This window comes from Aeromonas sp. s10, assembly GCF_040907975.1.
In the GTDB taxonomy this organism is placed as follows: domain Bacteria; phylum Pseudomonadota; class Gammaproteobacteria; order Enterobacterales; family Aeromonadaceae; genus Aeromonas; species Aeromonas caviae.
Map to the genome: position 1 here is coordinate 57,266 of NZ_JBFOCV010000028.1, position 181,695 is coordinate 238,960.

Consider the following 181,695-nt stretch of genomic DNA (forward strand, 5'->3'; position numbering starts at 1 on the left):
TCTTCGTCCTCCTGCGGGTGGGTGGAGCGCTTGTTCCCCCCCATCAACTTGAAGATGGCGGCGGTGGTGCGCTCGCGCAGGGGCTGGCGCGCCTCGTGGCGCAGGGCACTGCGCTGGGCGAGCTGGTTGAAGAACTCGATGAGCACCGAGAAGCCGATGGCCGCGTAGAGGTAGCCCTTCGGAATGTGGAAGCCGAAGCCCTCCGCCACCAGGCTGAAGCCGATCATCAAGAGGAAGCTCAGGCAGAGCACCACCACAGTGGGGTGGGCGTTGACGAAGCGGGTCAGGGGCTTGGATGCGAGCACCATCACTACCATGGCGATGGTTACGGCCGCCATCATGACGCCGAGGTGATCCACCATGCCGACGGCGGTGATGATGGAGTCCAGGGAGAAGACCGCATCCAGCACCAGGATCTGGGCGATCACCACCCCGAACCCGGCATAGACGCCGGTGCCGCCTTGCTCCTCGGGCTTGGCCTCGAGTCGCTCATGCAGCTCGGAGGTGGCCTTGAACAGCAGGAAAAGGCCGCCTCCCATCAGGATGAGATCCCGACCGGAGAAGGGGTGATCCCAGATGTGCAGCAGAGGAGCCGTGAGGGTGACCAGCCATGACATGATGGTGAGCAGTCCCAGGCGCATCAGCAGGGCCAGGGAGAGACCGATGATGCGCGCCTTGTCCCGCTGGGCGGGGGGCAGTTTTTTCACCAGGATGGCGATGAAGACCAGGTTGTCTATCCCGAGAACGATTTCCAGGATGATCAGGGTAAGCAGACCGACCCAGATTGACGGGTCCAGCAAGAATTCCATGTGATTGACCTCAATGAAGACAGATGCAGTGAATCGTGGTCACGGCGTGGCCGTGGTGACGGAGACGATCGCTTCAGAGGCGTTGGTTGAGCAGGTACAGATAGGCTTTGATGGGAAAAGACGAAGGGCTACTTCGGGGATTGTCCATGATGGGCAATAAAACCTCGGGTCAAAAGTGAGCCCTGATGATAACGACTCGCCGCCATTTGGCAAGGGGGCTGTCAGGGGGACGCGACGAGGGGATTGCCGACGGGGGAGGCAAGGGAAAGAGGCATTGATGCGCAGCCAAGTTTGACTGGAGATAAAAGAGCGACACATTGACACGATCACAAATATAGGTGCTGAACAAGGAAAATAAACGATCTGATACCAACAACCGGATTCATCAGGCTCATATATATCCATTATTTTTGTAATAATTTGTTTCAGGGGGAAATATTGCGGCTGTGTCATGGGAGAAAGAAGGAATAGAGGGGGTTATGGTGTTTGATATGGAGTTATTATTCTAAATTTAACTTGTTCGCCACCAACTAATTCACATGAATCATATATTCAGCGTATAAAAAGCAAGGAGGCCCAGGCCTCCTCGTTTGCGCTCACACGGGTTGTTTCAGGGGACGTTAACCCTGGTCGTCAGGTCAATTGCCGGTATAGGCCGCGCCCTGAACATGCCCTTTCTTGTCGCTCAGGCATGACCAGGGAGCCTCTGCGCCCGGCACCTTGATGGTCACGCCCACCCCTGCCTCGGAGTCCATCACATCGGTCACCTGCAACTTGCTCTGGGCCACCTTGGTCTTGGCGGAGACCGCTTGCAGGCAGGCTTTCTCGGCGAGGCTGCCCTTGTGGGCAGGGGCTGAGGCAGTGGCTGCAGCAGGGGCCGCAGAGGAGCCTGGCTGGCAGGTACCCGAGCCCTTCTTGCTGGTGTAGGAGACATCGTACTGGCCCCCGGTGTTGCTGATGGAGAGGGTGACGCCGGCACCCTTGGCCTCGTAGAACTCCTCGCTGTACTTCTTGAGTTTGGCCTCCTTGCCATTGATATAGACGGGGCCACCTTCATCGCTGTGCATCTGGATTTGACCCGGGCACTGATAATTCAACTGGGGAATGGCGGCGCTCGCCGCACCCGCCATGGCCAGGGTTATGGCAGCGATCAGTACTTTCTTCATGGACATTACCTCAACTGTTTAATGATACGAGATTTATTATTTTATTTTTCCGGTTAACAACAATTCCATTGCCAGGCAGGAAATAGCCTTCATCCCTGATCGGAATAAATAGCGGCGGTACTTTATTTTAGCAACGAATTTTCATTATTTTTCCCTGGGATGAAAGTGAATATTGATCCGGAAGGGGTGGCAAACGTTTTCTCCTGGCGGGTTGAACGGGACAGGGGGAAGGCGCGAGGAGTGAGGGGGTAAGCAGGATGGGGCCTCGACAGAGGAGGGAACTTGGCGGCGGTTGCGCCGGGAGTCATGACGCGGGGCGACTGGGCCCCGCGTTGCAGCGCAATGACGAGCGCCGGATCAGAGCCAGCGTTTCTCGCGGGTGAAGCAGACCGACAGCCAGGCGTCTCCCAGGGTGTCGCCGAGGCGGGACCAGAGCTCCTGGCGCAGGGCATCCTGGCGCTCGACGGGCCACTCCTGGCCGGGGGCCACCAGGATGTTGAGCTCGAGATCGAAGCGGCGGCCGCTTTTCGCCAGGTGGCTGTAGCATTCGATGCCATGGCGCTGGCGCAGGGCCTCGATCTCGTGTTCGACTCGCTGCTTGACCTCTCCCTTGGGGGCGATCTTCAGCACCTCCCGCAGGTTGCGACCGAGCACCTTGATGGGAATTAGGGTGGCGCACAGGGCCAGCAGGGAGACCAGCATGGGGTCTATGTAGCGGTTGTAGTGGCCGTAACCCAGGGTATCGAGCCCGATGGCGACCAGAAAGCCGATGAGCAGGGTGGCGCTGAGCAGGGTATCCACCAGCCACTCCTTGGAGTCCACCCGCACCAGCTCGGAGTTGACCCGCTCGGCCACGTCGGCCTCGATGAGATAGAGGATGCTGCAGAAGAAGGTGGAGACGACGGCATAGATGAGGGCGTGGCCGAGATCGATCTCCCGTCCGCCCGCCAGTAGGGAGGTGATGCCGCCATAGAGGGCACCGAGGCAGAGCAGCAGAATGATGGCGCCGTTGATGACGTTGGTGATGGGTTCGAAATGGGCGTAGCCGTATTGGAAACGGGCGTCGGAGGGGCGGGTAACCAGGTAGGCGGTGATGAGCCCAAGGCCCGTCATGCCCATGCTGAACAGGGTGAAGATGCCGTCCAGCATGATGGCGTTGGAACCGACGAACAGACCATAGCCGATCCCGAAAATGGCAAAGGTGATGCAACCAAACAGCGACAGGGTCAGCGCCTGTTTTTCGGTGCGAATAAGCGTACTGATAACATGGCTGTAGTGAGCCATAAAAGTCCTCCTTTCAAATGGTGAAGATTGCGCGCGCAAGCGGTTTTCTAGCTGATATACTGCCCGCTCACATGTGAGCGGACTGGTTCGGACACCCGCAAAGAGGCAGGCCCGAACGGTCGTTGTCGCCGGAATGCCGGCATCAAGCAAAGGATGGGAACAAGGATTCATGATCCCGAGACTCGATTACCAGGACAGTTTGTCACCTACAACCCTGCAGTTTCTTGAGTTGCTGGCGCGATCAGCATTTCGTGGTGATATCGAAAAGTCTTATGCAAGCCGGTTGGCGATGGCGACGGATAACAGCGTCTATCAGGTAGTACCTCAGGCGGTTCTCTATCCGCGCAGCGCGGATGACATAGCGGTGATGCTCAAGCTGGCTCAGGGGCCCGAGTACGCAACCTTGAGTTTCTTCCCTCGCGGCGGCGGTACCGGCACCAATGGCCAATCCTTGGGCGGCGGCATTATCGTCGATCTCTCGCGCCATATGAACCAGATCATGGAAATTAATCTGGAAGAGGGCTGGGTGCGGGCCCAGGCCGGGGTGGTGAAAGACCAGCTCAACGCCTATCTCAAACCCCACGGTTACTTCTTCTCGCCGGATCTCTCCACCTCCAATCGCGCCACCCTGGGGGGCATGGTCAACACCGATGCGTCCGGTCAGGGGTCGCTGGTGTACGGCAAGACCTCGGATCACGTGCTCGGCCTCAAGGCCGTGCTGGAAAACGGCGATCTCATGGCGACCGAGCCGGTGACCGGTCAGCGTCTGGCGGACAAGCTGGCCCTCGAGAACCGGGAGGGGGAGATCTATCGCACCCTCTATCGCATCGGCCGCGAGCGGCGTGCCGACATCGAAGCCACCTTCCCCAAGCTCAACCGCTTTCTGACCGGTTACGATCTCAAGCACCTCTATCAGCCCGATACCGACACTCTGGATGTGAGCCGGGTGCTGTGCGGCTCGGAAGGCTCCTTGGGCTTTATCACCGAAGCCCGCCTCAACATCACCCCCATCCCGCGCTACCGGACTTTGGTCAACGTCAAGTACGACAGCTTCCCCTCCGCGCTGCGCAATGCCCCCTTTATGGTCGAGGCCCAGGCGCTGTCGGTGGAGACGGTGGACTCCCGGGTGCTGGGACTGGCCCGCGCCGACATCATCTGGCACTCGGTGAAGGATCTCATCCAGGATGTGCCCGGCAAGGATCTGCAGGGGCTCAACATCGTCGAGTTTGCCGACACTGACGAGGATGCGCACAAGGCCAAGGTGGCGGAGCTGTGCCGGCGGATCGACGGCCTGCTGGCGCGTGGTGAAGCCGGGGTCATTGGCTATCAGGTGTGCGACCACCTGGCCAGCATCGAGACCATCTATGGCATGCGCAAGAAGTCGGTGGGGCTGCTCGGCAACGCCGAGGGGCGCAAGAAGCCGGTGGCCTTCACCGAAGACACCGCCGTGCCGCCGGAATCCCTGGCGGACTTCATCATGGAGTTTCGCGCCCTGCTGGACGCTCACGGCCTTGACTACGGCATGTTCGGCCATGTCGATGCCGGGGTGCTGCACGTGCGCCCGGCGCTGGACTTGTGCGATCCCGAGCAGGAGGTGCTGCTGCGGCGCATCTCCGATCAGGTGGTGGCGCTCACCGCCAAATACGGCGGCCTGATGTGGGGGGAGCACGGCAAGGGCTTTCGCTCCGAATACAGCCCCGCCTTCTTCGGCGAGCTGTGGGAAGAGCTGCAACGGGTCAAGGGGGCGTTCGACCCGGCCAACCGCATCAACCCGGGCAAGATCTGCATGCCTTATGGCAGCGGCGCTTCGCTTGTCTCGGTGGACGGGCCCAAGCGCGGCAAGTTCGACCGCCAGATCCCGATTGCCGTGCGCGAGAGCTATACACGGGCGCTGGATTGCAACGGCAACGGTCTGTGTTTCACCTTCGAGACCGACTCCCCCATGTGCCCCTCGGTCAAGATCAGCCGCGACCGCCGTCACTCCCCCAAGGGGCGGGCTGGCCTGATGCGTGAATGGCTGCGCCAGTTGTCGGAGCAGGGCTTCGATCCCCTTGCCGAAGAGGTGGCGCTGCAAAGCGGGGGTCTGCGCTTCAAGCAGATCGTCGACAAGTTCCGCAATACGGTGGCCCGCGCCCGGGGCGAGTATGACTTCTCCCACGAGGTGATGGAGGCGATGGAGGGGTGCCTTGCGTGCAAGGCATGCACCAGCCAGTGCCCCATCAAGGTGGATGTGCCCACCTTCCGCGCCCGCTTCATGCAGCTCTATCACAGCCGATATCTGCGCGGCCCCAAGGATTATTTCGTGGGCACGGTAGAAAGCTATGCGCCCCTGCTGGCCAAGGCCCCCAAGCTGGTCAACTTCTTCCTCGAAAAAGAGTGGGCCCAGAAGGCGACCGAGAAGAGCATCGGCATGGTGGATGTGCCGCTGCTCTCCGTGCCGACCCTGGCCGAGGAGCTGCGGGATCACCGCGCCCGCTATTTCGATCTGCCGGGCCTCGAGGCCATGAGCCCCGAGCAGCGCCAAAAAGTGGTGCTCATCGTGCAGGATCCCTTCACCAGCTACTACGACGCCCCCGTGGTGCGTGACCTGGTGAAGCTGGCCAGCAAGCTGGGTTATCAGCCCTACCTGCTGCCGTTCAAACCCAACGGCAAGCCCCAGCACGTGAAGGGATTCCTGCGCGCCTTCGCCCGCACTGCTGCCAGCAGCGCCCAGTTCCTCAACAAGGTGGCGGCCCTCGGCATCCCCATGGTGGGGGTCGACCCCTCTCTGGTGCTCTGCTACCGGGACGAGTACGTGAAGGCGCTCGGCCCCGCCCGCGGCGATTTCCAGGTGCTGCTGCCCCAGGAGTGGCTGCTCTCCCTGCCTGCCGAGGCGTTGCCGCTGCGGGAAGAGGTTGGCACCGACCCCTGGTATCTGTTTGCCCACTGCACCGAGAAGACCGCCAAGCCCACCACCCACGGTGATTGGAGCACCCTGTTTGGCCGCTTCGGTGCGCGTTTGCAGCCGGTGTCGGTGGGTTGCTGCGGCATGGCGGGCACCTATGGTCACGACGCCAAACAGGTGGAGAACTCCAAGGGGATCTACGGTCTGAGCTGGGCCGAGCCCCTGGCTCGCCTGCCGCAAGCCCGTTGTCTGGCCACCGGTTATTCGTGCCGCAGCCAGGTCAAGCGGATGGAGGGGGAGAAGCTCAAGCATCCGCTGCAGGCCCTGCTGGAACTGATCTGATGCTCCACTTTCCCAAGGGGTTCCGGGTGCCAAAGGCCTATCGGCACCCGCATTTTCTGTTGCTCCCCACCACGCCGTCCCAGGCCGTGGTGGAGTTTGTCGCCATCCTGCGCGAGCGGGATCAGCTCCATCAGCTGTTTCGCCCGGACGATGTGTGGCCCTCAGCCAATTTCAGCCTGAGTCAGCACGAGGCCGATTTGGAGTGGCAGCACGCCGAGTTTCTGGCCAAGCGCTCCTTTGCCTATGGCCTCTGGAGTCCGGACAGGGAGCCCCGCTTCTGGGGCGGGGTTTACCTCTATCCGTCGGTGCTGCCGGAGGTGCAGGTGGAGCTCTTCTTCTGGAAGGTGGCCGAGGCGCCGCTCACGGACAGCGAACTCGAAGCCGAACTGCGCACCTGGCTCGGCAAGGTATGGCGCTGGTCCGAGCCGCGCCTGCCGGGGCGGGACGGTCCCTGGGCCGAGTGGCCAGGGGTGACCTATCCCTGGTGAGGGCAAACCTCGATGCAAGATGCCCCGGCGTGGGCATCTTTTTTTTTGCGCCTTTTTCGCCGACACTGCTGGTTTGCCGCTACAGCGCAGCGATAACCCGTTGATCACGCAAGGAGTCCGCTCACCATGAGTCAAGAAAGCAGCCCCATCTGGCGCAAACCCATGAGCCTGGAGGGGCTCAACGCCAGCTCCCGCAACACCCTGATGGCCCACCTCGACATCGTCTACAGCGCCTTTGGCCCCGACTGGCTGGAGGCCACCATGCCGGTGGATCATCGCACCCATCAGCCACTCGGCATGCTGCACGGCGGCGCCTCCGTGGTGCTGGCGGAAACGCTGGGATCGCTTGCGGCCAACATGGCGGTGGGAGCGGAGAGCTACTGCGTGGGGCTGGAGGTCAATGCCAACCACCTGAGGGCCAAGCGGGAAGGGGTGGTGACGGGGCGCTGCAGCCCGCTGCATCTGGGGACCACGACTCAGGTGTGGCAGATCGAAATTCGGGATGAACGTGGTCGTTTATTGTGCACCAGCCGATTGACCATGGCGGTGCTCAAGCACAAGCGGGACAAGGACTCTGGCGAAGCGTGATCCGCAATAACGCATCATGAGTGAAAAATAAGCAAGCCATAGTCGCGAGATCCCTCTATAATTGCCAACGTCTTGAGACACCTATCACATTTTTCAAGACAGCAGAACAAAGTGGCGCTATAATCGCCGCCTTTTTGCTATTCCGCGGTGTTAGCCGCCTGCCTTAATCTGGAAGAATCTATGTCTGATACCGAACAACTGCCCCTTTTTAGTGAGCTTGGACTGGCCGCGCCTGTATTGAAAGCGCTGCAGGACGTGGGCTATGAGCGCCCGTCTCCCATCCAGGCCGCAGCAATTCCCCACCTGATGGCGGGACACGATCTGCTGGGGCAGGCACAAACCGGTACAGGGAAGACCGCTGCTTTTGCCTTGCCTCTGTTGTCTCGTCTGGAAGCTGGTAACCGCAACACCCAGATCCTGGTGCTGGCCCCGACCCGCGAGCTGGCCCTGCAGGTGGCAGAGGCGTGCCAACGCTATGCCCACCACATGCCCGATTTCCACGTGCTGCCCATCTACGGCGGCGCTTCCTACGAAACCCAGACCCGCGCCCTGCGCCGCGGTGCTCAGGTTGTCGTGGGTACCCCGGGCCGCGTGATGGACCTGATCCGTCGCAAAAACCTAGACCTCTCCGGTCTGAAAGCCCTGGTGCTGGACGAAGCGGACGAAATGCTGCGCATGGGCTTCATCGACGACGTGGACTGGATCATGGATCAGTGCCCGGCCGGTCGTCAGGTTGCCCTGTTCTCTGCCACCATGCCGGAGCAGATCCGTCGTGTTGCCCAGAAGCACCTGAAGCAGCCCAAAGAGATCAAGATCGCTTCCAAGACCGCGACCGCAACCACCATTCGCCAGCGTTACTGGCAGGTGACCGGTCTGCACAAGCTGGACGCCATGACCCGTCTGCTGGAAGTGGAATCCTACGAAGCCCTGCTGGTGTTCGTGCGTACCAAGAACGCCGCCGAAGAGCTGGCAGGCAAGCTGGCTGCCCGTGGTCACGCCTGTGAAGCGCTGCACGGTGACATCCCGCAGAAGCTGCGTGAGCGTACCGTCGACAAGCTGCGTCAGGGCCAGCTGGACATCCTGATCGCCACCGACGTGGTCGCCCGCGGTCTGGACGTTGAGCGCATCACCCACGTAGTGAACTACGACATTCCCTACGACACCGAATCCTATGTTCACCGTATCGGCCGTACCGGCCGTGCCGGTCGCAAGGGTGAAGCCATCCTGTTCGTGGCTCCACGCGAGCGTCGCATGCTGCGTGCCATCGAGCACGCTACCCGTCAGGCCATCGAACCGATGAAGATGCCGAGCACCGAGGACATCAACCAGCACCGTCTGGCCAAGTTCAAGGAGCGCATCCGCGAAACCATGATGGGTGAAGAGCTCGAGATCTACCACAACCTGGTGAACGAGCTGATCGAAGAAGATTCTGCCGATCCGCTGGAGCTGGCTGCTGCACTGGCCAAGCTGGTACAGGGCGACCAACCGCTGCTGCTGGATGACTCCATTCCGGATCCGGTGTTCAACGCTGGCAACGATCGCGGTGGCTTCGAGCGTCGTGAGTTCAACGACCGTGGCGGTCGTGACTTCGGTGACCGTGGCGATCGTCCGGCCCGTCGCATGCCATCCCTCGAACCGCGTCCGCTGAAAGACAACCCGGACGTGGAGATGGAGCGTTACCGTGTCGACGTGGGCGCCCATCACGGCGTCAAGCCGGGCCAGATCGTGGGTGCCATCGCCAACGAAGCGAACATCGAGAGCCGCTTCATCGGCAACATCGACATCGCCGATGACTTCTCCACCGTCGATCTGCCCAAGGGCATGAGCGCCGAGGTGCTGGAAGTGATCAAGAAGGCCCGTGTCTGCCAGCGTCCGCTGCAGATCACCCGTTACACCGAAGTGCCGGCCGGTGGCAACACTGCTCCCCGTCCGCCCCGTGGTGATCGTCCGTTCCGTGGCGACCGTCCTTTCAACAAGGATCGCCGTCCCCAGGGTGACCGTCCCTTCAACAAGGATCGCCGTGAAGGCGGTTTCGACAAGGGTCGCAAATTCGGTGGCAACAAGCGCCGCGACAGCTAAACCCTGACTGCACTGATGAGAAGGCCGCTCCATGGAGCGGCCTTTTTTGTGTCTGTTTTTCAGATGCGTAGCGAAGATTGTCACCTTTTTCCGGCTGTGGTGGGCACCTAGCTTTATGAGGAGCCAGTGAAAAGAAAATGGTGCAATCCATTTGCCTGGGGGTGGCGCCTGGTGTCATTCTTTGGGAAGCGATTGGGTACTTTTGGAAGGGGCAGAGATAGTTGCTGGTTGCAAACGACTGCGACTTTGGTCTGAAGGTGCATTCTGTTGTTTGCATATGAGTCAGCAGAGTGAGATGAATAAATAAACCGTATGACAGGGAGGTGCGTGATGGGCAAGTGGCTTGGCAAGGTGTTGCTGATATCTGGATGGCTCGTGTCGGGTATGGTGTTGGCGGAGGAGCCCTTCTTCAGAATTGCGGGGGCGGGGTGCTGCAATGGCAAGGGGGAGGTGGCGCTGACCCGTGCCGAGTTTGAGGCCTTGCCGCAGACGGAGGTTAAGACGGGGACGCCCTGGACCGAGGGGGAGCACCTCTATCGCGGGGTGTTGCTGCGGGACCTGGTCAGGATCTACGGTCTCAAGAGCCAGGAGGTCAAGGCCCTCGCGGTCAATGAATACTGGGCCGCACTGCCGCTGGAAGACGGGGAGAAGTACCCGGTGCTGGTGGCCGAGAAACAGGATGGCAAGGCGCTGACCCTGCGCAACAAGGGGCCGCTCTGGGTCATTTATCCCCTCACCGACCATCCCGAACTCAACAAGGAGCTCTATCACAGCCGGATGGTGTGGCAGCTGACGGCGCTGGAGAGCAAATAAGATGCTGCGCGGCAAGTTCTTGAGCCTGATCCTGATGGTGACCACCTTTTTGGGGGTGACCCTCTGGTCGGTCTGGAACTATGACCGCGCGTTCAATGCGGTGACGCGCTACACCCAGCTCTCCGCCTGGGCACTGGCCCAGCTCGAGCTGGAGATCCACGCCTTCGAGGAGGGCTTGCAGCTCTATCGTGCCGGTGCCGCCAGCCGGGAGGAGATGAACAAGCGCTTTGACATTGCCTGGAACCGGCTCGATGTCTTCCTGCACGGGGAGGAGGCAAAGTCGGTCAGGGCCCGATTCGGTGCGGACAAGGCGGTCGGCAAGATCCTCGCCCTCTTCGAACGCTATGAGCAGGATGTGGTGCAAGGGGAGCCGAATTCCCCTGCACTCAAGATGTTCACGGCCGCGCTCGATGACGAGATGCGCGGGGTGCGGGACGTGATGGTGAAAAACTTCACCGGGCCTTCTGCCATCGCCCAGCGCGAGCTGCTCAACGAGTCGAAAACCCAGAACTTCTTCATCCTGGGATTTCTGATGTTGGCGACCATGGTGATGTTGATGGTGCTGTTTCGCGAAGTGCGTCGCCAGCATTTTCTGGCGTGGAACGACCCTCTCACCCGTCTCCCTAACCGGGCGGCGCTCATCAAGCACCTCCAGCAGTGGACCAGCCATCCCGGGCGGCGCAGCAGCATCACCGTCTGCCTCATGGATCTGGGGCATTTCAGGGAGGTCAATGACAGTCTGGGTTACGAAGTGGGGGACGCCTTGCTCAAACGGCTTGCGGCGCGGATCAAGGCCGCCTCTGGCCAGGGGATCTTCGTTGCCCGTACCGGCAGTGACGAGTTCACCCTCATCATCACCGGCACCATGCCCACCTATCTGCGCTTCCCGTTTCTGGAGCAACTGCGCAGCGAGCTGGCGGATCTGGTGTTTGCTGCCGATCCGGCGCACCGGGTGCGGGTCTTCATGGGCACCAGCCAGTACGTGAAACCGGATCATTCACCGGAAGAGATGCTGTTGTTTGCCGATATCGCCCTCGACAGCGCCAAGCGCAAACGGCTGAATCGCAATGTGCTCTTCTCCAGCAGCATGTATCAGCACTATCAGCGCAAACGCCGGCTGTCGACCGAGCTGCGGGAGCTTATCCACTGCCCGCAATGCCCGCAACTGGCCCTTTACTATCAGCCCATCGTGCGCGGCCAGAGTGTAGTGAGGCTGGGGGCGGAGGCGCTGATCCGCTGGCATCATCCGGAATATGGCTTTATTGCCCCCCTCGACATCATCTCGCTGGCAGAAGAGAACGGGTTGGGTGAGGCGCTGGGGGGCTGGATCATCCGGCGCATGCAGATCGACCTGTCCGGCTTCCCGAAGGAGGTACTAGAACCGCTCGAGATCTCCATCAACCTCTCCAACTCCATGTTCAACATGGGGTTGGCCAGGGAGATTGAAGAGAAGATGGAAGATGGACCGTTGGGGCTGCACCAGTTGATAGTGGAGCTGACCGAAACCATCGCCCTCGATGACATCGCCCTGAGCAAGCAGATCATTCACTCCCTGCGCCAGATTGGGGTGCGGGTGGCCCTCGATGACTTCGGGACCGGCTGGTCCTCGTTCTCTTACCTGCGTGAACTCTATTTCGACAAGCTCAAGATAGACAGATCCTTTATCACCGCGATCGACAGTGACACCCGGCAGGCGCTCTTCGTCGAGACCATCACCACCCTCTCTCATCAGTTGGGGGTGCGTGTCGTGGCAGAAGGGGTGGAAAACAGCGATGAGCTCAAGGCGGTGCTCACCATAGGGGTGGATGAGATCCAGGGTTATTTCTACTCGCGTCCCTTGCCGCTGCCGGAGTTCATGCAGTTCTGTCACCGCTATTTCGCCCACAGCGCCGCCATTCAGGAAGTGGCACTGGGCTAGCCTTGGGGCAATCGAGCTCCTGTAGCCTTGTCTTCGAGTCCCTCTGTTCGATTGTTCCTGGTTGATATTTCATCCCGACACCTTTCTCCCATGGCAGGACCGCCCATGACGTGGCTTTATTGTGCCTCCTGCCAGAACGAGGGTGCGAGAGGGCAGGCCCGGTGCTACCTTGTGCCACGAACAGTGCCACAGGGCAGAGGAGCCATAAATGGATCGCTTGGGGGTGATGGAGGTGTTCGTGCTGGCGGTGGAGACCGGCTCGTTTTCGGCGGTGGCCCGCCGACTGGGGATGGGGCAACCCACGGTTTCCAGATTGATTGCCCAGCTTGAGGCGCACCTTGGCAGCCGCCTGTTGCTGCGTTCGACCCGGGGGCTGGCGCCCACCGAGGCCGGAGAGGCCTACTATCTGCGGGCGAGAGAGATCCTGGCCCAGGTCAACGAGGCCGATGCCATGGTGCAGCAATGCCGGGCGGGCCTGAGCGGGCGTCTGCGGGTGAGCGCTCCCGTCACCTTCGCCCGCCTGCATATCATTCCCCATCTTGCCGGTTTTCTGGCGGCTCACCCGGGACTGGATCTGGAGATCCTGCTGGATGACGGCAATGTGGATCTCATTTCGGCGGGCATCGAGGTGGCTCTGCGTATCGGCAAACAGGCCGACTCGTCGCTGGTCGCCCGCTGCCTCGCCCGAAGCGACATGCGGGTGCTGGCGACGCCGGCCTATCTGGCCGCCAAAGGAGAGCCTGAGACCCCTCAGGCTCTGCAACAGCATGATTTGGTGCTTTACAGTCCACGGCCCGGAGTGGGGCAACAGTGGCGATTTCGCCGCGGCGTCGAAGAGAAGGTGGTTTCCGGAGAAGGCAGGCTGACGGTCTCGGCGGCCGAAGGCATGCGCGCAGCCGTGCTGGCAGGACTGGGGCTTGGTATCGCCTCGGAGTGGATGTTTGCTCCCGAGCTTGCCCGCGGCGAGGTGGTGGCGGTGCTGCCCGAGTGGCAACTGCCCATGCAGGAGCTCTGGACCCTGCTCCCGGCAGGTCGCCAGCCTGGTGCCAAGGCGAGCGCCTTTCTGGCATTCGTGACCGGCCTGCCCGGCGTGGGGCATACGCCAGCGGAATAACTGTTATGGTCCCCACCGCTCTACTGGTGGCGACGCTCCCCGGGTAGGCTGTGCGCATGGGGCCCGTATCCTGGCGGGAGCCCTTCTACCACGAGGAGAAGATCATGAGTACATCGCCTTCTGCCGAAGGGGCCGCAACCCCCGGCCCCTCCCTGCTCTTCGCCATGGCCCTGTCATGCGGCCTGGCAGTTGCCAACATCTACTACAACCAGCCCATGCTGGCGGTGATGGCGCAGGACTTTCCCGGGCACTCGGGCATGCCATTGATCGCCATGCTGACCCAGCTCGGCTATGCCATGGGTCTGCTTTTGCTGGTGCCGCTTGGCGATGTGGTCGAGCGCCGCTGGCTCATTCCGGGGCAGTTTGCACTGATCGCGCTGGCCTCCCTGCTGGCGGCCACGGCCACGAGTGCCACCACCTTGATGCTGGCCTCAGTCCTGCTCGGCATCGGGGCCACGGCGGCCCAGCAGATAGTTCCGGTGGCGGCGACCCTGGCAGATCCTGCCCGCCGTGGTGCCGTGGTGGGCAGCGTGATGAGCGGCCTGCTGGCCGGGATACTGCTCAGCCGCACCGTCGCCGGCCTGGTCACCGCCTATGGCAGTTGGCGCGCCATGTTCTGGCTGGCCATTCCCCTGGCCCTGTCGGGGGCCCTGCTGATGGCCAGGATGATACCGTCCGGATTGCCGCGCTCTCCCCTCGGTTATGGCCGTCTGCTTCACTCTCTGGTCGGTCTGTGGCGCGAGGAGCCCGCCTTGCGCCGCGCGACCCTGACCCAGGCCTTGCTGTTTGCCTCCTTCAGCGCCTTCTGGACCGTGCTGGCGTTCTACCTGGCCGAACCTGCCTATGGGTTGGGGGCCGACATGGCGGGTCTGTTCGGCGTCATCGGGGTGGCTGGGGTGGTGGCGGCTCCTCTGGCAGGCCGGATGGCGGATCGGTTGGGGGCCAGACCAGTGGTATTGGCCGGTGCCGTGCTGGTGGTGCTTGCCTGGATCTGCTTCGAGCTGTGGCTCTCTCTGGCCGGGCTGGCGTGCGGGGTCATCTTGCTGGATCTCGGAGTGCAGAGCGCACTCATCGCCCATCAGCAGCGCATCTATGGTCTGAGACCTGAGGCCAGGGGGCGCATCAATACCCTCTTCATGACCGGCATGTTCCTGGGGGGAACCCTCGGCTCCAGCCTGGGGATGCTGGTCTGGCAACAGGGTCACTGGCTCGGGGTGGGAGCAGCCGGCATGGGGTTGGCCCTGGTGGCCTGTCTCTGTGCCCTGGCCGGCAGGCGGGGACTGCAACCGGCCATCTGAGGCATGTGCAAGACAAGAAAGGCGACCCCGGGGTCGCCTTTTGTCTGTCTGCTCGGGATGGACTCAGAGCACCATGGCGGCAATCCAGCCGAAGATCACCAGGGGGATGTTGTAGTGGATGAAGGTTGGCACCACGCTGTCCCAGATGTGGTCGTGCTGACCGTCGGCATTGAGGCCCGATGTGGGGCCGAGCGTCGAGTCGGAGGCGGGGGAACCCGCGTCCCCCAGCGCGCCCGCGGTGCCCACCAGGGCGATGGTCGCCATGGGCGAGAAGCCGAGGTGGATGCACAGGGGCACATAGATGGTGGCGATGATGGGCACGGTGGAGAAGGAGGAGCCGATCCCCATGGTGATGAGCAGGCCCACCAGCAGCATCAGGAAGGCCGCCAGTCCCTTGTGACCTGCCATCATGGTGGAGACGGACTGCACCAGACTCTCCACCCCGTGGGTCTCCTTCATGACGGCGGCGAAGCCTGCGGCCGAGATCATGATGAAGCCGATGAGGGACATCATGCGCACACCCTGGGTGAAGGCATCCTGGCTCTCGCGGAATTTGATGACGCCGCCGCAGGTGAAGATGATGAAGCCTGCGAGCGCCCCCAGCACGATGCTGTTGGTCATCAGTTGCAGGCCGAGTGCCACGGCGATGGCCAGCAGGGCGACCCAGATGTGGTTGAGATTGAGCTCGACCGTCTCGGGTTCGGCGGCCAGGATCTTCTCCAGATCATACTGACGCGGCTTGCGGTAGCTGAAGAAGACGGCGATGAGCAGGCCGAGGAACATGCCAAATACCGGGATGGCCATCGCCAGGGGCAGTTGGCTGAATTCCACCGGTACGCCGTTGTCGACGAGATTCTTGGCCAGGATGTTGTTCAGGAAGATGCCGCCAAAGCCCACCGGCAGCAGCATGTAGGTTGCGGTCAGGCCGAAGGTGATGACACAGGCCACCTGACGGCGGTCTATCTGCATCTGGGCCATGACATGCAGCAGCGGCGGGATCAGGATGGGAATGAAGGCGATGTGCACCGGGATCAGGTTCTGGGAGGAGATGGAGACCGCGAGCACCGAGGTGAGCAGCAGGCTCTTGACCCAGAGAATGCGGGTGCTGCTGGCATCCTTGCCGAGCTGGTTGATGACCTTGCGGGCCAGCAGATCGGTGATGCCGGAGCGGGAGATGGCTACCGCGAAAGCCCCCAGCATAGCGTAGGAGAGGGCGATTTCTGCACCGCCGCCCAGGCCGCCGGTGAAGGTGCTGAGGGTCTGCTCGAGGGAGAGTCCGCCGAGCAGGCCACCCACGATGGCACCGATGGCGAGGGAGACCACCACATTGATCCGCAGCAGGCTGAGCACCAGCATCAGCGCCACCGCGATAACAACAGGATTCATTTGATTTCCTTATGGATTGTGTTGCTGTCAGTCGTGTGAAAGCCAGCTAGTTTGCGAAAAACAGGCTAAATGTCGAGAAAAAAATCGGCAGATCCCGGCCAAGGGACGCATCTTCTGCTGGCGGTGAACGGGAACCGGGAAAATGGCCCTTATTCCTTGCCCAGACAGGTCCCCTCATGCAGACAGGCTGCCATGGGCAGCCTGTCTGGGCAGGGGCTGGGAGTGTTCAGCCCTCGTCTTCGGTGTCCGTCGTTTCATCCGGGTTGGCCAGAGGCCAGCCTCCCAGGCTCTTCCAGCGATTGACGATGTGGCAGAAGAGCTCTGTGGTGCGCTCGGTGTCGTAGAGGGCCGAGTGGGCCTCTTTGTTGTCAAAGGGGATATTGGCGCTCTGACAGGCCTTGGCCAGCACCGTCTGCCCCAGGGCAAGACCCGAGAGGGCGGCGGTGTCGAAGGTGGCGAAGGGGTGGAACGGATTGCGCTTGAGGCCGGCCCGCTCGGCGGCGGCCATCACGAAGCCGTGGTCGAAGGTGGCGTTGTGGGCCACTATGATGGCGCGACCACAATCCTGCTCCTTCATGCCCTTGCGCACCCCCTTGAAGATCTCGGTGAGTGCTTCCTTCTCGTCCACCGCGCCCCGCAGCGGGTTGAAGGGGTCGATGCCGGTGAACTCCAGCGCCGCTTTCTCCAGATTGGCGCCCTCAAAGGGCTGGACATGAAAATGGAAGATCTGGTCAGGGACGAGCCAGCCCTGCTCATCCATCTTGAGGGTGTGGGCGGCTATTTCCAGCAGGGCATCGGTCTTGGCATTGAATCCGGCGGTTTCAACATCGATGACGACGGGGTAAAAGCCGCGAAAACGGCCCTTGAGGGTGTGAACGGCGTCGGTCATGGTATCTCGGTCGGCGTGAAAGGAGGCGGCATTATGGCAAAAAAGCGTGCCCTTGTCCCTTATCTGCCGCCATGGGACGGCAAGAGGGCCATTTTGAAACACCTGTGCTTATAATGGGCGACGTCAACCATGGAGGGAGAGGACGATGAAGAAGCTGGGATTGGCACACAAGATGATGTTGGTGGTCTGTCTGCCGCTGTTGGCCCTGCTGTTTTTCTCAGGCCGGTACGTCTATGAACGTTATCGGGTCGAACAGGAGATGAGCGGCGCCCTGGTCGCGCTGGCGGTGGTGAAGGAGGCGGCGCAGCTGGCCCATGAGCTGCAACGGGAGCGCGGCATGTCGGCCGGCTTCCTCGGCTCTGGCGGCAACAAGTTTCGCGATGCGCTGCCTGCCCAGCGCAAGGTGGTGGACAGCCTGTTGCAGCGTTTTCATCAGGATCCTGCCTTGCTTGCGCTGACCGAGGTGCAGCAGGGAGTGGCCGGACTCACCGCCATGCGTGAGCGGGTCAGCGCCCTGGGGGTCGAGGTGGCAGAACAGGTCGGCTTCTATACCCGCCTCGTGACCGCCTTGCTGGCGGTAGTGGACAAGATAAGCGTCGACAGCATGGATGCCACCATCGCCCTGCAGACCAATGCCTACGCCGCCTTCCTGCAGAGCAAGGAGCGTGCGGGGCTGGAGCGGGCGACGCTCAGCAACGTCTTTGGCCGTGACAGCTTCACGCCTGCGCTGTTGCAGCAGTTCATTTCCCTGCTGGCGGCCCAGAACACCTATCTCGAACGTTTCCAGGCGGTGGCGAGTCCAGCCCAGCGTCAGTTGCTGAACGACAGCCTCGCCTCACCCGTGGTGGCCAAGGTGGCCGCCATGGAGAAACTGGCCCTGGACAAGGCGGCCAGCGGCGGTTTTGGTGTCGATGCGGAGGCCTGGTTTGCCTTGAGTACCGACAAGATAGGCCTGCTCAAGGAGATAGAAGACAGCCTCTATCAGCAGCTCTTCGAGCGGGTGGAACAGATGCGGGTCGGGAGTGCCAGTGACTTCTGGTGGGGGGCGGCTGGCGTGTTGCTGTGCATCGTCCTGACCACCTTCGTCTGCTGGCGGGTAGTGCGGGATCTGCATCTGGGCTTCATGGCCCTGCACCAGACCTTCAAGCGCCTGGTGCAGGAGAACGACCTGACCGTGCGGGTCGACTGGCGATCCGGGGATGAGCTGGGGGCCCTGGCGCGGGATCTGAACCATTTCCTCGGGCACCTCGAGAGTTTGCTGCTGGCTGTGCGCCACTCCTGTGATGTGCTGATACGCAGCGCCGCCAGCTCGGCTGAGGTCATTGCCGAGGTGAATGCCGGCGTAGTCAGGGGATGCGGGCAGGTGGATCTGGTGGCGACTGCCGCCACCGAGATGGCATCGACTGTCGCGGAGATTGCCCGCAACGCCACCCAGACCTCCCAGGCGACTCAGCAGGCCATCGGCCGGGCGAAGCAGGGCGACAAGGAGGTGGATCAGACCATCCACACCATCCAGCAGGTGGCGGGCACGCTGGTGGATACCCGGCACCTGGTGGACAGCCTGCATCGGGATACCGAGTCGGTGGGGGAGGCCTTGAGCCTCATCAAGCAGATCTCGGACAGAACCAACCTGCTGGCCCTCAATGCCGCCATCGAGGCGGCCCGTGCCGGTGAATCCGGGCGCGGCTTTGCGGTGGTGGCCGACGAGGTGAGAGCGCTTGCCTCCCGTACCCAGCAGGCGGCGGATGACATAGAGCGGATGCTGGGCCGCTTGCGCCAGGGGGCCAACGAGGCGGTGGCTGCCATGCACACGGGCACCGAACAGGCCGGCCTTAGCGTGACGGAGGCCAAACGGGCGGGGAGCGAGCTGACCGACATCGTCAACGAGGTGCGCAAGGTGAGCGACATGACGGCCCAGGTGGCCACCGCCACCGAGGAGCAGCGTTACGTGACCGACGACATCCAGCAAAACGTGATGACCATCCGTGACGTGTATGAGGCCCATCGCCAGCACTCCCATACCCTGCAACAACACAGTGCCGAACTGGATGCCCTAGCCCGGGATCTGGCGGGACGCATCGCCAGCTTCAAGCTGATGGCCCCTTCTTCCCCCCACTGAGCGTTTTGACCTAAAGCTTGTCCTGCCGCTGCCGATAGATAATTCGAGATAGTGTGGAGGACAAGCCGTTGAATGCTTGGGTGTTGGGGTTGATCAGCATATCAGTGAGTATGCAGTTGCAGGCGGGCGTGACCGAATTTGGCGCCGGTCTGGATCAATCCGTCTGGCGCCTGACCTCTGATACCCAGGTGGAGTGCAGGCTGGAGCATCCTATTCCCCGCTGGGGAACCGGGGCCTTTGTCAGCCGGGCCGGGCGCAAGATCAATCTGGATTTCGAGCTCAAGGGGCAGCGACCCCAGGCGCGTACCCAGACAGTGAGCCTCGGGATCATGCCCCCCAGCTGGCGTCCCGGGGTGGCCGGGCGACAGATCAGCCAGTTGCAGTTCTATCAGCAGTTTGACGGCCTGGTGGCGGGGCAGACCGCCTGGACCATGTTGGACGAGCTGGAAGGAGGGCGTATGCCGACTTTCCAGTATCGCGACTGGTATCGTCAGGACAGGCCGGTGCGGGTATCGCTCTCGTCGGTCAATTTCAGGGTCAAGTACCAGGCGTTCATGGACTGCCTGAGTGGCTTGCTGCCCTACAGCTTCAACGACATCGCCTTCAGCGTGCTCTCCTATGACAAGAACAGCGATCAGTTGTCACCGGCCTCCAAGCGGCGGCTGGCGATGATCGGTGATTATGTGAAGGCAGACAAGAGCATCGATGTGGTGGTGATCGACGCCTACAGCGACAGCTATGGCGGCCGCTGGCCAAACCAGAAGCTCTCCGAGAAGCGGGCGGATGCCATCAAGCAGGTGTTTGTGGATCTCGGCATCGAGGAGGGCAAGATCTCGGTGGAAGGGCACGGTGAGAAACAGCACGTGGCCTCCAACGAAACGGAAGCTGGCCGAGCCAAGAACCGTCGGGTGGTGATCAACATGGGACGCAACGGCACTATCTGATCCAGTTGAGTCATCGAGAGGGGCGGTATTTTCGCTGTAGTCAGGAATAAAAAATGCCAGTCGGCGAACCGACTGGCATTTTTTTCGCGGGTATCCGGGATTACTTGGCCAGGGATTCCGGCAGGTTTTCACGGATCTTGCCGAGCATCTCTTTCAGCACGCGGGGGTTGGCCACCACGATATTGCCGGAGTTTTCGTAGTTGTGACCACCGACGAAGTCGGTGACAATGGCGCCGGCTTCTTTGGCCAGCAGCTCACCGGCGGCGGTGTCCCAGGGCTTGAGGCCGATTTCCCAGAAACCGTCGACGCGGCCAGCGGCCACATAGGCGAGATCCAGCGCGGCGGAGCCAGCACGACGAATATCGGCACACTCGATGAACATGCTCTGGAACATCTTCAGGTAGGGTTCGATGTGGTGCTTCTGCTTGAACGGGAACCCGGTGGCCAGGATGGTGCCGGAGAGCTCTTTGGCCTTGCCGACACGGATGCGGTAGCCGTTCAGCTGGGCGCCGCTGCCGCGGGTGGCAGTGAACAGCTCGTCACGGATGGGATCGTAGACAACGGCTTGTTCGGTCTTGCCCTTGACGCGCAGAGCGATGGAAACGGCAAAATGCGGAATGCCTTTGACCAGGTTGGTCGTGCCATCCAGTGGGTCGATGATCCATTGGTAGTCCGGATTGGTACCGGCAATCTCGCCAGACTCTTCAGCAACGATGCTGTGTTCCGGGTAAGATTTTTTGATGGTGTGAATGATGGCCGCTTCGGCGTCACGGTCAACGTTGGTCACGAAGTCATTGCTGCCTTTCTGGATAACCTCGATGTTCTCGGGTTGAGAAAAGGCTTTTACTACTACTTGACCGGCGTTGCGCGCAGCGCGCACGGCGATATTCAGCATCGGATGCATAGGTTCACCACTGGATGTTAAAGAACGGGGGATAAAAGGACGCGACATCTTACCAAGATATTCGGGAATAGCAACTGCTATGCCCTCATTCGGTCAGGGGGGGGACTGACAGATCTGACGGCTCCAATAAAGACCTGTAATCAACTAGTCTTATCGCGACAGCCGGATAACAGGCTGTGGTGAGCATAGGGATATGAGCCATGAATCTGTCATTAATCAGTCAGAAACCGTCGTCGCCGACGACTCTGGGTGTGTTGGCCGCACTGCGTGCCGCCAGCGAAGAGAGCGATTATGTCACCGAGGTCCGGGTGGCGCAGCCCCAGCAGTGGCAACCGTCGAAGGACGAAGCGGCGATCCTGCTGCTGGAAGAAGAGGGCGCTGCCTGGCCTGTTCCGCTCTGGCCAGCAGGAGGCAGTGCACTGGGATTGCCGGTGCTTCCCCTGTTGGTGCATCGACAGTATGAACATCCTCCACAGGGGCCGGATGTCCGGGATCCGCATTTTTATTTCGTCTCCAACGGTATTCTGCTGGATGAGGCCGAACTGGCGGATCCTGCCTGCAGCCTGGTGCTGCAAAGCAAGTTTGAATCCTATTTTCCGCTGCTTTCCCGTCTTATCTTGCTGCGCCAGCGCCAACCAGGGGTACTGAGCAGCTAATCATCTCCCCCTCGATGCGGGCTGTTCAAGCGGCACAATATTTGTCATAACTGACCGACATTGTGCCGCTTTGCTATGGCCTGTGCAGCGGCTCACTGTGTGTTCGTCGACGGAGGTGACATGAAGGTTTATGAGCTGAGACGAGCCCCCAATGCCCGTCGGGTCAGAATGTTTCTGGCGGAGAAGGGGATCGAGATGGAATATCAACAGGTCGATCTGGGGGCGGGGGAAAACCTGGCGCCCGCCTTTTTGACCAAGAACCCGGCCGGGCGCATTCCTGTGCTGGAACTCGATGACGGAACCTGTCTGAGTGAAACCCTGGCCATCTGCCGCTATTTTGAAGAGCTCCACCCCGAGCCGAACCTGTTTGGCAGCACCGCGCTGGAGCGCGCCACCATAGAGATGTGGAGTCGCTTCATCGAGTTCAACCTCTGGTTGCCGACCGGTATGGCGTTTCGTCATATCACCGGTTTTTACAAAGACCGGGAGCGGGTCTTCCCCGAATGGGGGGAGGAGTGCAAGCAACAGGCTCAGATCTGGTTTGACAAGCTCGATGCCCGTCTTGCCGAGGTGCCCTATATTGCGGGGGAACGCTTCACCATCGCCGACATTCTTGCCCTCTGTACCATTGATTTTGGCAAGGTGGTCGGCCTGCGCATCACCCCCGAACAGCCCCATTTGCAGGACTGGCATGACCGGGTGAGTGCCCGGTCCAGCGCCCAGGCCTGATCCTTTCCCCTGAACGTTCAAGGAGTCCAAGATGATAGAGTTGTACACTGCCGCCACGCCCAACGGGTTCAAGGTGTCGATCGCCCTCGAAGAGCTGGGGCTGCCCTACAAGGTCATTCCCCTTGATTTCGCGACCATGGAGCAGAAGAAGCCCGAGTTCCTGGCCATCAACCCCAATGGCCGCATCCCGGCCATCGTCGATCGGGACAACGGTGACTTCGCGGTGTTCGAGTCCGGCGCCATCCTTATCTATCTGGCGGAAAAAACCGGCAAGTTGCTGCCGCAGGATCCCAAGCGCCGCTCCCAGGCGATCCAGTGGCTGATGTTCCAGATGGGGGGCGTCGGTCCCATGATGGGGCAGGCCAACGTCTTCTATCGCTATTTCCCCGAGAAGATCCCGGCCGCCATCGAGCGTTACCAGAAGGAGGGGCGACGCCTGTTCGAGGTGCTCGACGGTCATCTGGCACACCATGAGTATCTGGCGGACGAGTACAGCATCGCCGACATCGCTACCTGGCCCTGGGTGCGCATCCACGACTGGAGTGGTATCTCCATCGAGGGGTTGGTGCATTTGCAGGCCTGGATGGCACGCATGGAAGCCAGGCCCGCCTGCCAGAAGGGCATCACCATTCCACCGCGCAATGAGAGCCCCGAGGATCAGGTCAAGCGGGCGCAGCAGATGGTGACTCGCTGACGCCATCATGATGGCCCTGACGGGCCATCTTTTTTATTCCCCTTTGACTCCCCGTTGTTTGACGATCTGCATCGCAGTCGCTTTTTGTCTTTCAAATAAGCCATTTATCAAAAATCAAAAGTCATTCTTCCTGATTAATTGTTATGTTATAACGCCATTTCTTTGGTTGATGAACATGAAGCTTGGATGGAAAGGATGACAAAAAAATGCACCGCAGCCGGGTGGTTCGCCCTGGCTCTGATGGCAGGAACGACTGCAGCCGACGGCAAACCGCTTGCCATGGTGGGGCCTTGGGAGATCCACAGTGTCGACCCCGCCAGCAACGGGGTCTTCTTTACTCGCATGCAGGTGGTGGAGACCCTGGTAGATGTAGATGGGAAAGGCAATCTGCAACCCGGGCTTGCCAGTGAGTGGTCGCGTAGCGATGACGGTCTGCAGTGGCGATTCACATTGCGCCCCGGGGCCCGTTTTCACGATGGCAGCGAGGTGAGCGCCGAGCAGGCCGCTTTTGCCCTGCAACAGGCCTGGCGCAAGCCCGGCGTGATGACCAGCACTCCCATTGCGTCCATCGGATCTGGAGATGGCGTCTTGAAGGTCACCCTGAGCGAACCCTTCGCCTCCCTGCCCGCCGTGCTGGCCCACCCCAGCACCCAGATCCTGGCGAAGGCCGCCTACGATACCAAGGGGGAGGTAACCCAGGTGATAGGCTCTGGCCCCTACCGCATCACCCGCCTGCAACAACCCCAGCGGATAGAGACTGTGCGTTTCGACGGCTGGCAGGGGGCCAGGCCCGCAATCGAGGAGGTCAGCTACCTGACGGTGGGGCGTGCAGAGAGCCGCACCCTGATGGCCGAGAGCGGTCAGGCCGACATCGCCTGGGGGCTGGATCCGGTCAGCATCCGCCGCTTGCAGCAGGCGTCACGGGTCTCCATCGCCTCGGTTACCCTGCCACGGACCATCCAGCTCAAGCTCAATGGCGCCGATCCCCGTCTGAGCGATCCGGTGGTGCGCCGTGCCCTGAGTCTCGCCATCGATCGTCGTGTTATGGCAGCCGCCCTGCTGCGGGATCCCGAGATGGCGGCAACCCAGCTCTTTCCTCCCACCCTGGGGGAGTGGCACCAGCTCGGGTTGACGCCGCTTGCCTATGACGTCAAGGCGGCCCGGGCGGCCTTCGCGGCGGCAGGCTGGCAGCCGGGGGAGGACGGTGTGCTGCGCAAGGGGGAAGAGCGCTTCGCCCTGACCCTGCGTACCTTCCCTGACCGTCCGGAGCTGCCGCTCCTCGCCACGGCACTGCAGGCGCAGTGGAAGGCGGTGGGGGTGGATCTCAAGGTGGCGGTGGGCAACTCGAGCGAGATCCCGGCGGGCCATCAGGACGGCTCGCTCCAGCTTGGTCTCTACGCCCGCAATTATGCCCTGGTACCGGATCCCTTGGTCACTTTGCTGGGGGATTTGGCCCCTGCCGGTGCGGACTGGGGGGTGATGAACTGGCACTCCCCGGCCATGACGCAAACGCTGACCCGCCTTGCCACGCAAGCCTTGTCGCCCACAGACGCCGCTGCGGCTCGCCGGGAGATAGCCACGACACTGCAACAGGAGTTGCCGCTCCTGCCCATCGCCTGGTACCGCCAGAGCGCGGCGGTCAGTCGGGGGCTGGAGGGGTTTGAACTCGATCCCCAGGAGCGCAGCTATGGCCTGGACAGGTTGACATGGAGCGCACGATGACAGCGACACCCTTGTCTCGCGTCATGGGGATACTGGGTCAGCGTCTGGTGCAGGCGCTGGTGGTTGCCCTGCTGGTGGCCGGACTCTGTTTTCTGATGGTGCAGTCCCTGCCCGGAGACATCGCCTTTCGCATCGCGGCGGGTCGTTATGGCTATGACTATGTCACCGCCGAGACGGCCAACGCGGTGCGCAGCGAGCTGGGGCTGGCCGGCTCGGCCCTTGCCCGTTTTGGCGACTGGCTGTGGGCCTTGCTGCAAGGGGATCTCGGCAGCTCCCTGGTGACGGGCGCACCGGTCGCCACCGACGTGGGTCATCACCTGGGCGCCACCCTGACGCTCGCGAGCGCCTCCGTGGTGCTGGCGCTGGTGGTGGCGCTGCCGCTTGGCAGCCTGAGTGCGCTGCGCCCGGGGGGATGGTGTGATCGCCTGACCCTGGGCTGGAGCGTGCTGATGCGTGCGTTGCCCCCCTTCTTGCTCGGCCTGGTGCTCATGGTGATGCTCTCGGTGGAGCTGGGCTGGGTCAGTGCGGCAGGGCACGGGGAGGGGAGCAACCTGCTGCTGCCCGCCCTGACCCTGGGATTGGGGCTCTCCGGCGTGCTCTCCCGGGTGGTGCGTGAAAGCGTGCTCACCGTGGTGCAGTCTGGTTATTACCGATTTGCCCTCACCAAGGGGCTTTCGCCGGCCCGGGTTTTCTGGCGCCACGGTCTGCGCAACACCGGGGTCAGCATCATCGCCTACACCAGCGTGCAGCTGGTGCTGCTCATCGAGGGGGTCGTGGTGGTCGAGAGCCTGTTTGCCTGGCCCGGGATCGGCCATGCGCTGGTGCACGCCATCTTCTGGCGCGACATCCCCATGGTTCAGGGGACAGTGCTGGTGCTGGCGGTGCTCTTCGTGCTGCTCAATACCCTCACCGACCTGCTTTGTCTTGCCATTGACCCCCGTGGTCCCAAGGAGTCCTGATCATGTCGTTGTCTGTCAAAACGGGGCTGGGCCTGCTTCTGCTGGTGGTGCTGTTTGCCCTGCTGGGCCCCGTGCTCTGGCCCGACCCGGCGGCTCAGGATCTGGCACAGTTTCTGGCTGAACCCTCCTGGCAGGAGCCCCTCGGGCGGGATCAGATGGGGCGCAGCCTGATGGCGCGCCTCGCGGCGGCGACCCGGCTCTCCCTGCTGCTGGGACTGCTGTGCGTCATCACGGCGGCGCTGCTGGGGTCATTGCTGGGCTGGCTCTCGGCCTGGCGCGGCGGCTGGGTCGACGGTCTGCTGCGCAGCCTGGCCGACGGCGTGCTGGCCCTGCCAGGCCTGTTGCTGGTGCTGCTCTTCTCCGCCATGGCCCAGGGTGGCTTTGCCATCCTCTATCTCGGGTTGGCCATGGCCCAGTGGGTGGAGTATTACCGGGTGGTGCGTGCCCGCAGCCGGGGGCTGCTCGCCTCGCCCCAAGTGGAGGCGTCCCGTCTGCTGGGATTCGGCCATGCCCATGTGGTGCGGCGCCATCTCTGGCCCGAGCTCGCCCCCCAGTTGCTCACCATGATGGCCTTCGGCCTAGCGGGTGCCATTCTAACCCTCTCTACCCTGGGCTTTGTCGGAGTGGGCATTCAGCCGCCCACGCCCGAGCTGGGGCTGATGATGACGGAGGCGCTGCCCCACTATCAGGAGGCTCCCCGTCTGCTACTGGCCCCCATTCTTGTCATGGGGCTGATGTTGCTGGCCCTGGTGCTGCTTCATCAGACGCGCGGCCTTGACATGCCATCTTCACAAGGAGCCACCTCATGACGGCCATTCATATCAAGGGGTTGCAGGTCGATGATGGCCAGAAAACCCTGTTGCAGGCGCTGGATTTCACCATTCATCCCGGCACCGCCCTGACCCTGATCGGGGAGAGCGGTTCGGGCAAATCCCTGTTGGCTCATGCCCTGATGGGGACCTTGCCAACCCCTCTGACAGGCCGGGGCGAGATGGTGTCGGGTGGCCGCCATCACAACCTGGCCGACACGCCTCGCCTGCGTACTCTCTGGGGGAGGGAGCTGGCGATGCTACCCCAGGAGCCGGTGCTGGCGCTGGATCCCACCATGGGGTTGCTTGCCCAGGTGGAGGAAGGGTGGCTGCCAGGGGGCAAGGAGGCCCGATCGCGGGCCCGCGCCGCCCTCGAGCGGCTTGGACTGGCCGGGCGGGAGGGCGCCTTTGTACACCAGCTCTCGGGAGGCATGGCCCAGCGCGCGGCCTTTGCCGCCGCCACCCTGGGGGAGGCCCGTCTGCTGGTGGCCGACGAGCCCACCAAGGGGCTCGACAGCCGGGCCGCAGCCAGGCTGGGTGCCTTGTTGCTGGGCTACCTGGCCCGTGGACGCCATCTGCTGACCATCACCCATGATCTCTCCCTAGCTCGCGCATTGGGGGGCTGGGTGCTGGTGGTCAAGGGAGGAGAGATCGTGGAGCAGGGGCCCGCCGAGCGTCTGCTGCACACTCCATCCCATGCCTATACCCGGGCCCTGCTGGCGGCGGAGCCCTCCGCCTGGCCCGAGGCGGCTGTCCCTCCTACCGGTGACTGGCTCATCCGCGGGAAGGGGCTTGCCATGGGATATGGGGATCAACCCCTGTTCACGGAGCTGGACCTTGCCCTGGCGCAAGGGGAGCGAATGGCCATCATGGCGCCGAGCGGCGCGGGCAAGAGCACCCTCGGCAACGTGCTGCTGGGTCTGCAACGCCCCCTGCAAGGGGAGGTGCTGCGACGGGAAGGGGTTGCCCCCTGCCGCTGGCAGAAGCTCTATCAGGATCCGGTGCAGGCCTTTGCCAGCTGGGTGCGCCTCGCCACCCAGTTCGATGATGTGCTGCGTCTGCACAGGCTGCCTCGCCATCGGCTTGTCGACTATCTGGCCCGGCTGGGGCTGGATGAACGGCTGCTGACGCGCCTGCCAAACCAGGTCTCGGGAGGGGAGCTGCAGCGGCTGTCGCTTATCCGGGCCCTGTTGCTGCGCCCTGTGCTGCTGTTCGCCGATGAGCCCACGTCCCGGCTCGATCCCCTGAGCCAGCAACAGACCATCGCCTGTCTGCTGGAGGAATTGGGAGAGATAGGCTGCGCCCTGCTGCTGGTGACCCATGACGAGGGGCTGGCCGGCAAGGTTGCCCCTCGTTGTCTGAGACTGGGGGAGGCGGGCCCCCCCATGTTCGAAGGCGCGTCGGCCGAGGTGAGAAGAGTGGGGTAAAGAGGGGGCAGGATGAATCCTTCCCTCATGATGAGATGACAGTGACGGGGCCTTGGGCCCCGTCGCATTAGAAAAACTTGGGTAAGCAGATTATAAAGTTTCGTTCGTTTTTTGTGATATGAATCACTAAGATTGTCGCAAGCCAGAGAGCGTCCTGCTGCTGGCTGGTGCGGGTCCTCCGCCTTGTTCCTCTTCAACGACCTTTGTCAGACACCTCCTGCAGACCCCTGCCCGGAGGGTGGCGGCTTTTTGATCTTTTTCGGACGAGATATGTATCGGCACAGCTTCTATCCCCTGTTTTTCCTGACCATTCTGATGGTCGCCGTGGGTCAGATGACCCAGACCCTCTATGTGCCCTCCATTCCCATGATGGCGGGGGACTTCCATGTGGCCTCCGGCCAGCTGCAGGCGGTGATGGCCTGCTACCTCATTCCCTACGGCCTCTCCCAGTTCGTTTATGGCCCCTTGTCGGATCGCATCGGTCGTCGCCCTGTGCTCATCATCGGCATGATGATCTTCCTGGTCGGCACCCTCACCATCCAGCTGATCCCGAGCTTCACCGCCTTGCTGGCGGGCAGCCTGATCCAGGGGCTGGGCACCGGGGCAGGGGGCGCCATGAGCCGGACCGTGATGCGCGACCGTTACAGTGGCGCCGAGCTCAACCGTGCCAACAGCCTGGTGAGCATGGGGGTCATCTTCTCCCCTTTGCTGGCACCTGTGCTGGGCGGCTGGCTCACCGAGCTGTTCAACTGGCGTGCCGGCTACTGGTTCCTGTTCGGTTTTGGTGCCCTGACCACCCTGGCGCTGCTGGCCTGGTTTGGGGAGACGCTGCCAGCATCCGCCCGCCAGCATTCGCTGCGGGTGGGCGCCGCCTATCGTCATGTGCTCGGCAACCCGCGCTTTCAGGGCAACCTGCTCTGTCTGATGGCCACCTTTGCCGGCCTCGCGGTGTTCGAGGCGGCGGCCGGGGTGTTGCTGGGGGACGTGCTCAAGCTGAGTGCCCGCACCGTCAGCGTGCTGTTCGTGCTGCCGCTGCCCGGTTATCTGTTCGGCGCCTGGCTCTCCGCCAGACTGAGTTTTCGCCTGAGCCAGGGCAAGCTGATGCGCCTTGGCATCGCCTTCCTGGCCCTGGGGTCGCTCATCATCCTGGTACCCGGGCTGCTCGGCATGGTGAGCGCTGCCTCCCTAGTGGGCGGGGCTGCGGTCTACTTCATTGGCAGCGGCATCCTCTATCCGACCGCCACCTCCTGTGCCATCGAGCCCTTCCCGGGCCAGGCTGGCACCGCGGGAGCCGTGCTCGGGGGCATGCAGAATCTGGGGGCTGGCGTGGTAACCCTGCTGGCCGCCAGCTTCCCGATGACGGGGCAGGTGACCCTGGGGGCCATCATGACGGTGATGGTGCTGATCGTGGCCTTGAGCTTTGTATGGCTGCGCCACCACGGCGCGCCCCACGAGCAGATGGCCGTCTAACACGGCCAAGAGCCCGCCCCGTTGGCGGGCTTTTTACTGCCTCCTGCCGGGTGGCGAGACGCCGCAGGCGAGTGGAAGGGGGTTGCCGCGCAGGCAAAGAAAAAGCCCGTCGTGATGACGGGCTTTTTTGGGTAGGTACCCCGGAGATGCCGTTGCCGGTTTGGGCCCTTGAACCGTCGGTTCAAGGCGGAGATCTAATCTGGCCGCAGGCTTCTCGGTCGGGCCGAGCATGCTCAATAGCCAGAAGGCAGACCCCCTGTTTGGTATGAATATCGGCTCGGGGACTTGAACCGGCTGACAAACACTCCAGGGAATTTCAAAACTCGGTGCGATTAGGGCTGTTGCGCCTCTTCGCTGGATTCACCGTATTGTCCGTGCTCGATCAATGCGGCTTCGATGGTGCGTTGCAGCATCTTGATCCGCTTGTCCATGGTCTCAGAGTATTGGTGGTTTTTCTCTTTTTCAAGGCAGAGCTCATGACAGAAATTGAGCGCTGCCATGACGGCCAGCTGTTCGTTGCTGGAGACCTTGGAACGTTGACGAAGCTCGATGAGCTTGTCGGTCAGCTGGTCGGCGGCCTGGCGCAGGGCATCTTGTTGTCCTAGGGGACAGGACACCTTGTAGGGACGTCCCAGAATGACGATTTCTACGGCCTCTATGCTCATGCCTTCCTCAATACGGCGGGGCTGATTTCCGCCTTTATCCACGTGGACAACTGGGCGGGACTATATAGCGCAGATGCAGAAGTTTCAAGGCCTTGCTGGCTCTGGCAGGGGGAGAATGCTAGGATCTCGGCCATAAATTCTGCATATTTGCCTGAACTTTGAGCGGATCCTAGATGAGCAAAACAAACCCCCTGAAATACGCCGTCGTGGCGGACCTGATGGCACAGCACGACCTCATGGCGACGGCCGTCGAGGCCCATGGCGTGATCTGCGGCCTGGTGTGCGGTGGCGTGGCCCTGGACGACAAAAGCTGGCAGCCCCATTTCAATGATCTGATCAACGACGGTTTCGGTCTGCCGGCACCGGTGCGCCAGGTGATGACCGACCTCTATCACGAGGTGATCGAGAGTCTGATGGCACAAAAGGGCGTCGAGCTGCTGCTGCCAAGCGACGAGGCGCCGCTCGATGAGCGCATCGACTCGCTGGTGGACTGGTCCCAGGCCTTCCTGGCCGGCTTTGGCGTGGTGCAACAGGAGCTCTCCAAGGCATCCGAAGAGCTGCAGGAGATGATTCAGGACATCGCCAGCATCACCCAGGTCTCTGCCGAGTTCGATCAGGAAGATGAAGAGAACGAAGCCTCCTTCCTGGTGCTCTACGAACACGTGCGCCTCGGGGTCATGATGGCGTTCGAGGAGTTTGGCAAGCGCCCGGCCGCGCCGAGCACGCCGCCGACCCTGCACTGATCTGCCCGCCCAGCGGGTCAATGAAAGAGCGCATCACGGCGCTCTTTCTGTTTTACAAGGGGCGAGAGCAGGGGAGGCACTCTGCTAACCCATGGTGCCAAAGCGGTTTTTTGCCCGTGGCTTCGCATCCCGTCCGCCACCTTTGTGGTAGGATTGGCCCACGTTTTTTCGCCTATGCCCTCTTCTCATGTCTCAATCTGATCTGGTTCACGTCGACGTGGCTATCGTCGGCGGTGGTATGAGCGGTGCCGTGCTGGCCCTCTCCCTTGCCGCCCTGAAAGGAAAGGATGGCGCCCCCCTGCAGATCCTGCTGCTGGAGGCGAGTGCGCCTGAGCTCAATGCTCATCCCGGTTTCGATGCCCGTGCCATCGCGCTTTCCGCCGGTACCTGCGAGGCGCTGGCCCGTCACGGCCTCTGGCCGCACCTGGCGCCCCACTGCTCCCCCATCACCCATATCCATGTGTCGGATCGGGGCCACTGCGGCCAGACCCGGCTGTCGGCGGCGGAGTATGGCCTGCCCGCCCTCGGTCAGGTGATCGAGCTGTCGGCGGCGGGCATCGTGCTGCAAGAGGCGATCGCCGCCTGCCCGCAGATCCGTATGTTGTGCCCGGCCAGGCTTGAGGCCATCGACCCCGACGAGGGGGGAGTGACGCTCGCCCTGGAGGGGGGCGCGCGCTACCGCACCCGGCTGCTGGTGGCGGCCGACGGGGGCCACTCCTTCGTGCGCCAGCATTTCAAGATGCCGGTCAGTCGCCACGATTATGGCCAGAGCGCCATCATCGCCACCGTCAAGACCGCCGAGGATCCCGCCGGACGGGCCTTCGAGCGCTTTACCGACGGAGGGCCGCTGGCCCTGCTGCCCATGCAGGACGGCCTCTCCTCCCTGGTGTGGAGCGTCCCGCGGGACGAGGCACAGGCCCTGATGGCGCTGGATGATGCCGCCTTTCTCGCCCGTCTGCAGCAGGCTTTTGGCTGGCGCCTCGGGCGCTTCGTGCGCACAGGGGCGCGCAACCTCTACCCCCTGGTGCTGACGGTGGCCGACTATCCCCTGGCCCAGCGTACCGTGCTGGTGGGCAACGCCGCTCACCTGCTGCATCCCATCGCCGGTCAGGGGTTCAACCTCGGCATGCGGGATCTGGATGTGCTGACCCGGACCCTGGCCCGTGCGCTCGAGGCGGGGGAAGACATCGGCGGTTTTGAGGTGCTAAGCGGCTACTGGCAGCAGCGGCGGGACGATCAGGCCCAGACCGTCTGGCTCACATCCTCCCTGGCCCAGCTCTTCTCAAACCATCACGCTCCCCTGGTGGTGGGCCGCAATCTGGCGCTCTCCCTGATGGGCAGAGTGCCCTGGCTCAAGGCACCGCTCGCCTCCCGCACCCTGGGATTCGTGGGCGAGGTGTGCGGCCAATAAGCGCTGTCGCCCCGGCGGCAAAGACGATTTCGAGCAAGAGGCACGCCTGTGGGCGTCGCCTCGCAGATCCTGGCGACCCGCCCGGAAAGGACACAAGAGAATGCAGATGCAAGATGTGGATGTGGTGATCGTGGGGGGCGGCATGGTGGGCCTGGGGCTCGCTGCCGCCCTCAAGAACCGGGCGATCAAGGTGGCCATCGTGGAAGGCCGGCTGCCCGATGCAACGCTCGGTGAGACGCCGGACAACAGGGTCAGTGCCCTGAGCCTCGCGAGTCAGCACATCCTGCAAGGGGTCGGCGCCTGGGACGGCATAGTGGCGCGCCGCCTGCAGCCCTACGAGAAGATGCAGGTGTGGGAGCAGGACAGTTTCGGCCACATCGATTTCGATGCCGCCAGCCTGCGTCAGGGGTCCCTTGGCCACATCGTCGAGAACCGGGTGATCCAGCTTGCGCTGCTGGACGCCATCGCGGGGGCCAGCAATATCCAGATGCTGACCCCGGCCCGGGCCACCAGCCTGCAGTGCGGGCCAGCGGGCGCCCTGCTGCTGCTGGAAGATGGCCGGGCCCTCTCGGCCAAGCTGGTGGTGGCCGCCGACGGCGCCCACTCCTGGGTGCGCCGTCAGGCAGACATTCCCCTCACCAGCTGGGATTACGGTCATCACGCCCTGGTGGCGACGGTGCGTTGTGCCGAGCCCCATGAGGCGGTGGCGCGCCAGATCTTCACCCCCCAGGGGCCGCTCGCCTTCCTGCCCTTGTGGCAGCCCGACCTCTGCTCCATCGTGTGGTCTGTGCCCGCGGCCCGCGCCGAGGCGCTCTGCGCCCTGGATGATGACGGCTTCAACCGCCAGCTCACCGCCGCCTTTGATGGGCGCCTCGGGCTGTGCAAGGTGGAGGGGGCTCGCAGCGCCATTCCGCTCACCGCCCGCTACGCCCGCGACTTTGCCCGCGAGCGCCTGGTGCTGGTGGGGGATGCGGCCCACACCATCCACCCGCTGGCGGGGCAGGGGGTGAATCTGGGCTTGCTGGATGCCGCCGCCCTGGCGGAGCAGATCCTCATTCATCACGGCAAGGGCGCGGACATCGGCCTGCTCGCCAACCTGCGGGGCTATGAGCGCTGGCGCAAGAGCGAGGCGGCGCGCATGTTGGCGGCCATGGAGGGGCTCAAGCGACTGTTTGCGGGCAGCAACCCCCTCAAGAAGCTGGTGCGCGGGGTGGGGCTTCGCGCCGTCGACGGTCTTGGTCCCCTCAAGCAGGGCATGATCCGGGCCGCCATGGGGCTGGATGGGGAGCTGCCCACCCTGGCCAAAGGTGAAAAAATCTAATCTTACCCCGGAGTTTTAACAAAAAAACTAATCTGACAGGGCGAGATGCCCCTTCGGGGTGTCAGCCTTTAATGTTGGCGAGAAGCGAAACGTTTTTCTGTAAATTGTGACGGGACGGTAAAAATCAACATTAAATCCCGCAATGGCGCGGTTTTAGCTGTTTTTATCACTGTTTTTGCCTTAGTGTCTGGTGTCAGTGAGTTGGGTGAGGATTAGTTTTTTTTGAGCGGTGCCCCGGCACGCTTGTCATATAATCCGCTCCGTTCAAGGAATCACTCCTGCCCGCCCGGGCGGGAACGAGCACAGAGCTTGTGGTCCGTAGTTCCCGACGAGCCGGGGCGGATTGCGAGTGTTGTCGCGAACGCTTAAGGAAACACAGCAATGATCCAGACTACTGTATTGCATCCGAAACACCTGGAAGCGGGTGCCAAGATGGTGGACTTCCACGGTTGGGAGATGCCCATCAACTACGGTTCCCAGTTGGAAGAACACCATGTGGTGCGCACCGATGCAGGCATGTTCGATGTCTCCCACATGACCATCGTCGATTTGACCGGCGAGCGGGTCAAAGCCTTCCTGCAACACCTGCTGGCCAACGACGTGGCCAAACTCACCGTCCCCGGCAAGGCCCTCTACAGCGGCATGCTCAATCCGGAAGGCGGCGTCATCGATGACCTCATCACCTACTTCCTGACCGATACCTTCTACCGCCTGGTGGTGAACTCCGCCACCCGCGAGAAGGATCTGGCCTGGATCCGCCATCACGCCATCGACTTTGCCGTGAGCGTGACCGAGCGCCCCGAGCTTGCCATGATCGCGGTGCAGGGCCCCCACGCCAAGGCCAAGGCGGCCAAGGTGTTCACCCCCGATCAGAATGCGGCGGTCGAAGGCATGAAGCCCTTCTTCGGTGTGCAGGCCGGGGATCTCTTCATCGCCACCACCGGCTACACCGGCGAAGATGGCTACGAGATCGTGGTCCCCCAAGAGAAGGCGTGCGATCTGTGGCAGGCCCTGCTGGACAACGGCGTGGCCCCTTGTGGCCTGGGTGCCCGTGATACCCTGCGCCTGGAAGCGGGCATGAACCTCTACGGTCAGGACATGGACGAGTCAATCTCTCCGCTCGCCGCCAACATGGCCTGGACCCTGGCCTGGGAGCCTGCCTCCCGCCAATTCATCGGCCGCGCCGCCCTGGAAGCCCAGAAGGCCGCCGGCAACCAGCCCAAGCTGGTGGGTCTGGTGATGGAAGAAAAGGGCGTGCTGCGTGCCGGCATGCCGGTCACCTTCACCAGCGAGAGCGGCGAGACACGGGAAGGGGTGATCACCTCCGGCTCCTTCTCGCCCACTCTGGGTTACAGCATTGCCCTGGCGCGGGTGCCCCGTGATATCGGCGAACAGGCCCAGGTGGAGATCCGCAAGAAGCAGGTCACCGTGAAAGTCACCAAGCCGGCCTTCGTGCGCAACGGCCAGCCGTTGGTGTAATCATTGATTGCGGCGAGGGTTGACCTTCGCCACCCCATTTTTGTTGAAGCGATCCAAGAGCATAAAGGAAGCACAAATGAGCCATATCCCGAGCGAACTGAAATATGCCACCTCCCACGAGTGGGTCCGTGTTGAAGCCAACGGCGAAGCCGTGGTCGGCATCACCGAGCACGCCCAGGATCTGCTGGGGGACATGGTGTTCGTCGATCTGCCGGAAGTGGGCAAGCAGGTGAGCGCCGGTGAAGATTGCGCCGTGGCGGAGTCCGTCAAGGCCGCCTCCGACATCTACAGCCCGGTGAGCGGCGAGATCCTGGCCGTCAACGAAGAGCTGGAAGGCAGCCCCGAGCTGGTCAACTCCGACCCCTACGGCGCCGGCTGGCTGTTCCGCATCAAGCTGGACGACGCGGGCGAGCTCGCCAACCTGCTGGATGCCGAAGGCTACCAGAACGTGGTGGACGAAGAGTAATGCCCCCGGGCCCTGCCAACACAGCAGGGCCCTCTTGTATGACTGCCATCCTGCGGCCATGGCGGTTGCAGGAAGGGCGCAGTCTTTGCGCCTTCGGGATGCCCTTGCCGCATTCCCCGTCTGCCCGCGGCGGACACAGAACATGAGTGGAGCCGGTTTCGACCGGCTACAGGAACATCAGGTCTTGGTTATCAGGATGTCATGCCAGGACCTATTACCAGGAAATAGGGAAATGACCCAGTCACTGTTTGAACTCGAGCAAAAAACCGATTTCATCCGCCGTCATATCGGCCCGGGTGAGGAAGAAGTGCGGGCCCTGCTCGCCACCGTGGGGGCCGAGAGCCTGGACGATCTGATTGAGCAGACGGTCCCCGCCGCCATCCGTCGTCCGGGGCCGCTTGGTATCGGCGCCCCCATGACCGAAGTGGAGGCCCTGGCCAAGCTCAAGGGCTATGCGGCCAAGAACCAGATCGCCAAGAGCTACATCGGCATGGGCTACCATGACACCCACGTGCCCCACGTCATCCTGCGCAACGTGCTGGAAAACCCGGGCTGGTACACCGCCTACACCCCCTATCAGCCCGAGCTGGCCCAGGGCCGTCTCGAAGCCCTGCTCAACTTCCAGCAGCTGACCCTGGATCTCACCGGCATGGATCTGGCGAGCGCCTCCCTGCTCGATGAAGCCACCGCCGCCGCTGAAGCCATGGCGCTGGCCAAGCGCATGGCCAAATCCAAATCCAACCTCTTCTTCGTGGCCGACGACGTTCACCCCCAGGTGATCGACGTGGTCAAGGAGCGCGCGGCCCACTTCGGTTTCGATGTGGTGGTCGGCCCTGCGGGCGAGGCCGTGAGCGAAGAGGTATTCGGTGCCATGTTCCAGTACCCGGGCACCACCGGCAATGTGGCCGATCTGCGTTCCCTCATTGCCGCCGTCCAGGCCCAGAAGGGGCTGGCCTGCGTCGGGACCGACATGCTCTCCCTGCTGCTGCTCAAATCCCCGGGTGAACTGGGTGCCGACGTGGTGTTCGGCAGTGCCCAGCGCTTCGGTGTGCCCATGGGTTACGGTGGCCCCCACGCCGCCTTCTTCGCCACCCGCGATGCCTACAAGCGCTCCATGCCGGGTCGCATCATCGGCGTTTCCAAGGATGCCCGTGGCAAGAGCGCCCTGCGCATGGCCATGCAGACCCGCGAGCAGCACATCCGCCGCGAGAAGGCCAACTCCAACATCTGTACCGCCCAGGTGCTGCTGGCCAACATGGCGAGCTTCTACGCCGTTTACCACGGCCCGGTGGGGCTGAAAACCATCGCCTCCCGCGTGCACCGTCTGACCACCATCCTGGCGCTCGGCCTCACCGCCAAGGGCGTGGCTCTCAAGCACGACAGCTGGTTCGATACCCTCACAGTACTGACGTCGGACAAGGCTGCACTCATTGCCAAGGCCGAGGGGCTCGGCATCAACCTGCGTGCGGATCTCGATGGTGCGGTCGGTGTGTCCCTCTCTGAAACCACCACCCGAGGCGATGTGGCCGAGCTGTTCGACCTGTTCCTTGGGGCGGGTCACGGCCTCGATGTGGAGGCCCTCGACCAGGCCGCCCAGACTCATCACGCCATTCCGCAAGATCTGCTGCGCACCGACGCCGTGCTGACCCACGAGGTATTCAACAAGTACCACTCCGAGACCGAGATGCTGCGCTACATCCACCGTCTCGAAGCGAAAGATCTGGCCCTGAACTACGCCATGATTTCTCTCGGCTCCTGCACCATGAAGCTCAACGCCACCGCCGAGATGATCCCGGTGACCTGGCCTGAATTCGGCAAGCTGCACCCCTTCGCACCGCTCAAGCAGACCCAGGGTTACCAGCTGCTGCTGGCAGATCTGGAAGACTGGCTGGTGAAGGTGACCGGCTACGATGCGGTCTGCATGCAGCCCAACTCCGGCGCTCAGGGCGAATACGCGGGCCTGCTCGCCATCAAGAAGTACCACGAGTCCCGCGGCGAGGGGCATCGCGATGTCTGCCTCATCCCGGCCTCTGCCCACGGCACCAACCCGGCTTCCGCCCAGATGGCGGGCCTGAAGGTCATCGTCACCGCCTGTGACAAGGCAGGCAACGTGGATCTGGACGACCTGCGCGCCAAGGCCGCCGAGGTCGGAGACCAGCTCTCCTGCCTGATGGTGACCTACCCCTCCACCCACGGGGTGTACGAGGAGACCATCAAGGAGGTGTGCGACATCGTTCACCAGTATGGTGGTCAGGTGTACCTCGACGGCGCCAACATGAACGCGCAGGTCGGGCTGACGGCACCAGGCTTTATCGGCGCGGACGTCTCTCACCTCAACCTGCACAAGACCTTCGCCATTCCTCATGGCGGTGGCGGTCCGGGCATGGGCCCCATCGGCGTGAAGAAACACCTGGCACCGTTTGTGGCCGGCCACGCCGTGGTCAAGACCGACAAGGAGAGCCGTGACAACGGCGCCGTGTCTGCCGCCCCGTTCGGTTCGGCCAGCATCCTGCCCATCAGCTGGATGTACATCGCCATGCTGGGGGACGAGGGGCTCAAGAAATCCACCCAGGTCGCCATCCTCAACGCCAACTACCTGGCCAAGAAGCTCGGCGAATCCTTCCCCGTGCTCTATACAGGTCGCAACGGCCGGGTGGCCCACGAGTGCATCCTGGACATCCGCCCGCTCAAAGAAGCCAGTGGCATCAGCGAGATGGATGTGGCCAAGCGCCTGATGGACTACGGCTTCCACGCGCCGACCATGAGTTTCCCGGTAGCGGGCACCCTGATGGTCGAGCCGACCGAATCCGAATCCAAGCGCGAGCTGGATCGCTTCGTGGAAGCCATGACCGCCATCCGCGCCGAGATCGCCCGGGTGCAGGACGGCCACTGGAGCCTTTCCGACAACCCCCTGGTCCATGCGCCCCACACCCAGGACGACGTGATGGATGCAGAGTGGAACCGTGGCTACAGCCGCGCCGAGGCGGTCTTCCCGTCCGACGCCGTGCGCGCCAGCAAGCTGTGGCCGTCGGTCAACCGCATCGACGACGTCTATGGCGATCGCAACCTGTTCTGCTCCTGCGTGCCCACCGAGGATTACGCCAAGTAATCGCGGCGCCGTGAAGGGCTGACAGCCAATATGCACAAGGCCACCCCCAGGGGTGGCCTTGTTGTGTGTGGCGCCCGTGCGAACGGGCTACTCGCTCCGGCGCGCCGCCTCGATGGTGGCAATATCAATCTTGCCCATCTGCATCATGGCCTCGAAGGCGCGCCTCGCTGCCTCGGGGTCGGGATCGCTTATCGCCTCGATGAGGACCTGAGGAGTGATCTGCCAGGAGATGCCCCACTTGTCCTGGCACCAGCCGCACTCGCTCGCCTGACCGCCATGGTCGATGATGGCGTGCCAGTAGCGATCCGTCTCGGCCTGGTCCTGGGTAGCCACCTGAAACGAGAAGGCCCAGTTGTGGCGGACCCCGGGTCCGCCGTTGAGGCCGAGGCAGGGGATCCCCATCACCCTGAACTCGACCGTCAGCACATCCCCTTCCTTGCCGGCGGGATAGTCGGCCGGGGCCCGGTGTACGGCACCGACGGCGGAGTCGGGGAAGAGGCTGGCGTAAAACCGTGCCGCCTCCTCGGCATCTCCGTCATACCAGAGGCAAATCCTGTTCTTGACTGGTCTCATTGTGTCGCAGCTCCATCCTAGTGTTTGTCCTTCGACGCCCGTGAGCGGGCGCCCCGATGGGTATCCTGCCGCCCGCAGCGCCTGCGGCTTCGCTGGGTGACAAGCCAGCCTGTACGCCGTTTGCCACCCGCTTGGGGCTTGCATGATGGGGTCAAGTGTAGTGGCATGGGGATCCTGGTCACCAGGCCGGGAGCCGGCATGAAGGCCGCAGCAAGAGAGGAGTCTGCCATGGACAGTACCCAGCGATTCTCGACCCGGGTCGAGGCCTATGTGAAATATCGACCCGGTTATCCCGCCGCCATGCTGGATTTTCTGGCAAGGGAGCTGGCCATGGGGCCCGAGTCCCAGGTGGCCGACATCGGCGCCGGCACCGGCATCCTGACCGCCCTGCTGGCCCCCCGGGTCGCGCGGGTCTGGGCGGTGGAGCCCAACGACGATATGCGGGCAGCCGCCAAACGGCTGCTCGCCCAGGTGGGGAACATCGGCTGGCTGCACGGCAGTGCGGAAGCCACGGGCCTGCCCACGGGGGCGATGGATCTGGTGACGGTCGCCCAGGCGTTTCACTGGTTCGATCGCGCGGCTTTTCGGCAGGAGTGCCAGCGGCTGCTCAAGCCCGGTGGCCAGGTCGCCCTCATCTGGAATGACAGGCTGACGAACACCCCGTTTCTCAAGGCCTATGAAGAGGGGCTGCACGCCTACTCGGGGGATTACGAGGAGGTCAATCATCGCAACCTCGGTGAGGCGGATTTTCGCGCCTTCTTCACCGGGGAGTACCGGCTCGATCGCTTCGAGAACAGCCAGCTATTCGATCTTGACGGGGTGCTTGGACGGCTCAACTCCTCCTCCTATGCGCCTGTGGCGGGCACGCCGGCCCACGATCAGATGACGGCGCTCGTTCGCCGCGAGTTTGCTCGCCATGCCGTTGACGGCAAGATAGCCTTCAACTATTGCACCCTGGTCTACAGTGGCCGGGTGTAGCTCCGTTCAGCGCTGACATCCGCAGTGAAAAGGCCCCCGCCAGTGATGGCGAGGGCCTTGTTTCATTTTGGCGGTCTGTATCCGGGCGATGCGAAAGAGACCGTCGCGCGGCGAAGGGGCGGTATCAGCCCTGATCGATGCCGAGAATGGCCATGGCCTTGGCCAGTGTATCGACCGATTCCTGATGCTTGCCCGCGTTGTGCAGGGTCTCTCCGTCCGCCCTCAACTGTTTTACCTCGGCCAGTTGCTCGGCACTGAGGGCGGGGCCTGCGGCCAGGGCGTCGTCTATCTTCTTCATGTCCATGGGGCAGTGGAAGGCGAGGGCGCTGCCGCAAAAGAGCAGGGCGGCCAACAACAGCATGAGTCTCATCTTTCGGATCTCCATGTGGGGTTCCCGTCAAGCATAGCCCCGCAGGGGGAGGGCATTCGGGTTGAAGGGGGCGGGAGGCTGGGGCTACCATGACCCTTTTGTTGCGAGGAGGCTCCATGGCACTGACAAGGTTGCTGTCCCCCCTGACCAGTCTGGTGATCTTCATTCTGGGTCACGGTCTGTTCAATACCCTGCTGACGGTGCGTCTCTCCGCCGAGCAGGTGTCCGCCCAGGCCATCGGTCTGGTGTCGGCTGCCTATTTCGGCGGCCTGGTGCTGGGGACTTTCATCAATGCCCGCCTCATCATCCGGGTGGGGCATATCCGGGCCTATGCGGCTTATGCCTCCCTGCTCTGTTTTCTGTTTCTGCTGCACGGCATGGTGGTGGAGCCTGTCACCTGGGCGGCGCTGCGGCTGATCGGGGGGTTTGCCACCGGCGGCCTGTTCGTGGTGCTGGAGTCCTGGATGCTGGTCTCAAGCACCCCGGCGAACCGGGGGCGGTTGATGTCCCTCTACATGATCCTGCTGTACGGTTCACTTGCCCTGGGCCAGCTGCTGCTCAAGCAGGTGGACCCCATGGTGCTGACGCCGTTCGCCCTGTGCGCCATGGCGGCGACTCTCTCCGTGGTGCCTCTGGCGCTCTCCCGGGTGGCGACGCCGGCCATGGTGGCACCCCAGCCGGTGGGAGTGCTGGAGCTGGTGCGCCTCACTCCGGCGGGGATGGGCAGCAGCTTTACCTCGGGCCTCATCCTCGGGGCCATCTATGGGCTGTTGCCGCTCTATTTCACCGACAGCGGCGCCTCCCTCTCCCAGGTGGCGGACATGATGGCGCTGGTGATCCTGGGGGGGATGTGTCTGCAATATCCCATCGGACGTGCATCTGATCGTTACGACAGACGGTTGGTGATCCTGCTGCTCTGCGCCCTGCTGACCCTGATCGCGTTGTTGATGGTGCTGCTGCCGGAGCCCTGGCGCGAGCCAGTCGAGGGGACTCTTGTCTTCCTGCTGGGGGGCATGGCGTTCTCCATCTATCCCTTGAGCCTCAGCCATGCCTGCGATGAACTGCGCCCGGATCAGGTGCTGGGGGCAAACCAGGGGCTGCTGCTTGCCTACAGCCTGGGAGCCATGACGGGTCCGCTGCTGGCCCCCTTTACCATGACGACGTTCGGACCACAGGGGCTGTTCGTCTACTTTGCCCTGTGCGGTCTGCTGCTGTCGGCCTATCTCGGCTGGCGCAGGCGTAAGCGAGCCCCCATTCCGCTGACGGAGCACCAGGTCTTCATGCCGGTGCCCCCCAACACCCCCATGACGGCGGAGCTGGAGCCAAGAACGGATCTGGAAGGGGAGGCAGTGCCGGCGAGCTATGCCGCGCCTGATGCAGAAGAGAGAGCGGTGAGTGAAGAGGGGCAGGAGAGGGACGCGCCGCAAGGGCGCTGAAGGCTGGCGACCCAACGACAGGGATAAAAAAACCGACTCCAGGGAGTCGGTTTTCTGTTGGGCGGCGGTTATCAGGCGGTCACGGCATCGGCCTGGGTAGCTTGTGCTTCCGGCGCCGGGTTGCGAATGAGGTAATCAAACGCACCCAGGGCGGCGGTGGCACCTGCCCCCATGGAGATGATGATCTGCTTGAACGGTACCGTGGTGGCATCCCCTGCGGCATAGACGCCGGGCAGGGAGGTAGCACCCTTGGTGTCGATCTCGATTTCGCCAAAGCGGGTCAGGGCAATCTCGCTTCCTTTGAGGAACTCGGTGTTCGGCACCAGGCCTATCTGGACGAAGATGCCGGCTACCGCCAGGTGCTTGATCTCGCCGGTGGTGCGATCTTCGTAGTCCATGCCCACCACCTTGCTGCCGTCGCCGATCACTTCGGTGGTGCGGGCGCTCATGATGATGTCGATATTGCCCATGGAGCGGGCTTTCTTCTGCAGCACGTCATCGGCACGCAGGGTATCGGCGAACTCCACCACGGTGACGTGCTCGACGATGCCGGCCAGATCGATGGCCGCCTCGATGCCGGAGTTGCCGCCCCCGATCACCGCCACGCGCTTGCCCTTGAAGAAGGGGCCGTCACAGTGGGGGCAGTAGGCCACACCCTTGGTACGGTACTCGAGTTCACCCGGCACGTTCAGGTCGCGCCAGCGGGCACCGGTCGCCAGGATCACGGCGCGGCTCTTCAAGGTGGCGCCAGAGGCGAGGTCCACGTTGACGTAACCATCCTTGCTGATGGCGGCGGCGCGCTGCTCGGTGATCACTTCCACGCCGTACTGCTTGACGTGCTGCTCCAGGCTGGCCGCCAGCTTGGGGCCCTCGGTGTAGGGCACGGAGATGAAGTTCTCGATGCCGACGGTGTCCATCACCTGGCCACCGAAACGTTCGGCGACAATGGCGGTGCGAATGCCTTTGCGGGCGGCATAGATGGCCGCGGCGGCACCGGCCGGGCCACCGCCCACCACCAGCACGTCATAAGGCGCTTTTTCGCTCAGCTCTTGCGCCTTGCGCTCGGCTGCGCCGGTGTCGAGTTTGGCGACGATCTCTTCCAGCGAGATGCGGCCCTGGCTGAACGGCTGACCGTTCAGGTAGACGTTCGGGACCGCCATGATTTGACGCTCGTTCACCTCATCCTGGAATAGGGCACCGTCGATCATGGTGTGGGTGATGCCGGGGTTCAGGGTGGACATCAGGTTCAGGGCCTGTACCACGTCCGGACAGTTGTGGCAGGAGAGGGAAATATAGGTCTCGAAGTGGAACTCGCCCTTGAGGTTCTTCACCTGCTCCAGCACGGCCGGATCGGCCTTGGAGGGGTGACCGCCGCTTTGCAGCAGGGCGAGCACCAGGGAGGTGAATTCATGACCCATGGGAATGCCGGCAAAGTGCACGCGCGGGGCCTGGCCCTGGGGCGCGATGCTCATGGAAGGCTTGCGGGCGTTACGACCATCGGTCAGGGAAATTTTGGGGGACATCTCGGCGATCTCGCTGGCCAATGCCAGGAGTTCAGCGGATTTGTCGCTGTCATTGCCGGACACGCTGATCTCGATGGGATTGACGATGTACTGCAAGTAACCGTTGAGTTGTTGTTTGAGGTTGGTATCTAACATGGTCGAATTCCTTCTTGCTGAATGCGGGTCGGCACGATGACCGGATACAGAAAACAGAGGTCCACACAGCAGACCGGCGCATTTTCTGAGGGCCGTAAACAAGACCGGCCCTTGAACGGGCCGGTCTTCAGAGCGGGGAGGCTTAGATTTTGCCTACCAGATCCAGGGACGGGGCCAGGGTAGCGTCGCCTTCTTTCCACTTGGCCGGGCACACTTCACCCGGGTGGGAAGCAACGTACTGGGCAGCCTTGACCTTGCGCAGCAGTTCCAGTGCGTCACGGCCGATGCCGCCAGCGTTGATTTCAACGATCTGGATGACGCCTTGCGGGTCGATGACGAAGGTACCGCGGTCAGCCAGACCGGCTTCTTCGATCATCACGCCGAAGTTGCGGGTGATGGTGCCGGTGGGGTCGCCGATCATCGGGTACTGGATCTTCTGGATGGTGTCAGAAGTGTCGTGCCAGGCCTTGTGGGTGAAGTGGGTATCGGTGGAGACGGCGTAGATCTCGACGCCCAGCTTCTGGAATTCGGCGTAGTTGTCGGCCAGGTCGCCCAGCTCGGTCGGGCAGACGAAGGTGAAATCAGCCGGGTAGAAGAACACCACGGACCACTTGCCTTTCAGGTCAGCGTCAGACACCTGAACGAATTTGCCATTGTGGTAGGCGGTGGCGTTGAACGGCTTGATTTCAGTGTTGATGTAGGTAGACATGTATTTGCTCCTTGGTGATGTACATATGCCTGTCTGGTGTTGAAGAGTCGTGCCAGACGAGGCGCTTAACTTTCGATGGAGTCATCATAGTGACTTTTTCTAATCGGTCAAAGCCACAATTTTGAATCACATAAATCTATTTATTAGATAGACCATCACAACTGTACCTAACATGAATATCTCAGGCCTTCGGAGATAACTCATTGTCGAAGTTCAATTTCTGTCCTGCATGTCACATTTTCAAGGGCTGGGCCGGATTTGTTTTCATTGCGTGAGCAGAGAAGGGGGCAGACGAGGCGGCGCAGTAGAAAAAAGAGGGATAAAAAAATCCCGGCGCCGTCGCACAGACAGGGCCGGGTCATCAAACAAGGAATGGCGATAAATATGCTTTACAGCAAAGACTAACTACGGGGTGTGCAAACTTGCAGACATATGAAGAGAAGATGGCGGGTGCACAATCCTCATCTCCTCTTCGGCAACCATTGCATGGTGGGCATCATAGTGTGATGAATGTCACAACGCAAGTTTTGTGGTGTAATTTTACAGTCAAACTGAAAGTCTTTCACTCGAATAGCCGTTAAATTAGGCTGAAAACGCTTTTATTGTAATTTTATTACGGGATTTTGGGATCAAAAGTCGGTTGGGGGCTCCTGCTCCTCCATCAGCTCCAGCAGATTGATGGCCACGGCGATGAAGTCCGACTCGGTGACGATGCCAACCAGCTTGCGCCCCTTGAGTACCGGCAGACAGCCATATTTGTGGCGCTGCAGATACAGGGCCGCCTCCTTGATGCCGGCGTGGGGATCCACGCTCGCCACCTGACGGGTCATGATCTCGTCGAGCTGGACGCTGTCGGTGAACTCTGCCTCCCGCTCGGGGTTGATCAGCAGCAGCTTGGATTCACGGGTGGCCAGGATATCCGAGAGGGTGACCAGACCGAGCAGATGCTGGTGTTCATCGACGATGGGAACGTGACGGATCCGCTCCTGCTGCATCAGCTCCATCGCCTGCTTGACGCTGTTTTCCGGACCCAGGGTAAAGGGGTGTTCAGTCATGATCTCGGAGAGGGTCATCATGGTGGGCCTCCTTGTGTGTCTGCTTCCACCCTAGCCCAGCCCCCGTCGCCAGAACATGATCGGGGTCAATACAAAACCTTAAAGGTTTTTTAACGGGCCCAACCTCACAAAATGGCCCGCTATCCCTTGTCTTCCTTGGGTTTTTAGTCTTTTGGGTTGCCTTGGAAGAGGGGGATAACTAGACTAGCCGCCGATTCCCCCGAGGTGAAAGATGCAAGTATCCGATTTTCATTTTGATCTGCCAGACGAGCTGATTGCCCGCTACCCCATGGCGGAGCGTACCGCCAGCCGCCTGCTGCAGCTCGATGGTCAAACCGGCGTCCTGCGCCACGGTCATTTTGTCGATGTGCTTGACCAGCTCAACCCCGGCGATCTGCTGGTGTTCAACAACACCCGGGTCATTCCGGCCCGCATGTTTGGCCAGAAGGCCAGCGGCGGCAAGCTGGAGGTGCTGGTAGAGCGCATTCTGGACGAGCACAGCGTGCTGGCGCACGTCCGCTCGTCCAAGTCCCCCAAGCCAGGTACCCGCCTCCTTCTGGATGGCGGTGCCGACGGCGTGCCCGTCGAGGCCGAGATGCGTGCCCGCCACGACGCTCTGTTCGAGATCCACTTCCTCGACCCGCGCCCTGTGCTGACCATTCTGGATGCCATCGGCCACATGCCGCTGCCTCCCTATATCGACCGCCCCGACGAGGATGCCGACAAGGAGCGCTACCAGACCGTCTACAACCAGAAGCCGGGTGCCGTGGCGGCGCCGACCGCCGGTCTGCACTTCGACGAGCCGCTGCTCGAGCAGATCCGTGCCAAGGGCGTGGAGATGGCCTTCGTGACCCTGCACGTGGGGGCGGGCACCTTCCAGCCGGTGCGCGTCGACAAGATTGAAGATCACCACATGCACTCGGAATACGCCGAAGTGCCCCAGGAGGTGGTGGATGCCATCGCGGCGACCCGCGCCCGCGGCGGTCGTGTGGTTGCGGTGGGGACCACGTCGGTACGATCCCTCGAGAGCGCAGCCAAGGCGACCCTGGCCCAGGGCAAGCCGCTGGCGCCCTTCTTCAATGACACCGACATCTTCATCTTCCCCGGTTACGAGTTCCAGGTGGTCGATGCCATGATCACCAACTTCCACCTGCCCGAATCCACCCTGATCATGCTGGTCAGCGCCTTTGCCGGCTATGACAACGTGATGGCCGCCTATCAGGCCGCCGTGGCGGGACAGTACCGTTTCTTCAGCTACGGGGACGCCATGTTCGTCACCCGTCGCCGGGTGCAGGGTTAAGCCTTGCCCTTCAGAAGTCGTTCAGGCTCTGCTTGTCAGTATGCCGGCCGGCTTCATATTACCGGGCCCCTCGGGCCCTTTGTTGTCAGACTGTTTCTCTGACTGAATAGAGGTAGCAATGAAATTTGAATTGAAAACCACCGATGGGCGTGCCCGTCGCGGTCAACTGGTGTTCGAGCGTGGCGTGGTCCAGACCCCGGCCTTTATGCCGGTCGGCACCTACGGCACCGTCAAGGGGATGACCCCGGAAGAGGTGCGTGAGACCGGTGCCCAGATCCTGCTTGGCAACACCTTCCACCTCTGGCTGCGCCCGGGTCAGGAAGTGATGCGCGCCCACGGCGATCTGCACGACTTCATGAACTGGCAGGGGCCGATCCTGACCGACTCCGGTGGTTTCCAGGTATTCAGTCTGGGGCACATCCGCAAGATCACCGAGGAGGGGGTGCACTTCCGTCATCCCATCAACGGCGAGAAGATTTTCCTCGATCCCGAGAAGTCCATGGAGATCCAGTACGATCTGGGTTCCGACATCGTGATGATCTTCGACGAGTGCACCCCGTACCCGGCCACTTACGAGGAAGCACGCAAGTCCATGGAGATGTCCCTGCGCTGGGCCAAGCGCTCCCGTGACAAGTTCGATGCGCTCGGCAACAAGAACGCCCTGTTCGGCATCATCCAGGGTTCTGTCTACGAACCGCTGCGGGATGTGTCGCTGGACGGTCTCCTTGAGATCGGCTTCGACGGTTACGCGGTCGGCGGTCTCGCCGTGGGTGAGCCCAAAGAGGACATGCATCGCATCCTTGACCATGTCTGCCCGAAAATTCCGGCCGACAAGCCGCGCTACCTGATGGGGGTGGGCAAGCCGGAGGATCTGGTGGAAGGGGTGCGCCGCGGTATCGACATGTTCGACTGCGTGATGCCGACCCGCAACGCCCGCAACGGTCATCTCTTTACCACCGATGGGGTGGTCAAGATCCGCAACGCCAAGTACCGGGAAGACACCAGCACCCTGGATGCGGACTGCGATTGCTACACCTGCAAGAACTACACCCGCAGCTATCTGTACCATCTGGACAAGTGCAACGAGATCCTCGGTGCCCGTCTGAATACCATCCACAACCTGCGTTATTACCAGCGCGTGATGCAGGGTTTGCGGGACGCGATCGAGCAGGGTAAATTAGACGACTTTGTAACTGAGTTTTACCGTCGGCAAGGGAAGCCTGTGCCTCCACTGGCTGAAAATGGCGTGAAATAACAACGACATATAAGTTAGTATTCAAATCTACATCAATAAGAGGTTGTTAAATGAGCATTATCTCCAAGGCGTATGCAGAAGGCGCGGCTCCGGCAGCACAGGGTGGTGGCATGGAAATGATCATCATGCTGGCCGTGTTCGGTCTCATCTTCTACTTCATGATCTACCGTCCCCAGGCCAAGCGTGCCAAGGAGCATCGCAATCTGATGAGCTCCCTCTCCAAGGGCGACGAAGTGCTCACTTCCGGTGGCCTGGTCGGCAAGATCGCCAAGGTTTCCGCCGACAGCGACTACATTGTGCTGGCCCTGAACGATCAGACCCAGGTCACCATCAAGCGTGACTTCGTCTCTGCCGTTCTGCCCAAGGGTTCTATCCAGTCCCTCTAATCTCCCGAGGAGCACAGCGTGTTAAATCGCTATCCGCTGTGGAAATACCTGATGGTGATCGTCGTGATCGCCATCGGTTTTCTATATGCAGCCCCCAATCTTTACGGCGAAGACCCGGCCTTGCAGGTCTCTGCCAGCCGTGGTGCCGAAGTCAAACTAGAAACCCTCGACCAGGTGAAGGAAACCCTCGACGAGGCGAAGATCCCGGTCAAGCATGCGGCGTTCGAGCACGGCTTCATCCTGATCCGTTTCAACAACACCGAAGACCAGCTCAAGGCACGCGACATCGTGGCCAACAAGCTGGGCGACAATTTCATCACCGCCCTCAACCTGGCACCGTCGACCCCCGCCTGGCTTGAGGCCATCGGCGCGGCGCCCCTGAAGCTCGGTCTTGACCTGCGGGGCGGTGTGCACTTCCTGATGGAAGTGGACATGGCCGAAGCGCTGGCCAAGCAGCAGGAACAGATGGTGCAGGATTTCCGCGCCGAGCTGCGTACCCAGAAGATCCGCTACTCCGGTGTACGCCGGGTCGGGGATCAGGTGCAGGTGGTCTTCCGTGACGAGGCCGATCAGGCCAAGGCACTCTCCTTCCTGCGTCGCCAGAATGCGGATCTTGTCTTCACCACAGACCAGAAAGGGGATGACTTCATCCTGCTGGCCACTCTGAGCGAAGCCAAGATCAAAGAGGTGAAGAAGTATGCCCTCGAGCAGAACATCACCATCATCCGCAACCGGGTGAACGAACTGGGTGTGGCCGAGCCGCTGGTCCAGCAGCAGGGCGGTGAGCGTATCATCGTCGAGCTGCCGGGGATCCAGGACACCGCCCGTGCCAAGGAGATCCTGGGGGCCACCGCGACCCTGGAGTTCCACATGGTCGATGAGGCTGCCGATATCCAGGCCGCTGCCGCAGGCCGCGTGCCGCCGAGCTCCAAGGTCTACAACGATCGCAACGGTCGTCCCGTGGTACTGCAAAAGCGCGTGATCCTGACCGGTGACCACATCGTGGGTGCCCAGTCCGGTTTCGATGAATACAGCCGTCCCCAGGTCAACATCAAGCTCGATGGTCAGGGTGGCAACAAGATGGCCAACTTTACCAAGGACAACGTTGGCAAGGGCATGGCGACCGTCTTCATCGAGTACAAGCCGGTGGGTCAGCCTGGTCCGGACGGCAAGCGCAAGTTCCGCAAGCAGGAGGAGGTGATCAACGTCGCCACCATCCAGTCTCGCCTGGGTAGCCAGTTCCGCATCACCGGGATCGACAACGCCAACGAAGCCCACAACCTGGCGCTGCTGCTGCGTGCCGGTGCCCTGATTGCCCCCATCCAGATCGTCGAAGAGCGCACCATAGGCCCGAGCCTGGGTCAGCAGAACATCGACAGCGGGATGGAAGCCATCGGCTGGGCCATGCTGGTGATCGTGCTCTTCATGGGGATCTACTACCGTGCCTTCGGCTGGGTGGCCAATCTGGCGCTGACCATGAACCTGGTGCTCATCGTCGGTATCATGTCGATGATCCCGGGGGCCACCATGACCCTGCCGGGCATCGCCGGTATCGTGTTGACGCTGGGCATGGCGGTGGATGCGAACGTGCTGATCTACGAGCGTATTCGTGAAGAGATCCGCAATGGTCGCGGGGTGCAGCAAGCCATTCACCTGGGCTTTGATCGCGCCTTCTCCACCATCGCCGACTCCAACGTCACCTCGCTCATCACCTGCGTGATCCTGTTCGGTATCGGTACCGGTGCCATCAAGGGCTTCGCCCTGACCCTCGGGATTGGCCTGACGGCGTCCATGTTCACTGCCATCACGGTATCCCGCGCCATCATCAACCTGGCCTGGGGTGGACGGCGCATCGACAAGCTGCCGATCTAAGGAAGAGACATGTTTCAAATTCTACATTTTGAAAAGCCCATCCCCTTCATGCGTTTCGCCAAGCTGGGTATGGTCCTCTCTGCTCTGGTAACGGTGCTCGCCCTCTACGTTCTGTACGATCGTGGCCTGAACTGGGGGCTGGACTTCACCGGCGGTACCACCATCGAGGTGGGGTTCCAGCAGTCGGTGAGCCTGGACAAGATGCACGAGGCGCTGGATCAGCAGAAGATTGACGGGGCGACCCTGCAGTTCTTCGGCTCCAGCCGTGATGTGCTGGTGCGCATGGCCCCCCAAGAGGGCGTCAAGGTCGAGCAGCAGGGCAACGAGGTCCTGGCGGCCGCCAAGCTGGTCGACGAGAGCGCCGTGCTCAAGCGTGTCGAGTTCGTCGGTCCCTCCGTGGGTGACGAGCTGGCCACCGACGGTGCCCTGGCCATGCTGGCCTCCATCCTCTGTATCCTGATCTACGTGGCGGTGCGCTTCGAGTGGCGTCTGGCCACGGGGGGCATCCTCTCCCTGGCTCACGACGTGATCATCACCCTCGGCATCTTTGCCTACTTCCAGTACGAGTTCGACCTGACCGTGCTGGCGGCGCTGATGACGCTGGTGGGGTACTCCCTGAACGACACCATCGTTGTGTTCGACCGGGTGCGGGAGAATTTCCGCAAGGTACGCCGTGGGGACACCGCGGAGATCATGGATCTCTCCATGACCGAGACCCTGAGCCGGACCATCATCACCTCGGGGTTGACCTTCGTGGTGGTGGTGGCGCTGCTGCTCAAAGGCGGGCCTCTGATCCACGGTTTCTCCATCGCCATGGTGATCGGGGTGGCCTTCGGGACCTACTCCTCCATCTATGTGGCGAGCGCCTCAGCCATGTTCCTCGGGATCAAGCGGGAGCACATGCTGCCGACCCAGGTGGAAAAAGAGGGCGCGGATCAGCAAGAGATCCTGCCGTAACAGACAAGGGCGCCGCAAGGCGCCCTTTCTCTTGTGGCCGGGGTGAGTCATGATGCTCCCCACAACCCAGCATCCATTACCCAAAGCAAGGAGCAAGCCCATGCAACACAATCCCCGTTTTCTGGCCCTGGTAGAGGCCATCCGCCCGCAGGTGCAGGAAACCGATGTGCATCAGATCAAGCGCTGGCAGGATGAGGGCCGAACATTTCATCTGATCGACGTGCGCGAAGAGAGCGAGTGGGCCAGGGGCCATCTGCCGGGGGCCGCCTATCTCGGGCGCGGGGTGATAGAGCGTGACATCGAGACCCGGTATCCGGATCCCGACACCGAACTCTACCTCTATTGTGGTGGGGGATTTCGCTCCATCCTGGTGGCGGATAACCTGCAGAAGATGGGTTATTCCCGGGTCGTCAGCGTCGATGGAGGCTTTCGCGGCTGGAGCGATGCCGGATACCCTGTCGAATCCTGATTTATTTGAGGGAGAGGGGCTGCGCCACATGACAAACGGCCCCGTGATCTTTACCATATGCGGGGTCAAGCGTAAGCGTCGGAGTGTTCATTGAACGTCAGGATAGGGATTGGATACCTCACGGGTATCCTGTTGTTGCTCCCCTTGTGGGGTTGCAGCAGTAGCAGTCAGGTAAAAGCGCCTCAAGTTCCCAAGCCGCAACCCGCTTCACTGGTATTGGCGACCCCCTTGCAGGTCTCCTACCAGAGCGAGTTGGCGTTGGCGCGACTCGGGCAGATGCTCAGTGAAATGGAATTGACGACCGAACAGCGGGCAGAACTCTTCTATGAGCGTGCCGTGGTGTTTGACCGGGTGGGCTTGCGTTCCCTGGCGCGACTCGACTTCAACCGCGCCCTGCGGGAGAAGCCGGATTTTGCCGAGGCCTACAACTTCATCGGTGTCTATCTGGTTCAACAGCAGAACTACGACGAGGCCTATGAGGCGTTCGACTCCGCCCTGGAGCTCGCCCCGGATTACGACTACGCCTATCTCAACCGGGGAATCGCGCTCTATTACGGCAATCGCCCCGAGCTTGCAGCGGCGGATATGAAGCGCTTCTACGAGGCGCAACCAGAAGACCCTTATCGGGTGATCTGGCTCTATCTGGCCGAGCAGAAGCTCAACGGACCGGCGGCCATGAGCCGGATGCGCGAGCGGCTCAACAAGTATGACGACGACGCCTGGAACTGGGATCTGGTGCGCCTCTATACGGGCGACATCAATGCCACCCAGTTGATGAGCAACGTGGTGAAAGGGGTCAAGGACAACAGGGAGCTCGCCGAGCGCCTGTGCGAGACCTACTTCTACCTCGGCAAGTTCGAGCTGGCCAAGGGTAACCGCAAGGAAGCCATCAGCTACTTCAAGCTGGCGCTGGCCAACAACGTCTATGACTTCATCGAGCATCGCTATGCCTTGCTGGAGCTGGAACTGATGGCGCGCAAGCCCCAGCCACCCGGAGCCCAGGGCAAGAGCGGCAAAGCGTGACTAAACGGGTTTGATCCCCATGAAAAAGGCCTCTTGACGAGGCCTTTTTGCTGTCCGGTGACACGGGGTGTGCCGCTACTCCACCAGGCTCATGCCGGGGATCTGGCGCCAGTAACCGTTGCAGTCCCGCTCCTGCAGCAAGGGCAGGGGGGCCATCCCCTGTTCGTTGGCCTTGAAGCGCTCCAGCATCGTCAGGGTCTCCATGCCTTCGGGAGAGAGGCGCACCACATCCACCAGGCCCTCCATCCCCTTGAGCTCGTTACCCAGGTTGTAGCAGTAACCGGACTGGGTCTGGATGCCGTTGAGGTTGAACACCTTCTGCCCCTCGCGACTGCTGGCAAGTCGCCCGGTGGGGTAGTCGATGCAGGCCAGTTCGCAGTTGTCCTTGGGCCGGTCGAGGGAGCGGGCGGTGAAGCAGCGTGCCGAGTAGGCGAGCGGCAGATGACCATAGGCGAACACCTCCACCTCGAACTGCTGGCGCTCCCTGCCCAGATCCTGATTGAGCTGCATCAGCCAGTCCCGTGACAGCTCCACCGGCATCACCCAGCGCTGCATCCCCTGTTTAAGCAGCATGCGCAGCACGTCGGCGTTGTAGGCGTTGATGGCGGGGCCGCAGACGAACGGCAGCCCGGCTTCACTGGCGAGCTGGACGGCACCCAGATCGTTGGCCTCGATCATCAGCTCGCCGTTGTCGACCAGCCGCTTTACCTCCTTGAGCTCGGAGGGAGCTGAGATCAGCGCCAGCGTGGAGAGTACCGCCTGCTTGCCGGAGCCCGCCACCTGACGGGCGAGGGCAATCCAGTCATCCGCTTTCAGTTCGCGCCGCTTGCTGCAGACGGTTTCCCCCAGATAGATGATGTCGGCCTGGCTGGCGGCGGCCGCCTGATAGAAGGCCTGGGTGTCGGCCTTGGGCCAGTAGAAGAGCAGGGGGCCGAGAGAGAATTTCATGAGCAGTGCTCCTTATTGCCACTGGCGATGATAGGCACCGAGGGTGGTCTGGCTCCCCTCGGAGACGCGGGCGAGCTGGGCATCCCACTCGGCCTTGACCTGATAGGCCTCGGGGTTGGCCTGATAGGCGTCGATGGCGGCGCGCCAGACCCGGGTCACCTGCTCCACATAGGCGGGGCTGCGCTGGCGTCCCTCGATCTTGACCGACTGGATGCCGGTCTGGAACAGCTCGGGCAGAAGGCCGAGGGTGTTGAGGCTGGTGGGCTCCTCCAGCGCGTGATAGGTCTGGCCATCCACCTCGAAGCGCCCCTTGCACAGGGTCGGGTAGCCGGCATTTTCCCCCGGGCCGTAACGATCGATCAGCACCTCGTTGAGGCGGGATTCTAGGCCGCTCGGGGTCTCTTCCCAGCGCACGAACTTGGCCGGTGAACAGGCGCCGACGGTGTTGGGGCTCTCGCCGGTCATGTAGGAGGAGAGGTAGCAGCGCCCTTCCGCCATGATGCAGAGGCTGCCGAAGGCGAACACCTCGAGGCCGACGTCGGTCTCGCGGGCCAGCTGCCTGACCTGATGCATGGAGAGCACCCTCGGCAGCACCACCCGGCCGACGTTGAAGTGCTGCTGGTAGAAGCGGATGGCAGCGGCGTTGGTGGCGCTGGCCTGGACCGAGACATGCAGCTCCATGTCGGGATGGCGGCGGCTGGCATAATCGAGCACGGCGAGATCGGCGATGATCAGGGCATCGGCACCGAGCGCCACCCCTTTGTCCACGGCCTGCTTCCAACGGGCATCGGAGCCCGGGTGGGCAAAGGTATTGATGGCGATGTGCAGCTTGCGGCCATGCTGGTGGACATAGTCAACCGCTCTTTCCAGCTTGCTGTCGGTGAAGTTGAGCCCGGCGAAGTGGCGGGCATTGGTGTCATCCTTGAAGCCGATGTAGACCGCATCGGCCCCGTTATCCACGGCTGTCTTCAGTGCCGGCAGGCTGCCTGCCGGGCAGAGTAATTCCATCGGGTACGCTCCGAGAGGGCAAAAATGCAAAAGTGGCCCGATTGTATTCATGCTTGCCCTCCCGCTTTTTGACCTGAGGCAGCTTTAGGTGGCTTTACCCTTCTTGAGGTAAGTGGGCACAAGTTTGATTTTCAACAGGATCTTGCCGAAGGGGCTGTGCTTGAATGCGCAAAAAACTGGGAGTTTATCGTGTTTCAACATCTGCAACGTCGCCTGGTCGAACAGGCACCCCGTCTCTTGCGCCACCCCCTCAAGCTGGTGCCCTTCCCGCTGCAACAAAACCTGATGGAGGCCCTGCTGGGCAGGGTATTCCGGGAGGCCATCGAAGAGGGGGAATTTGCGTTTCTTGCGGGCAAGTGGCTGAAAGTGGAAGTCAGCGATCTGGGGCTATGCTGGTTTATCAGCGAGCAGGAGGGCAAATTGGTAGTGGCGAGGAAGTGTGAGCACGCCGATGTCTGTTTCAGCGGCAATAGCCAGGATCTTGTTCTGATCGCCGGGCGCCGTGAAGACCCGGATTCCCTCTTCTTCCAGCGCCGGCTGAAGATAGAGGGGGATACAGAGCTGGGCCTGGAGGTGAAAAATCTGATGGACAGCCTGGATCTGGACGGGCTGGGATTGATGAAATACCCCCTGATGGATCTGGCGACCTTTATCGAGCGGGCCCGCGTGACGCACGTGCCCACTGCCGCGACAATGAGCTGAGCCGTTTTCTTGCCCGAGTGCTGCGGAACAGGTGAACTTGAGCCGCAGTACCCCACTGTCAGCGTGACCACGCAGGGTGGGGATGTATCATCTGCCTGTTTGTGCAGAAATGCCTGGTCGGAAGCGGTGCCAAAATAGCGATTGGTTATGTTACAATTGCGCGCCATTTTTGACTGAAGATTGACTGGGCATGTTGGATCAGATTCGTATCGTGTTGGTAAACACCTCTCACACCGGCAACATGGGATCCGCGGCGCGGGCCATGAAGACCATGGGGCTGACTCAACTGGTGCTGGTCGATCCCCAGGCCCAGCCTGATGAGGAGGCCGTCGCCCTGGCGGCGGGGGCCAGCGATATCCTGGCTCGCGCCCGAATCGTGCCGACCCTGGATGAAGCCATTGCCGACTGTGGTCTGGTCATCGGCACCAGTGCCCGTTCCCGCACCTTGAGCTGGCCCATGCTGGATCCCCGTGAAGCGGGCGAGAAGCTGGTTGCCGAGGGCATGGAGCACCCGGTCGCGCTGGTGTTTGGCCGTGAACGCACCGGCCTCACCAATGACGAACTGCAAAAATGCCACTTCCATGTGGCCATTCCCGCCAATCCAGAATACAGCTCCCTCAATCTGGCAATGGCAGTGCAGACCCTTTGTTACGAGGTGCGGATGCGCTGGCTGGAAGTACAGAACCAGGAGCCGGAGGATGAGCGGGTCGAGTACCCCAGCGCCCAGCAACTGGAAGGGTTTTATCAGCATCTGGAGCAGACGTTGCAAAAGACGGGATTCATTGCCGATGACCACCCAGGCCATGTGATGAGCAAACTGCGTCGTCTATTCAATCGGGCCAGACCCGAAGCGGTGGAGTTGAACATCTTGCGGGGCATTCTCACCTCTGTCCAGAAGTCCAGGGCACAAGATTAATCCCGACTGATTTACTCAAGCATATACTTGACTGATTTAGTCGGGTATGTGACCATATGCCACATATTGATTGGTTCGCAAGACGGTAAGGCATATGAGACTGACCTCAAAAGGACGTTACGCGGTGACAGCCATGCTCGACGTGGCGTTGCATGCAGAGCAGGGGCCCGTGCCCCTGGCTGATATTTCAGAGCGCCAGGGCATCTCCTTGTCCTATCTGGAACAACTGTTTGCCCGTCTGCGCAAGCATGGTCTGGTGAGCAGCGTACGTGGCCCCGGTGGCGGCTATCGCCTCGGTCTGGCCCCTGGCGAGATCTCGGTCGGTCAGGTGATCACCGCGGTCGATGAATCGGTCGATGCGACCAAGTGCCTCGGCAAAGGGGGCTGCCACGGTGGTACCCAGTGCCTGACCCACTCCTTGTGGCGGGATCTGAGCGAACGCATCTCCAGTTTCCTGGGGGATATCACCCTGGCTGAGCTGGTTGGTCAGGCCGATGTGCGCCGTATCGCCGGCAAGCAAGATGAACAAATGAAGACCGTGTTGTCCCTGGTTGATCGGGCCGAACGCGGTGATGTGAGCTTGAAAGTCCAACTATAAACGTGCTTTCCACGACGAGTCGCTGTGTGACCCCGTCGTAACGGAGAAAAAGATGAAACTGCCTATTTACCTTGATTATTCGGCAACCTGTCCGGTGGACCCGCGTGTCGCAGAAAAAATGATGCAGTGCCTCACCATGGACGGCCTGTTCGGCAACCCAGCCTCCCGTTCCCACCGTTTCGGCTGGCAGGCCGAAGAGGCGGTGGATCTGGCCCGTAATCAAGTGGCAGAGTTGATCGGCGCGGATCCGCGCGAGATCGTCTTTACCTCCGGTGCGACCGAGTCAAACAACCTGGCCATCAAGGGCATCGCCCATTTCTACGCCGGCAAGGGCAAGCACATCGTCACCTCCAAGACCGAGCACAAAGCCGTGCTGGATACCTGCCGCCAACTGGAGCGTGAAGGCTATGAGGTGACCTACCTCGAGCCCATGCCCAACGGCCTGTTCACTCTTGAGCAGATCGAAGGCGCCCTGCGTGATGACACCATCCTGGTCAGCATCATGCACGCCAACAACGAGATCGGGGTGGTGCAAGACATCGCTGCCATCGGCGAGCTGTGCCGTTCCCGCAAGATCCTGCTGCACGTGGACGCCGTCCAGAGCGTGGGCAAGATCCCGGTCGACGTGGAAGCACTCAAGGTTGATCTGCTCTCCATGTCCGCCCACAAGGTATACGGCCCGAAAGGCATTGGCGCCCTGTATGTGCGCCGCAAGCCCCGTGTTCGTCTGGAAGCCCAGATGCACGGCGGTGGTCACGAGCGCGGCATGCGCTCCGGCACCCTGGCAACCCACCAGATCGTCGGCATGGGGGAAGCCTTCCGCATCGCCAAGGAAGAGATGGCGAGCGAGAGCCAGCACATCATGGCCCTGCGCCAGCGTCTGTGGGATGGCATCAAGAACATCGAAGAAGTCTATATCAACGGGGATCTGGATCAGCGTGTACCGGGTAACCTGAACGTCAGCTTCGCCTATGTGGAAGGGGAATCCCTCATCATGGCACTGAAGGATCTGGCGGTCTCTTCCGGTTCTGCCTGTACCTCGGCCAGCCTGGAACCTTCCTACGTGCTGCGCGCCCTGGGCCTGAACGACGAGCTGGCACACAGCTCCATCCGTTTCAGCATCGGTCGCTTCACCACCGAAGAAGAGATCGACTACGCAATCAAGCTCATCTGCGACTCCATCGGTCGTCTGCGCGAGATGTCTCCCCTGTGGGAGATGTTCAAGGATGGCGTCGATCTGAACACGGTCGAATGGGCACATCACTGATCCTTGCCAGCATGGCAAGGGTCTGGTGAACAACGGAATTAGCAGGAGTTAGATATGGCTTACAGTGAAAAAGTAATCGACCACTACGAGAATCCCCGCAACGTCGGTGGTTTTGACAAGAACGATCCCAGCGTCGCCACCGGCATGGTCGGTGCACCGGCCTGTGGTGACGTCATGAAGCTGCAACTGAAGATCAGCGACGATGGCATCATCGAAGATGCCAAATTCAAGACCTACGGCTGTGGTTCCGCCATCGCCTCCAGCTCTCTGGTGACCGAGTGGGTCAAGGGCAAGACCCTGGACGAAGCGGCCGGTATCAAGAACACCGACATCGCCGAAGAGCTGGCGCTGCCGCCGGTGAAGATCCACTGCTCCATTCTGGCGGAGGATGCCATCAAGGCCGCCATCGCCGATTACAAGCAGAAGAAAGGTCTTTAAGGTCCGGAGAGCAGTATGGCCATAACCATGACAGATGCCGCAGCGGCGCGGGTTTCCTCCTTCATGATCAACCGGGGCAAGGGCATCGGCCTGCGCCTCGGCGTCAAGACGACCGGCTGTTCTGGCCTTGCCTATGTGCTCGAGTTCGTGGATGAGCTGGCTGCCGAGGATCAGGTATTTGAGCAGAAAGGCGTCAAGATCATCGTGGATGCCAAGAGCCTGATCCACCTGGATGGCACCGAGCTGGACTTCGTGAAGGAAGGCCTCAACGAGGGCTTCCAGTTCAACAACCCGAATGCCAAGGGCGAATGTGGTTGTGGCGAAAGCTTCAGCGTGTAAGTGGTTCGATTTACAGATCGCCCATGTTTGCAACGCCTCGTAGCCCCAAGGGTGAGCCCTGTTGCGGCGAGTCTCTTGTGATCAACACCTTGCTCATCAACACAGTGGTGTGGACGCCAGTCCATGCCACTGCTCTCAAGTTCAAGACGAGTGTGGTTGCACTCCCAGCGCTATTGTCTGAGGACGAAGGATGAATCATTTCGAGCTGTTCGGGCTGGCTGAGGGCTTCGAGCTCGATACTCGCCAACTGGCTGACACCTATCGTCAGCTGCAGACCCAGTTCCATCCCGATCGTTTTGCGACTGCCCCCGAGCGGGAGCAACTGGCTGCCGTGCAGCGTGCTGCCCAGATCAACGATGCCTTTACCACCCTCAAGGCCCCCTTGCGCCGAGCCGAGTACCTGCTCTCCTTGCGGGGCACCGATATTCGCGGCGAGCAGCAGACACTGCAAGATCCCGCCTTTCTGATGCAACAGCTGGAGTGGCGAGAGCGGCTGGCTGATCTCAAGGGCGACGCCGACCCTGAGGGGGCCATCAAGGATTTTCGCCAGGAAATCAGGCATGATCACCAGGCGTTGATGCAACGGCTGACCGACTCTCTCACCAGGGGTGAGGATCTGCAGGCGGCGGATTGCGTTCGCAAGCTCAAATTTGTCGACAAGCTCCTCGAGGAGCTGGAACGATTCGAAGACTCGCTGTTCGAGTCTTGACCCTCTAACGCAGGAATTGTGATTACCCATGGCATTACTGCAAATTGCCGAGCCAGGCCAGAGCGCCGCACCTCACCAGCATAAACGTGCCGTCGGCATCGATCTTGGCACCACCAACTCCCTGGTCGCCGCCGTGCGCAGCGGCCAGGCCGACACCCTCTGTGACGAGCAGGGGCGTGATCTGCTGCCTTCCGTGGTCCATTACCAGGCCGATACCATCCGGGTTGGCTTCGATGCCAAGCGTGAGGCGGCCCTCGATCCCCACAACACCATCGTCTCGGTCAAGCGGATGATGGGCAAGGCGCTGGCCGACATCGATACCCGCCAGCAACCCTATCAATTCGTGGCGGCCGACAACGGCATGCCGCAATTGCAGACCCGCCAGGGGCTGGTCAATCCGGTGCAGGTCTCGGCCGAGATCCTGAAAAAACTGGCCGAGCGCGGTGCCGCGTCCCTCGGGGGAGACCTCGACGGCGTGGTCATCACGGTGCCCGCCTATTTTGACGATGCCCAGCGTCAGGGTACCAAGGACGCGGCCAGACTGGCCGGTCTGCACGTGCTGCGGTTGCTCAATGAACCCACGGCAGCCGCCATCGCCTATGGCCTCGACTCGGGTCAGGAAGGGGTGATCGCCGTCTATGACCTGGGTGGCGGAACCTTCGATATCTCCATCCTGCGCCTGCATCGCGGGGTGTTTGAGGTGATGGCCACCGGTGGCGACTCGGCACTCGGTGGTGACGATTTTGACCATCTGCTGGCGGACTGGCTCAAAGAGCAAGCCGGGTTGTCCGGTCAGCTCGATGCCCGTACCCAGCGCGAGTTGCTGGATGCGGCGGCCAGCATCAAGCACGGCCTCACCGATGCAGATGCCGTTGCCTGCACCTTTGCCGGCTGGCAGGGTACCGTCACCCGCAGCCAGTTTGACGAGCTGATCCAGCCCCTGGTCAAACGCACCCTGCAGGCTTGTCGGCGCGCCCTGCGCGATGCGGGTCTCGAGCAGGAAGAGGTACTGGAAGTGGTGATGGTCGGCGGCTCGACCCGGGTGCCGCTGGTGCGCGAGCGGGTGGGCGAGTTCTTCGGCCGCACCCCCTTGACCAGCATCGACCCGGACAAGGTGGTGGCCATCGGTGCCGCCATCCAGGCCGACATCCTGGTGGGCAACAAGCCCGATGCCGAGATGCTGCTGCTGGACGTCATCCCGCTTTCCCTCGGTCTTGAGACCATGGGCGGCCTCGCCGAGAAGGTGATCCCGCGCAATACCACCATTCCGGTGGCCCGCGCCCAGGAGTTCACCACCTTCAAGGATGGCCAGACCGCGATGGCCATCCACGTGGTGCAGGGGGAGCGCGAGCTGGTGGCTGATTGCCGCTCCCTGGCCCGCTTCACCCTGACTGGCATTCCGCCCATGGCGGCCGGCGCCGCCCACATTCGCGTCACCTTCCAGGTGGATGCGGACGGTCTGCTATCGGTCAGCGCCATGGAGAAATCCTCCGGCGTGCAGGCCGAGATCCAGGTCAAGCCCTCCTATGGACTGGGTGAGGATGACATCCTCAACATGCTGAGCGCCTCCATCGCCAATGCCCAGCAGGACATGGACGCCCGCATGCTGGCGGAGCAGCAGGTCGAGGCCGACCGGGTGGTCGAGAGCCTCAACGCCGCCCTGGCCGCCGATGGCGAGGCTTTATTGAGCCCCGCCGAGCGGGCCGAGCTGGATGCCGCCATCGCCCATCTGCTGACCATGCGCAGCACGGGCACCACCAACCAGATCAAAGAGGCCATCGAGGCAGCGGATGCTGCCAGTGGCGAATTTGCAGCCCGCCGGATGGATGCCTCCATCCGCAAGGTGCTGACCGGACAAAACGTCAACAAGGTGTGATATGCCAAAACTGATTATTCTGCCCCATCCTGAGCTCTGTCCGGACGGCGCAGCCCTCGAAGGCGCGACCGGTGAAACCATTCTGGACATCGCGCTGCGCAACGGCATCGAGATCGAGCATGCCTGCGAGAAGTCCTGTGCCTGTACTACCTGTCACTGCGTGGTGCGGGAAGGGTTCGACTCCCTCGAGCCGAGCGACGAGCTGGAAGACGACATGCTGGACAAGGCGTGGGGGCTGGAGCCGGAATCCCGTCTCAGCTGCCAGGCCAGACTGGCGGACGAGGATCTGGTGGTGGAACTGCCCAAGTACACCCTGAATCTGGCGTCCGAGCGCCACTGATGACCCCTTAATTACACATGAGTGAATTGCGCGTGCAGCATCTCATGGTGCAGTAATGATATGGTGAAGGCCGTGACCCTTGAGGGAGCGGCCTTTTTTGTGCCCGTGATTTCCCTATTCGTTGATGAAAGTGCCAATAAAAAGGAAGCAAGAGAACATGGCTGACATGATGAACGTAAGGTTGTCGTCCCAGGCTGCCGCCGCCCAGTGGGGTGAGGGAGCCCTGCTCAGTTTCAACGGGGACGAGGCCCATCTCCATCTGGCCGCTGGCCAGGAGAAGGAGGCGCTGCGCGCCATCCAGCGCGCTGCCAGACGCCTCGAGTCGAGCGGCATCAAGCGCATCAAGCTGGTGGGCGAGGGGTGGAATGGGGAGCGTCGTTACGCCTTTGCCCAGGGCTTCTATGCCGCCAAGGGGGTTCGCGAGCTCGATCTTGGTGAACAGAGCGAACAGGAAGCGGCCGAACTCGCCGCCTTGCTCAAGGCGACCCACTGGGTGCGCGAGGTGACCAACGGCTGCCCGGAAGCCATCTACCCCATGAGCCTGGCGGAGTCCGCTCTGCTGCTCATTCGCAGCCTCGGCGGTGACAAGGTGACCGCCCGCATCACCGCTGGCGAAGCCTTGCGTGAATCGGGTCATATCGGGATCTGGTCGGTGGGCCGTGGCAGCGAGCGCGAGCCGGTGCTGCTGGAGCTCGACTACAACCCGACCGGGGATGCCAACGCCCCCGTGGTCGCGGCGCTGGTGGGCAAGGGGATCACCTTCGATTCCGGCGGCTACTCCATGAAGTCCTCCGACAACATGCTGCCGATGAAGTCCGATATGGGCGGCGCCGCCATGGTGACCGGCGCCCTGGCGCTGGCCATCAGCCGTGGCCTGAACAAGCGGGTCAAGCTCATCCTCTGCTGCGCCGAGAACCTGGTCTCCGGCCACGCCTTCAAGCTCGGCGACATCCTCACTTATCGCAACGGCATCTCGGTCGAGATCCAGAATACCGACGCGGAAGGTCGCCTGGTGCTGGCAGACGGCCTGCTGGCCGCGAGCGAAAGCGGGGCTGCCTACATCCTCGACGCTGCCACCCTGACCGGCGCCGCCAAGACCGCGCTGGGCCGCGACTACAATGCCGTGTTTGCTCTCGATGAGGCGGAGCAGGTGCGCGCGCTGGCTGCCGCCAACGCCGAAAACGAAAAGGCCTGGCCGCTGCCGCTCGAACCCTGGCACGCAGGCCAGCTCACCTCGGCCTTTGCCGAGCTGGGCAACGTGGCGTCCGCCGAAGGCACTGCCGGTGCCACCACCGCAGCGGCTTTCCTGTCGCGCTTTGTCCGTGACGAAGGCAAGGGCTGGGTGCACCTGGACCTGGCCGCTTCCTATCAGAAGTCGGGCAATGATCTCTGGGCGACCGGTGCCAAGGGCCATGGTCTTCGCACGATTGCCCGCTGGCTGCAGGAGGTGTGCGCATGAACGTCTGGTTGAGCCGAGAGTTTGCACCGGCCGAGTGGGGGGAGGGGGCACTGCTCTCCCACCGTGCCGACGGCATGGTGATCCATCTGGTGAGCGCCACTCCCTTGCTGGATATCCAGCAGGCGGCGCGGCGCCTGTGCAGCCAGGGGATCCAGCAGGTTGTCCTGGCTGGCCACTGGGAGCGGGAGCAGCAGTGGGCTTTTGCCCAAGGGCTGCAGACGCCCAAGGCGGAAGTGGGGTTGCAGTGGGCCACTTCGTCCGAGGAGGACAGGGAGGAGCTGGAGGCGCGCTGGCTGTGCGGGCGCTGGGTGCGGGAGATGACCAACGCCACTCCGGAGCAGCTGGGGCCGCTGGAGCTGGCGGTCGAAGCCGCTGCCTTCCTCACCGAGCTGGCACCGGACCGGATCAGCCATCGCATCCTCAAGGGAGAGGCGCTGCAACAGGCGGGCTGGGTCGGTCTCTATCAAGTGGGTCGTGGCAGTGACCGCGAGCCCGTGATGCTGGAGCTGGATTTCAATCCGGGCAAGGATCCCAAGGCGCCGGTAGCGGCCGCCCTGGTGGGCAAGGGGATCACCTTCGATTCCGGCGGCTACTCCATGAAGACCTCCCAGGGCATGCTGACCATGAAACACGACATGGGCGGTGCCGCCATCGTCACCGGCGCGCTGGCGCTGGCCATTCTGCGTGGCCTCGACAAGCGGGTGAAGCTCATCCTCTGCTGCGCCGAGAACCTGGTATCCGGCCATGCCTACAAGCTGGGTGACATCCTCACCTACAAGAACGGCACCACGGTGGAGGTGGTCAATACCGACGCCGAAGGGCGTCTGATCCTGGCCGACGGCTTGCAACTGGCCGGCGAGTCTGGTGCGCCGCTCATCATCGACGCTGCCACCCTCACCGGGGCGGCCGTGATGGCGCTGGGGGGGCGTTACAACGCCCTGTTTGGCCTCGACAAGGGGCTGGTGAGCCGCGCCATGGCCTATTCGGATGCGGAGCAGGAGCCAGCATGGCCGCTGCCGCTGGAGCCCTGGCATCGCCAGCAGTGCCCGTCCCACTATGCCGACACCGCCAACAGCCGCCCCGTGCCGGGCGGCGGACCGGGGGGGGCCTCCAATGCGGCCGGCTTCCTCTCCCGCTTTGTCCCTGATGAGGGAAGAGGCTGGCTGCATGTCGATCTCGCCGCCTGCTTCAGCGAAAACGGCGACAGTCTGTGGGCGCCCGGGGCCAATACCCTGGGGATGCGCACCATCGCCCATACCCTGCTGGCGGAGACGCGCTGAGTCAGTGAGCGGCATCACAAGGGCACCTCAGGGTGCCCTTTCCAGTGCTGCTTTGCTGAGCAATTGATACGGTTTTGAGGCATTAGCATGCCGATCGTGCGCAAGCGCACATTTTTTCTCTCTGCCCTGGCACAAGATGAGTCACCATGTTGTTTCAAGGATTCTTTTGTTTAACAAAAAGTTGATTTTTTGTGTGTTATTTCGTTTTTTGTTTACGTATAATCGCCGCCGAACATGGATTCCTACAATAAAACTCTGTAGTTAAGGAAAGAACTCAATGGCTATCGAACGTACCTTCTCCATCGTCAAGCCGGATGCGGTCAGCAAGAACCTGATTGGTGCCATTTACAGCCGCTTCGAAAGCGCCGGTCTGAAAGTGGTTGCCGCCAAGATGCTGCACCTGACCAGCGAACAGGCCGCCGGTTTCTACGCCGAGCACCAGGGCAAGCCGTTTTATGATGCTCTGGTCGGTTTCATGACCTCTGGCCCCGTCATGGTACAGGTGCTGGAAGGTGAAGACGCCATCCGCCGTCACCGTGAAATCATGGGCGCCACCAACCCGAAAGAGGCGCTGGCCGGCACCCTGCGCGCCTGCTACGCCGAGAGCATCGATCGCAACGCCGTCCATGGCTCCGATGCCCCGGCCTCTGCCGCCCGTGAAATCGCCTACTTCTTCTCCGACGACGAGATCTGCCCGCGCGGCTGATGTTGTCTGCTGGTGACCAAGGGAGCTTCGGCTCCCTTTTGTTTTTTGGTCATCCTGCCAATATCCACTTATTCTCCAGGTGGAAAGCCAGACCCATTATTTGTACAATGCCGCCCCCTGACGTAGGTCAGCCGATAATTTATGAAGTGTGTGAGCTGAGGCCCCTGATGAGCGAAACAAAAACCAACCTGCTGGATCTCGACCGGGATGCCATGCGTGCCTTCTTCGTCGAGTTGGGCGAGAAGCCGTTCCGGGCAGACCAGATAATGAAGTGGATCTATCACTTCGGTTGTGATGATTTCGATCAGATGAGCAACGTCAACAAGGCGCTGCGCGAGCGGCTCAAGGCCATTGCCGAGATCCGTGCCCCCGAGATCAGCCGTGAACAGCGCTCCGCCGATGGCACCATCAAATGGGCGCTGCAGGTGGGCGATCAGGAGGTGGAGACCGTCTACATTCCGGAAGCGGACCGCGCTACCCTGTGCGTCTCCTCCCAGGTGGGTTGTGCCCTGGCGTGCACCTTCTGCTCCACCGCCCAGCAAGGCTTCAACCGCAACCTGAAAGTCTCCGAGATCATCGGCCAGGTGTGGCGTGCCGCCAAAGTGGTGGGCGGCAAACGCCCCATCACCAACGTGGTGATGATGGGCATGGGTGAGCCGCTGCTCAACCTCGCCAACGTGGTACCTGCCATGAAGCTGATGATGGATGACTTCGGCTTCAGCATCTCCAAGCGCCGCGTCACTCTCTCCACCTCCGGTGTGGTGCCGGCGCTGGACATGCTGGGGGACCAGATCGACGTTGCCCTGGCCATCTCCCTGCATGCACCGAACGACCAGTTGCGTTCCGAGATCATGCCGATCAACGACAAGTACAACATCGAGTCCTTCCTTGCCGGGGTACGCCGCTATCTGGCCAAGTCCAACGCCAACGGCGGCCGGGTGACCGTGGAGTATGTGCTGCTCGATCACATCAACGACGACATGCAGCATGCCCATGAGCTGGCCAAGGTCCTCAAGGAAACCCCTTGCAAGATCAACCTGATCCCGTTCAACCCCTTCCCGGGCAACCCGTTTGGCAAGCCGAGCAACAGCCGTATCGACCGTTTCTCCAAGGTGCTGATGGAATACGGCCTGACCGTCATCGTGCGCAAGACCCGTGGTGACGACATCGACGCCGCCTGTGGGCAGCTGGTGGGGGAGGTGATTGACCGCACCAAGCGCACCATGAAAAATCGGATGCAACAGGATGGGATTTCCGTCAAAATGGTTTAACTCCTAAGCCATTGTATAGACAGGAAATGGATATCCGTACATTGATCGTAGTGGCAGCGCTCTGTGCGCTGCCAGGCTGTGTCACAGAGACCACTTACGCTGGCCAGAATTCGACCCAACGTGAAGTGGGCCCCGACCTCAAGGCCGCCGCCCAGACTCGTCTCGATCTGGGTATCCAGTATCTGCGCCAGGGCAATGCCGAGCAGGCCAAATTCAATCTCGACCGCGCCCTTCAGTACGATCCCAACAATCCTCAGGTCTACATCGGTTTTGCCTATTTCTACCAGCAGGTGTCGGATTTCAAGGCCGCCGAGGCGAGCTACAAGAAAGCGCTGGCCATGGATCCGTCCAATGCTGACGCGATGAACAACTATGGCGCCTTCCTCTGCAACCGTGGCCGCTTCGACGAAGCGGAAAAGGCGTTCTTGCAGGCCGTCAGCCAGCCCGATTACGTGAAGATCGCCGATACCTACGAGAATGCGGCGCTCTGCTCGATGCAAAATCACAGAAATGACAAGGCTGGCGAGTATTATCGTCTGGCCTTGGGGTATAATCCCCGCAATCCTAGGTTATTGCTGGACATGGCCGAGCTTTCCATGAAAGATGGCAAGCTTCCTGATGTCCAGTCTTACCTCGCGCGCTTTGCCGATGTGGCAGAGGAGAACGAGGAGAGCCTCTGGCTCCGGCTGCGGCTGGCCCAGGCCATGGACAAACCGGCATTACTTCACCAATTCGGGACTGAGCTGGTAAGGCAATATCCCACTTCGCAACAAGCCAAGCGTTACTTAGCCAATGACTACTGAACAGCCACACGATTTCCAAGACGACTCCCAGGCAGCGGGCCCAGGCCAGCTGCTGCGCAACGCCCGTGAACAGCTCGGCTGGACCCGGGAACAGGTTGCGTCCCGCATTCACCTTCGTCTGACCCTGATCGCCGCCATCGAAGCGGATACCTATGACAAGCACACGTCCCATACCTTCATTCGTGGCTATCTGCGGGCCTATGCCAAGCTCGTGGGCATCCCCGAGGAGACCATCCTCGCCGCCTACGAAAAGCTGGGGCTGACTCCCCCCGACAACATCGACATGCAGAGCTTCTCCCGTCGCTCCCGCCAGCAGGCCAATGACAGCCGGCTCAAGGTGGTTACCTGGCTGGTGATCCTGGTGCTGATCGGGCTCTCCGTCGCCTGGTGGTGGCAGAGCACGGCGCGCCGCTCCGCCGGTGACGACGCCCTGGCGGCGACCGAGATGAGCGCGACCGTCAATACGCCGGAAGCGAATGTTGCCCCCGCCGTGGAGGTCGCCGAGCCCGTGCTGCCCGCAGCGTCCGATGCCGTGTCCACCCAGGTTGTGGTGAGCGGTGCCACCGCGACCCTGCCTGTGGTCGCTACGGATGCCAGCGCAGCCGTCCCGACGGACGTTTCCGGTGCGGTCTCGACTGCCGAGAGCACGACCACCGAGTCCGCCAAGGCGCCCCAGCTCAAGATGAGCTTCACCGCCGATTGCTGGCTGGACGTCAAGGATGCCAACGGCAAGACCCTGTTCAGCGGTCTGAAGAAGGCGAACGACGAACTGGTACTGGAAGGACCCGAGCCACTCAGATTCATCATTGGCGCGCCCATGGCGGTCAATCTCGAATATCAGGGCAAGTCCTTCGACATGAGCCGTTACAACAACGGCCGGACTGCCCGCTTCACACTGCCGCAGGAGTAATCAGTCCGCCATGTCTGTTCACGAAAAGCCCGCACACGAATCACCCATCGTTCGTCGCAAATCCAGACAGATTATGGTCGGCAACGTACCGGTTGGGGGCGATGCCCCCATCACGGTACAGACCATGACCAACACCAAGACCACGGACGTGGCCGCTACCGTCGAGCAGATCCAGCGGATCGAGCGGGTCGGCGCCGACATCGTCCGGGTCTCCGTCCCCACCATGGAGGCGGCGGAAGCGTTCAAGCTCATCAAACAGCAGACCCGCATCCCCATTGTGGCCGACATCCACTTCGACTACCGCATCGCCCTCAAAGTGGCCGAGTACGGGGCCGACTGCCTGCGCATCAACCCGGGCAACATCGGCAACGAAGAGCGGGTGCGTGCGGTGGTGGATTGTGCCCGTCACTACAACATCCCCATCCGCATCGGCGTCAACGGCGGTTCCCTTGAGCGTGATCTCCAGGAGAAATACGGCGAGCCGACCCCGGAGGCGCTGCTGGAGTCCGCCATGCGCCACGTGGATTACCTGGATCGCCTCGACTTCCAGAACTTCAAGGTGAGCGTCAAGGCGTCCGATGTCTTCCTGGCGGTCGGTGCCTATCGCCTGCTGGCCAAGCAGATCGATCAACCCCTGCATCTGGGCATCACGGAAGCGGGCGGTTTTCGCGCCGGCGCGGTCAAGTCCGCCATCGGCCTTGGCATGTTGCTGAGCGAAGGGATTGGCGACACCCTGCGCATCTCCCTGGCCGCCGATCCGGTGGAAGAGGTGAAGGTGGGCTTCGACATCCTCAAGTCCCTGCGCATCCGTTCCCGCGGCATCAACTTCATCGCCTGTCCCTCCTGCTCCCGTCAGGAGTTCGACGTCATCGGCACGGTCAACGCCCTGGAAGAGCGGCTCGAAGACATCATCACCCCGATGGATGTCTCCATCATCGGCTGTGTGGTGAACGGTCCAGGGGAGGCGCTGGTTTCCGATCTCGGCCTTGCGGGCGCCGCCAACAAGAGTGCCTTCTACGAGGGGGGCCAGCGGGTCGACCGGCTCGACAACAAGGATTTGATCCCGACTCTGGAGCGTCGCATCCGTGCCCGGGCCGCCATGCTGGATCCGGCCAACCAGATCCAGGTGGACAAAGGTTGAACCATGACGGGGCCACCTGGGGTGGCCCCGGCTTTAGGTTGTTGATTTTACATCCCGCATCCGGGCACCCGATTTTACCTCGGGGTCGAAAATCCCTATAATGCGGCCAAATTTTACCTCTTTTTCTCGAGTATCAACGTGGCAAAACAGATCCAAGCTATTCGCGGTATGAATGATTGCCTGCCGGAGCAGAGCCCGGTATGGCAGAAAGTAGAACAGATCCTGCGCCAGGTCGTGGCCAGCTATGGCTACAGCGAAGTGCGCATGCCCATCGTCGAGCAGACCCATCTGTTCAAGCGTGCCATCGGTGAAGTGACCGACGTGGTCGAAAAAGAGATGTACACCTTTGAAGACCGCAACGGCGACAGCCTGAGCCTGCGTCCGGAAGGGACCGCCAGTTGTGTGCGTGCCGGCATCGAGCACGGTCTGCTTTACAACCAGGAACGCCGGATGTGGTACATGGGCCCCATGTTCCGTCACGAGCGTCCCCAGAAAGGTCGCTATCGCCAGTTCCACCAGTTCGGGGTCGAGCTGTTCGGCATCAACGGGCCGGACATCGATGCCGAGCTCATCATGCTGACTCACCGCCTGTGGCGTCTGTTCGGCATCAGCGATCACGTCACCCTGCAGCTCAACACCCTCGGTCAGAGCAGCGAACGTGCCGCCTATCGCGATGCCCTGGTCGCCTATCTGGAACAGTACAAGAGCGAGTTGGACGAAGAGAGCCAGCGCCGCATGTACAGCAACCCCCTGCGGGTGCTCGACTCCAAGGACGAAAAAGTGCAGGCCATCCTGGCGGGTGCCCCCCGTCTGTTCGACCACCTGGGCGAAGAGAGCCTGGCTCACTTCGAAGGGCTCAAGCGCCTGCTCACGGCGGCCGGCATCCAGTTCGAGGTGAACGAGCGTCTGGTGCGCGGCCTCGACTACTACAACCTGACCGTGTTCGAGTGGGTGACCAACAGCCTGGGGGCCCAGGGCACCGTCTGTGCCGGTGGTCGCTACGACGGCCTGGTGGAGCAGCTCGGTGGCCAGCCGACCCCGGCGGTGGGCTTTGCCATGGGCATGGAGCGTCTGGTGCTGATGCTTGAAACCCTCGAACTCAATGCTGACATCCGCCCGGCGGTGGATGTCTATCTCTGCATGGTGGGTGAGGGGACCGAGCAGGCTGGCTTTGCCCTGGCCGAGCGCCTGCGCGATGCTCTGCCGGACTTGCGCCTCATGAGCCACTGCGGCGGCGGCAACTTCAAGAAACAACTCAAGCGTGCCGACAAGAGCGGCGCGGCCATTGCCCTGATCCTTGGGGAGACCGAGGTGCAAAGCGGGGAGATCACCATCAAATATCTGCGTGGCCAGGCCGAGCAACAGACCGTCTCGGTCGATGCCGCCATCGCCCTGCTGGCAGCGAAAGGAGAGTAAGCTGTGGAAGTGTATACCACTGAAGAACAACAGGTTGAGGTCATCAAGAGCTGGTGGAAAGAGAACGGCACCTCGGTGATCGCAGGAACTGTTATCGGTCTGGTCGGCCTCTTTGGCTGGCGCTACTACAACGAGATGCAGCAGAACAACCAGGAAGCCGCCTCCCAGGCTTACAACGAGATGACCGCCCAGCTGGCCAGGGGGGACGACGCCGCCCTGGAGCAGGCAAAGAGCTTCATTACCGCTCACAAGGGTGACGCCTATGCCGAGCTGGCTGCCCTACAACTGGCCGCGGCCGCCGTCAAGGCGGGCAAGCTGGATCTGGCTGCCGAGCAGCTGACCCAGGTGGCCGCCAGTGGCGATGACAGCATCAAGCCCATCGCCGCCCTGCGTCTGGCCCGGGTCCTGAGCGATCAGGGCAAGGCTGACGAGGCCCTGGCCCAGCTTGGCAAGATCAACAACGACGCCTTCAAGGCCCAGGTGGCGGAAGTGCGCGGCGACATCCTGCAAAAGCAGGGCAAGGCCGAAGAAGCGCGTGATGCCTATCAGGCAGCGGCGGATGCCGGCGGCCTGCAGAGCAGCGCCGAACTCAAGCTGAAGATGGATGATCTGGCGCTGCCAGCCGTCACTGCGGGCGAGGCTCCGGATGCGTAATCTGTACAAGCGAATGGCGCTGGGGGTGGCTGTCTCCTTCGCCTTGCAGGGGTGCTCCCTGTTCAGTTCGGAAGAGGATCTCAACCCCATGGCGCCCCTGCCCAAGGTCGAGTCCGCGTTCACTGCCGATACCGCCTGGTCCTCCTCGGTCGGGGATGGCATCGGCAACTTCTACTCCCAGCTCAAGCCGGTGGTGGAAGAGGACCGCATCTATGCAGCGGCCCGCGATGGCGATGTGACCGCCTTCGAGCGCGAGAGCGGCAAGGAGCTGTGGAGCGTGGATCTGGCAGATCTGCCCATCAACGCCGACAAGCGCAGCGCCCGTCTCTCCGGCGGCCTGGTTTCCCGCTACGGCAAGCTGTTCCTCGGGTCCGAAAACGGGGTGGTCTACGCCCTGAACGAGGCCAACGGCGAAGTGCTGTGGCAGACCACGGTGCCGGGGGAAGTGGTGGCGAGCCCCGCCGTCGAGGATGGCCGCGTGGTGGTGCTGACCACCTCCGGTCGCCTGGTGGCGCTCGATACCGACGAGGGCAAGCTGCAGTGGACCCTGTCCGAAGAGCAACCGCCCCTGACCCTGCGCAGTGCCGGCGCCCCCATCATCACCAACGGTGCCGTCATCTATGGCCGCGCCGATGGCAAGGTGGGCATCGCCCTGCTGAGCAACGGCCAGCCTGTGCGTCAATCCAAGGTGGCTGACCCGCGCGGCGCCACCGAACTGGATCGGATGGTGGACGTCGATGCCAGCCCGCTGATTGCCGGTGATGAGCTCTACGCCATCGCCTACAACGGTCAGTTGATGGCGCGCAAGCTGATGAGCGGCGACGAAGTGTGGAAGCGCAAGTATTCCGGTTATCGCGACATGGCGGTGACCGGCAATGCCATCGTGCTGACCGACAGCCGCAGCCATCTGTTTGCGGTCGATCGTCGCAACGGTCTCGAGCTGTGGTCCAACACCCAGCTGGAAAACCGCACCGTGACCGCCCCCGTCATCCTGGGTGACTATGTGGTGGTCGGCGATGTGGAAGGTTACCTGTATTGGCTGGACCGTACCGACGGGACCATCAAGGCCATGCAGCAGCTCGACAGCAGTGGTCTCTATGCCGCTCCGCTGGTGGAGGGTGACACCCTGTATGTGCAGAGCCGTGACGGCAAGTTGTACGCCCTCAAGCGTCCTTGATCGTCCGATAATGTGAATATCCGGCTCCTGGTCTTCGGACCCGGAGCCTTTGTCGTCTTGAGAATGAGGCTTTTATGACTCCTGTAGTTGCCCTGGTGGGCCGCCCCAACGTGGGGAAATCCACCCTGTTTAACCGCCTGACCCGTACCCGGGATGCCCTGGTTGCCGACTTCCCCGGCTTGACCCGGGACCGCAAATATGGCCAGGCGAAGCTGGGCGAGCTGGAATTTATCGTGGTCGATACCGGCGGTATCGATGGCACCGAGGAGGGGATCGAGCTGAAGATGGCCGAGCAGTCCCTGCTGGCCATCGAAGAGGCCGATGTGGTGCTCTTCATGGTGGATGCCCGTGCCGGTCTCACCGCGGCGGATCAGGCCATCGCCGAGCACCTGCGCAAGACCCACAAGAAGGTGTTTCTGGTGGCCAACAAGACCGACGGCATCGACGGTGACTCCGCGGTGTCCGAGTTCTACGGTCTGGCCCTGGGCGAGGTCTACCAGATGGCGGCCGCCCACGGCCGTGGCGTACTGAGCCTGCTGGAGCTGGCCCTGGCCCCCCACCTCGAGACCCTGGTCGGCTCTGCCACCGAGGCACAAGAGGAAGAGGAGCTGGAGGAGTTCGACGAAGAGGCCCTGCTGCGCATGGTGGCTGCCGGTGAGCTCGACACCCGGGAAGATACCAAGGAGACGCCGTTCGCCGACCTGCCCATCAAATTTGCTATCGTCGGTCGTCCCAACGTCGGCAAGTCGACCCTGACCAACCGCATGCTGGGTGAAGATCGGGTCATCGTCTACGACATGCCGGGGACCACCCGCGACTCCGTCTACATCCCCATGGAGCGCGACGATCAGAAATACGTGGTCATCGACACCGCCGGCGTGCGTCGCCGTGGCAAGGTGCACGAGACGGTGGAGAAGTTCTCCGTCATCAAGACGCTCAAGGCGATTGAAGATGCCAACGTCTGCCTGCTGGTCATTGACGCCCGGGAGACCATCACGGATCAGGACTTGAGCATCCTCGGCTTCGTGCTCAACAGCGGCCGCTCCGTGGTACTGGTGGTCAACAAGTGGGACGGCCTGGATCAGAAGGTGAAAGAGGACGTCAAGAACGAGCTGGACAGACGCCTGGGCTTCATCGACTTCGCCCGGGTGCACTTCATCTCCGCCCTGCACGGCAGTGGCGTCGGTCACCTGTTCGAATCCATCAACGAGGCTTACGAGTCCGCGACCCGCCGCACCAGCACCGCCATGCTGACCCGCATCATGCAGATGGCCCAGGAAGATCACCAGCCGCCCATGGTGAATGGTCGCCGGGTCAAGCTGAAGTATGCCCACGCCGGTGGCTACAACCCGCCGCGCATCGTGATCCACGGCAACCAGTTGAATGACCTGCCGGACTCCTACAAGCGCTACCTCATCAACTACTTCCGCAAGTCGTTGAAGATCATGGGGACGCCGATCCGGGTGGAGTTCCAGGAGTCGGTCAACCCGTTCGAGGGCAAGAAGAACACCCTGACCCTGAGCCAGGAACGCCAGCGCAAGCGCCTGCTCAAGGCCAAAGCGAAGAAATAAAGCCCTGCGGCTGCCCTTACCGGCAGCCGTTTTTCTTGATGGCCCTCCTCAAGGCAGACAAACCAGGGGAGGGGCTGCGAGTGACGCCGGTGCACAGTGACGTAAAGAGGAGTCGAGAAGAGAATGAACACGCTGACCTGCCCTGCCTGTCAGGGCGAACTGGACAGCCGCAGCCGCGAGACGACGTGTGGCCAGTGTCAGGCCCGTTATCGCATCCGGGCCCTGTGTCCTGCCTGCGGGCAGGAGCTGGAGCGGCTTCGGGCTTGCGGCGCGGTAGATTATTTTTGCAACCACTGCAACACCCTGGTCTCCAAGCGCACCGTTCTATTTGAGGCGCAGCCTGACAAGGCATAAAAAAACCCGGCTGATGCCGGGTTTATACTGTGTGCTCCGCTATCAGCAGCGTGAAGGAGCGGTTTCTGTGCCAGATCTTGCGTTTCATGTCGGCCAGCTTGAGCTTGCGTCTCGGGCTCCAGGCACATTTGGTTTTTCGGGCCAATATGGCTCTTCTGCGTGCTCGCATCCTGTTCTCCTCCCTGGTCTTGCGTGGGGCCGAAAGGGCCCTTGGCAGGAACTGCAACGCAATGAATACATTGCAATAAGTTCGCTCCAGCGCCCCTCGTATACCCAAGGATGGTAACAGAGAACAGGGCAGGAAAACACACCCCTGGCGAGGCTAGGGGGTGATGATCTGTTTGACCACTTCGGCGATGATGGCCGGACGCTGTGCCGGCACGTCCGGCTCGCTGCTGTCGTCCTCGTCCAGCTCCTCCCGACGATGGGCCTTCTGCTGTTCATTGTCGAGCCAGAGCAGGCTCTGGTAGTACTGGCGCACGTTGTTGACATAGTTGCGCGCCTCGCCGCCACGGGCATAGCCATAGCGCACCTTGCGATGCCAGCGTGACTGTTGCAACAGGGGCAGCACCTCTTTCACGTCGCTCCAGGCGTCCGGATTCTTGCCCAGCTCCTTGGTCAGGCGGCGGGCATCCATCATGTGGCCGTAGCCGATGTTGTAGGCGGTGAGGGCAAACCACACTTTCTCGTCCGCCGGGACCGAGTCGGGCACCTTCGCCATCATCTCCTGCAGGTAGCGGGCGCCCCCTTTGATGCTCTCTTCCGGGTGGGTGCGATCGTTTACCCCCATAGCCTTGGCGGTCGGGCCGGTGAGCATCATCATGCCGCGCACTCCGGTGTAGGAGCGTGCCTGGGGATCCCAGTGGGATTCCTGATAGCTGATGGCGGCCAGCAGCCGCCAGTCGATATCCTTGGCGTGGGTCTGGAACAGCGCCTGGTACTTGGGCAGCAGGCTCTTGGCCCGTTGTAGGAAGGTACGGGTGTCGACGAAGTCGAAGTTCTGCACGTGGCCGAAGTACTTCTCGTCGAGCTTGGCGATGGCGCCATCCATGAAGCGCTGACCGAAGAAGTCGATGATGCTGGCGTAGAGGCTGTCGTCGGGCAGCTTGGTCATGGCCCAGGCCACGGTCTGCTTGCTGGCGAGGGTCAAGCCCTCGGTGAGTTCGGGGTAGTAGCGCTGGGTACGGGCCAGTATGGTGTCCTGCACCACCGTGTAGTCCACCTTGCCGTCGGCCACCTGCTTGAGCAGCTCTTCCACGTCCGCATCCCGATTGGTGCTCCACTTCAGGTTGGGGTACTGCTTGGCCAGCTCCTTCATCAGGTCCTCGCCGGTGGAGCCCGCCGGCACCACTATGCTGCCCTTGATGTCACCGAGGTTCTTGGGCCTGGGGGAGCCGTTGCGATAGACCAGCTTGGGGGAGACCTGGTAGAAGCCGGGGCCGAAGCGGAACAGCTTGCGCCGCTCCGGGGTCACGACGATGGCGGCGGCGGCGAGATCCAGCTTGCCCTTTTGCAGTTGCTCGACCAGCTCGGCGGTGCTGTAGGCCGGTACTATGGTCAGCTTGACCCCCAGCCAGTCGGCGTAAAGCTGCGCCAGCTCGTAGTCGAACCCCAGTGCGGTGTCGTCACGCTGGTAATAGGAAGTGGGGCCATAGAGGGTGCCAACCCGGATCTCGCCTCGCTGGCGGATCTGCTCCAGTTGGCTGGAGGGGTGGTAGAAGTCGCAACCGGCCAGGGCCAGCGTCAACATCATCCCGATGAACAGTCGAAAAATGCAGCGCAAGTAGGTGAGTACCCTTGTTGAAAAAAACGGCATTTGTCAAAAAAGAGGCACCTTTATACCAGAGAGTATGAAGGGAGTCACACCGCGCGAGATGAGAAAAACGTTTGTTCAGGATGGGCCTGATCCCTATAATACGCGCGTCTCAAATCCCCCCACACTCTAAAACTTGGTGAGAAAGGTATATGGAAATCTTGCGTGGTGCCCCAGCACTGTCTGAGTTTCGTGTCCACAAGCTGCTGCAGAGCTGCGCACAGAGAGGAGTAGAGATAGCAAGCGTCTATGCGGAATACGTGCATTTTGCCGAGCTGACGAGCCCGCTGTCGCCCCCCGAGCGAGCGACCTTGGGCCAGCTTCTGCGCTACGGCCCGACCATCCCGGAACACACCCCCAGCGGTCAGCTGTTCCTCGTTACCCCCCGCCCCGGCACTATCTCCCCCTGGTCTTCCAAAGCAACCGACATCGCCCACAACTGCGGCCTGAAACAGGTCAAGCGGCTGGAGCGCGGCATTGCCTATTACGTGCAGGCCAAGGGTGAGCTGAGCGTGGCCCAGCGCAGCGAGATCGCGGCCCTGCTGCACGATCGCATGATGGAAGTGGTCTTTGCCGAGATGAACGAGGCCGCCGCCCTGTTTGCTCACCACGAGCCGCGCCCCTTTACCCAGGTAGATGTGCTGGGTGGTGGTCGCGCCGCCCTGGAAGAGGCCAACGTGACCCTGGGTCTGGCCCTGGCCGATGACGAAATAGATTACCTGGTGACCAACTTCACCCGGCTGGGTCGCAATCCCAACGACATCGAGCTCTACATGTTTGCCCAGGCGAACTCCGAGCACTGCCGCCACAAGATCTTCAACGCCGACTGGACCATCGACGGTGAACAGCAGCCCAAGTCGCTGTTCAAGATGATCAAGAACACCTTCGAGCAGACGCCGGATCATGTCCTGTCTGCCTACAAAGACAACGCCGCGGTGATGGAAGGCAGCCAGGGTGGCCGCTTCTTCCCGAGCCCCGCCAACGGTGAGTACCAGTATCACCAGGAGCGTGTCGACATCCTGATGAAGGTGGAGACCCACAACCACCCGACCGCCATCTCTCCCTTCCCGGGTGCCGCCACCGGCTCCGGCGGCGAAATCCGCGACGAGGGTGCGACAGGCCGTGGCGCCAAGCCCAAGGCGGGCCTGGTGGGCTTCTCCGTCTCCAACCTGCGCATCCCCGGTTTCGAGCAGCCCTGGGAGCAGGACTTCGGCAAGCCGAGTCGCATCGTCAGTGCCTTTGACATCATGCAGGAAGGCCCCCTTGGCGGCGCCGCCTTCAACAACGAATTCGGTCGCCCTGCCATCCTGGGTTACTTCCGTACCTTCGAAGAGCAGGTGCCGAGCCACAACGGCGTCGAGGTGCGCGGCTACCACAAGCCCATCATGCTGGCGGGCGGTATCGGCAACATCCGCAGCGAGCACGTCCAGAAAGGGGAGATCCCGGTGGGGGCTGCCCTCATCGTGCTGGGTGGTCCGGCCATGAACATCGGCCTGGGTGGCGGCGCAGCCTCCTCCATGGCGTCCGGTCAGTCTGCCGAAGATCTCGACTTCGCCTCCGTGCAGCGTGACAACCCCGAGATGGAGCGTCGCTGCCAGGAAGTGATTGACCGCTGCTGGCAACTGGGGGACGACAACCCGATTGTCTTCATCCACGACGTGGGCGCCGGTGGTCTCTCCAACGCCATGCCGGAGCTGGTGAGCGACGGGGAGCGCGGTGGTCGCTTCGACTTGCGTGCCATTCCGAACGACGAGCCGGGCATGAGCCCGCTGGAAGTCTGGTGCAACGAATCCCAGGAGCGCTATGTGCTGGCCGTGGCCCAGGACAAGCTGCCTCTGTTCAAGGCCCTGTGCGAGCGCGAACGCGCCCCCTATGCCGTCATCGGCACCGCCACCGAAGAGAAGCATCTCACTCTCTCTGATGATCACTTTGACAACCAGCCCATCGATCTGCCGCTGGACGTGCTGCTTGGCAAGGCACCCAAGATGCACCGCGACGTGCAGAGCCTGCCCGCCCAGGGCAAGGCGCTGCAACTGGACGGCATCACCCTCAGCGACGCCGCAGAGCGCGTGCTGCGCCTGCCGACCGTGGCGGAGAAGTCCTTCCTCATCACCATCGGCGATCGCACCGTAACGGGCCTCGTCAACCGCGACCAGATGGTCGGCCCCTGGCAGATCCCGGTGGCTGACTGCGCCGTCACCGCCGCGACCTACGACAGCTACCACGGTGAAGCCATGTCCATGGGCGAGCGCACCCCGGTGGCGCTGCTCTCTCACGCCGCCTCCGCCCGCATGGCGGTGGCCGAGGCTCTGACCAACCTGGCACCGGCCAATATCGGCTCCCTCAAGCGGGTCAAGCTCTCCGCCAACTGGATGTCTGCCGCCGGTCACCCGGGGGAAGATGCGGGCCTCTACGAAGCCGTGAAAGCGGTGGGCGAGGAGCTCTGCCCGGCCCTTGGCATCACCATCCCGGTGGGCAAGGACTCCATGTCCATGAAGACCCGCTGGCAGCAGGACGGCGAGGAGCGCAGCGTCACCTCGCCGCTCTCCCTGCTCATCTCCGCCTTTGCCCGGGTCGAGGACGTGCGCAATACCGTGACCCCGCAACTGCGCACCGATCTCGGTGAGACCGACCTTATCCTCATCGACCTTGGCAACGGCAAGCAGCGCCTCGGCGCCTCGGCCCTGGCCCAGGTTTACCGCCAGCTTGGGCAAAGTGCCCCGGATCTGGACAACCCGGTCCAGCTCAAGGGCTTCTTCAACGCCATCCAGGCGCTGGTGGCGGATCGCAAGCTGATTGCCTACCACGACCGCTCCGACGGCGGCCTCTTCGTCACCCTGACCGAGATGGCGTTTGCCGGTCACTGCGGCCTCGACATCCAGCTCGACCGCGTGGGTGGCGACCTGCTGCCGGCCCTGTTCAACGAGGAGCTGGGTGCCGTCATCCAGGTTCGTCGCGAAGACAAGGAAGCGGTGATGACCCTGCTGGCCGGTCACGGTCTGGCAGCCTGCTCCCATGTGCTGGGCACGGTGCGCGAAGACGACCTCATTCTGTTCCAGCGTGCCGGCAGCGAAGTGTATCGCGCCAGCCGCACCGCCCTTCGCACCATCTGGGGCGAGACCAGCTGGCAGATGCAGCGCCTGCGTGACAACCCGGAGTGTGCCGATCAGGAGCATGCCGCCCGCCAGGACGCCACCGATCCGGGTCTGCAGGCCAGGCTCACCTACAACCCGTCCGACGACGTGGCCGCGCCCTATATCGCTCGCGGGGTTTCTCCCCGTCTGGCGGTGCTGCGCGAGCAGGGGGTCAACTCCCACGTGGAGATGGCGGCCGCCTTTGACCGCGCCGGCTTCACCGCTGTCGACGTGCACATGAGCGACATCCTCGAGGGGCGCATCAAGCTGGAAGATTTCCAGACCCTGGTGGCCTGTGGCGGCTTCTCCTACGGGGACGTGCTGGGGGCGGGGGAAGGCTGGGCCAAGTCCATCCTGTTCAACGACAACGCCCGTGAGCAGTTCCAGCGCTTCTTCGAGCGCGGCGATACCCTCTCCCTGGGGGTGTGCAACGGTTGCCAGATGATGTCCAACCTGCGCGACCTCATCCCGGGGGCGGATCTCTGGCCGCGCTTCGTGCGCAACCGCTCCGAGCGCTTCGAGGCGCGCTTCAGCCTGGTGGAAGTGCAGGACTCCCCGTCCGCCTTCTTCGCCGGGATGGCGGGCTCCGTGATGCCGATTGCCGTCTCCCACGGGGAAGGGCGCGTGGAAGTGCGCGATGCCGCTCACCTGGCTGCGCTGCAACAGAGCGGTCTGGTGGGGCTGCGTTTCGTGGACAACCGCGGCAACGTCACCGTGCAATACCCGGCCAACCCCAACGGCTCCCCTGACGGTATCACCGCGGTGACCAGTGCGGACGGCCGCGCCACCATCATGATGCCGCACCCGGAGCGGGTGTTCCGCACCGTGGCCAACTCCTGGCACCCGGACAACTGGGGAGAGGATGGCGCTTGGATGCGCATGTTCCGCAATGCTCGGGTTCGCCTGGGTTAAGCGCCAGCAAGAAACCAAAAACCGGCCCCAGTGGCCGGTTTTTTTATGGGCATGGGTCTGAGAATGGGGAGGGCAGGAGGAGACGATCACGATGGGGGCGAGGCCATCTTCAGCTCGCTGCTCCGCCAGCTGCTTGCTGGAGGATATGGGATGGATTGAGGGGAGCGATCTGGTATCGCCTGCCAGACGAGCAAGCCGGACCGGGCCTTGGCGGACATAAAAAACCGGCCACGGAGGCCGGTTTTGCTGTGTGAACTGAACCTGAGGCTAGCGCAGCACCACGTGCTGGAAGCCCTGCACCAGGCTGATGACGGGCTGGGGGTAGATGCCGAGCAATACCACCAGAATGGCGGAGAGCAGCACCACCAGGCCCCCGGAGGAGAAGGCCCAGTCGGCCCTGGCATCGCGCAGTTGCATGCCGGGTTCACGCAGGTAGAGGGTGACCATGACCCGCAGGTAGTAGTAGAGCCCCAGGGCACTGCCGAGCACGATGGCGCCACTGAGCCACCACAGCTTGGCATCGACGGTGACGCCGATGAGGTAGAACTTGCCGATGAAGCCCAGCGTCATGGGGATACCGGCCAGCGAGAGCATCATCACCGTCATCACCGCCGTCAGATAGGGGCGCTTCCAGAACAGACCGCGATAGCTGTGCAGGGAGTCCGCATCCTTGCCGCGATAGGGGCTGGACATCATGCTGATGACGCCGAAGGCACCCAGGCTGGTGAACAGGTACATCAGCAGGTAGACACCCGCCGCTTCCACCGGCATCTCGCCGAGGCGGCTTGCCACCACCACCGCCAGCAGATAGCCGAAGTGGGAGATGGAGGAGTAACCCATCATCCGCTTGATGTTGGTCTGGATCAGCGCCAGGAGGTTGCCGACCACGATGGAGACGACCGCCATGGCCGCCAGCAGCCAGTGGATCATGGGATCCGAGGTGGCGGGTACTGCCAGGTAGAAGCGCAGCAGCACGCAGAACACCGCTATCTTGCTCACTGTGGCGAGGAAGGTGGCCACCGGTGCCGGCGCCCCTTCATAGACGTCCGGGGTCCAGAGGTGGAAGGGGGCGAGGGACAACTTGAACGCAAAGCCGACCAGCATCAGGCCAAAGCCCCCCATCAGCAGCGGATGGTGAGCCGGGCTCTGGGCCAGGGTCACACCGAGATCGCTGAAGCTCAGGCTTCCGGCCTGGGCGTAGAGCAGTGCCATGCCGAACAGCAGGAAGGCGGTGGCACTGGCGGAGAGCACCATGTACTTGATGCTGGCTTCCAGCGAGCGCCGCTCGCGATAGGCATACCCCACCAGACCGAACATGGGCAGGGTCAGCATCTCGATCCCGATGAAGAGCGAGGCGAGGTGACGGGAGGCCGCCAGCACCAGACCACCGGCGGTGGCGATGAGCAGCAGCAGGTAGAACTCTTCCCGGTTGTCCGGATAGCCCTTGAGCCAGGTGCGACCGAAGGTGCAGGTGGCCAGGGCCCCGATGAGCACCAGCCCCATGTAGAAGACCGCGTAAGCGTCCACTTGCAGCAGGGGAGTGACCCCCTGATCCCCTTGGGCCATCACGATGGGCAGGGAGAAGAGCGCGAGGTTGAGGCCGATGATGGTGACCACGAAGGCGGTGTCGTCACAGCGCTTCCAGGCGATGGCCAGCATCAGGGCCACCATGGCCCCCGTGGTCAGCAACAGGGGCAGCAGGGCCAGCAGTTGAGAAACAGTAAACGTCATGACAGTGCTCCCGACATGGACAAGGAAGGCGAAAGAGAAAGCATCATTGCAGCGCCCCCGTGCCCGGCAGCGCGTACCAGTGCAGCACGCTCAGGAGGCTGCTGCTGGCGGTGTCGAGCACCGGCTGGGGATAGAGACCGAGCAGCACCAAGAGGCCGGCGATGGTCAGCATCATGGTCAGTTCCCGGGTATCCAGCCCCTTGAGCATGCTCTCCTCCCGGGGCGTCCCGAAGCAGGCCCGCTGCAGCATGATGAGGGAGTAGACCGAGGCCAGCACCAGCCCGAAGGTGGCGATGACGGTGATAACGGGGGCCACCTGGAAGCTGCCGATGAGGATCAGGAACTCGCCGACGAAGTTGCCGGTCCCCGGCATCCCGAGGGATGCGACGGAGAAGAACAGCATCACGCCGGGCAGGTAGCGCAACCGTCCCCAGAGACCGCCCATCTGGCGCAGATCCCGGGTGTGCAGGCGCTCGTAGAGCTGGCCGCACAGGATGAAGAGGCCGGCGGCCGAGAGCCCGTGGGCAATCATCTGTACCACTGCCCCTTGCAGGGCGAGCTCGCTGCCGGAGTAAATGGCGATCATCACGAAGCCCATGTGGGAGATGCTGGTGTAGGCAACCAGCCGCTTGATATCGGTCTGGGCAAAGGCCAGCAGGGCGCCATAGACGATGCCGATGAGGCCGAGCACCATGGCGTAGGGGGCAAACTCGGCGGACGCCTCGGGGAAAAGCGGCAGAGTGAAGCGCAGCAGGCCGTAGGCCGCGGTTTTCAGCAAGATGCCCGCCAAGTCCACGGAGCCTGCGGTGGGCGCCTGGCTGTGGGCATCAGGGAGCCAGCCATGGAGCGGCACCAGGGGCATCTTGACCGCGAAGGCGATGAAGAAGCCCAGCATCAGCAGCCACTGTACCGTGCTGCTCATGGGGGTGTTGAGCAGCTCCTGATAGTTGAAGGTGAAGACACCGGTGGCGGCGTGGTGGGTCAGTACCAGGCCCAGGATGGCCACCAGCATGATGAGGCCGCTCGCCTGGGTGTAGATGAAGAACTTGGTGGCGGCGTTGATGCGCGACTTGCCATCGGTGACCGAGTGGCCCCAGAGCGCAATCAGGAAGTACATCGGCACCAGCATCATCTCCCAGAAGAAGAAGAAGAGGAACAGATCCACCGCCATGAAGACGCCGAGCACGCCCCCCAGGATCCACAGCAGGTTCAGGTGGAAGAAGCCGATGCGCTGGACGATCTCCTTCCAGGAACAGAGGATGGCCAGCACGCCGATGAAGCTGGTGAGGATCACCATCAGGAGCGACAGCCCGTCCACGGCGAGGTGCAGGGAGATGCCGAAGCGGGGGATCCAGGGTTGTTGCCACTCGGCTGCCCAGACGGGGAGGCCGGGGTTGGCGAGGGTGAAGTCACCACCGAGCCAGATGGCGCTGGAGAGCACCAGACAGGCGCTCATGGAGGCGAGGGCCACCCAGCGGACAAACTGTCCGCCGAGCCGCTCCATCTGCCAGCAGAGCAAGCCGCCGATGAAGGGAATTAGCAAGATCCAGAGTAAGGTCACGATATCAGCTCTCATCTAGGTTCTAGTCGGGCAGGCGCTGAGCCTGCCACACAATATTGGGCTCATGGATCAGCCGAGCAGCAGCAGGGCCAGGATCAGGGCGGCGCCCATCCCCATGGAGGCTGCGTACCAGCGTAACTTGCCGGAGACGGTCCAGGCCAGCAGCTGATGCCCCCCCTGGGCCAGCACGGCGGGCAGGTTCATCATCCTGTCCAGCGGATCCTTGCCGAGCAGGCGAGTCGCCAGCAGGTAGGGCTTGACCCAAATCAGGTCATAAAGCCAGTCAAAGCCCCAGGCATTGAACCAGAGGGTGGACAGAGCCCGCCCCGGTGCGCTCTGTGCGATCCCCTTCGCCAGGCGACGTTCGCCGAGGAAGAGGAAGGCGGCCAGCGCAATGCCTGCCACGGCGATGACGCCGGAGAGGATCTCGAGGCCATGGCGTCCCTCTTCGATGTGATCTCCCGGGCCGGCCGGCAGCACTCCTGCCAGCGGTGGCACGATGAGGGCGCCGACTCCGGTGGAGAGCACCAGCAGCACCAGCAGTGGCAAATGGTGGGCAAGGCCCTGTCCGGCGTGAGCCTGGGTCTGCTCCTTGCCGTGGAAGGCGATGAAGATGAGGCGGAAGGTGTAGAGGGAGGTGAGGAAGGCACCACCCAGACCGGCCCACAGCAGGGCGCTCTGGCCACTGGCCTGCACCTGCCAGAGGATGGCGTCTTTACTGTAGAAACCGGCGGTCACCAGTGGCAGCGCGGCCAGGGCCGAGCCCCCCACCAGGAAGCAGGCGTAGACCAGCGGCAGCGATTTGCGCAGGCCTCCCATCTTGAAGATGTTCTGCTCGTGGTGGGTCGCAACGATGACGGCCCCGGCGGAGAGGAACAAGAGCGCCTTGAAGAAGGCGTGGGTCATCAGGTGGAAGATGGCCCCTTCCCAGGCACCGACCCCCAGGGCCAGGAACATGTAGCCTATCTGGCTCATGGTGGAGTAAGCCAGGATCCGCTTGATGTCGGTCTGCACCAGGGCGGCAAAACCGGCCAGCACCAGGGTGATGGCACCGACCAGCGCCACCAGATGGAGGATCTCCGGGGCCAGCAGGAAGAGGCCGTGGGTGCGGGCGATGAGGTAGACACCGGCGGTCACCATGGTGGCGGCGTGGATCAGTGCCGAGACCGGGGTCGGGCCCGCCATGGCGTCCGCCAGCCAGGTCTGCAGGGGCAGCTGGGCGGATTTGCCGACCGCGCCGCCGAGCAGCATGAGGCAGGCGAACGACAGGGCAGGGGAGCCGTCGGCAAACATCGCAGGGGCTCGCACCAGCAGCTCGTGAATGTTGAGGGTGCCGAGCTCGCGGTAGAGCACGAAGAGCCCGATGGCGAGGAAGACGTCGCCGACCCGGGTCACCACGAACGCCTTGAGGGCGGCGGCGCCGTTGTTGCGATCCTTGTAGTAGAAGCCGATCAGCAGGTAGCTGCACAGCCCCACCCCTTCCCAGCCCAGGTAGACGAACAGCAGGTCATCGGCCAGCACCAGGAACAGCATGCTGGCGATGAAGAGGTTGGTGTAGGTGAAGAAGCGCGAATACCCCTCTTCCCCGCGCATGTACCAGGAGGCGAACAGGTGGATGAAGAAGCCCACCCCGGTCACGACCCCCAGCATGGTCAGCGACAGCCCGTCCAGGGAGAGACGGAAGGCGGGCTGGAACTCGCCCACCGTCATCCACTGCCACAGGGTCTGGGTATAGACGCCGCCTTCCGGCATGGTATTGAGAAAATCGATGCCGACCCACAGGGTAGTGAGGGCCGAGAGACCGATGCTGCCGACACCGATGAGCGCCGAGGTGCGCTCGCCGAGGCGGCCGAGGGAGAAGGCCAGCAGCAGCCATCCCAGCAGCGGGAACAGGAAAGTCAGATATAGGAGGCTCATCCGCGCATCTCGCTCACAGTGTCCACGTTCAGGGTGTGGTAACGACGATAGAGCAGCAGTAACAGGGCGAGGCCGATACTGGCCTCCGCTGCCGCCAGAGAAATCACCAGTATGTACATGATCTGGCCGTCGGCCTGGGCCCAGCGGCTACCCGCCACCACGAATGCCAGGGCGGACGCGTTCATCATGATTTCGATACTCATGAGGATAAACAACAGGTTGCGGCGTATCAGCAGGCCGCACAGGCCGATGGCAAACAAAATGGCCGCCAGCAGGAGGCCGTGCTCCATGGGAATTCCACTCATCGCCATGCTCCTTGTGCTTGCTGGATGGAAAGGGGGCAGGCTGCCGGCAGCGAGCCATGCATCACCACGGGGATGTCGCTCATTGCTGACCTCCTTCCTGTGTGGTGCGAGGCACGGAGAGCACTTCCCCGCTCTTGTCCTCGCGGCCCAGGTGATAGGCGGTGACCAGACCCGCCAGCAGCAGGATGGAGGCGAGCTCCACCGCCAGCACATAGGGGCCGAACAGGGCGATACCGACTTCCTTGGCGCTGACCTCGGTCAGACCCAGTTCACCGCCGGTCACGCCGAGAATGCCGTGGGCCAGAAAGCCCAGCAAAATGAGGGAGAGCAGGGCCGGGCCACCCCAGGTCATGGGGGTAAGCCACTTCTTCTCCTGATCCTGGGCGCTCCCCAGGTTCAGCATCATCACCACGAACACGAACAGCACCATGATGGCGCCGGCGTAGACGATCACCTGCAGGGCCCCCGCAAAGGCGGCGCCCAGGCAGAAGAAGATCATGGCCACGGCGATGAGGGAGATGATGAGATTGAGCAGCGCATGCATGGGGTTGCTGGTGCTGATCACCCGCAGCGTGCTGTAAACGGCGACCAGGGCCGCGGCATAGAATGCCAGTTCCATGATTGACTCCTAGGGCAGCAGGCTCTTGACATCGATGGGCTTGGCTTCGTTCTCGGCATCCCCTTTGGGTTTGCCGTCGATGGCCATCCCGCTCATGCGGTAGAAGTTGTAGTCCGGGTATTTGCCGGGGCCGCTTATCAGCAGATCTTCCTTCTCGTACACCAGATCCTGGCGACGATACTCCCCCATCTCGAAATCCGGCGTCAGCTGGATGGCGGTGGTGGGGCAGGCCTCCTCGCACAGGCCGCAGAAGATGCAGCGGGAGAAGTTGATGCGAAAGAACTCCGGGTACCAGCGGCCATCTTCCCGCTCCGACTTCTGCAAGGAGATGCAACCGACCGGGCAGGCGACAGCACACAGGTTGCACGCCACGCAGCGTTCGTCGCCATCGGGATCCCGGGTCAGTACGATGCGACCGCGAAAACGGGGGGCGGCGTAGACCGGCTGCTCCGGGTAGCTCAAGGTTTCACGGGGGCGCCAGGCATGGGAGAAGACCATCCCAAGACTGCGCAACTGGGTGCCAACACCCTTGATAATGCTTGTAATTTTCATAGGTGCCTCACTGCACATTTATCAGCACTGGCGTCTGGGCGCTTCCTTGCCGCAGACCGCCGAATCATCGTCATGTCCATCTCGTTTTGCTCACGCATTCATCAGCACCACGGCAGCGGTGACCAACATGTTGAGCAGGGTCAGGGGCAGGCACACTTTCCAGCCAAAGGACATCACCTGGTCGAAGCGCGGGCGGGGCAGGGATGCCCGCAGCAGGATGAAGAACACCATGAAACAGGCGGTCTTCAGGGCGAACCAGATGAAGGGCGGCAGCCAGGGGCCGTGCCAGCCACCGAAGAAGAGGGTCACGATGAGGGAAGAGATCAGCACGATGCCGATGTACTCCCCCACGAAGAAGAGACCCCACTTCATGCCCGCGTACTCGATGTGATAGCCGTCGGCGAGCTCCTGCTCGGCCTCCGGCTGGTCAAACGGGTGGCGGTGGGTGACGGCGACCCCGGCAAACAGGAAGGTGACGAAGCCCAGGATCTGGGGGATCACGTTCCACATGCCGGCCTGGGCCTCGACGATGTCACGCAGGTTGAAGCTGCCGGTCTGGATGACGATGCCCATGAGCGAGAGGCCAAGGAACACCTCGTAGGAGAGGGTCTGGGCCGAGGCGCGCAGGCTGCCGAGCAGGGAGTACTTGTTGTTGCTCGACCAGCCTGCGAAGAGCACGGCATAGACCGCCAGCCCGGCGATCGCCAGGATATAGAGCAGCCCCACGTTGAGATCCGCCACGCCCCAGGTGGGGGTGATGGGCACCACCGCAAACGCCAGGATGAAGGCGGTGAAGGCGATGATGGGGGCCAGCACGAAGATCCGGCGATCCGCAAAGGGCGGGATCCAGTCCTCCTTGAAGAACATCTTGACCATGTCGGCGGCCAGTTGCAGCAGACCGAAGGGGCCAACCCGGTTGGGGCCGTAACGGTCCTGCCACAGTGCCAGCAGGCGGCGCTCAATGAAGCTCATGAAGGCGCCGGCCCCCACGATCCCCACGAGCACGACCAGGGCCTTGCCGACCTCGATCAGCAGATCCATCAGAGAGTCGCTCATGCGATGACCTCCTGCAGGTTATCGATCAGGGCGTGGTGCAGGGCGGTCGGCAGACCGTTCACCCCGAGTGGCAACCCTGCCAGGCCCGGAGCCAGCGCATCGCTCAGGCGCAGACGCAGGCGCCAGTGGTTGCCACCCCAGGAGAAGGCCACCAGTGCGTCAGGGGACAGTGCCAGGCGCGCGGCATCCGCCGGGTTCAGTACCAGGGTGGGTTCCCCCATGCGAGCCTGGATGACCGGGCTTCTGGCGGAGAGCTCCTCGCCACCGAACAGCTGGTCATAGCTCACCACCTGCAGGGATGCGGCGGGCAGGAAGGGGGCCGGGATGGCGCCAAACCAGCCCAGGTTGCCTTCGCCCGGCTCCAGCAGGCGGCGACCGGGATCCCCGGCACGCAGGTTGCCACCCACCTCGTCCTGGAACTTGTTCCAGGCGGAGGGGGAGTTCCAGCCCGGTGCCCAGGCAAACGGTACCTGGGAGAGGGGCTGGCGGGCACCGGCGTAGCCTTCCATGGAGAAGGCGAACGGTGAATCGGGATCCTGGGCGACTCTGGGCTCGCTCACGTTCTGGTTCGCCAGCATGGAGGTGCGACCACTGTAGCGGTGCGGCTCCCGGGCGAGCTTCATGCCGCGAATGCGCAGGCCGGCGTTGGGTGCAGCTTCACCCATGGTGGTGAGCAGCGGGGCGCTGGCGGCGCAATCGCGACTCACATCGTCGAAGGTGTTCCAGCGAACCGAACGCGGTTGCTGGCTCCCTTGCAGGGCATCCAGCCAGCGCCAGCTCTCGCGCACCTGGATATCGGCGTTGTAGAAGGCGGGAGCATAGACCTGGAAGAAGCGCTGGGCGCGGCCTTCCATGTTGACCAGGGTGCCATCGCCTTCGGCAAAACTGGCGGCAGGCAGCACCAAATCCGCCTTCTTCGCGGTGGCCGTCTCCTGATGGTCGATGACCAGCAGGTGTTGCAGGCGATCCAGGGCGGCGTCCACCCGGCTGCGGGGGGCTCGGCGGTAGAGGTCGTTCTCAAGAACGACCAGGGCAAGTCTCTCTTCCCCTTCCATGCGCTCGAGGGCTGCCTCCAGAGGGGCGGCATGCCGGGCCAGCATGGCCAGCCCCAGGCTGTTGGCTTCCTGAGCCACCAGGGCAAGCTCCGCGGCCTGGCCACGGCCCTTGAGGGCACGGGCGATGTTGCTGGCCGCTTCGATCAGCGCCTCGTTGCGGGCTCCATTGCCTGCGATGATGAGGGGCTTTTTGGCGTTGCCAAGCAGGTCGGCCCATTGGGCGGCGAGGGCCTGCTGTTCGAGGGAGAGATCCGTTGGTGCCGGTGCACTGGCGTCCAGCAGGTGGGCGATGGCAAACCCGAGGCGCGCCTGATCCGCGTGGGGGGCGTGTAGGGTGCTGCTCGCCACGTCATCCAGGCGGGTGGCATCCAGACTGGTGATGAGCAAGGGGTAGCGCTGGTTCTGGGCCAGGGTCTGTACGGCAGCGACCTGCCAGAGATCCACCTTCAGCTTGCGGGCAATGTCGCGCCCCTTGCCTTTCACTGCCTGGCGCAGGGCCAGGGCGATGCGGGCGGCGGTCTGGGTGACATCTTCCCCGAGCACCAGCACGGCGTCGGCTTCTTCCATGTCGCGCAGGCTGGGAGTGCGCACGCCACCGTGCTCCAGAATGTCCAGCATCTTCTGCAGGCATTTCCATTCGCTCTGCTCGACCCCGGAGTAGAAGTTGGCGGCCCCCACCAGTTCGCGCAGGGCGAAATTGCTCTCCAAGGAGGCGCGGGGTGAGCCGATGCCGATGACGCCGCTGGCGGTGCGCAGCGCATCCACCGCCCGGTTCAGGGCGCCATCCACCGTGATGGCCAGCTTGTCACTGCCATCCTGCAGCAGGGGCTGGCGCGGGCGGTCGGTCAGATTGACGTGGCCGTAGCCGAAGCGGCCGCGATCGCAGAGGAAATAGTGGTTCAGGGCACCGTGGAAACGGTTCTCGATGCGGCGCAGCTCGCCGTAGCGCTCACCCGGGCTGATGTTGCAGCCGACCGAGCACCCCTGGCAGATGCTGGGGGCGAACTGCATGTCCCACTTGCGGTTGTAACGCTCGGAGTGGGTCTTGTCGGTGAAGACGCCGGTGGGACAGACCTCCACCAGGTTGCCTGAGAATTCGCTCTCCAGAGTGCCATCCTCGACCCGGCCGAAGTAGACGTTGTCGTGGGCGCCATAGACCCCGAGATCCTCGCCACCGGCGTAATCCTTGTAATAGCGCACGCAGCGGTAGCAGGCGATGCAGCGGTTCATCTCGTGGTTGATGAAGGGACCCAGATCCTGATTCTGGTGGGTGCGCTTGGTGAAACGGTAGCGGCGGCTGTTGTGGCCCGTCATCACCGTCATGTCCTGCAGGTGGCAGGCGCCACCCTCTTCGCACACCGGGCAGTCGTGGGGATGGTTGGTCATCTGCCACTCCACCACCGTCTTGCGAAACTCCTTCGCCTCTTCATCCTCGATGGAGATATAGGTGCCATCGGTGGAAGGGGTCATGCAGGACATGACCAGGCGGCCGCGCTTGTCGTCGGCATTCTGATACTGTTTGACCGCGCACTGGCGGCAGGCACCGACGCTACCGAGCGCCGGGTGCCAGCAAAAATAGGGGACGTCCAGACCCAGCGACAGACAGGCTTGCAGCAGGTTGTCTGCCCCGTCTACCTCGTACTCTTTACCGTCTACATGAATGGTTGCCATACAACTTCCCTGAAACCTGTTTTATGAAATCGGCTATTGCCCGATGCGTCCTGGCGCTTACCAGCGCTCGCCCAGCAGGTTGGGCTGGATACCCTTGAACAGCTTGTGATTGTCATGGGGGGCCTTGACCCCGGCCTCGAACTCGGACCGGAAATACTTCATCGCACTGCCAAGGGGCTCGACGGCGCCGGGGGCATGGGCACAGAAGGTCTTGCCCGGGCCCAGGAAACTGACGAGCTGTTCCAGGGTCGCGAGATCCTCGGGTTGGCCCTCGCCCCGCTCCAGCGCCCGCAGGATCTTGACGCTCCAGGGCAGGCCGTCGCGGCAGGGGGTGCACCAGCCGCAGGACTCGCGGGCAAAGAACTCCTCCATGTTGCGCAGCAGTGAGACCATGTTGATGCTGTCATCCACCGCCATGGCAAGGCCCGTACCCATGCGAGTGCCCACCTTGCCGATGCCGCCAGCGTACATCTGGGCATCCAGGTGCTCGGGCAGCAGGAAGCCGGTGCCGGCGCCGCCCGGTTGCCAGGTTTTCAGGCGATAGCCGGGCTTCATGCCGCCGGCGTAGTTTTCGAACAGCTCGCGGGCGGTGATGCCAAAGGGCAGCTCCCACAGGCCGGGATTGTTGACCTTGCCGGAAAAGCCCATCAGCTTGGTGCCGTGATCTTCCGAACCCGGCAGTGCCAGCCCCTGATACCAGGCCACACCGTTGCCGATGATGGCGGGGACGTTGCACAGGGTTTCGACGTTGTTGACGCAGGTCGGCTTGCCCCAGACGCCGGAGACGGCGGGGAAGGGGGGTTTGGCCCGCGGGTTGGCGCGCCGTCCTTCCAGGGAGTTGATGAGGGCCGTCTCTTCGCCGCAGATGTAGCGACCTGCGCCGGTGTGGACGAACAGCTCGAAGTCAAAGCCCGAGCCCAGGATGTTCTTGCCAAGGAGCCCCGCGGCCTTGGCCTCTTCCACGGCGCGGCGCAGGTGGATGGCGGCATCCACGTACTCGCCGCGCAGGAAGATGTAGCCGCGATAGGCTTTGAGAGCCCGGGCACTGATGATCATCCCCTCGATCAGCAGGTGGGGCAGCTGCTCCATTAGCATGCGGTCTTTGTAGGTATTGGGTTCCATCTCGTCGGCGTTGCAGAGCAGGTAACGGATGTTCATGCTCTCGTCTTTGGGCATCAGGCCCCACTTCACGCCGGTGGAGAAACCGGCGCCGCCGCGTCCCTTGAGGCCGGCATCCTTGACGGTGCTGACGATGTCATCCGGGCTCATCTGGCCCAGCGCCTTGCGGGCGGCCTCATAGCCCTGCTTTGCCTGATACTCCTCGAGCCACACCGGCTGGCCGTCGTCCCGCAGGCGCCAGGTGAGAGGGTGAGTCTCGGCGGTGCGGGGGATGCGGTTGGCGGTGCCGAGGGAGGCAAGCGTCTTGCCTGGCTGAATGCTCATGGGTAAGCCTCCAGGGTTTTCAGCAGGCTGACGGCATCGAGTCCGCCATAGGTATCGTCATCGATCATGATGGCCGGCCCCTTGTCGCAGTTGCCGAGGCAGCAGACGGGCAACAGGGTGAAGCGGCCATCCGGAGAGGTCTGACCGGGGGCCAGATTGACGACCTCTTTCAGACCGGCAAGCAACTGCTCGTGGCCGTTGATGTAGCAGACCATGCTGTCGCAGACGCGGATGATGTGACGACCCACCGGCTGGCGGAAGATCTGGCTGTAGAAGGTGGCGACCCCTTCCACGTCGCTGGCGGGGATGCCAAGCTCGGCGCCGATGGCGTGAATGGCGCCGTCAGGCACCCAGCCACGGGCCTGTTGCACTATCTTGAGCGCTTCGATGCTGGCTGCACGGGGATCTTCGTAGTGGTGTTTCTCGTGTTCGATGGCATCGCGCTCAGCCTGGCTCAGGACGAAATCTCCCTGCTGGCTGCTGCATGCCCCTTGCCCTTGTGGGGTCTGGTTATTGTGACACTGACATTGGCTCATGACTTGACCTTTTGTGGCTTGTCCCTTTACTGCGCGTCTTGCCCTTCGCCCCGGCTGCCGGGGCGAGAGGACTCAACGATCCACATCTGACATAACGAAATCGATACTGCCCAGGTAGACGATAAGATCCGACACCATCTGGCCGCGGATCACCGAGGGGATCTGCTGCAGGTGGGCGAAGCTCGGGGTGCGGATCCGGGTCCGGTAGCTCATGGTGGAGCCATCGCTGGTCAGGTAATAGCTGTTGACCCCCTTGGTCGCCTCTATCATCTGGAAGGACTCGGCGGCCGGCATGACAGGCCCCCAGGAGACTTGCAGGAAGTGGGTGATCAGGGTTTCGATGTCCTGCAGGGTGCGCTCTTTGGGCGGTGGCGTGGTGAGCGGGTGATCCGCCTTGAAGGGGCCCTCAGGCATGTTTTTCATGCACTGCTCGATAATGGACAGGCTCTGGCGGATCTCCTCGATGCGCACGGTGGCGCGATCGTAGGCGTCCCCGTTGCTGCCCACCGGCACCTCGAACTCGAACTGATCGTAACCGGAATAGGGGCGCCATTTGCGCACGTCAAAGTTGAGCCCCGTGGCCCGCAGACCGCCCCCCGTGGTGCCCCAGGCCAGGGCCTGGGCCGTGTTGTAGGCGGCGACGCCGATGGTGCGGCCCCGCAGTATGCTGTTGCGCATGGCCGCCTTTTCATACTCCATCAACCGCTTGGGCAGCCAGCTCAACAGGTTGTCCTGGATGAGGCGGGTCCAGCCGGCAGGCAGATCGTGGGCCACGCCGCCGATGCGGAACCAGGCCGGGTGCATGCGGGCTCCGGTGATGGCCTCGATGATGGTGTAGATCTTCTGGCGGTCCGTGAAGGTGAAGAAGACCGGGGTCATGGCCCCCACGTCCTGAATGTAGGTGCCAAGGAACAGCAGATGGCTCTGGATGCGGAACAGCTCCGCCATCATCACCCGGATCATGTCGACCCGCGCCGGCACCTTGATGCCGGCCAGTTTCTCGACCGCCAGCACATAGGGCAGGTTGTTCATCACGCCGCCCAGGTATTCGACCCGGTCGGTGTAGGGGATGTAGCTGTGCCAGGACTGGCGCTCGCCCATCTTCTCGGCGCCGCGGTGGTGATAGCCGATGTCGGGCACGCAGTCGCGGATCTCTTCCCCGTCGAGTTGCAGCACCAGGCGGAAGGCGCCGTGGGCGGAGGGGTGGTTCGGCCCGAGGTTCAGGAACATGTAGTCCTCGTTCTCGTTGCCGCGGGCCATGCCCCACTCTTCCGGCTTGAACAGTAGGTTGTCCTGCTCCTGATCCTGCTTGACCGCATCGAGCATGAAGGGATCAAACTCGGTGGCGCGCGCCGGGTAGTCCTTGCGCAGGGGGTGCCCTTGCCAGCTCTTGGGCATCATGATGCGGGTCAGATGGGGGTGGCCATCGAAGGTGATCCCCATCAGATCCCACACTTCCCGCTCGTACCAGTTGGCGTTGGGGAAGTGGCGGCTGACGGTGGGCAGATGGAGATCGCTCTCCTTGAGCGCCACTTTCAGCATCACGTCGGCGTTACGGTCGATGGAGATGAGGTGATAGAAGACGGTAAAGTCGCTCTCCGGCAGGCCGTGGCGATGGCTGCGCATCCGTTCGTCGGTGGCGCTGAGATCGAACAGCATCACGAAGGGGGAGGGCAGCTTTTGCAAGAAGCCCATCACGTCCAGCAGCAGATCCCGGGAGAGCCAGATGACCGGCACGCCGGTACGGGTGCTCTGCACGGTGAAGCGCTCGGCACCGAAGTGGGCGAACAGCTCGCCTACCACCTGGGCATCGGCGTGATCGGCAGTTTGCCACTGGGCCATGGTGTAATTGCTTGGGAATTCTCGAGTCAGTTTCATGATCAGATCTCATCCGGCGTGCGCAGGTTGGTCACGTTGATCCGCTCGCCGCGCTTGCGTTCCTTCTCGGATTGCATCTGGGGACGGTAGATCCCCTGATCCCCCACCACCCAGGAGAGGGGGCGGCGTTCCTTGCCGATGGATTCCTGCAGCAGCATCAGGGCTTGCAGGAAGGCCTCGGGGCGGGGCGGGCAGCCCGGAATGTAGACATCGACCGGCAGGAACTTGTCCACCCCCTGTACCACGGAGTAGATGTCATACATACCGCCGGAGTTGGCGCAGGCCCCCATGGAGATGACCCACTTGGGCTCGAGCAACTGCTCATAGAGCCGCTGGATGACAGGGGCCATCTTGATGAAGGGGGTGCCGGCAATCACCATGAAGTCGGCCTGACGGGGGGAGGCTCGTATGACCTCAGCACCGAAGCGAGCCACGTCGTGGGGAGAGGTGAAGGCGGTACACATCTCCACGTAGCAGCAGGAGATGCCGAAGTTGTAGGGCCAGAGGGAGTTCTTGCGGCCCCAGTTGACGGTGTCTTGCAGCACCTCTTCGAGGCGCCCGATCATGATGCCGCGGGTCGCTTGCTGCGCCAGTGGATCATCGACGGTCTGGCGCTGTTCCTGGGGGTAGCGCTCAACGGGCGCATCCGGGTCAATCCGGGTCAGGGTGTACTTCATGGTGCAACCTCAAAGAGATAATCGGTAGTTCAGTCTGGTTTCTTGTCAGTCAGGACACGCTTTTTCGGGGCCCAGTCGAGGGCACCAATGCGCCACAGGTAGAGGAGGCCTACCAGCAGCAGGGTGATGAAGATGGTGGCTTCGATGAAGCCGACCCAGCCGCTCTCCCGAACGGAGACGGACCAGGCAAAGAGATAGAGGGCTTCGACATCGAAGATGACGAAGAACATGGCGACCAGGTAGAACTTGGCGGAGAAGCGCAGGCGGGCGTTGCCGACGGAATCCACCCCGGATTCGAAGGGTTTGTTCTTGGCACGGCCATAGGCGCGTCCCCCCAGCAAGGCCGCCAGGCCTATCATGGTCAAGCAGATACAGATGGCGCCAATGACATAGACAGCAAAAGCCCAGTGCTGGACGGCAATATCAGCAAACATATAGGTTTTTCCCTAACCAAATTAATCATGTGACTTAACAATGATGTTACGTAGTATGCCACTTTCGTACTGATTTACATGTCATTTCAAAGGATTAATTATTAATCAACGGGATGAAAATTGTGTTTTGCTAGCGGGGTCAACTTTCTCGTTTGAGAATTGTTTTCAATCGTTTTTATGTAGCAGAAAAAAACCGGATAGTTTGAAAATCCGGGGGATGGCAGGAAACAAAAGACCCCGCATGGCGGGGTCTGTTTCAGGGTTGGAGAACGGGGAGGCTCTGCTCTGCCGCCTTGCCCTGGGAGAGCACGATCTCCACCCGGCGGTTGGCCTGGCGGTGAGCCGGGGTATCGTTTGGATAACGGGGTTGGGTATCAGCCACCCCCTGGGCGATCAGCCGTCGTGAATCCAGCTTGGGGTTGGTCAGCAGGGTGTGGGTGATGGTGGCCGCCCGCAGCACCGACAGCTCCCAGTTGTTGCGATAGAGCTCCACCGGCGCCTGGGAGTTGTCGGTGTGACCGGTGACCACCACCATGCCGGGGATGTCCGCCAGCACGTCCGAGACCTTGTTGACCAGCGGAATGAACTGGGGCTGCAAGAAGGCGGAGTCGGCCGGGAACAAGGTCTTTTCGCCGATGCGGATGACCAGTTGGCTGCCAAGCTGCTCCACCTCGATCTCTTTGGACTCGATTTGGCTCTTGAGCTGCTGATCCAGCTTCTGCTTGGTGACTGTGACCCAATCCTGCTCCTTGGTCTTGTGGGGCCAGGACTCCGTGGCCGTAGGTTTCTCCGAGGAGCCGATGGTCTCGTTGAAAGGGTCGGCCGCCGCTGCGGGCGTCTGGGTATCCAGCACCTGCTCTTTCTGGGAGGTATTGGGGGTGGTCTTGGACTCGGGTTCCAGTATGCCTGTGCCCCCCTGCATCACGGGGGAGCCGGCGGGAAGGGAGACAAGCCCTATCTTGCCAAGAGATTCGATAAAGCCCTGAATGAGCACGCGAGTCTCCGACTGCTTGGCCATGGCGAAGGAGTAGAGCACCACGAACAGGGCGAACAGCAGTGTCATGAAGTCGGCGTAGGAGACCAGCCAGCGTTCGTGGTTCTCCGGCGCCTCAGCCTTTTTCTTTTTCGCCACCGTGGCCTCCGAGGTAAGGCTCAAGGGTCACTTGCAGCCGTTGCTGTGACTCGCCGTCCACGATGCAGAGGATGCCGGTGAGGGTCATCTCCTTGTAGTGGCGGATCTGGTGGGCAAACGACTTGTAGCGGTTGCCGAAGGGCAGGAAGATGAGGTTGGCGGCCGACACCCCGTAGATGGTGGCGATAAAGGCCACCGCGATGGCACCCCCCAGCTTGTCGGGGGCATCAAGCAGGCCCATGGCGTGAATGAGGCCAAATACGGCCCCGACGATCCCCATGGTCGGGCAGTAGCCCCCCATGGCCTCGTAGAATTTGACGGTTTGTTCGATATCTTCCTGCTCGAACTCGATCTCGTTTTCCAGTACCTCGTGGATTTTGGTCTTCTCGTAGCCATCGACCATCATCTGTACCCCTTTTTGCAGGAAGGGATCCTTGATGTCGTCGATCATGCCCTCCAGTGCCAGCATGCCGCTGCGCCGTGCATTGCCCGCCAGGGTTTCAAGCAGTTGGGCCTGCTCCAGCATGTCGAGGCGCAGGGGAGTGATGAGCCACTTGAAGCGCTTGAGGGTTTTACCAACCACGGAGAAGGGAAACTGGGTCAGTGCGGCACCGACGGTACCGCCGATCACGATGAGAAAGGCGGGCAGATCGAGCAGGGCGCTGGGGTGCCCCCCTTCTATCATGTTGCCACCCAGAATGGCTGCCAGGGCCAGCAGCAAGCCAATAAGACTCATTTGTCCATATCCCTATGCGATGTGTGAGGCTAGTGTAGCCATTTAACTATCAGTTTTTCAAAACGATATCCAATCGGTGAGCAATATCCGAGAGGTTGCGCAGACCCGGTAGTGTCCGGTGGCATCGGCCTGTGCCGCTTGATCTGTAGAGCAGGTTGACGGTGCCGGCATGGCAGGACGAGGCAGTTATCCAGGTGATATCACAATGTACTGTGCTATCTGTGAGAGGATGTTGGTTATTTATATCGTCACTTTCTCTTTGCTTGGCGTAATAAGCTGTCAACGAGAGAGGGCTGGCTGCCCTCGGGGCATATCCCCTGTCGGCAGAGAGCAGAGAGGCGGAAGGGATGGGATTGGCTGGGCGGCACTCGGCCAGGTATCGCGGCAAACCGTTTTTTCTGGCCCCCGCCGATGACGGGTTTCTCTTGTCAGGGGGCTGGCAGACACCTTGAAGCAAAAAACCGACCTTAAGGTCGGTTCTTCAAGCTGTACGCTGGATCGGGATTGACTCGCACCATCCCTGGCGCTCGCCCTGCGGGCGGCCTCTGGCCGTCCAGTCGGGCTATCCTGCCCGCCTGTCGACAGGGTTTGAACCGAGCCGCCCATCATCGGATGAAGTAAAAGGCCCCGTCTTGCGACGGGGCCTTTTACTTTATTTGGCGGTGAGGGAGGGATGATTCACCCCTTCGGTGCGACCTGCGGCCGTTCATCGCAGCAAGCTTCTCTGCTCGAACCCGACGAGGCTTCTCACCTTCTCTCCATCGGCATCGGATGTTGCCATGTCACCAGATGCAAAAAAACCGACCCTGAGGTCGGTTTTTACAATTTGGCGGTGAGGGAGGGATTCGAACCCTCGATACGTTGCCGTATACACACTTTCCAGGCGTGCTCCTTCAGCCACTCGGACACCTCACCAAATTTTTACTGCTTGAAGTGGCTTTCTGAGCACGCTGCACGTGCATCTTGCCGACTTCGTCGGTGGGCAGCCTCTCGGATGCCTCACCAAATTCTGGTCTGTGATTTAACGTGTTCAGCCAACACGGTGTCCGCTGCGCCGTTGCGCTGGAACGGGGGGTAATTTAGGGGAAAGGGCTGCCTGGGTCAACCACTTTTCCCCTTATTTTTCATAATCTTTATCGAGTGCCTATCCCTTGAACAGAATGCCGATTTTTTAAGCCCGTTCAAGGCTTGTCGAGAATGATCAGGCTGTCAGGCAACTCGTTCTGATCCCGGGTGGCGGGGAAGGCGTCGGTCAGAATGGCGCTGGTGCGCTCCACGCACTCCAGGAACCCCTGCTCGACCTCCTTGTTGCGTACCCGAACCACGAAGTCGTCGATGATCTGCTGCCACTGGGTGTTGTCGATGTGCTGGGCGATCCCGTCGTCTACCAGGATCTCCACATAGTGCTCCGCCACCGAGACGAAGATGAGCACACCGAGCCGGTCCCGGGTGCGGTGAAGTCCCTGCTCGACAAACTGCAGGCGGGCCATCAGGGCGGCCCGGTGACGGCGTACCTTGTTGGGAATGAGCCGCATCTTGATGGGCGTCCAGTGGAACAGCAGGCTCAGCAGCAACCAGACCGACCACTGCACCAGCAGGATCTCGTACCAGCCAAGCCAGAAGCCGAGCTGGAAGACCAGCAGGGGGGTGAGCATGGCCAGCAGGGCGGCCCACAGGGTCGGGATATAGCGATAGCCATCGCTGGCCGGGGCCAGCACGGTGACCAGTTCGGCATCCGTGGCCTGCTCGGCCTGTCGCACCCTGGCCTGCAAGGTGTGGAAAAACTGTTTCGAAATCATCTTGTTGTCTCTTTTTCCCTGATTACCAACCGCCAGATGCACCACCGCCGCCAAAGCTGCCGCCGCCACCACTGAAACCGCCACCACCACCGCCAGTGCGGCCGCCAAAGGAGCCGGCACCGAATCCACCGGCCATGTAGGCGGCCCGGCGACGTCCTCCCGGCCCACCGCCGCCGCCGCGCAGGTTGTGCAGCACGATCATCGCAATCACCACCAGGATGAAGAGCCAGGGACCTCCCTGCTTGTCGGCCTTGCTGGTGTTGTCCACGGGCTGATACTCCCCGGCCAGGGCCTGCATGATGCCCTGGCTGCCGGCGAGGATGCCGGCCACCATGTCACCGCGCTTGAAGGCGGGCAGGATCCGGGTCTGGATGATATTGGCGGCGATGGCGTCGGGCAGGGCACCTTCCAGGCCATAACCCACCTCGATGCGCACCTTGCGCTCGTCCTGGGCGATGATCAGCAGAACGCCGTTGTTCTTGCCTTTTTGGCCGATGCCCCAGTGGCGACCGAGCTGGTAGCCGTACTCTTCGATGGTATCCCCCGCCAGCGTGTCGATGGAGACCACCACCAGCTGGACGCCGCTGCGCTTCTCGAAGACGGCCAGTTGCTGTGCGAGCTGGTGGGCCTGCTTGCGGGACATCAGATTGGCCTCGTCCACCACCCGCCCGGTCAGGGCCGGGAAATCGGGGGCGGCATGCAGCGCCGTGGCACAGAGCAGCAGACAGAGCGCCAGCCAGCGTCTCATCACGTTCATTGGAAGCTGACCTTGGGCGCCTCATCGGCACCGGGTTTGGCGCTGAAGGTGGGTTTGGCTTCCAGATCGGAGTAGAGCAGCTTGGACCAGATGACCCCGGGGAAGGTACGGATCTCGGTATTGAACTGGCGTACTGCTTCGATGTAATCCCGTCTGGCCACCGCGATGCGATTCTCGGTGCCTTCCAGCTGGGCCTGCAGGGTCAGGAACTGCTGATCGGCCTTCAGATCCGGGTAGCGTTCGACCACCACCATCAGCCGGGAGAGGGCGCTGGAGAGCTGCTCCTGCGCCGCCTCGAACGCCTTGAGCTGGGAGGGGTCACTCACCTGCACGCTGCCGACTCGGGCACGGGCATCGGTGACCGCCTTGAGGGTCTCCTGCTCGTGGCTGGCGTACCCCTTGACGGTGGCCACCAGGTTGGGAATGAGATCGGCCCTGCGCTGGTACTGGTTCTCGACCTGTCCCCAGCTCGCCTTGACCTGCTCATCCAGGGTCGGAATGGTGTTCATGCCGCAGCCGGTCAAGCCCAGCAGCAGGGTCAGGGTCAGCAGTGCGCGGGTGCTCCGCTGCCAGAGTGAAGTGGCCATCTTGTTGTTCTCCATTGATATTTCTCTCGGAAATAGGTTCACCATAACAGCTTGTGGTCAGCCCTCACAACGCCTGGGTAACAGGGGCGCGCGGTAGCTCATCGACACCTTGGGCAGCTGGGGTTTGTCCTTGAGCCAGGAGGTCAGCTCCTCCCCACAGCCATTGCCGGGGGGAATGGGAGCCTGGGGCTGGCAGTCCGGACTGTTTGCCGGGCAGCGCAGGCGGACGTGAAAGTGGCTGAAGTGGCCGACCCAGGGGCGCAGCTTGCCGACCCAGGCTTCACCGGGTGCCTGTTTGCACACCTCGGCCTTGATGACGGGGTTGACGAAGATGCGCGCCACCTCGGGGCGATCAGCCGCAAGGCGCAGCAGATTGAGTTGCCTGGGGCCGAATCGGCCGGGCAGCATCCGGTAGCTGGGTTCATCGATCAGCGCCCACTCCCTGGGGGCATCCTGCTCCCAGCGGCTGATGGGCCTGTCAGCCATCCTGAACCAGATGTCGGCATCCAGGCCGGTCTGGTGGCTGCGATGACCTGAGGTAAAGGGCCCCCCGTGCATCATGGCGAGGTCGGCGATATAGAGATCCGGCATGCCGGCCAGTCTGGTCTGGTTGGCCAGATGCTGCAGGTAATGGATGAGGTCGGGGTGGCCGTAATAGCGCAGCCGTTTGGTGCGGATCACCTGATAACCTGGGCCTTCGAGGGGCAGGGCCACGGCATTTTTCAGGCAGCCGGCGGAGTAGCCGCCGATGGCCTCGGCATAGAGTGTGCTCGCGGACAAGAGCAGGGCGGTGGCGAACATGGGACTCCCGGGATGGCGCCCAGTGCGGGCTCAGACAGCCCCAAGCATACCAAGAGTGGCGGCTGGCCGTCATCCGTGTCGCGGTGGCGGTTGCATCGCGGCGCGTCGCTCGCGCACAATGCGCGGCAACGCAGCGACGGCAAGGCCGTTCGCATCACAGAAGGAGAAGAGAAGATGAGAGTCAGTGAGCTGGCAGCGCAAGAGAACGTGAGCTGGCTGATGCCCCCGGCCCGGCGGTTTTACGGGGTCATGATCTGCCTGTTGCTGGCGAGTCTCGCCACTGTGGTGGCCGCCCTCTGGCTGGGATATCCCGACATGGGTCTGCTGCCCTGGGTCGGAGTGGTCTTTGGCGGTATCGTGCTGGTGATGATGGTGTTGCCGCGCAACTGGCAGCGCTGGCGTCTGGCGGAGCTTGCCTGGGATGAACGCCATCTCTATCTGCTCAATGGTGGCGAAGACCGGGCGTTGGCGCTGCCCAGGGCCGTGCTGGTGGGCATGGAGCGGGATCGCAAGGTGGGACACGATGGCCAGTGGCTCGATTTCAGCCTGGATCTCGGGCTGGATGAGGTGACCCTGGCGACGGCCACCAGCCTGCTCGGGTTGTCCCGGGAAGGGACTCACGAAGTGGCCCCCGGGGTCTATCGATTCGGGTTCAAACGTGCCTGGCATGGGCGTCGTGCCCTCGGCACATTGCTGGCCGAGCTGCACCCGACCTGACTATTTTCTCGACAATTCATCCCAATGCTCAGATACTGCCTCTGATTCGATTTGATCTTTCCTGCTCTGATAACCCAAGAGATCAAGGACTTGGGATACGAAGCTGGAAGTGCCATGGCATGATGCCGTGGCTGGTCCGGCAGGGGGGTTGTGCCCTTACTCCCAGGTCGGTGGATGCATAGATAAGGCACCTTGAATCGAGAGTGGATGGCATGAAGATTTACGTAGGTAATCTGTCGTACCGGATGACGGCCGACGAACTGACAACCGTGTTCAGCCAATTTGGGCAGGTAGACAAGGTCGATATCATCATCGACCGCGATACCGGTCAGTCCAAGGGGTTTGGTTTCATTGAAATGCCGGTCAATGGTGAGGCCGAGAAGGCCATCGCCGAGTTGCACGGCACCGAGGTCGGCGGCCGCACCATCACGGTCAATCAGGCCAAACCGAAGACGGATGCACCCCGTGGTCGCCCCCAGCGCCATCGTTGAATCGTCTCGATAACGGAAAACGGCATGGAATCCTCCATGCCGTTTTTGTTTTCAGGGTCTGGTGCAGACTCAGGGAACGTCATAACCCAGAGCGGCCTTGCGGATGCGGAACCACTGCTGGCGAGTGAGCTCAATGGACTCGGCTGCCACGGCGGCGGCGATCCGCTCCCGTTTGCCGGAGCCGATGAGGGGCAGCGGCTGACTCGGCAGCATCATCACCCAGGCGTAGACCACCTGTTCCATGGTCTGGGCCCCCAGCTCCTGGCGGATCTGCTCGAGTTCCGCCCGCAGCGGGGCATATTCGGGGGCATGGAACAGCCGCCCGCCGCCAAGGCAGGACCAGGCCATGGGCTTGATGCGCAGTTGCTGGCATTGATCCAGGGCACCATCCAGGGTCCCCTCCTGATGGAGCGGGGAGATCTCCAGCTGGTTGGTGACCAGGGGGAAGGGCAGGCGGGATTGCAGCAGGGCAAACTGGTGGGGCGTGAAGTTGGAGACCCCGGCGTGATTGATCTTGCCTGCCTGCTTGAGGGTGATGAAGGCGTCGGCCACCTCGTCGGCGTTCATCAAGGGGTCGGGGCGATGGATCAGCAACAGATCCAGATGATCGGTGCCGAGCTTTTGCAAGGAGGCTTCGGCACTGGCGACGATGTGTCCCTTGCCGGTGTTGTAGTGATTCAGGGCGTGGGCCGGATTGGCGGTGAGGGCGATGCCGCACTTGCTGACGATCTCCATCCGATCGCGCAGGGAGGGTTCCAGGCGCAGGGCATGGCCGAAGGCCTCCTCGCACTGGTAGCCACCGTAGATGTCGGCGTGATCGATGGTGGTGACCCCGAGATCAAGGTGATATTTCATCAGGTCCAGCAGGGCGGCGGGGGAAAGCTGCCACTCCATCAGGCGCCAGTAGCCCATGATGAGGCGGGAGAAGGTGGGGCCTTGCTCGTGCAGGGCTAGACGGGATACGGACATGGTGACTCCTCTGGAGATAAAAATGCGAAAAGAAAGGGGAAAAATCATGTGCCAGCATCTTGGTCTCTTCCGGCGGACAAGGCAATAATGCCCCCTTCGCGAATTCGAACTATGGTTCTGACTCCGACGGGTCAAGATCCCGGTGTCAGTGAGAGGAGAAGGGTGATGGAAGGATTTGCCGCCAGGCTGCAAAGCCTGATCGGGGAGGGGAGTGTGAGCGCTTTTGCCCGCAAGGTGGGGTTGAGTGAAGCCCTGATCCGCAAGTATCTGAAAGGGGCCGAGCCCGGCCTTGGCAAGGCGAACCAGATTGCCATGGGGGCCAACTGCTCGCTGGAGTGGCTCGCCACCGGTTGCGGGTATCTCTATCGTCAGGCCGAGGTGGTGGACAGGGACGCGCTGGCGGCGGCGGGGGCGCTGGTGCAGGAGACCCGTCCGGGAAAGCCCATGCCGGACGAGGAGCAACTGGTGACCCTGCTCGCCTATTACCAGTTCCTGCGCAGCCACAAGCAGGCGGACGGTTTTCTGGACCTGGCCCGGGCGCGGGAGTTTGGGCGCCATCTGGCCGAGGCCTGAGCCTGACGGGTGCTCCCGGCAGTCCGCCATTCTTCTGATACCCTCTAAGCAGTGATCAAATCCAAGGACACGCAGATGAGCTATCTGATCCTGGGCAGTGGCGGGTTGGGCAGTGCGCTGGCACGGGAGCTGGCCAGACGGGGCGAAGAGTGGTTGCTGGCGGGCAGGCAACTGCCCAGAGGGCTGGATCCCGCCTGCTACTTTCCGCTGCAGGAGGTGGACTCGCTCTCCTTTGAAGCCCTCTTCACCCTCTATGACAGCACCACCCTGCCGACGGTGGTGATCAACACCATAGGCCTGCTCCATGATCTTGCCCACATGCCGGAGCGGCGGGTAGAGGAGGTGACCCCCCAATGGCTCGAAGAGAGTCTGCTGGCCAATGCCTGGCCCCACCTGGCCCTTGGTGCCAATCTGAGCCGGCGCATGATGCCCCAGAGCACGCTCTGGCTCTGCACCCTCTCGGATCGGGCGGGAAGCCTGGAGGAGGGGGGCCAGGAGGCCATGTGCCACTACAGCTACCGCATGAGCAAGGCCGCCCTCAACATGGGGTCCCGGATCCTGGCGGGTGAGTGGGCCGGACGTTTTCCCGGCGCCGGTGTCATCACCGTGCATCCCGGCCTCATGAATACCCCCATGCAGCAACCTTTTCTTCAGGAGATGGATCCCACCTTGCTGCAGGACCCCGCCGAGGTCGCCGTCCGCCTGCTGGATCTGATGGCCACACTGACGCCGGCGCACTCGGGCCGTTTCGTGGATCTGCAGGGTCAGTCGCTGCCCTGGTGAGCCGCCGGGCTCACATTCCCGCTTGCCGTTTCTTGCCAGCCGGGTGTCGGCTGGTTAATGTCATCGTCCTGCATCAGGAGGATGACATGCGCTATATCGATTTACGAAGTGATACCGTGACCCAACCCACGGAAGCCATGCGCCAGAGCATGCTGCATGCCGAGGTGGGAGACGATGTCTATGGGGAAGATCCCAGTATCAATGCGCTGGAGCGCCGCGGCGCCGAACTGCTGGGCAAGGAGGCGGCCCTGTTCGTGCCCTCCGGCACCATGTCCAACCTGCTGGCCATGATGAGTCACTGCCAGCGTGGGGACGGGGCCGTGCTGGGGGCGGCCTCCCACATCTATCGCTATGAGGCCCAGGGTTCTGCCGTGCTGGGCTCGGTGGCCCTGCAATCCGTCCCCATGCAGGCGGACGGCACCCTGGCCATCGAGGATGTGCGAGGGGCCATCGCTCCCGATGATCCCCATTTCGTCCAGACGCGCCTCGTCTGCCTGGAAAATACCCATAACGGCAAGGTGCTGCCATTGACCTACCTGCGTGCCATGCGCGAATTCGTCGACGAGAAGGGGCTGAAGCTTCACCTGGACGGGGCTCGCCTCTTCAATGCGGTGGTGGCGAGCGGGGAACCGGTGGCCGCCATCGCGGCGCCTTTTGACAGCATCTCCGTCTGCCTCTCCAAGGGACTGGGAGCACCGGTGGGTTCCCTGCTGGTGGGATCGGCTGCGTTCATCGCCCGCGCCAGACGGCTGCGCAAGATGCTGGGGGGCGGCATGCGCCAGGGAGGGATCCTGGCCCAGGCCGCCCTGTTCGCGCTGGATCAGCACGTTGCCCGGCTGGCGGATGATCATCGCCGCGCCAGGCGTCTGGCAGAGGGGCTGGCCGCGTTGCCAGGCATCACACTCAACATGGGGGAGGTGCAGACCAACATGGTATTCCTGCGCCTGACTCAGGGAGATCCCGCCACCTTGCTGGGTTTCATGAAGGAGCGCGGTATTCTCTTCTCCGGCTACGGGGAGCTCAGGCTGGTGACCCATCTGCAGATCACCGACGATGACATCGACGAGGTGATCGACGCCTTCACGGAGTACCTGAGTGGTTGACGCCATTCCCCATCGCAACAACAAGGGCGCCATCGGGCGCCCTTGTTGTCATGGCAGGGTCGGTCATCCCTGGCGCTGGCCGGTGATCAGCATGGCCTCGTCGGTGGCGTCATAGATCATGATGGCCAGGTGGGTGACCTCTCCGGCGAAGTCGGCCAGCGGCACCAGGGTCAGGTTCTGGTACATGTAGGGGGCCGATCCCGTGATGGGGCGGTAGTTGGAGAAGCGCAACAGGTAGGGGCGCTGCTCCCAGGTGCTGAAGGCACGGTTGTTGAGCTTGAACACCATGTTGGCCTTGCGCTCGAACCAGGCCTTGTCCACATCGGGGAAGAGCGAGAACAGCCCTTGATCGCGCACCTCGCCTGCCAACCGGCCGCTGTGACTCTCCATGAAGCCGTTCCACACCTGGATCCGGTACTCCCTGTCGAGCACGACCAGCCCCACGTCCAGATTCTGGACGATGTTCATCAGCCAATGAAATTCCCGAATGTCCATGGGTCACTCCTGGTGGTTGCTGCCGCGGGGCGGTCACAGCATGTGCATGATCTTGTTGTTCATGGTGGCGATGGAATCTTCGGTAAACAGCAGCAAGAGATCGCACTGCACCGCATAGCCCTGCACCCGATAGTTGATCTCGATGGCCAGAGTGCGGCGCCAGCGGCTCTGGTTGGTCCGAATGAGATCCTGAATGGGCCTGTGCTGGCCCAGCACCACGGGGTGACCCTGGCTAAAAGGGGTGTCGAGCTGGTTGGCGTAGCCGCGCAGGAAGGCGCCAATCAGCACGTTGGCGGTGTCCATCAGCAGTTCCAGCTCGGCGCCGTGATCCAGCTCCCCCTGATGGTTCATCAGGCGGGCCAGGTCCTGGAAGCTGGCATCGTGGAACAGCAGCAGGGCCTCCCCGGCGATCCCGGCCCCGATGAAGCCCTGGCAGACCGCAGAGAGCGTCTCCGACTCGGCGGCGGCCGAGAGCGCCATGTGCAGCTCGGAGACCTCCAGCACGTTGACGTTGGGGATGGGGAGCAGCACGAAGGCGCCGAGCAGGCGGGCCAGCAGATCCGCCCCCTGGCCCATGGCGACGTTGGCCAGCTCCTGATAGACATCCCGCAGCTCGGGGGTGAACTGGATGCTGCTCTGGGCAGCCTGGTGGCTGGCGACGGGCTGGGGCTGGATGGCCGTCACCTGGGTGGCCGATTGCCACAGACCGTGGCGCTTGAGCAGGGCAAGGAGGGTGTCCGGGGAGGCCGGCTTCTTGATGAAATCAAGGGCGCCAAGGGCCATGACACGCTCATGGGCTTCCGGCTGGATGTCGCCGGAGACCACGATCACCTTGCTGCGCACCCCTTCTCGCTTGAGGGTCTCGAGCACGCCATATCCGTCCATCTCCGGCATGGTGAGATCGAGAAAGATCAGGTCCCCGTGCCCCATCAGGATCTGCTCGACCCCTTCCAGTCCGTCCGCGGCCTGGTGCAAGGTGACACCCCAATCGGCGGGCAGGGCGCGCACCAGCTGTTTGCGCGCGAACCCGGAGTCATCACATATCAATACATTCATAGTGTTAGCCGACCTGTGCAACGAGGATTGCGCTAAGTGTGGGTCATCAGCCGTCAGATGCAACGGGCAGCGGCTGCGCCGGTGAAAATTGATCGTTCTGCTGGCGGGTACGATAGCGCTCGGAGTGCTTCTCGACGAAATCGGCGAACATCTTAACACGCAACGGGGTGAACCGGGGCTGACAATGGAGCATGTAGAAGGGACGTTTTCCGGACTGCCAGTCCGGCAGGACGGGGACGAGCTGACCATCTTGCAGGAAGGGGTGCACATAGTGCTGCGGGGCGTTGACGATGCCGAGGTGGCGCTGGGCTGCCCGCACGGCGGCCTGGGTCTGGTCGATGCAAAGGCGGGGTGTGCGCTTGATGCAGACCGTCTGTTCGTCCCGCCCGTTCAGTTGCCAGTGCTGGTGGGGCCAGCAGTAGATGAGATCGTGCTCTTCCAGCTGGGTCGGGTGGGAGGGCACACCCATCTTCTCCAGATAGAGGGGGGAGGCGAACAGACCGTACTGGATGTGACCCAGACAGAGGGCGTTGGGCAGGGTCTGGGGAAGCTCGCCGTTGAAAAAGACCAGGTCCCTGTCCTGATCCGCCTGGAGGGCATGGTCGTTGGACTGGCGGATGTCGAATTGTACCCCGGGATAGCGCAGGCCGAAGTCCACCAGCATGTCGACCAGGATGGTGTTGGAGAGGGCGATGGGGGCCGCGAGGCGGATGAGGCCGCTGATGTCCGTCTCCTCACCCCGGATTTCGCCGGTGGCCTGCTCTATTTCCGCAAGGGGGGTACAGAGGCGCTCGTAATAGCGCAGCCCTTCGTCCGTGAGACGCAGCTTGCGGGTGGATCTGTGCAGCAGGCTGCATCCGAGCTGCTCTTCCAGTTGGGAGATACGTCGACTGATGGTGCCGGTCGGCATGCCCAGCGCAGCGGCGGCGTGGGAGAAACCGCCCTCTTGCACCACCTTGACGAACAGATAGAACTCTTCGATGTACTTCATAAGCGGTTTTAGGGGGTGTTCTGGCTGTAACAAGCCAGTGACCTTATGAAGAGTCACCGGGCTTGGCAAGCGCAATCCGGCGTTTAATTGATCTGGATTAGATTCGACTCGCGCTGGTATTGCTGGAGCAGATGGACGAAATCTTCCGGGGATCTGTCCAGGCTGTTGTCGGGCACCAGCAGATCGTACCCCAACAGATCACGCAGCCGTGCCATGCGGTTGCCGAGCATGGCGATCACCCCCTCATAGCGCTGGCCGGAGGGTGAGCAGAAGCGGCTCTCCTCCAGCAGTCCCCCTCCCAGGAGCCCACTGCCGCACCCTCCGGTCGGGCAGTCGGAGCGCTCGCTTCGCATGGCCTGCATCAGCACGGCGCGCTGCTCGGTCAGCAGACGGACGGCGAGCCGGGGTGTGATCAGCGTCAAAAAAGCGTCGTAATCCTTTATTTTCAAGCCGATGTAGGGCAGCTCCACCAGATCCCACCCCAAATGGATACGTGGTTGGTCAATTCGCTGAATATTTCTCCATTTCAGGATCCAGCCGCCGTACTTGTGATGGTATTGCAGGCAGTCCTGACACAAAGAGAGACTAAAATGAGGCTCGCCCAGTTTCCAAACCCCGACAAGAATTGTCATCAGGCCCGCCAGGAGGAGGGAAATGGCGGGGATTAGTAGTTGTTCACGAAGAAAAAAAAGTATAAAAATCATAGCAATGGTTATCACCATGCCCAACAATACCAGTGTGAGTCCATTTCTTCGTACCATGGGGATCACATGTAGCGTTTTCATATGATTTCGGCCTTTTTTCATCCGTTTGTTATCCGATTATGGGCCGGAACGGATTTTGTACCAGCGTGAATACTCCTGTCAGGGGGCGCAAGCGACTGGTTCGACCATGAGCTTTCAGCATGAATCATCACTCAACATGAATACGCTAGACGAACGCCTGCTCACCGTGATGGATGTCCTCCACACGCCGGTCTGGGTCTATGACATCCAGCGTCATCATATTTACTGGGCCAACGATGCTGCCCTCGGGCTCTGGGAGGCGAGCTCCCTGGCCGAGCTGAAGTCCCGGGATTTCTCCGCCGACATGGCCGCCGCCATCGATCTGCTGCTGCAGCGCTATCTCGGCGATTTCCAGCAGGAGCGCAGTTACAACGAGTGGTGGACCCTCTCGCCCAAGGGGGTCAAGAAGCAGGTCTATCTGCGTCTTTCCGGGATCCAGCTTGCCGGAAGGCAGATGATGATGGCGGAAGCGGTCATCGATGCCGACACCCTCTATCAGGAGTCCTCCCTCGCCACCGGCGACACCCTGGCCTGTCTCTTTGACAACGAGGGGCGCCTCGAGAGCGGCAACCATCACTTCGACATGTGCTTTGGCACCGGCATTCTGACGCTGCCCCAGATCTTCTCCGGTGCGGACGAGGCCTTCTATCGTCGCCTCTCCCGTCTGGACGAAGTGGTGGCCGAAGGGGAGTGCCGCACCCAGAAGGGGATGCGCTGGTTCCAGTACCAGTTTCGCCATATCCAGCAGGGGGCGCGGATCCTGCTGACCATGCGGGACATCACGGATCGCAAGCTCGAAGAGCTGGAGCATCGCCACCTGGCCTGGCACGACTCCCTCACCGGGCTGCTCAACCGCTACGGCCTGATGAAATCCCTGGAAGCCTATTGCGGCCTCGGGGGTCGCTTTGCCCTGGTGTTCATGGATCTGGACAACTTCAAGCTGGTCAATGACAACTACGGCCACAAGGCAGGGGATCGCCTGCTGGAGCGGGTCGCCGGACGGCTAAAGCAGATCTGCCCGCGGGACGTGGAGCTGGCGCGCCTTGGCGGGGACGAGTTCACCGCCCTGGTGCCCCTCAACCAGGCGAGCGATCGGGCCCAGGAGGTGGCGGATCTCATGCTCTCCCAGATGAGCAAGCCACTGCAGCTGAGCGGTGTCCCCGAGGTCACCATCGGCGGCAGCATCGGCATCGCCATCTACCCGGACGACGCGGATGACGGCGACAACCTCATCACCCGTGCCGACATGGCCATGTACCAGGCCAAGCAGATGGGGCGACTTCGCTGGCAGCGCTTCACCCCCAGCATGCAGCAAAGCCTGCATCGCAAGCTGACCCTGAAGCAGTTCCTGGCCAAGGCCGTCGGGCGGGGGGAGCTCAGCCTGCGCTATCAGCCCCAGGTGGATGTGGCGCAAGGTCGGGTCATCGGTTTCGAGGCCCTGGTACGCTGGTACAATCCCGTGCTCGGCCATGTGTCGCCGGCGGAGTTCATTCCGCTGGCCGAAGAGATGGGGCTCATCCGGGAAATCGGAAGCTGGGTGCTTTCCACCGCATTGGCCCAGATGGGGGAGTGGCAGCGACAGGACGGGGTGAGGGTGCCGGTGTCAGTCAATCTCTCGGGCTTCCAGCTCTCTGCCAGTTTGCCGGAGCTGGTGGCCCAACTGCTCGAGGCATTCTCGGTGGAGGCGGCGCTGCTGACCCTGGAGCTGACCGAGACGGTGCTGATGCTCGACATGAAGGGGTGCATCGAGATCCTCGACGCCCTGAGCGAGCAGGGGATCAAGATCGCCATCGACGACTTCGGGACGGGCTACTCCTCCCTGGCCTACCTCAACCGGTTGCCCATCGACACCATCAAGCTGGACCGCTCCTTCGTGGTGGGGCTCAACCTGCCGGTGATCCGGGCGACGGTGGCCATGGCCACCAGTCTGGGGCTTGGGATCTTGGCGGAAGGGGTGGAGGAGGAGCACGAGCTCGCGGCCCTGCAGACCCAGGGTTGCCATGTCTTCCAGGGGTTCCTGTTCAGCCGTCCCATGACCCCGGAAGAGGTGGCGGCGGCGGGGTTCGCTGTACAGTGCCGGCTGGGTCGCTACCCCCTCGCAAACCATTGAGCAAGTTGTCGATAAATGTGCGGCATCTCCCATTTATGAAGTGCGAGATGCCAAATTAAACATAATTAATCGAATTTTTGTCTCATATCATGGGATCCATTAGACGTTATCGCTAGTATGCGCGCTCATTCCTTGGTAATGGAGTATCACCATAATGAGTCAAGCTGCAGTGAACGAGCGTCCGGCCCCTCCCAACGGCTGGTTGAACCGCTTTCTGAACGGGGTGGAGAAGGCGGGCAACAAGCTGCCGGATCCCGCCATGCTCTTCCTCTATGCCTTGCTGATCGTCTGGGTCGGCTCTTGGATAGGCTCCCAGTTCTCCTTCGATCTGGTCAATCCCCGCACCGGAGAGGCCGTGGTCATCAACAACCTGTTGACCGGGGCAGGGCTGGCGGACTTTCTCGCCAGCATGGTCACCACGTTCACCGGGTTTGCTCCCCTTGGCATCGTGCTGGTGGCCATGCTGGGGGTCGGGGTGGCTGAACAGTCCGGTTTCATCAACACCGGGCTCAAGAAGCTGCTCAAGGTGACGCCGGCGCGCTTTCTGACCCCCATGCTGATCCTGGTGGCCATCGTCAGCCATACCGCCGCCGATGCGGGCTATGTGCTGGTGATCCCCATTGGCGGCATCATCTTCCATGCAGCGGGTCGCCACCCGCTGGCGGGGATTGCCGCAGCCTTTGCCGGGGTTTCCGGCGGGTTTGCCGCCAACTTCCTGCCCTCCGGCGGCGATGCGCTGCTTCAGGGTTTCACCCAGTCTGCAGCCCAGTTGTTCGACCCTGACTACATGGTCAACACCCTGTGCAATATCATCTTCACCGGCGCTTCTTCCTTGCTGATCATCTGCGTGGGCTGGTTTGTCACCGAGAAGATTGTCGAGCCGCGCCTCAAGGTGGTGCCTCTCAACGAGGATCTGGAGAGCGCCGACGAGATGGGCCGTTACAGCGCCCAGGAAAGCCGGGCCTTCAACTGGGCCGGGTTCGCCATGCTGGCGGCCGTGGTGCTGCTGGGGCTGGCGCTGGCCCCCGGCGACTCGCCGATGCGGGCACCGGACGGTTCCCTCACCACTTTCGCCGCACCGGTGATGAAGTCCATCGTGCCCCTCATTTTCCTGCTCTTCATCCTGCCCGGGATCGTCTATGGCTTTGTCGCTGGCAGTTTCAAGAGCGGCAAGGATGTGATCGACGCCATGTCGGCCACCATGAACAAGATGGGCTCCTACATGGTGATGGCCTTCTTCTGCGCCCTCTTCATCAAGGCGTTCGGGGATTCCAACCTCGGTACCCTGCTGGCGCTCTCCGGTGCCGAGGTGCTTCACGCCCTGGCGCTGCCGGGAGAGGTGACCATCGTCGGCATCATACTGCTGACGGCCACCGTCAACCTGGTGGTGGGCTCGGCCTCCGCCAAGTGGGCCCTCATCAGCCCCATTCTGGTGCCCATGCTGATGGCGGTGGGGATTTCGCCCGAGCTGACTCAGGCCGCGTATCGGGTGGGGGATTCCGCCTCCAACATCATCACCCCGCTGATGGTCTTCTTCCCCCTGGTGGTGGTCTATTGCCAGCAGTATGTGAAGAGCACAGGCATCGGCACCCTGGTCTCCATGATGCTGCCTTACTCCCTGGCCTTCCTGGTGAGCTGGACGGGCTTCCTGCTGCTCTACTGGGCGCTGGGGTTCCCGCTTGGGTTGCAGGCCCCCTATGTCTATCCTGCCCCTTGAGGGTGACGGGGGGCCTTGGGCCCCCCGCTTTTTTTGGGTAGAGTGTGACCTTCATCCCGGAGGTACCATGAACCCGACCATCGATCTCATTCTTTCCCATCGCTCCATTCGCCAGTTCACCCCAGAGCCCGTCAGCGCAGAGCAGCTGGATCAGATCCTGAGCGCCGCCCAGAGCGCCGCGAGCTCCAGCTTCCTCCAGGCCAACAGCATCATCCGGGTCACTGACAAGGGGCTGCGGGCCACCCTGGCGGAGCTGGCCGGTCATCAGGCCTATGTGGTCGAGGCGGCGGAGTTTCTGGTGTTTTGCGCCGACTACCATCGTCACAGCCAGATAGTGCCGGAGGCCCGCACCGGCTTTGTGGAGCAGCTCATGATCGGGGCCATCGACGGTGCCCTGATGGCGCAAAATGCCTTGCTGGCGGCCCAGTCACTTGGGCTGGGCGGGGTCTATATCGGCGGCATTCGCAACAACCCGGCCAAGGTGAGCGAGGTGCTGGGTCTGCCCCATCAGGTGATCCCGCTGTTTGGCCTCTGTCTGGGCCATCCCGCCCAGCGGCCGGAGCAAAAACCGCGGCTGCCCCGGGCGCTGGTGGTGCACGAGAACCGCTATCCTGCCACCCTGGACCGCGCCCTGCTTGCCAGGTACGACGGGCAGATCCACGACTACTACCAGGCCCGCAGCAGCAACAACAAGGATCAGACCTGGAGCGGGCAGATCAGGGGGATCCTGGGCAAGGAGGCGAGGCCCTTCATGCTGGGATTCCTGCAGTCGAAGGGTTTTTGCCTCAAGTAATGGGGGCGGCGGGCGATATGGAGCAAGACGCACCGGATGCGGTCACCGCCTGCGAGCGTTCTTGTGAGGCAATACGGGATCTGGGCGCTACCCTATGAGGCTAAGCTGTTGTAGGATCTCGCAATTGGATTGGGACTGGAGTGTGAACACCCTATGATTTTAACCCTGATATTGCTGTCAATCGGCGCACTCCTGTTTCTGGTCATCGCCTATAACGTGGTGCAGCAATACAAGCAGAAGGCCGAATCGGACAAGCGCCAGGCCATTGCCCGTCACAAGGCGGTGGCAGACGAGACCGAAGAGGTGTTGCTGAACGTCAATCTGGTGCCCTTTTCCAAAAACATGGTGCTGCTGTTGCAACACCGGATCCTGGATGCCTACCGCGCCATCGCGCTGGTGATGCCCAATGCGCAGGTCAAGCAGCGCATCGCCGATGTCCAGCTCCAGATCAAGAACGTGCAGGAGAACTACAGCAGCCAGGACGAGGGGCATTTCAAGACGCCGGAGTCCGACCGCCAGGCCATCCAGATGCTGCAACTGGCCAAGAAGATGCGGGCCGTGCTGCGGGTCGAGCACAACAAGGGCAAGATAGATCCTCAGGGCTTTGCCCAGGAGGATCGCCGCCTCGAGCTGATGCAGCTCAAGATCAACATCGCCAACCTGCTCAAGCGGGCCATGGATGCCCAGATCCAGGGGCAGTACGGCACCTGCCGCCAGCTCTACACCAAGGGACTGGGGGCGCTGGCCAATGTCACCGACAAGGATCCCTACCTGCTGGCGCGGGAAGAGGACATGCGTCAGGGGATGCGCCAGCTGGAAGAACACCTGCAGCAGCACAGCGAGAAGGAGCTGCAAAACATCAAGGACAAAGAGACGGACGAACTGGACGTCCTGTTCCAACCCAAGAAGAAATGGTGATCATGTCACATCCACTGGATTCCACACTGGGGCCCATGGCCCCATTTGTTTGCCAACTGCTCACGGAAATGCATGCCGTCATGGGAGTCAAGGACTCCCCCGTGGTGGATCACCTCTGCTACCGCGCCGCCACCCTGCCGGAATATCTGGAGTTGAAAGCGGTGCTGGCCGCCCACGGAGTCTTGCTGGTGGAGGGGATGATAGGCGGTCGTCCCATCGCCACTTATCGCTTGCACCAGCCTGTCTGCTGGGAGCAGGTGACCGTCCCCTGCATCGAACTGGCCGCCCCCAAGGCGGGTCGAAGCCATCAGGCCGGGCTCGAACATATCGAGCTGGTGGTGCCCTCGCTCACGGCCTTGGTGGCGACGCATCCCGATGTCCCCTTCAAGACCGGCAACATCGATGACGGACGCAATCCGGATATAGGATTGATGCTGCCCTCTGGGCAGATCAAGTTTCATCTGCGCCCGCTTGAGGAGGTGATCGACGAAGAGCTCTGCACCGGCGCCGTGGTGCCGGTACCGGCGGACTATTATGACGGTCTGTGAGGGAAGGGCCCGTTGACGGGAGCCTGATCCTGTGGCGTCAACGCACAAGCGGGCGCCACACGTCCTTTCAAGTGACCGAGCCAGAGGCTCAACCCGGCGGTGATCATCAACACCAGCTCGATGCCGAGTACCAGACCCCAGAGCCCCCCTTGCTCCCAGAAGGGATGCAGATAAAGCCCGCCCAGACTGGCCCCCAGGTAATACCCCACCAGATAGAGCGACGAGGCGAGCGCCCGGTTGTGCTCCACGTGCTGGCCGACCCAGGCGCTGGCACAGGCGTGGGCCAGGAAGAAGCCGAAGCTCGAGACAAGCAATCCCCCGATGATGGCGACAAGGCTCCCCTGCAACAGGGCCAGGCTGCCGAGTGCCATCAAGGTTATTCCCGCCAGCAGCAGACGTTGTGCTCCCCAGCGATGGGCCCCGCGGCCGCTCAGTGAAGAGGCGACGGTGCCGGTGAGGTAGGTCAGAAACAGCATGCCGAGCCACTGGGTCGGCAGGGAGAAGGGGGCCTTGGCCAGCAGGAAGGTGAGATAGCTGTACTGGTTCAGGAAGACCATGAAGTTGAGGCCGCCGATGAGATAGGCCCCCACCAGCAAGGGGTTGCCAAGGTGGCTCTGGATGGCGCGGCGCAGTTGCCCAGGCGCTGCCTCCACGGCCACGAAGCAGCGCTGGGCGGGCAGCAGCCAGATAACCAGTGGCAGCAGGGCGAGGCTGATGATCCCGATGCCGAGGAAGGTGTGCTGCCAGTCACCAAACCAGCCAGCCAGCAGACCGCCGACCACCCGGCCCGCGATGCCTCCCAGGGAGTTGGCCGCGATATAGACGCCGACGGCTACGATCAGGGCACGTTTGCTGAACTCTTCCCCCATGTAGGCAATGGCGGTGGCGGGCAGCCCTGCCAGCAGGACGCCTTGCAGGATGCGCAGGCTCACCAGCACATCAAAGTGGGTGACCCAGGGGATGCACAGGGAGAGCAGGATGGCGGCCGCCAGGGTCCACAGCATGATCCGCCGCCGTCCGAACCGATCAGCCAGACGGGCACAGACGAGCAGGGAGCCTGCCAGCCCTGCGGTACAGCCTGCCAGCGTCCAGCTGGCGGACAAGGCGCTGACCGAGAAAACCTCTGCCAGGAGCGGCAGCAGGGGATGGGTCTGGTAGAGATTGAGGAATACCAGGAAGGAGCCCAGGCTGAGGGCCAGGGTGGCGCGTATCCATTCGCGACTGCCTACTTCGATCATATGGAGTTGTCCCGACGACTTTTGTGCAGGGTAGTGCGACGAAACGTATAAATATAATATATTTAAGTTATCACCCTGATAAATGAAATTGATATGGACCTGAAACAGCTCGGATACCTGCTGGCGGTGCGCGATGCCGGCTCCTTCACCAGGGCGGCCCAGGGGCTGAACGTGGCCCAGCCTGCCGTCAGCATGGCCATCGCCAAGCTGGAGCAGCAGCTCGATCTGCGGCTGTTTGACCGGCAGGACCGCAGCGTGCGCCTCACCCCGGAGGGAGAGGTCCTTTGCCGCCACGCCGAACGGCTGCTGCGCCAGATGCACCAGGCCGAGGCCGAGATGGCCGAGCTCAAGGGGCTGGAACGGGGGGAGGTGCGCATCGGCATCCCCTACATGATGGGATCCTATTACTTCCCGCCAATCCTGATGGCGTTCAAGCATCGCTACCCCGGCTTGAAGATCCGGGTGGAGGAGGCGGGCACCCGGGAGCTGCTCAGCCGCATGGTGGATGGCAGTCTGGATCTCGCCATCCTCATCACCAGCGATCTGCCACCGGCCCTCGAGGGGGCGCAACTGCTGCGGGAAGAGATGCTGATGGTGGTGGGGGAGGAGCACCCGCTGCGCGGCGCTGAGTCGGTCTCGCTGCCACAGTTCTTCGGCCAGGAGCTCGCCATGTTCCGGCGAGGCTTCTACCACAGGGAACACATGGAGGTGTTGGCGCAGGGGTTGGGGGTAGAGCCTGACATCGCGTTCGAAAGCAATCTCATCCCGCTGCTCAAGGCGGTGGTGCGTCAGGGATTCGCCGTGACCACCTTCCTGCGCATGGCGCTGGAAGAGGAGCCGGCCCTCACCGGCATCCCTTTTTCACCCCCCATCTTCCTGGATCTCTGCGTAGCCTGGCGACAGGGGGATCCGCTCTCCATGGCGAACCGGGCATTGCGGGATTTTTTGCTGTCACAAAGGGATATTTCTCACCATTGCGCTACAAATACTGAATGATTGAGTGGTATCACCAATAAAAACGCCTCCAATCTGGAGGCGTATGCTGACAAGGTGGATGCAGCCTTATTTCTTGAACAGGTGATCCAGCTTGTTTGCCTTGGTGGAGAGATAAAACTCGTTGTGGGGATTGCGACCTTCCTGAAGGGGCACGCGCTCCGCCACCGGGATGCCAAAGGATTCCATCGCCTTCAACTTGCGCGGGTTGTTGGTCATCAGGCGCAGGGACTTGACCTCGAGCGCCTTGAGCATGTCGGCACAGATGGTGTAGTCGCGCATGTCGGCGGCAAAGCCAAGCGCCACGTTGGCCTCCACGGTATCGGCCCCCTGATCCTGCAGATGATAGGCCCGGATCTTGTTGAGCAAGCCGATGCCTCGCCCTTCCTGACGGACATACAGCAGGACGCCGCGGCCCGCCTTGGCGATGTTTTCCAGCGCGGCCTGCAATTGGAAGCCGCAGTCACAACGCAGACTGAACAGGGCATCCCCGGTCAGACACTCGGAATGAATGCGTCCCAGCACGGGTTCGCCGTCTGCGATATCGCCCATCACCAGCGCGGCATGATCCTTGCCCGTGCCGGTTTCCTGAAAACCAACCAGCGTGAAAGTGCCCCAGGGGGTCGGCAACTTGGATTTGGCCACGAGGGTAACGCTGCTCATATGGTTGCTCCTGACTACAGCTGCTTAAAAAAGGGCGGCCAGTTTAGCGCGCATTGTCCGGAACAACCATAAGAACAAAACCTTGCGTGAGAAGTGGGTTAACCCGATTGGTCAGAATAGGTGCAATCACGACGACTTTTGCGCAATTGTGTGCCCTGACAACTGCCAGCGACGGCGCATTCGGGTATAATCGGCGCCCATTAACCCATCCCGACAGGGATGTGTGCAACCAGTCAAGATGCCGAGTGCGCAGGAGAAACGTTATGGCTCAGATGGCCCCCGTGATGACTATTGATGGCCCAAGTGGAGCAGGAAAAGGCACCTTGTGCCAGTTGCTGGCTGAAAAACTGGGCTGGCACCTGCTCGATTCCGGTGCCATCTACCGGGTGCTCTCCCTGGCAGCCCTGCATCACGATGTGGAGCTCGATTCCGAAGCCGCATTGGTTCCCCTGGCCGCCAATCTGGATGTGCAATTCCAGGTGGAAGGGGAGCTGGTCAAGGTGATCCTCGAAGGGGAGGATGTTTCCCGCACCATTCGTACTGAAGAAGTGGGCAACGCGGCCAGCAAAATCGCGGCGTTTCCCCGGGTACGTGAAGCCCTGCTGCGTCGCCAGCGAGCATTTCGCCAAGCCCCCGGTCTCATCGCCGACGGTCGCGACATGGGTACAGTGGTTTTCCCCGAGGCGGATGTGAAGATTTTCCTCGACGCCAGCGCCGAGGAGCGGGCCCAGCGTCGCTATAAGCAGTTGCAAGATAAGGGCTTTGATGTTAACTTTGAGCGTCTTTTAACCGAGATTCGGGAACGTGACGATCGCGACAGAAATCGCGCCGTCGCTCCTCTGAAACCCGCGGAAGATGCTCTTGTTGTAGACTCAACGTCCATGACCATAGATGAAGTGCTGGCAACGGTGCTTGCCTATGCAGAGCAACAACTTGGTGATGTCAGCGCAAACTGATGTCAGTCGTCTGCACCAAGGATGGCGCAGATAATTTAAAACAACCCCGCTTGTGCCGGATTGCAAGTGGATGTTTCATTTGTGACATAAACAATGATCGAATCTTTTGCTCAACTCTTTGAAGAGTCCCTGAACGCCGTTGAAACCCGTCAAGGTTCCATCGTCAAGGGCACTGTCGTTGCTATCGAGAACGGTTTCGTACTGGTTGATGCCGGTCTGAAATCCGAGTCTGCTATCCCGGCTGAAGAATTCAAGAACGCCATGGGCGAGCTGGAAATCAACGTAGGTGACTCCGTTGACGTGGCTCTGGACTCTATCGAAGATGGTTTCGGCGAAACCAAGCTGTCCCGCGAAAAAGCCAAGCGCCACGAAGCCTGGCTGCAGCTTGAAAAAGCTTACGAAGAGCAAGCTACCGTTATCGGTATCATCAACGGCAAGGTCAAGGGTGGTTTCACCGTTGAGCTGAACGGCATCCGTGCCTTCCTGCCGGGTTCTCTGGTTGACGTGCGTCCGATCCGTGACACCGCTCACCTGGAAAACAAAGAACTCGAGTTCAAAGTCATCAAGCTGGACCAGAAGCGCAACAACGTTGTGGTTTCCCGTCGTGCCGTGATCGAGACCGAGAACACCTCCGAGCGTGAAAGCCTGCTGGCCAACCTGCAAGAAGGTCAAGAAGTTAAGGGTATCGTCAAGAACCTGACCGACTACGGTGCATTCGTAGATCTGGGCGGTGTTGACGGCCTGCTGCACATCACCGACATGGCGTGGAAGCGCGTTAAGCATCCTTCCGAAATCGTCAACGTTGGCGACGAGATCGCTGTCAAGGTTCTGAAGTTCGACCGCGAGCGTACCCGTGTATCCCTGGGCCTGAAGCAGCTGGGCGAAGATCCCTGGGTTGCTATCGCCAAGCGTTACCCGGAGACCACCCGTCTGTCTGGCCGCGTGACCAACCTGACCGACTACGGCTGCTTCGTTGAAATCGAAGAAGGCGTTGAAGGCCTGGTACACGTATCCGAGATGGATTGGACCAACAAGAACATCCACCCGTCCAAGGTTGTCAACGTTGGCGACGTGGTTGACGTGATGGTTCTGGACATCGACGAAGAGCGTCGTCGTATCTCCCTGGGTCTGAAGCAGTGCAAATCCAACCCGTGGCAGCTGTTTGCCGAAACTCACGCCAAGGGCGACCGTGTTTCCGGCAAGATCAAGTCCATCACTGACTTCGGTATCTTCATCGGTCTGGATGGCGGCATCGACGGCCTGGTTCACCTGTCTGACATCTCCTGGAACAACCAGGGCGAAGAAGCCGTGCGTGAATTCAAGAAGGGCGACGAGATCGAAGCCGTTGTTCTGCAAGTGGACCCGGAGCGTGAGCGCATCTCCCTGGGCGTCAAGCAGATCGAAGAAGACCCGTTCAATAAGTACCTGTCTGACAACAAGAAAGGTGCTATTGTGAAGGGCAAGGTTACCGAGGTTGATGCCAAGGGTGCCGTGATCGAACTGGCTGACGGCGTAGAAGGCTACCTGCGTGCCTCCGACGCTGCTCGTGACCGCGTAGAAGACGCCACTCTGGTGCTGTCTGTTGGTGACGAAGTTGAAGCCAAATTCATGGGCGTTGATCGCAAGAACCGTACCGTAAGCCTGTCTGTCCGTGCCAAGGACGAGGCTGATGAGCGTGTTGCCATCGACAGCCTGAACCAACAAGAAGAAGTTGTGTTCAGCAATGCCATGATGGAAGCGTTCAAAGCCGCCAAGGGTGAGTAATCCTTGATGCAAGAAAAGGGCGGCATTGCGCCGCCCTTTTTTATCTTGGCAAAATGATTATTGCATGTGATCGGGGAAGGAGATTTAACCTTATGACCAAATCAGATCTCATCGAACAACTGGCAGCCAGCCGCATGCATATGCCGGCCAAGGATGTCGAAGCCGCTATCAAGGAGATCCTTGAGCAGATGGCATCGACCTTGCAAAACGGCGACCGGATTGAAATCCGAGGATTTGGCAGTTTCTCGCTGCACTATCGTGCGCCCCGCGTGGGTCGCAACCCCAAGACCGGGGACAAGGTTGAACTGACCGGGAAATATGTCCCGCACTTCAAACCTGGCAAAGAGTTGCGCGAACGCGTCAACATCATCGAATAATGCAGAAAACGGCATACCTGAGTATGCCTTTTTCATTTTTATGTTCTGGAGTCTGCCCGTTGTCGGGTTTCTCACACTCTTTTCCCATTCGCGCTAGAGTCTGCCTGTGATTTTAAGGATAATCAGTCACTCATTCGCTACAGACAGGGAGCTCCCATGAAGCGTATCTTGGCCCTCATTCCACTGGTGCTGGTGTTTGTCCTGACCCTTGCCATCGGTTCTCAAAATGGTCAGCTGGTGCAGTTCAACTACTTGATCGCCCAGGGGGAGTTCTCGCTCTCCATGTTGCTGGGGTTCTTCTTCGCCGGCGGTTTTCTGCTGGGCTGGCTGGTATTTGGTCTGCTGTTCCTGCGTCTCAAACTGCAAAATCGCACCCTGAACCGAACCATGCGTCGTCAATCTCGCGAGTTGGAGCTTGCCCGGTCGACAACCAAGGAATAATGTCCCTCGATGCTTGAACTGCTTTTCCTGCTGTTGCCCATCGCCGCCGGTTATGGCTGGTACATGGGCCGCAGGAGTGTTCGCCAGGACACCCAGCAACAGAGTAACCAGTTTTCCCGCCAGTACGTGGCGGGCCTCAACTATTTGCTCTCTGACGAGTCGGACAAGGCGGTGGATCTCTTTATCCAGCTGCTGGAAGTGGACAGCGAAACCATCGAAACCCACCTCTCCCTCGGCAACCTGTTCCGTCAACGGGGCGAGGTCGATCGCGCCATCAAGATCCACCAGAACCTGGTCGCCCGTCAGCTGACCCGTGAGCAGCGTCAGCTTGCCTTGCAGGAGCTGGCCCGTGACTTTCTGGCTGCCGGCTTGCTCGATCGGGCCGAAGCACTCTGGAAAGAGCTGTGTGATGACAGCGATTTCGAAGAGACGGCTCTGGCACAGCTCCTGATCATTCATCAGCAGTTGCGTGACTGGGACAATGCCATCGCCGTGGCGGTGCGTCTGCAGAAATTCCAGGGCAAGAAGCTGGCCGAGCCCATTTCCCACTTCTATTGCGAACAGGCGGAGAGTGCCTTGCGCGATGGCGACAAGCCTGCGGGCATCGCCAAGCTCAAGCGTGCGCTCGGTGCCCACCCGGCCTGTGCCCGCGCCAGCTTACGGCTGGCTGATCTGGCGATGGAGGAGGGCAGGTTCGAGGATGCGGCCAAGGAGCTCCTGCGGGTGTTCGAGCAGGACATCGACTTTGCCTCCGAGGCCATGCCGAAACTACTTGATTGCTATCGCCAGCTTGGTCGCAGCCAGGAGCTGATCCCGCTGCTTGAAAAAGCGGTAGAGGATCATGCGGGGGTCAGCGTGACCCTGGCGCTGGCCAATCTGGTGGAGGCCCGCGATGGGTTGAGTCAGGCCCGTGCCCTGGTGCTGCGGCAACTGCGTCGCCACCCCTCCATGAAGGGCTTTTATCAGCTGGTCGGTTTCCAGTTGGCCAGTGCCGAGGAGGGGCCTGCCAAGGAGAGCCTGGAGCTGCTGCAACAGCTGGTCGGCGAGCAGATCAAGATCAAGTCGACCCACAAGTGCCGTCAGTGCGGCTTTGCCACCCATTCGCTGTTCTGGCAATGCCCTTCCTGCAGGCAGTGGGGCACCATCAAGCCGATCCGAGGGCTGGATGGAGAGTAAACGCCAGCGAGGCCAACACGCCCGGGCGAGCACGGATACCCAAGAATTTCAGATGCCAGCGTGCAACCGGGCCCCGGCTCTGCTGTGCCTGGCTGTGGCATAACAATCCATAGGAAGTGACATGCAAGACCCCAAAGTACTGGTCGCGCTGGATTATCAGCACGAAGCCGACGCCTTTGCCTTCATTGAGCAGATCTCACCGGCCCAGTGCCGCCTCAAGGTAGGCAAGGAGATGTTTACCCTGTTTGGTCCCCAGTTCGTTCGTCAACTGGTGGCCAAGGGGTTCGACGTCTTCCTGGATCTGAAATTTCACGACATTCCCAACACCGTCGCCAAGGCGGTGGCGGCCAGTGCGGAGCTGGGCGTCTGGATGGTGAATGTCCACGCCAGCGGTGGTGAACGCATGATGCGTGCCGCCAGAGAGGCGTTGCTGCCATACGGCGACAAGGCGCCCCTGCTCATCGGGGTAACCGTGCTGACCAGCATGGAGCAGTCCGACATGGCGCCCCTGGGTCTGGATGTGACACCGGCAGAACAGGTGATCCGCCTGGCCACCCTTGCCAAGACGGCCGGGCTGGATGGTGTGGTCTGCTCCGCGGAAGAGGCGAGTGTGTTGAAGGGGCTGCTGGGAGCCGAATTCAAGCTGGTGACGCCGGGCATTCGTCCGAGCGGATCGGCTGCCGGTGATCAGCGCCGCGTCATGACGCCGCTGGCAGCGGTGGAGGCGGGGGCGGATTATCTGGTGATCGGTCGTCCCATCACCCAGTCCTTGGATCCCGCCGCCATGCTTGGGGCGATCAATGCCGAGCTTTGCCGGTAACGGCGTCATGGGCGAATGAGCGCAGGCCGGATCCCAGATCCGGCCTGCTGCATTTTGGCCGTGGGCTGGCCTTGCCTATGGGGAGCTCAGGAGTGGACGGCCTGGGCGTCCAGACGAATGGGGAAGAAACCGAGCAGCAGGCCGGCGAGTGCACCGATGAAGTGTGACTCGATGTGTACCCTGGCACCGATCAAGGCGGAGACAGGGCTCTCGCCGGCACTGTAAAAGTCCACACCGAGCTTGATGGCGACGCCCGCCAGCATCAGCCAGCCGGAGTGACGGCGAAAGCGGATGTCCTGCATGGCACCCCATACGAACAATCCGTGCAGCAGGCCGGAGAGTCCCATGTACCACTGGGTTTGCGGGCAGCCCCACCAGATGCCGAGTCCGACCGCCGTTCCCAGCAGCAGCAACAGCACGGGCAGGCGCCATCCCGTCAGGTACTCCTGAAACAGGCTGTAGAGCACGGCCAGACCGCTCAGGTTGAGCAGCAGATGCCATCCATTGGTGTGTGCCAGATTGCCTGTTATGATGCGCCACCCTTCGCCCTGGGCGATCAGGTCGCGATCGAAGGCGAGCTGATGATTTGGCACGGTGAAAAAGAGCAAGGCAGTGACGAGCGAAAGCGCGATGACCCAGAGCAGACCCGATTTTCCTGACAACATGAAGCAGCCCAACGACAAAGAGAGCCGATACTGTACACGCTGTACCCGGGCCCTCAAAGCGTGCCTGTGCGATTATATTCAGCGGGTGCCGAACCTGGCTGCGCTCCATATCCTGCAACACCCTGCCGAAGTAGGTCACCCCAAGGGGACGGCTGCGTTGCTGGCGGCGTCCCTGACCGATGTGCGCATCCATGTGGGGGAGGACTTTTCCGACGACGAAGGGCTCAATGTCCTGCTTGCCGACCCCGCTGTCCAGTGCTACGTGCTGTGGCCCGATGAGGAGGCCCTGACCCTGATACAGGCAAGGGAGCATCTCCTGAGGCGTGGACGCACCGTGCGAGCCCACTTCATCCTCCTCGATGGTACCTGGCGCAAAGCCTATCGCATGTTGCACAGCTCGCCTGCACTGCTCGGGTTGCCGCGGATCACCCTCGGCGCCATTGCCGGACAATATTCCATTCGCAAGAAGCCCTTTGAGGAGGCATTGTCCACCCTGGAAGCGGGCTACCATCTGTTGTCCCGGTGGGAAGGAGAGCCTGAGCGCTTCGCCCCGCTGATGACCCTGTTTACCCATTTGAACCGGCAGTGGCATGACTTTGCACAAGGCCGCCGCCGTTGAGTTGCCCAGAGGAGTGAAAAACATGAAAAAAGCCGTCGTGGTCTTCAGTGGCGGGCAGGACAGCACCACCTGTCTGGTGCAGGCACAGGCCCGCTATGACGAAGTGCATGCCATCACCTTCGATTACGGCCAGCGCCATCGGGCGGAGATTGACACCGCCCGCCATCTGGCGACGGTGCTCGGGATCGCCGCCCACAAGGTAATGGATGTGACCATGCTCGGGGAGCTGGCCATCTCTGCGTTGACCCGGGACGACATACCGGTGAGCTTCGAGCTTCAGGAGAACGGCCTGCCCAACACCTTCGTGCCGGGACGCAACATCCTGTTCCTGACCCTGGCGGCCATCTATGCCTATCAGGTGGGCGCCGAGGCCGTGATCACCGGGGTGTGCGAGACCGACTTTTCCGGCTATCCCGATTGCCGCGACGACTTCGTCAAGGCGCTCAATCAGGCGGTCTCCCTGGGGCTGGATCGCCCCATCCGCTTCGAAACCCCCCTGATGTGGCTCGACAAGGCCGAAACCTGGGCGCTGGCGGATCATTACGGTCACCTCGATACCGTGCGTCACCAGACGCTCACTTGCTACAACGGTGTCCAGGGAGATGGTTGCGGGGCCTGTCCGGCCTGCGAGCTGCGTCGCCGTGGCCTGGATCACTATCTGGCTGACAAGAGCGGCATCCGTGCCAGACTTTACGAGAAGAGCGGACTGGGCGAGAAAAGCGGATCCTGAGCCTGTGCCTGGCCCGGGTTTGGGGTATAATCCGCCCCTTTTGCAGCAAGTCGTGACCAAGATGCACTACCCAATCAACGAGATCTTCCAGACCATCCAGGGGGAGGGGGTATTTACCGGCCTGCCCGCCATCTTCGTTCGCCTTCAGGGCTGCCCGGTGGGCTGTCCCTGGTGCGATACCCGCCACACCTGGGTGGTGGACCCCGAGCGTGAGGTGGCCCCTGGCGAGGTGCTCGATCGTTCCAATGAGTCCGACGGCTGGAGCAAGATGAGCACGGAAGATATTCTGGCCAGCTTTACCCGGCTCGGTTACCGGGCCCGTCACGTGGTGTTGACCGGTGGTGAGCCCTGCCTCTACGACTTGCGCGAGCTATCTTCGGCCCTGGTGGCATCGGGTTATCAGGTGCAGATCGAAACCAGCGGGACCAGCGAGGTGCTGACCCATGAGCAGACCTGGGTGACTGTTTCCCCCAAGATCGGCATGAAGGGTGGGTTGCCGGTGCTGGTCTCTGCCCTCGAGCGGGCCAACGAGATCAAGCATCCGGTGGCCACCGAGCACCATATCGAGGAGCTGGATGCCCTGCTGGCCACCGCCCGGCTGCGCCCCGATGTGATGATTGCGCTGCAACCCATCAGCCAGAAAGCCAGGGCCACGGAGCTGGCCATGGCGACCTGCATCGCCCGTAACTGGCGACTCTCCATCCAGACCCATAAATACCTGAATATCGATTGATATGGATGGACTCAGCGATGAGCGCATCTTGCTGACGCTGGCCAGCAAGATGCCTTACGGGAAATACAAGGGGCGGCGCATCATCGATATTCCCGAGCCCTATCTGGTATGGATGGCGCGAAGCGGTTTTCCGGCCGGTACCCTGGGCCAGTCTCTGGCACTGGCCTACGAGATAAAGCTCAATGGACTCGAGTCCATGATTATTCCCATTATTAACAGGATGTCAGAATGAGAATATATACAAGGCAAGGGGACAAGGGGCTCACGCGACTGGCCGATGGCACTTCCCTGGCCAAAGACGATAAACGTGTCGAGACCTATGGCGCCATCGACGAGCTGAATTCCCAAATAGGCTTGTTGATGGCTGAAATACCCGCCGGGGAGACGACACTCCTGGCCGATCTCATATTGTTGCAGCAGGAGCTGTTTGATCTGGGCGGGGAGCTGGCATTTTCCAGTGAATCGCAAACGGATGCGCTGTGGCAGGTGAACGAGGCTTGGACGAACAGGCTCGAGCAACAGATAGATGCCTACAGTGCCGGGTTGCCGGTGCTGCGCAATTTTATTTTGCCAAGCGGTTCGCGGGCGGCTGCCCAGGCACATGTGGTGCGTACCCTGACCCGTCGCTGCGAGCGCCTGCTGCTTGGGTTGAGCCGCGTAGAGCGGGTAAATCCGGCCGTTTTGCCCTATCTCAACCGGCTGAGCGACTGGTTTTTCACCATCGCCCGATACTTGCTGGTATCGTCAGGCACCCCGGAGATCCTCTGGGTCAAGGCGGCTGACAGAGGCTGACAACCGCTCGAAGCGGCAATAAAAAAACCTCGCCTTGCGAGGTTTTTTTATTGCTGTGGAAAGGGGCCTGATATTGCTCTCAGATAGCAAAGGCTTCCACGGATTTGCCTTCAGCAACGGCCTTGGCAATGACCGAGGGCATGCGGCCCTGACCGGTCCAGGTTTTTTCCACGCCATTGTCCAGATAACGATATTTGGCGGGGCGGGGCGCACGTTTGCTGACCTTGGTATTCTCGGGAACCACGGTGTTGACCAATTCGGCGGGATCGATCCCTGCGGCCTTCAGCATTTCGGCATATTCGGCAATTTTCTTTTGATGCTCTTCACGGGCCTGGCGTTCGGCGGATTCATCTTGCCGACGTTCATCGACGATGGCGGAGAGCTTTTCCAAGCCTTCTTCCAGTTGTTCCAGCGTCAAATCGCGGCAAACTGCACGCAGGCTACGGATATTCAACAGCACTTTCAGAAATTCGTTCATATTGGCTACCACGCGAGCAAAATATTAAGGGAAGAACTGGTTTTTCGATAATTTATAGGGGTGTTTGGCACCAAGTCAAGCCTGCCAAAATAATTAATTAGGCTGATAAATTAAGTCTTGAAATAGATATGAAGGATATTTTTATCCGTTTGACGGACCAACATCTTCGAATGGGTTCATGTCAGATGAAAATATCGCCAGTAGAGTCTTTGATGAACCATTTGACTATCTTTGAAGATGTGAGTGCCACAGAAACCTTGAAATTTAATCAAAAAACTTGCTATCACCCGGCGGCTAGATAAAATGTGCCGCGAATACCTTTAAGTAGAGGCGCGCTGCCTATGAGTAACCGAGCGGAGGGTGATGCCTGCGATGCTCGATGAAAGGAGTCGGCGCCGAAGTGACCAGGCCATCATACCGGGTTGCTGGTTCTGCATCTAATAGGTGCAGGACTGCCATAGTCATCCACTATGGAGCGCTACCTGAAGGGGCTGAGGAGTATACCCTCCCCATGGGTTTTGTTTCTTTGATCCTCTCGGTAGATCTCCACCTGTTGTCTTTAGGTGCAAAGAGATCATGGACATCGTTCATTACGCCGACTCCGGTTGGTCCGTCGTTCCCCCCCTGCTGGCCGTTGCGCTGGCGATCATCACCCGCCGCGTCCTGGTGTCGCTGGGGGTGGGTATAGTCGCAGGCAGCCTGCTGCTCAACCAGTTCTCTCCCCTTGCTTCCCTGCATTACATGCTCGATACCGTGCTCAGGATCTTCTGGGTCGACGGTGCGCTCAATCGTGACAACGTCAACATGATCCTCTTCATGTTGCTGCTGGGCGGCCTCATCAGCCTGATGAGCGTCTCCGGTGCGACCCGGGCGTTTGCCGAGTGGGCGGAGCGCCGCGCCAAGACCCGCAAGGGTGCCAAGTCCCTGACCGGTCTGATGGTGTTCGCCTTCTTCATCGACGACTTCTTCCACAGCCTGTCGGTGGGGGCCATCTGCCGTCCGGTGACCGATCGCTTCCAGATCTCCCGCGCCAAGCTGGCCTATCTGCTGGACTCCACCGCCGCGCCGGTTTGCGTGCTGATGCCGATCTCCTCCTGGGGGGCCTACATCATCGCCCTCGTCGGCGGCATCATGGCGGCTCATGGTCTGACCGACCAGAGCCCCATCTCCGCCTTCGTCGAAATGATCCCCATGAACCTCTATGCGGTGTTCACCCTGATCATGGTGCTGGTGGTGATCGCCTTCCAGCTCGACATCGGCCCCATGCGCCAGCATGAGCAGTGGGCACTGGAGGGCAAGCTGTGGGACGAGTCCAAGGGGCGCCCCATCGGGCTCGACATGGAGAGCCCGGAGGAGAGCAATGGCGGCATGATTGACATGGTGCTGCCCATCCTGACCCTGACCCTGGCCACCGTCTATTTCATGATTGACTCCGGGGCTGCGGTGCTGGCCGACAAGGGGCTGCCGTTCAGCGTGCTCGGCTCCTTCGAGAACACCAATGTCGGCTCCTCCCTGGTCTATGGTGCCCTGTGCAGCCTGGTGGTCTCCATCGGTCTGGCCATGCGCCTCAAGCTCGGGGCAAGCAACTGGATGAAAGCGGCTCCGCAGGGGATCATGGCCATGCTGCCCGCCATCAACATCCTGCTGTTCGCCTGGACCATCGGCGCCGTGGTGCGCGATGTGGAAACCGGCAAATACCTGGCCTCCCTGGCCAATGGCAATCTGCCGGTGGAAGTGCTGCCCGCCGTGGTCTTCGTGCTCTCCTGCGCCATGGCGTTTGCCACCGGCACCAGCTGGGGTACCTTCGGCATCATGCTGCCGCTGGCCGGCGACATGGCGGCCGCCAGCGACATCAGTCTGATGCTGCCCATGCTGGCCGCCGTACTGGCAGGGTCCGTGTTCGGGGATCACAGCTCCCCCATCTCCAGCACCAGCATCCTGTCTGCCACCGGGGCCGGTTGCCATCACATTGATCACGTGATGACCCAGCTGCCCTATGCCCTGGCCATCGCCTTTGGCGCTGCGCTCGGCTACCTGGTGATGGGGCTGATGCACTCCGCGCTGGCCGGTTTCACCGTGAGCGGGCTCTGGTTCCTGATCTTCTCCGGTTACCATTTGCGCAAAGCCCGGGCGTATAGCGCCGTGGCAGTTGCATAAGAGAACAAGGGGCCTGCGGGCCCCTTGGTTTTGGCAGGGGCTTTGGTTAGCATGCGCCCCATCACTCCCGTTTCGGAACCCCATCATGGCTTCACTGCACTACAAATTTGCCACCATGAACTCAGGCAAATCGACCCAGCTCATCCAGGCCCACTTCAACTATCTGGAGCGTGGCATGTATCCGCTGGCGATGACGCCCGCCATCGACGATCGCTTCGGTGCCGGCGTCATCAGTGCCAGGGTCGGTCTTGAGCTGAAAGTGGAGGTGTTCAGCGACAGCTGCGATCTCTTCGAGATGGTCAAGGCGCGCCACGCAAAGCGGCACATCGATGTCTTCATCGTTGACGAGGCGCAGTTCCTGACCCGTGAGCAGGTCTACCAGCTCGCCCGCATCGTCGACGAGCAGGACATTCCGGTGATTGCCTATGGTCTCAAGACCGATTTTCGCGGCGAACTGTTCCCCGGCTCCTACCACCTGCTCTGTCTGGCGGACAAGTTCGAGGAGCTAAAAAGCATCTGCTGGTGCGGCAACAAGGCCCACATGAACTCGCGGGTCAACGAGGCGGGGCAGGTGATGCGCGACGGTGAGCAGGTGGAGATCGGCGGCAACGATCGCTATGTGTCGCTCTGCCGCAAGCACTATCTGGAAGGGCGGGCCTTCAAGTAACCCGTGGCTGGCTCGTGCAGCCTGGACACCAAAGAGGGCGCCCATCTGGCGTCCTCTTTGTCTATGGGAGTCAGTCGATCTCGATGTCGACAGGGGCGATGATGGGGTCGGCCGCCGGGAGGCGGTGGAAGAGCTGGCGAAAATGCTGCTGTACCCGGCCTATGTCCACCAGGGACATGCCGGAGGCGAAGCCGAACCAGACGTAGAGCCCTGTGAGGTCGCGAAACATGGGAGGGAGGTAGCGAGGGGCGTCGATGAGCCCCTCCAGATAGTGCTGATAGAGCACGGGGATGTCGTCCAGGGTCACCTTGCCGACGAACAGCATGGGCAGGATCTCCGGCACCCCCTCCAGCACGGCACTGCGAATGAAGTTCACCGTCTCCACATAGCCCTTCACATAGGAGAGATCCTTGGTAAAGCAGGCGCCCCCCTCGACCATGCCACCGCGAAACACCCGCTGGGTGATCTTGTAGGCGTCGTGCTCGCTTGCCCCCTTGGCCACGAAGTGGCGGAACACCTCGATGAAATCGGCGCCACGCTCCGCCATGTCGATGGCCATGACCCGATCCGAGATGCGCTTGGCCCTGTCCGGGAAGGAGCTGAACGTGAGGGTCTCGATGAGTACCGCCAACCCCTCCTGACAGGCGGTGATGCGGGGCGAGCCGGCGCCGAGCCAGGTGGCGTAAGATTGCTGGCGGCCGTTGAGGGTGGTGCCGACGTGAACCCAGCCTTCGTGTACCTCCAGCACCTGCAGATCGAGCTCCGAGAAACGGGCGTGGGAGTTGAGCTTGATGTAATCCCCCCCGGCGGCGGCATCGGAGACGATGCCATCGCTGAGCTTGACCTGGACTGTGCCGTCGCTGAAGTAGCTAGACAGCTTGCCCTGCAACCTCGCGACAGCGACTTCCCCCTCGAACTCCTTGGGGTAGGGGCGCACTAGGTGGCGGGCGCCGGGCAGGGAGAAGATGTCGCACAATCTGGCCCCCAGCTCCTTCAGGGTCTTGCGATCCCCGCGCAGGTGATCGCTTGCCGAGCCGTAGAGGCGCTGGCTGTAGCGCTGGAAGTCAGGCTGCCCGCGCTGGCGCAGCATCTCGATGACCACCATGTACTGATCCACCGTCTCTTGCAGGATCCGGCCGAGATCGTCCTGAGGGCCGAGGCGCCGGCGGATCCTGTCCCTCAACTCCTTGAGCTCAAGGTACTTGTTGCGGGGATCGAACCCCAGGGGGAGGGATTCATAGAAATGCCTGTCGATGGCGGGCAGTGCCTTGCCGCCACTTGCCAGAAAGTCGCTTTGCAGGTGACGGGGCCATTTGATGGCATCCAGGATGCGGATGGGTTTTTGCAGGGCGAGCAGTTCATCCGAGAGGGATTTGAGGTGCAGGCGATACTTTTCTTGGATGGTCATCGGGCTCTTTGGAGGCGAGTGCGCTACGAGAATGGCTGAGTATAGGCACAGGGCCTGTCAAAAAGAAGCGAGACGACGGGGATCCGGCCTGTGTGCTTTTGGTTGTCTGAAAATTGGTTTAGACTGCGCCCCTTGATCTCTACCGTGTCGTGAAAATGATGAATATCCCCAGCTCTGAAATGATAATGCGTTGGTTGCAACAGGCCCGGATCGAGCACTATGTGTGCGATCAGTGTCATGGCATCCACATGGTCTCCCTGCAGTCCGTCGAGGGCATCCAGGAGAGCCGGATCTTCGTGGAAGAGGAAGGGCTGTTGTTCTCATCCGAGCTGGAGGTGCGCCCCTCATCGCTGCTGCCCCTGGTGGCCGAACTGGGTCGTCTCAACATGCAATATCCGTCCCTCAAGGTGTTCCTCGACATCATTGATGACAACCTGCCACGCCTCGTCGTGGGTCACACCGTCTTTACCAAGGCGGGTCTCACCGTCGAGCAGTTCCTGCTGTTCGTTGAAAGCACCACGGCAGCCACCCATGAAGTGGTTTCCGAATGTGAACGCCTTGGCTTCCTCAATCTGCCGGAAATCCAGGTCGCACCGGAATCCGTTCACTGACCTCAGCACCTGAACTGTGCGTTTAATGTGCGAACGGTTCGCTGCGGCTAAAAAGCCGTTGACGGCGGCGGGGCTTTCCCCTAAATTACGCCCCGTTCCAGCGCAACGGCGCAACGAACATCGTGTTGGCTGAACACGTTAAACCACAGACAAAAATTTGGTGCGGTATCCGAGAGGCTGCCCACCGACGAAGTCGGCAAGATGCACGCACAGCGTGCTCCGAAAGCCACTTCAAGCAGTAAAATTTGGTGAGGTGTCCGAGTGGCTGAAGGAGCACGCCTGGAAAGTGTGTATACGGCAACGTATCGAGGGTTCGAATCCCTCCTTCACCGCCAAATAAAACAAAAGGCCCCGTCGCAAGACGGGGCCTTTTGTTTTTCCGGTAACCGGCAATCTGGTCTCTACCCGGTATCGACAGGCGGGTGGACTAGCCCGCTTGGACAGCCGAAGGCTGCCCGCAGGGCGAGCGCCAGGGATGGCGCGAGTCAATCCCGACCCAGCACCAAATTAGAAAAACCGACCTCAGGGTCGGTTTTTTGCTTTCTGAGCCAGCCATACACACCCTTATTCCCGTCACGGTGTTATCTCTTCAGCTTGGAGATATAGGGGACATTTCTGTACTTGTACTCCCGGGGCAGCCCTTAGTCGACAGGCAGCTCATCCGTTGCCATCTCATAGGCATCAAATTGCTCGGCAGGGATCGCCACGCGGCCCGGTTTCACAAACAGGGTCGCGATGGAAGGTGCGTTCAGCAATGACGACAAGATGGAATCCCTGGCGTCTACCCCTTCCTGCAATACAGTGAGCTGGACTACCGACAGTACGCCGTCCTCATGAGCCATTTCGAGCCGTACGGCTGCATCGTGATCGCGGCACCATGCGCTCAGGCGCCTTGGGGGCGAAGCGTACAAATACGCTCACCCTCTGCTGGCATCGCGGGACTTGCTGATCCCATGGAGGGGTTGCTCACCGATAACCTGATATTGCGTTCCACTAATAGACACAATGACATTCGCTAAAAATTTAGGCTCCATGCAGAGCCTAAATATTCCTTCTCTCATCGAAGCCATGGGCAGATACGCGAAAATCTTGCCGGCGTGATTGTGATAGTAATCACAGTTCGAGCGTTTGGATTTATCCTTCCTCGACCGGGTCACTCCTTTTGTTACACTGCGTGACATCATCCTGAATAAGGACGCGGCTGCGCTCGGTGAATTACCATGTTTAATAATCAGTTGGTCTCAACATTAAATGCCTTCGAGTTCAAGGTATATAACTATGTAATAAAGAACCATCAGACGGTTATCTATATGACGGTCAGGGAATTGGCCGAAGCCTGTGATGTGTCGACCGCCACCATATTGCGATTTTGCAAGAAGATGAATTGCAGCGGTTATGCGGAATTCAAAGCCTATCTAAAAATGAATGCCGAGAAGCGCGGCGAAATATCGCTGCCACACGGTGCCAACGAGTTCCTCTCTTTTTTCAAGAGCATCAACAATGACGAATTCGACGCCTTGATCGCGAGCGCCGCCGAGCAGATCGCGGGGGCCGAGCGGGTGATCTTCGTGGGGGCGGGCAGCTCGGGCACGCTGGGGCGCTACGGGGCGCGCTTCTTCTCCAACATCGGCAAGTTCAGCAACCACATCGATGATCCCTACTACCCGGTCAACACTGACATGTACAAACAGGCGGTGGCGATCGTGCTCTCGGTCTCCGGGGAGACCACCGAGATAATCAAGTTGGCGAAGCAGTTCCTGTTTCATCACTGCAAGCTCATCACTATTACCAGCAATAATAAATCCACCCTGGCCCAGATGGCGGATTTCAATATTTCATATCATGCGTCCAGGCTGGTGGTCGACAATGAATATGATATTACCACCCAGGTGCCGGTGATTTATATCATCGAATCCATCGGTCGCCAGTTGGCAAACAAGATAAGTGCCGAGGTGTCACAGGGTGTGTCTTTTATGTAACAAGTAACAAAGCGGGTATTTTGTTATATCGTGACAAGGATGAATGCTTTCCCTACCATCGATTCACAACATTTGAATTGTTTCGATATTAATTAATAAATGGCAGGGAAGGATCATTATGGCAATTAACTATGCGGACTCGGCGAAACAGATCGTCGAGTTGATTGGTGGTGACAGCAACGTCATCAGCGTCACCCACTGTGCCACCCGGCTACGGTTTGTCCTAAAAGAGATGGGGCGGGTCGACAAGGAGGTGTTGAAACGGGTGCAGGGGGTCATCACCGTCATCGAGTCCAGCGGTCAGCTGCAGGTGGTGATCGGCAACCACGTCGGGGATGCCTATCGGGAAGTGCAAAAACGGGTGCAGATCGACGAAAACGCCGTGGTCGATGCTCCGAAGGTGGGTATGGTCAACCACCTGATGGACATCATCTCCAGCATCTTCGCCCCCTTCCTCTATCCATTGGCCGCCTGCGGTGTGTTGCAGGGGATCATCTCCTTCTTCGCCGCCATCGGCTGGATGGACTCCGCCAGCGGCACCTTCCGCATCCTCAACTTCGTCTCCTGGACCGGCTTTACCTTCCTGCCGGTGATGGTCGCCTTCACCGCCGCCAAGAAGTTCAACGTGAACCCCTTCACCGCCGTGATCGCCGCCTGCGCCCTGGTGTCGCCCGATTACATGAACATGCTGACCGCGAACAAAATCATCCTGGCAAACTCCGCGGATCCGGCGGTGCAAGCGCTGATGCAGTCGGCGATGGAGAACCCGGTCATCAACGAGGCCATCGTCAACCTGGTGGGGGTTCCCCTTAACAGCGCGCCGCTCAGCTTCCTCGGTCTGCCGGTGCAGTACCTGAGCTACACGGCCTCGGTGATCCCCATCATCCTGATGGTGTGGGCCATGTCCTATGTGCAGCGCTTCTTCGAACGGATCCTGCCGGTGGTGGTGCGCAACCTCTTCACCCCCATGTTCTGCCTCGCCATCATGGTGCCCCTGACCCTGCTGGCCTTCGGCCCCATCGGCAACCTCATCGGCGGCGCCATCGGTGGCATCTACAACACCCTCTATCACCTGAGCCCGTCCATCGCCGGCTTCGTGGTGGGGGCTGTCTGGACACCCCTGGTGACCCTCGGCGTGCATTGGGGCATCACCCCGGTGACGGTGGGCAACTACGCCACTCTGGGCTATGACACCTTTACCGGCCTGCAAGCCTCCGCCGTGTTCGGCATCGCCGGCGCCGTGTTCGGGGTCTACTTCAAGGCCAAGGATCCCGAGCTGAAAAGCGTGACCCTCTCGGCCGGCGTGACCGCCCTGTTTGGCATCACCGAACCCGCCATCTACGGGGTGGCCCTGCGCTTCAAACGCCCGCTCATCTGCGGCTGCCTGGCCGGTGCCATCGGTGGTACGGTCGCGGGAGCCTTCAACGCGGTCTCCTGGAGTTACTGCATCCCCGGCATCGCCGTGCTGCCGGTGTTCTTCAAAGAGGGCCACATGGCGCAGTTCCTGGGCTTCCTGCTCTCCATCGGCGTGGCCTTTACCCTGGGCGTCATCTTCTCCTGGATGGCGGGCTTTCAGACCGATGCCGAAATAAGCCAACCCCAGCCGCTGACATCCAAAGCCGTATAAGGAGCGACAAGTCATGAACAACGCATTACCGAAAGACTTTCTGTGGGGGGGGGCGGTCGCCGCCCACCAGGTAGAAGGGGGCTGGGATCAGGGCGGCAAGGGGCTCAGCATCGTCGATGTGCTCACCAGCGGCGCCCACGGGGTGGAGCGCGTCATCACCGACAAGATTGAGGCCGGTCATCGCTACGCCAACCACGAGGCGGTGGATTTCTACCACCGCTACAGAGACGACATCGCACTGTTTGCCGAGATGGGCTTCAAGTGTTTTCGCACCTCCATCGCCTGGTCGCGCATCTTCCCGCTGGGGGATGAGGCCGAGCCGAACGAGGCGGGGCTGCGTTTTTATGACGACATGTTCGACGAGCTGCTGCGCCACGGCATCGAGCCCGTCATCACGCTCTCCCACTTCGAGATGCCGAACCACCTGGTGACCCAATACGGCGGCTGGAAGAGCCGCACCGTGCTGGACTGCTTCGTGCGCTTTAGCGAGGTGGTGCTGCGCCGCTACCAGCGCAAGGTCAAATACTGGATGACCTTCAACGAGATCAACAACCAGCGCAACTGGAAGGTGCCGCTGTTTGGCTACTGCTGCTCCGGGGTCATCTATAACCAGGAGCCGAACCCGGAAGAGTGCATGTACCAGGTGCTGCACCACCAGTTCGTGGCGAGCGCCAAGGTGGTCAGCCTGGGCCATGAGATCAACCCGGACTTGCAGATAGGCTGCATGCTGGCCATGGTGCCCCTCTACCCCTATTCCTGCCATCCGGACGATGTGATGTATGCGGAAATCGCCATGCGCGAGCGCTTCCTGTTCGGGGACGTTCACATGCGCGGCCATTACCCCGCCTATATCCGCAAGGAGTGGCAACGCAAGGGCTATGAGATTGTCATGGAAGCGGGGGATGAGGAGACGCTGCGGGCGGGCTGCGCCGATTACATCGGGCTGAGCTACTACATGAGCAACGCGGTGCGGGCCCACGGCGCCGGCACGGGCACCGCCTTGTCGGGCTTCGAGGGCAGTGTGCCAAATCCCCATGTGCAGGCCTCCGAGTGGGGCTGGCAAATCGACCCCGTCGGGCTGCGTTATACCCTGAATCTGCTCTATGGCCGCTACGAAAAACCGCTGTTTATCGTCGAGAACGGCTTCGGGGCGCGGGATCAGAAAGACGAGCGGGGAGAGATAGACGATGACTACCGCATCGCTTACTTGCGGGCCCATATCGAGCAGATGAAGCTTGCCATCGTCGAGGACGGGGTGGAGGTGATGGGCTACACCCCCTGGGGATGTCTCGACTGCGTCTCCTTCACCACAGGGGAATACAGCAAGCGCTACGGCTTTATCCACGTGGACAAGAACGACGACGGCAGCGGCAGCTTTGCGCGCAGCAAGAAGCGCAGCTTCGACTGGTATCGCAAGGTCATCGCCAGCAACGGCGGGACACTATAACTGGGTGATTCAATATGCTGCCTTGATTAAATAAAACCTGTTATTGATACCGCAAAGTGCCATTTAACTATGTGGCTATGCAGGTTTTTTAATATCAAGGCAGTGTAATATCTTTCCGTGACAAGGCTGGTGTGACATGTCGACACTGAGTTGTCGAGCCGTGGAGCCCGCCCTTATCCGCAATAAGAAAAACCGACCTGATGGTCGGTTTTTTGTTTTGGCTGTTCTGCCTGGTACCGCTCAGACGCTGCCTGAGTTTGCCATCCCCCCTCGGATTTTGTCTGCCAGCCAGCGCGGTGAGCCCATGTGCCTTATTTCACCGCTATTTCACTACTTCCAGCACCGGCATCGGGTACTTGCCTTCGCGAATGGCTTTGTTCGGCCCATACAGCCGCATGATGATGTAGGCATCCTTCTCCGGAATGGGCAGCCAGTTCGGGTTACTGGCATCCCCCTTGGCACTGAGCTCTATGGTGTACATACCATCCGGGCCCGGCTTGAGGGTGCGATCCCCACGGCTGTGGCGGTTGATGGTGTTATGGGCCATCAGCTTGTTATCCGTGCCGTAGACGGTGAAGGACCAGAACTGACTGACCTCGGGCGCCTTGAAATGCATGCGGTATTGCTTGCCGTTGGCGCCGTTGATGCTCTGGCCATCGGATCCCTTGAGTGCCTGTAGATAGACGGACTCTTCCGGCGGTAGTCCCCATTGTCCGATCAGGGTGCCTTCGGCGAACAGATCGCGCTTCTGGTTTTGAAGCTCAGCCCGGGTGCCGAGCAGCCCTTCCGAGCTGGTCATCTTGGGCAGGAGCGCGTTGAGATAGGCCAAGCCCTGTTTCTCGCCTTGCTTCGCCGCGGCCATTTGCGCCGCGCTCAGCTTGGTGTTGCAGGGCGCGAGGCCCGTCTCCTTGTACTGCGCCAGCCAGTGCTTGTCGGCGGTGCCCATGTCCCCCTGACACAGCACGAAGTTGACCCGCTGCAACCAGTTGGTGCTCGCCGGATCCGGCCACTGGTGCTCGGTGGCTTTGGGCCCAGGCTGGCCGAGATAGGCCGACAGGGTGCGCACGTTCCAGTCATCCATGTAGCCAAGGGCGACCTTCTCGTCGTCCTTGCTGGTGGCCATGATGCGGCCCATCACTTTGAGGATGTCGGAGTCGACGCGGATCACCTCGGTGACGCTGGCCGGCGTCTCGCCTTTCCAGCTACGGGAGGCAAACATGAAGTGACCCCCCTTGGTGCCGTGGGTGCGGGAGCCGATCATCGAGGTGGTGTAATGGCCCATGTCCATGGTGTGCAGGATCCAGTAACGGCCCTTGTCCATGTCCGGCACGCTGACGATCACCGGCTCCGCACTGAGATCCAACCAGCCTTGCAGGTGCAGGGTATCGTTGTTGATGCCCGGGTGTTCGGTATCGTCCGCCAGGTGGCGAATGTTCTGGAAGCGGTTTCGCGGGGTGTCGGTCTTGATCGCCGTTCCATAGAAGAACTTGTAGGCTTCCTCCATGGAATAGCCGTAGATATGGGCATCCTGTGCCATCTTGTCAGTGATTTGTGCCATGAAGGCGTGGTAGCGATACATGATGCTGCCGCAAGGGATGACTTTCTCATGGTGCTCCACGCCTGTTCATCGTTTACACCCGCTCGAAATCCGCCAGCTTGAAGGTCTTGTGGTTCAACTCGTCGGTCGGGCCATAGAAGCGCATGGCCGGCAGCGGGCGTTTGCCACTGGTCGGGATCCAGTTGTTTTTCTTGCCTGGCGGGGCGGTCGGGCCCACGTAAAGGGTGACGCCGCCGTCCGGGTTCTTGGCCATCTTGTCGAGATCGTAGGAGGAGAGGGTGGTGCGGTCGCTGTCGCTGTAGATGAAGGACATGGTATCGCGGTTGTAGACGGTCAATGCCCAGAACTGCTTGACCGGCATCTTGGCCGGGATGGTGAGCTTGTACAGTTGTCCTGCCTCCAGCAGCCTGCCCTCGCTATCAGCAAGCGACATCAGGTATTGGGTGGCGGGGGTATCGTTCAGCACCTTGGGCATATAGGTACACCAGAAGTACTCGGCGGCGCGATTGATGAGGTCGATGCGATCCTCGTAAGTGAAGGTGAAGGTCTTGTTGTCATCGCTCTGCAAGAGGGAGGCGTAGTGCCTGTCAGGCCAGTAGCGTTTCTCCTTCGGGAAATTGTCATACCAATGCTGCATGTAGAACCAGGCATCGATGGCCGCCTGGCGCATCGCCTTGCGGGTTTTCTCATCCGGGTTGAATGAGGTGCCGCGACCTATGCCAAGGGAGGTGAGCATCCCCATCATCACCTTGTCCTGCTCGCGCATGGGTTCGACGCTGGCCACTGCATGCAGATCCGCGAAGTGACGCTCGTCGTAGTAGGGCAGGGTCGGGTAGCGCTTGTTGCCCGGATCGACGAAGCGCTGGGTCGGCGGATTGCTCGCCTCGGAGAGAGAGTACATGCGCAGGCGCTTGGAGTAGTGATAGGCATCGTTCGTCGACTTGCCGGGCGCCGGCACAGAGCGAAAGGCAAACGCCACGCGATAATTCGGGGAAGGAACATGCAGATAGCCGGCCGGGATCGTCTCGCTGTAGCCGGGGGGCGTCAGCAAAAACGTGCCGCCCTTGCCTTGGTCGAGCCCCGCCGGGCCCACATCCGCGATGGTGAATTGCCAGGCATCGACAATCTGCCCATACAGGCTGCCATCCGGGCCCGCAGCGGGCACTTCCAGCACGGTGGGGCCGTGTTGCAAGTCGGTGAAGGCCGTGATGTAGGGGGGGGGGCTGTTGGCCGTGATGGCCTCGAGATGCGGGGTGGCAGGCTTGGAATAGGCGATGATGTCGTTGTCTTTGAGACCCAGATTGTCGAAGGCGGCGCGCCGGAAGCTGTAAATAGCGACCGTCGGCATGTTCCACAAGACAGCCTCGAAGGCCCGCTGGTACTTGAGCTGGTACTCAAAATCTTCGACCGAGCTGACGGATCCCGCTGGCGTCAGGCCCTGCTGGGGTATTTCCTGGTTTCCCGGGGCTGGGGGCATTGGCCATCTCCCCTTGCGGGTTGGTCGATGGCAGCACTCAAAGGGGAGGGATGGGACTCCCCTTTAGCATCGATAAAAAAGCCCGGTAGTGATACCGGGCTTGGTGGTCGAGCAGTGCTTTAGCCTCAGGCGAGGTCGAAGCGATCCAGATTCATCACCTTGGTCCAGGCCGCCACGAAGTCCTTCACGAACTTCTCCTTGGCATCCGCACTGGCGTAGACCTCCGCCAGGGCGCGCAGCTGGGAGTTGGAACCGAACACCAGATCGACCCGGGTTCCGGTCCACTTCACCTTGCCGCTCTGGCGATCACGGCCTTCATAGACTCCCTGGCTGCCCGCCTCCGGCTTCCACTCCGTGCCCATGTCGAGCAGGTTGACGAAGAAGTCGTTGGAGAGGGTACCCGGGGCGGCGGTAAAGACCCCGTGGCAGTTGCCCGCGTTGGTGCCGAGCACCCGCATGCCGCCCACCAGTACCGTCATCTCGGGGGCACTCAGGGTGAGCAGCTGCGCCTTGTCGATCAGCATGGTCTCCGCGAAGCCCGCACACTCGCCCGCGTAGTTGCGAAATCCATCTGCGAGGGGCTCGAGCACGGCAAAGGAGTCGACGTCCGTCTGCGCCTGGGAGGCGTCCATGCGACCTGGAGTGAAGGGCACGGTCACGGCGACACCGGCTCTCTTCGCGGCCTGCTCGACCCCCACGCCGCCCGCCAGCACGATGAGATCGGCGAGGGAGACCCGCTTGCCGCCGGTGGCGGAAGCGTTGAAGGTCTGCTGTATCCCGTCGAGGGCCTGAAGCACTTTCGCAAGCTGGGCAGGCTGGTTCACGGCCCACTCCTTTTGCGGTGCCAGGCGGATGCGGGCACCGTTGGCGCCACCGCGTTTGTCAGAGCCACGGAAGGTGGACGCGGAGGCCCAGGCGGTCGACACCAGCTCGGCTACGGACAGGGAGGCCGCCAGGATCTTCTCCTTGAGCAGGGCCACGTCCTTGTCATCGATCAGGGGATGATTGACGGCGGGGATGGGGTCTTGCCAGATCAGCTCCTCTTTGGGTACCTCCGGCCCCAGGTAGCGGGCGATGGGGCCCATGTCACGGTGGGTCAGCTTGAACCAGGCGCGGGCGAAGGCATCGGCGAAGGCCTGCGGATCCTCGTAGAAGTGGCGGGAGATCTTGCCAAACTCGGGGTCAAAGCGCAGGGTCAGGTCGGTAGTGAGCATGGTCGGCTTGTGGAACTTGCCCGGGATGTGCGCATCGGGAATGATCTCCGGGGCATCCTTGGCCACCCACTGCTTGGCGCCGGCTGGCGACTTGGTCAGCTCCCACTCGTAGTTGAACAGGTTTTCAAAGAAGTTGTTGCTCCACAGGGCCGGTGTCTTGGTCCAGATCACTTCGAGCCCGCTCGAGACGGTATCCTTGCCATGGCCGCTGCCGTAGTCGCTCATCCAGCCGAGGCCCTGGGCCTCCAGAGGCGCGGCTTCCGGCTCTGGCCCCTTGTGGGATTCGGGCGCGGCGCCGTGGGCCTTGCCGAAGGTGTGGCCGCCGGCGATAAGGGCGACCGTCTCTTCATCGTTCATGGCCATGCGACCGAAGGTGGAACGGATGTCCTTGGCAGCCTCCATGTAGTCACCGCTGGCGTTGGGCCCTTCCGGGTTGACGTAGATGAGGCCCATGTGGGTGGCCCCGAAGGGGGCCGTAAGCTCGCGATCGCCCTTGACCCGATCGGGATCGACCCCGAGCCAGGCAATTTCATCCCCCCAGTTGACGTCCTGATCCGGCTCCCACACGTCGGGCCGCCCACCGCCAAAGCCGAAGGTGCGAAAACCCATGGTCTCCAGGGCGACGTTGCCGGCGAGGATCAGCAGATCGGCCCAGGAGATCTTGTTGCCGTATTTCTGCTTGATGGGCCAGAGCAGGCGACGGGACTTGTCGATGTTGACGTTGTCAGGCCAGCTGTTGAGGGGGGCGAAGCGCTGTTGGCCACGGCCGCCGCCACCGCGACCGTCGGTGGTGCGATAGGTGCCCGCAGCATGCCAGGTCATGCGGATGAACTGGGGGCCGTAGTGACCGAAGTCCGCCGGCCACCACTCCTGGGAATCCGTCATCAGCTTGACCAGATCTTTCTTGAGTGCCTTGTAATCCAGGCTGGCGAAGGCCTTGGCGTAGTCAAAGTCCTTGTCCATGGGATCGGCGCCGGGGGAATGCTGATGCAGCAGATCCAGCCGCAACTGGTTCGGCCACCAATCTCGATTGGTTCTGCCGACGCCGGCGGTGTGGTTGAAGGGGCATTTGCTTTCTTCACTCATCTCTGTCTCTCCTTGGCAGTCATGTGCAATGCAGACAACTCAGTATGGGAACTTTTCCTGCAACCGGCGGGGCATGTGACAGGTTGGGCCTTGGACCGGCATCGGGGGGTTATCAATAACTCCTTATATTTCAGCTAATTGATTAAGGATGGGATGACCGTATTACGAAAAGATGAATCGGTGCCATCGAATTTGGCTGCTCCTGGACAAGGGATAAGAGAAGGAAGGAGCGCCCTGGCAGCCGTGTTATCAATCTTTTTATCCATAACACGAGGGATCAGACCTGGACTTGCGCTGGGTCATGGCATGAGGAGGGCTTGTCTTGAGCGGGGCAGAAAACCCCATTTTTGTGACGGCGGTCCGGATTGCGTCCTGAGCAGGACGCCGAGCGCCAGAGGATGGGGTGGGGGCGTTGCGCCAAAAAGCGGACGGCGCAGAAACAAAAAGACCGGCCAGTGGCCGGTCCAAACAGACAGCGTGCTGCTGTCTCATCAGGCTGATCCCAGCCTGGAGGGGAATAATGGGGTGGCTGATGGGGCTCGAACCCACGACAACCGGAATCACAATCCGGGACTCTACCAACTGAGCTACAGCCACCACTGAAATCTGCCTTCGATACAGCAATCAAACTCATCAGTATCGATGGCGCGCCCTGCAGGATTCGAACCTGCGACCCACGGCTTAGAAGGCCGTTGCTCTATCCGACTGAGCTAAGGGCGCGTTGTATCAAGAAATCCGGGGATTTCCCGATGAACCTGGTCGGTGATAAAGGATTCGAACCTTTGACCCTCTGGTCCCAAACCAGATGCGCTACCGGGCTGCGCTAATCACCGAAAATTCGCCATCCAGCATACCTTCGGCGGCACCACTGGGCAACGGGCGGGCATCATACCCAAGCGCCAAAGTCAGCGTCAACGACTTTTTCCACCAGTAAATTCAAGTGCCTACTTATTGCCCTCCCTGCGAGAGCCGCTAACACCCGCGCCAAAAAAATGCGACAATGCGCCGCAGTTGAACACATGGTGAGTGAAGAACGATGTCTGCCAAAATCATTGATGGAAAACAGGTTGCGCAAACGATTCGCAATCAGGTCGCAGCGCAAGTCCAACAGCGGTTGGCGCAGGGGAAACGGGCACCGGGTCTGGCGGTGATCCTGGTGGGGCTGGATCCGGCCTCCCAAGTCTATGTGGGCAGCAAACGTCGCGCTTGTGAAGAGGTGGGATTTGTCTCCCGCTCTTATGACCTCAGCGCCACGGCGACACAAGCGGAGCTGCTGTCCCTGATCGACCAGCTCAACGAGGATCCGGAAGTGGACGGCATCCTGGTGCAGTTGCCCTTGCCGGCTCACTGCGATACCACCCAGGTGCTGGAGCGCATTCGTCCTGACAAGGACGTTGATGGCTTCCATCCCTACAACGTGGGTCGTCTGGCCCAGCGCATCCCGGCGCTGCGACCCTGCACCCCCAAGGGGATCATGACCCTGATCGAGACCACAGGCGTCAAGACCCATGGTCTGCATGCGGTGGTGGTCGGGGCTTCCAACATCGTGGGGCGTCCCATGACGCTGGAGCTGCTGCTGGCCGGTTGCACCACCACCACCTGTCACCGCTTCACCCAGGATCTGGAGACCCAGGTGCGCCGGGCCGACTTGCTGGTCGTGGCGGTGGGCAAGCCCAACTTCATTCCGGGGGAGTGGGTCAAACCCGGTGCCCTGGTGATCGACGTGGGCATCAACCGCCTTGCGGACGGCTCCCTGGTGGGAGATGTGGAGTATGAGACCGCGCGTAATCACGCCGCCTTCATCACGCCGGTACCGGGGGGAGTAGGCCCCATGACGGTCGCCAGCCTGATGGAGAACACCCTGAGCGCCTGCCAGGATTACCACGACGCCTGATGAGGGCGCCGGGCAGAAAAGAGAAAGGGAAGGCATTGCCTTCCCTTTTTTTATTGCGTCATTCGCCCGGATCGCTACTGGATATCAGAGGAGGGCCAGGGCAGCGGCCAGATCGGCAATCAGATCGTCGGCGTCTTCCACCCCGATGCTGAAGCGGATGAGATCGTCATTGACTCCGGCGGCGAGGCGGCTCGCCTCGTCCATGGCGGCGTGGGTGGTGCTGGCCGGATGGCAGGCCAGGCTCTCGAGATCGCCGAGGCTCACCGCCTGCACGAAGAGTTGCAGGTTGTCGAGCAGGGTGGCGCAGCGCTCAAACCCGCCTTCCAGCTCGATGCTCACCATGCCGCCAAAGCCGCTGGCGAAGGCGCCGAGGGCATCGTGGCCCGGATGGCTGGCAAGGCCCGGGTAGATCACCTTCTTCACCGCCGGGTGGGCATCCAGGAACTCGGCCACCTTCTGGGCGTTGTGCAGGTGGGCATCCATGCGCAGGGGAAGGGTCTTGACCCCCCGTTGCAGCAGGTAGGCCTCCTGCGGGCCGATGGGAGAGCCGATGTGCTTGAGGGCCACGGTGCGAATCGACTTCATCAGCTCATGACGACCCGCCACCACCCCGGCGATGATGTCGCCGTGACCGCCCAGATACTTGGTGCCGCTGTGCATGACGATGTCGATGCCAAGCTCGAGCGGGCGCAGCAGATAGGGGGTGAGGAAGGTGTTGTCACACACCGTGATGGCACCCACCTTGCGGGCCGCCTCCACCACCACCCGCGGATCCACCACCTTGAGGGTGGGATTGGTCAGGGTTTCAAAGAGTACCACCTTGGTGGCGGGGCGGATGTTGGCCAGCAGCGCCTGATCGCTCTCGTAGGCTGTGATCTTGATGCCGGCGCGACTGAAGGTCTGCTTGAGGAAGGCATCGGTGCCGCCGTAGAGGGGGCCGATATAGGCCACTTCATCACCGCTGTCGGCCAGGGCATACATGATGGCACTCACCGCCGCCATGCCGCTGGCCACCACCAGTGCCTCATCTGCACCTTCGAGGGCTGCCAGCTTTTGCTCCAGTTCGGCAGTGGTGGGGTTGCCAAAGCGGCTGTAGATGAAGCCGGGCGCCTGACCGGCGAAGCGCTCCTTGCCCGCCTGGGCGTTGAAGTAGCTGAAGGTGCTGCTCTGGTAGAGCGGGGTGGTGAGGGCGCCGGTCTGGGGATCGATCCGCTGGCCGCTGTGCACGCTCATGGTCTTGAATTTCATTTTTGTACTCCGTCATTGCCAGGCTGTTGCCCGACTGCTTGTGTTATCCGGGGCGCCGTCGCGCCCCTTTTCTAATGTGGTGTGGCGGCGTTGTCAGGCTAGCGCTGGCTCGCGCTGCGGCTCGCCTGCATAGTGGCGGGCCGCCACATCCGGGTGGGAGCGCAGCCTCCCCTTGAGCACGTTCTCCCCCACCTGATAAAAGAGCGGGTTGGCGGGATCGCTCTGGGGCCCTTCGGCCAGCGCCGCCAGCTCGGGGGAGAGGCTAAGCAGTGGCACAGTCGCATCCAGCCTTGCCGCCATGAAGAAGGCGCAGGAGAGGCGCGATACCCCGGGAGGCGGGCTCACCACCCGGTGCAGGGTGGCCTTGAGGTAGCCGTCGGACGCGAGCTCCAGCAGCTCGCCGATGTTGACCACCAGGGCGCCCGGCAGGGGGGGCGCGGGGATCCAGCCATCTGCCGTCTCCACCTCGAGCCCGGAGTGATCGTCCTGCATCACCAGGGTCAGGTAGCCGGGATCCTTATGGGCACCCACCCCCTGACCACTGCTGCCTTCCGGTTGTCCGGGGTAGTGAATGAGCTTCATGTGCTGGTAGGGGGCACCGCGAATGCTCTCATCAAATACTCCGGCGGGCTGCCCCAGCACCTCTGCGAAGGCATCCAGCAGGGTGAGGGTGATGTCGCTCAGTCGATCCTGCCATGCCAGCAGCCGTGTTTTCATCTCGGGCAGGGCGGCGGGCCACTGATTGGGGCCGATGAGGCGCTGCCAGGGTTCACGAATATGCGCCACAGGCAGGGCCTGGGCCTCATTCATGATATCGAACTGCTCCCGCAGATCCGGCCGTGCCCGGGTGAGCTCTGCCCCCACCTGGTTGTAGCCGCGAAAGTGCGGGGAGTGAACCATCTGCACCGCCAGTTTTTCTTCAAGTGGCAGGGCGAAGAAGCGGGCGGCGAGCGCCAGGGTCTCCTGGCGCGCCGATTCGCTCAGATCATGGCCCACCAGATAGAAAAAGCCCACTTCGCGGGCGGCCTGGCCGAGCTGCGCCAGCATCTGGCTGCGTGCAGCCGGGGTGCCTTTGAGGGCGGCGAGATCGATGATCGGCAATGATGGGGTGGTCATGGGCATCTCCTCACTTTCCGTGAACGGGGTCTGCGTGCCCCGGCGTGCGGGGTGTTGCGAAACCGGGGCGCACTCTTCTTGAGTGGGGCCGTTTGGGTTGAGGGTGATGCTACTGTTCGAGGTTATAAGGTGGAAGCAACAAAATATTCTTAGTTATATACAAAATTCGAAATGGAATTCGGACTTGAGCGAATGGAGCGAGCATCGGGCGGCTCCGGCGGCGATCGGCCGTACCGGGTTAGAGCGACATTGGCGTGACGGGATAGACGCGGGAGAGAAAAGGCGGAGGGAGGCATCCGCCACCCTCCGTGTGACTGTCATAGGAAGGGTTGCTGGCGCGCCTTTCCTCAATAACCCAGGGTGAAACGCTGGCGCAGGTGAGCCGGTGCTTGCGCCTCGTTCAGCACCCCGTCCGCCAGATCGCTGACCGTGATCCCGGCGGGCTGCTCGCCGCTGAACAGTACCTGATCCGTGCCAAGGCGGTAACCGCCGCGCTTCTCGCCGGGTTCGAGGAACACCGGTGGGGAGACGAAACGCCAGTCGAGGGTGGTTTCCCGGCGAAGGGCGATGAGACCGTCCCGGGCCGCGAGGGCCCCTTGCTTCCACTCTGCCGGGAACTCCGGGGTGTCCACCAGCTGCACGCCCGGGGCGATTTCCAGACTGCCGGCACCGCCGACCACCAGCAACCAGCTCCCGGCGTCGTTGGCGGCGGCCACGATAGCGCTGGCCCCCTTGAGGTACTGATCGTAGATGTCCGGGGCACTCCAGCCCGGGTTGTAGGCACTGATCACCCGATCGTGCCCCTTGAGCACCCTGGCCAGTGCCTGGCTGTCCTGGGCGTCCACCGCCACGGCGGTGACTTGCGGGTGAGCGGCGACCTTGCTCACGTCACGCACGATGGCGGTGACCTGATGACCGCGGCTGACGGCCTCCTGGAGGATGGCTGAACCGACAAAACCGCTGGCACCGATGAGGGCAATCTTCATGGGAATTCTCCTTCACTGTGGGAATGGGGCTATCCTACGCCCCCGAGTGTGATTTAATAATCCACTTAAAATTGCATTCACTTATAAGCAGGGCTTCATAATGGATCAGCTCAGACGCTACGCCATCTTCGCCGCCGTGGTGGAGGCGGGCAGCATGACCGGCGCCGCCAAGGCCCTCGGCATGACCCCGTCTGCCGTCAGCCAGCATATCAGTCAACTGGAGAGCCAGCTCGGCCTGCCCCTGCTGCACCGCTCCACCCGCCGCCTCAGCCTGACCGAGGCGGGGGAAGTGGTGTGGCAGGGTTGCCAGTCGTTGCAGCAGACCCTGAACGACACCGAGCTGCGCCTCTCGGAGGTGCGCGACAGCCTGCTCGGAGAAGTGCGGATCACCGCGCCGGTGGGGATGGCGGGCCAGCCCCTGGCGCGGGCGCTCTCGCCGCTGCTGCAGGCGCACCCGGGCCTGGGCATCCAGATCATTGCCGACGACGAGAAGCGGGATCTCATCAAGGATCGCATCGACGTGGCGCTGCGGGTCGGCACGCTTGAAGATTCCACCCTGGTGGCGCGCAGACTGGGTCAGACCCGGATGCTGCTGTGTGCCTCGCCCGCCTATCTGGCACGCAAGGGCACGCCGCGCAGCCCGGCGGATCTGCTGGCCCACGACTGGTTGGCCTCGGACATGCTGGGGGGTGGGATACTGCTGTTGGACGAGAAGGGGGAGACCCACAAGATCAAGCCCAAGCCCAGGGTGCTGTGCAACAACGTCTTGCCCCTGCGCCAGTTCACCCTGGCAGGGCAGGGGATTTCGCTGCAACCGGAAGGTGAAATAGAAGAAGATCTCGCCACCGGTCGGTTGCTCGTGCTGCTGCCGGGCTTTTTGGCCCCTCCCATGGAGATCCATGCCATCACCCCCCAGCGGGAGATCCCGGAGAAGGTGCGGCGGGTGATCAGCGCCCTTCGCAGCCACTTTGCCGAGCATGGCCAGAGCCGTCTACCCTGAGCGAGGCGGGATGAATAGCCAGGCGGTGCGCCGGCCTTGCGGTCGGCGCGACACCCCTGTTTAATGTGGCCCTCCCGGGCCAGAGCGCCCTCTGCTGGCGTGGTCTCAAGCGCATCATGACACCGACTTCTCCCCACCCACTCCGTGAGCCGGCACCCGAGGCGCGCGCCCACCTCACCCGCATCGAGCGAGTGCTCGACTACATCCATGCCAATCTGGATCAGCCGCTCTCACTGGAGGCGCTGGCCCGGCAGAGCTGCTGGTCCCGCTGGCAGTTGCAACGGGTATTCCTGCATGAGACGGGCCAGACGGTGGCTCACTATGTGCGCGAGCTGAAGCTGAGCATGGCGGCGGAGGCGCTGCTCTCCACCCGGCTGCGGGTGCTGGATGTGGCGCTGGATCACGGGTTTGGCTCCGAAGTGAGTTTCAGCCGTGCCTTCAAACAGCAATTTGACTGCTCGCCGCTGGCGTATCGCAAGCGGGGCCTGCGGCTGGGGCTGCGCACGCCCCTGGTGCGGGCGGCGGTCCCCCGCTCTGCCTCTCCCAACCTGGTGCAGGTGCGCATAGAGAGCCTGCCGGCGTTCACCTTGCAGGGAGTCAGTGGCACGATCCGGGGGTTGTTCGATGCCTCACCGGATTTTCAGCAGACGGTGCCCGCCATCTGGCGAGCGCTGCGCGAGACGGGGGGGCTGGACCTGTCGAGGGAATGGCTGGGGGTGGTGGATGTGTCGGGGGCAGGGGAGCGGCTGCCTTACTGGGCCGGAGTGGCCACGACGGCGCCTACGCCCCCCGGCCTGTCGAGTCTCAACGTGCCGGCTCAGGAGTATGCCGTGCTCACCCACAAAGGACCCATTGCCCAGCTGGGGGAGAGCCTGCACTGGTTCATCCTGCACTGGCTGCCGGAGTCGGCATACCGGGGGCTGGACGGTTTCGAGCTGGAGCGCTATGCCCCCGGCTTTGACGGCCAGCAGCCCGACGCCACCATGGAGTACTGGCTGCCCGTCGCTCCCCGTTAGGGAAGGAGGCTCACCCCGGCATGGAGCCGCGATGGCTCCGGGCGTGTGGCGCTGGCCAGGAGATCAGTGAACTGGGCCGGTGGCAGCGGCTTGGCGAAGTAGAAGCCCTGCAGGTAGTCGATGCCATAGTGGCGTGCCATCTCGACCTGTTCCTGGGTCTCCACCCCCTCGGCGACCAGAGCCAGCCCCATGCGATGGGCGAGATCCAGGATGTTTTCGACGATATGGCGGGAGGGGCCTTCCTCTTTCATTCCCTTGATAAAGCTGCGATCGATTTTGATGATGTCCACATGGAACATCTGCAGATAGCAGAGGCTGGAGTGGCCGGTGCCAAAGTCATCGATGGCGATGAGCACGCCCAGCTCGTCCAGGGCATCGAAGATGGCGCGGGTCTGCTCGTCCGCATCCACCATCTCCCGCTCCGTCACCTCGAGCACCAGACGCAGATCCTGACCCGGGAAGGCGCGAAGAAAGTCGCGGCACTCGGCGACGATGTCCTGGTTTTTGAAGTGCTGGGCGCAGACATTGACGGCGACGTGAAAGCCGGGGGGCAGCCTGTTGGCCACCCCGACCAGATAATCCCGGGTCTGGGCCATCAACTGGCGGGTCATCGGTACTATGTAGCCGCACTCCTCCGCGAGGGGAATGAAGTGGTTGGGGGCAATCATCCCTTGTGTGGGATGACGCCAGCGCATCAGCACTTCACAACCGCGCAGGCGCCCCTGTTTGTCCATCACAGGTTGCAGATAAGGGATGAACTCCCGGGCCGCCATGGCTCTGGCGAGCTCGCTGCGGGGGGAGCCGCTGCGCCCCCTCAGATAGAAGGTGAGCAGCCCCAGCAACAGCGCCAGCACAGGGGCGGCAAGCAGGTTCTCCTGGTTGTACGCCCAGGCAAACGCCAGCACTTCCTTGTAACCGTTGAGCGCCACCAGGCGATAGGGATGAGCGGTGGGCTCGCTTTGTTGCAGACGCTGTCCCCCTTCCAGCAGGCGGGCTGCGGGCAGGGTCCTGCCGTGGCCATCGAGGGCCTGGTCCCCGAGGAGGAAGAAGAGGTTGTCCTCTCCCATCACGGCCTGCAAGGCGCCGAAGATGTGGAAGCCGTCCAGCTCCACCAGCAGGGTGCGATCGCCGGATGGCTGACGGTAGAGGATGGCGGTCTGCCCGGTGATGGGGCTGTGTCTGGCGAGGATCAGCGTCTGGTTGCCCGCCGGGCCACGGGGAATATCCCGGGTGAGGATGGGCCTGTGCAGGGTGGTACAGCGCAGTTGCTGCCCCTCCAGCACATAGAGTGCCCGCGCATAGGGGGAGGCGGTGATGAGGTCGCGCAGGGCCAGTTGCTCATCCTGGCAGCGGCCCATGGCGAGGGGGCGGGCGGCCTCGACCAGGGACTGACTGTCGTTGATGGCACTCTCTATCATGGCCCGGGCATGGTTCAGGCTGCGCGCGTTGTCCTTGCGAAGGCCGCTGGCCGCCTGCAGGAGGTTGAGGGCGGTGAGGCCGACCAGCAAGAGGAGCCCGAGCACGATGGCCAGACGCAGACGCGGTGCCAGGGGATCAGTCGGCATGGTGCACCCGATTCTTGCCGGCATCCTTGGCCTGATAGAGCGCCTGATCGACCCGCGCCAGCAGTTGCTCGGCGGACTCCTGTCGCCACAGTCCCAGCCCGGCAGAGAAGGTCACCACCAGTTCCGGTTCGCGCCATGGCCGCTGTGCCACCTGGGTGCGCCACTGCTCGAGCATCGTCAGTGCTCTGGTGCTGTCATCCCCGGGAATGATGATGGCCAGCTCCTCGCCGCCGTAGCGGTAGAGGGTGGCCTCCTGGCCTGCAATCTGCCGCCCTTCCCGGGCCACCGCCCGCAGGACCTCGTCACCGACCGGGTGGCCGTGGGTGTCATTGATGGATTTGAAGTTGTCCAGATCGATCAACCCCAGGCAGAAAGGGCGGCCGGCGATCAGCTGGTCGTCGAGTGCCTTGTCAAAGCAGCGGCGATTGAACAGACCCGTCAGGGCATCCGTGTTGGACGCCTCCACGGCTTCCAGCATCTGGCGATGGCCGCTCTGGATCTCCTGGCGCAACTGATCCCCCGGTTTGCCTTGGTGGATGCGTCCGGCGCGCATCAGGGCGATGATCTCGAAAATCATCTTGCTGAGCACATGACGCAAGGACCACCAGCAGAGCAGGCAGATCAGCATGCAGCCCACCAGGGTGATCTGGAGCTGGTGGGACTCGCTGCTGCTTACCTCCTTGAACCTGGCATCGCTGACGGCATAGATGACGAACCAGTCCGGGTTGGAGAAGGAGTGGTAGTAGAGGTGGGTCTGGCGCTTTGCATCGAAGAGGTGGTCGGCGCCGTTGGTCATCTGCTCGATGAGCCGGCGGTCCACGCGATGGCGAAACAGGTTCCCCACATCCGAATGCAGCAGGATGTCGCCCGCCCGATCGACCAGGTAGAACTCCCCCTTGAGAGGGCTCATGAGCTGACGCAGGGGATAGCTCATCTGCTCGAGATCCACGTTCATGGCCAGGGTGCCGAGGAAGAACCCCTCCTTGTCGAGCAGGGGGCGGGAGACGGAGACGCTGCGGCTCTTGTCATCGAATTGGCTGGTGTAGTGGTCGGTGTAGTGCACGAAGAGGGTTCGCACGGCGGCCGCGAGAAACCAGGGGCGCTCCCTGGCATCAACGTGCTCCCCGACCGGCAGATGGGGGATGGAGTTGAACCGCCCCTGCGGATCGGCGAGCAGGATGCTCTTCACATAGGGGGTGAGCGCCAACGTTTGCATCAGGGAGAGACCAAGGGGCGTGTTGCCCTCATTGAGGAAGGCATCCAGGCCTGATTCATCGATGACACTGCCCGTTTCGTTGAGGACATGCTCCAGTGATTTGAACTGTGGCTCGATGGACTGGGTCGCCATGTTGTGCACGAACATGGCCGCCACCTTGTGGTACTTGCGCTCGGCAGAGGTCCGGATGCTGACACTGACGGCCATCAGGGCGATGAGCAGGGTCAGGATGATGACTCCGAAGGTGACGTTGAGCTGGGTATCGCAGTGCAGGTTTTGGTAGGCGGTCTCATGCATAGGCGTGTGCTGATGGCTTCAGATTGTCTCAATCAGGGCTGATAAAAGGGTGGGCATGCTATCGCCTCATTTATCAATAGCGATTGACCAGGATCAACAAGGGGAGGGCACACACGACCATACTTGTCAGATGAGTGTGAATATGGTGGTGAAAATGCCGCCATGTTCTGAATATGTGATGGTTACTTGCCGATTGACGATGCAAGTGAAGGCGGTGTCCTTCATCAGGCGGCCATGATGAGCCCTCCCTGAGAGCCTCGACGGCGTTGCCATGTTGCCTCCGATAACAGATGGCGTGCCTGCCACCCTCGCTTTCCCCGCTTCCCGCCAACATGCCCCAAATTGTTAATATCGGGGCAAAATAGAACAATAAAATGCAAATGATATTTGTTACTATTCACATGCAGTAAGTAATCGAGGATCAGATGCAGCTTGTTCACCCCTCTTTGACCCTGGTCGCCGTGACCATCTCCACCCTGCTTGCAGGCTCTGTACAGGCCGCCGCGCCCGAAAGCCAGGATACGGCCACCGCCGACGAGACCCTGACCGTGCTCGGCCAGACCTATCGCAATACCGCGACCAAGACCCGGCTCGACCCCATCGAGACGCCCCAGGCCATCTCGGTGGTGGATGGGGAGACCCTGTCGCTGCGCGGTGTCAGCTCGGTGAGCGAGGCGTTGCGCTACGTGCCCGGCGTCAACACCGAGCTGCGGGGCGGGGCGGTCAACCGGCTGGATCTGTTCAACATCCGTGGCTTTGACAACTACCAGAACTTCTATGACGGCCTGCTGCTCCAGTACAACGACTGGAACCTGCAACCCCAGATCGATCCGGTGGCCATCGAGCAGTTGGAGGTGTTCAAGGGGCCGACATCGGTGCTCTATGGCAGCATGCCCCCCGGCGGCATGGTCAACCTCATCGCCAAACGCCCCCAGCGGGAGAGCAAGCACAACGTGAGCGTGGCGACCGGCACGGGCACCCTCAAGGAGATGACCCTCGACAGCACCGGTGCCATCAACGAGCAGCTCGCCTATCGGCTGGTGGGACTGGCCCGGGAGAAGGATGGCCAGGCAGTGACCTCGAAGGAGGAGCGCTACGTCTTTGCGCCGTCCCTGGACTGGCAGCTCGGCGAGCGCACCCTGCTGAACCTCAACCTTTACTACCAGAAGGATCCCGAGGCCGGCATCTACACCACTGTGCCCGCCAGCGGCTCGGCCAAGTCCAACCCCCTGGGGCAGCTTGGCAGCGACACCTTCCTTGGTGACGAGAACTGGAACGAGTACAACCGGGATGTGACCCTGCTGGGCTACAAGCTGAGCCACGACTTCAACGAGCGCTGGCAGGTGCTGCAAAATGCCCGCTACATGGATGCGTCCGCCTATCAGCGCAACACCTACAACGCGGCCCTGGCGGCGGACAACCGCACCCTGGCCCGCAACGCCTATCTCACCGATGAAGACTCCCGGGGCGTTGTCATCGACAACCAGCTGGCGGGCAAGGTGCAGACGGGCTCTGCCCAGCACAACCTGCTGCTCGGGGTCGATTACCAGTACCTGGATGCCCATATCCTCTACCGGGATACCCTCGACTACTCGGCGCCCAGCATCGACATTTTCAACCCGAACCATAGCCAGATAGTCCCAGAGGTACTCACTTTCAACTACCAGGATAAAAAGGTGATCCGTCAGTCCCAGACCGGCGTCTATCTGCAGGATCAGGTGCGCCTCGATCGGCTGGTGGCCATCGGCGGCGCCCGCTACGACCGCTACCGGATGGACACCGACAGCCGGACCCTCTATCAGGGGGCGGACAGCCAGTCCCTGGCCCACATCGATCAGGACAACCTCTCCTTCCGCGTCGGCGCCCTCTATGAGCTGGATGGCGGCTTCTCCCCCTATGCGAGCTATGCCGAGAGTTTCGAGCCGGTGCCGGGGGCGGACAAGCAGGGCCAGGCGTTCAAACCGGCGACCGGTCATCAGTGGGAAGGGGGCGTCAAGTTCCTCTCCGACGACATGAGCAAGACGGCGACCCTGTCGGCGTTCCACATCACCAAGAAGAATGCCCTGGTGACGGATCCGGACAATGTCTACGGGCCCAAGCTGCAGACCGGGGAGACGGTTTCCAGGGGCATCGAGCTGGAGGGGAGAGCCGATCTCACCAGCCAGCTGGATCTGGCCCTCAACTACACCCTGATGGACATGGAGATCACGCGCGATACCACCACGTTGCAGGGCAAGACGCCGGTCTGGGTCCCCAGACAGATGGCGTCGCTGTGGAGCAACTACTACCCCGGCGGCAACCTCGAGGGGATGCGAGTGGGCGCCGGCCTGCGCTACGTGGGGGAGGCCGAGATGGATGCCGCCAACACCGACAAGGTACCGGACTACCTCCTGATGGACATGTCCGCCTCCTACGATCTCGCCGCCCTCAGCGCAAGCCTGAAGGGGGTAGGGGTATCGCTTGGCGCCAGCAACCTGTTCAACAAGACCTACTACTCCTGCTACGACCAGAACAACTGCTGGTTCGGGGCCGAGCGAAGCGTGGAGGCGCGACTCAAATACGCATTCTGACCTTGCGCCCCGGCACGTGCCCGGGGCCCTTTCAACGAATGGGCGAGGAGAGGGCGCGCGGTGTGCCGCGCGGCCTTGGCCGGGAGAAAGCGGACGCGGAACGCGCCCTCATCTCGGATCACCAGGCCCTGTTCGCGGCGGCGGCCAGCCTGATCCCGTCCCTCAAGGGGAACCTGGTGGCGGCCGGTGACGTGCGCCCGCCACTGACGGATGCCACCGGGGCGACGTCGGCCGCGGTGGCCGCAGCCCTCCATGCGCACTGGCAGCAGGCACACCCGGAGGCGGGGCCCGCCTACTGGCTCACCCGCAGTTGGGGCATGCTCTGCTGGCAATCCATCTATCTCGCCATGGTGGCCGTCTATCGCCATCAGGCCGTGCCTGCCCTCGACAGGCTGGGACAGGGGCATGAGGCCGGCGTGGTGTCGGGCTTTACCCTGCCGGCCGAGCCCATGATCAGAGGGGAGGTCGGCGTGTTGATCAAGACGGCCGGGGAGCGACTCCAGGCGCACTGGCAGGGGCAGTTCACCCTCCTTGGGACGGCGCAGCGGCTGCGCCCCGGTTTCGTGCGCCCGCTCCTGGCGGACGATCTGCTGGCGGCCCTGGTGCGGGTACCCGATTTCTTCGGGGAAGTGAGTCGGGAGGAGGTGAGGGCCCATGCCCCCCTCTGGCTTGAATCCTGTGGTCTGCCGTCGGCACATCTGACGGGTTGGCGCGAGGCGGGCCTGCCCCGGAATGAAGCCTTCCCGGGCTATGTGCGCCAGCGCTGCTGCCTGCACTACAAGCGCCGGGATGGGGAACTTTGTGGCAACTGCCCGCGAAGGCTGGGTGGGGCGAGGGGTGACGAGTGCTGATGCCCGACTCTTCGTCGGCGCGGGCAACCCGTGGTGAAAGCCGCCTGATCCTGGCGGCTTTTTTGTGCCCGGCTTACTGGGCCGCCATCCGGGTGCGAATGCGCTCGAACAGGCTCTGCAGGCAGGCCTGATCTTTGTCGGCGGCGCGCACGGCGCCATACATGTGGCGGCGAATGCCCTCCCCGAGAGGGCGCGCCTCAAGCAGGCCCTGGCGCACGAACTCCTCGCTGGCCCAGCGGGGCAGGGCGGCGAGCCCGAGCCCGGCGGCGGCCATCTGCAGCATGACCGAGGTGTTGTCCACCGGTTTGCAACGGGCGGGCTCCACCCCGGCGGGTTGCAGGAAACGGCTGAACACGTCCATGCGCGCCCGCTCCACCGGGTAGACCAGCAGCACCTCCGGTCGCAGATCGTCCGGTGCGATGCGCCGCTGCTGGCAGAGGTGGTGATCCGGCGCCATCACCAGGGTGAGATCGAAGGCGAACAGCGGCTCGAAATGAAGATCTCCGCGGGCCTGCACATCCGAGGTGAGCAGCAGGTCGAGCTGGCCGCCAAGCAGGGCACTGATGGCATCGAAACCCGGCACCGACTCCACCTCCAGATCCACGCCAGGCCACTGGCGGCGAAAGTCCGGCAACAGCGGGAGCAGCCACTGGATGCAGCTGTGGCAATCGAGGGCCAGATGCAGCCTGCCCGCCTCGCCGCTGTGCAGGGCGACCAGCTGGCGCTCGGTCTGGGCCAGGACGGGCAGCACCTGACGGGCCAGGGCCAGCAGATGCTGGCCTGCCGCCGTCAGCACCAGAGGGCGGCTTTTTCGAAGAAACAGCTCCAGATTGAGGCGGGTCTCCAGCTCCTTGAGCTGGTGGGAGAGGGCGGACTGGGTGAGGTTGAGGGTGAGTGCGGCCCCGGCCAGGGACCCTTGCTCGGCAAGGGCGCTGATGGTCTTCAGGTGTTTGAGATCGATGCCCAGATTGCTGCTCTGAGGGGGGCTGGATGGGGTGGGCGCGACCATGGCACTGCTCCTTTGTGCGTCAGTTGAGAAATTCTTGAGAGCCAGTTGAAGAGGATTCAATAGCCAAGGTCACCTTATCTTGTCATTTTGGATGTGTAAACATCTGGATGGCCAAACAATCCAGATCCTCATCAGATAAACGAGCATAAGGAATGGAACCTATGACCTTCGCACACACCCTGGGCTTTCCCCGTATCGGCGCCAAGCGCGAACTGAAATTTGCCCTCGAATCCTACTGGCGTGGCGAAACCACCCAGGCCGAGCTGGTCGCCGTGGGCAAGAGCCTGCGTGAGCGCCACTGGCAGGCCCAGCGTACCGCCGGGGTCAACCTGCTGCCGGTGGGGGATTTTGCCTGGTACGATCAGGTGCTGGGTACTAGCCTGCTGGTAGACGCCGTGCCTGCCCGTCACCGCCACGGCGACACCGACCTCGACACCTTGTTCCGGGTGGCCCGTGGCCGTGCGCCGACCGGCCCGGCGGCGGCCGCTGCCGAGATGACCAAATGGTTCAACACCAACTACCACTACCTGGTGCCGGAATTTTACCGTGACCAGCGCTTCAAGCTGGGCTGGAGCCAGCTCTTTGACGAGGTGGAAGAGGCCAAGGCCCTTGGGCTGCCGGTCAAGGCGGTGTTGCTGGGCCCCGTCTCCTACCTCTGGCTTGGCAAGGAGAAAGAGAGCGGCTTCTCCCGCCTCGAACTGCTGGATCGCCTGCTGATCGTCTACCAGGAGATCCTGGCCAAACTGGCGGCCCAGGGGGTGGAGTGGGTGCAAATCGACGAGCCGGCTCTGGCGCTGGACCTGCCGGATGAGTGGCGCCTGGCCTACCTCAAGGCATATGAGCGCCTGAGCGGCCCCTGCAAGCTGCTGCTCACCACCTACTTCGGATCCGTGGCCCATCAGCGCGACATCATCACCAGTCTGAAGGTGGACGGCCTGCACCTGGATCTGGTGGCTGCCCCCGAGCAGCTCGAGACCCTGGTCCCGCACCTGCCGGCCCAGTGGGTACTCTCGGCGGGTGTCATCAACGGCCGCAACGTCTGGCGTGCCAACCTGGCCAAGCTGGCGCCGACCCTCAAGGCCTTGAAAGAAAAGCTTGGCGAGCGCCTCTGGGTGGCCTCCTCCTGTTCCTTGCTGCACAGCCCGGTGGATTTGACCCTGGAGCACGAGCTGGATCCCCAGACTCGCAGCTGGTTCGCCTTCGCCCTGCAAAAGTGCTATGAGCTGGGGCTGCTGTCCGACTACCTGGACGGTGGCGCCCTGGACAAGATCGAGGCTTACAGCCAGCCCATCGTGGATCGGGAGTCCGACAGCCGGGTTCACAAGAAAGCGGTGCAGTCACGACTCGCCAGCCTGACCAACAGTGACTTCGATCGCCAGAGCGCCTACCCGGTGCGTGCCGACGCGCAGCGCTCGGATCTGAAGCTGCCGCTCCTGCCCACCACCACCATCGGCTCCTTCCCGCAGACCTCTGAAATCCGGGTGCTGCGTCAGGATTGGCGTGCCGGGCGCATCGATGACCAGGCCTACGAGGCGGGCATCCAGGCCCAGATCAAGGATGCGATTGAGCGCCAGGAGGCCATCGGGCTGGACGTGCTGGTGCACGGCGAGGCCGAGCGCAACGACATGGTGGAGTATTTCGGGGAGCTGCTGGACGGCTTTGCCATCACCCGCTTTGGCTGGGTACAGAGCTATGGCTCCCGCTGCGTCAAGCCGCCGGTGATCACCCGTGACATCGACCGTCCGACCCCCATGACCCTTGAGTGGACGAAGTTTGCCCAGAGCCTGACCGACAAGCCGGTGAAGGGCATGCTGACCGGCCCCGTGACCATTCTCTGCTGGTCCTTCCCGCGGGAAGACGTGAGCCGCGAGCAGTCCGCCCTGCAGATTGGCCTGGCCATTCGCGACGAGGTGGCTGACCTGGAAGCCGCCGGCATCAAGATCATCCAGATCGACGAGCCGGCGATCCGCGAAGGGCTGCCCCTGCGCAAGCAGGATCACCAGGCCTATCTCGACTGGGCGGTGCGCGCCTTCCGCCTGAGTGCAAGCCCGGTGGTGGACAGCACCCAGATCCACACCCACATGTGTTACAGCGACTTCAACCTCATCATCGAGGCGGTGGCGGCGCTGGACGCGGATGTGATCACGATCGAGACGAGCCGCAGCCAGATGCAGTTGCTCGAAGCGTTCGAGCGCTTCAACTACCCCAACGAGATCGGTCCGGGCGTCTACGACATCCACTCGCCGAACGTACCGAGCCAGGGCTGGATTGAAGACCTCATCCGCAAGGCTGCGCAACAAATCCCGGCAGACCGGCTCTGGGTGAACCCGGACTGCGGCCTCAAGACCCGCGGCTGGGAAGAGACCACCGCTGCCCTGAAGGTGATGGTCGATGCGACCCGGGCGCTGCGCGCCGAGCTGGCCTGAGGGCTTCCATTCACCCGGACGAGCGCCCGGTGAGTGTCACCAAGACGAGAGAGGGAAGGCGACAGCCTTCCCTCTTTTTTGCATGGCCGCTCCCTAGAGGGGGATCAGGGCGGGCCGGGGGGCGGGCAGGTAGCGGGTGGGGGAAACCGACATCGTCACCGGGTGAGAGGCACTTGCGAGCGCCTCGGCCAGCCACTGTTGGTCGAGGGGGATGGCATTGCGATCCTCGATCACCAGATTGAGGTGCTGGGCACCCAGGCACCCGTAGCGGGCGGGGTCGGTCTGGGTAAAGAGGCCAAGACAGGGCACACCGCTGGCGGCAGCCAGGTGCAGGGGGCCGGTGTCGGCGCTGACGAAGAGGGAGAGGCCGCCCGTGAAGCGGGCCAGCTCCCCCATGTTGCCAAGGGAAACATGCACGTCCCCGAGCGGGTGCTCGGGGGCGGCGGGATCCGCGAGCTGGATCAGCAGGGCATCCGGGCTGTGACGGCGCAGATCCCCAAGCAACCGCTGCCACTGTTGCAGGGAAAGCCCCTTGCCCTTGCGAGCACCGGTGAAAAAGCCGATCAGGGGACGGCCAGGATGGGCTCGTCGCAGCGCACTCAAGGCCGGGCTTGGCCCCTGCAACAGGCTGCCAAGGGGGATGGGGTCGGCCGGATTGCCCGGTATGCCGAGCAGTTGCAGGGGCTGGTGGGCGTAGTGGCACTCACTGTCCGGAGCCTGCGGACGCGGGAAGATGAGATCCCCATGGCCATCGTCGAAGCCGCATTTCTCACGGGCCTGTACCCAGGCGGCGATGAAGTGATCCGTACTGGAGGCGAAGGGGACGTAGACCCTGTCGTAGTGCTGGCGGCGCAGACGCGAGAGTGCCGAGAGGGCGCCCGGCAGGTGTCTGCCCTGCAACCGGATCTGATGAATGTGCCGCAGGGGCAGATCGGCCAGGAAGGGGAGCAGGGCGGTGGGGCTGCACACCAGCTCCAGCTCGGCGTGGGGATGGGCGCGATGAAGCTGGTGCAGGAAGGGCAGCAGGAAGAGGTTGTTGCCGATGCGGTTGGTGCTGCGAATGACCAGGATCCGGCGGGGTGCCTGCGAAGAGGGCGGCAATGCGCTGCGACTGGCAAGCCAGCCGAGCAGGGTTCGCTCCAGTCCCGCCGTCCAGACCCGGCGTTGGCCGTCGAAGCGGCGCAGGGCATCGTTGAGGTGAGTCATACCGTTGGGCTCCAGTGTTGGGATGGCGTAAAGGGTGCCAGCGGACTCTTAAGACAATGTTAAGAAGGGAAAAAGCGTGTGGATGATGGCCATGGCGGAGCGGGGTGCTGGTGCGGGACGGGGGAAAGTGGCTAGAATTGCGCATTTGAAATAAATGTTATCGCCAGCGGGAGCACCATGCAGTTCAGGGATTTTTTGCCGGTATCGACCAATACCAGCGTCAAAGAGAGTTGTTACGGCGCCCTTGGCGCCCTCATCGGCTTGCTCGGCACCGCCTTGCTGTGCCGCTGGGGGCTGGGGCTCGAGGTGCACTGGCTCATCGCCCCCATGGGGGCCTCCGCCGTGCTACTGTTTGCCGCGCCCGCCAGCCCCCTGGCCCAGCCCTGGTCCATCCTTGTGGGCAACGGGGTGTCGGCCCTGATGGGGGTATTGAGTGCGAGCCTGGTGCCGGACATGGCTATCGCCTCGGCCCTGGCGGTGATGCTGGCCATCGCCGCCATGTTCCTCACCCGCAGCCTGCACCCGCCCGGCGGCGCCGTGGCCCTGACCGCCGTCATCGGCGGCGAGGGGATCCGGGCGCTCGGGGTCGGCTACGTGCTGCTGCCGGTGCTGCTCAACTCCCTGTTGCTGCTGAGTCTGGGCTTGCTCTACAACCGCGCTCTGGGGCGTCGTTATCCCCATGGCGGCAAGGCGGCGCCCAATCGCCACCAGACGGCGGATCCCCAGCCGAGTGCCCGACTCGCCACCCAGGACATCGACTTTGCCCTGCAAAAACACGGGGAGCTGCTGGACATCAGCCGCCAGGATCTGCAGGAGCTGCTGCAGGAGGCCCAGCTTCACGCCCTGCGCGAGCGAGTGGGGACGGTACGGTGCCAGGATGTGATGTCGCGGGATCTCGTCGTGACGACGCCACAGGCGCTCGCCATGGAAGCGTGGCATCTGCTCTCCCACCACCAGATCAAGGCGCTGCCGGTGGTGGATGAGGGGGAGAGGCTGGTCGGCATCATCACCCTGCACGACCTGATGATCGACCGGGCGGGTCACCAGCCGAGGGCGAAGGAGGCCCTTGAGCAGCAGCAGGTCGCGGATCTGATGACCCGGGAGGTGCAGACGGCGCGGCGCTACCAGCCTCTCTACGATCTGGTGGAGGCCTTCTCCGACGGGGGGCTGCACCACATGCCGGTGGTGGAGGGGGAGCAGCTGGTGGGCATCATCACTCAGTCCGACATGGTGGCGGCCCTGTTCACCCTGGCCCTGCAACCGGGTCAGGTGGAGGAGGCGCACGCCTGTGAGCAATAAGAATGAGCCATAAGAAACGGGCCCCTTGCGGGGCCCGTGTCATTCAGGGTCTGGGATAGACGGTCTCCCCCATGAAGACCGTCTGCTCGACCTGGGTATCGGCGATCAGTTCCGGGGTGCCGGCCTTGACCAGGGCGAACAGGTCCCTGTCCAGCACGATGAAGTCCGCCGACTTGCCCGCCTCGATGGAGCCGGTGATGTCGCCCTGACGCACCGCCCTGGCGCCGTTGATGGTGTAGGCGGCCAGCATTTCGGCCAGCGAAGTGCGCTGACTGGCCCTAAAGTCGTCGCCGCTGCCGGCCGCCTGCACGATGCCGGCGGCCATGTTCTCGAACGGACGCGGATCCCGGCTGTCCACCGGGGCGTCGCTGCCCGCCACCAGCACGGCGCCGGCCTGGCGCGAACGCTCGACCGGGTAGAGGGCGTCATGAAGATAGCCCATGGGATCGTAGATGGCCTCGCTCAGGGACTGCCCTGCCTTGGTTGGCTGGATGAAGGGGCTGACCAGCATGTCATAGGCAAGCTGGGGCGTGGTCCAGGCATAGGTGAAGGTGAGGTAGAGACCCAGCTCGCCGAGGCGCTGCTGATCGTCCGGATGCACCACCTGCAGGTGAGCCAGGGTGTGGGGAATGCCGCTGTTGCCGTTGCTGGCGCGGGCCGCCTCCAGGGCATCGAGGGCCACCCGGGTACTGCGATCGCCGATGCTGTGCATGTGGATGCCAAACCCGGCCCCATCCAGCGCCGTGACGTAGCGCGTCAGATCCGCCTCCTTGTAGTTGACGATGCCGTTGCTGCCCGCATCCTCGCTGTCGGCGGTGATGCTCACCTCTCCGCTGGCGGGATCCAGGGCCAGATGGGGATGCTGGTAATTCTCCAGCATGCCGGCATTGGGCAGGAAGGGGGGGCTGGTGAAGGGATCCCCCTCCAGCACGCCGTCGAGGAAGATCTTGACCGCATCGGCCTTGATGAGGGGGTTGCCGGCGAAGGCGTCGCGCACCTGGTTCGCCTTGGCCAGGTGCCCGTCGATGTCCAGCTTGCCGCTGTAGTCATCCTGGTTGAAGCAGGTGGCGGCGGTGACGCGCATGTGCAGCAGATCCTGGTCCTGCATCTTGAGCAGCCGACCCCGGATGAAGTCGTTGGCGCAGGCATCCTGCACCCCCGTGATGCCGCGCGACGCCATCAGCGTCGAGATGGCGGGGAGTATCTTGTCATACTGGGCCGCAGCCTGTTCACCCTCCGCGCTCAGCACCCCGGTGTCGGGAACCGCAATGGCGCTGCGGGCCGCGTCCCGGACCACGCCGGTTGCGAGATCCACATAGGGGATGAAGGCCTCGAACACGCCGCCCGGGGCCAGGGTGGTGGCATTGAAGCCGACCACATTGCCCTCTTCGTCCTGTGCCTGCGCCAGCGCCTGGGAGTTGTAGCCGCCGGCATGGCCGTCGACCCCGGCCAGCATCACGGGGTTGTTCGGCGCCGCCGCATCCAGGGCCGCCAGCAGGGTGGCATGGGTGGCGGTGGGGGTGTTGCCGTCATAGGGCGACCACTGGTTGACCACCAGCCACTCCCCGGGAGCCGGGGCGTAGCGGGGCAGGCACTCGCCGATCTTGGCCGCCAGCTGATCCAGGTTGACGCTCTGGCCGTCCAGATCGCACATGTCCAGCGCCACGGTGCCGAGCAGGTGGATGTGGTTGTCGTGCAGGCCTGGCAGCACCATTTTGCCTTGCAGATCCACCACCTGGGTCGCACTGTTTTTCAAGGCCTCGGCCCCTTCGCGAGTGCCCACGTAAGTGAACTTGCCCCCTTGCACCACCATGGCCTCGGCCTGGCTGCGTTGCCCATCCTGGGTGTGGATCTTGCCGTTGAGATAGAGGGTGTTGCCGAGCGGTGGCTCACTGCTGTCTTGCTGGCAGCCGAGCAGGCCACCTAGCAGCAGGGCGATGGTGCCCAGCCTGAGATTGGGGTGTTTGCTATCCATAGCACGCTCTCCTTGGGTTAATTGCAGTTCTTACTGCAGATATGAGCACCTATGGTTATTGCAGCTATTCTGAAAAATGCCAGCGATTACTGCACTTTTTTTGACTTGTGTTTACCTTGTCTCATCATGTAGTTATGAACACCAGTTGCCCCTTGGGGGCGGACACCGCATCGGGGGAAGAGAATGTCACAACACGTGCTGCCGGCCGAACTTTGCATGCGGCGCCAACCCAGGCAACTGCGCAGCCAGGAGGTGGCGAGCCGCATCGAGCAGGCCACCCTGGCCCTGTTGCAGGAGCAGGGGTTTACGGCCCTCAACACCAATGCCATCGCCGCCCGCGCCGGGGTGGGCATCAAGTCGCTCTACCATCTCTACCCCAACAAGGAGGCCATTATCTGCCGGCTGGCCATGGACTGGCTGGCGGCGGTGTGCGAGGCGCAGGAGCGCATCCGCGAGCAGGCCGACAGCTGGCCCCAGACCCTGCTGCTGCTGGATCAGGCGCTGGAGGCGCTGGATGAGCGCTTCGTCGGGTATGGGGCGCTGTGGCAGGCGATGGATCTCATCCCCGCCCTGCACGGGGTCGAGCAGGAGCACGAGGTGCGCCAGATTGCGTTCTGGTCCGAGCGGCTGCGCCACTTTGGCTGTCGCTGGCCCGAGCCCGAGCTCACCACCCTGGTGCGCTACTTCTATCGGACTGCGGACGTGGCCAAGCAGTGCACCAAGGGGCAGGGGGAGGCGGGCAGCGCGCTGTGGCAACTTCATAGACGCTGGAGCGAGCAGCTGATGATGGCGGCCATCGAGGAGGCGGATCCCGCCCGGGTCTGGCAGTCGATGCCGGGGCTGGCGCCGGGTTGCCAGACCCCTGCGAAGAGGAGCGAATAGAAGGGGGGCGAATAAAGAGAGGGAGTGCCAGGCACTCCCTCTCTTGTCCTCGGCGCGGCGGGTCAGCCGTAGCGGGCCAGGGTGAGCCCCTCGTCGCTGATATCCGGGGTATTGCCCGAGATGAGATCGCTGAGCAACTGGCCCGATCCTGCCGCCATGGTCCAGCCCAGGGTACCGTGGCCGGTATTGAGCCAGAGCCCGGGAATGGGGCTTGGGCCGACCAGGGGTGTGCCGTCCGGCGTCATGGGGCGTAGCCCGGTCCAGAAGCTGGCCTGCTCCAGATTTCCCCCCTGGGGGAAGAGATCCCTCACCACCATGGCCAGGGTATCGTGGCGTCTGGGGTTGAGCGCCAGGTTGAAGCCCGAGAGTTCGGCCATGCCGCCCACCCGGATCCGTTCGTCGAAGCGGGTGATGGCGACCTTGTAGGTCTCGTCCAGCACAGTGCTGCGCGGCGCGCCCTCGGCATCCGTCATCGGCAGGGTGAGGGAGTACCCCTTGACCGGGTAGACGGGGAGCTCAATTCCGAGGGGGCGCAGGAAGCCGGTGCCATAACTGCCGAGGGCACAGACGATGGCGTCGGCCTGGAAGCGCTGCTCGCCGGCACGGACCGCCACGGCGCGTCCCTTCGCGATCTCGACCTCGTCGATGGCGCAGTTGAAGACGAAGCTCACCCCGAGCTTGCGGGCCTCGTCCGCCAGGGCCTGGGTGAAGCGGAAACAGTCACCGGTTTCATCTCCCGGCAGGCGCAGGCCCCCCACCACCTTGCCACGCACCCTTGCCAGGGCGGGCTCGACCTCCTCGCAGCCGTCGGCATTCAGAGACTGATAGGGGACGCCGTACTCCTCGAGCACGGCGATATCGCGCTGGCTGGCATCGAGCTGGGCCTGACTGCGAAACAGTTGCAGGGTGCCGAGCTGGCGCCCTTCGTAGTCGAGCGCCAGCTCGCCCCGCAACTGCTTCATGCAGTCGCGGCTGTATTCGGCCAGCCGTACCATGCGCCCCTTGTTGACCGCATAGGCCGCCGGCGTGCAGTTGGCGAACATCTTCAGCATCCAGCGCAGCTGGAAGGGGTCCGAGGTGGGCCGCACCGTGAAGGGGGCGTGCTTTTGCAGCAGCCATTTGGCGGCCTTGAGGGGAATGCCGGGGGCAGCCCAGGGGGAAGCATAACCCGGGGAGATCTGACCCGCGTTGGCATGGCTGGTTTCAAGGGCCACCCCGTCACGCCGCTCCAGCAGGATCACTTTGTGACCGGCCTTGGCCAGATACCAGGCGCTGGTCACACCGACCACGCCACCACCGAGTACCACTATGTCCATCTTGTCTCTCCTTGACTGGGGCCTCCACCTTAATCAGCCGCCACAGGATATTCAACTGGTGTCGATGTCATTGGTGGTTATCGCTATTCACATTTTGTTAACTGGCTCTCAATGTTGTCATTTGCTCACTTTCTGGCATGAAATCCGGTCGATTCAGAGCCGCTCCAGGTGGAGCAGATGATGCTCTGCCGTCGTCAGGATGGCTTGCTGCTGTTCTGTGGTTTGGCCATCCCAGTTGGCATAAGGCAGGGCGAGGCGAGGGTTGTTGCCAAGTTTGTCCCGGTTGCGCCAGAGAAAGTGCCAATAGAGGCTGTTGAAGGGGCAGCTGTCCGGCCCGCTGCGGGCCTTCACCTGATAGTGACACCCCTTGCAGTAGTGGCCCATCCGCTCGAGATAGGCGCCGCTGCTGGCGTAGGGCTTGCTGCCCATCAGGCCGCCATCGGCAAACTGGCTCATGCCGCGGGTGTTGGGCAGCTCCACCCACTCGATGGCGTCCACATAGATGCCCAGATACCAGGTATCCACCTCGTCAGGGTGGATACCCGCCAGCAGGGCGAAGTTGCCGGTCACCATCAGCCGCTGGATATGGTGGGCATAGGCGTGCTCCAGAGACTGTCGAATGGCGTGACGCACGCAGGCCATGCTGGTTTCTCCATTCCAGAAAAAACCGGGCAGGGGTCGCTCGGCCCCGAGAAAGTTGGTGCGCCGATACTCGGGCATCTTTTCCCAGTAGAGGGCGCGGACAAACTCGCGCCAGCCGAGGATCTGGCGGATGAACCCCTCCACCTGCGCCAGGGAAATGGTGGCCTGATTGGCCTGCCAGTGAGCTTGCGCAGCGCGGATCACCTCGAGGGGATGGAGCATCTTGCTGTTCATGGAAAACGACAAGCGGCTGTGGAACAGGCTCCAGCCCCGCTCGCTCAGGGCGTCCTGATAGCGGCCGAAGTGGGGCAGGCAGTGTGCAAGGAAGTGTTCAAGCAGTGCGCGGCTCTGGCGCCGGGTGACGGGCCAGGGCAGGGCGCCCGCATCGGCACTGCCAATGGTGGCGACGCCGTGGCGGGTCAGCATGGCATCGATGTCGCTCACCTCGTTGGCAAAGGTGAGGGGCGCCGGGATGGGTTGGCTCGCCGGCAATTTGGCGCGATTCTCGGCATCGAAGTTCCAGCGCCCCCCAAGGGGTTGGCCGCGCTCATCGAGCAACACCCGGTACTGCTTTCGCAGGGCGCGGTAGAAGAACTCCATCCGGCTGTGAGGGTAGCGTCGCCAGCCATCGCGGGGGGTGAGAAAATGTTCGCTGTCCACCTCAGCGGTCGGGATGGCAAGGCCTGAGGCCCACTGGGTCAGCTGGCTTGCAAGGCGCCACTCGTCCGGGCTCTGCCAGGCGAAGCGATCGGCCTGATGCGCTTCGAGCTGGGCCGCCAGCAAGCTCGGCAAATCGGGCCAGGGGGCGCTCTCATCGAGAGTCAGGTAGCAGACCCGGTGGCCCGCCTTGGTGAGGGCGGCGGCGAAGGCGCGCATGGCGGCAAAGAAGGCGAGCACCTTCTGGCGATGGTGGCGGCAGTAGTCCGTCTCCTGGCGCAGCTCCGCCATCAGGTAGCAGACAGCGGGATCCTGCGTGTGAAACCAGCTGTGACCTGCGTTCAGTTGATCCCCGAGAATGAGGCGTAGCTCCATCAGGGGTGCTCCTTCCGACGACGGCAGCGTTCGCTGCAATAGCGCACTTCCTGCCAGCAGCGGGCCCACTTGCGCCGCCAGGCAAAAGGACGCAGGCAGACGGGACGGATCTTCTCGGGTAGATGGGGTTTGAGGTGCATGTGGCGGCCCTATTGATGCCCTTGGTTTCTCTCTGCCTCCTTAACGAAGCACCATACGGTCGGGATCACTGGGGGAGCAGAAAGAGGCAATAGGGGGTGATTGCCACTCATGAAAAAGGCCCCCGCACCTGCTGGTTCGGGGGCCCTTGTTCTCGTAGCCGTTACTGGCTGCTGAAGAGCCTGGGCTGGGGAGTGGACTGCGCCGTCAGGGTCATGCGGCCCGAGGTTTCCAGCCAGCTCTTGATCTTTCTGGCATCGGCGACCCGTTCATCCGTGGTGTTGGCGTGAAGCAGCACCATGACCACGGGCTCGTTGTTGACCCGGGTTCCCATCACCAGGCAGCGCCCGGCCTCGCGGATATAACCGGTCTTGGAGACCAGAATGGGCCAGCTTCCTTCCCGTACCAGGCGGTTGGAGTTGAGGTAGTGCAGCTGGCGCTTGCCGTTGCGTACCAGACGCTGCTCGGAGGCGGTGTACTGGCGGATCAGCGGGTAGGTGGATGCGGCAGCAGCCAGTTTGGCGAGATCGTGTGCGGTGGAGACGTTGCGGGGGTTGAGCCCGGTGCTGTCGGCGAAATGAGTGCTCCACATGCCGAGCATGCGGGCCTTGGCGTTCATTGCCTCGATAAAGGCTTTGCGGCCACCCGGGTAGTGCCGTCCCAAGGCGGAGGCGGCGCGGTTTTCAGAGGACATCAGTGCGATGTGCAGCATGTCGGCGCGACTCAGGCGAGAGCCCACCGCGAGGCGCGACCCCGTGCCCTTGAGTCTGTCCACGTCATCCATGGTGACGGTGAGGGTCTCGTTGAGGCGCTGATTGCCGTCCAGTACCACCAGCGCTGTCATCAGCTTGGTGATGGAGGCGATGGACATCACCCGGTTGGCGTTGCGCTCTGCCAGGGTCTCGCCGGTTTTCGGGTTGACGACCACGTAGGCATCGGATCTCAGTGGCAGGTTGCTGCGGGGTTCGAGCAGGCTGTTGGTGGAAGAAGAGGTCGCAGAAAACGGGTTGGCATGGGCGCTTTCCATGCTGGCGGGAAGGAGGAAGGCGCCGAGCAGCAAGGGAAGAAAAGGACGAAGGTTCATGGTTTGACTCTACTACGACTCACAGGGACATTTGGCTAAGTTATATGACGGTAATTGACGCTTCACAACGTCTGGTGGCCGGATATTTCCATTTTATGGGCCAGCGCACCTTGAAATCTCCCGCATCGGGGCTATTGGGCTCGATAAAGGGAGTCATAGAGACCTGTCAGGCCATGCCAGACACGCCACTACGGGGGCGCACTATATGCTGGCGAGGGGCGGGATGACGACTCTTTTTGCACCTTTCGGCGCCTTGGGATGATGAAGGGGTTGTTAATGGCGACCATGGCGATAAAAACGGCGCCCGGCAGGGAAGATGGTCCGCTGCATTATCGCCGTTTTGCCCCGCGTCATCCTCCCATCATCCGCGCGGTCTGAATGGCCTGGATCAACGCGGTCCGGTTGATACGGGGTCGCTCTTCATCGAGCAGTTGCTGCCACAGCGCAATGGCCTGGCTGTAGCGACCGTGCAGGAAGTGATCGGAGGCGAGCAGCATCAGGGCGCTCACCTCACCCTTGTCCTGCTTGAGGGCGCTCTCCAGCAGGCGGGTTGCCTCGGGAGTCAGCTGCTGGCCCGCCTGATAGTAGAGCACGGTAGCCTGTGCGGCCTGGGTCGCGGCGCTGGCGCCCCCTTCTTGCAGGGCGAGGCGCTGGTAGGCGAGCAGGGCATTGTCGTACTCGTCCCGATAGAGATAGAGCTGGCCGAGCGCCGCCCAGCCGTCGAGATCGGCGGGGTTGGCTTGCAGACGCTGGTGCAGGGCGCCCAGCTCCTTGTCCTGCAGATCCCGCGGGCTCAATCCCGCCAGCGGATCGGGGCGCGACTGATAAGCCTGCCACGCCTGATAGCGGCCGGTGCCGGCATAAATACCGGCCATCAGCGCCAGCAGCAGGCCCCCAAGCAGTATCCAGGTGCGCAGCCAGAGCTGCGGACGAGCGGTGCGATCTCTTACCAGCCGCTCGCGCAGGGCCTGCTCGGCAGGTGGGGTGGCGTTGGCGAGGCGGGCCAGCTCCAGCTCCCGGTAGAGGCGGCTGTGGGGGGCAAGCCCCGCCTGCTGCTCGGCCATGATCAGCCGGTTCAGCTCGGCTCTGGGGTCGTGGGCGAGCGCCCCCTCGGCTCTGTCGCCGACAAGCGGCACCCGCGCCGGTTGCCGGCGATGCAGGCTCCTGCGCAGGCGATGGAGCGCCAACAACAGCAAGAGGGCGGGGCCGCCCCACAGCAGCGCCGTGCTGCGCTTGAAGGGGGGATCGTAGCGCACGAAGTCACCGAAGCGCTCCGTCATGCGGGCGATCACCTGCTCATCAGACTGCCCCTCGTCCACCCAGCGGTAGACCTCGAGCCGCAGATCCCGGGCGATGGGGGAGTTGGACTCCACCAGGTTCTGGTTCTGGCACTGGGGGCAGCGCAGGGCGCGGGCTAGCTCCTGAGCGCGGGTCTGCCGCTCGGGGTGGCGAAACTCATAGGTGTCGACCCCGCTGGCAAGGGCCCCGAGGCTCAAGGCAAGCAAGAGCGGCGCTATCAGGGCGTGGCCGAGACGGTTCATGGCTTGCTCTCCCGCACTTGTCTCTCCACTGCTCTTTCCACTTCGGGCTGGCTAGCGGTGTTGCTGCGGGCCTCGGCAAGTAGAGGGGCAAACTGGCGTTGCCAGATCTCCCGGGTGAGCAGGCCGGTATGACGGGTCAACAGGGTGCCGTCGCCGGCGAAGAGATAGGTCTCCGGCGTGCCGTAGACGCCGAGCTCCAGGGCAAGTTTGCCGTCGGGGTCGGCCAGCACGGCGCGATAGGGGTTACCCGCCTCGGTGAGCCAGGCGCGGGCGGCATCGCCCTTGTCTCGGTAGTTGAGGCCATAGAGGGGCACGGCGCTGGCCAGCTCACCCAGCAGCGGATGCTCGGCGCGGCAGTTGGGGCACCAGCTGGCCCAGACGTTGAGCACGAAGGGCTCCCCCTTGAGTGCCGCGGTGTGGATGGGGGCGCAGCCAAACAGATCGTCACTCTGCCAGGCGGGCAGGGTACGCCCTGCGACGGCCTCATCCTGGCTGTAGGGGTTGTTGCCAAGGCCGAGCCAGAGCAGGGCACCGAGCCCCAGGGTGAGCACGAGCGGCACGAACAGGCGCAGACGGGCGTTCATAAAGTCTCCTGTTCAAGCCGAGGGTAGGGGGCGGTAGCTGGCGCAGGATGGTTAGCCAGCAGCGGCCGGCGGGCGAGCAGGCGCAGGGTGCCACCCGCCATCATCAACAGGCCGCCGAGCCAGATCCAGCGCACCAGCGGCTTATGGTGAAGCCGCATGGCATAGGCGCCGGGCCCCATCTTCTCGCCAAGCACCACGTAGAGATCGCCGAGCAGTCCCCATTTGATCCCGGGTTCGTTCATGTTCATGGTGCGCACGCTGTAGTGACGCCGCTCCGGCGTCAGCCGCGCCACCTCTTTACCGTCCTTGTGCACGCTAAGCGTGATGCGCTCGGCGGTGTAGTTGGGGCCGATGATCGGCTCGCTCCCCTCATAGCGAAACTCGAAGGCGCCGAGTCGATAGGGCTGGCCTGCGGCGAGTACCGCGCCCCCCTCCTGACTGTGGTGACTCACCTGCGCAATGCCGAGGGCGCACACCGCCACCCCGAGGTGGGCCAGCAGGCTGCCGAGCCGATAGAGGGTGAGCTCGCGCAGGGCGACCGGTTGCAAGAGCGGGAGCAGCAGGCTGGCCATGAGCCAGAGGCTCAGCACGTTGGCCGCAAGCCCCAGCCAGTTTGCCCGCAGCGGTTCGGGATAGGCGAGGCTCAGCAAGGTGCCCCCCAGCAGGCCGAACAGGCATGGGAGCAGTACCTTGATGCGGCGCTGGGCTGCCAGATGCTGCCAGCGCAGGCGCGGCAGCTGGGTCATCAGCGCCATCAGGCAGAGGGCCAGCGGCACGAAGATGGTATTGAAATAGGGGGCGCCCACCGAGAGCGAGCCCAGATGGAGCGACTGGAACACCATGGGGTAGAAGGTGCCGAGCAGCACGCTGGCGCAGGCCACGCTGAGCAGCAGGATGGCGGCGCCGAACAGCCCCTCTTTTGACAGCAAGCCAAAGCGGGCATAGGGAGCGCGGATCTCCGCCCGCAGGGCAAACAGGGTGAGGGCGCAGGTCAATAGCAAACCGAGCAGCAACAAGAGGGTGAGCCCGCGGCTGGGGTCCACCGCAAAGGCGTGTACCGAGGTGAGCACCCCGGAGCGCACCACGAAGGTACCGAGCAGGCTCAGCGAGAAAGTAAAGATGGAGAGCAGCAGCACGGCGTGGCCGTAAGCGCCGCGCTTCTCGCACACCACCAGGGCGTGCAGCAGGGCGGTGCCGAGCAGCCAGGGCAAGAGGGAGGCATTTTCCACCGGATCCCAGAACCACCAGCCGCCCCAGCCGAGCTCGTAATAGGCCCACCAGGAGCCCAGCACGATGCCGGCGGTGAGAAACACCCAGGAGCCGAGCGCCCAGGGGCGGCTCCAGTGGGCCACGGCGCCATCGAGCCGACCCGAGTGCAGCGCCGCCATGGCAAAGGCGAAGTTGACCGCAAAGCCGACGTAACCGAGATAGAGCAGGGGGGGGTGGATGATGAGGCCGATGTCCTGCAGCATGGGGTTGAGATCGCGCCCCTCCAGCGGCCCCGGGAACTGGCGGTCAAACGGGCTGGAGAAGATCAGGGTATAGAGGCCGAACAGCCCGACGATCAGCCCCATGATGGCCAATACCCGGGTTGTGATCAGCGGATCGACCCGTTTGGAGCAAAGGGCCACCAGCGCGCCCCACAGCCCCAGCGCAAAGACGAAAAAGAGCATGGAGCCCTCGTGGCCGCCCCACACGGCCGCCAGCTTGAAGCCAAGGGGCAGGGCGCTGTTGGCGTGCTGGGCCACATAGACCAGGGTGAAGTCATCCTGGCCAAAACAGCTGGCGAGCAGCAGCAGGGCGGCCACCAACAGGAGCGCGACCAGGATGGCCAGCGGCTTTGCGCAGCCGAGCAGCGGCCGTGAGGCGAGCCGCAATCCCAGCCAGGGCAGGGTGCCTTGCAGCAGGGCGAGCCCGGTCGCCAGCAACAGTGAGAGATAGCCGAGCTCCGCCAGCACACAACCTCCAGTCAATCATTCGTCTATGTTATGCCGCAGCGTCTGCACCGTACCGGCGCTGGGGGATAACATCCACATTTCTGGCAACAATCAATCGCAACAACTCATTGCAACAAATAAGCGCCAGTCACCCGAGGGTGGCTGGCGCTGGTGATCATACCGTTATACGACTGTCATCTGGCCGGCATAAAGCACGAAGTAGCGCAGCAGCAGGATCCCCACCAGGGTCAGGCTGCAGACCAGTACCAGATAGCCGTTTTTGGCCCGCAGCGGCGCGGGGGCCAGCAGGGCCAGCAACTGGGGCAGCAGCATGCCGATGCCCACCACCCCGAGCCAGAACACCTGAGCCCAGAAGCCGCTGCCGATGGCGGCCCACATGGCTGCTTCCTTCTGGCCGCCACCGAAGTAGAGGCCGGTAAAGAAGCAGACCAGCAGCAACACCTCCACCGCCAGCACCGGCCGCTCGAAGCGGTGGACAAAGCTCACCCCCTGGCTGTGATGGTTCTCCTTGAACAGGGTGACCGCCAGCAAGATGGTGGAAGCGATGCCGGAGCTGACGCCGGAGATGAGGAACAGCACCGGCAGCACCGGGTTGTTCAACAGCGGATAGGTCTTGAGCGCCGACAACAGAAAGCCGGTGTAGGCCCCCAAGAGCACGGCGAGCAGCAGCAAGAGCGGCGCCAGCAGCCGCTCGATGCGGGCAAGCCAAGCGATGAGATTATCCACAAAGGCGAACTTCTCTTGCAGCAGGTGACGGCGCAAGGTCTCGATCTCGGAGCGAAATACCACCGCCAGCCAGGCGAACAGCACCGCCATGTAGAGCTGGAACAGCATGACCCCCATCGACATCACGGAGTCGAACTGGTAGTGGAACATCAGCTTCCAGAAGGTCCAGGGGCGGGCCAGGTGGAAGATGAGGATCAGTAACCCCAGCACCACGCTCACCGGCGCCAGAATGGCGGTCGCCTTGATGATGCCGCTCTCGCTGCCGGCCCCCTTGCGGCGCAGCAGCACCGAGAGGGTGGTGGCCCCGGCGGAGATGCCGAGCAGAAAGAGATAGATGGCGATCGGCCAGTCCCACACCAGCGAGGAGAAGTGAAATGCGTCATGCAACATGATCCATTCCTCCTTCTGTTACTGCTACTGCGGTAGATGGCGATCGGACGAATCCCCACACGAGGGAAGGGAAGTGAAACGCCTCTTGCATCGTCATGACTTTATCTCCCCTTTGGGCACGCGGTACATCTTGGGCGAGGTGCCGAGTGCCTGCTTGTAGCGATAGGTGGTCTCCTTCACCAGCCGTTTGGCGATGGGGCTGTCCGGGTCATCCAGATTGCCGAACACCAGCGCCTTGGTGGGGCAGGATTCCACGCAGGCCGGCTCCTTGCCCGCCGCCAGGTTGGTCTTGCGGCAAAAGTCGCACTTGTCGGCCACCTTGGTCACAGGGTTGATAAAGCGCACCTGATAGGGGCAGGCGGCCAGACAGTACATGCAGCCAACGCAGAGATCCGGGTTGACGTCGACGATGCCATCCTCCTTGCGGATATGGGAGGCACCGGTCGGGCAGACGTGCACGCAGGGGGCGTTGTCGCAGTGCTGGCAGGACTTGCGAAAGAAGTGGTACTCGGCATCGGGGAAGGTACCGATGGGGCCGGAGCGGATGATCTCGAGGCGCGAGACTCCCTCTGGCACCTGATTCACCTCCCGGCAGGCATCCATGCAGGCGGTACAGCCGATGCAGGCCGTCTCGTCGTAGAGCATGCCAAAGCGTACCCCGTCGATGGTCTGGCTGTGGGCGAGGGTGGTGGCAAGGGAGCGAGTCGGCCCTGTCATCATGATGAGGGCCCCCGCGCTCATCCCCGCCATGAAGTGACGGCGAGAGCAGCTCATGGTGCCTCCTTGCCCGAGGTGGTGTTCGCCTTGGCCGCCTTGACGGCCTCATGCTGCTTGCTGTGGCAGTCGACGCAGAGCTTGATGCGGGACTTCTCCGGGATCGCTACCATGGGCTCCTTGGCCGGGTGCAACTGGTGGCAGCTGGTGCAGGTGAGCTTGGTGGCGTGCACGTCGTGGGCCCAGAGCGCCTCGCGCAGCACTTTGGGCTCGTGACAGCTCATGCAGACCCCGTTCTGCTCGGCGATGGGGTAGCGCTCGGTACTCTGCTTCTCTGCCAAGCCGCTTTGCTTGTCATTGAAGCTGTCGCTAAAGCGCATCACGTCCTTGACCCCTTCCCGGTGTTGGGGGGAGGGCTGACCGTGGCAGTTGGTGCAGGTGACCGGCGCCAGGTTGTTGGGGTTGGTCGCCTGGCCGTGCTTGCCGTGCATGCCTTCGACCTGCTCCTTGTGGCAGTCGGTGCAGGCCTTGTCGGCACTGCGCAGAAATTCCACTTCATGTGTAGTCGGTGCCGGGGCGGTTGCCGCATCGGCCGCCTGGCCCTGCAGGCTGGTGAGCAGCATGGCTGCCATCAGCATCAGTCGTAAGAAATCCATTGTTAAATCACCCATAGGAAGCCTCCATCCGGCTGCGGGCCCGACACTGCGGGCCCGCATGCCTCGTCATTGTGCGAGCCGTCCGGCCGCTTTGGCCTCGGCATCCCAGGCGGGGACTGTGGTCTTGAGGAACTGGGCCTTGTCGCTGTTCATCTGCTTCATGTCCATGCCAAGAGCGGCCTGGGCCTTCTCCTTGCTGGAGATGTCAGGAATGGCGATCTCGTGGCTGATCCCCTTGGCGGCCAGCAGGCGTGCCAGCTTGGTGCGGGCATCGGCAGCCTTGTCCAGGGCGGTTCCCAGCATGCGCAGCGCCACTTCCGGGGCGTGCATCTGCACCCCGTGGGAGGCGATGGAGAAGTCCCAGCGCCATTGGGCGTGACGGATGTCCTGCAGAATGTCCTTCATCTCGGCCTCGGTGGCGCCGGCATCCCAGGCGGCCTTGGCTTCAAAGTGGGCGTGCACCAGCTGCTTCTCGACCTTGAGCTTGATCTCGGTGACGGCATCCTTGCGCTGCTTGACCACCCCTTGCAGCATCTCCTTGCTCTGGGTGTGGCAGTTACGGCAGGTCTGATCGAAGCGATCGAAGGGGTTGCCTACCTTGTGATCGGTGTAGACCTTGCCCTGTTCGTTCTGCACCTTGGGCATGTGGCAGTCGACGCAGGCGACGTTGTTCTGGCCGTGAATGCCGGCGCGCCAGGTCTCGTACTCGGGGTGCTGGGCTTTGAGCATGGGGGTCTTGGAGAGGGCATGGGTCCAGTCGGCAAAGCCTATTTCATCGTAATACTGCTCCATCTGCTCAACTGTGGTGCCCTTGTCCCAGGGGAATTTCACCGCCTTGGTGGGGCCGCTGAAGTAGTACTCCACGTGGCACTGGCCGCACACCTGGGACTGCTGATCGAAGCGCCCCTGCTCCTTGAACGGCTTGCCGATGGCGGTCATGGCCCGGTCGGCATAGGGACGGGAGAGGTGCAGGGCGGGTTTCCCTTCCTTGAACTCTTTCGAGGCGGTGTCGTGGCAGTCGGCGCAGCCGATGGTGTTGACGATCTCGGGTCCGCCTTTTGCCCACATCCCCTTGAAGTAGCCATCCTCACCCTTCTCGTCGATGACGCGGGCCACGTCCGGGCCTTTGCAGCTCCAGCAGGCCATGGGCAGCGGACCGTCTTCGGCGGTCTTGGGGGCGCCGGTACGCAGGGTTTCCCGCACGTCGGTCAGCGCATAGAAGTGGCCGCGCGGCTTGTTGTAATCCTTGGAGAAGGGGTAGCCGGCCCAGAGCACCACCATCTGCGGATCTTCCGCCAGGGCGTCGGTGCGCTCGCGGCTCTCGCTGGTGCCTTTCCAGCTGGTGAACTGATCGGCGTGATCCTTGGCGAACAGCTCGCTGCGCGCCTCGATCTTGCCCTTGCTTTGTGCCTCGTCGGCCGCCTGTGCCAGACTGCCTGCACCCAGCAGGGCGGTCAGCAGCAGGGCTGCCAGCCCTGGTCGAAATAGCTTGTCATATGAATCCACGGTCATCACTCCCAGATAAAAGTCCATGTCGGGCCTGACCGTTCCATCTTGGTGTGGACATCTGTGCTCATCATCGACGGGCATGGCAGGCCGATCCATTGTTATGGCTGCATATAAATCGGTGTTTATGCAATTGCTCGGGGGGATAATACCAAATGGGTAAAATGGATAATCATTTATCCCCGTGGGAGTTGCGCTAGATCAATTGAGGGGGGTGAGGGATGCCAAAAGTGCGATCCAGGTGGAATTATTGAACCTCATCCGAGGGTTATTTCCACCCGTTCTCTTTTGATGAAAATAGGTAAAAACGATGTTCATCATGCTGGCTAGGGGGGAAGGGCGAGAGGCTGCGGGCAGATACACCGCCTGAAGAGAGAGAATGAACTGCTGATGTTGAATTTAAATTCAATATTAAGCTTGCGAAGGGGTGAGGGGGAGGCTTCGGTTTTCCATCACCATGGTCCCTGTCAAGGGACTTTGTGACAGAAGCTGTCGTAGAAATGGGTGCCAAGAGAGCCATCTGTTTTCAGGAAAGGAAAAATAAGGGCTTTATTCCAGCATATTCGCGTCCTGGTAGCGTCTTATTGAATTTAATAGGACGGTTTGCGGCATTTACTTTCGATATTTTCGAAAATGACGAAGGGTTATAGGGGGTTATTGACGGTAAAATAGCCGCCTGTCACGGAGACTTTCCCTTTACGCTTCATGTGCTGGGAAGTCTGTGTTTACCCGTTGGAGGATATATGGCCGAGCTGCGAATCGATAAACCGACTCTTATTGCCAAGGTGGAGGGCGCTGTGTTTGTGATGGATGCGGACGGCTCTTTGCGCCGTGCTACCCTTGGCATGCAACTGGAGCCCGGGATGCGCCTGCTCACCGAATCCGACGGACAGGTGGAGCTGGCGGAGGCGGGCAGCGAACGCCCCGAGCCCACCCAGCCCGAGGCGGCACTGCCCGCCGGTGCCGATGCCGAGCTGGCGAGCCTCCAGGAGGCGATCCGCCAGGGGGCAGACCCGACCAAATTGTTTGAAGAGACGGCGGCCGGTAACGCGGCGGCCGCTACGGTTGGCGGTGTGGCCGGCTCCAGCGCCGGCGGTTTCGTGGTGGTGGATCGTATCAATGATGCGACCCTGGCCGAGGCGGGATTTGACACCGGCCATGAGGCGCGCCAGCCGGGCGACGAGTTGCTCTATGCCGAAGATCAGGATCTGCTGGCAGCCATCACCATCACAGAACCCCAGACCGACGACAACATCATCAATGCCGACGAGGCGACCGGCGTCATCATTCGCGGCTTTGTCGAGGACGTGGAAGTCGGCCAGACCGTCACCGTCACCCTGATAGACCAAGATGGCAATCGCCTGACCACCACCACAGTGGTGCTGCCCGGCTTCGTCTGGGAGGCAAACTTCGGCGACGTCACCGGCAAGCTGGTGGACGGCCCCCTGACCATCCAGGCCGATACCCAGGATGCAGCCGGCAACCGGGCCAGCGACACCGGCCAGACCCTGCTCGACACCATCACCACCATTACCCTGGATTTGGCGGACGAGAGCGACACCGGCACCAGCCAGACCGATGATCTGACCCGCGACACCACACCACTTCTGCAAGGGAAGGGGGAGCCTGGCGCTACCGTTACCCTGACCCTGGAAGGCAAGGTGATGGCCGTGCTCACCGTGGATGGCAACGGCAACTGGCAATATCAGCTCCCCGATACCCTGGCCGATGGCCCCCATGATTTTCGCGTCGATGCGGTGGACATCGCAGGCAACCGGGCCAGTGACACCCTGACGGTGACGGTGGATACCCGTGCTGCCATCGACATCGACGATCTCGATACCGACAGCATTCTCGGCCATGACAAGGTCACCCTGAGCGGCAGTACCACGGACGTGGAGGCGGGGCAGCGGGTGACCATCACCCTGGTTGGCCAGAATGGCCAGACCCTCTTCAGCGGCAGTGCCCTGGTGGGCAGTGACGGCCGCTGGCAGCTCAATGGCCTGGATCTCTCCAGCATCCAGGGCCCCTACGAGGTACGCGCCGAGGTGACGGATCTGGCGGGCAACCGGGTGATCGACGGGGCTCCCCTCATCGGTCAGAGCGATACCCTGACCCTCTCCGAGGCGGATCTCGCCAAGGGGCCGGTGAGTGCCGCCGGATCCCTGCACACCGGAGCCGGGCTTGATGGCAACCTGCAGGTGAGTTTTGCCGCCGATCAAGGTGCCCTCAATCAGCTTGGCTTGACCAGCCACGGGACGGCGCTCGCCTACCAGGTCAGCGGCCAGGCTCTCACCGCCAGCGCAGGGGGCGTGACCGTCTTCACCCTGACCCTGGCCAACGACGGCAGCTATCGCATCGTCTGGAACCAGAGCCTGGATCACGGCCAGGATAGCCTGAGCCTGCCCTTTGCCCTGGAGTACCGCGACAGCGACGGGGATCTTGTGAGCGCCAATCTCACCGTCAACCTGGTGGACAGCACACCGCCTGACTTCACCATCGCCCCCATCAGCCTCACGGAAGATGATTTCACCAATCCGGCGGCGGTGGTGGGACAGAGCCAGTTCGTGGTGGGCCATCAGTCCGATCCCTTGGTGGCAACAAGTGCCGTCTTCGCGGATCAGAGTGCAACCCTGGCCCGTCTCAACGGCAGCGGCATCAGCAGCGACGGCCACGCCTTGACCTTCGAATTCACCGGTGATCGCCTGCTGACGGGGTATTACCTGGATGGCAATGGCAAGCGGGTCGAGGTGCTGAAGGCCGAGCTGACCGCCAGCCAACATGGCAGTGATATCGACGGCAATGTCACCGTCTCCCTCAATGGGCCTCTGGACCATCAGGGCAGCGACCAGCTCTCCCTCGGGCTCACCGTTTCCGCCAAGGAGATCGACGGCGACGAGACCCGCGCCGACCTGGTTGTCTCCATCAGCGACGGTGTGGATCCCCGCCTTGGCAACGACAGCGGGGTCACCTTGCAGGAAGGGGCCTCTGGCCAGACCCTGGATGGCCAGCTGCAAGTGAGCGTGGGCAGCGATCGCCTGGTGTCGCTCAACTTCGAGGCAAGCCAGCCCGGCCTGAATGGCCTCACCAGCGGCGGCCAGCCGACCCACTATCAGGTCAACGGCAACGTCATCACCCTGCTGGATGCGGGCGGCAAGACCATTCTGACCGTGACCCTGGGGCTGGATGGCAAGTACCAGGTGGTGCTCGACGGCGTGCTGGATCAACCGGTCAGCACCAACAGCGTCAACCTGGGGCTGCAGGTGCAAGGCACCGACTTTGACGGGGACAAGAGCAACCTTGGCACCCTCAATATTCATATCACCGACGGCGTGCTGCCCCAGGTCGACCCCGTCTCCCTCACCCTGGTGGAGGACAGCGACTGGAGCGCGGCCCAGACCCTCACCGGGGA

General features: G+C 62.1%; 159 protein-coding genes, 5 tRNA genes, 1 other RNA gene and 1 riboswitch (1 of these 166 running past the window's edge). Of the genes, 93 read left to right on the forward strand and 72 right to left on the reverse strand.

Annotation, left to right across the window (positions count from 1 at the left end; genetic code table 11):
- The 3 genes from AB5Y59_RS07000 to AB5Y59_RS07010 form a co-directional block, all read right to left on the reverse strand.
- A protein-coding gene (locus AB5Y59_RS07000) for a TerC family protein (protein WP_322131861.1) crosses the window boundary here: on the reverse strand, nt 1-809 show its 5' portion. The gene continues 733 nt to the left of window position 1, outside the view; the window shows 809 of its 1,542 coding nt (coding positions 1-809); the start codon lies at nt 807-809; its stop codon lies beyond the left edge, outside the window.
- Nucleotides 810-1,447: 638 nt separating this feature from the next.
- Nucleotides 1,448-1,975, reverse strand: coding sequence for a hypothetical protein (locus tag AB5Y59_RS07005; protein ID WP_234927711.1), 528 nt, complete (start codon nt 1,973-1,975; stop codon nt 1,448-1,450).
- A gap of 357 nt (nt 1,976-2,332) precedes the next feature.
- On the reverse strand, nt 2,333-3,259 hold the full coding sequence (locus AB5Y59_RS07010; protein WP_368211721.1) for a cation diffusion facilitator family transporter: 927 nt from the start codon (nt 3,257-3,259) through the stop codon (nt 2,333-2,335).
- 169 nt (nt 3,260-3,428) lie between these two features.
- Here AB5Y59_RS07010 and AB5Y59_RS07015 point away from each other — a divergent pair, with 169 nt between their 5' ends.
- The 8 genes from AB5Y59_RS07015 (at nt 3,429) to AB5Y59_RS07050 (ending at nt 14,783) form a co-directional block, all read left to right on the forward strand.
- Nucleotides 3,429-6,485, forward strand: coding sequence for an FAD-binding and (Fe-S)-binding domain-containing protein (locus AB5Y59_RS07015; protein WP_368211723.1), 3,057 nt, complete (start codon nt 3,429-3,431; stop codon nt 6,483-6,485).
- Nucleotides 6,485-6,973, forward strand: coding sequence for a hypothetical protein (locus AB5Y59_RS07020; RefSeq protein ID WP_052816362.1), 489 nt, complete (start codon nt 6,485-6,487; stop codon nt 6,971-6,973). Before AB5Y59_RS07015 ends, AB5Y59_RS07020 begins: the two co-directional genes overlap by 1 nt.
- Nucleotides 6,974-7,099: 126 nt before the next feature.
- Entirely contained in the window at nt 7,100-7,561 is a 462-nt protein-coding gene (locus AB5Y59_RS07025) for a hotdog fold thioesterase (protein WP_216944371.1), read from the forward strand.
- A 180-nt stretch (nt 7,562-7,741) separates the two neighbouring features.
- Nucleotides 7,742-9,640 (forward strand): DEAD/DEAH box helicase, encoded by a 1,899-nt coding sequence (locus AB5Y59_RS07030; protein WP_029314717.1) that lies wholly within the window; start codon nt 7,742-7,744, stop codon nt 9,638-9,640.
- Between the two features lie 330 nt (nt 9,641-9,970).
- Nucleotides 9,971-10,453, forward strand: coding sequence for a molybdopterin-dependent oxidoreductase (locus AB5Y59_RS07035; RefSeq protein ID WP_202042349.1), 483 nt, complete (start codon nt 9,971-9,973; stop codon nt 10,451-10,453).
- Between the two features lies 1 nt (nt 10,454).
- Complete coding sequence (locus tag AB5Y59_RS07040; protein WP_010675102.1) at nt 10,455-12,371, forward strand: bifunctional diguanylate cyclase/phosphodiesterase; 1,917 nt, start codon at nt 10,455-10,457, stop codon at nt 12,369-12,371.
- A 208-nt stretch (nt 12,372-12,579) separates the two neighbouring features.
- Nucleotides 12,580-13,485, forward strand: coding sequence for a LysR family transcriptional regulator (locus AB5Y59_RS07045; RefSeq protein WP_042882841.1), 906 nt, complete (start codon nt 12,580-12,582; stop codon nt 13,483-13,485).
- A gap of 104 nt (nt 13,486-13,589) precedes the next feature.
- Nucleotides 13,590-14,783 carry an MFS transporter gene (locus AB5Y59_RS07050; RefSeq protein WP_261999069.1) on the forward strand — a complete coding sequence of 398 codons (1,194 nt, stop codon included), beginning with the start codon at nt 13,590-13,592 and terminating at the stop codon, nt 14,781-14,783.
- A 63-nt stretch (nt 14,784-14,846) separates the two neighbouring features.
- On the opposite strand, the gene AB5Y59_RS07055 is transcribed toward AB5Y59_RS07050, so the two are convergent.
- Complete coding sequence (locus AB5Y59_RS07055; protein WP_041213040.1) at nt 14,847-16,169, reverse strand: Na+/H+ antiporter family protein; 1,323 nt, start codon at nt 16,167-16,169, stop codon at nt 14,847-14,849.
- A 226-nt stretch (nt 16,170-16,395) separates the two neighbouring features.
- On the reverse strand, nt 16,396-17,058 hold the full coding sequence (rnt, locus tag AB5Y59_RS07060; RefSeq protein WP_010675098.1) for a ribonuclease T: 663 nt from the start codon (nt 17,056-17,058) through the stop codon (nt 16,396-16,398).
- A 145-nt stretch (nt 17,059-17,203) separates the two neighbouring features.
- Here rnt and AB5Y59_RS07065 point away from each other — a divergent pair, with 145 nt between their 5' ends.
- Both AB5Y59_RS07065 and AB5Y59_RS07070 read left to right on the forward strand, forming a co-directional pair.
- Entirely contained in the window at nt 17,204-19,177 is a 1,974-nt protein-coding gene (locus AB5Y59_RS07065) for a methyl-accepting chemotaxis protein (RefSeq protein ID WP_201972144.1), read from the forward strand.
- 68 nt (nt 19,178-19,245) lie between these two features.
- A complete protein-coding gene (locus AB5Y59_RS07070; RefSeq protein ID WP_039038755.1) occupies nt 19,246-20,121 on the forward strand; it encodes an OmpA family protein in 876 nt (291 codons plus the stop codon).
- Between the two features lie 100 nt (nt 20,122-20,221).
- Here the strand turns inward: AB5Y59_RS07070 and suhB are convergent, their stop codons facing one another.
- Nucleotides 20,222-21,025: an inositol-1-monophosphatase gene (gene suhB / locus AB5Y59_RS07075; RefSeq protein WP_039038754.1), complete on the reverse strand. Its 804-nt coding sequence runs from the start codon at nt 21,023-21,025 to the stop codon at nt 20,222-20,224.
- A gap of 200 nt (nt 21,026-21,225) precedes the next feature.
- Here suhB and AB5Y59_RS07080 point away from each other — a divergent pair, with 200 nt between their 5' ends.
- The 8 genes from AB5Y59_RS07080 to emrD all read left to right on the forward strand — a co-directional run bounded on the left by AB5Y59_RS07080 (nt 21,226) and on the right by emrD (nt 29,491).
- Nucleotides 21,226-21,681: a hypothetical protein gene (locus tag AB5Y59_RS07080; RefSeq protein ID WP_103858437.1), complete on the forward strand. Its 456-nt coding sequence runs from the start codon at nt 21,226-21,228 to the stop codon at nt 21,679-21,681.
- Nucleotides 21,682-21,801: 120 nt separating this feature from the next.
- Nucleotides 21,802-22,410 (forward strand): glutathione S-transferase family protein, encoded by a 609-nt coding sequence (locus AB5Y59_RS07085; protein WP_039038752.1) that lies wholly within the window; start codon nt 21,802-21,804, stop codon nt 22,408-22,410.
- A 31-nt stretch (nt 22,411-22,441) separates the two neighbouring features.
- Entirely contained in the window at nt 22,442-23,104 is a 663-nt protein-coding gene (locus AB5Y59_RS07090; protein WP_039038751.1) for a glutathione S-transferase family protein, read from the forward strand.
- A 195-nt stretch (nt 23,105-23,299) separates the two neighbouring features.
- A complete protein-coding gene (locus AB5Y59_RS07095) occupies nt 23,300-24,826 on the forward strand; it encodes an ABC transporter substrate-binding protein (RefSeq protein ID WP_368211726.1) in 1,527 nt (508 codons plus the stop codon).
- Nucleotides 24,823-25,785 (forward strand): ABC transporter permease, encoded by a 963-nt coding sequence (locus AB5Y59_RS07100; protein ID WP_201893734.1) that lies wholly within the window; start codon nt 24,823-24,825, stop codon nt 25,783-25,785. The genes AB5Y59_RS07095 and AB5Y59_RS07100 overlap by 4 nt, the downstream gene beginning before the upstream one ends.
- A 2-nt stretch (nt 25,786-25,787) precedes the next feature.
- Nucleotides 25,788-26,594 carry an ABC transporter permease gene (locus AB5Y59_RS07105; protein WP_043759830.1) on the forward strand — a complete coding sequence of 269 codons (807 nt, stop codon included), beginning with the start codon at nt 25,788-25,790 and terminating at the stop codon, nt 26,592-26,594.
- A complete protein-coding gene (locus AB5Y59_RS07110; protein WP_368211728.1) occupies nt 26,591-28,021 on the forward strand; it encodes an ABC transporter ATP-binding protein in 1,431 nt (476 codons plus the stop codon). The genes AB5Y59_RS07105 and AB5Y59_RS07110 overlap by 4 nt, the downstream gene beginning before the upstream one ends.
- A 270-nt stretch (nt 28,022-28,291) precedes the next feature.
- Nucleotides 28,292-29,491, forward strand: a complete 1,200-nt coding sequence (gene emrD / locus AB5Y59_RS07115) for a multidrug efflux MFS transporter EmrD (protein WP_039038746.1) — start codon at nt 28,292-28,294, stop codon at nt 29,489-29,491.
- A 133-nt stretch (nt 29,492-29,624) separates the two neighbouring features.
- Here the strand turns inward: emrD and ssrS are convergent.
- Together ssrS and zapA are read right to left on the reverse strand one after the other, a co-directional pair.
- Nucleotides 29,625-29,807: non-coding RNA, 6S RNA (gene ssrS / locus AB5Y59_RS07120), on the reverse strand.
- A gap of 16 nt (nt 29,808-29,823) precedes the next feature.
- Nucleotides 29,824-30,156: a cell division protein ZapA gene (gene zapA / locus AB5Y59_RS07125; protein ID WP_010675086.1), complete on the reverse strand. Its 333-nt coding sequence runs from the start codon at nt 30,154-30,156 to the stop codon at nt 29,824-29,826.
- A gap of 173 nt (nt 30,157-30,329) precedes the next feature.
- On the opposite strand from zapA, the gene AB5Y59_RS07130 reads away from it, so the two are divergent.
- The 6 genes from AB5Y59_RS07130 (at nt 30,330) to gcvP (ending at nt 38,685) form a co-directional block, all read left to right on the forward strand.
- A complete protein-coding gene (locus AB5Y59_RS07130; RefSeq protein WP_200163623.1) occupies nt 30,330-30,899 on the forward strand; it encodes a UPF0149 family protein in 570 nt (189 codons plus the stop codon).
- Between the two features lie 187 nt (nt 30,900-31,086).
- Nucleotides 31,087-32,310 (forward strand): 2-octaprenyl-6-methoxyphenyl hydroxylase, encoded by a 1,224-nt coding sequence (gene ubiH, locus AB5Y59_RS07135; protein WP_368211729.1) that lies wholly within the window; start codon nt 31,087-31,089, stop codon nt 32,308-32,310.
- Between the two features lie 100 nt (nt 32,311-32,410).
- Complete coding sequence (locus AB5Y59_RS07140; protein WP_368211730.1) at nt 32,411-33,631, forward strand: FAD-dependent 2-octaprenylphenol hydroxylase; 1,221 nt, start codon at nt 32,411-32,413, stop codon at nt 33,629-33,631.
- 381 nt (nt 33,632-34,012) lie between these two features.
- The gene (gene gcvT / locus AB5Y59_RS07145; RefSeq protein WP_368211732.1) at nt 34,013-35,110 is read left to right on the forward strand and encodes a glycine cleavage system aminomethyltransferase GcvT; all 1,098 of its coding nucleotides are present in this window, start codon (nt 34,013-34,015) and stop codon (nt 35,108-35,110) included.
- Nucleotides 35,111-35,186: 76 nt separating this feature from the next.
- Nucleotides 35,187-35,576, forward strand: a complete 390-nt coding sequence (gene gcvH / locus AB5Y59_RS07150; RefSeq protein WP_010675081.1) for a glycine cleavage system protein GcvH — start codon at nt 35,187-35,189, stop codon at nt 35,574-35,576.
- A 232-nt stretch (nt 35,577-35,808) separates the two neighbouring features.
- Nucleotides 35,809-38,685 carry an aminomethyl-transferring glycine dehydrogenase gene (gcvP, locus tag AB5Y59_RS07155; RefSeq protein ID WP_368211733.1) on the forward strand — a complete coding sequence of 959 codons (2,877 nt, stop codon included), beginning with the start codon at nt 35,809-35,811 and terminating at the stop codon, nt 38,683-38,685.
- Between the two features lie 87 nt (nt 38,686-38,772).
- Here gcvP and AB5Y59_RS07160 read toward each other — a convergent pair whose 3' ends face one another.
- The gene (locus AB5Y59_RS07160; protein ID WP_323919553.1) at nt 38,773-39,258 is read right to left on the reverse strand and encodes a VOC family protein; all 486 of its coding nucleotides are present in this window, start codon (nt 39,256-39,258) and stop codon (nt 38,773-38,775) included.
- A gap of 228 nt (nt 39,259-39,486) precedes the next feature.
- Here AB5Y59_RS07160 and AB5Y59_RS07165 point away from each other — a divergent pair, with 228 nt between their 5' ends.
- On the forward strand, nt 39,487-40,236 hold the full coding sequence (locus tag AB5Y59_RS07165; RefSeq protein ID WP_042863985.1) for a class I SAM-dependent methyltransferase: 750 nt from the start codon (nt 39,487-39,489) through the stop codon (nt 40,234-40,236).
- A gap of 124 nt (nt 40,237-40,360) precedes the next feature.
- On the opposite strand, the gene AB5Y59_RS07170 is transcribed toward AB5Y59_RS07165, so the two are convergent.
- The gene (locus AB5Y59_RS07170) at nt 40,361-40,606 is read right to left on the reverse strand and encodes a hypothetical protein (RefSeq protein ID WP_041215012.1); all 246 of its coding nucleotides are present in this window, start codon (nt 40,604-40,606) and stop codon (nt 40,361-40,363) included.
- 116 nt (nt 40,607-40,722) lie between these two features.
- Between AB5Y59_RS07170 and AB5Y59_RS07175 the strand changes: the two genes are divergently transcribed.
- The gene (locus AB5Y59_RS07175; protein WP_368211734.1) at nt 40,723-42,042 is read left to right on the forward strand and encodes an MFS transporter; all 1,320 of its coding nucleotides are present in this window, start codon (nt 40,723-40,725) and stop codon (nt 42,040-42,042) included.
- Between the two features lie 71 nt (nt 42,043-42,113).
- Here AB5Y59_RS07175 and ahpF read toward each other — a convergent pair whose 3' ends face one another.
- The 3 genes from ahpF to AB5Y59_RS07190 all read right to left on the reverse strand — a co-directional run bounded on the left by ahpF (nt 42,114) and on the right by AB5Y59_RS07190 (nt 45,485).
- On the reverse strand, nt 42,114-43,700 hold the full coding sequence (gene ahpF, locus AB5Y59_RS07180; protein WP_041213024.1) for an alkyl hydroperoxide reductase subunit F: 1,587 nt from the start codon (nt 43,698-43,700) through the stop codon (nt 42,114-42,116).
- A gap of 142 nt (nt 43,701-43,842) precedes the next feature.
- A complete protein-coding gene (gene ahpC, locus AB5Y59_RS07185; protein WP_010675074.1) occupies nt 43,843-44,409 on the reverse strand; it encodes an alkyl hydroperoxide reductase subunit C in 567 nt (188 codons plus the stop codon).
- Between the two features lie 629 nt (nt 44,410-45,038).
- Nucleotides 45,039-45,485 (reverse strand): CBS domain-containing protein, encoded by a 447-nt coding sequence (locus AB5Y59_RS07190; RefSeq protein ID WP_010675073.1) that lies wholly within the window; start codon nt 45,483-45,485, stop codon nt 45,039-45,041.
- 211 nt (nt 45,486-45,696) lie between these two features.
- On the opposite strand from AB5Y59_RS07190, the gene queA reads away from it, so the two are divergent.
- The 7 genes from queA (at nt 45,697) to nlpI (ending at nt 52,726) form a co-directional block, all read left to right on the forward strand.
- Entirely contained in the window at nt 45,697-46,764 is a 1,068-nt protein-coding gene (queA, locus tag AB5Y59_RS07195) for a tRNA preQ1(34) S-adenosylmethionine ribosyltransferase-isomerase QueA (RefSeq protein WP_368211736.1), read from the forward strand.
- Nucleotides 46,765-46,882: 118 nt separating this feature from the next.
- Nucleotides 46,883-48,019 carry a tRNA guanosine(34) transglycosylase Tgt gene (gene tgt / locus AB5Y59_RS07200; RefSeq protein ID WP_103260285.1) on the forward strand — a complete coding sequence of 379 codons (1,137 nt, stop codon included), beginning with the start codon at nt 46,883-46,885 and terminating at the stop codon, nt 48,017-48,019.
- A gap of 50 nt (nt 48,020-48,069) precedes the next feature.
- Nucleotides 48,070-48,405 carry a preprotein translocase subunit YajC gene (yajC, locus tag AB5Y59_RS07205; protein WP_010675070.1) on the forward strand — a complete coding sequence of 112 codons (336 nt, stop codon included), beginning with the start codon at nt 48,070-48,072 and terminating at the stop codon, nt 48,403-48,405.
- A gap of 18 nt (nt 48,406-48,423) precedes the next feature.
- On the forward strand, nt 48,424-50,277 hold the full coding sequence (gene secD / locus AB5Y59_RS07210) for a protein translocase subunit SecD (protein ID WP_103260284.1): 1,854 nt from the start codon (nt 48,424-48,426) through the stop codon (nt 50,275-50,277).
- Nucleotides 50,278-50,286: 9 nt separating this feature from the next.
- A complete protein-coding gene (secF, locus tag AB5Y59_RS07215; RefSeq protein WP_039038736.1) occupies nt 50,287-51,234 on the forward strand; it encodes a protein translocase subunit SecF in 948 nt (315 codons plus the stop codon).
- A gap of 100 nt (nt 51,235-51,334) precedes the next feature.
- Complete coding sequence (locus tag AB5Y59_RS07220; RefSeq protein WP_041213021.1) at nt 51,335-51,703, forward strand: rhodanese-like domain-containing protein; 369 nt, start codon at nt 51,335-51,337, stop codon at nt 51,701-51,703.
- Between the two features lie 90 nt (nt 51,704-51,793).
- Entirely contained in the window at nt 51,794-52,726 is a 933-nt protein-coding gene (gene nlpI / locus AB5Y59_RS07225) for a lipoprotein NlpI (RefSeq protein ID WP_280520777.1), read from the forward strand.
- 75 nt (nt 52,727-52,801) lie between these two features.
- On the opposite strand, the gene AB5Y59_RS07230 is transcribed toward nlpI, so the two are convergent.
- On the reverse strand, nt 52,802-53,674 hold the full coding sequence (locus tag AB5Y59_RS07230) for a U32 family peptidase (RefSeq protein WP_128296708.1): 873 nt from the start codon (nt 53,672-53,674) through the stop codon (nt 52,802-52,804).
- A 12-nt stretch (nt 53,675-53,686) separates the two neighbouring features.
- On the reverse strand, nt 53,687-54,682 hold the full coding sequence (locus AB5Y59_RS07235; protein WP_010675064.1) for a peptidase U32 family protein: 996 nt from the start codon (nt 54,680-54,682) through the stop codon (nt 53,687-53,689).
- A 189-nt stretch (nt 54,683-54,871) separates the two neighbouring features.
- On the opposite strand from AB5Y59_RS07235, the gene AB5Y59_RS07240 reads away from it, so the two are divergent.
- The 21 genes from AB5Y59_RS07240 to AB5Y59_RS07340 all read left to right on the forward strand — a co-directional run bounded on the left by AB5Y59_RS07240 (nt 54,872) and on the right by AB5Y59_RS07340 (nt 74,609).
- Nucleotides 54,872-55,384, forward strand: a complete 513-nt coding sequence (locus AB5Y59_RS07240; protein ID WP_041215881.1) for an SCP2 domain-containing protein — start codon at nt 54,872-54,874, stop codon at nt 55,382-55,384.
- A 190-nt stretch (nt 55,385-55,574) separates the two neighbouring features.
- A complete protein-coding gene (gene trmJ, locus AB5Y59_RS07245) occupies nt 55,575-56,300 on the forward strand; it encodes a tRNA (cytosine(32)/uridine(32)-2'-O)-methyltransferase TrmJ (protein WP_042880722.1) in 726 nt (241 codons plus the stop codon).
- A 94-nt stretch (nt 56,301-56,394) separates the two neighbouring features.
- A complete protein-coding gene (gene iscR, locus AB5Y59_RS07250; protein ID WP_025327241.1) occupies nt 56,395-56,898 on the forward strand; it encodes a Fe-S cluster assembly transcriptional regulator IscR in 504 nt (167 codons plus the stop codon).
- Nucleotides 56,899-56,950: 52 nt separating this feature from the next.
- The gene (locus tag AB5Y59_RS07255; RefSeq protein WP_010675060.1) at nt 56,951-58,165 is read left to right on the forward strand and encodes an IscS subfamily cysteine desulfurase; all 1,215 of its coding nucleotides are present in this window, start codon (nt 56,951-56,953) and stop codon (nt 58,163-58,165) included.
- A 54-nt stretch (nt 58,166-58,219) separates the two neighbouring features.
- A complete protein-coding gene (gene iscU / locus AB5Y59_RS07260; protein WP_010675059.1) occupies nt 58,220-58,603 on the forward strand; it encodes a Fe-S cluster assembly scaffold IscU in 384 nt (127 codons plus the stop codon).
- A 15-nt stretch (nt 58,604-58,618) separates the two neighbouring features.
- Complete coding sequence (gene iscA, locus AB5Y59_RS07265) at nt 58,619-58,942, forward strand: iron-sulfur cluster assembly protein IscA (protein WP_010675058.1); 324 nt, start codon at nt 58,619-58,621, stop codon at nt 58,940-58,942.
- 190 nt (nt 58,943-59,132) lie between these two features.
- The gene (gene hscB / locus AB5Y59_RS07270; protein ID WP_010675057.1) at nt 59,133-59,651 is read left to right on the forward strand and encodes a co-chaperone HscB; all 519 of its coding nucleotides are present in this window, start codon (nt 59,133-59,135) and stop codon (nt 59,649-59,651) included.
- Nucleotides 59,652-59,679: 28 nt separating this feature from the next.
- Nucleotides 59,680-61,527, forward strand: a complete 1,848-nt coding sequence (gene hscA, locus AB5Y59_RS07275) for a Fe-S protein assembly chaperone HscA (protein ID WP_041215019.1) — start codon at nt 59,680-59,682, stop codon at nt 61,525-61,527.
- 1 nt (nt 61,528) lies between these two features.
- The gene (gene fdx / locus AB5Y59_RS07280) at nt 61,529-61,867 is read left to right on the forward strand and encodes an ISC system 2Fe-2S type ferredoxin (protein ID WP_005299781.1); all 339 of its coding nucleotides are present in this window, start codon (nt 61,529-61,531) and stop codon (nt 61,865-61,867) included.
- A 157-nt stretch (nt 61,868-62,024) separates the two neighbouring features.
- Nucleotides 62,025-63,326 carry an aminopeptidase PepB gene (gene pepB, locus AB5Y59_RS07285; protein ID WP_323913410.1) on the forward strand — a complete coding sequence of 434 codons (1,302 nt, stop codon included), beginning with the start codon at nt 62,025-62,027 and terminating at the stop codon, nt 63,324-63,326.
- Complete coding sequence (gene pepB, locus AB5Y59_RS07290) at nt 63,323-64,606, forward strand: aminopeptidase PepB (protein WP_041213015.1); 1,284 nt, start codon at nt 63,323-63,325, stop codon at nt 64,604-64,606. Before pepB (AB5Y59_RS07285) ends, pepB (AB5Y59_RS07290) begins: the two co-directional genes overlap by 4 nt.
- Nucleotides 64,607-64,883: 277 nt before the next feature.
- Nucleotides 64,884-65,312: a nucleoside-diphosphate kinase gene (ndk, locus tag AB5Y59_RS07295; RefSeq protein WP_039038725.1), complete on the forward strand. Its 429-nt coding sequence runs from the start codon at nt 64,884-64,886 to the stop codon at nt 65,310-65,312.
- Nucleotides 65,313-65,479: 167 nt separating this feature from the next.
- A complete protein-coding gene (locus AB5Y59_RS07300) occupies nt 65,480-66,583 on the forward strand; it encodes a bifunctional tRNA (adenosine(37)-C2)-methyltransferase TrmG/ribosomal RNA large subunit methyltransferase RlmN (RefSeq protein WP_041213014.1) in 1,104 nt (367 codons plus the stop codon).
- 11 nt (nt 66,584-66,594) lie between these two features.
- Nucleotides 66,595-67,386: a PilW family type IVa pilus biogenesis/stability lipoprotein TapF gene (gene tapF / locus AB5Y59_RS07305; protein WP_080768047.1), complete on the forward strand. Its 792-nt coding sequence runs from the start codon at nt 66,595-66,597 to the stop codon at nt 67,384-67,386.
- Nucleotides 67,376-68,296 (forward strand): RodZ domain-containing protein, encoded by a 921-nt coding sequence (locus AB5Y59_RS07310; protein ID WP_368211738.1) that lies wholly within the window; start codon nt 67,376-67,378, stop codon nt 68,294-68,296. The genes tapF and AB5Y59_RS07310 overlap by 11 nt, the downstream gene beginning before the upstream one ends.
- 10 nt (nt 68,297-68,306) lie before the next feature.
- Nucleotides 68,307-69,437, forward strand: coding sequence for a flavodoxin-dependent (E)-4-hydroxy-3-methylbut-2-enyl-diphosphate synthase (gene ispG / locus AB5Y59_RS07315; RefSeq protein ID WP_010675049.1), 1,131 nt, complete (start codon nt 68,307-68,309; stop codon nt 69,435-69,437).
- 138 nt (nt 69,438-69,575) lie between these two features.
- Complete coding sequence (gene hisS, locus AB5Y59_RS07320; protein ID WP_039038721.1) at nt 69,576-70,853, forward strand: histidine--tRNA ligase; 1,278 nt, start codon at nt 69,576-69,578, stop codon at nt 70,851-70,853.
- 3 nt (nt 70,854-70,856) lie between these two features.
- On the forward strand, nt 70,857-71,507 hold the full coding sequence (locus tag AB5Y59_RS07325; RefSeq protein WP_319884708.1) for a tetratricopeptide repeat protein: 651 nt from the start codon (nt 70,857-70,859) through the stop codon (nt 71,505-71,507).
- Nucleotides 71,500-72,684 carry an outer membrane protein assembly factor BamB gene (bamB, locus tag AB5Y59_RS07330; RefSeq protein ID WP_039038719.1) on the forward strand — a complete coding sequence of 395 codons (1,185 nt, stop codon included), beginning with the start codon at nt 71,500-71,502 and terminating at the stop codon, nt 72,682-72,684. The genes AB5Y59_RS07325 and bamB overlap by 8 nt, the downstream gene beginning before the upstream one ends.
- 74 nt (nt 72,685-72,758) lie before the next feature.
- Nucleotides 72,759-74,255 (forward strand): ribosome biogenesis GTPase Der, encoded by a 1,497-nt coding sequence (gene der, locus AB5Y59_RS07335; RefSeq protein WP_010675045.1) that lies wholly within the window; start codon nt 72,759-72,761, stop codon nt 74,253-74,255.
- Between the two features lie 123 nt (nt 74,256-74,378).
- Nucleotides 74,379-74,609 (forward strand): zinc ribbon domain-containing protein, encoded by a 231-nt coding sequence (locus AB5Y59_RS07340; protein WP_039038718.1) that lies wholly within the window; start codon nt 74,379-74,381, stop codon nt 74,607-74,609.
- A gap of 322 nt (nt 74,610-74,931) precedes the next feature.
- On the opposite strand, the gene mltF is transcribed toward AB5Y59_RS07340, so the two are convergent.
- Nucleotides 74,932-76,425: a membrane-bound lytic murein transglycosylase MltF gene (mltF, locus tag AB5Y59_RS07345; RefSeq protein ID WP_042880710.1), complete on the reverse strand. Its 1,494-nt coding sequence runs from the start codon at nt 76,423-76,425 to the stop codon at nt 74,932-74,934.
- Nucleotides 76,426-76,574: 149 nt separating this feature from the next.
- Between mltF and purL the strand changes: the two genes are divergently transcribed.
- Entirely contained in the window at nt 76,575-80,468 is a 3,894-nt protein-coding gene (purL, locus tag AB5Y59_RS07350) for a phosphoribosylformylglycinamidine synthase (protein ID WP_368211740.1), read from the forward strand.
- 267 nt (nt 80,469-80,735) lie between these two features.
- Here purL and nuoN read toward each other — a convergent pair whose 3' ends face one another.
- The 20 genes from nuoN to mepA form a co-directional block, all read right to left on the reverse strand.
- On the reverse strand, nt 80,736-82,199 hold the full coding sequence (nuoN, locus tag AB5Y59_RS07355) for an NADH-quinone oxidoreductase subunit NuoN (RefSeq protein ID WP_010675039.1): 1,464 nt from the start codon (nt 82,197-82,199) through the stop codon (nt 80,736-80,738).
- A gap of 43 nt (nt 82,200-82,242) precedes the next feature.
- Entirely contained in the window at nt 82,243-83,760 is a 1,518-nt protein-coding gene (nuoM, locus tag AB5Y59_RS07360; RefSeq protein ID WP_010675038.1) for an NADH-quinone oxidoreductase subunit M, read from the reverse strand.
- A gap of 69 nt (nt 83,761-83,829) precedes the next feature.
- Nucleotides 83,830-85,677, reverse strand: coding sequence for an NADH-quinone oxidoreductase subunit L (gene nuoL / locus AB5Y59_RS07365; protein ID WP_139737063.1), 1,848 nt, complete (start codon nt 85,675-85,677; stop codon nt 83,830-83,832).
- On the reverse strand, nt 85,674-85,982 hold the full coding sequence (gene nuoK, locus AB5Y59_RS07370; protein ID WP_010675036.1) for an NADH-quinone oxidoreductase subunit NuoK: 309 nt from the start codon (nt 85,980-85,982) through the stop codon (nt 85,674-85,676). Before nuoK ends, nuoL begins: the two co-directional genes overlap by 4 nt.
- Before the next feature lie 79 nt (nt 85,983-86,061).
- Entirely contained in the window at nt 86,062-86,601 is a 540-nt protein-coding gene (nuoJ, locus tag AB5Y59_RS07375; RefSeq protein WP_010675035.1) for an NADH-quinone oxidoreductase subunit J, read from the reverse strand.
- Between the two features lie 9 nt (nt 86,602-86,610).
- Entirely contained in the window at nt 86,611-87,153 is a 543-nt protein-coding gene (nuoI, locus tag AB5Y59_RS07380) for an NADH-quinone oxidoreductase subunit NuoI (RefSeq protein WP_010675034.1), read from the reverse strand.
- Between the two features lie 90 nt (nt 87,154-87,243).
- On the reverse strand, nt 87,244-88,209 hold the full coding sequence (gene nuoH / locus AB5Y59_RS07385; RefSeq protein WP_010675033.1) for an NADH-quinone oxidoreductase subunit NuoH: 966 nt from the start codon (nt 88,207-88,209) through the stop codon (nt 87,244-87,246).
- Complete coding sequence (gene nuoG / locus AB5Y59_RS07390; RefSeq protein ID WP_368211742.1) at nt 88,206-90,935, reverse strand: NADH-quinone oxidoreductase subunit NuoG; 2,730 nt, start codon at nt 90,933-90,935, stop codon at nt 88,206-88,208. Before nuoG ends, nuoH begins: the two co-directional genes overlap by 4 nt.
- Nucleotides 90,936-90,992: 57 nt before the next feature.
- Complete coding sequence (nuoF, locus tag AB5Y59_RS07395; RefSeq protein WP_042016644.1) at nt 90,993-92,378, reverse strand: NADH-quinone oxidoreductase subunit NuoF; 1,386 nt, start codon at nt 92,376-92,378, stop codon at nt 90,993-90,995.
- Nucleotides 92,375-92,914, reverse strand: a complete 540-nt coding sequence (gene nuoE, locus AB5Y59_RS07400; protein WP_010675030.1) for an NADH-quinone oxidoreductase subunit NuoE — start codon at nt 92,912-92,914, stop codon at nt 92,375-92,377. Before nuoE ends, nuoF begins: the two co-directional genes overlap by 4 nt.
- A gap of 72 nt (nt 92,915-92,986) precedes the next feature.
- Nucleotides 92,987-94,756 carry an NADH-quinone oxidoreductase subunit C/D gene (nuoC, locus tag AB5Y59_RS07405; RefSeq protein WP_197713285.1) on the reverse strand — a complete coding sequence of 590 codons (1,770 nt, stop codon included), beginning with the start codon at nt 94,754-94,756 and terminating at the stop codon, nt 92,987-92,989.
- 38 nt (nt 94,757-94,794) lie between these two features.
- On the reverse strand, nt 94,795-95,469 hold the full coding sequence (locus tag AB5Y59_RS07410; protein WP_010675028.1) for an NADH-quinone oxidoreductase subunit B family protein: 675 nt from the start codon (nt 95,467-95,469) through the stop codon (nt 94,795-94,797).
- Nucleotides 95,470-95,498: 29 nt separating this feature from the next.
- The gene (locus AB5Y59_RS07415; protein WP_039038710.1) at nt 95,499-95,903 is read right to left on the reverse strand and encodes an NADH-quinone oxidoreductase subunit A; all 405 of its coding nucleotides are present in this window, start codon (nt 95,901-95,903) and stop codon (nt 95,499-95,501) included.
- A gap of 256 nt (nt 95,904-96,159) precedes the next feature.
- Nucleotides 96,160-97,035 (reverse strand): flagellar motor protein MotB, encoded by an 876-nt coding sequence (locus tag AB5Y59_RS07420; protein ID WP_010675026.1) that lies wholly within the window; start codon nt 97,033-97,035, stop codon nt 96,160-96,162.
- Nucleotides 97,013-97,771: a flagellar motor protein gene (locus AB5Y59_RS07425; protein WP_029314677.1), complete on the reverse strand. Its 759-nt coding sequence runs from the start codon at nt 97,769-97,771 to the stop codon at nt 97,013-97,015. Before AB5Y59_RS07425 ends, AB5Y59_RS07420 begins: the two co-directional genes overlap by 23 nt.
- An 827-nt stretch (nt 97,772-98,598) precedes the next feature.
- A tRNA-Ser gene (locus tag AB5Y59_RS07430) sits at nt 98,599-98,686 on the reverse strand.
- 266 nt (nt 98,687-98,952) lie between these two features.
- Nucleotides 98,953-99,570 (reverse strand): TPM domain-containing protein, encoded by a 618-nt coding sequence (locus tag AB5Y59_RS07435; protein WP_010675024.1) that lies wholly within the window; start codon nt 99,568-99,570, stop codon nt 98,953-98,955.
- Between the two features lie 22 nt (nt 99,571-99,592).
- Nucleotides 99,593-100,327: a YgcG family protein gene (locus AB5Y59_RS07440; protein ID WP_041211561.1), complete on the reverse strand. Its 735-nt coding sequence runs from the start codon at nt 100,325-100,327 to the stop codon at nt 99,593-99,595.
- The gene (locus AB5Y59_RS07445) at nt 100,324-100,929 is read right to left on the reverse strand and encodes a LemA family protein (protein ID WP_041215027.1); all 606 of its coding nucleotides are present in this window, start codon (nt 100,927-100,929) and stop codon (nt 100,324-100,326) included. Before AB5Y59_RS07445 ends, AB5Y59_RS07440 begins: the two co-directional genes overlap by 4 nt.
- A gap of 42 nt (nt 100,930-100,971) precedes the next feature.
- Complete coding sequence (mepA, locus tag AB5Y59_RS07450; RefSeq protein WP_039038706.1) at nt 100,972-101,715, reverse strand: penicillin-insensitive murein endopeptidase; 744 nt, start codon at nt 101,713-101,715, stop codon at nt 100,972-100,974.
- 174 nt (nt 101,716-101,889) lie between these two features.
- Between mepA and AB5Y59_RS07455 the strand changes: the two genes are divergently transcribed.
- Together AB5Y59_RS07455 and AB5Y59_RS07460 are read left to right on the forward strand one after the other, a co-directional pair.
- Nucleotides 101,890-102,432, forward strand: a complete 543-nt coding sequence (locus AB5Y59_RS07455) for a hypothetical protein (protein ID WP_336593294.1) — start codon at nt 101,890-101,892, stop codon at nt 102,430-102,432.
- Between the two features lie 212 nt (nt 102,433-102,644).
- The gene (locus AB5Y59_RS07460) at nt 102,645-102,923 is read left to right on the forward strand and encodes an RNA-binding protein (protein WP_029314670.1); all 279 of its coding nucleotides are present in this window, start codon (nt 102,645-102,647) and stop codon (nt 102,921-102,923) included.
- A 69-nt stretch (nt 102,924-102,992) separates the two neighbouring features.
- Here the strand turns inward: AB5Y59_RS07460 and AB5Y59_RS07465 are convergent, their stop codons facing one another.
- Nucleotides 102,993-103,892 carry an aldo/keto reductase family oxidoreductase gene (locus tag AB5Y59_RS07465; RefSeq protein WP_368211744.1) on the reverse strand — a complete coding sequence of 300 codons (900 nt, stop codon included), beginning with the start codon at nt 103,890-103,892 and terminating at the stop codon, nt 102,993-102,995.
- A gap of 165 nt (nt 103,893-104,057) precedes the next feature.
- Here AB5Y59_RS07465 and AB5Y59_RS07470 point away from each other — a divergent pair, with 165 nt between their 5' ends.
- The 3 genes from AB5Y59_RS07470 (at nt 104,058) to ltaE (ending at nt 106,351) form a co-directional block, all read left to right on the forward strand.
- On the forward strand, nt 104,058-104,465 hold the full coding sequence (locus AB5Y59_RS07470; protein ID WP_039038703.1) for a transcriptional regulator: 408 nt from the start codon (nt 104,058-104,060) through the stop codon (nt 104,463-104,465).
- 75 nt (nt 104,466-104,540) lie between these two features.
- Nucleotides 104,541-105,248 (forward strand): short-chain dehydrogenase, encoded by a 708-nt coding sequence (locus AB5Y59_RS07475; protein WP_201985278.1) that lies wholly within the window; start codon nt 104,541-104,543, stop codon nt 105,246-105,248.
- A gap of 86 nt (nt 105,249-105,334) precedes the next feature.
- Complete coding sequence (gene ltaE / locus AB5Y59_RS07480) at nt 105,335-106,351, forward strand: low-specificity L-threonine aldolase (RefSeq protein WP_069785138.1); 1,017 nt, start codon at nt 105,335-105,337, stop codon at nt 106,349-106,351.
- 63 nt (nt 106,352-106,414) lie between these two features.
- Here ltaE and AB5Y59_RS07485 read toward each other — a convergent pair whose 3' ends face one another.
- The 4 genes from AB5Y59_RS07485 to AB5Y59_RS07500 form a co-directional block, all read right to left on the reverse strand.
- Nucleotides 106,415-106,846, reverse strand: a complete 432-nt coding sequence (locus AB5Y59_RS07485; RefSeq protein ID WP_039038700.1) for a PAS domain-containing protein — start codon at nt 106,844-106,846, stop codon at nt 106,415-106,417.
- Nucleotides 106,847-106,879: 33 nt separating this feature from the next.
- A complete protein-coding gene (locus tag AB5Y59_RS07490; protein ID WP_041211557.1) occupies nt 106,880-107,902 on the reverse strand; it encodes a response regulator in 1,023 nt (340 codons plus the stop codon).
- A 46-nt stretch (nt 107,903-107,948) separates the two neighbouring features.
- Nucleotides 107,949-108,893, reverse strand: coding sequence for a LysR family transcriptional regulator (locus AB5Y59_RS07495; RefSeq protein ID WP_171865345.1), 945 nt, complete (start codon nt 108,891-108,893; stop codon nt 107,949-107,951).
- Between the two features lie 83 nt (nt 108,894-108,976).
- The gene (locus AB5Y59_RS07500) at nt 108,977-109,699 is read right to left on the reverse strand and encodes a DUF2982 domain-containing protein (RefSeq protein WP_368211745.1); all 723 of its coding nucleotides are present in this window, start codon (nt 109,697-109,699) and stop codon (nt 108,977-108,979) included.
- 148 nt (nt 109,700-109,847) lie between these two features.
- Between AB5Y59_RS07500 and AB5Y59_RS07505 the strand changes: the two genes are divergently transcribed.
- The 5 genes from AB5Y59_RS07505 (at nt 109,848) to AB5Y59_RS07525 (ending at nt 115,764) form a co-directional block, all read left to right on the forward strand.
- Nucleotides 109,848-111,788, forward strand: a complete 1,941-nt coding sequence (locus AB5Y59_RS07505; RefSeq protein WP_039038812.1) for a bifunctional diguanylate cyclase/phosphodiesterase — start codon at nt 109,848-109,850, stop codon at nt 111,786-111,788.
- 154 nt (nt 111,789-111,942) lie between these two features.
- Nucleotides 111,943-113,505, forward strand: coding sequence for an AbgT family transporter (locus AB5Y59_RS07510; RefSeq protein ID WP_368211747.1), 1,563 nt, complete (start codon nt 111,943-111,945; stop codon nt 113,503-113,505).
- Nucleotides 113,506-113,572: 67 nt separating this feature from the next.
- A complete protein-coding gene (gene nfsA / locus AB5Y59_RS07515; protein ID WP_052816461.1) occupies nt 113,573-114,298 on the forward strand; it encodes an oxygen-insensitive NADPH nitroreductase in 726 nt (241 codons plus the stop codon).
- Between the two features lie 153 nt (nt 114,299-114,451).
- Nucleotides 114,452-115,216: a hypothetical protein gene (locus AB5Y59_RS07520; RefSeq protein WP_010675007.1), complete on the forward strand. Its 765-nt coding sequence runs from the start codon at nt 114,452-114,454 to the stop codon at nt 115,214-115,216.
- Nucleotides 115,210-115,764, forward strand: a complete 555-nt coding sequence (locus AB5Y59_RS07525; RefSeq protein WP_336583106.1) for a VOC family protein — start codon at nt 115,210-115,212, stop codon at nt 115,762-115,764. The genes AB5Y59_RS07520 and AB5Y59_RS07525 overlap by 7 nt, the downstream gene beginning before the upstream one ends.
- Here AB5Y59_RS07525 and AB5Y59_RS07530 read toward each other — a convergent pair.
- Nucleotides 115,749-117,002 carry an MFS transporter gene (locus AB5Y59_RS07530; protein WP_103243011.1) on the reverse strand — a complete coding sequence of 418 codons (1,254 nt, stop codon included), beginning with the start codon at nt 117,000-117,002 and terminating at the stop codon, nt 115,749-115,751. The genes AB5Y59_RS07525 and AB5Y59_RS07530 overlap by 16 nt on opposite strands.
- Nucleotides 117,003-117,095: 93 nt before the next feature.
- Between AB5Y59_RS07530 and AB5Y59_RS07535 the strand changes: the two genes are divergently transcribed.
- Entirely contained in the window at nt 117,096-117,998 is a 903-nt protein-coding gene (locus AB5Y59_RS07535; RefSeq protein ID WP_319860040.1) for a LysR family transcriptional regulator, read from the forward strand.
- A gap of 66 nt (nt 117,999-118,064) precedes the next feature.
- Here the strand turns inward: AB5Y59_RS07535 and ribA are convergent, their stop codons facing one another.
- Nucleotides 118,065-118,658 (reverse strand): GTP cyclohydrolase II, encoded by a 594-nt coding sequence (ribA, locus tag AB5Y59_RS07540; RefSeq protein WP_010675003.1) that lies wholly within the window; start codon nt 118,656-118,658, stop codon nt 118,065-118,067.
- Between the two features lie 263 nt (nt 118,659-118,921).
- On the opposite strand from ribA, the gene cmk reads away from it, so the two are divergent.
- From cmk to pyrF, 6 genes are all read left to right on the forward strand, one after another.
- A complete protein-coding gene (gene cmk / locus AB5Y59_RS07545) occupies nt 118,922-119,614 on the forward strand; it encodes a (d)CMP kinase (RefSeq protein ID WP_041215039.1) in 693 nt (230 codons plus the stop codon).
- Nucleotides 119,615-119,707: 93 nt separating this feature from the next.
- Nucleotides 119,708-121,378: a 30S ribosomal protein S1 gene (gene rpsA / locus AB5Y59_RS07550; protein WP_010675001.1), complete on the forward strand. Its 1,671-nt coding sequence runs from the start codon at nt 119,708-119,710 to the stop codon at nt 121,376-121,378.
- A 92-nt stretch (nt 121,379-121,470) separates the two neighbouring features.
- Nucleotides 121,471-121,755 (forward strand): integration host factor subunit beta, encoded by a 285-nt coding sequence (gene ihfB / locus AB5Y59_RS07555; RefSeq protein WP_005299934.1) that lies wholly within the window; start codon nt 121,471-121,473, stop codon nt 121,753-121,755.
- Nucleotides 121,756-121,911: 156 nt separating this feature from the next.
- Nucleotides 121,912-122,196, forward strand: coding sequence for a LapA family protein (locus AB5Y59_RS07560; RefSeq protein WP_010675000.1), 285 nt, complete (start codon nt 121,912-121,914; stop codon nt 122,194-122,196).
- 9 nt (nt 122,197-122,205) lie between these two features.
- Nucleotides 122,206-123,372, forward strand: a complete 1,167-nt coding sequence (gene lapB / locus AB5Y59_RS07565) for a lipopolysaccharide assembly protein LapB (protein ID WP_103260269.1) — start codon at nt 122,206-122,208, stop codon at nt 123,370-123,372.
- Between the two features lie 121 nt (nt 123,373-123,493).
- Nucleotides 123,494-124,192 carry an orotidine-5'-phosphate decarboxylase gene (pyrF, locus tag AB5Y59_RS07570; protein ID WP_139737072.1) on the forward strand — a complete coding sequence of 233 codons (699 nt, stop codon included), beginning with the start codon at nt 123,494-123,496 and terminating at the stop codon, nt 124,190-124,192.
- A gap of 86 nt (nt 124,193-124,278) precedes the next feature.
- Here the strand turns inward: pyrF and rrtA are convergent, their stop codons facing one another.
- Nucleotides 124,279-124,857 (reverse strand): rhombosortase, encoded by a 579-nt coding sequence (gene rrtA, locus AB5Y59_RS07575; protein WP_223931729.1) that lies wholly within the window; start codon nt 124,855-124,857, stop codon nt 124,279-124,281.
- Between rrtA and AB5Y59_RS07580 the strand changes: the two genes are divergently transcribed.
- From AB5Y59_RS07580 to AB5Y59_RS07600, 5 genes are all read left to right on the forward strand, one after another.
- Nucleotides 124,823-125,476, forward strand: coding sequence for a tRNA-uridine aminocarboxypropyltransferase (locus tag AB5Y59_RS07580; protein WP_175429526.1), 654 nt, complete (start codon nt 124,823-124,825; stop codon nt 125,474-125,476). The two genes, rrtA and AB5Y59_RS07580, sit on opposite strands and share 35 nt — an antisense overlap.
- 22 nt (nt 125,477-125,498) lie before the next feature.
- Nucleotides 125,499-126,206, forward strand: a complete 708-nt coding sequence (gene queC, locus AB5Y59_RS07585; RefSeq protein WP_309563568.1) for a 7-cyano-7-deazaguanine synthase QueC — start codon at nt 125,499-125,501, stop codon at nt 126,204-126,206.
- A 61-nt stretch (nt 126,207-126,267) separates the two neighbouring features.
- On the forward strand, nt 126,268-126,939 hold the full coding sequence (gene queE, locus AB5Y59_RS07590) for a 7-carboxy-7-deazaguanine synthase QueE (protein WP_010674994.1): 672 nt from the start codon (nt 126,268-126,270) through the stop codon (nt 126,937-126,939).
- A 1-nt stretch (nt 126,940) separates the two neighbouring features.
- Nucleotides 126,941-127,171, forward strand: a complete 231-nt coding sequence (locus AB5Y59_RS07595; RefSeq protein ID WP_039038687.1) for a DUF3820 family protein — start codon at nt 126,941-126,943, stop codon at nt 127,169-127,171.
- Entirely contained in the window at nt 127,168-127,731 is a 564-nt protein-coding gene (locus AB5Y59_RS07600) for a cob(I)yrinic acid a,c-diamide adenosyltransferase (protein WP_045524470.1), read from the forward strand. The genes AB5Y59_RS07595 and AB5Y59_RS07600 overlap by 4 nt, the downstream gene beginning before the upstream one ends.
- 79 nt (nt 127,732-127,810) lie before the next feature.
- Here AB5Y59_RS07600 and AB5Y59_RS07605 read toward each other — a convergent pair whose 3' ends face one another.
- The gene (locus AB5Y59_RS07605; protein ID WP_041211546.1) at nt 127,811-128,209 is read right to left on the reverse strand and encodes an H-NS family nucleoid-associated regulatory protein; all 399 of its coding nucleotides are present in this window, start codon (nt 128,207-128,209) and stop codon (nt 127,811-127,813) included.
- Nucleotides 128,210-128,526: 317 nt separating this feature from the next.
- Nucleotides 128,527-128,698, forward strand: a riboswitch (Lysine riboswitch).
- 87 nt (nt 128,699-128,785) lie between these two features.
- Here AB5Y59_RS07605 and AB5Y59_RS07610 point away from each other — a divergent pair.
- Complete coding sequence (locus AB5Y59_RS07610; protein WP_041211545.1) at nt 128,786-130,366, forward strand: Na+/H+ antiporter NhaC family protein; 1,581 nt, start codon at nt 128,786-128,788, stop codon at nt 130,364-130,366.
- A gap of 85 nt (nt 130,367-130,451) precedes the next feature.
- The gene (locus AB5Y59_RS07615; protein ID WP_010674989.1) at nt 130,452-131,033 is read left to right on the forward strand and encodes a thymidine kinase; all 582 of its coding nucleotides are present in this window, start codon (nt 130,452-130,454) and stop codon (nt 131,031-131,033) included.
- A gap of 70 nt (nt 131,034-131,103) precedes the next feature.
- Here AB5Y59_RS07615 and AB5Y59_RS07620 read toward each other — a convergent pair whose 3' ends face one another.
- Entirely contained in the window at nt 131,104-132,441 is a 1,338-nt protein-coding gene (locus AB5Y59_RS07620; protein WP_114522776.1) for a flavohemoglobin expression-modulating QEGLA motif protein, read from the reverse strand.
- A gap of 155 nt (nt 132,442-132,596) precedes the next feature.
- Here AB5Y59_RS07620 and AB5Y59_RS07625 point away from each other — a divergent pair, with 155 nt between their 5' ends.
- Nucleotides 132,597-133,052, forward strand: coding sequence for a YbjN domain-containing protein (locus AB5Y59_RS07625; RefSeq protein ID WP_160839247.1), 456 nt, complete (start codon nt 132,597-132,599; stop codon nt 133,050-133,052).
- Nucleotides 133,053-133,299: 247 nt separating this feature from the next.
- Nucleotides 133,300-133,387 (forward strand) — tRNA-Ser (locus AB5Y59_RS07630).
- 306 nt (nt 133,388-133,693) lie between these two features.
- Here the strand turns inward: AB5Y59_RS07630 and AB5Y59_RS07635 are convergent.
- Nucleotides 133,694-133,816 carry a hypothetical protein gene (locus AB5Y59_RS07635; RefSeq protein WP_258057335.1) on the reverse strand — a complete coding sequence of 41 codons (123 nt, stop codon included), beginning with the start codon at nt 133,814-133,816 and terminating at the stop codon, nt 133,694-133,696.
- A 456-nt stretch (nt 133,817-134,272) separates the two neighbouring features.
- Here AB5Y59_RS07635 and AB5Y59_RS07640 point away from each other — a divergent pair, with 456 nt between their 5' ends.
- The 3 genes from AB5Y59_RS07640 to AB5Y59_RS07650 all read left to right on the forward strand — a co-directional run bounded on the left by AB5Y59_RS07640 (nt 134,273) and on the right by AB5Y59_RS07650 (nt 138,105).
- Complete coding sequence (locus tag AB5Y59_RS07640; RefSeq protein WP_202015044.1) at nt 134,273-135,031, forward strand: MurR/RpiR family transcriptional regulator; 759 nt, start codon at nt 134,273-134,275, stop codon at nt 135,029-135,031.
- A gap of 118 nt (nt 135,032-135,149) precedes the next feature.
- The gene (locus AB5Y59_RS07645) at nt 135,150-136,658 is read left to right on the forward strand and encodes a PTS transporter subunit EIIC (protein WP_319892323.1); all 1,509 of its coding nucleotides are present in this window, start codon (nt 135,150-135,152) and stop codon (nt 136,656-136,658) included.
- Between the two features lie 13 nt (nt 136,659-136,671).
- Nucleotides 136,672-138,105: a 6-phospho-beta-glucosidase gene (locus AB5Y59_RS07650; protein ID WP_324036822.1), complete on the forward strand. Its 1,434-nt coding sequence runs from the start codon at nt 136,672-136,674 to the stop codon at nt 138,103-138,105.
- Between the two features lie 322 nt (nt 138,106-138,427).
- On the opposite strand, the gene AB5Y59_RS07655 is transcribed toward AB5Y59_RS07650, so the two are convergent.
- From AB5Y59_RS07655 to AB5Y59_RS07680, 6 genes are all read right to left on the reverse strand, one after another.
- Complete coding sequence (locus tag AB5Y59_RS07655) at nt 138,428-139,723, reverse strand: DUF1254 domain-containing protein (RefSeq protein WP_261999583.1); 1,296 nt, start codon at nt 139,721-139,723, stop codon at nt 138,428-138,430.
- Between the two features lie 13 nt (nt 139,724-139,736).
- A complete protein-coding gene (locus AB5Y59_RS07660) occupies nt 139,737-141,140 on the reverse strand; it encodes a DUF1254 domain-containing protein (RefSeq protein WP_368211750.1) in 1,404 nt (467 codons plus the stop codon).
- 125 nt (nt 141,141-141,265) lie between these two features.
- Nucleotides 141,266-143,440, reverse strand: a complete 2,175-nt coding sequence (gene katG, locus AB5Y59_RS07665) for a catalase/peroxidase HPI (RefSeq protein ID WP_202043576.1) — start codon at nt 143,438-143,440, stop codon at nt 141,266-141,268.
- A gap of 521 nt (nt 143,441-143,961) precedes the next feature.
- Nucleotides 143,962-144,037, reverse strand: a tRNA-His gene (locus tag AB5Y59_RS07670).
- A 46-nt stretch (nt 144,038-144,083) separates the two neighbouring features.
- Nucleotides 144,084-144,160: transfer RNA gene (locus tag AB5Y59_RS07675), tRNA-Arg, on the reverse strand.
- A gap of 36 nt (nt 144,161-144,196) precedes the next feature.
- Nucleotides 144,197-144,273, reverse strand: a tRNA-Pro gene (locus tag AB5Y59_RS07680).
- A gap of 203 nt (nt 144,274-144,476) precedes the next feature.
- Between AB5Y59_RS07680 and folD the strand changes: the two genes are divergently transcribed.
- Nucleotides 144,477-145,334 carry a bifunctional methylenetetrahydrofolate dehydrogenase/methenyltetrahydrofolate cyclohydrolase FolD gene (folD, locus tag AB5Y59_RS07685; protein ID WP_010674955.1) on the forward strand — a complete coding sequence of 286 codons (858 nt, stop codon included), beginning with the start codon at nt 144,477-144,479 and terminating at the stop codon, nt 145,332-145,334.
- A gap of 84 nt (nt 145,335-145,418) precedes the next feature.
- On the opposite strand, the gene AB5Y59_RS07690 is transcribed toward folD, so the two are convergent.
- The 3 genes from AB5Y59_RS07690 to AB5Y59_RS07700 all read right to left on the reverse strand — a co-directional run bounded on the left by AB5Y59_RS07690 (nt 145,419) and on the right by AB5Y59_RS07700 (nt 148,684).
- Complete coding sequence (locus AB5Y59_RS07690; RefSeq protein WP_042863960.1) at nt 145,419-146,582, reverse strand: PLP-dependent aspartate aminotransferase family protein; 1,164 nt, start codon at nt 146,580-146,582, stop codon at nt 145,419-145,421.
- Between the two features lie 93 nt (nt 146,583-146,675).
- Nucleotides 146,676-147,698 carry an isopenicillin N synthase family oxygenase gene (locus tag AB5Y59_RS07695; protein WP_045524490.1) on the reverse strand — a complete coding sequence of 341 codons (1,023 nt, stop codon included), beginning with the start codon at nt 147,696-147,698 and terminating at the stop codon, nt 146,676-146,678.
- A 347-nt stretch (nt 147,699-148,045) separates the two neighbouring features.
- On the reverse strand, nt 148,046-148,684 hold the full coding sequence (locus tag AB5Y59_RS07700; RefSeq protein WP_368211752.1) for an NAD(P)-dependent oxidoreductase: 639 nt from the start codon (nt 148,682-148,684) through the stop codon (nt 148,046-148,048).
- Between the two features lie 100 nt (nt 148,685-148,784).
- On the opposite strand from AB5Y59_RS07700, the gene AB5Y59_RS07705 reads away from it, so the two are divergent.
- Both AB5Y59_RS07705 and AB5Y59_RS07710 read left to right on the forward strand, forming a co-directional pair.
- Complete coding sequence (locus AB5Y59_RS07705) at nt 148,785-149,684, forward strand: LysR family transcriptional regulator (RefSeq protein ID WP_319860033.1); 900 nt, start codon at nt 148,785-148,787, stop codon at nt 149,682-149,684.
- 116 nt (nt 149,685-149,800) lie between these two features.
- Nucleotides 149,801-150,700 (forward strand): helix-turn-helix domain-containing protein, encoded by a 900-nt coding sequence (locus AB5Y59_RS07710; RefSeq protein WP_368211753.1) that lies wholly within the window; start codon nt 149,801-149,803, stop codon nt 150,698-150,700.
- Here the strand turns inward: AB5Y59_RS07710 and AB5Y59_RS07715 are convergent.
- Nucleotides 150,697-152,265: an EAL domain-containing protein gene (locus AB5Y59_RS07715; protein ID WP_368211755.1), complete on the reverse strand. Its 1,569-nt coding sequence runs from the start codon at nt 152,263-152,265 to the stop codon at nt 150,697-150,699. The two genes, AB5Y59_RS07710 and AB5Y59_RS07715, sit on opposite strands and share 4 nt — an antisense overlap.
- Complete coding sequence (locus AB5Y59_RS07720) at nt 152,255-153,778, reverse strand: diguanylate cyclase (protein ID WP_368211757.1); 1,524 nt, start codon at nt 153,776-153,778, stop codon at nt 152,255-152,257. Before AB5Y59_RS07720 ends, AB5Y59_RS07715 begins: the two co-directional genes overlap by 11 nt.
- A gap of 425 nt (nt 153,779-154,203) precedes the next feature.
- On the opposite strand from AB5Y59_RS07720, the gene AB5Y59_RS07725 reads away from it, so the two are divergent.
- On the forward strand, nt 154,204-156,348 hold the full coding sequence (locus AB5Y59_RS07725) for a TonB-dependent siderophore receptor (RefSeq protein ID WP_368211758.1): 2,145 nt from the start codon (nt 154,204-154,206) through the stop codon (nt 156,346-156,348).
- 62 nt (nt 156,349-156,410) lie between these two features.
- Nucleotides 156,411-157,199 carry a siderophore ferric iron reductase gene (locus tag AB5Y59_RS07730; RefSeq protein ID WP_368211760.1) on the forward strand — a complete coding sequence of 263 codons (789 nt, stop codon included), beginning with the start codon at nt 156,411-156,413 and terminating at the stop codon, nt 157,197-157,199.
- Nucleotides 157,200-157,272: 73 nt separating this feature from the next.
- Here the strand turns inward: AB5Y59_RS07730 and AB5Y59_RS07735 are convergent, their stop codons facing one another.
- Nucleotides 157,273-158,208 (reverse strand): LysR substrate-binding domain-containing protein, encoded by a 936-nt coding sequence (locus AB5Y59_RS07735; RefSeq protein ID WP_139737983.1) that lies wholly within the window; start codon nt 158,206-158,208, stop codon nt 157,273-157,275.
- Between the two features lie 161 nt (nt 158,209-158,369).
- Here AB5Y59_RS07735 and metE point away from each other — a divergent pair, with 161 nt between their 5' ends.
- Nucleotides 158,370-160,634, forward strand: coding sequence for a 5-methyltetrahydropteroyltriglutamate--homocysteine S-methyltransferase (gene metE / locus AB5Y59_RS07740; protein ID WP_039041274.1), 2,265 nt, complete (start codon nt 158,370-158,372; stop codon nt 160,632-160,634).
- Nucleotides 160,635-160,727: 93 nt separating this feature from the next.
- Here metE and AB5Y59_RS07745 read toward each other — a convergent pair whose 3' ends face one another.
- Nucleotides 160,728-161,840 (reverse strand): glycosyltransferase family 9 protein, encoded by a 1,113-nt coding sequence (locus AB5Y59_RS07745; protein ID WP_368211762.1) that lies wholly within the window; start codon nt 161,838-161,840, stop codon nt 160,728-160,730.
- A 177-nt stretch (nt 161,841-162,017) separates the two neighbouring features.
- On the opposite strand from AB5Y59_RS07745, the gene AB5Y59_RS07750 reads away from it, so the two are divergent.
- Nucleotides 162,018-163,139 (forward strand): HPP family protein, encoded by a 1,122-nt coding sequence (locus AB5Y59_RS07750; protein WP_139737980.1) that lies wholly within the window; start codon nt 162,018-162,020, stop codon nt 163,137-163,139.
- A gap of 43 nt (nt 163,140-163,182) precedes the next feature.
- On the opposite strand, the gene AB5Y59_RS07755 is transcribed toward AB5Y59_RS07750, so the two are convergent.
- A complete protein-coding gene (locus AB5Y59_RS07755) occupies nt 163,183-165,114 on the reverse strand; it encodes an amidohydrolase (RefSeq protein WP_139737979.1) in 1,932 nt (643 codons plus the stop codon).
- A 183-nt stretch (nt 165,115-165,297) separates the two neighbouring features.
- Here AB5Y59_RS07755 and AB5Y59_RS07760 point away from each other — a divergent pair, with 183 nt between their 5' ends.
- On the forward strand, nt 165,298-165,996 hold the full coding sequence (locus tag AB5Y59_RS07760; protein ID WP_180344892.1) for a TetR/AcrR family transcriptional regulator: 699 nt from the start codon (nt 165,298-165,300) through the stop codon (nt 165,994-165,996).
- A 62-nt stretch (nt 165,997-166,058) separates the two neighbouring features.
- Here the strand turns inward: AB5Y59_RS07760 and AB5Y59_RS07765 are convergent, their stop codons facing one another.
- The 11 genes from AB5Y59_RS07765 to nrfA all read right to left on the reverse strand — a co-directional run bounded on the left by AB5Y59_RS07765 (nt 166,059) and on the right by nrfA (nt 178,289).
- Nucleotides 166,059-167,312, reverse strand: a complete 1,254-nt coding sequence (locus AB5Y59_RS07765) for a D-amino acid dehydrogenase (RefSeq protein WP_279988144.1) — start codon at nt 167,310-167,312, stop codon at nt 166,059-166,061.
- 153 nt (nt 167,313-167,465) lie between these two features.
- Nucleotides 167,466-168,986 carry a cryptochrome/photolyase family protein gene (locus AB5Y59_RS07770; RefSeq protein ID WP_139737977.1) on the reverse strand — a complete coding sequence of 507 codons (1,521 nt, stop codon included), beginning with the start codon at nt 168,984-168,986 and terminating at the stop codon, nt 167,466-167,468.
- The gene (locus AB5Y59_RS07775) at nt 168,986-169,126 is read right to left on the reverse strand and encodes a DUF2256 domain-containing protein (RefSeq protein WP_368211765.1); all 141 of its coding nucleotides are present in this window, start codon (nt 169,124-169,126) and stop codon (nt 168,986-168,988) included. The genes AB5Y59_RS07770 and AB5Y59_RS07775 overlap by 1 nt, the downstream gene beginning before the upstream one ends.
- Nucleotides 169,127-169,287: 161 nt before the next feature.
- Nucleotides 169,288-170,208, reverse strand: coding sequence for a serine hydrolase (locus tag AB5Y59_RS07780; RefSeq protein ID WP_029314613.1), 921 nt, complete (start codon nt 170,206-170,208; stop codon nt 169,288-169,290).
- A gap of 350 nt (nt 170,209-170,558) precedes the next feature.
- Complete coding sequence (nrfF, locus tag AB5Y59_RS07785; protein ID WP_128314204.1) at nt 170,559-171,749, reverse strand: heme lyase NrfEFG subunit NrfF; 1,191 nt, start codon at nt 171,747-171,749, stop codon at nt 170,559-170,561.
- The gene (locus AB5Y59_RS07790) at nt 171,746-172,333 is read right to left on the reverse strand and encodes a DsbE family thiol:disulfide interchange protein (protein ID WP_128314203.1); all 588 of its coding nucleotides are present in this window, start codon (nt 172,331-172,333) and stop codon (nt 171,746-171,748) included. The genes nrfF and AB5Y59_RS07790 overlap by 4 nt, the downstream gene beginning before the upstream one ends.
- Nucleotides 172,330-174,291 carry a heme lyase NrfEFG subunit NrfE gene (nrfE, locus tag AB5Y59_RS07795; RefSeq protein ID WP_368211771.1) on the reverse strand — a complete coding sequence of 654 codons (1,962 nt, stop codon included), beginning with the start codon at nt 174,289-174,291 and terminating at the stop codon, nt 172,330-172,332. Before nrfE ends, AB5Y59_RS07790 begins: the two co-directional genes overlap by 4 nt.
- A 162-nt stretch (nt 174,292-174,453) precedes the next feature.
- Nucleotides 174,454-175,407: a cytochrome c nitrite reductase subunit NrfD gene (gene nrfD / locus AB5Y59_RS07800; RefSeq protein WP_268031070.1), complete on the reverse strand. Its 954-nt coding sequence runs from the start codon at nt 175,405-175,407 to the stop codon at nt 174,454-174,456.
- Nucleotides 175,408-175,500: 93 nt separating this feature from the next.
- Nucleotides 175,501-176,181, reverse strand: a complete 681-nt coding sequence (locus tag AB5Y59_RS07805; protein ID WP_368211767.1) for a 4Fe-4S dicluster domain-containing protein — start codon at nt 176,179-176,181, stop codon at nt 175,501-175,503.
- A complete protein-coding gene (nrfB, locus tag AB5Y59_RS07810; RefSeq protein ID WP_368211769.1) occupies nt 176,178-176,792 on the reverse strand; it encodes a cytochrome c nitrite reductase pentaheme subunit in 615 nt (204 codons plus the stop codon). The genes AB5Y59_RS07805 and nrfB overlap by 4 nt, the downstream gene beginning before the upstream one ends.
- A 51-nt stretch (nt 176,793-176,843) precedes the next feature.
- Nucleotides 176,844-178,289 (reverse strand): ammonia-forming nitrite reductase cytochrome c552 subunit, encoded by a 1,446-nt coding sequence (nrfA, locus tag AB5Y59_RS07815; RefSeq protein WP_279956297.1) that lies wholly within the window; start codon nt 178,287-178,289, stop codon nt 176,844-176,846.
- Between the two features lie 737 nt (nt 178,290-179,026).
- On the opposite strand from nrfA, the gene AB5Y59_RS07820 reads away from it, so the two are divergent.
- Nucleotides 179,027-181,695, forward strand: a 2,669-nt coding sequence (locus tag AB5Y59_RS07820) for a retention module-containing protein (RefSeq protein ID WP_368211770.1), incomplete at its 3' end; no start/stop codon positions are given.

What these genes read in the sequence shown, in the direction of transcription:
- AB5Y59_RS07415 (WP_039038710.1), bottom strand. Translation starts at nt 95,903, where the DNA reads ATGTTTGCTGATATTGCCGTCCAGCACTGGGCTTTTGCTGTCTATGTC.
- AB5Y59_RS07790 (WP_128314203.1), bottom strand. Translation starts at nt 172,333, where the DNA reads ATGAACGCCCGTCTGCGCCTGTTCGTGCCGCTCGTGCTCACCCTGGGG.
- AB5Y59_RS07170 (WP_041215012.1), bottom strand. Translation starts at nt 40,606, where the DNA reads ATGAGACTCATGCTGTTGTTGGCCGCCCTGCTCTTTTGCGGCAGCGCC.
- AB5Y59_RS07310 (WP_368211738.1), top strand. Translation starts at nt 67,376, where the DNA reads ATGACTACTGAACAGCCACACGATTTCCAAGACGACTCCCAGGCAGCG.
- AB5Y59_RS07710 (WP_368211753.1), top strand. Translation starts at nt 149,801, where the DNA reads ATGACACCGACTTCTCCCCACCCACTCCGTGAGCCGGCACCCGAGGCG.
- nuoC (WP_197713285.1), bottom strand. Translation starts at nt 94,756, where the DNA reads ATGGCCCAGTGGCAAACTGCCGATCACGCCGATGCCCAGGTGGTAGGC.
- AB5Y59_RS07500 (WP_368211745.1), bottom strand. Translation starts at nt 109,699, where the DNA reads ATGAAAAAAGGCCGAAATCATATGAAAACGCTACATGTGATCCCCATG.
- AB5Y59_RS07460 (WP_029314670.1), top strand. Translation starts at nt 102,645, where the DNA reads ATGAAGATTTACGTAGGTAATCTGTCGTACCGGATGACGGCCGACGAA.
- AB5Y59_RS07640 (WP_202015044.1), top strand. Translation starts at nt 134,273, where the DNA reads ATGTTTAATAATCAGTTGGTCTCAACATTAAATGCCTTCGAGTTCAAG.
- secF (WP_039038736.1), top strand. Translation starts at nt 50,287, where the DNA reads ATGTTTCAAATTCTACATTTTGAAAAGCCCATCCCCTTCATGCGTTTC.
- lapB (WP_103260269.1), top strand. Translation starts at nt 122,206, where the DNA reads ATGCTTGAACTGCTTTTCCTGCTGTTGCCCATCGCCGCCGGTTATGGC.
- rrtA (WP_223931729.1), bottom strand. Translation starts at nt 124,857, where the DNA reads ATGTTGTCAGGAAAATCGGGTCTGCTCTGGGTCATCGCGCTTTCGCTC.
- AB5Y59_RS07020 (WP_052816362.1), top strand. Translation starts at nt 6,485, where the DNA reads ATGCTCCACTTTCCCAAGGGGTTCCGGGTGCCAAAGGCCTATCGGCAC.
- AB5Y59_RS07735 (WP_139737983.1), bottom strand. Translation starts at nt 158,208, where the DNA reads ATGGTCGCGCCCACCCCATCCAGCCCCCCTCAGAGCAGCAATCTGGGC.
- ispG (WP_010675049.1), top strand. Translation starts at nt 68,307, where the DNA reads ATGTCTGTTCACGAAAAGCCCGCACACGAATCACCCATCGTTCGTCGC.
- mepA (WP_039038706.1), bottom strand. Translation starts at nt 101,715, where the DNA reads ATGTTCGCCACCGCCCTGCTCTTGTCCGCGAGCACACTCTATGCCGAG.
- nuoL (WP_139737063.1), bottom strand. Translation starts at nt 85,677, where the DNA reads ATGAGCCTCCTATATCTGACTTTCCTGTTCCCGCTGCTGGGATGGCTG.
- AB5Y59_RS07535 (WP_319860040.1), top strand. Translation starts at nt 117,096, where the DNA reads ATGGACCTGAAACAGCTCGGATACCTGCTGGCGGTGCGCGATGCCGGC.
- AB5Y59_RS07775 (WP_368211765.1), bottom strand. Translation starts at nt 169,126, where the DNA reads ATGCACCTCAAACCCCATCTACCCGAGAAGATCCGTCCCGTCTGCCTG.
- ihfB (WP_005299934.1), top strand. Translation starts at nt 121,471, where the DNA reads ATGACCAAATCAGATCTCATCGAACAACTGGCAGCCAGCCGCATGCAT.
- AB5Y59_RS07085 (WP_039038752.1), top strand. Translation starts at nt 21,802, where the DNA reads ATGAAGGTTTATGAGCTGAGACGAGCCCCCAATGCCCGTCGGGTCAGA.
- AB5Y59_RS07755 (WP_139737979.1), bottom strand. Translation starts at nt 165,114, where the DNA reads ATGGATAGCAAACACCCCAATCTCAGGCTGGGCACCATCGCCCTGCTG.
- folD (WP_010674955.1), top strand. Translation starts at nt 144,477, where the DNA reads ATGTCTGCCAAAATCATTGATGGAAAACAGGTTGCGCAAACGATTCGC.
- AB5Y59_RS07530 (WP_103243011.1), bottom strand. Translation starts at nt 117,002, where the DNA reads ATGATCGAAGTAGGCAGTCGCGAATGGATACGCGCCACCCTGGCCCTC.
- AB5Y59_RS07410 (WP_010675028.1), bottom strand. Translation starts at nt 95,469, where the DNA reads ATGAAGTACACCCTGACCCGGATTGACCCGGATGCGCCCGTTGAGCGC.
- queC (WP_309563568.1), top strand. Translation starts at nt 125,499, where the DNA reads ATGAAAAAAGCCGTCGTGGTCTTCAGTGGCGGGCAGGACAGCACCACC.
- gcvT (WP_368211732.1), top strand. Translation starts at nt 34,013, where the DNA reads ATGATCCAGACTACTGTATTGCATCCGAAACACCTGGAAGCGGGTGCC.
- suhB (WP_039038754.1), bottom strand. Translation starts at nt 21,025, where the DNA reads ATGCATCCGATGCTGAATATCGCCGTGCGCGCTGCGCGCAACGCCGGT.
- nuoN (WP_010675039.1), bottom strand. Translation starts at nt 82,199, where the DNA reads ATGACGTTTACTGTTTCTCAACTGCTGGCCCTGCTGCCCCTGTTGCTG.
- nrfD (WP_268031070.1), bottom strand. Translation starts at nt 175,407, where the DNA reads ATGTTGCATGACGCATTTCACTTCTCCTCGCTGGTGTGGGACTGGCCG.
- gcvH (WP_010675081.1), top strand. Translation starts at nt 35,187, where the DNA reads ATGAGCCATATCCCGAGCGAACTGAAATATGCCACCTCCCACGAGTGG.
- nrfF (WP_128314204.1), bottom strand. Translation starts at nt 171,749, where the DNA reads ATGAACCGTCTCGGCCACGCCCTGATAGCGCCGCTCTTGCTTGCCTTG.
- AB5Y59_RS07605 (WP_041211546.1), bottom strand. Translation starts at nt 128,209, where the DNA reads ATGAACGAATTTCTGAAAGTGCTGTTGAATATCCGTAGCCTGCGTGCA.
- AB5Y59_RS07165 (WP_042863985.1), top strand. Translation starts at nt 39,487, where the DNA reads ATGGACAGTACCCAGCGATTCTCGACCCGGGTCGAGGCCTATGTGAAA.
- nuoF (WP_042016644.1), bottom strand. Translation starts at nt 92,378, where the DNA reads ATGAGCATTCAGCCAGGCAAGACGCTTGCCTCCCTCGGCACCGCCAAC.
- AB5Y59_RS07760 (WP_180344892.1), top strand. Translation starts at nt 165,298, where the DNA reads ATGTCACAACACGTGCTGCCGGCCGAACTTTGCATGCGGCGCCAACCC.
- AB5Y59_RS07230 (WP_128296708.1), bottom strand. Translation starts at nt 53,674, where the DNA reads ATGAAATTCTCTCTCGGCCCCCTGCTCTTCTACTGGCCCAAGGCCGAC.
- pepB (WP_041213015.1), top strand. Translation starts at nt 63,323, where the DNA reads ATGAACGTCTGGTTGAGCCGAGAGTTTGCACCGGCCGAGTGGGGGGAG.
- nuoE (WP_010675030.1), bottom strand. Translation starts at nt 92,914, where the DNA reads ATGAGCCAATGTCAGTGTCACAATAACCAGACCCCACAAGGGCAAGGG.
- AB5Y59_RS07010 (WP_368211721.1), bottom strand. Translation starts at nt 3,259, where the DNA reads ATGGCTCACTACAGCCATGTTATCAGTACGCTTATTCGCACCGAAAAA.
- rnt (WP_010675098.1), bottom strand. Translation starts at nt 17,058, where the DNA reads ATGACCGACGCCGTTCACACCCTCAAGGGCCGTTTTCGCGGCTTTTAC.
- iscR (WP_025327241.1), top strand. Translation starts at nt 56,395, where the DNA reads ATGAGACTGACCTCAAAAGGACGTTACGCGGTGACAGCCATGCTCGAC.
- AB5Y59_RS07190 (WP_010675073.1), bottom strand. Translation starts at nt 45,485, where the DNA reads ATGATGACCCTCTCCGAGATCATGACTGAACACCCCTTTACCCTGGGT.
- AB5Y59_RS07510 (WP_368211747.1), top strand. Translation starts at nt 111,943, where the DNA reads ATGAGTCAAGCTGCAGTGAACGAGCGTCCGGCCCCTCCCAACGGCTGG.
- nrfA (WP_279956297.1), bottom strand. Translation starts at nt 178,289, where the DNA reads ATGACCGTGGATTCATATGACAAGCTATTTCGACCAGGGCTGGCAGCC.
- AB5Y59_RS07140 (WP_368211730.1), top strand. Translation starts at nt 32,411, where the DNA reads ATGCAGATGCAAGATGTGGATGTGGTGATCGTGGGGGGCGGCATGGTG.
- nuoJ (WP_010675035.1), bottom strand. Translation starts at nt 86,601, where the DNA reads ATGGAACTGGCATTCTATGCCGCGGCCCTGGTCGCCGTTTACAGCACG.
- trmJ (WP_042880722.1), top strand. Translation starts at nt 55,575, where the DNA reads ATGTTGGATCAGATTCGTATCGTGTTGGTAAACACCTCTCACACCGGC.
- AB5Y59_RS07745 (WP_368211762.1), bottom strand. Translation starts at nt 161,840, where the DNA reads ATGACTCACCTCAACGATGCCCTGCGCCGCTTCGACGGCCAACGCCGG.
- ahpC (WP_010675074.1), bottom strand. Translation starts at nt 44,409, where the DNA reads ATGTCTACCTACATCAACACTGAAATCAAGCCGTTCAACGCCACCGCC.
- ltaE (WP_069785138.1), top strand. Translation starts at nt 105,335, where the DNA reads ATGCGCTATATCGATTTACGAAGTGATACCGTGACCCAACCCACGGAA.
- AB5Y59_RS07300 (WP_041213014.1), top strand. Translation starts at nt 65,480, where the DNA reads ATGAGCGAAACAAAAACCAACCTGCTGGATCTCGACCGGGATGCCATG.
- AB5Y59_RS07015 (WP_368211723.1), top strand. Translation starts at nt 3,429, where the DNA reads ATGATCCCGAGACTCGATTACCAGGACAGTTTGTCACCTACAACCCTG.
- pyrF (WP_139737072.1), top strand. Translation starts at nt 123,494, where the DNA reads ATGCAAGACCCCAAAGTACTGGTCGCGCTGGATTATCAGCACGAAGCC.
- AB5Y59_RS07130 (WP_200163623.1), top strand. Translation starts at nt 30,330, where the DNA reads ATGAGCAAAACAAACCCCCTGAAATACGCCGTCGTGGCGGACCTGATG.
- AB5Y59_RS07475 (WP_201985278.1), top strand. Translation starts at nt 104,541, where the DNA reads ATGAGCTATCTGATCCTGGGCAGTGGCGGGTTGGGCAGTGCGCTGGCA.
- nuoH (WP_010675033.1), bottom strand. Translation starts at nt 88,209, where the DNA reads ATGAGCGACTCTCTGATGGATCTGCTGATCGAGGTCGGCAAGGCCCTG.
- AB5Y59_RS07485 (WP_039038700.1), bottom strand. Translation starts at nt 106,846, where the DNA reads ATGGACATTCGGGAATTTCATTGGCTGATGAACATCGTCCAGAATCTG.
- nrfB (WP_368211769.1), bottom strand. Translation starts at nt 176,792, where the DNA reads ATGGGTGATTTAACAATGGATTTCTTACGACTGATGCTGATGGCAGCC.
- AB5Y59_RS07660 (WP_368211750.1), bottom strand. Translation starts at nt 141,140, where the DNA reads ATGCCCCCAGCCCCGGGAAACCAGGAAATACCCCAGCAGGGCCTGACG.
- AB5Y59_RS07650 (WP_324036822.1), top strand. Translation starts at nt 136,672, where the DNA reads ATGAACAACGCATTACCGAAAGACTTTCTGTGGGGGGGGGCGGTCGCC.
- AB5Y59_RS07595 (WP_039038687.1), top strand. Translation starts at nt 126,941, where the DNA reads ATGGATGGACTCAGCGATGAGCGCATCTTGCTGACGCTGGCCAGCAAG.
- hscA (WP_041215019.1), top strand. Translation starts at nt 59,680, where the DNA reads ATGGCATTACTGCAAATTGCCGAGCCAGGCCAGAGCGCCGCACCTCAC.
- AB5Y59_RS07045 (WP_042882841.1), top strand. Translation starts at nt 12,580, where the DNA reads ATGGATCGCTTGGGGGTGATGGAGGTGTTCGTGCTGGCGGTGGAGACC.
- AB5Y59_RS07525 (WP_336583106.1), top strand. Translation starts at nt 115,210, where the DNA reads ATGGTGATCATGTCACATCCACTGGATTCCACACTGGGGCCCATGGCC.
- AB5Y59_RS07100 (WP_201893734.1), top strand. Translation starts at nt 24,823, where the DNA reads ATGACAGCGACACCCTTGTCTCGCGTCATGGGGATACTGGGTCAGCGT.
- AB5Y59_RS07715 (WP_368211755.1), bottom strand. Translation starts at nt 152,265, where the DNA reads ATGCCGACTGATCCCCTGGCACCGCGTCTGCGTCTGGCCATCGTGCTC.
- AB5Y59_RS07220 (WP_041213021.1), top strand. Translation starts at nt 51,335, where the DNA reads ATGCAACACAATCCCCGTTTTCTGGCCCTGGTAGAGGCCATCCGCCCG.
- metE (WP_039041274.1), top strand. Translation starts at nt 158,370, where the DNA reads ATGACCTTCGCACACACCCTGGGCTTTCCCCGTATCGGCGCCAAGCGC.
- ndk (WP_039038725.1), top strand. Translation starts at nt 64,884, where the DNA reads ATGGCTATCGAACGTACCTTCTCCATCGTCAAGCCGGATGCGGTCAGC.
- nuoI (WP_010675034.1), bottom strand. Translation starts at nt 87,153, where the DNA reads ATGAAAATTACAAGCATTATCAAGGGTGTTGGCACCCAGTTGCGCAGT.
- AB5Y59_RS07750 (WP_139737980.1), top strand. Translation starts at nt 162,018, where the DNA reads ATGCAGTTCAGGGATTTTTTGCCGGTATCGACCAATACCAGCGTCAAA.
- AB5Y59_RS07725 (WP_368211758.1), top strand. Translation starts at nt 154,204, where the DNA reads ATGCAGCTTGTTCACCCCTCTTTGACCCTGGTCGCCGTGACCATCTCC.
- AB5Y59_RS07600 (WP_045524470.1), top strand. Translation starts at nt 127,168, where the DNA reads ATGAGAATATATACAAGGCAAGGGGACAAGGGGCTCACGCGACTGGCC.
- zapA (WP_010675086.1), bottom strand. Translation starts at nt 30,156, where the DNA reads ATGAGCATAGAGGCCGTAGAAATCGTCATTCTGGGACGTCCCTACAAG.
- AB5Y59_RS07110 (WP_368211728.1), top strand. Translation starts at nt 26,591, where the DNA reads ATGACGGCCATTCATATCAAGGGGTTGCAGGTCGATGATGGCCAGAAA.
- AB5Y59_RS07520 (WP_010675007.1), top strand. Translation starts at nt 114,452, where the DNA reads ATGATTTTAACCCTGATATTGCTGTCAATCGGCGCACTCCTGTTTCTG.
- AB5Y59_RS07490 (WP_041211557.1), bottom strand. Translation starts at nt 107,902, where the DNA reads ATGAATGTATTGATATGTGATGACTCCGGGTTCGCGCGCAAACAGCTG.
- iscA (WP_010675058.1), top strand. Translation starts at nt 58,619, where the DNA reads ATGGCCATAACCATGACAGATGCCGCAGCGGCGCGGGTTTCCTCCTTC.
- AB5Y59_RS07105 (WP_043759830.1), top strand. Translation starts at nt 25,788, where the DNA reads ATGTCGTTGTCTGTCAAAACGGGGCTGGGCCTGCTTCTGCTGGTGGTG.
- fdx (WP_005299781.1), top strand. Translation starts at nt 61,529, where the DNA reads ATGCCAAAACTGATTATTCTGCCCCATCCTGAGCTCTGTCCGGACGGC.
- AB5Y59_RS07160 (WP_323919553.1), bottom strand. Translation starts at nt 39,258, where the DNA reads ATGAGACCAGTCAAGAACAGGATTTGCCTCTGGTATGACGGAGATGCC.
- hscB (WP_010675057.1), top strand. Translation starts at nt 59,133, where the DNA reads ATGAATCATTTCGAGCTGTTCGGGCTGGCTGAGGGCTTCGAGCTCGAT.
- der (WP_010675045.1), top strand. Translation starts at nt 72,759, where the DNA reads ATGACTCCTGTAGTTGCCCTGGTGGGCCGCCCCAACGTGGGGAAATCC.
- cmk (WP_041215039.1), top strand. Translation starts at nt 118,922, where the DNA reads ATGGCTCAGATGGCCCCCGTGATGACTATTGATGGCCCAAGTGGAGCA.
- AB5Y59_RS07465 (WP_368211744.1), bottom strand. Translation starts at nt 103,892, where the DNA reads ATGTCCGTATCCCGTCTAGCCCTGCACGAGCAAGGCCCCACCTTCTCC.
- AB5Y59_RS07805 (WP_368211767.1), bottom strand. Translation starts at nt 176,181, where the DNA reads ATGAGCTGCTCTCGCCGTCACTTCATGGCGGGGATGAGCGCGGGGGCC.
- AB5Y59_RS07030 (WP_029314717.1), top strand. Translation starts at nt 7,742, where the DNA reads ATGTCTGATACCGAACAACTGCCCCTTTTTAGTGAGCTTGGACTGGCC.
- queA (WP_368211736.1), top strand. Translation starts at nt 45,697, where the DNA reads ATGCAAGTATCCGATTTTCATTTTGATCTGCCAGACGAGCTGATTGCC.
- AB5Y59_RS07770 (WP_139737977.1), bottom strand. Translation starts at nt 168,986, where the DNA reads ATGGAGCTACGCCTCATTCTCGGGGATCAACTGAACGCAGGTCACAGC.
- katG (WP_202043576.1), bottom strand. Translation starts at nt 143,440, where the DNA reads ATGAGTGAAGAAAGCAAATGCCCCTTCAACCACACCGCCGGCGTCGGC.
- ubiH (WP_368211729.1), top strand. Translation starts at nt 31,087, where the DNA reads ATGTCTCAATCTGATCTGGTTCACGTCGACGTGGCTATCGTCGGCGGT.
- AB5Y59_RS07645 (WP_319892323.1), top strand. Translation starts at nt 135,150, where the DNA reads ATGGCAATTAACTATGCGGACTCGGCGAAACAGATCGTCGAGTTGATT.
- AB5Y59_RS07445 (WP_041215027.1), bottom strand. Translation starts at nt 100,929, where the DNA reads ATGGAGAACAACAAGATGGCCACTTCACTCTGGCAGCGGAGCACCCGC.
- AB5Y59_RS07025 (WP_216944371.1), top strand. Translation starts at nt 7,100, where the DNA reads ATGAGTCAAGAAAGCAGCCCCATCTGGCGCAAACCCATGAGCCTGGAG.
- AB5Y59_RS07505 (WP_039038812.1), top strand. Translation starts at nt 109,848, where the DNA reads ATGGATGTCCTCCACACGCCGGTCTGGGTCTATGACATCCAGCGTCAT.
- nuoG (WP_368211742.1), bottom strand. Translation starts at nt 90,935, where the DNA reads ATGGCAACCATTCATGTAGACGGTAAAGAGTACGAGGTAGACGGGGCA.
- AB5Y59_RS07580 (WP_175429526.1), top strand. Translation starts at nt 124,823, where the DNA reads ATGACCCAGAGCAGACCCGATTTTCCTGACAACATGAAGCAGCCCAAC.
- queE (WP_010674994.1), top strand. Translation starts at nt 126,268, where the DNA reads ATGCACTACCCAATCAACGAGATCTTCCAGACCATCCAGGGGGAGGGG.
- AB5Y59_RS07780 (WP_029314613.1), bottom strand. Translation starts at nt 170,208, where the DNA reads ATGAACCTTCGTCCTTTTCTTCCCTTGCTGCTCGGCGCCTTCCTCCTT.
- AB5Y59_RS07425 (WP_029314677.1), bottom strand. Translation starts at nt 97,771, where the DNA reads ATGAGTCTTATTGGCTTGCTGCTGGCCCTGGCAGCCATTCTGGGTGGC.
- AB5Y59_RS07005 (WP_234927711.1), bottom strand. Translation starts at nt 1,975, where the DNA reads ATGAAGAAAGTACTGATCGCTGCCATAACCCTGGCCATGGCGGGTGCG.
- nuoK (WP_010675036.1), bottom strand. Translation starts at nt 85,982, where the DNA reads ATGAGTGGAATTCCCATGGAGCACGGCCTCCTGCTGGCGGCCATTTTG.
- iscU (WP_010675059.1), top strand. Translation starts at nt 58,220, where the DNA reads ATGGCTTACAGTGAAAAAGTAATCGACCACTACGAGAATCCCCGCAAC.
- bamB (WP_039038719.1), top strand. Translation starts at nt 71,500, where the DNA reads ATGCGTAATCTGTACAAGCGAATGGCGCTGGGGGTGGCTGTCTCCTTC.
- gcvP (WP_368211733.1), top strand. Translation starts at nt 35,809, where the DNA reads ATGACCCAGTCACTGTTTGAACTCGAGCAAAAAACCGATTTCATCCGC.
- tgt (WP_103260285.1), top strand. Translation starts at nt 46,883, where the DNA reads ATGAAATTTGAATTGAAAACCACCGATGGGCGTGCCCGTCGCGGTCAA.
- AB5Y59_RS07095 (WP_368211726.1), top strand. Translation starts at nt 23,300, where the DNA reads ATGACAAAAAAATGCACCGCAGCCGGGTGGTTCGCCCTGGCTCTGATG.
- AB5Y59_RS07235 (WP_010675064.1), bottom strand. Translation starts at nt 54,682, where the DNA reads ATGGAATTACTCTGCCCGGCAGGCAGCCTGCCGGCACTGAAGACAGCC.
- AB5Y59_RS07620 (WP_114522776.1), bottom strand. Translation starts at nt 132,441, where the DNA reads ATGACCATCCAAGAAAAGTATCGCCTGCACCTCAAATCCCTCTCGGAT.
- AB5Y59_RS07080 (WP_103858437.1), top strand. Translation starts at nt 21,226, where the DNA reads ATGAATCTGTCATTAATCAGTCAGAAACCGTCGTCGCCGACGACTCTG.
- AB5Y59_RS07705 (WP_319860033.1), top strand. Translation starts at nt 148,785, where the DNA reads ATGGATCAGCTCAGACGCTACGCCATCTTCGCCGCCGTGGTGGAGGCG.
- yajC (WP_010675070.1), top strand. Translation starts at nt 48,070, where the DNA reads ATGAGCATTATCTCCAAGGCGTATGCAGAAGGCGCGGCTCCGGCAGCA.
- purL (WP_368211740.1), top strand. Translation starts at nt 76,575, where the DNA reads ATGGAAATCTTGCGTGGTGCCCCAGCACTGTCTGAGTTTCGTGTCCAC.
- AB5Y59_RS07695 (WP_045524490.1), bottom strand. Translation starts at nt 147,698, where the DNA reads ATGACCACCCCATCATTGCCGATCATCGATCTCGCCGCCCTCAAAGGC.
- pepB (WP_323913410.1), top strand. Translation starts at nt 62,025, where the DNA reads ATGGCTGACATGATGAACGTAAGGTTGTCGTCCCAGGCTGCCGCCGCC.
- rpsA (WP_010675001.1), top strand. Translation starts at nt 119,708, where the DNA reads ATGATCGAATCTTTTGCTCAACTCTTTGAAGAGTCCCTGAACGCCGTT.
- AB5Y59_RS07765 (WP_279988144.1), bottom strand. Translation starts at nt 167,312, where the DNA reads ATGGACATAGTGGTACTCGGTGGTGGCGTGGTCGGTGTGACCAGCGCC.
- emrD (WP_039038746.1), top strand. Translation starts at nt 28,292, where the DNA reads ATGTATCGGCACAGCTTCTATCCCCTGTTTTTCCTGACCATTCTGATG.
- AB5Y59_RS07560 (WP_010675000.1), top strand. Translation starts at nt 121,912, where the DNA reads ATGAAGCGTATCTTGGCCCTCATTCCACTGGTGCTGGTGTTTGTCCTG.
- ahpF (WP_041213024.1), bottom strand. Translation starts at nt 43,700, where the DNA reads ATGTTAGATACCAACCTCAAACAACAACTCAACGGTTACTTGCAGTAC.
- AB5Y59_RS07470 (WP_039038703.1), top strand. Translation starts at nt 104,058, where the DNA reads ATGGAAGGATTTGCCGCCAGGCTGCAAAGCCTGATCGGGGAGGGGAGT.
- nfsA (WP_052816461.1), top strand. Translation starts at nt 113,573, where the DNA reads ATGAACCCGACCATCGATCTCATTCTTTCCCATCGCTCCATTCGCCAG.
- AB5Y59_RS07175 (WP_368211734.1), top strand. Translation starts at nt 40,723, where the DNA reads ATGGCACTGACAAGGTTGCTGTCCCCCCTGACCAGTCTGGTGATCTTC.
- AB5Y59_RS07435 (WP_010675024.1), bottom strand. Translation starts at nt 99,570, where the DNA reads ATGATTTCGAAACAGTTTTTCCACACCTTGCAGGCCAGGGTGCGACAG.
- AB5Y59_RS07615 (WP_010674989.1), top strand. Translation starts at nt 130,452, where the DNA reads ATGGCTTCACTGCACTACAAATTTGCCACCATGAACTCAGGCAAATCG.
- AB5Y59_RS07495 (WP_171865345.1), bottom strand. Translation starts at nt 108,893, where the DNA reads ATGAAGTACATCGAAGAGTTCTATCTGTTCGTCAAGGTGGTGCAAGAG.
- AB5Y59_RS07050 (WP_261999069.1), top strand. Translation starts at nt 13,590, where the DNA reads ATGAGTACATCGCCTTCTGCCGAAGGGGCCGCAACCCCCGGCCCCTCC.
- AB5Y59_RS07455 (WP_336593294.1), top strand. Translation starts at nt 101,890, where the DNA reads ATGAGAGTCAGTGAGCTGGCAGCGCAAGAGAACGTGAGCTGGCTGATG.
- AB5Y59_RS07700 (WP_368211752.1), bottom strand. Translation starts at nt 148,684, where the DNA reads ATGAAGATTGCCCTCATCGGTGCCAGCGGTTTTGTCGGTTCAGCCATC.
- AB5Y59_RS07090 (WP_039038751.1), top strand. Translation starts at nt 22,442, where the DNA reads ATGATAGAGTTGTACACTGCCGCCACGCCCAACGGGTTCAAGGTGTCG.
- mltF (WP_042880710.1), bottom strand. Translation starts at nt 76,425, where the DNA reads ATGCCGTTTTTTTCAACAAGGGTACTCACCTACTTGCGCTGCATTTTT.
- AB5Y59_RS07340 (WP_039038718.1), top strand. Translation starts at nt 74,379, where the DNA reads ATGAACACGCTGACCTGCCCTGCCTGTCAGGGCGAACTGGACAGCCGC.
- AB5Y59_RS07440 (WP_041211561.1), bottom strand. Translation starts at nt 100,327, where the DNA reads ATGAACGTGATGAGACGCTGGCTGGCGCTCTGTCTGCTGCTCTGTGCC.
- AB5Y59_RS07065 (WP_201972144.1), top strand. Translation starts at nt 17,204, where the DNA reads ATGAAGAAGCTGGGATTGGCACACAAGATGATGTTGGTGGTCTGTCTG.
- AB5Y59_RS07255 (WP_010675060.1), top strand. Translation starts at nt 56,951, where the DNA reads ATGAAACTGCCTATTTACCTTGATTATTCGGCAACCTGTCCGGTGGAC.
- AB5Y59_RS07035 (WP_202042349.1), top strand. Translation starts at nt 9,971, where the DNA reads ATGGGCAAGTGGCTTGGCAAGGTGTTGCTGATATCTGGATGGCTCGTG.
- AB5Y59_RS07040 (WP_010675102.1), top strand. Translation starts at nt 10,455, where the DNA reads ATGCTGCGCGGCAAGTTCTTGAGCCTGATCCTGATGGTGACCACCTTT.
- AB5Y59_RS07610 (WP_041211545.1), top strand. Translation starts at nt 128,786, where the DNA reads ATGGACATCGTTCATTACGCCGACTCCGGTTGGTCCGTCGTTCCCCCC.
- AB5Y59_RS07690 (WP_042863960.1), bottom strand. Translation starts at nt 146,582, where the DNA reads ATGAAATTCAAGACCATGAGCGTGCACAGCGGCCAGCGGATCGATCCC.
- AB5Y59_RS07625 (WP_160839247.1), top strand. Translation starts at nt 132,597, where the DNA reads ATGATGAATATCCCCAGCTCTGAAATGATAATGCGTTGGTTGCAACAG.
- AB5Y59_RS07055 (WP_041213040.1), bottom strand. Translation starts at nt 16,169, where the DNA reads ATGAATCCTGTTGTTATCGCGGTGGCGCTGATGCTGGTGCTCAGCCTG.
- AB5Y59_RS07720 (WP_368211757.1), bottom strand. Translation starts at nt 153,778, where the DNA reads ATGCATGAGACCGCCTACCAAAACCTGCACTGCGATACCCAGCTCAAC.
- ribA (WP_010675003.1), bottom strand. Translation starts at nt 118,658, where the DNA reads ATGAGCAGCGTTACCCTCGTGGCCAAATCCAAGTTGCCGACCCCCTGG.